The following is a 178,485-nucleotide window of genomic DNA, read 5'->3' on the forward strand; positions in this document are numbered from 1 at the left end:
GCCTATTACGAAAACCAATTCAACCTAATTCAGCAATCAGTTTCCAGTTACGAAAAAGCCTGGAAAACCTATCAAAAATACCATCTCAACAATTACGACATTGTAGAATTTTGCCTAAAACCTCTGGGAAACTTGTACACCATTCTGGGCGATTACGACAATGCCGAAAATACCATCAAACAGTATTATTACATCGCCAATCAGGAAAAAAATCAGGATAAAAAAATAGCCGCCATTCTCAATTTATCGAATGTGTATCAAAATTCAGGCAAGATTGATTTAGCCATTGATTTACTTGAAAAAACAATCCAAACCGAAAAATTATCTAACATTCAAAAAGGGATTTTGTTGAATAATTTAGGAAACAGCTATGTATTGAGTTACAAAAGCACGGGATTAATTATAAAAATTATACCAAATATCTTTGAAAAATTAGAAAGCTCATACCTTACCGCTATCAAATTATTACAATCAGACAAATCTCAAACGGAAACATTAGCGAATTGTTACCGCAATTTATCTTCTCTTAACTCCCAATGGCAACAATTTGAATTGGCTAATTCTTATTTCGAAAAAGCTAAAAGCTATTTCTACGCAACACCCAATCTTTCACCTCGAAAAATAGCTCAATTCAAATACGAAGAAGCTTCGCTTTTTTTCAAACAGCAAAAACTAAAAGAAGCTACTGCATCTATAGAGTCCCTTTTTAAACTTCTCATTCCAAATTATTCTAACAAAAAAAACAGCTTACCAGAACAAAATTCACTTTATACAGAAACCAGTTTGCTGGATGCTTTAGATTTAAGAGCCGAAATTTATTCGAAACAAAACCAACTTAAAAAAGCATTAGAATCTTATAATTTAGCTTTTCATATTGAAGACTTATTTTCGAATATGATGGTTTATGAAAACTCTAAAATTATCAATCAAAGTCGTGTTCGTATGCGAACCGAGAAATGTATTGTTATTTATGACTTATTGTATCAAAAGGAACAAAAGCAAACTTATATAGAAGCGGCTTTTCAATTGGCAGAACAAAGCAAATCGGGTGTTTTAAAAAGTTATTTATTGCAAAACAAAAGCCTCTCCAGTAAAGAAAAATTCCACATAGAACAATTACAAAACTGGAGCAACGCAATCCTCAAAGAGCAACAAAAAGGAGATTTAGCCAATATTGTAAAAATAAACGAAGCCATCAAAAAGCAAAATGGATTAATGCTTTCGCTCAAAAAAATTCGTTCGGAAAATACCGTTTCGGAAAAAGAAACAATCGATATCAAATCCTTGTTTGCCCAACTGAAAAAAGACAAATCCATGATGATTGAGTATTTTTCAGGTTTTGAAAAAATGTATTTTTTTACATTGGACAACAATAGAATAAGACTGAATTTTTATTGGGACAACCATACTGCCACCCCTAGAATAATTTCATTCTTAGATTTTTTTAGTAATGCCAATAAAATCATTGACAACATTTCAGATTACAACCATTATGGTCATTCATTATATGAAATGCTAAAATTGCCCGTAAATTCCAGCTATAAAAACCTCATCATCGTTCCTGATGGTATATTAAACTTCCTTCCTTTCGAAGCCTTAATCACTCAAGAATCCAACACGACCAATTTTGCTCAAATGCATTATTTGTTGAATGATTATAACATCGGATACCAGAATTCGGCTAGTTTTTATCTTAATACAAAACCTTCTTCAAAACAAGAAAAAACTGTTTTAGGAATTTTTCCAGTTTTCGAAAACACGCCTTATACGCTGACTTATTCAAAAGACGAGTTGCATTCGATTCAAAAAAACTTCAAAGGAAAATATTTTAAAAATAGCGAAGCTTCTTTCGATAATTTCAAAAAAAATGCAGCAGATTACTCCATTTTACATTTATCCACTCATGCTGATGCTGGCGATGTAATTACTCCCGCAAGTATTAAATTCCACGATCAGGAAATCCTCTATTCCGAATTGTACCATTTAAGTATCAACCCTGATTTGGTAGTTCTAAGTGCCTGCGAAACGGGAATTGGTAAGCTCTATAAATCCGAAGGAGCCATGAGCGTTGCCCGCGGATTCCAATTGGCCGGCGCGCAAAATTTATTGTTCTCACTATGGAAAGTCAATGATTATACGACTTCTGTTTTTATGGATTCTTTTTATCAGAACATCAAAAACGGACAATCTTATTTAGAAGCCAACGCCAATGCTAAAAGAGATTTCTTAAAAAATCCGGAGATTTCCAACGCCAAAAAATCACCTTATTACTGGAGTGCATTTGTGTATTATGGCGCTGTTGAAACCAATGAAAAAACCAATTATACTTTTATTATATTGGGAATTCTATCTGTAATTGCCTTAATTTGGCTTTTTATCCGATATAGAAAATGAAAAATCTGCATGAAGTCCTAAAAAAGGAAAAATATAAGAAAGTAAAATTCAAGATTACTAAGACCCAGCACCTGTTGATAAAAGCTAAAATTAACGGTGTAGAAGGCCGTTTTATTCTGGACACAGGAGCTTCAAATAGTTGTGTAGGTTTTGAACACATTGCCTTATTCAATCTAAATGCCGAAGATTCAAAAACCAAGGCCTCGGGAGCGGGAGCAACAGGAATGCTCACTCAAACTGCCACCCAAAACAAATTACAATTGGGTTCTTGGAAAAACAATAATTTTGATTTGATCATATTTGATATGTCACATGTTAATGAAGCCTTGACGGCTTACAAATCAAAAACTGTTGACGGAATCATTGGAGCCGATGTTTTACTAAAAGGCAAAGCCATAATTGATTACTACAATAATTGCTTATATTTACAATAACCAACAGAAAACCAAAACATTATGAGAAAATTCTACAAAGCAGCCTGTCTTGCTCTGGGAATGTTACTATTCTCCTGTTCCACCCAAGACTTAACAGAAGATAGTCAAAATTCTACAGCAGCATCTAATACGAATTCTTCCGAAACGTCAAAAACCACCCCTGTGAAAAACAATATTTCTAAATTTTGGGATTTTAACAACTTAGATGAATGGGAAGATGCTACTCAGGTGGGTGAAGCTAATTATTTTATCGAAAATGGAAATTTACGCCTGTTTACCAATGCTAATACTTGGGATCGAACTAAAATAAAATCGATTGCTACTTATTCTACAGGAACGTATTCCTGGCGCGTTTTTGTCCCTGAAATGGGAGTGGGCGATTGTGCCAGCATAGGTGCTTTTTTATACAGTGATGATACCCACGAACTCGATTTTGAAATTGGCTATGGCAAAGAAACTGTTCGTCAGGGACTGAATGCTGCATCCGATGATCTTATTGTTTATACCACTTCGCAAGCTAATCCAAGCCATTCTTTTCAAAGCAAAATCAAAAGAAATCAATGGTACACTTTTACAATAACATTAGCTTTAAATACAAAGAAAAAATATGTGGCAACCTGGAAAATTGACAACCAAAACCTAACAAGCAAAACACTTACTTACGGCACAGCCACTAAATTTAAAATCTTTTGCAGTGTCGAAAATCTGAGTTTTATAGGCGATCATATTCCTGCTACACAAAATTATGCTTTATTTGACTGGGTAGAATTCAAATAAAATGATGTCCTCTAATTAACCGCAGATTCGCAGATTAAAAAAAAAATTCTGTGAATCTGCGGTTAACTCATTTTAAGCCTATTTGCTTTTGATTCTTTTTTTCGAATGAGACTCTTTTGGATTTTCACCTAATGCCCATAAAAGTCCGCCTGTAAGATGCTGAATAAAGACAGGGTCAACATAATCCTTACTATCATGCCCTAAAGCGGTATAAAACACTCTACCGCCTTCAAACTCATGACACCAGGCCAATGGTAAGTAATCTCCAAAAGTTCGTCCCGGATAGACTTCTTTTTCGCTGTCTTTCACCGTTCGCATATCGGCGGCTAAAAGTACATGAGTATTAGGATTGAATTCATTCATATAATAACACTCATCTTCTTTTCTCCATGTTTCCCCTAGCATCGAAGTCGAAGGATGGTTTTTATCAATCACTTTTATTTCGAAAGACTGAAAAGCAGGATGTCTTTTAAACCTACCACCTACCAAGGTTGCAAACCAAGGCCAGTCTTTTTCAGAATCAGACGCACTATGAACTCCTACAAATGCGCCACCAGCATGAATATAATCCACAAGAGCTTGTTTTTGTTCTTCGGTATCAAAGATATCATTACAGGTATTAGAAAAAACCAGACAGCTATACTTTGCCAGATTTTCGGTGGTCATTACCGCCGGATCATCTGAAACATCAATAATTAGGTTGTTGGCTTCTCCAATTTTCTTCCAGGCTTCCACACTGAAAGGAATATTTTTATGCACATAACCTTTGCCGTTTTTAGTGTAAACTAAAATACGTTTTTTAGCTAGTGGATTGGCAAAAACAGAACCTAAACCAAAAACAATTGTAAGCAACATTAATTTTATTTTCATAATTTTCTATTTATTTCTCGAATATAAAAAGAAAATCCCAAACTCCAATCCCGAAGCATCGGGAGGAATTTGGGATTTATATGTTTGTCAGACTGAGCTTGTCGAAGTCTACAATTCAAAAGCTTTTTTAGGATTTCCACCACAAAGCAATTCTACTGGGTTTTCTAAAGCTTCTTTTACAGCAACTAAGAAACCAACAGACTCACGACCATCGATAATTCTGTGGTCATAAGATAAAGCGATGTACATCATTGGGTGGATTTCAACCTTACCGTTTACAGCGATAGGACGCTCGATAATGTTGTGCATTCCAAGGATTCCAGACTGTGGAGGGTTGATAATTGGAGTTGACAACATAGATCCAAATACACCACCATTAGTGATTGTAAAAGTACCACCTGTCATATCATCAACTGTAATTTGACCATCACGTGCTCTTAAAGCCAATCTTTTGATTTCAGCCTCAATTCCACGGAAAGTTAAGTTTTCAGCATTACGAACTACAGGAACCATTAATCCTTTTGGTCCTGAAACTGCGATAGAGATATCAGCAAAATCAAAAGCAATTTTGTGATCTCCGTCCATCATAGAGTTTACATCAGGGAACAATTCTAAAGCTCTTGTTACCGCTTTTGTAAAGAATGACATATATCCTAAACCAATACCACCGTGTTTTGCTTTGAATGCATCTTTGTATTCATTACGCAAAATGTTGATAGGCGTCATGTTTACTTCGTTGAAAGTAGTCAACATTGCAGTTTCGTTTTTAGCAGAAACTAAACGCTCAGCTACTTTACGACGCAACATAGACAATTTAGTACGCTCTACTCCACGGCTTCCTCCTGTAGGAGTTCCCATTGATGGAACAGCATTTACTGCATCATCTTTAGTGATTCTTCCACCTTTACCAGTTCCTGATACAGTAGTCGGAGCGATGTTTTTTTCATCTAATATTTTTTTAGCTGCCGGAGATGGAGTTCCAGTTGCATAAGTAGCTGCTGGTGCTGCAGGAGCCGCTGGCGCAGGTGCTGCTTTTGGTGCTTCAGCTACTGGAGCTGGAGCTGCTGCAGGCGCTGCCGCTGGTGCTGATCCTGATGGTTTAGCAGCTGCAGTGTCAATATGACAAACTACTGCTCCTACTGCTACTGCATCACCTTCTTCTGCTTTTAGAGTAATGATACCACTAGCTTCAGCTGGTAATTCTAATGTAGCTTTGTCTGAATCTACTTCAGCAATTGCTTGATCTTTTTCAACATAATCCCCATCTTTTACTAACCAAGTGGCGATTTCAACTTCTTTAATAGATTCCCCTGGTGATGGAACTTTCATTTCTAAAATCATGTCGTAATATTTTAAATTATGAATTTTATTTTTTAATTATGAATCGTTATTCTTTGTATTTAAATCTAGCCCCGATAGCAGTGAAAATACTTTTTATTTTTTTCTTTAAAAAATAAAAAGATTGTAACGAATAGCGGGAAATAGCTTCTGGAAAAAATATTTTTAATGAGATTGCTTCGTACCTCGCAATGACTATCTAAATAAATTTTTATCAAATACCATTCTGATTGCATCAGCATGACGGCGTTTTGCTCTAGTGTAACTTCCTGCTGCCGGTGCTGAGTATGCTTTTAATGAAGCTAATCTCCATTTAACCAAATCAAAGTTAGCTAACATATAGGTGTAAGCTCCCATGTTTTTAGGCTCTTCCTGTGCCCAAACATAATCATCAGCATTTGGATATTGTGCAATAATCGCTTTTAATTGTTCTACCGGTAATGGGAACAATTGCTCGATACGAACTACAGCTACATCTTTACGACCATTGTTTTCTCTTTCGGCAGTAATATCATAATAGAATTTACCTGTACAGAAAACTAATGTTTTCACGTCTTTCTTATTTACTGTAGTATCATCAATTGTTTCCTGGAAACCTCCTGAAGTGAAATCTTCAATTGGAGATATACATCTTGGATCACGCAACAAACTTTTTGGAGAGAAAACAACTAATGGTTTACGGAAAGTAGTTTTCATTTGTCTTCTCAACAAGTGGAAGAAGTTAGCTGGCGTTGTACAATCGGCTACATACATATTGTGACGTGCACAAAGTTGTAAGTAACGCTCCATACGTGCTGAAGAGTGTTCAGCTCCCTGACCTTCGTAACCGTGTGGCAACAACATTACTAATCCGTTTTGATTGTTCCATTTGTCTTCTCCACAAGAGATGTATTGGTCAATCATAATTTGGGCACCATTAGAGAAATCTCCGAATTGTGCTTCCCAAATTGTTAAAGCATTTGGATTAGCCAAAGCATAACCATAATCAAATCCTAATACTCCGTATTCAGACAAGAATGAGTTAAAGATGCGGAAGTTTCCTTTTTTGTTCTCGATGTTATTTAACAAAACAACTTCTTCTTCAGAATCTTCTACTTTTACAACAGCATGACGGTGTGAGAAAGTACCACGTTCAACGTCCTGACCTGAAATACGAATATCAAATCCTTCAGTCAAAAGTGAACCGTAAGCTAATGTTTCAGCAGTTCCCCAATCGATAGTGTTATTATCGTATCCTGTTTTTCTATCAGTAACAATCTTAGTGATTTTGTTAATGAATTTTTTATCAGATGGTAAGCTAGAAACTGTTTTAATGATAGAATCTAAAGTTGATTTTTCAACAGTAGTTTCAAATTTTTGCAACATTACATCATCAGAAACCTGCTCAAATCCCTTCCATTCATTTTGCATAAACGGAGTAATGATTGTCAAATCTTTTTTACGGGAAGCTTCTAAGTTATGATCTAAATCGTCTTTGTATTCTTTCTCTAAAGTTTTTACCAAATTAGCATCGATAATCCCTTCAGATAATAATTTTTCAGCATAAATATCTCTTGGATTTTGATGCTTAGCAATGATTTTATATAATAATGGTTGTGTAAAACGAGGCTCATCTCCTTCGTTATGACCATATTTTCTATATCCTAATAAGTCAATAAATACGTCACGCCCGAATTGCATTCTGAAATCCAATGCAAATTGCATAGCGTGTACTACAGATTCTGCATCATCAGCATTTACGTGTAATACAGGCGACAAAGTAACCTTAGCAACGTCAGTACAATAAGTAGAAGAACGAGCGTCTAAGTAATTCGTTGTAAAACCTACCTGGTTATTGATTACAATATGGATAGTACCACCTGTTTTGTAACCATCTAACTGCGCCATTTGGATAATTTCATAAAGAATACCTTGTCCTGCAATTGCAGCATCACCGTGAACAGCGATAGGCAATACTTTAGAGAAATCATCTGCAAAATATTTATCTTGTTTTGCTCTGGTAATCCCCTCAATAACGGCACCTACAGTTTCTAAGTGCGAAGGGTTTGGAGCTAAGTTGATGTTGATTTTCTTTCCTGACTTAGTAATTTTATCAGCAGTAAGACCTAAGTGGTATTTTACGTCACCGTCAAAATATTCCTGATCGTAATCTTTTCCGTCAAATTCAGAGAAAATATCCTGAGTAGATTTACCAAAAATATTAGCCAAAACGTTCAAACGACCACGGTGAGCCATTCCCATTACAAATTGCTCCACCCCTTTTTCGGCAGCTCTTTCAATTAAAGCGTCCAAAGCCGGAATAACAGTTTCTCCTCCTTCAAGAGAGAAACGTTTTTGACCTACATATTTAGTATGCAGGAAGTTCTCGAAAGAAACTGCCTGATTTAATTTATTTAAAATTCCTTTTTTCTCATCAGCTGAGAAAGTAGGGCGATTTTCATTCACATTCAATCTGTCCTGAATCCATTCTACAACTTCCGGACGACGAATATACATATATTCGATACCAATATGCTGACAATAAACTGTAGTTAAATGATTAACAATTTGAGACAAAGTAGAAGGCTGTAAACCTAATATTTTTGCTGCATCAAAAGTAGTATTCAAATCAGCTGAACTCAACCCGAAATTTTCCAAATCTAAATTTGGAGAAAAAGTTCTACGCTCTCTAACCGGGTTTGTCTTAGTGAACAAGTGCCCTCTAGAACGGTATCCATCAATCAATTTAACAACTTTAAATTCTTTTTGAAGTTGCTCTGAAATTTTACTATTATCTACAGCAGGAGCCGAAGACACTGAAGTTGACGGAGCTACTTCTCTGATGTATTGAACTGGATTTTCCTCATTATAAGTTTCCATTCCAAAATCGAAACCCTGAAAAAAACTTCTCCAGCTAGGCTCTACGCTGTCTGGACTATGTAAATATTGTTCGTATAATTGTGCAAAAAACTCGGTATGCGCTGCATTTAAAAATGAAAACCTATCCATAATGTTAGTGAATATACTTTTTGTTAAAATAGTTTGGCAAAAGTACAATAATCAACTAAATTTACTTGAAAATTAAAACACTTTTAACTGTTAAAATGTTAAATACCTCAATACTTATGAGAAAAAAATACGCTTCAATAGTTTCAAAATCAATTTTAACTGCCTTATTAGTATTCATTTCTACTCAATTATCCGCTCAATATCAAAATTCAGGCTTTAAATCAAATAGTGATTTCTGGCAAAAAGTACAATTTGGAGGCGGATTAGGACTAAGTTTCGGAAACCGATACACTGATATTTCGGTCGCACCGAGTGCCATTTACAATGTCAACGAATATTTCGCAGTAGGTCTTGGCGCACAATATACTTATGTAAAACAAAAAGATTTTTACAATTCCAATCTATACGGCGGAAGCCTGATTACCTTATTCAATCCTATTCCTGAAGTCCAGCTTTCGGCCGAACTCGAGCAATTAAGAGTCAATGTAAAAGGGATTGGCGACAACAATTTCAGCAGCAACTTCTGGAATACCGGTTTATTTTTAGGTGCGGGTTATCGCAGTGGAAATGTAACTATAGGTGCTAGATACAATGTGTTACACGATGAAAACAAAAGCGCTTACAGCGATGCTTTTATGCCTTTTGTGAGGTTTTATTTTTAGAAAAGGAACTGAGATTCTAAGTCACTAAGATTTTAATTCAAAAGCAAAATATGTTTATACCAATTGTAATAATTCCAGTTCTTGTATTTGCAATAATTTTCGCTGTTAAATCTTCAAATAAAAATAGAGAACAACAATACGCCATTCTAATCGAAAATATAAAAGACGAAATAGAACTTTACGTAGAACAGACAAAAAGTCTCAATATAACTATTGGATTAAACAACAGCGATTTTCTATTTAATCACTGTGATTTATATGTAATAAAAAATGCAATTATAATATTAGGATTTACTAAGAATAGTTTTTTTAAACAACTTTCAACACCCATTATTTTAACTCATGAATTGAATAAATTCTCAAGTAGATTTCCATTTGCTCGTGTAAAAAAACCAAATAAAGTAAATTTCGAAAACGATGTATTGAAAATTAATTTTGGAGAAAAGGGAATTACGAAAACTGAAGTTATTCTTAAATTAACATCATTAAATAAAAATGAGATAAATAAAATTAAAGAAATAGCTCAAAAAAACAACTGGAATACAAACTTAAAAACAATATTACAAGAGAGAATTTCATAATTCAAAACCTCAACCTCTCAGATTCTTAGCAACTCTGTCACTTACTTAAAATTATTTCTAAACCACACCTTTTGCCATTCTCTTTTTAGGATTAAAAAAGAAACCTGTTCAGCCAGAATAACCAAATCAGAACCGTCAAGTTTTTTAACCTCTTCTTCCGAAACATCAATCACATACAGCAGATTCAGATATTCAGCAAACTTGTACTGAATCAATCGATAGATTTTTTCATGCAACTGGATTTTCAATTCCTCAGGAGAAATACTCATAGGAAAATCAACTCCTTCATTAGCCAGATTAAAATCCTTATTTAATTGTTCGATTAATTTAAGATACAGATTTTCATCTTTGGCTTCACAAAGCAATAAATCGGAATTTTTTGGTGCTACGAAATTCATATTATTTTACTTTACTTTTTTATTTTCCCAGGTTTTTACAATCTTTGCCAGCAACACATCGCCTCCTGCATAGAAAAAAACCGCTCCCATAGGAGGATTAGAAGTTGGAATACACCCAAAAATATCAGGAACCCAGGTCCAACATTTAAAATAAGTCCCAACCAATTCAATAAACACCACACAAAGTGCTATAAAACAATACAGATTCTGCCAACGCTTTCTTTTTAAAAGCACAAAAAACAGCAATCCAAACATCATTGAAAAAAAATCCTTCAATAACAGCCCTACACCCAAAAACAAAAGAGCAAAAAACCAAAGAAAATATTTCCTCAGATGCAATTCCTTTTCTAATGACCAAACAGCATGAGCATACACATAACCGGAAGCATATACAATAGCATGACCAAAGGGCACATATAAAGGAATCATAGGTGTACGATATTCATACATCCCGAGTAACTTACAAAAAATCAACTCGCCTATATACGACAAACCAAGCATTACCAGCATCAATCTTCGCAATGTAAGATTGGAAACCGAATAAAAACCAAGAAAATAAAGAACCGCTAAAACATTAGTAATCTGCCTTCCGTCAAAATACTGATTAGTAAATGAAACCGAATCAATTCCTAACGCCAAAATCGTAAAAAAAGGAAAACAGCAAGCATAAACCAATTGCAGTTTTGTACTTACAGAAGTTTTTTGATTGTTAAGAGTCGTTATAAATTCACCCACAAAACCTGATTAAACTATTAACTAACTAAACTTTTCTTCCCATCAACCTTTGCCCAAAAGCCCTCAAGATTTCCCTCTTATCTTCTTTAATCTTCATTTGATCTAATAATTCAAAAGCCTTAAAAGTATATGCTTCAATTGCTTTTTGTGTTGCTACAGCAGCACCTGAATTCACAAACAACTCTTTTGTTTGCTCAATCTTAACCGAATTATCAATAACTTTATTCGAAAACAAATCACTTAGTTTTTGCTTATCGGCTTCATCGGCAAATTCCATCGTTTTTAAATACAAATAGGTTTTTTTATTCTCAATGATATCACCACCCACTTGTTTTCCAAAAGTTTCCGGATCACCAAAAGCATCTAAATAATCGTCTTGCAACTGGAAAGCCAAACCTAAATGCAATCCGAAATCATAAATCAAATCGGAATTTTCAGTGGAAGCTTCCGCAATAATGGCACCCATTTTTATAGCTGCTGCCACAAGAACTGCGGTTTTGTATTCAATCATTTTCATGTATTCGGGAATCGTCACATCCTGACGCGTCTCAAAATCCACATCCAGCTGCTGACCTTCGCAAACCTGCAAAGCCGTTTTACTGAATAATTTAGCTAATTTTCTAAAAATCTTTGGCTCGTAGTATTCAAAATATTGGTAAGCCAAAATTAACATGGCATCCCCTGATAAAATAGCTGTATTAGTATCCCATTTTTCGTGCACCGTAGTATTTCCTCTTCTCAATGGCGCATCATCCATAATATCATCATGCACCAACGAAAAGTTATGAAAAACCTCAACCGCCAATGCTGCCGGCAAAGCTTTTTTATAAGAAACATCAAAAATTTCAGCACTCATAATCGTTAAAACAGGACGAATTCTTTTGCCCCCAAGTCCTAATATATAATGTATAGGTTCGTATAAATTTTTAGGCTCTTTAATTTCTAATTGTGACTGAAGATATTCTATTACAAATTCTTGATATTGACTAACGGAGTGCATAAACTTAATTTTGGGGCTAATTTACAGCATTAACACTGGATTACAAACTTCGTTTATAAATGAAATGTTAAATTATCTTAAATACATTGGAAACTATTTTGGTGTTTAAAGTTTCCGTTCTATATTTGCACAGAATTTAACAATCAAATTCGTTAGCCAAAACAAAATTATTGAATACGACAAATAAAGAAGAAGCATGAAAACAAAATGGAAAGTCAATTCAAATCAATCCGATGTTTTAATCAGAATGAAACATTCAATAATTGCTTACCTCGGAGGAACAGTGAATAATTTTCAGGGGCATGCCGATTTTCACAACAATGAAATTGAAGACGCTGTAATAGCCTTTTCATTGGACGTAAAAAACAGAGAATCAAAACTGGAGCAGTTTAGCAACTATTTAAAACTAAACGATTTTTTTGATGTAAATCAATATCCAACCATCAGTTTTAAATCGACCTCATTTCAAAAAATCAATAAGAACATCAACTTTTTAAAAGGCGATTTAACTATTAAGGACATCACTAAAACTGTTGAACTTGACGTAGAATTAATAGAAACCGATTCATTAGACGGAAATAAAAAACTGGCATTTGAGCTCACCGCCGATATTAACAGAAAAGATTTTGGATTAGCATCTAATTCTTTTCATTCCAATAACGGATTAACAACAGGACAAGACATCAAACTAGTAGCTAATGTTGAATTTGGAATTTAACAAAAAAATATAATTATTGATTAAGAGAAAATGAAAGAGAAAATTATAGCCAAAGCAAGCGAAATGTTTTTAAAACTGGGGTTTAAAAGCATCACAATGGACGACATTGCAGGAGAAATGTGTATTTCTAAAAAAACCATTTACAAATATTTTTGCAATAAAGAAGTACTGATTCAAGAAAGCACCGAACTCGTCCATAAACAAGTACACGAGTTAATCGACACCATAGTAGCTAAAAACTACAACGCCATTCATGAAAATTTTGAAATCCGAAAAACATTTGGCGAACTTTTTAACAACAGTGCCGACAGCTCACCTATTTTCCAATTAAAAAAGCATTATCCCGAAATCTATCAAAGAGTATTAGAACAGGAAGTCAACCAATGCGAATACTGTTTTAGGCAAAATATAGAAAAAGGAATTGCAGAAGGTTTGTATCGAAAAAACCTTGATATTGAAACCTATGTAAAATTTTACTATATTTTAATCTTCCATATTAACGAAAATACAAGCTCTGAAAAAGAGGCAAAAAGAATTGAACTCGAAGCACTGGAATACCACACCAGAGCTATGGCAACACCAGCAGGAATTATCGAATTAGAAAAAAATTTACTTAATATAACTAAATAATGAAGCAATTACTGATAATAACCATTCTAACATTTGCAAGTATTGTAAATGCACAGGAAAAAACATCGCTAACACTCAAAGATGCGATTAAATATGCCCTTGAAAACAAGGCAGATGCTAAAAAAGCCAAATTAAAAATTGAAAACAGCGAGTACCAAATTCAGGAAGTACGTTCCAGAGCTTTACCACAAATTTCAGCCAACGGAAACATGACTTACAATCCGGTAATCCAGACAACTGTTATTGACGGAGCAGCTTTTAATGCCCCTGGAACAACTATCCAAGCGGCTTTTGGACAAAAATGGACTTCTACAGCAGGAGTTTCTTTAACACAGGCTTTGTTTGACCAATCGGTTTTTACAGGTTTAAAAGCAGCCAGAACCACTCGCGAATTTTACCAAATTAACAATCAATTAACCGAAGAAGAAGTAATTGAAAGAGTAGCCAACAATTACTATCAGGTCTATGTGTTGCGTCAAAAATTAGCTTTGGTCGAAACCAATTTAAAAACAACAACTAAAGTACGTGATATTGTTAAAGGTCAATTTGATAATGGTTTAGCTAAAAAAATTGACTTAGACCGAATGACGGTGAACCTGTCTAACATCAACACTCAAAAACAGCAAATAATCAATTCGGTTCAACTACAGGAAAATGCTCTAAAATTCTATATCGGAATGCCTATTGATGCTCTAATAGAGATTCCACAATCAGAATTTGAAGTAACTCCGGCAGCCTTTACTGAAGCTCCAAATGTGACTAACAGAACAGAGTATTTAATATTGAAAAAACAGGAAGAATTACTAGAACTGCAAAAAAAATCAGTAATTGCGGGTTACTACCCTACACTTTCTCTTTCTGCAAACTACAATTACATTGGTCAGGGAGCTGAAATGCCTTTATTTGCAAAACCTTCTAATGGTGTTTATTGGTCTGATTTCTCTTCTATAGGACTGAACTTAAGAGTGCCTATTTTCTCCGGTTTTGGAACCAGAGCTAAGGTAAGACAGGCTGATGTGGAACTAAGAACAATTCAGGAAGATATTAAAGACACTCAATTAGCATTGGATTTGGATTATAAAAATGCCAAAACCCAAATTGAAAACAGCATCATCACACTTCAAAATCAAAAAGAAAACATGAGACTGGCTGATGAAATCCTGAAAAACATCAACAACAATTACTTACAAGGTCTGGCATCATTAACCGATTTATTGGATGCTGAAAATGCTTCAATCGAAGCTCAGAACAATTATACTGCTGCAACTTTAGATTACAAACTGGCAGAAATCAAACTTATCAAATCAAAAGGCGAACTAAAAACTCTTATAAATAAATAACATGAAAAAATACATAACTACCGGAATTGTCATTATAGCTTCATTAGCTCTAATAGGATTTATTTTAACTAAGAATAAAGCCGAAAACGAAGCAAAAATTGCTATTGTTGCCGAGAAAAACGCCAGCGTATCCGTAAAAGTGGCTGCTGTAAAAACGGAAGAAGTTTCACTGGATTTTGTTGCCAACGGAAATTTTGAACCCAAACAAGAACTAAGCTTAGAAGCTGAAAATTCAGGAAAAGTAATTAAAGTTTTGGCTAAAGAAGGAGATCGCGTAACGGTAGGACAAACATTAGCCATCATGAGAGGTGATGCTATTAATGTTAATGCTCAGGCCGCCGAAGCTGCTTACCAAAATGCAAAATCTGATTACAACCGCTTTGAAAATGCGTATAAAACAGGCGGTGTTACTAAACAACAACTCGATCAGGCAAAAGTAGCTTTGACTAACGCTGAAGCTAACTACAAACAAGCTAAAATTAATGTAGGTGACACCCGAATTAAAGCTCCTATAAGCGGAATCATTAATGCAAAATTGATCGAACCGGGTTCAATGCTTGCTGCTATGCCTCCTACTAAAATGTTCGAAATTGTAAACGTAAATACTTTAAAATTAAAAGTAACAGTAAACGAAGCACAGGTAGCTAATTTAAGAACAGGCAATAATATTACTGTAACCAGCAGTGTTTATCCGGACAAAGAATTCTCAGGCAGAATTACTTTTATCGCCGCCAAAGCCGACAGCAGTCTGAATTTCCCGGTTGAAATTGAAATTACAAACAATGCCAACAACGACCTTAAAGCGGGTATGTATGGAACTGCCGTTTTCAAATCGGCACAACAAAAACAAACCATGAAGGTAGTACCAAGAACAGCTTTTGTAGGTAGTGTGAGCAGTAATCAGGTTTTTGTAGCCGAAAATGGAATTGCTAAATTAAAAACAGTTACTGCGGGAAGAATTCTAGGTGACAAAGTAGAGATCCTAAACGGTTTATCAGATGGTGAAACGGTTATTACAACTGGACAAATCAACTTACAGGAAGGAAGTAAAATAGAGGTTATTAAGTAATTCGTACAAAGTCCTTAGTGCCTAGTAAAATATCTAAATACTTAATACAAAGAACTGGGGACTAAAAACTAAGGACTCCATAAAAATATAAAAGAAACATATGAAATTAGCCGAAATATCCATAAAACGTCCTTCGTTAGTTATCGTTCTCTTTACGATACTAATCCTTGGAGGACTATTCAGTTATAGCCAGCTGGGCTATGAATTGATTCCAAAATTTGAAATGAATGTAATTACAGTTTCAACAGTTTATCCCGGAGCTTCTCCCAGTGAAGTTGAAAACACAGTTACCAAGAAAATGGAGGATGCCATCGCATCTTTAGAAAACATCAAGAAAATTGACTCTAAATCATACGAAAGTCTTTCGGTGGTTTCTATCACATTAACTTCGAATGCGAATGTGGATGTCTCGATGAACGATGCCCAACGAAAAATCAACGCCATTTTAAGTGACTTACCCGATGATGCCAAAACACCTTCATTGAATAAATTCTCACTCAGTGATATGCCAATTATTACTATTGGTGCCAATGGAAAAATGGATGAGGCTGCTTTTTATGACTTAATTGATAAAAAAATTGCCCCTGTTTTATCGCGTGTTCAAGGGGTAGCACAAGTAAATATTATTGGTGGTCAGGAACGTGAAATCCAGGTAAATCTTGACGCCACTAAAATGCAGGGTTACGGTTTATCGGTTCCACAAGTACAACAAATCATTTTAGCATCTAACCTTGATTTCCCTACCGGAAACATCCAAACCCGTGAGCAAAAAATTCTAATTCGTTTAGCGGGTAAATACAAAAGTGTTGACGAATTAAGAAACCTGGTAGTTTCTTCTAAAAACGGAATTCAGATTCGTTTACAGGATATTGCCGATGTACAGGACACTCAAAAAATTGCTGAAAAAATTGCACGTGTCGATCAAAAAAGTGCCATTGTATTGCAAATTGTGAAACAATCAGATGCTAATGCCGTAGCGGTGAGCGAACTGGTTGCAAAAACCGTTGAGAAATTAGAAAGTGATTATAAGGTAAATGATTTACAGTTAGAAACGGCTAAAGACAGTACTATTTTCACATTGGAAGCAGCCGACTCTGTACTACATGATTTATTAATTGCCGTAATCCTGGTGGCATTAGTAATGTTATTCTTCCTGCACAGTATTAGAAACTCATTAATTGTAATGATTTCTATTCCGGCTTCTTTGATTGCTACTTTTATTGGTATCTATCTTTTAGGATACACCTTAAACTTAATGAGTTTATTAGGATTATCTCTGGTAGTAGGTATTCTGGTGGATGATGCCATTGTGGTATTGGAAAACATTTACAGGCACATGGAAATGGGTAAAAGCCGTATTCGCGCCTCTTTTGACGGAACTGCCGAAATTGGCGGAACAGTAACTTCGATTACCTTAGTAATTGTGGTGGTATTTTTACCTATCGCTATGAGTAGCGGATTAGTATCGAATATTATTACACAGTTCTGTATGACGGTGGTAATTTCTACTTTACTATCTCTTTTAGCATCTTTTACCATCATTCCATGGTTGTCTTCCCGTTTTGGAAAACTGGAACATATTGAAGGGAAAAATCTTTTTGGAAGAATTATTCTTGGTTTCGAAAGTTTGTTAACTCGTTTTACCAACTGGGTTACTGAAATTCTAGAATGGAGTTTAAACCATTACATCAAAACCATCCTGATTGTATTAGTATTATTCATTACTTCTACATTTGGATTAATGGGTGGTGGTTTCATTGGAGGAGAATTCTTTGCTGCCTCAGATAGTGGAGAGTTTTTAGTGCAAATAGAAATGCCTAAAGATGCTTCATTGGAACAAACTAACTTCATGACGCAAAAAGCAGAAGCTTATTTGAAACAACAAAAATATGTTCATAGCCAAATTACAACTGTAGGTCAAACTTCAGAAGGAATGGGAGCTTCTCAGGCAACCACTTACAAGGCGGAGATTGATGTAAAAATGATTGATCAGTCAGAACGTACTGATGAAGCATCCGTTTATGCTGCTAAAATGAAACGCCAATTAGAAAAAGTATTAGTTGGTGCCAAAGTAAAAACGGTTCCTGTAGGTATTATGGGATCTGCCGAAGATGCTACTCTTGGATTAATTGTTACCGGGCCTAATGTGGAAAGTGCTATGAAATTTGCCAAATTAGCCGAAGCTGAATTAAGAACCATCCCGGGAACTACCGAAATTAAATTAACGGTTGAAGATGGAAATCCGGAAATTAACGTTCAGGTGGATCGCGATAAAATGGCCGCACTTGGATTATCATTACAAACGGTTGGTATGACCATGCAAACAGCTTACAGCGGAAATACTGACGGTAAGTTTAGAGCCGGAGAATACGAATACGACATCAACATTAAATACAATGCTTTTGACAGAAAAAACATTACTGATGTAAGTAATTTAATTTTCATCAATGATTTAGGACAACAAATTAAATTATCTCAATTTGCTACAATTACCGAAGGTTCAGGTCCAAGTAAACTGGAACGTAGAGATAAAACAGCTTCGGTTACGGTTCAGGGTCAAAACATTGGAGTTCCGGCAGGAACTATTGTAACTCAATGGGAAGAAAAATTACAAAAGTTAGAAAAACCTACCGGTGTAAGTTACATTTGGGGAGGTGATCAGGAAAACCAATCGGAAGGTTTTGGTACACTTGGAATTGCATTATTAGCCGCGATTATCTTAGTTTACTTAGTAATGGTAGGATTGTATGACAGTTTTGTTCACCCGTTTGTGGTATTGTTTGCTATTCCGCTTTCATTTATTGGAGCCATGCTGGCATTGGCTTTAACAAACAACTCATTAAACATCTTTACCATTTTAGGTATCATTATGTTGATTGGATTGGTTTGTAAAAATGCAATTATGTTGGTGGATTATACCAACCAGCGAAGAGCTGCAGGAGAATCAATCAGAACGGCATTAATTCAGGCTAACCACGCTCGTTTACGTCCAATTTTGATGACAACTATTGCGATGGTTTTTGGTATGTTCCCAATTGCATTAGCATCAGGAGCCGGAGCCGAATGGAAAAACGGATTAGCCTGGGTAATTATTGGTGGATTAATTTCTTCTTTATTCCTAACCCTGATTATTGTTCCGGTGATTTATGAAATCATGGAGAAAATCATTGCTAAATTCTCTAAAGGAGAAAAAATCGATTACGAAGCCGAAATGGTTGCCGATTACGAACACAAAGAATTAAGTGAAGACGGTTTTAACCCAAAACACAGCATGTAATCTTACTTATTTTTAATAAAAAGAAACCACCTGAAACTTGTTTTAGGTGGTTTCTTTGTTTTTTTGTAGGAATGGATTTATTATATTAGCAAAAAATATAAAGCGAAACAAACCTTCGCCAATCTACCCGATTTTGGGATGATTATAAACTTTATGGGAGTATATACTAGTTATCAGCAATTATACAAAACACGCAAATAATAACATATGAACGAACTTTACCAATCACTTGGACTAAAAAATAACTTATTTTCAAAATTTTCTGCTGAAGAGGAAGAAGAGTATTTGAACGATATATATGTGCAACCGAAATATTTCAATTCACTTTATAGCAACTTAAAAGGTGCAAGTAGTAGATTTATTATTGGTTCTAGAGGAAGTGGAAAAACTGCGCTTATTCTTCAACTGAAAAAATCTTTAGAAGAAAATAATGTTTATACATTTCTCTTAGATAATTTTGAAAACATTCCGAATAAAGACAATGAAAGACACTTCATTTTGGAAATCATTCAAGGTATTACTTCTGACTTTAGTCTAACCCTTTCTAAAAATCCTAAACTTTTAAAAAATCTTGACAAATTTGAAAAAGAGAAACTTTCGTTTATTATTCAGGAATTTTTTAAAACATTAAGTAAAAGAGAATATTTAGAACGGAATGATAAAATCAAACGTTTCAAAACAAAAAATGCTTTTTTGGAGTTTTTTAATTCATATTTAAATAAACCTGTAAATCTTCTAGTTTCAGGGGGAATAGAAATAATATCAGATACAGTAGCAAAATCTTTAGGTTTACCTAAAGTGCAAAACGATGAATTCTATAAAAACTATATACCTGATTTCAAAACCAAAATCCCTGAAAAAAAAATATCATTTGACAATTATGATTACAATTCCTTAAAAAACATTCTTATTGATTTATCGAAAATAATAAGGAAAGTAGGCTATCATAGTGTTGTAATTATGATTGACAAAATTGATGAGAACCGTAACTTGAGAGGGTCAATTAATGATGTTTGTAATTTTATTGAAGAAATTCTTAAAGACACAAATTTGCTTATGCAAAGTGATTTTGGTGTGGTTTTCAGTATTTGGGACGAGGTAAGAAATGTTCTTGCTTCAAGAGGTGTTCGATTTGACAAGTTCAGACCAATTGACGTCACTTGGACAAGTGATGAAATTATTGAAATCATTAATAAACGTATTGGCTTTTTCTCAGATAAAACAAACAACATTCAAGATTTACTAGTAGATTCAAATGAAAAAGATGGGATTATAAAATTAGCAAACAATTCGCCAAGAGATTTATTCCACCTATTTGCAAATATTTATGACGAACAATCAGTCATTGACAGCAATTCTACTTATTTTTCTAGAGAGGCTATTAATAGTGGCAAATTGAAGTTTTGTAAAGAATATGAATATTACGCTTTGTTTCCATCAAATAGAAATTCAAAAGATGATGTATTTCGAAATATCAATAGATTGTTAAAAACAGGAAAAACAACTTTACGTTCCAACGATATAGCATCAGTTTTGAAAGTAAATCCGGCGACCGCAAATACTTATATAAAAATTATGTCAGACTTTAATTTTATTAAAATGACTGATGAACAGTATGTATATAACATTATTGATCCTAAAATAAAACACTTAATCGAAAACAAAACAATTGAAATATAATAACTGCCAGTAACAGCTACAACGGATTTAGGCAATAGGCTTAATGGAAAGTTGGTTTTGTATTTGGGAAGTTTTGGCAAATCCGAAAGATTACGCATTCTTAATCCCAAACCTCGTGTAGCAAGGGAACGTTAGCTGCAACTTATTTGACATCACACCCGAATGAAACATAGAAAAAGATTGAAAACATACTTACTTATAGCAATACCGCTAAGTATAGTCTTTTACTTTATTATTTATATCCGAACGAACACACACCATTCAAGTTGGGACAACCAGAAGGAGTATTTATGGCTGTTTACCGACTCCGCTATTAATGATATTGACCCACATTTTCAAGGAAGTTGGGTTAAGAACAATGATATTCTCTGCCATTTTATTTACAAGGAACATTTTCTAGTTTCAATTTGGCACTTTGACGATCTTGACAAAATTAAATTGACCGATGCAGTTATCAATTATGACAAATCAACTCAAGACATAGATATCATGTATGGAAAAGGAGAAGTTCTCAACTCTACGAGTAGTCCCCAGACTGCTGTGCGTTTTGGAAGAAATTTTGACAATAGAATAAATGTTAATTTATCTAAGAACTCAACCATCCAAGACACATTTCAAAGTTCTTCATACAAGGGCTTCTTGGGTACTATTGACGGAATGAGTTTTACAAATAGCAAGTTTGAAGACTATATATACTTTCGATATCCTGATGGCAGGATGCAAACTTTACTGGTTCTTTATAAAAGTGCCAGAGGTTTTTTCATAATTCAAGTAGAAACTAATGCCCCTGAAATATCCATTAATAAAGAATTAGTAAATATTTTCAATCTGACATAAGCTGCAGCTAACACACGCTACAAGCATATGACAAATAAAATGACTGAAACAGAAATAAAAAATATAATTTTAAGAATCTTTAACGAAGAAAGGCAAAAGCCTGATGCTGACTTTTCGGCATCTCATTTTCTTGACTTTCTTACATTTCCAGCTCATTCAAAAAATACAATAAAAAATACGTTTAAAGGCGTTAGACGATATTATCGATTTATGGGTAAACTTGAACTCGAGTTTGGAATTTGTTTTTCAATTCCCGATCTAGACAAGTATTATTCTATTGACAGTATTACAAAAAAAGTGATAGAAAGAATAAATAAAAGGCGTGGAAATTTAATGATTTTAAAACGACGTAATGAAGAAAAAGATAAATACGGTTTTGAAATAACAATGACTATATTATTAATTCTAATCTATATTTTGCTTGGATTAAATTTAATGTCAATAACTCTAACTATTTTTATAGGTATTGCTATCTATTGGATATTAAGTAGCAAAATTCACGATAAACAACATAATAAAAAACTAACGAAAAAAATATTAGGAACAGAAGAATAACAGCCACTAACACACTCTACAACGGATTTAGGCAATAGGCTTAATGAAAAGCTTGGTGTTGCTTCATACGAATTGAAACAATTAATAAAAGAAAATATCGATTTTCGAAAAAATCATATTTTGAGCAAATAGCTCCTGACTTCTCCACAATTATATTTTAACACAACAAAAAAACGAGAATCAAAATGAAGAATTATTCTTTATTTGATTCTCGTTCTCTAAGCTTATCAGCTGCTCTATCATAGTTAGCAACTAACTGTTTCAACTGTTGGATAGCCTCAGCTGTAAGTTCGCCTTTGGCGCCTTCAGCCACCCAGCGCGCTGCCGAAATTAAAGTAGCTAATTCGTAGCCGCTGAGTGTAATATGAAAAACCAGATTGTTTTTTTTCTCAATGTGCATGTTGTGCCATATTTTCTTTCACATAATTACCTATCTGTTTCAATTCACCGGCAAACTCGTCATAATCGGTTTGCATGCCATTAAGATAGGCACTCCAGCCAAGCGACATTTTTGCATAATGAGCCGCTTCCTGTATTTCTGCATCTGTTGCACCAAAGAGTTTTGCTGTCTCCGTATGAAACAAGGTACAATATCTGCATTTAGTTTCTGAATGTAAGGCTACCCCCATTAATTCTTTGTATTTATTAGGGATAAGCGTTTCACCTAATTGAAGGCTTTTGAATAATTCCCATTCAAAATCTAAATAAGCATCGGGAATATCTTTCATAAATCCCGGAATAATGCCTAAATACTCTCTGATTTCGGCTTCTACTTCTGAACGATTCCTTGCTATTGCCATTTTTAGTTGATTTTAAAATTATTTACAACCATCTGGATTTCATAAAAATTTGACCTATAAATTTACGAAAAAAAGCCCAAAATAAAAATCAAAATACTGAAAAACAATAAGTTAAAAAACAAACGAGAATAAAATATTGATAGCCCTGAATGTTCTTTCTTTCTCTTAGCCCAACAGAAACAAATTGTTTACTAAACAGCTTTTTACATAAAAAACATAATTATTTTGGAATCAAACCTAAATTAAACAAAACGGTAACACAATAAAGCCTGTAGGTGGATATACAGACTTTATTTTGATTCAAAAAACTTCTTTTTATTTAGAATGAATTAAAATTATTTGTTTTATAACAATATAGCTTTTACTTTTGCGCTATCAAAAACAATTCTAAATAAGATGAAAATAAAATCTACCCTAGCTATTTTATGCTTATTCTTCGTTCTGTCATCAGGTACAAACTGGGCACAGGAAAAAGGGACTATCAAAGGACAAATTACATTAAATGACAAACAATCTCCAGAAAACATTTCTGTAATTTTAAAAGGTACAGGCTTAGGAACAATAACTGATTCCAAAGGAAATTATAAGCTAAAAAACATCAAAACCGGAAATTACACCTTAAAGATTTCGGCAATTGGATACATCACCAAAGAACTTAAAATAAGTTTAACTAAAGGTCAGGAACTGACACAAGATGCTACTATCATTGCAAATTCAGAAGAACTAAGCGAAGTGCTTATCAACGGAGGCAAAAAAAATCATTTTGCTAAAAAAGAAAATCAGCAAGTATCAAGATTAGCACTTAAAAATCTTGAAAACCCGCAGGTTTATACCACCATCTCATCTGAATTACTAAAAGAACAGGTGGTTACCAATATTGATGACGCACTAAAAAATGCTCCGGGAATACAACCGCTTTGGACTTCAACAGGTCGTGGAAGTGATGGTGCGGGATATTTTTCACTACGTGGATTTGCTGTACAGCCTAGAGCACTTAATGGGCTACCAGGCATCTCAAACGGTAGTTTAGATCCTGCTAACATTGATAAAATTGAAGTAATCAAAGGCCCATCGGGAACTTTATTTGGAAGCACCATCGTTTCATACGGAGGCTTAATTAACATTACCACTAAAACTCCTTATGAGCGTTTTGGAGGAGAAATTAATTACACTACAGGTTCATACGGATTAAACCGGGTAACAGCCGATATCAACACTCCGCTCAACGAAGACAAAACGGTTAATTTTAGAATCAACACTGCTTACCATAGCGAAAACAGTTTTCAGGATGCCGGATTCAGAAAAGCTTTATTTGTAGCTCCATCCTTGTTATACAAAGCTTCAGACAGACTTTCTTTCTTAATTAACACCGAATTTTTAAGTAATGAAGCGACTAATGCTACCATGTTATTCTTAACCCGTTCGACTCCATTAAGAGTTAACAATATTGATGAATTAGGATATGACAACAAACGTTCTTACACCAGCAACAACCTGTCAATCAAAACACCTTCATTCAATTTACAAGGACAAATGTTCTATAAAATAAATGATTCCTGGACTTCACAAACAGCAATTTCAAAAACATCAGCAAAATCAGAAGGATATTACAGCTACTTGTTTGAAGGAACTACATCGTTCCCTGCTATTACTGAAGGAGTAGTATTTGCCCGTTATATTAATTATCAAAACTCAACAACTTTAGCAACAGATATCCAACAAAACTTTATCGGAGATTTCAAAATTGGAAACATGAGAAACCGAATTGTTGCCGGATTGGATTATTTTAATCGTCAAATTATTGACAACGGTACCGGCTACATTGTTAACGGACGCATATATATTGGAAATGATGATTTACAAACTGTAAACGAAAATGTTTTTGGAATAACTAATCCGGCTCAATACATTACTACAGGAGACAACGGCAAATTAAGTAAAAATGCAACTGATGCCTTATTAGCCGGAGCAACTGTAAACAATAGCAAAACAAAACAAGAGGTTTATAGTGCTTATGTTTCAAACGTAATCAACTTTTTACCAAGTTTATCTGCCATGGCAAGTTTACGTGTAGATCGTTTTATGAATGCACAAAATGGCACTTACAATCAAACAGCACTTTCACCAAAATTTGGTGTGGTTTTCCAGCCTATTTTAGACAAAGTTTCCCTTTTTGCCAACTACATGAACGGATTTACAAACGTTGCTCCTGCAGAAGATATCAATGGAACAACAAGAACGCCACGTGTTTTTAATCCGGAACATGCTGACCAGTTAGAATTTGGAACAAAATTGAATTTATTTGGAGATAAATTATATGGTACTTTTAATTACTACAAGATAAAAGTAACAGACCGTGTTTATAACATCCGAAATTCTGCCACTGATATTACTTATTTCCAAAATGGTGCTCAAAAAAATGAAGGCTTTGAAGCAGAAATTATAGCAAATCCAATCTCAGGATTCAATATTGTAGCCGGATATAGCTATGTTGATGCAAATGTAACCAAAGGTGATGCTACTACAGTGGGCTACAGACCAACCAGTGCAGGCGCATACAATACCGCAAATTTATGGGCAAGCTACCGTTTTCAGGAAAATACTTTAAAAGGATTCGGAATCGGTTTTGGAGGTAACTATTCAGGAGAAAACAAAATTACTCATGGAGCAGTAACAGGAACTTTTACAATTCCTGAATACACCGTGTTGAATTCGTCAATTTTCTATGGAAATGACAAATTCAATTTAACATTAAAAATTGACAATATTGCCAATGTAGATACCTATGATGGATGGTCAACTATTCACCCTAGAAATATGAGGAGTGCCTCTGCCAGTTTCTCTTATAAATTCTAAAAAAACAAAAAAACAGCTTTCTTATTCATGCAAAGAAAGCTGTTTCTTAATTTAAATAATTATGATTTCATTAGTTAGCTTAACTGTATTTTTTGCTTTTTATGTTTTGTACAATACCTCTAAAAAAGCAACTTTATCAACTAACTTTCCAATAGAAAGATGGATTCAACAAAATGCAAAGCCTTCCCGTTTTATTGGACTAGGAATTTTAATAATTGCCTATAGCACTTTAATTTCATTAAAAGCTACAGGAGTTTCAACACTTATTTTCCTAATCCAAATCATGACTATAGGAAGTCTGGTTGTAATTTTAGCTCCTTTGAAAATCATCAGTCATCGATTTATTTTAGGAATACTTTTACTTGCTCTATTTTTCGAAATTTATTCTTAACACACTTTAAAAAATGCCGGCTAATCCAAAATATTTAACGCAATCCAAATGGCAACGTTTTGCCAAAATAACCGCAGCTATTTTAGGCGGTTATTTGGTTTCCATTAGTTTTCATCTGGCTCTGGCTAGTTGGTTTAACAAAGCCAATATTATCATCACAATGGCTTTTAGTGGTTTTATAGTTTGGGTCGCTTTGATGGTAATCGCTTTTTTGGCTAAAAATGGCTGGAAAATTTGGTTAATCTATTTAGGCCTAAGTCTATTTTTTTCAGGACTACTATACTTAGGACAAAACTATAATACGATAACAAAATAAACCATGAGCAATAGAAATTACAACATCTTTTTTCACACCCACACCGTTAGTGGAATTGTTATCAGCGTTGTTTTGTATGTGATTTTTTTCGCGGGTTCATTCTCTTTTTTCAGAGATGATATTGCCAGTTGGGAACGTGGAGAATCGGCAGTAATTTCAAATGAAATACAATTAAATTACGACCAGGCAATAAAAGTACTCGATACAGCTTACGACTTACAAGGCAGAAAAATAACTATTTCTCAGACTCACAACGAAAAAAACATTGCTGCCCGTCTTGAAGCTACTAAAGATAGTCTGGCCACAAAAAAAGCCAGAGAAAGTCAGTTTTTATACCTGAACAATACTACCTATAAGACTACAACCTATGTTGATTCATACAATCTGGGTGAATTCATTTATCGCTTGCATTTTCTGGCACAAATTCCCTACCCGGTTGGTTATTATTTATCCGGATTTATTGCTTTATTTTTTCTGTTTGCCATTATAACCGGAGTTTTATTGCATTGGAAAAAAATTGTATCTAATTTTTATGTTTTCAGACCAAAAGAAAAACTAAAAACCTGGTGGACTGATGCGCATACTTCGCTGGGAATGTTGGGATTGCCTTTTCAATTTGTATATGCGGTTACCGGTGCTTTTTTTATGATTAAATTACTTATTGTTGCACCCGCTGTTCAATTTTTATACCAAGGCGATCAGGATCAATTATACAAAGAACTGGAATACACCACAGCTGAATATGAATTTGCAAACAAACCGCTAACGAAACATTTCAGTATTAACGAAATAGTTGCTGCAACTAAAAAAAACTGGAATGATTTTGACATCACCCGTGTAGAAATTCAAAACTACGGCGATGCAAATATGCATGTTTTAGTAGAAGGCGAAATCCAATACAACAAGAAATTTACCGGAATTGGCAAAATAGTTTATAAAATTGCTACTGGCGAAATAGTTGCTAAAAAAGACCCTTATACACAAACGACTTATTTGGATAGTGTAAAAAACATATTGTACCGCATCCATTATGGTGATTATGGAGGTTATGGATTAAAAATTATCAGTTTTGTATTAGGAATCCTAAGTTGTTTTGTAATCATTTCGGGAGTAATGATTTGGCTGGTTGCCCGAGACAAAAAAAATGTTCCTGAGAAAAAAAGACGTTTTAATGAAGGAGTTGTTCGCATATATCTGGCCATTTGTCTGAGTATGTTTCCGGTTACGGCCATGAGTTTTATTGCTGCCAAAGTATTTTATCCATTAGGACAAGACAACATATACAGTATCTATTTTATTAGTTGGTTGTTATTGTCTATCTTTTTTATTCTAAAGAAAAACAATCGTTTTACCAATCAGGCTTGTTTACTTTCAGGAAGTATTTTGGGTTTTATCATTCCAATTGCCAACGGACTAACAACCGGGAATTGGTTTTGGATTTCATTTGGCAATCATCAATTTCAATTGTTTTTTGTAGATGTTTTTTGGATTGTTATTTCCGCTATAACATTCTATGCAGGATTTAAAATAAACTGCCTCGGGGCAGAGCCCACGAGGTATTAGAAAAACAACCGCAGATTCGCAGATTTTCATATTATAATCTGCGAATCTGCAGTAAAAAACGAAGCATAGCTTCGAGGAACTAAACCTAAAGAGATTAAAAACCAACAACAAAACAGACCATTAATCCCATAAAAAAAGGCTTTTCCGAAACATTTCAGGAAAAGCCTTTTCATAATTAACAATTGTAATTTTTAATCCGCATTAACTATTGCTTCTTTTTTCCAATTTTTCACAGAAGCAATTTGGTTATTAGAATAATCCACCTCACTCAAAGTAGAATCTTTCCAGAAAAACCATTTCCCTACTTTCTCACCATTATTATATTCAGCAATAGCTAATTTGTTTCCATCCTGATCGTAAGAAGTCCATTTCCCTTCTAATTTTCCGTTTTTAAAGAAACCTGTTTGTTGAACCTTTCCATTTTCATGAAAATAAGTTGCTTTTACTTTATTTCCAACGGCTTCTAATTGAGGTTTTGGGGTTTGTGCAAAAATCATTCCTGTGATTAATAATGCTCCGATAATTATATATTTTTTCATAATGTAAAATTTTAAGTGGTTTCTTTTATCAAATTTAGATATTAATTTACATTTAAAAAACAATTTGGTAACAATTTAATAACATAGAACGAAAACTTAACATTGGAAATAAAAACCGGAAATCAAAGCCAGCATTAAAAATTCAATTTTCTCAATTTAATGTACATAATTAGTTCTAAATTTGCAGCCGTGTCTTTTTTTAGACTTATAAACCAAATAATTAAAATTTTCGATAATGTACAGAAGTCATAATTGTGGCGAGTTAAACGCCTCACATATCAATACCGAAGTAACACTTGCAGGTTGGGTTCAAAAATCACGTGATAAAGGATTCATGAATTGGGTCGATTTAAGAGACCGTTATGGAATTACACAATTAATTTTTGACGAAAGTCGTACTGAAAAAACAGTATTCGAATTAGCAAAAACTCTTGGACGCGAATTTGTAATTCAGGTTAAGGGAACCGTTATCGAAAGAGAAGCTAAAAATAAAAATATCCCAACAGGTGAAATAGAAATTTTAGTTTCTGAACTAAACATATTAAATAGTGCTCTGACTCCTCCATTTACTATCGAAGATGAAACAGACGGCGGTGAAGACATTCGAATGAAATACCGTTACCTAGATATTAGAAGAAATCCGGTAAAAAACAGTTTGCTATTCCGTCACAAAGTGGCAATGGAGGTTCGTAAATATTTATCAGATTTGGATTTCTGTGAAGTAGAAACGCCTTATCTAATCAAATCTACTCCTGAAGGAGCGAGAGATTTCGTTGTACCAAGCCGTATGAACGAAGGACAATTTTATGCCTTGCCTCAATCGCCACAAACTTTCAAACAATTATTAATGGTAGGTGGAATGGATAAATATTTCCAAATTGTGAAATGTTTCCGTGACGAGGATTTACGTGCTGACCGCCAGCCAGAGTTCACACAAATTGACTGCGAAATGGCATTTGTAGAACAAGAAGACATCCTGAACATTTTCGAAGGGCTAACACGTCATTTACTAAAAGAAATCAAAGGAATCGAAGTTGACAAATTCCCTCGCATGACATACGAGCACGCGATGAAAACATACGGAAATGACAAACCGGACATTCGTTTTGGAATGGAATTTGGAGAATTGAACGAATTTGCACAACACAAAGAATTCCCTGTATTCAACGCTGCTGAATTAGTAGTAGGAATTGCAGTTCCGGGAGCCGGAAACTACACCCGTAAAGAAATTGATGCTTTAATTGACTGGGTAAAACGTCCGCAAGTAGGAGCATCAGGAATGGTGTATGTAAAATGCAACGAAGACGGTACTTTTAAATCATCAGTAGATAAATTCTACGATCAGGAAGATATAGCCAATTGGGCAAAAACAACCGGTGCTAAAGCAGGCGATATGATTTTTGTGCTTTCGGGTCCATCTAATAAAACGAGAGCACAATTGAGTGCTTTAAGAATGGAATTAGCAACTCGTTTAGGATTACGTAATCCGGAAGTATTCGCTCCGCTTTGGGTTGTTGATTTCCCATTGTTGGAATTTGATGAAGAAAGCGGTCGTTACCACGCAATGCACCATCCTTTTACTTCCCCAAAACCGGAAGATATTGCCTTATTAGAAACCAAACCGGGAGAAGTTCGCGCTAATGCTTACGACATGGTTTTAAACGGAAATGAAATTGGAGGAGGTTCTATCCGTATTCACGATAAAGCAACCCAACAATTAATGTTTAAATATTTAGGATTCTCTGAAGAAGAAGCAAAAGCGCAGTTCGGATTCCTAATGGATGCTTTCCAGTTTGGAGCTCCTCCTCATGGTGGATTAGCTTTTGGACTAGATAGATTAGTTGCCATTTTAGGAGGTCAGGAAACTATCAGAGATTTCATCGCTTTCCCTAAAAACAACTCCGGTAGAGACGTGATGATTGACGCTCCGTCAGCCATTGATAATGCTCAATTAAACGAATTACACATACAGCTAGATTTATAATAAATATCTTTCGAAAAGCCTTGAATACACTGAATATCAATTATTTTATGAAAAAAGTTGCTATTAATCATTTTCGTATGTAATTAAACATTACATTTGCCTTATTATAAATTATTATTACTATTACAATGCGTACAGGTACAGTTAAATTTTTCAATGAATCAAAAGGTTACGGATTCATTACAGACGAAGAAACAGGAAAAGACATTTTTGTTCATGCTTCAGGAATCAGCGCGGAAGAATTACGCGAAGGTGACAGAGTTAGCTACGAAGAAGAAGAAGGAAGAAAAGGAAAAGTTGCTGCTAAAGTTGCAGTTATCTAAACAAAATATTTTTTTGTTACCGAATGCAAAGCGTCCCGATAATTATCGGGACGCTTTTTTTATAATGAAAAGTTAAAATTTTAGTTTTTTTTAAGAAAACCTAAAAAAGCTTATTTATAATCATTAAAAACTAGAAAAAAACACCTTAAAACCAACCACTAATTTTGATTGTCTACTTGTGTTTTATAACATTGAAGCATATCTTTGTGACTTATTTTAGCGAAAAAATATTATTATGCAAACGGAACAATTCAATTATCTTCCAATACTAATGCAAGCTTTACTTGCTATCGGTTTTGTTGTAACAACTATCTTCATTTCAGGAAAATTAGGCCCTAAAAGAAAGTCAGAAGCTAAAGACAAAAATTTTGAATGTGGAATTGAATCTGTCGGAAATGCACGTATTCCTTTCTCAGTAAAATATTTCCTGGTTGCTATCTTGTTTGTATTGTTTGATATTGAGGTTATTTTCCTTTATCCATGGGCAATCAACTTCAAAGAACTGGGAATGGAAGGAATGATAAAAATGATTGTGTTTATGGCTTTGCTTTTAGTTGGTTTTTTCTATATCATCAAAAAGAAAGCATTACAATGGGAATAAAAAAAGAATTTAGATTTCAGATTTTAGATTTTAGATTACATGAATTTAGAATTTCAGATTTGAAAGCAAACTTCTTAAATTAAAAATTGATATAAAAAATTGATTTTGTTTTTAGGATTTACAACAATCTAAAATCGAAATCAGAAATCTAAGAATAAAAAATGAGCGATTCAAAAGTAAATATGGTTGCACCACCAGAAGGAGTTGTTGGCGAAGGCTTCTTTGCCACAAAACTAAATGACGTTGTAGGTTTGGCTCGTGCCAATTCACTTTGGCCATTGCCTTTTGCAACTTCTTGTTGTGGTATTGAATTTATGGCCACAATGGCATCTCATTATGACTTGGCACGTTTTGGTTCTGAACGTGTAAGTTTCTCTCCTCGTCAAGCCGATATGTTAATGGTTATGGGAACTATTTCTAAAAAAATGGCTCCTATCTTACGTCAGGTTTACGAACAAATGTCAGAGCCTAGATGGGTAATCTCTGTAGGTGCCTGTGCCTGTTCAGGTGGAATTTTCGATACTTACTCTGTTCTTCAGGGAATTGACAAAGTAATTCCGGTTGACGTTTATGTTCCAGGCTGTCCGCCAAGACCGGAGCAAATTGTTGATGGCGTGATGAAATTACAGGAATTGGTAAAATCAGAATCGGTAAGAAGAAGAAGTTCGCCTGAGTATCAAGAATTATTAGCTTCTTATAATATCAAATAAAATGGCATTAGAAAACACAGCTATTCAAGAAAAATTAACAGCAACATTTGCAGAAGAAGTTTTCAATTTCCAACAGGAAAGAGACGTTTTTTCTTTTGAAATCAATGCTAACAACAATACCGCTATCATTTTATTCTTAAAAAACGACCCTGAATTGCGTTTTCATTTCTTAACTGACTTATGCGGGATTCACTATCCGGATAATCCGGCAGAGAAACAATTTGCGGTTGTATATCATATGCACAATTGGTACGAAAACAAACGCATCAGAATCAAAGCTTTTCTTAATGCAGAAAACCCTGAAATCAAAACGGTATCTAATATTTTCCTGACATCAAACTGGATGGAAAGAGAAACATACGATTTCTTCGGCATCAATTTTATTGGTCATCCACAGTTGAAACGCATTTTGAATATGGATGAAATGATTTCTTTCCCAATGCGTAAAGAATTCCCAATGGAAGATGGCGGAAGAACAGACAAAGACGACCGTTTCTTCGGAAGAACAATAGACAATTGCTAAAAAAACAATATATAATTTTTCACATTCTATAAATGTCAGAACTATTATTACCACCAGAGCATCGCTATGCTAAAATAATAAAGGAGCGATCAAATGAAGACGGAAGCGAGCTTTCTATCCTGAATTTAGGTCCTACTCACCCGGCTACTCACGGAATTTTCCAAAACATTCTGTTGATGGATGGAGAGCGAATTTTAGATGCCGAACCAACTATCGGTTACATCCATCGTGCTTTTGAAAAAATTGCCGAAAATCGTCCTTTCTATCAAATCACTCCACTTACTGACCGTATGAACTATTGCTCCTCTCCTATCAACAACATGGGATGGTGGATGACTTTAGAAAAATTACTAAATATTGAAGTTCCTAAACGAGCGCAGTATTTAAGAGTTATTGTAATGGAATTAGCCCGAATTACCGATCACTTGATTTGTAATTCGATTTTAGGAGTTGATACCGGTGCTTATACTGGTTTCCTTTATGTTTTTCAATTTAGAGAAAAAGTATATGAAATCTACGAAGAAATCTGTGGAGCTCGTTTAACAACTAACATGGGAAGAATTGGTGGTTTTGAAAGAGACTGGTCGCCAAAAGCTTTTGAATTGTTAAACACTTTTCTTGAAGAATTCCCTCCTGCCTGGAAAGAATTTGAAAACCTATTCGAAAGAAACAGAATTTTTATTGACAGAACCGTTAATGTAGGAGCAATTTCGGCTGAAAAAGCTATGGCTTACGGTTTTACAGGACCTAATTTACGTGCTGCCGGTGTTGATTATGATGTTCGTGTTGCACAGCCTTATAGTTCTTATGAAGATTTCGATTTTATAATCCCGGTAGGAAAATCAGGAGATACTTATGATCGTTTTTGCGTGCGTAATGCCGAAGTTTGGGAAAGTTTAAGCATTATTCGTCAGGCTTTAGAAAAAATGCCGGAAGGAAATGAATACCATGCTGAAGTTCCTGATTACTACTTGCCTCCAAAAGAAGATGTTTACCACAATATGGAGTCTTTAATCTATCATTTCAAAATTGTAATGGGAGAAGTTCCTGTTCCGGTTGCCGAAATCTATCATCCGGTAGAAGGTGGAAATGGAGAATTAGGCTTTTATCTGGTTACTGACGGAAGTAGAACCCCTTACAGACTTCACTTTAGAAGACCTTGTTTTATCTACTACCAGGCTTACCCAGAAATGATAAAAGGTGCATTACTATCTGATGCCATTGTTATTTTATCCAGCTTAAATGTAATTGCCGGAGAATTAGACGCATAAATTATGGAACGTACACATTACAAACAAGAAATAAACATGACTGAAGCATTGATGAATCGCATCAATGAATTAATTAGTCATTATCCTGAAGATAAAAGAAAATCAGCTTTATTACCTGTTTTACATGAAGTTCAGGATGCTCACGACAACTGGTTGAGTATTGAACTGATGGATAAGGTCGCAGATATTCTTGGAATATTACCTATTGAAGTTTACGAAGTTGCCACTTTCTATACCATGTATAACCTAAAACCAATTGGAAAATACATGTTTGAATTTTGCCAAACTTCATGCTGCTGCCTAAACGGAGTAGAAGATCTAATGGATTATACCTGCGAAAAATTGGGTATTGGTATTGGTGAAACCACTGCTGACGGACTTTTTGAAGTAAGAGGTGTAGAATGTTTAGGTGCTTGCGGATATGCTCCAATGATGCAATTAGGTGATTTTTACAAAGAGCATTTGACGAAAGAAAAAATCGATCAGTTAATTGCTGATTGCCGAGATAATAAAATAATATTACACGATAAATAAGATGTCAAAGAAAATATTATTAGACAAAATCAACGTTCCGGGGATTAAAACCTACGAAGTTTACCGCAGAGAAGGCGGTTATGCTTCAGTAGAAAAAGCCATAAAATCAATGACTCCTGATGAAGTGGTTGAGGAAGTAAAGAAATCAGGACTTCGTGGTCGTGGTGGAGCTGGTTTCCCTGCCGGAATGAAGTGGAGTTTTATTGACAAAAAATCAGGTAAGCCAAGACATTTGGTTTGCAATGCCGACGAATCAGAACCGGGAACTTTCAAAGACCGATATTTGATGGAATTTATTCCTCATTTATTAATCGAAGGAATGATTACCTCGAGTTTTGCTTTGGGAGCAAACCGCTCTTATATCTACATTCGTGGAGAATACATGTGGGTTTTTAAAATATTAGAAAGAGCCATTGCCGAAGCAAAAGCTGCGGGATGGTTAGGGAAAAATATTTTAGGATCAGGTTACGATTTAGAATTACACGTTCACTGCGGAGCAGGAGCATATATCTGTGGAGAAGAAACCGCTTTAATCGAATCGTTAGAAGGTAAAAGAGGAAATCCACGTATCAAACCGCCATTTCCTGCTGTTTCCGGGCTTTGGGCTAACCCAACAGTGGTAAACAACGTAGAAACTATTGCAGCAGTGCCTTGGATTGTAAACAATTCAGGTGATGATTATGCTAAAATTGGTATTGGAAGATCAACTGGAACTAAATTAATTTCGGCTTCGGGAAATATTAAAAATCCGGGAGTTTACGAAATCGAATTGGGATTAAGTGTTGATGAATTTATGAATTCTGACGAATATTTAGGAGGAATGTCATCCAGCAGACCTTTGAAAGCTTTGGTTCCGGGAGGTTCATCTGTGCCGATTTTACCAGCCGATTTGATTTTCAAAACTGCTAATGGTGAAGATCGTTTAATGACTTACGAATCATTGAGCGACGGCGGATTTGCAACAGGTTCGATGTTAGGTTCAGGAGGATTTATTGTTTATGATGATACGGCTTGTATTGTACGTAACACTTGGAATTTCTCTCGTTTCTATCACCATGAATCCTGTGGGCAATGTACACCTTGCCGTGAAGGAACAGGCTGGTTAGAAAAAGTATTGCACCGAATTGAAAACGGTCACGGACGCGAAGAAGATATCGATTTATTGTGGAGTATTCAGTCTAAAATAGAAGGAAACACCATTTGTCCTCTTGGTGATGCGGCTTCATGGCCGGTAGCAGCAGCTATTCGTCATTTTAGAGAGGAATTTGAATACCATGTTCGTTTCCCTGAAAGAATAAAAAACAGAGATCACTTTGTAAATGAGCCTTTTGAAAAAGTAAGGCATTTAGTTAGCAAACAAGTGATTTAAAAATAACGTCCCGATAGCTTATCGGGATTGATTTCAAAAACAAGACACTCTCAGGAGTAAAATATTGTAATAATGAAAGTAACAATTGACGGTCAAAGCATAGAAGTAGAACCAGGAACAACCATTCTACAAGCGGCTCGTATGATAGGAGGAGAATCAGTTCCGCCTGCGATGTGCTATTATTCTAAACTAAAAGGGAGCGGTGGAAAATGCCGTTGTTGTTTAGTTGAAGTTTCCAAAGGAAGTGAAGCTGACCCAAGACCTATGCCAAAATTAATGGCATCTTGTGTAACAGGATGTATGGATGGTATGGAAGTAAACAGTAAAAATTCAGACAGAGTAAGAGAAGCCAGACAATCGGTTACTGAATTTTTATTGATCAATCACCCGTTAGATTGCCCTATTTGCGATCAGGCAGGAGAATGTGATTTACAGGATTTAAGCTTTGAACACGGAAAATCAAAAACACGTTTTATAGAAGAGAAAAGAACGTTTGAACCGGAAGATATTGGTCCAAATATTCAATTGCACATGAACCGTTGTATTTTGTGTCAACGTTGCGTACAAGTAGCCGATCAATTGACTGACAAAAGAGTTCACGGAGTTTTAGACCGCGGTGATCATGCTAATATTTCGACTTGTATTTCTAAAGCAATTGATAATGAATTCTCAGGAAATATGATTGATGTATGTCCTGTAGGAGCTTTGACTGATAAAACTTTCCGTTTTAAATCGAGAGTTTGGTTCAACAAACCGTATAATGCGCACAGAGAATGTACGACTCCGGGATGTTGCGGAAATACTACGGTTTGGATGTTTGGAAATGAAATTCAAAGAGTTACCGGAAGAAAAGACCAATACCACGAAGTAGAGGATTTTATTTGTAACACTTGTCGTTTTGACAAAAAAGAAGTTACGGATTGGGTTATTGAAGGACCTCGAAAATTTGATAAAGATTCGGTTATCAATCAAAATAATTACACCCGTGAAATGGAAACAGTTCATATCGCTACTGAAGAAGGAATTCTAAAAGGCAGAGAGCAAGACCGTAAAAAAATCAGTATGACTGCTATTCCATTAAACAAAGAAGAGCAAGATGAATTTAACAATGGTAATCTATAAAAAATGGACAGTACAATTATTATAGAAAAAAGTGTTATCATTCTTGTTGTCTTTGCCATTACAATGGTTATGGCAATGTATTCTACACTTGCAGAAAGAAAAATTGCAGCCTGGTTACAAGACCGTATTGGTCCTAACAGAGCCGGAAAAGGAGGAATTTTACAACCTCTTGCTGATGGTTTAAAATTATTTTCGAAAGAAGAATTTGAACCCAACACACCTAATAAATTTTTATTTTATGTAGGACCGGCTGTAGCTATGAGCACGGCTTTAATGACAAGTGCCGTAATTCCATGGGGGGATAAATTCCATCTTTTTGGAAGAGACATCATCCTGCAAGCTGCCGATATTGATGTGGCTTTATTGTATTTCTTTGGAGTAGTTTCGGTTGGAGTTTACGGAATCATCATTGGAGGATGGGCTTCCAATAATAAATTCTCTTTAATGAGTGCGGTAAGAGCTACCTCTCAAATGGTTTCTTATGAAATAGCAATGGGATTATCCATTATTGCTTTGCTAATGATGACAGGAACTTTGAGTCTAAGAGAAATTAGTTTACAACAAGAAGGCATGCACTGGAATGTGTTTTATCAGCCACTTTCGTTCTTGATTTTCCTGATTTGTGCATTTGCTGAATCGAACAGAACACCTTTTGACTTAGCAGAATGTGAGAGTGAATTAATTGGAGGTTATCATACGGAATATTCATCTATGAAAATGGGATTCTATTTATTTGCTGAATATGCCAATATGTTTATCTCTTCAACTATTCTTGCTGTTTTATTCTTTGGTGGATACAATTATCCGGGAATGAGTTGGGCAGTAGAAAACTGGGGCGTAAATTTGGCAAACCTAATCGGAATTGGAGTTTTATTTGCAAAAATATGTTTCTTCATCTTTTTCTATATGTGGGTAAGATGGACCATTCCAAGATTCAGATACGATCAATTGATGCATTTAGGATGGAGAATATTAATTCCGTTGTCAATATTAAATATCATGATTACAGGAATTGTAATTTTGAGACATGAAATCATAGCATTTTTAGGATTTTAAATTAGCAAAGATTAGCATTAGCCCCGATTGAAGCGGCATCCTTTTATGAAGCGATAGCGAAATAAAAGATACAGCGAAAAGCGGGAATAGCTTCAAATAAAAAATAAAATAAAGATGTCAATAGAAACCATATCCTTATCGGGAAGAAAAAAACAAGTCTCTAACAAAGAGATGACTTTTTTAGAGCGTTTGTATCTTGTTGCGATTGTAAAAGGATTATTCATTACACTAAAACACTTATTCTCAAGAAAGGTTACTATTCAGTATCCTGAGCAAGTGCGCACCATGAGTCCGGTATATCGCGGACAACACATGTTGAAACGTGACGAACAGGGAAGAGAAAACTGTACTGCCTGCGGATTGTGTGCTTTGTCTTGTCCTGCAGAAGCCATCACTATGAAAGCTGCCGAGCGTAAAGCCAATGAAAAACATTTGTATCGCGAGGAGAAATATGCCGAAATATATGAGATTAATATGTTGCGTTGTATTTTTTGCGGATTGTGCGAAGAGGCCTGTCCTAAAGACGCAATTTATTTAACTACTTCAAAAGTATTGGTTCCTTCGAGTTATGAAAGAGAAGATTTTATTTTTGGAAAAGATAAATTAGTGATGCCTTTAGAAATGGCTATCAAGAATACTAACCAGCTTGCAGCGGGCGGGCTTAAAAAGGCTAACTAAATGATACATATTCCTGATTTTGCACACGCATCTACTGTACAAATTATATTTTGTTTCTTAGCGTTTATAACAGTAATTACGGCTTTCTTAGCCATCTTTAGTAGAAATCCAATCCATAGCGCACTGTATCTGGTAATTTCATTTTTCTCTATAGCCGGACATTATTTACTGTTGAATTCTCAGTTTTTGGCTATTGTTCATGTTATTGTTTACTCAGGAGCAATTATGATTTTATTCTTATTCACCATCATGTTAATGAATTTGAATAAAGAAAATGAAGTTCACAAACCGCGTATTACCCGACTGGGAGCTATAGTTTCCTTTTGTTTAATCTGTATTGTTTTGATTTTAGTGTTTATCAATTCAAAACCTATAGCCGGAGAATACATTGCAACTGGTGAAGATTACCAATCGATCAAAGTTTTAGGACGTGTTTTATTAAACGAATACATGGTTCCTTTTGAATTTGCTTCTATCTTGCTTTTAACAGCGATGATTGGCGTAGTATTATTGTCTAAAAAAGAAAAAACGGAGAAATAAAATGACTAATATTTTAAATGAAATAGGCATCGAAAACTATATCTTCCTTTCTGTAATACTTTTTTGTATTGGAGTATTTGGAGTTTTATACAGACGAAATGCTATTATCGTATTTATGTCGATCGAAATTATGTTGAATGCGGTAAACCTTTTGTTTGTGGCATTTTCGACCTATCATCAGGATGCACAAGGTCAGGTTTTTGTGTTTTTCTCTATGGCTGTGGCTGCGGCTGAAGTTGCAGTAGGTTTAGCGATTTTAGTATCTATTTTTAGAAACTTAGGTTCGATTGATATTAATAATTTAAAAAACTTAAAAGGATAAACAATAATGAATACGAATTTAGCTTTACTCTTATTATTAGCTCCTTTTTTAGGATTTTTATTTAATATTTTCTTTGGAAAAAAGATTGGAAAATCGGCTTCAGGAATTATTGGGACATTAACAGTTGTAGTTTCATTTGTTGCTACCCTTGTTTTTTTCCTTCAAATAAACGAAAGCAAAGAAGCCATTGAAATTGAATTGTTCAATTGGATTCAAATCAGCAATTTCCGTGTGAATTTTGGTTTCCTTTTAGACCAATTATCAATTTTGTGGTTGCTTTTTGTAACAGGAATTGGTTCTTTAATTCACCTCTACTCTATCAGCTATATGCACGATGATGAGAATATGTACAAGTTCTTTGCTTACCTGAATTTGTTTATCTTCTTCATGATTACCTTAGTTATTGGAAGCAACTTATTGGTATTATTCATCGGATGGGAAGGCGTTGGACTTTGTTCTTACCTGCTTATCGGATTTTGGCACAAAAACCAGGATTACAATGATGCGGCTAAAAAAGCTTTCATCATGAACAGAATAGGAGATTTAGGATTGTTGATCGGTATCTTTATCATCGGTTCTTTGTTCTCTACTTTAGATTATACTACTTTAAAAACGGCGATTGCTACTTCTGGTAATTTAGACCTTACCATGATTTCGATTGCTGCCTTTGCATTGTTCATTGGAGCTTGTGGTAAATCGGCTCAAATTCCTTTGTACACATGGTTGCCTGATGCGATGGCTGGACCAACACCAGTTTCAGCTTTGATTCACGCTGCAACCATGGTTACTGCTGGTATTTTCATGATTACAAGATTAAATTATGTATTTGATTTAGCTCCCGAAGTACAAAACATCATCGCTATTATTGGTGCTGTAACTTCTTTAGTTGCTGCAACGATTGCTTTGGTTCAAACCGATATCAAAAAAGTATTGGCTTATTCTACCGTTTCACAATTGGGATTAATGTTCTTAGCTTTAGGTTTTGGCGCTTATGAAATTGCTGTTTTCCACGTAATCACTCACGCTTTCTTTAAAGCTTGTTTGTTCTTAGGTTCAGGATCCGTAATTCACGCTTTACACGGAGAACAAGATATGCGCAGAATGGGCGGATTGAAAAAAGTAATGGGAATTACTTTTATTACTTTCTTACTTTCTTCATTGGCTATTTCAGGAATTCCTCCTTTTTCAGGGTTTTTCTCGAAAGATGAAATCTTAATGACTGCTTTTCATCATAACATAGCACTTTGGGTTATTGCTTCTCTAGCTTCGTTAATGACTGCTTTTTATATGTTCCGTTTGTTGTATTTGACTTTCTTCAAAGAATTCAGAGGAACTGAGCACCAGAAAAGTCATTTACACGAAAGCCCGGGATTAATTACTTTCCCGCTGATTGTATTGGCCATTTTAGCAACTATTGGTGGCTTGATTAGTTTACCAACAAATAGCTGGTTGAATGGTTATTTAGCGCCATTATTTTCGAAAGAAGCTCACGAAGCACATCATTTTGGGACAACCGAATATACTTTGATGGCAATTGCTGTTCTGGGTGGAATCATAGGAATTACAATTGCTTTTGTAAAATACATCAAACAAAGCCAGGTTCCAGCTGAAGATGCCGAAATCACTGGTTTTTCAAAAGTATTGTACAACAAATATTATGTGGATGAAATCTATGACGTTATTTTTGTAAAAACAACAAATACCTTATCACGATTCTTTAGAGATTATGTAGAAACTGCTTTATCAGCTACAGTATTTGGATTAGGAAAAGTAACCAACGAATTAAGTTACCAAGGGAAAAAATTACAAACAGGAAGCATTGGTTTTTACTTGTTTGTATTTGTTCTAGGACTTTGCAGTATAGTAACTTATTTATTTTTAGCTCAATAATTTTATATCATGAACGTATCACTACTATTAATTATACTTCTTGTTGGTGCATTTGCAACTTACTTTGCCGGCGATAAACTGGCTTCAAAAGTGGCATTATTATTCAGCTTAGTTGTTTTTGGATTATCTATTGTCTTATTGAATAGCTATAATTCAGGAGAAAACATCAGTTATTTCAAACTCTGGATTAACGATCCTTCAATTACAATTACACTAACTGCTGATGGATTATCATTAATCATGTTGTTTTTAACAACAGCATTAACTCCTTTGATTATCTATTCTTCTTTTGGAAATGAATATAAAAATGCAAAATCTTTCTATGCGCTAATTTTGTTCATGGCATTTGCTATGACAGGAACTTTCTTAGCCACTGATGGCCTTTTATATTATATTTTCTGGGAATTAGCATTGATTCCTATTTATTTCATTGCTTTAATTTGGGGTAACGGAGATACTGAAGAACGCAAGAAAGCAGTGGTGAAATTTTTCATTTACACACTTGCAGGATCTTTGTTCATGCTAATTGCTTTTATCTATTTATTCCAAAAATCCGGCACTTTCTTAATCACCGATTTTTACAAAGTAGAATTAAGCCGAACAGAACAATTCTGGATTTTCTGGGCATTCTTTTTAGCTTATGCTATCAAAATACCGATTATTCCATTCCATACCTGGCAGGCAAAAGTATATCAAAAAGCACCTACGGTTGGTACCATGCTTTTATCAGGTATTATGCTAAAAATGGGATTATATAGCGTTTTGCGTTGGCAAATACCTGTAACTCCTATTGCATCTAAAACTTATTTACCAATATTAATTGGACTCGGAATTGCAGGTGTTATCTATGGTTCGATTGTGGCTTTGAGGCAAAAAGATTTGAAAAAATTATTGGCTTATTCTTCATTGGCACACGTTGGATTGATTGCAGCCGGTTGTTATACACTAAACATTGACGGATTGCGTGGAGCTGTTTTACAAATGATTTCTCATGGTTTTGTGGTAGTAGGATTGTTCTTTGCAGCCGAAATCATCTACAGAAGATTCGATACCAGAGAAATTGCCAATATGGGTGGTATTCGTTCACAAGCACCAAAATTTGCTTCATTGTTTATGATTTTAGTTCTGGCTTCGGTAGCCTTACCTACTACTTTTAACTTTGTTGGAGAATTCACTGTTTTATATAGTTTGTATCAAATTAATGTATGGTTTGCCATTCTAGGCGGAACAACAATTATATTAGGAGCTTATTATATGTTAAAAATGTACCAACAAGTGATGCTTGGAGAAACCAATACAAAGGTATTTGCCGATGTAACTTTCCACGAAACCTTAGTTTTGGTTATTATTATTGCGGTTATTTTCTTTTTTGGAATGTATCCAAGACCAATAAACGAATTAATCACTCCTAGTTTGGATCAGATTTTAAGAACATTAAATAGAATTCAATAATATTAAAAATTAAATTCAAACTAAAGATTTGAGTCTTTCATAACTCAAATCCTGAATCACAAAATAAATATGAATACATTAATAGCAATAATAGGATTAGGTATTTTATGCCTTTTATTTGAAATTTTTGATGCTAGAAAAGCAATTATTCCAATAGTTGTTATTGGTTTATTGGCTATACTTGGTTTAGACATCTCTGAATTCAACAACCCTAATAGTTACTATAACAACATGCTTGTTGTGGGTAAATTTTCGTCGGGATTTTCAGGATTGTTTATCATACTAACCATTTTCTTAGTAAGTTTGAGCCATAAATTCTACGAAAATCATCAAACTAAAATCTCCGATTTTATTGCCATAAAAATATTCCTGCTTGCAGGAGCTGTAGCTATGGTTTCTTTTGGAAATTTAGCAATGTTCTTTTTAGGAATCGAAGTTTTGTCAATTGCTTTATATGTTTTGGCATCAAGCAACCGATTGAGCATTAAAAGTAATGAGGCCGGATTGAAATATTTCCTGATGGGTTCTTTTGCTTCGGGAATTATCCTTTTTGGTATCTGTTTAATTTACGGAGCTATGGGAAGCTTTGATGTAACTGAAATTAGTGAATTATCCCGTTCAGCCGAATTGCCAATTTGGTTTCCAATTGGAATTGTGCTAGTATTTATCGGAATGCTTTTCAAAATTGCAGCTGTACCGTTCCACTTCTGGGCACCAGATGTTTACGAAGGTTCTCCTGCTTTGACTACTGCTTTAATGAGTACTTTGGCAAAAGTGGTGGCTATTGCTACCTTATACAAATTGGTTAAAACAATGAATGCCGATATTTCTCCAGCATTTCAGTTGATTATTGTAATTGTATCTATTGCTTCGATGACAGTTGGAAATATCATGGCTTTACGCCAAATCAACGTAAAACGTATGTTGGCTTTTTCCGGAATCTCACACGCCGGATTTATGTTAATGACTTTACTAAGTATCTCAAAATCATCCGGAACATTATTATATTACACTTCCGCTTATGCACTGGCAGGAATCGCAGCTTTTGCAGTAATTTTATACGTTTGTAAAACCAAAGAAAACGAAGATATTACTAATTTTCATGGTTTAGGAAAAAATAATCCTTTGATGGCAGCTATCTTAACAGCTTCATTATTATCAATGGCTGGAATCCCTGTTTTTGGAGGTTTTTTTGCCAAACTGTTTTTATTCAATCAGGCAATTCAGGCAGAATTTATTGCATTAGTAATAATCGGTGTAATCAATTCCATCATCAGTATAGGTTACTATTTCAAACTAATTTTGGCTATGTACACTAAAGAACCAAACGAAACTAAAATACCAACTCCAACAGTTTATTATGCCGTTGCTGTAGTTGCAATTGTTTTAAATATTGCTTTAGGGTTATTCCCATCCTTTGTATTGGATTTATTGTAAAAGAAAAAACTCAATATACAGAACCATCAAGTCACGATAGCTATCGGGATTGATGGTTTTTTTGTTTTATTAAGCCAGCTGATTTTCCTAATAAAAATATAAAAATCAATTACTTCCAAAATCTTTTAACTACATTTGTATATACAAACTTCAAGAAGTTAAAAATGGAAAACAAACTTAAAATACAAATCTGGTCGGATATTATGTGTCCGTTTTGTTATATTGGAAAAAGAAGATTAGAAAATGCAATCTCACAATTTGGCCATCAGGATGCAATAGAAATCGAATGGAAAAGTTTCCAGTTAGATCCTAATTTCATAGCATCAGATGATGATAATTTAGTCGAACATCTTGCCGAAAAATACAGAAAAGATAAAGATTGGGCTATCGAAATGTTAGAAAACATGACACAGAATGCTGCCAATTCTGGATTAGAATTTCATTTTGAGAAATCGGTTATGGCTAATTCATTAAATGCACATCGCTTATTGCATCTGGCAAAAAAACAAAATTTAGGTTCTGAACTAAAAGAATTGCTTTTTAAAGCTTATTTTACAGATGGTAAAGATGTAAATAATAAGGAAACCTTAAAACAACTAGGAATTCAGGTTGGTCTTAATGTCGATAAAGTTGATGAAGTCCTAAACTCCAATTCATTCACCAGAGAAGTTGAAGAAGACATGCAAATGGCTCAAAAAATCGGAGTTCAGGGTGTTCCTTTCTTTGTTTTCGATAATAAGTACGCCATTTCAGGAGCACAGCATGTGGAAACATTTGTAAAAACACTAGAAAAAGTTTGGGAAGAAGGACAATTCGAATCAAAAATTACTATCTTGAACGCTACTTCAGCGGACAGCTGTGGTATTGATGGTTGTAATTAATTCAATAACAATGAGTGCTATAAATAAAGAAAACACAATAATTCGTTGGGGAATCATCGGTTGTGGCGATGTAACCGAAAAAAAAAGCGGCCCTGCTTACCAAAAAACGGAAGGATTCGAAATTGTTGCCGTAATGCGACGCGATGCCGAAAAAGCAGCCGATTATGCTAAAAGACATGGTATAAAAAAATACTATTCGGATGCTGATGCTCTTATCAACGATCCTGAAATCGATGCAGTTTATATAGCTACTCCTCCCGATTCACATAAATTGTACGGATTAAAAGTTGCCGAAGCCGGTAAAATCTGTTGCATCGAAAAACCTTTGGCTCCAAGTTATGAAGACAGCAAAGCCATTTACGAAGCATTTAAACAAAAACAGATTCCGCTTTTTGTAGCTTACTATAGACGCAGTTTACCCCGTTTTGATCAAATAAAAAAATGGCTGGAATCCAATAGTATTGGAGCAATCCGTCATATTAACTGGCATTTGAGTAAACCCGCTTCTCCTCAGGATTTATCAGGTTTATACAATTGGCGTACCGATGCTGCAATTGCTAAAGGAGGCTATTTTGATGACTTAGCCAGCCACGGATTAGACTTATTCAATTATCTGTTGGGGAATATTAAAGAAGTATCCGGAATAAGCATTAATCAACAAAATTTATATTCGTCCAAAGATGCTCTTGTAGCCTGCTGGCTGCATGAAAGCGGAATTACAGGAACAGGAAGTTGGAACTTTGGTACTGCAACCCGAGAAGACAAAGTAATTATTTATGGAAGTCAGGGAAGCATTGAGTTTTCAATTTTTGATGAAACTCCTGTGATTCTTTCAAACGAAAATGGAAAAATCGAACTTTTTATTGAACACCCTGAAAACGTTCAGCTTCATCATGTTCAACAAATGAAAGATCAATTATCAGACCAGGGAATTCACCCTTCTAACGGAGAATCGGCCACACATACCAGCTGGGTTATGGATAGAATTATTAATGTGTTATAAAAATAAAAAAAGCTTCAGAACCACCCGAAGCTTTTTTTTAACTACACAAACTAATTAATTACTAACAAATAGCAAATTTCTAACCTCTTTTTAATTATCATAATTCGTGCCAAAAATTAAATTTGAACTTTTTTTTCTATAATTATTTTAATATTACAAACTAGGCTTTACTACTTCTGAAAAAGGATTAGACATTATTGTTGCCGAATCATTCAAAACCAAAACTTCATATTTGGTAATTTTAGTCTTAGACTCTTCTACTAAATAATACACTCCCTCATTAAAGTTATTCAAATCATAACTTCTAACCAGCTTTCCATCAACCGCAAGATTCTCACTATGGATTAACTTATCATTTGCATCATAAATACTTATCTTAACCTGATCTTTATCCTCTAAACCAAATGAGATCATTTTTTCTTGTCGAAATTTATTATGTAATGAAAAATTAACCGCAACTGCATACACATTCATCGCTAATAGAACGATTCCTAACACTAAACTAATTTTTAAAATCTTTTTCATAATACAATGTTTTTTAGATTTATAATCATTTAACTATACCAAAGATAGCACAAGCTTTACTTGAAAAAGAACAGTAGATTTCCCTATTAATATGCTATTTTACCTTTCACGAAAACGTTTTAGCTCGATTTTGATAATATCACATATTTATTTGTTAACTTAGTATCAACCAAACCAATTAACAATAAAATGAAATCCAACCTGCCAACACTCAAAATTATAGAACCTTCCTTTGGAAGTTCGTTTACATTAACCAAATATGATATCAATTACAATTCACATTTTTGGCACTATCACCCGGAGATTGAATTGATATTTGTAAATGGTGGCGCCGGAAAACGTCAGGTAGGAAGTCATATTTCTTACTACACCAATGGCGATTTGACTTTAATAGGCAGTAATTTGCCGCATTGTGGTTTTACTGATGAACTAACCGGAAATAAAAACGAAATTGTTATCCAAATGAAACCCGACTTTCTGGGAGAACACTTTTTTGAGATTCCGGAAATGGTCAACATCAAAAACTTATTACAACAGGCTAAATCAGGAATCACTTTTGGAGGAAAAACCAAAAGAAAAATTGGGAAGAAAATTGGAAAAATGGAAGACCAAACTCCCTTTGAACGTTTATTGACTATTATAGAAATCTTCAATTATTTGGAATTAGCCACCGAAGATGCCACAGTATTGAATGCCGAAGGTTTTCGAATGGAAATGCAGGTACAGGATAACGAACGAATCAATTATATTTTTAATTACGTAAAAGACAATTTTAAAGAACATATAAAACTCGAAGATATTGCCGAAAAAGTAAGCATGACCGTACCTTCATTTTGTCGTTATTTCAAAAAAATAACCCATAAAACCTTTACTAAATTCGTCAATGACTACCGACTGGTTCATGCCTGTAAATTATTAGCAGAAAAACCCATTAGCATATCAGCAATAGCTTTTGAAAGTGGTTTTAATAATTTCAGTCATTTTAATAAAACATTTAAAGAATTCACCGGCAAAAATGCTTCGGAATACAGACATGAGTTGAAATCGTTTTTAGAGTAAGAGCCTGTTTTAATTTTATTCAAATAATTTCTCATGCTATTTTTGTCACACTGAGCTTAGCTTGTCCTGAGTAAATCAAAGGAAAGTAGTTACTTGATACCTAAAAAGTCTTCGATAAGCTCAGACTGACCAAAAATATCCAGAATTAAAAATAAATAATCCAAAAAAAAGCCCCCTAAAAAAGGGGGCTCTCTAACTACTAACCTAACCAAAGTTAATTATTTAACCGCAACCGTTTTATGCACTTCTGAAAGAGGATCTGACATGATTGTTGCAGTTTCATTCACTACAAGAATTTCATATTTCACCGTTTTAGTTTTAGAATCAGCAACCAGGTAATAAACCCCGTCAGCTAAAGGGTTCAAATCGTAAGTTTTAACAATTTTAGAACCTGATTTAAGTGGATTCAAATTTAATGTGTACACATTTTCTGTATGTAACAGTTTATTATTTGCATCATAAATAGAAACATTAGCTTTGTTTATGTCATTTACAGCAAAGGTTACCATCTTTTTTGAACTGGCTTTTCCTTCTTCTTTAGAAATTTTAACGCCAGTTGCACGTGTATTCATAGCAATTAAAACTACCATTAATACGAAACTAAGTTTTATAATCTTTTTCATAATTTTAGAATTTTTAGATTTATAATTCCTTTTTTATTATGGGTCAAAGATAGTATGCTAATCTTTATTTAAACTTCAGTAATTTTTCATATTTCTATGCTATATTACCTTTTACGAAAACGTTTTAGTTAAAAAATGGTAATTTCAAATAGTTTGCAGGTAAAATAGCATAGTTAAAACCAATATTCTCGGTTTTCTTATCAATTCAAAAAAATAAAATTCTTCTCGAAAACAATAAAATTTAACTATAGAACAAGATTTGAAAAAGGCAGTATTATGTAATTTTGTGTTATGTATGCTTTAGTCGATTGTAATAATTTCTATGCTTCCTGCGAACGTGTTTTCCAACCCGAATTCAACGGTAAGCCTATTGCGATTTTATCCAACAACGATGGCTGTGTGATTTCCAGAAGTTATGAAGCCAAAGCAGCCGGCATTCCTATGGGTGCGCCTGCTTTCCAAATTAAAGATTTGGTAAAGGAGAAAAACGTAAAACTCTTTTCGTCTAATTACGCACTCTATGGCGATTTAAGCCGCCGTGTAATGACAATCCTGAACCAGTTTACGCCTAATGTGGAGATTTACAGCATTGACGAAGCTTTCCTGAACTTTGACGGATTAAATATTACCGATTACCACGATTATGGTCTCCAAATGAAGACTCGTGTTCGAAAATGGGTTGGCATTCCTACCTGCATTGGATTTGCAGAAACCAAGGCCCTATCGAAAGTAGCCAATAAAATAGCCAAAAAATTCCAGGACAGAACCCAGGGTGTTTATGTAATCGATTCTGAAGAAAAACGCATCAAAGCTTTAAAATGGACCCAAATTGAAGATGTTTGGGGCATTGGCTACCGAATGCGTAAAAAAGTAAAACTGAGAAACATCAATACTGCCTTAGATTTTATACAGCCGCAACATGAAGCCTGGATAAAAAGAGAAATGGGCGTTACCGGTCTTCGATTAAAAGCAGAACTGGAAGGAAAATCAGTTTTGGATTTAGAACCTATTGCCGAACAAAAGAAAAGCATTGCCATCACCCGTAGTTTTCCCAAACAAATCTCTGATTTTGATTTACTGAGAGAGCGTATCGCTACTTTTGCAGCCGTCTGCGCCGAGAAATTACGCAAACAACAATCCTGTTGCCATACTATAATAGTGATGCTCGTGATTGACAAACATACCGTAAAAACATCCAAATACTATTTCAACAAAGCCATGACCTTGCCTTATGCAACTAATTCGACTTTGACTATTTCGAATGCCGCTATTGAATTATTCAAACAATTGTATCAAGACAACGAACATTTGAAATTTAAAAAAGCAGGGGTTATTGTCAGCGAACTCATTGGCGAAAACCAAAAGCAATTTCAATTATTCGAAGAAGAAAACCCGAAGCATTTGGCACTGATGAAAGTAATGGATCAACTCAATACAAAGATTGGCGATACCAAAGTGAAATTGGCCACCCAAAATTTAAAACTCACTTGGGATATGAATCAGAAACTATTATCAAACAAATACACTACTAAATTTAAAGAGATTCTCGAAATACGCTGCGAATGAAAAAAGAACAAAAGCTCCGTTTTTACAAACCGGATTTCGAAAGTGAATTACGAATTCCTTTCATTCCCGATGGTGTTTCGGCAGGATTTCCTTCTCCCGCAGCTGATTTTATGGAGAATAATATCGATTTGAATAAAGAACTGAGCGAAAATCCTCTGGCTACTTTTTACATCAAAGTGAAAGGAAATTCGATGATTGATGCTGGTATCAACGACAAAGACGTACTGATTGTTGACCGAAGTATTGAACCTCAAGACAACAAAATTGCTATTTGCTTTATCGATGGAGAATTTACCGTAAAACGCATTAAATTACAAAAAGACTGCCTCTACCTAATGCCCGAAAACAGCAATTACACCCCTATAAAAGTCACCGAAGAAAACGAACTCATCATTTGGGGAATTGTAACCTACGTGATAAAAAAAATGTAACTGTTCGTTGGTTTTATTTAACCGAAAGCACACAAAGCTTTGCGAACTTAGCGCAAACTTTGTGTGCTTTCGGTTAAATTGTGATACTTTTTAAAAACTTAACGCATCACAGTAATTGAAAAAACAAACAAATGATATTTTTTCCACAATTAAGTTGTTGTTTTTTAAAGCATTATTCTTTTTAATACTTTTTTCCCAAATAAACCTAAAATAAATGATTGTGAAATGCGTTCTATATACTTGTTTTAAAAAAAGAATATAAAATGAAGAAATTATTTTTTGCAGCTATGGCTGTTTTAGCATTTGGTTTTGCTAATGCACAATCGCAGGTTTCCAAAGGAAGTTGGTTAATTGAAGCAAACACTGGTTTTGGCGAAAAAGTTGGAAATACTTCAATGGGTTTATGGTCTGAAAATGGTCAAACAGATTATAATATTGGAGCTGAAGCAGGATATTTTATTGATGATAAATTAGCTTTAAAATTTGGGTTAGGATTAGGTGAGACTTCTTTTTACGATGAAGCTTTTGATGAATATTACTCTGCAGGTAGTTTTGCTTACAAATTAGGACTGAAATATTATGCTGCAGGTAAATTCCCTTTAGAACTTTCTTATAATGGAGTGAATTATGAAGATTTCGATGAAAACCCTTCCTATTTAGGTTTACAGGGAGGTTATGCTATTTTTTTAAATAAAAACGTCTCAATCGAGCCAGGAATTCGTTATAATGTATCGTTAAACGATGATTATTATGATGATGTTTTTCAATTAAACATCGGATTTGCATTACACTTCTAATATAAAATTAGTTTTCAATTTAAAAACCTTCTCGTAGCAGAAGGTTTTTTTATACTCTATTTTTTTACTTTATAATATAAATTGGAAAATTTACCCTATATGCTGCTCATAGTAATAGTAAAATAAGGTTAAATTGAATAATTATAAAAATTTGAATCCGTGAAAACTATCATCTACAATGCGTTTCCATTCCGGATGCCTTTTGATGTAAGCAAACACTAACGGACAAAGCGGAATAAGTTTGTAATTATTATCTTCAATATAAGCCAATGTTTTTTCAATTACAGCTGTAGCCGCGCCTTTTCCTTCCAATTCGGGTTCTACTTCGGTGTGGATTAAAGAAATAACATGGGGTTGTTCTTTGTAAACAATAAAGGCTTTATGTCCTTCAACAGTAATTTCAAACTGCTGTTCTTCTTCGTTTTTGACAAGGAGAATATTTTCGAATTCTGGTTTCATACTTAGATTATTAAACGGTTATTGGATAAAAACAACAAGCTATTAACCAGCTTGCTATTTTGTTTAACAAATTTACAATTCTAAAAAAGGAAACATCTTAATCTATGTTAAGAAGATGGGAAAATCATTTTTAAATCAGATTCTGATCTTATATCATTTAGAAATTTAAATTAGTCTCATTGTCAGTTCGAGCGCAGTCAAGAACCACTATTGCATCTCGACTGCGCTCGATGTGACAAAAAACAATTAGACTTTTTTATATGTCTAATTGGTAATATCCAAATAAAAAAAAATGTGAAATCAAACGAATTCGATTCCACATTTTCACATTTAAAACTATTATTTTCTTTTACCAGAACTTCACGTACAAAGCAGCGATAATTAATAAAGTAATGATGATTAATACTGTAGTTTGAGGTTTTACCTTGAACATTTCAGTATCTAATTCGAACGCTTTCGGGTTTACTTTTGGCCCTGCAAAACTGATTCCAATCATTAACAACATTGTAAAGGCAAATGATAATCCCATACAAATGTGGAACGGAATTTCGAAACCACCTTTACCATTTGGCCAGGCTGTGTACAATAACGTTTCGTTTCCAAACATAGCCGGAGCGTATTCGTTGAATAAAACTGATAATAAAAAACCTGCAATTACACCAACAATAGCCGCTGTTCCTGTAGTTCTTTTCCAGAACATCCCTAAGAAGAACATAGCAAAAACTCCAGGGCTAATAAATCCTGTGTATTTTTGGATATAGGTAAATCCACCTACTCCACCGATTCCTAAAACATCATTCCATGTAAACAATACAGCCAAAACCATAGAAGCAAAAACGGCATAACGACCAATGTTTACCTGAGCTCTGTCGGAAGCATTTTTTTGAATGTATTTTTTATGAACATCTAAAGTATAAATTGTCGAAATACTATTTACTTTACCCGCTAACGAAGCCACGATAGCAGCAGTCAAAGCCGCAACTGATAATCCTTTTAATCCTGTTGGCAAGAAAGTCAACATAGCCGAATAAGCTCCGTCTTTTCCACCAACTAATTGTGGTAAGTGTCCTCCCTGGTATAAAACATAAGCAGCAATACCTGGTAACATTACAATTACAGGCATTAATAATTTTAATAAACCTGCAAACAAAATTCCGGTACGAGCCGTAGTCAAATCAGCTCCAAGAGCTCTTTGAGTGATGTATTGGTTACATCCCCAATAGTTCAGATTGATGATCCAGATACCTGCTAAATACGATAACATTCCCGGGAAAGTAAGGTATTTGTCAATCTCTAATTGCGTAGAAGTAGCCGTTGGTCTAGGAATAATCATTTTGAAATGCTCTGGTGCTTTTTCCATCAATACGTTGAATCCTGCGATAGCATCTTTACCAACACCAAAATATTCCCCTACTGTTGTTAGAGCGATATAAGAAGTTACTAAACCTCCAATAATCAAAACCGCCACCTGAATAACGTCAGTATAAGCTACTACTTTCATACCTCCAAGAGAGATAATCAAAGCAAAAACAGCCAATCCTAACATAATAACATGAAGAAAATCGCCTCCGGCTAATCCGTTAATAGCAACAGCTCCTAAGTATAAAATAGAAGTTAAGTTTACAAAAACATACAAAAACAACCAGAAAACAGCCATAATCAAAGCGGTAGTTTCGTTGTATCTGGTTTTTAAGAATTGCGGCATGGTGTAAATCTTGTTCTTCAAATAAACAGGAATAAACCAAATTGCAATAATAATCAATGCAATAGCAGCAACCCATTCGTAAGCGGCAACAGCAATTCCTAAGAAAAACCCTTCCCCACTCATTCCGATAAATTGTTCTGCTGAAATGTTAGAAGCAATAAGTGAAGCTCCAATAGCCCACCATGTTAATGTTCCTTCGGCTAAGAAATACGCCTTAGCATCGTGTTCGTTTTTTTCGCGTTTGCGATAAATAATATATCCGTAGATGGATACAATTAAAAAGTAGATTATAAAAACTGCATAATCTGCAAATTCGAGACTTGAGCTCATAGATTTTTATTTAAAATTAATAATTGGTTAAAGTCTTTAGCTTCTGATTTTTTGTTCCCATTTCCAAGCGCTTTCCATTGCCTGCTCCAAACTTAATTGAGTTTTCCAACCCAATACTTTATTGGCTTTATCCGTATTGGCGTAAGCCAAAGTAACATCACCTTCTCTTCTGTCAACGATTTGGTAAGCTAATTTTTTGCCACTTACTTTTTCGAAAGCATTGATGACTTCTAAAACCGAGCTTCCTACTCCGGTTCCCAAATTGAAAGTTTCTACTTTTTCCTCATTCTTCTTATTCAATAATCGTTGCAAAGCAATAACATGCGCTTTAGCCAAATCAACTACGTGAATATAATCGCGAATACAAGTTCCGTCCGGCGTTGGATAATCATTACCATAAACCATTAATTCTTTACGTAAACCAATTCCTGTTTGCGTAATAAATGGCACTAAATTTTGCGGAACACCTATTGGCAATTCACCAATTTCAACCGATGGATGAGCACCAATTGGATTAAAATAACGCAATAAAATAGCATTGATACCACTTACTTTAGCCACATCAGTAATAATTTCCTCTCCTATTTGTTTGGTATTTCCATAAGGAGACATAGCTGGTTGTACAGCCGAGTTTTCATTGATAGGCATTGTTTCGGCTTGACCATAAACCGTACAAGAAGAACTGAATATAAAATTAGCATCCTCTTTTTTCTCTAATTCCTGAAGTAAATACACCAACGAATTGATGTTGTTTTCATAATACAACAAAGGATTCCCTACACTTTCTCCTACTGCCTTTGAAGCTGCAAAATGGATTACTCCATTTACATCCGAATGGCGTTTGAAAAAATCCTGAACTACCGATTTCTCTCTTAAATCCAGTTTTTCAAAAAGTGGTTTTTTCCCTGTTATAGCTTCAATTCCTTTTAAAACGTCTTCAGATGAATTGGATAAATTATCAATAACAACCACCTCAAAACCTTCGTTTTGTAGTTCGACTACTGTATGCGAACCTATGAAACCTAAACCTCCCGTAACAAGTATTTTCATGATTTGTTTTTTTAAATATCAGTTTAGTTATTTTTGTTTGTAATGTACCTCAGATAAGTTTCTCAACATTTCGGCACTCTTCTCCGGTGTAATGTCTCTTTGAGATTCTCCCATCATCTCATAACCTACCATGAATTTTTTCACTGAAGCCGAACGCAACAATGGTGGGTAAAAATGCATGTGAAATTGCCATTCCGGATGCTCTTCACCATCTGTTGGAGCCTGGTGGATTCCTGAAGAATAAGGAAATGATGTTTCGAAAAGGTTGTCGTATTTTGTTGTTAGTTGTTTCAAAATAACAGCAAAAGCAGCTACCTCATCTTCAGTAAAATCAGTGATTTTAGTAATATGACGTTTGCTGATAATCATAGTTTCGTAAGGCCAGATTGCCCAGAAAGGAACAATTGCAGCAAAATGATCGTTCTCAACAACAACACGCTCTTTTACTTTTAATTCTTCTTGCAAATAATCCTGTAAAAGATTAGTTCCATTTTTTTCAAAATAAGCTTTCAGGTTATTTTGGGTTTTCTCAACCTGTGTTGGCAATGAAGACTGAGCCCAGATTTGTCCGTGTGGATGCGGATTACTACATCCCATTACACTTCCTTTATTTTCAAAAATCTGAACGTGATTGATGTAATCAACATTACCCAAATCAGTGTATTCTTTTTGCCAGGTATGAATAATATTCACAATACCATCCACATCCATTTCCGGTAAAGTCAAATCATGTCTTGGTGAAAAACAAACCACTCTTGAAATTCCTCTTTCTGGTTGTGCCTTAAAGAAACTTCCTTCTGCATTTCCTCCAAAATCAATTGGTTCCTGTTTAAGCGCAGCAAAGTCATTTTCGAAAACAAAACTGCTTTCGTAAGCCGGATTTACTTCGCCATTAGCACGAACATTTCCGGCACATAAATAACATTCCGGATCATATTCTGGCAATGCAATAGTATTTACTGCTTCTTTTTGTCCTTGCCAAGGTCTTTTTGAACGGTGTGGTGAAACTAAAACCCATTCGTTAATTAAAGGATTGTATCTTCTATGTGGATCTTCGTTGATATCAAACTTTCTCATAGTCATTATTTAGTGTATAGTGATGTTCCGTTACTTACTTTAACATCATAAATTTTCAATTCGATTCCGAACGCTTCGTTGTATAATTTTGAAAATTTATCTTTGATTTGTTGTTCTTGTCCTTTTTTAACCAGATTGATTGTGCAACCGCCAAAGCCACCACCCATTAATCTTGAACCAATAACTGCAGTTTCTTCTTTTGCCAAATCTACTAATAAATCCAGCTCTTCGCAGCTAACTTCGTAATCTTTTGACAATCCATCGTGAGTGGCAAACATTAATTCGCCTAACAATTCGATTTTTCCGTTGTCTAATGCTTCACAAGCCTGAATAACGCGGTTGATTTCTTTTACCACAAAAAGAGAACGTCTGAAAACGTCGTGGCTCATTTTGTCTTTCAAATCAATTATCGTTTGTTCAGTACAATCTCTAAAACTTTTTATCTCAGGAAAATTTGCTTTTACAATCGCAATTCCTTCTTCACACTGCTGTCTTCTTTCGTTGTAAGCCGAAGTCATCAACGAATGCTTTACATTCGAATCAAACAAAATCAATGAATAATCGCTGAAATTAGCATCGTGATACGTGTACTCTAAAGTGCGGCAATCTATCTTGATTACTTTATCTTCCAGTCCCATTACGCTGGAGAATTGGTCCATAATTCCGCATTTGATTCCCACCCAATGCTCGGCTTTTTGTCCTAACAAGGCAATATCGATTGGTTTAATATTCAAATTGAATAAATCGTTCATCCCAAATAAGAAACCACATTCTAAAGCCGCAGAAGAAGACAATCCAGAACCCACAGGAATGTTACTACTGAAAACGCAATTTACGCCTTCCAATTGAAATCCGTTGATTTTTAATTGATTAATCACTCCTCTGATGTAATTAGTCCAATCATTATCGTCTAATTTTACCTCAGCCGTAACATCAATTTCAAAAGAATCATTAAGGTCTAATGCGATTACTTTAGAAGTATTTGTGTTGTTTTTTTCGAAAGCAAAACAAATAATTTTGTCGATAGCAGCAGGCAAAACATAACCATCATTGTAATCGATATGTTCTCCGATGATGTTGATTCTCCCTGGAGAAAGCACTATTCTTGTTGGCTCAGAACCAAAAGTTTCCTTAAAATAGCTCGTTGTTTTATTAATTAAAATATCATTCATTGGTTAGAAATTGAAATAGTATTAGATTTTATAGTGATTCAAATTTATAAGTCGTTTTCTGTTTGTAAACATCGTCTTTCTTCAAAACGGCAGATGGAAAATTAGCGTGATTTGGAGCATCCGGGAAATTTTGGGTTTCAAAACAAATTCCGCTTAAAGCGTGATAAGTTGTATTTTCTTTTCCTTTTAAATCAGGACCACAATTTCCGCCCACATAGATATGAACTCCAGGTTGATCAGTGTAAACATCCATTTTTAAATTAGTCAACGGACTAAAAAGCGTAGCTTTCACTTCGTCATTATTCTCCACTACAAAAGTGTTGTCGATACTTTTAGGACATTTTTTTGCCGTTCTATAATCGAATACAGTATTGGCAACTTCCAGAATATTTCCTGTTGGAATACAATCTTCTCTGGTTTCTACCACCTTTTGTGCATGAACAATTAAATCCTGTCCCGAAACATCAGATTGATGTCCGTCTAAATTAAAATAACTGTGATGTGTTAAATTGATAATGGTATCTTCGGTAGTGGTTGCTTTGTATTCAAGAATCAATTCGTTTTCCTCAGATAAAGTATAAGTCAGACTTACTGAAAGTTCTCCCGGGTAATTCTCTTCGTTAGCTGCACTAACATAACTCAAGGTAATCGATGGATTTTCGCCAGTTGTTACCGCATCTACATTCCAGTTTTTTTTGCTGAAATTAGCAATACCTCCATGTAAAGAATTAGGCCCATTATTTATAGCCAATTGGTAACTTTTTCCATTAAGCTCAAATTTCCCTTCGTTAATTCTCCCTGCATAACGCCCCACAGTAGCTCCCATATAAGGAGATCCATCTAATTGAAATGATTTCTCATAGCCTTCGACAGTATCGAATCCTAAAACTACATCGACAAGTTCGCCGTTTTTCAACGGAATTTTCAATGCTGTAAGGGTAGCTCCAAAAGGAATTACTTTAAGTTGCGCTCCATTTTTATTGGTTAACTCATAAAAAGAACTAACAGCAGACTCTAAATGGGATGAATTATTTTCAGAAGTAGACATAATGTGGTTTATTTTTCATTTATTTGATTTCGATAGCAAAAATAGAAATAAAGCTTATTAAACTATACCACTACCCACCAGTTTTTAAAAATAGCCACTAGATTAATTTAAAATCAACTAATCTAGCACTATATAGTATTATTTACCTTTAATCGTTTTCAAATTAATAATTGCAGTTTCTAAACCTGGCGAAGTAACTTCAAGATTAATAGCTCCAGATTTCTTTGTGCTTTTAATAATTACCATCGCACGTCCATGCCAGGCTTTACGAGTATTAGCGACATACAAATCGGTGTCTTTTAAATTAGCATTATCAACACCCACTATAACTCCGGGACCTGAAACATAAAATGTAAGTTGGTTTGCTGCATTCGGATTCAAAACACCTTTGTCATCTGTAATTTCGACTGTAACATAGGCCAAATCCTGTCCATCAGCGGCTATTTCTTTACGATCGGCAGTCAATTTTATTTTAGTTGGTTGTTGGGCTGTTTGTAACAAAACCGACTCTACTTCCTTATTATTTTCTATGCCTATCGCTTTTAACTCGCCACTGGCATACGGAATTACAAAAGTGGCTTTGAACTCCTGACCTAAACCTGTTTCTTTTTCACCAATAAGCTTATCATTCAGGTACAGTCTTACTTTAGGGTATTTCGAATACACCTCAACTTCAAGACTTTTTTCTTCCTGACCTGGCCAGGTCCAACTTTCCCATGTAGGCCAAACTGCCCATGAAGTCAGCTTAATTGCTCCACTTTCCGGATTAGGTTCGCGTACTGCCATGTACAATTTCTCATTTGAATTATAGAGCATGCTTCGATAATGAGAAATTGGCTTTCTCCATCCTGTTAAATCCACATCGCCACAATAAGCGCCATGCCAGGGATATAAATTTCCTTCCCAATGTTCGCCAGCCGGTTCACCCGGATATACATAACGACCAATGCCCGATTCTCCTAAATAATCCATGGCTGTCCACACAAAATCACCAATGATATAATTGTGTTTTTGAACCAGATTCCAATTCGAAAAAGCATCTTTAGGATAAGACTCCGTTTGTACAATAATGCGCGAAGGCACTCTGGCATGATCGGATTCAGCGTGATGCAACTGATAATTATAACCAGCCACGTCATGTACCGCCATTAAAGGATCGAAAATTTCCCATGACTTATCCCAGGTAGTCATTGCTGATGTTACCGGACGTGTCACATCTATATTTCGCACAGCATTAACCAGCATCTTTGCCGTTTCAACCGCTGCTGGTTCTTTTCTTTCGATAATTTCATTACCAATACTCCACATAATAATAGACGGATGATTTCTATCACGCAAAACCATAGATTCTACATCGTGTTTCCACCATTTGTCAAAAATACTGGCATAATCATAAGTTGTTTTTTTTTCTTTCCATCCATCAAAAGCTTCATCAATTACTAACATTCCTAATCGATCACAAGCATCTAAAAAAGCTTCCGAAGGCGGATTATGGGAAGTTCTTAACGCATTGAATCCTGCTGTTTTTAGCAATTCTACTTTTCTTACTTCGGCACGATCATAAGCAGCAGCTCCTAAAGCTCCGTTATCATGATGCACACAACCTCCGTTTAATTCTATCTTTTTTCCGTTTAACACAAATCCATTTTCAGGAGTAAACTCAATAGTTCTAATTCCAAAATCTTTTTTAACAACATCAATTGGTTCATCGCTAATTTTAATATGTCCCTTCATGATTTTCACTTCGGCACGATAAAGATCCGGTGTTTCCGGTGACCACAATATTGGTTTTTCAACTTCTATGTTTTGTATAATTTCTTTTTCTTCACCAGCTTTTAAATCAACCCCAACAGTATTATCGGTGTTCATCGAAACAGTATTATAACCATTCACTTTTTTAATAGAAAGCGTTGTTGAAACAGCCATTATTTGCAAAGTTTCCGTTTCATTTTTTACTTTAGTTTTAATTTGAACTGTAGCTTTTTCATTAGTTACTTTAGGCGTTGTTATTGATACTCCCCATGTTTTTATATAAATTGGATTTCGAACCTTTAACCAAACATGACGATAAATACCGGAACCACTATACCATCTGCTGTTTTTTTGTTTCGAATTATCCACTTTCACAGCAATGGTGTTCTGTTGTCCAAATTTTAAATAAGGTGTCAAATCATACTCAAATGAAGTATAGCCATAAGGCTGCATTCCTACTGATTTTCCATTAATAAAAACTTCAGCATTCATATAAACACCTTCAAAATAAATGGCAACTTTTTGGTTTTTCCATTGAGCAGGCACTGCAAATGTTTTTCTATACCATCCCGTTCCTGCTGGAAAAAATCCGCCATCGCCTTCACTTGGATTATTTTTTTCTGATTTTCCTTCAATACTCCAATCGTGTGGCAAATCTAATTTTCTCCAATTCTTATCGTCTAAATTTTCAGAACTATTCTCAGGTGAATCTCCCAATGCAAACTTCCAATCCGCATCGAAATTTTGTTTTCTTTCAAAATCAGCCTTCATTTTATTCTGAGCCAAAACACAATTCAGCGTTAACAAACTAAATAAAAATAGAGATGCTATAATTTGTATATTTTTCATCATTGTTTTTGTTAATTATTTGTAAGTGTTTCGAAACTATATTCTCCTGATTCTAATTTGAAAACAGCCTTATTATTTTCTATATTCAAAAATTTAATTCCGTTCTTTTTTCCAATTATCGTTACATCGCTTTGTTTTAAAGCGGGCAAGTAAAGTGTTGCATTTGTATTGGCAGGCACAACAAAACGGAACTCATATTTACTATTTTTTGTTTCCCAACTGCTTTCAATACGCCCGTACATCGAATCGTAATATCCATTGGCAAAGCTCATCTGTCCGCTAGTATCAGGTTCTGGTTGTAACACAAAATGTTTAAATCCAGGTGCATTATCGTCTCGTAGAATTCCTAACGAATAATTATACATCCATGCTCCTACCGCTCCAAAAGCATAATGATTAAAAGAATTCATATTATTATTTCCTCCAAATCCGTCTTTATGTGTATACGAATTCAATCGTTCCCAAATAGTTGTAGCTCCCTGGGTGACAGGATACAACCACGAAGGATATGATTTATTTTGTAATAATTGATAGGCAACATTAGAATATCCATTATCCGAAAGCGCTTTATTGACCCAAGCCGTACCAATAAATCCTGTCATTAATGAATACGGTGGACAAACAACACCTTGATCTGTTTTGTTTTCTCTATTTACAGCATTAACAAATTGTTTTAAAGCCAAATCTGAATTTTCTTTAGTCAAAATAGCAAAGGCAAAAGGCAACACATACGAGGTTTGTGAATCGATAATCCTTCCTCTAAAAACCGTTTTTCCTGTTGATTTATCGATATACGTTTTATTAAAAAAATCTTTACGTTGTTTGTAATATGCTGAAAAATATTCCTGATCTTTCTTTTTATCTAGTAACGTTGCCACCTTAGACATAATCTCCAAATCATAAATAAAATAAGCTTCCCAAAATAATATTTTTTCGTTTTTAGAATCTTCTAAACTCAGCCAGTCTCCTAGAGAACCCCAGGTATTTCTTTCTTTTTCTTTGAAAACACCCGTTTGCTTATCAATATCGGCTATAAGGTAATTGACGTAACTTTTCATAGCCTCATAATGCTCTTCTAACAAACTTGTATCTCCATATTGCAAATAGTTTTCCCAAGCAACTGTAATCCCTGCACTTCCCCACATGGTTTCTCCAAATCCTACACCAATAGGAGCTACATCCGGAAAACGCCCATCTTCACTCTGAATATCACGCATCGCCAGCATGTGTCTTTTCAGAAATTGCTTCACATCTGATAAATGGACCGCAGTTCGTGAAAAAACCGAAATATCTCCACTCCATCCTAAACGTTCGTTACGTTGAGGACAATCAGTAGGTATCGACAGGAAATTCCCTCTCATTGACCAGGTAATATTTTCCCATAATTTATTTACCAAAGGATTTGAGGTTTGGTAATGAGAAGACAATTGATGAATAGAACTCAACACCGTTCCTTTCACATCGGTTAACGGCAACGGCTTATCTATTCCTGTAATTTCTACATAACGGTATCCGTGAAATGTAAATCGTGGCGTTAGGATTTCGTTACCTCCTTTAGTTATGTAAATATCTTGCGACATAGCTGCCCTTACATTTTCAAGCATCAGTAAATCTTCGTTACCTTGATATTCTGGTAAATTGGGATACAAAACTTCGGCATAACGCAAGGTGATGGTTTTTCCTTTTGCTACATTATTCAATATAATTTTTGGAACGCCTACCATATTTTGTCCCATATCATAAACAAAAACACCTGGACGAACTTCCGTAACTGATTGAGCTGTTAGTTCTTTTATTGGTTTAACAGTAGTGCCAAACTGACCTATTAATTGAGCATCAGTAAAATTATTGAAGTTGGGTAAATTAGCCGTTCCTTCTAAACTTACAAATCCATTTGTTCCAATAGCTACTGCCTGATGCCAACGGGAAGCATCATATCCAGCTGTACTCCAACCTTCAATTGCTTTTTCTTTTGTGGCATCATAAACTTCGCCCTGAAAAAAGCTGCTATACTTTACAGGTCCATCATTAAAATACGTCCATTTTTCAGGATTAGTTGTGATAATTTTTTCGCTTCCATCAGCATAAGTAACGACCAATTTTGACAACATCGATTGACGATCACCAAAAAAATTCCAGTTATCACCAACAAATGTACTGCCGCCACTCCACCAGCCTTCTCCAAGAATGGCTCCCAAAACATTATTTCCTTCCTTGATATTTTCGGTTACATCATAGGTTTGATACAAATGGGTTTTGTTGTATTGTGTCAGTCCCGGATTAAAATAATCGTCTCCTATTTTTTTACCATTTAAGTACACATCATAAATACCACGTGCCGTAACATACAATCGTGCTTTAGTTATTTTAGGAGAATCGATTCCAAATACGGTACGCAACATCGGCATGGAATTCTGACTTGGATTAGCCAGAACAAAAACTCCATTATTTCCTCCCGTTATGGCATAGCTATTATTTTCTATGCTTACTTCTTTAAATGATGAGAATATACTTGAAGTACTAACATTATCAGAAAAAATCACATTTGAAGGACTTCTATAATTTTTAATTTCAATTTTCGAAAACTGTGCTTTTTCTCCTTTAGGTACTGAAAAACCAATGTCACCTACAATAGGAAAAGCAATGAAATCCCCTCCAGATCCTAATGGATTTAGATTGAGATTAGCTACCAGATTTTCTTTTGAATCCCCATCGATATAAATTTTAGTAACTCCCAAACAACTTTGAACACTTACAGTATGCGGGTTGTATTTGTTTTCTTTATTAATAATCGAATTCGGAATAGGAAAACTTTTAAAAGGAATTTCTTTTTTATCATTTGGATGATAACCTACTCTATAAATATTCAGCTTTGCATTTGCATCCGAATTTAAAGAGGCAATATCTAATTCTACCTGAATATAACTCTCAGCATTCTTGTTTTCCAGTTTATACTGATTTTTATTTCGATCCATTAAACGCTGATCGTTAGCGCCATAAACTAAAGATGCTTTGGTCGATTGTAGCTTTTTATCCAACTGAATCGTACTATTAATAATAAAAACAGGAAGGTATTGGGAATACAAAACCATATCATTAGCGTTACCACCAATCCATTTTGCTCCAGACCAGGCGGTTGTTTCTTTATCTGAATCCGAATTTGTTACCATTTTTGAATTCAGCAAACCCGTTTCAAACCAAGAATTTGCAGAATGCTTTTTCCCTTTTTGATCCCAAACGTTTACCGTCCAGTTATACAAAGTTGTAGGTTTAAAGTTTTCGCCTTTATATTTGATATTAATGGACTCTCCGCTCCTAACTTTCCCCGTATTCCAAACCTCATTCCCTTGATTATTGGTTACAATAATCTGGTAAGCATTTTGATAAAAACCTCTGTTTTTAGTTGATGTTTCCATTTGCCAACTAAAGACAGGTTGAGACACATCAAGACCTATAGGAGTTAAGGCATTTTCTACCTTGAGATTGCTAATTTGGATATCAGCTCCAAAAACCAATACAGGCACAGCAAGAAATAAAAAGATGATTAATTTAAAGAATTTCATTAAATACATGAATTAGAATACTGGTTATAATTGCTTTTCTAAAAGCATGAAATTCAAAGCTATGTATTAAATTCAATTTTTAATACCAGTTCCTACCAGTTTTTAAAATGAAGCCACTAGATAAAAAAACAAAGCATAAATAAAATCCAATATTCTTTCGAATTTCAAAGACTCTATTTATGCTCCTCTGCTTGATAAGTTTAATAACTTAAATAATATATAAATCGATAAATATTGTTTGGTTTAGTGTTTTTTTATTAGACCTCAAAGTCATCACAATTAATGCTTTTGAGTCCCAGGTTGCACAAAGTTCACACCGCTGACGCTTGTTGGCACAGCCAAAGGCAAACGAATCCATTTTTCATTTATCCAAATATTACCATCAAGATTATAACTCCAAGCTATCATCATTGTATTTTCATCTATCAAGTTGTATTTGATTGGTGAATCTTTTCCACTTAGACGAGGGTGTAGCACATTCTTTATGATGTGCTCCACTAAAGTACTGTCTGATTCTATTTCGTAAGATCCATATTGTGCAATTGTTGTTTGATTAGGCCAAGTTACAAACGTATAATAGGTACCATCAGCATTAATTACTTTATAGTCTCCTGTTACTATTCTTATAGATTCGCCATTAGCAAGTGTTCTTTCGTCTATTAGCCGCCAAATTCCAACAATTGATTTTGAAACAGGAATATGGTTTTGTTCTGTCTGTGCCGATAATGTTGTAGAACAAACAATAATCAATAATGTAAAAATGTGCTTCATAATAAGTTTTTTTTTGTTCCTAAAAATTATAATTTGTTCATTTGGTTTTTATAAAAGCATGAAATTCAAAACCATACCTTTAATTAAATTTTCAACAGCAGTTCCCCTTTTTTCAAAAGAATCTACTAGATAAAAACAAAGCATAAATGAATTACTCCATTCATGCTTCGCTTACAACATCTTTATTTAATCTTAATTACTAGGCAATCCATCAGCTTTCATGCCTTGCAATATTAAAGCATTCATGATGTAAAGAAAATCGCTTCCATCATCCTCATGCGCTCCATTAACCCCATAAGGCCAAAAGTGCATTCCATCTCCTTTTACCAAAGCAGCAGGGTCATTTGTCATCATTTGCAAGATTTCGTTGGCTCGTTTTCCTTGCCAAGTGCCTTTCATTAATTCAGTATATTTTGAATGTTGCCCCACTCCCACTGCATGCGCCATTTCGTGCATTGCAGTTCCAGCCTTTTGATAAGAAGCATTGGCTCCCATATTAATCCAACCCGAAAAATTGGCATCGGCAGTAGGTGTTCCCGGCGAATAATTTACCGTTACATGTTTTACAATTGAAGTAAAATTATTGTAATAGGTTGTTGCCAAATCAAATGCTGCTTTTATTCTTGTAACCGTTGCAGCATCGGCTCCATTTTGATTAAACGAATAGGTAAAATTCCCTTTTTTAATGGTACTTATTACAAATTCTTCACCATATAAAACTCCACCCGGCGTTACCGCATAAGGTCTTACATAATACAAAGTTTCTGGTTTTAAATTACGAATACGCTCTTTGAATTTGTCTTCAACCTTGCTTCTCGCTATTTTATTATCGGCTATTGTTGGTTTTGTAGCTGTATTGTAAACCAAACCTATTTCCTGGATTGCTAAATCACCATGTTCTTTTAAGATTACATCCAAAAATAAATCATGTGCACCTGCCACTTTTATAGTTCCTAAAACCAATAACGGCGAAGCTAAGTCGGCAGTTTTAAAACTCACCTGATTGCCATAAGCCACTCCTTTTTTGTTTACCACATAAGCTCGTGCATAATAAACCGTGCTTCCTTCCAGATTAGTCAGCTCTACTTTAAACTCTCCAGAACCTTTAGTAACACTCGCTATTTTTTTTGTCCCTTCATAATTAGGATTTGCAGTTGTTGCATAACACACGCCTCGTTCAAAAACGCTACTCCCACCATTATCTTCAAGCATACCCCAAATTACAGCTTGCTTCGCTGCAATTTCTTCGGCTTCATTGGTTTTCAACGTAGCTAACTGCCCCACATTATCTGGTTCTTCTACCTCAGCAACTTCCGAAGAACTTCCCGAAGAGCAAGAACAAATAACAAATAGTAACATCAGAAATAAATCAATACTTTTTTTCATCTATTTTAATTTTTATTTTTTTCTAAAAAACATCTAAACTCCAACTTTCAAACCAATTTAAAACTGGTTTTTCATTATCAAACTTTATAGGTAACCAAACATAACTCCCATCAATTGGGTTATCCGGTTTCCATCGATCGGCCATAAATATGAATTGGTCTTTTTTCCCAGCAACTGGTAAAACATAGGTACTTTGCGAATGAAATGTAAGCTCCGCCCCTTTTCCTACACAAGGATTTCCTAAAGATTTCCAAGGACCCCAAATTGATTTGGAACTGAATGAACGCGCCTCATTAGGATCCCAACCGGTACAACCCGAAGTAATCATATAATAAATACCGTCTTTTTTAAAAATGGCAGGCGCTTCATTATGACCTGCGGGTGCTACTCTTGTCCATTTTTCTGTAAAATCTAAATAATCATCTGTAAGTTCTGATATGTGAAGTGTCAAATTATCTTCTGAGGCATGTATCAAATATGCTTTATCGTTGTCATCAACATACACAGTCATATCTCTGGACATTTGTCCTTTTTCAAAATCCCTGCGAACCAACATTCCGTTTTTTACTGCCGTAAGCCATTCCGGTGTCCATGACTTTAATTTATTCTCACCAATTAATGCTGATTTGAATTTGTCATCAAAATTCATTGGCCAAACTCCTTTGTTTGGTCGGTATGATTTTTTAAACACAAAAGGTCCTCTTGGATTATCACTAACTGCTACAGCCGCTTTTGCAGCATCATAACCTTGTCCTTTTAACTCTAGATGAAACCACATCACATACTTACCTGTCTTTTTATTGAAAACTACTTTTGGACGTTCTATAATACAGCCTTTTGTTATCTCAGAATTAGGATTAGTTTCAACTCTCAAAACAATTCCTTCATTAGTCCAGTTGTATAAATCTTTTGACGAATAACAACTTACCCCTTGCAAAGATGTATTTCCACCACGACCAGCAGTTTTATACTCTCCATACCAATAATAAACTCCATCAACAAAAGTAACACCACCACCATGAGCATTGATATGCACACCATTAGTGTCTTTCCATTGTTTTCCCGGAATGAAAGAATCGTTCTGACTGAAAACAAAAGAGAACAAAGCACTACTAATTAAAACAACTGAACACAAAAACTTAATCATAACTTACTGATTGATTTTAGAAATAATCAAACACTACCCATTTTCTTTTAAGCAACACTATTACTCTTTAGGCGTTGCTGCTACATATATATTTCTTCCTTGAAAATACTGAGGAGTTGTTCTTACAACAGAATTATCATTTGTTGTCCCACTGGCTCCCTCCATTTGCATATTCATAATCAGCCAAAATGGTTTACCTACATAATCCTTAGTTGCAGAGGTTTTAAGAGAACCGTCAATATACATTTTAACCAATACATCGGTATTAGAAACTTTTTCCATGGTCAACTTATAATTGTGCCATGTGGTAGCAGCATCAGGAATTGAAGTAAGAACGGAAGTCCATACCGTTTGATTCCAGGCTGGTCCGGTAACTGTGTTTTGTAAAGTACTTGACGTTCCTTTAAACTCTAAAATATCAACTTCAGGAGGCCAACTCCATGCACCGGTTATCCAAAAAGCAGGCCAGGAACTAGGAGTTATAGGCGCTTTGAAATCGCCGCTAATTTCCCAGTAAGGCAATTCAGAAGTTACTTTAATTTGGTCTTTAGCATGAATTGCGCCCGAATGAAAAGTGATTCTTAGCTTAGGCTCTGCAGTACTGTATCCTTCCCAAGCCCAATTAGTCCACTGTGCTTTTATTTGAAGTACTCCTCCTGTTTGTAATGTTACATTTTCGGCAAACATTCGAGCCGAACCATTGTGATCAGAGCCCCAAGGATAAAGCATATTCCATTTGGCTTCAAATTTTTCTTTGCTACTAAAAGATGTGGAATCCAAGTAAACAATAGGCTTAGGAATCCTAATAGTCGTAAAACTTTTTTCTTCCCCATATCCAGTTCCCGCACTTGATGTAGCAAAGGCTCTGATATAAAAAAGTTGCCCATCTTTCAATTTAGATAACTCAGTCGAAAATTCACCAGAACCTTTAACTGCTGTAGCGTTTAACGACTCTCCATTTTCTAATGTTGGATTACCTGTTGTATTCCAGCAAACACCTCTTCTAACAATTGAGGCACTTCCGTTGTCTATTACTTTTGCATCAACAAAGGCAGAAGTTTTTAAAACATTGCTAACTCCCACTGTTTGCACCTGTGGAACTACTTTTTCAGAACCGGAATCAACATCCGGATCTACAGTATCAGATCCATTAACACTACCGCTTGAACAACTTAATGTTAAAAAAGCGATCAGAATTAAACAAAAAACTTCAACATTTTTACTTTTAACTTTTTTCATAATCTATTTTTTGTGATAATTAAACAACTATCTATTTGACCTAAAACGATTTATCCTGCTCAATTTTTCAATACCATACAATAATAAAATATTAACGAATCCGTATTCTATTTTACTTTCATAACTATAGTTCAGTCTAAAAATCCTAATTAACCCGAATACATCTACAATAAAAAACTCAAATACAATATTTGTTTTAACAGTTAATACTGGTTAAAATTTATTTTAATTCAAAAATAATAATTCAAATACCAATCTTTTAATCAACTCGCTTAGAAAGAATGTAATATTAAATATAAATTGCCGTCAAGAAGGATAAAAAGGTGATATGGTATTCATATAATCTTAAACCATACCACCTCTTTCAATTAAACAAAAATATTCTATTTCAAAAGCTAATACTACAACTTAGCTCGCAACAATCTGACATTGTCCATGAAAAGAATTGGACTACTACCTCCACCAACATTTGCCGTTTTCTTATATCCCATTCTAATTTTCACCGTCTTAGGTGTAGTAACCACAAACACCAAACTATGATTTTTCCATGTTTCAGTTGCTGAAGGAAAAGCATCATAAATACCTAAACCATCCATCTCATATCCCATCATGCTGGATGCTCCAGATGTAGCTAGCTTCATAAATGACTGCCAGGTCATTGTATAAGTTCCTACCGGGAGACTTAACACCTGTTCTACATAAATATCGGCAGGTCCCCAGTGTTTCTTAACTCCTAAAAGAGCATTACCACCTGTTGCTGTTGCTTTTGGAGCGGTTTCTAAACCGGCAGTAACACTTCCGTAGAGAACTGTACCTAACTTCTGAAAATCATTAGTTGAACCTGCAACAGGAATCTCAATCCATCCCGGCACATCATAAACCATAGTTGCTAAAGCAGCTCCAGTAGGATTAGTCTCAAAATCAGCATTAACTAAATAAGTATTTGTCACATCCGTCTGTGTAGAAAAAGACTTTTCTGGTGTAAAGAAAATATCAATTGCACCTTCTTCCGGTTTATAAGCAGTTTTGTACTTAATATCAGTACCCGATTTGTAATCAGTAATAGTAAAGTTACTTAGGTTAGACTGAATAATTAATTGCTTTTCGGTATCATCAGTAGCTGTATAAGTAATAACAGAATAGGATGATTTTTTAGTAAAATCATTTAAAGTTTCAAGAGTTCCATTAAGTGTTGCACCGCTACTAATTCCTGTTGAAATCTTTCTATTCATAATAGCTGCCAATAAAGTAGCCTCATATCTTTCACCATATGTGTTACCAATCTTGAACACTGGAATAGATTTATTACCTAGTTTATCATAGGTACGAACTTCAAAGTTGTATATATTCTCCTCTAGTCCATCAATAATAACATCCAAAACATCAACACCTGATGTCCTGGTAATAGGCACTACTACAGAATCTTTTCCTGTATTCCAAAAAACACGTACTTCAGTCACTTTTGGATCAGAAATGATTAATCCTTTTACATTCACTCTGTTTTTCCCGGCATAGATATGTAAGGAATCTATTTTTCCTGTATAAGAAACCTCGCCTTCTTTAATAAAATCCTTATATCCATCATCCATATTAGTACAAGACCATAAACCCGCAGTCAAAACCAACAACATTATGGTTTGAAAAACATATTTTTTTATTTTGTTCATAACAATCGTTTTTTATCGTTAAAAATTAATTAGCACCATAAACCTGAATCTCACCAATTGCCATAGTTCCAATTCCTCCCCAGTTTTTAATAGAAACAATTCTCAGATATCTTATTGGAGGTGCTGTAGCATCGAAATCCCAACTGAATCCAGCCACAGCGGTATTGTAATCCTCTGCGGTTTGTTCTCCAAATGGAAGCCCTGAAGGTTTGGTTGCATTATAAGTACCTAGCTTAACCCATGTCCCATCTAAACTTCCATCTGGATTAGGATTTGCTGAACCCCAAATTTCAAACTCCTTTAAGTTTCCGGTATAATAATACGTTCTTCCATTATAATATTCCGGATAATCCCAAATAACCATACGACTCATCCTTTTCAATACACCAGTATCAATTGTTACAACGTGCTGACCTGGTACAGCACCATCTGTCAAAAATACTTTTGGCCAGTCCATAATATTTCCATCCCACATACCTGCTGGAATTGCTGTTGGATGTGTTTTTGTATCGCCAGGTAATGGAAAATGCTTGTATCCAGATTTAGGTAAGGTGAATTCTTCTAATGGAGTTATACTTGTAAATATAGTATCTGTAGTATTTAACCATCTATCTCTAACTGTAATAGCAAAATCTTGCTCAACAGACAAAAATCCTCTTATCGTCTTATTAATTACATCAGTCGAAGTATAAATACTTCTGGGATTGACAACCCAATCCCCTTTCACATCTTTTTGCATAATCAGGATTGAAAGATTCTCACGCGTAAGATTACTACCGGTAACATAAATTCCTCCAAAAGCTGAACCTGTTTGAATACTCCTGTAAACATCCCATATTGCTGCTTCTAATGGTTTGATTTTCACAACAACCGGTTTAGAAACAGTTTCACTCCTATTCACAGCATACAATTTAACATCATGTTCATCAGTATCTGCAAATCCTTCTACCGTAAGTGTATTATTGTAATACGAAGATTTGACTTCCATTTTCCTTCCAGTAGCAAGAGTATATTCTGCTTTCACATACAATAAATCCTGATCAGATGGCAAGCTATACGTTAATTTAGCCTTTCCTGGTAAATTCTCCACAGTAACATTCTCAACCTCTCCTGGAGGTGTCGAATTATGTTCTAAAGGCTCTAAATTATTTTGATCACAACTGATAATAAACAAAGTTATCATTGTTGCAAAAATGCTTCTATTTACTATTTTCCAATTCATAACTAAATCTTTTTTTAAAATTACCATCCTAAATTTTGAACTAAGTTTGGATTCTGAATCATTGCTCCTTCAGGTATTGGCCAGAAATAATCTCTAGGAGCAATAAACTGTTGCTGCGACACTGTTACTTCCTGATAATAAGATGTTTGATCAGTACCTTTTACATTCCAACCTGTAATTGGAGCATTTAAATTTTGAGCAGCTAATTTCCATCTTCTCAAATCCCAAAAACGATGTCCTTCAAATGCTAACTCAATTAATCGTTCTCTTTGAATAATTTCTCTAAGTCCTGCTTGTGTAGAAGGCTTAGTTGGTATTGCAGAAAAGTTAGCCCAAGATTCTACCACTCCTGCTAATCCTGCTCTTTCTCTAACACGATCTAAATACTCATACACTGTTGCAGAAGGTCCTTCTGACTCATTTAATGCTTCTGCATACATTAAATATAAATCTGCTAAACGTATTTCAGGCCAGGCATATCCTTTATAGAACGAACCTCCAGTTGTATAAGTAATCTGATTCCAATCCACTAATTTCTTTACAAAATAACCCGTAACATTCATGTGGAATGAATGCGAAGCTCCAGCTGGATCACCAAACTTACCTTTCAATCCCCACACCGTTCCATCATCTGATTTAGAAGGGCTGTCGTATTTGTACCACACCCCACCATCAAAAGATAAATCCGCATAAAAACGAGATTCTCTGTCAAAATTAATTCTTGCGGTAACAAAACCTTCTTTGATATTAAAACGCTCAGCATTTGTTGCAACTCTTAATTGAGTATCATTTGAAAAGTCTAATGTTTTATCTTCATTAATTGGCACTCCATTTTTAGAATAAAACATTCTGGCCATTTTAATTGGTGGAGATAAAATTTTTCTGGCATCATTATGATTGTGTGCCGGATCTAACGGAGGCATCGCTAACCTCTGTATATCTGAAGTCTGACTATTAGAATTCCCCCAAATAATCTCGGAATTCCATCTTTCACACACCGCCTGACGAATACTCATTTGAGTCATGGTTTCTGGCGTAAGTGCAAATGGAGATTGTGGAAAAACATATAAACTTTTACCATTAGTTTCTGCAGATTCAATTGCAGCTAAAGCAGCATCAGCAGCTAATTCCCATTTATTAGCATCATAAGTTGCATTGAATAAAGGAGTACCATCCTTGTTTACTAAACTTGAAAAATCATTATTCCCGTTAAATAATGGACTCGCGGCCATTAACAATAATTTAGCCTTAACACTTAAAGCAATAGTCTTAGTTATTCTTCCGGCTTCTGTTGTTGGAACAAGCGTATTATCCTCAGGCAATTTTTCCGTTGCCATATCCAATAATTCAGCAATATAAGACACACATTCGTCAACAGGCTGTCTTTTAACATTAATTTGATCTTCTGGAGCATCAATGGCAATGTTCGTTTTCATAAGAGGAATAGGCCCATACATTCTCAATAAATAAAAATGATAATATGCTTTTAAAAACTCTACTTCTCCAATCCATCGTTGTCTTTCAACTGCTGTTAAATCTGGAACTTTTGATTCATCGGTAACATTTTCTAAAAAGATATTACAGTGACGTATCCCTATAAACAATTTATAATTATCACCAGGACCACCTCCTGAATAATTCCCATCCCATACATTAAAATAAGGATTCGCTCTTCTTTGACTACCTCTTGCTATTTCAAACACATCACTGGTAATAGACGTTTTATAAGGAATCCACATTTCATCTCCACCTAAAAATGCAGGATTGTGATAGATACTCCCATCTTTTGGAAGGTAAGAGTAACAAGTAAATAAATATTTCTCCGCTTCGTTTCTTAGCTTAAAAGCATTATCGATAGTTGCCACATTATCTGGTATCACATCCAAAAAATCGCTTGAACATGCACCTACAGCAAACAAGGTGATAAATGATGATGCTATTGGTATAATAGATTTTCTTAATCTATTTATTATTGTGTTATTTTCTTTCATGATTATTATTTTTTTATGCCTTTATCATATTCACACATTACAAATCAAGTAATATTCCAAAATTATAGGTTGACTGAATAGGATACCCTAAACCATTACCTCCCATTTCAGGATCCCATAATTTAAATTGACTAAATACTACAGGATTCATTGTATTAGCATACAATCTCAAGCTTGAAATTTTAAACTTATCTAAAAATTCTTTAGATACATTATAACCTAGCTCAACACTTTTAAGCCTTAAGAACGCTCCGTTTCTCATCCACCATGTTGATGTTTGATTATTATTTTCAATGAATGTATCACTCAATCTTGGCCAAAAAGCATATAAGTTTCTGTTATCTTCAGACCAATGATCATCAGCAACTACTTTTAACAATCCATTTTGAGCTCCTCCATTAGTAACAAAAGGAGAAATATTTTGCGGATTAATAAAGAATGAGGAACGTGCTGAACCTTGGAAAAACAAGCTTAAATCAAACTTTTTATAACCCAGTGTCCCACCAAAACCATAAATAATTTCCGGTGATGTTGGATACCCAATCGGCACCCTGTCTAATGCAGAAATTACTCCATCACCATTTACATCTCTATATTTTATATCTCCCCCTCCGTAAACTCCAAATTGTCTTGGCGAATTGGCTGCTTCCTGATCATCAACAAATAACCTTTCGGCTATGTACCCATAATTTTGGGCAATCGAATTTCCTTTTCGATACAAATAATCCAATTCCGGCGGATAATAATTCTCATCATATTTTAATATTTTACTTGTAGCGTAAGTTAAGTTCCCTCTTAAGTTTACAAACCAATCATCACCAAAATGCTTATTATAATTGATAGACATATCCAGACCTTTACTTTCTGCTGCTCCAAAATTGGTTGCAGGTGTTACAGCAAGCCCTAAAGTAGAACCAATATTAGAACGAGTTTGTAAAATATTAGAACGAGTCTGCATAAATGCATCTACTACAATATCAATAGAATTAAATAACTTCAAATCCATTCCAATATTGATTTGTTTGGAACGTTCCCAACTAATTTTATCGTTAGCATATCTTGAAATGGAAACACCGTTACGGTAATAACCATTCAAATCTCCAAAACTAGCTCCGTATGTACCATTATTCAAGTTAACCTCAGATAAATAAAAGAACCTATCATTTGGATTCCCTATTTGATCATTACCAACCCATCCATAACTGGCTCTGAATTTTAAATTACTCACTACATCAAGTAAGGGTTCAAAAAACTTTTCATTAGAAACTACATATCCTAATGCTAATGAAGGGAAGAATCCATATCGATTATTTTTAGCAAAACGTTCCGAACCATTATATCCAAAATTAAATTCAGCTAAATATCTCTTATCATAAGCATAAGTAAAACGCCCTGAAAGTCCAAAGTTTCTGGAAGGCAATGAAGACTGAAGGCCTCCTGGATTACCTGACTCAAAATTTTGCAAAATGTTAATTAACATTCCCCCAACATCATGTTTCTCATTAAAGGTTCTATTATAATTAACAACAGTTTGAAAATAAATTTCTGCTCTAAGATTTTTAAGCCCTTCGTTATAATCCAGATATTCTCTACCTGGAATACCAATAGAACCTTCACCTCCAGGATTTAACAAGTTTAAAAATACCTCATCAGTATCCGGATTAATTGTGGCATTGTAATAAAAAGGATTGTACTGTCTTGAAAGATTATAGAAAGAATATCTTCTAACATACCCCATAGCTCTTGCACTTAAACCCGGAGTGATTCCTTTAAGATCTTGTTTCAATTCCAATTGAGTCTGAATCGTAGAAGCTTTACTTACTTGATATCCTCTTACCATTTCTGCATAAGGATTCGTTAATAAGGTAGTACTTCCATAACCTGCAACAGCTCCACCAAATAAAGGATGGTCAATGTAAGGTAAATATTTAGATGGATAAACCGCTGGAAAAGCTACCGGATTAGACCAAATTGCTCTATTAAACAATCCCGTTCCTCCACCAATAGGACCTGTATAATCATCAAACTGACCATAAAACCTAATAATCCCTTCTGTAGTAGGAGTCAGCTTAATATTAACATTAGATCTAAAGGAATAATTTCTTAATTTAATATTATTATTAAAATTATTCAAGTTATCCACTTTCAACACTCCATTATCAATATTATAAGTACTTGCCACATAATATTGTGTATTATCGCTACCTCCGCTAACACTCAAATTATATCCTTGGTTAAAAGTATAATCTTTTATTAATTGATCAATCCAGTTATTATTAGGGTATAAAATAGGATCAGCGCCGGCAGCAGTTCTATCTATTTTAACTTGGGAATATGGCAAAACACCAATAGGGTTGCGGGTTAAAACAGCCTCATTAGCCAAATTCATATACGTTATATTATCCGCAAATTTGAAATTTTTGGTATTACTAGACAGCTTATTTTCTTGACGAAATCTAAATTTCAATTTACCGGCCTTACCTGATTTAGTAGTAATCAATACTACTCCATTTGCACCACGAGCTCCATAGATAGCGGCTGCCGAAGCATCTTTCAAAACTGAAAAAGCTTCGATATCGTCTGGCTGTAAGCGTGCCATATCTGTAGTTGAAGATTCAACTCCATCAATCAAAATTAACGGATTTACTTTTCCTGCTCCGAAAGACCCTAAACCACGAATAAAGAAATCAGAATTATCAGCACCTGGTTCTCCGCTTCTTTGATAAGCAATCATCCCTGATACCCTTCCCGCCATCATTGTCGTTAAGTTACTTGAAGGTCCTTTAATTTCTCCAACCGGAATGGTAGTAATGGCACTTACTAAACTTTCTTTCTTTTGAGTTCCAAATCCCACAACAACTACCTCTTCTAATCCTTCTGAACTTGGTTTTAATGAAACTTTAAAATCCGTTTTATTACCTATAGGCAATTCTTGTGTTTGATAACCAATAGAACTAATTACTAAAATCTTTGAATTAGCATCTAGCTTCAAAGTAAACTTCCCGTCAAAATCGGTTATAGTCCCTATTTTAGTATCTCTTATCGAAACGGTTGCTCCAGGAAGCGGCATCCCATTTTCATCATTAATTTGTCCGCTGATACTTTTTTGTTGTTGTTGCACTTTTTGAAGTCCTGTTTCACTTGCATAATTAATCGCATACGCCTGCACCTGTGAAAAAGAAGCCAATACACAAAACAATGTGAGTTTCTTTCTCAAATCAAATCCAGATGCACAATCAGGAACCTTTTTCATCCTAATAAATTTTGTCATGTTTGCTTGTAATTTTTTGGTTAATTAATAGTTTGTTAGTGTGTAAATCATTATCGTTCTTAGAAATCTATTAAAGAATAATTCATCTAATATTAACATATAATTCACATTACAAATCTAATGGAACAGAATGCTTACAGAGGGGGTAAATACCACATTAAAAAAGGGGTAAATTAGTATTTTACAATTAAAAACAGCTTGTTTTTACATCTACAATAAAAAAACAAGAATAATTTTACGCAATAATCAATTAATTAAGAAGTCACCTAAACAGAAAAAATCACCTATGAGTTATTCTAATCCCAAATAAAAGTTAAAGAAAAGCGGTCTCATTTCATTTGAAAAGAGACCGCTTTTTTTAGATTATTTAAAATTCAATCAAATCATTTCACAAAACGGAACATCTCTGAAGCTGCTAATAAAAAAGCACCTACACCAAAATCAGCAGTGGAGTTTTTATCGACAACTTGACCCGGGATGGCTTTTTCGCCTATCGGCTGAACATAGCCAACTGTACCGTCTGCTTGAAGAGCAAAATGAGTTAAATAATTCCATGATTTCTCCACGACAGGCAAATAGGTTGCTTCATCTAAAATTCCGTTATTAATTCCCCATAAATAACCATAAGTAAAAAATGCCGTTCCGCTAGTTTCCGGTCCCGGAGCATGTTCTGCATCTAAGATACTTCTGGTCCAATAGCCTTCTTTTTGTTGGGCTGCTGCCAATGACTTAGCCATATCTTTAAAGCGATTGATGTATTCTTGTCTGTGTTTGGCATTCTTTGGTAAATCCTGAATAATTTTGGCGTAGCCTGCAAAAATCCATCCGTCTCCTCTGGCCCAAAAGTCTTTCTTTCCATTGGCACTTTTATGTTTTGGGTAAACATATTTTGCATCGCGGAAATATAATTTTGCCTCATCGTCATACATAATACTATTAGCATAAGTTAAATACTCATGTAACTTTTCAAGATACAATTCATTCCCCGTTAACTTATACAACTTGGTCATAACCGGCATTACCATATACAATCCATCAACCCACCACCAATAATCATTAGCTGCGGTACTCATTTGATATTCCATCACCTCACGGGATCGGGCAATTTTATGAGCATCTTTTTTTCCTGTATAATTATACAAATCAATATAAGTTTGAAAACAAATTTGCCAATCGCCAAACAAAACATGCTTATCGGTTTCTCCATAATTGTATTTCCATTCGGATTTATTTGTAGATTTAGCTCCCATCCATTGGTTTTTCTCAGCCCAAGCCATAGAATAATCCAGATATTTTTTGTTTTTAGTTACTTTATAAGCTTCCATATTTCCGGTATGATAAGCAGCAACATTCCAGAAAGCGTTACCTAATTCCGGGTGGGAATCCTGCCAATGACTGTTTACTTTATCAATAATAGCAATTACTTCTTTTTTAGATTGCTTTATAGTTACTCCTTGTTTTACTGCGGTACTTTTACAACTAACAACTGCTATAGCGGTCATCAGCACCAAAAGTGTTTTTTTAAAATTCATTGGTTATAGATTAGATTATTATTTTATTATTTTCAATCAGTCAATGTATAAATTTGCAAGAAAAAGATCAAGTTGATTTCCAGAAACTCTCATTCAATATATACTTATTATCTTTCACATTTTGATACTTCTTTTTGAATTCCGAAGGATTCATATCATAAAACTGCTGGAATTGTTTTCTAAAATATTTAATATCACCAAAACCCGCCAATGAAGCTGCCTGACTTATCTGCAAATCGGTTGTAATTAACAAAGTAGCCACTTTTCTTAAACGCACACTTCTTGTGAATTCTGAAACCGACTTACCAGTAATTTTTTTGATTTTTTTATAAACCAATGAATGACTCATCCCTAACTCAAGAGCCAAATCCTGCACATTGAAATTTTCTTGATCTAAATTAGCATCAATCACCTCAACAATTCTATCAATCAACTTCTTATCCTCATCGGATATTTTTGAACTTACAACATTTTTAGTAACAGAATTAAGCAAATAATTCTGTTCACTATCACGTCGGCTAAGTATCCCGTTAATTCGCGCCAACAAATAATCATTATCAAATGGTTTTGTAATATAATCGTCAGCACCTACTTCGGCACCTTTCAGTTTCACCTCTTCCGAAGTTCCTCCGGTAAGCAATATTATCGGGATGTGTTTTAACTCCTCATCAGATTTGACATGTTTACAAAAAGCCACACCATTCATATCGCCCATTACCACATCCGAAATAATTAAATCCGGCTGCACTTTTCTAATTATTTCCAATGCTTTTTCGGCACTTTCGGCAGCTGCAACGCTATATTTAGGCGCTAATATTTTCTTTAGATAATTTCTTATTTGAGGATTATCGTCCACAACTAAAATGCTTTTGGCATCTTTTATTAAGTCTTCTGTAATTTCAGATTCTTGATTATCTTCTAAAACATCTTCCTCTAATGTTTTGTCCTGTAGAAATTCTTCTAAAAACAAAGTTCTGTCACTTAAATCTTCCCGTATTTCAATATCGCCAAAATGTTCTTTTCCTAAAAGCAATCTAATTTCAAAAGTAGCTCCGCCATTTTCATTATCTGCACAACTCACCCTTCCATGGTGCTGATTAACAAATTGTTTTACCAAATAAAGTCCGATACCAAATCCTTTTCGATTGTTTTTAATGTTTTTATTCGATTGATAAAACAGATTGAATATTTTGTCTTTATCAGCATCCGGAACTCCTTCACCGTTATCAACTACGTTTATAACAACCTCATTAGCCACACAACGCAGCTGAACCGCAACCGCACCATTTTCTTTTTCGGTAAATTTTAAGGCATTCGAAATCAAATTAAACAAAGCCATTTCTATCTTTTCCCGATCGGCATAAACAAATACTGATTCTTCAGAAATACTAAAGCTATAGTCTATTTTTTTAGTTTTGGCATGATGTACAAAACAGCTAAAAACCTCTTTAGCCAATTCAACAATATCAATTTTAGCAATTTTGAGTTTTCCGGTCTCGGTTTCGGTTTTTCTAAAAAGCAACAACTGATCTACTAAACTCAATAATCTTCGGGAATTGCTATACACCATTTCTATAGCTCCGGAATCTATTTGCTGCTTATCGCCATAAATAATATCTTTCAGTGGATTGATAATCATTGTCAAAGGAGACCGAAATTCATGAGAAATATTGGTAAAAAAGGTTAGCTTTTTTTCGTTCAATTCCTTCTCCTGTTTGGCTAAATTCTGTGAAAGCTGCACCTCATACTTTAATTGAGCCTGCTTTCTTTGGTATTTATCAACTACATAAATCACAAAAGCAATAGCTAACAAATAAAGGAAATAAGCCAAGGAACTTCTGTACCAAGGTGGCAATACAGTGATGGGCAACGAAATGATTTTAGAATTCCAAATCCCTTCTGCATTTGTAGATTTAATTTTTAAAGTATAATCGCCCTCTGTTAATCTTGAATAGTTGGCACTTCTTATATTATCGACATAATGCCATTGGGAATCCCAACCTTCCAGAAAATAAGCATAAGATATTTTCTCAGGCAAACTGTACTCTAATGCTGCAAATTCTATATTCAGCATCGACTCATCATACGGAAGTTTTAGCTCATCAATTCCAAAAGTGGTTACGCCCGATTCCTCTATAGCCTTGTTATTTACTTTTATCGAAGTAATTACCAGTTTGGGGAAAGCATGAATTTGTGCATTTATTTTGGTATCAATAATATTAAATCCCTTAATTCCTCCGAAAACGATTTCCCCCGTAGAAAGCTTGAGTGCCGCATTGTAATTAAACTGATTGCTTTGAAGTCCGTCAGCATCATGGTAACTGGTTATTTTTCCGTTAGCAGCGTTGTATACAAAAACACCATTATAAGTACTACACCAATAGACTCCCCGTTTATCCCGAATTATATTTAGAACCGAATTATTTGGAATTCCATCAGCCTGGGTTAAAAATTTTCTCTCCAAAGTTTGGGGATTAAAAATCATTAAACCGCCTCCCTCAGTACCTACAAGCATTTTGGTATTAGAAATGGAAACAATGGATCGCACAGGATATTTAATCTCAATTTCCTGACGCTTCAATGTCTTTGGATTGAGTTTAATTAATTTTGTAAAATTTCCTAACCAAAGATTTTCCTGAAAATCCTGTGTCATCGAAATGATTCCGCTAATTTTTGCATCTACAAAATCAAATTGATCAATAGTTGCATTATAACGGTACAATCCCTCTTCATCCGGAGAACCTGCCCACAAAACTCCGTCTTTACTATGAAAAAGTACCCAGATGTTTTTTTGGATAATATTATATTTCAGATTAAAAAGCTGATATCTTTTAAAACTTTGGGTCTGAGAATTAAATAGACAAACTCCTCCTCCATAAGAGCCAAACCAGGTTCCTTTGGCATCTTTTACAATTGTCGAAACAAAATTATTTGCCAACGAATTAGAGTCACTTGGATTATAAGAATAATTAGTAAAAACATTATTCTTTCTGTCCCACAAACTGGCTCCGCCACCATCAGTTCCTATCCATAGATGATTGCCATCCTGTTCACACAACGACAAGATAAAATCACTTGGCAAAGTATTGCTTGTTTTTTCATTTTTAGAAACGGTCGAAAAAGGACTTTTTTTATTTTCAAACCTGTTGACACCTCCTCTTAAAGTACCAATCCAAACCCGATTTTCACTATCAAAATACAAAGACGAAATAGCATTACTATTTAACTTTTCATTCTTCAAACTTGTACTTAATAACGAAAAAGAATCCGAAGTAAAATTGTATTTTACAATACCATTACCATTAGTAGCAATCCAAAGTTCTTTCGAATCGGGTTTATACATTAAATCAGCTATAGGATATCTAATTTCCTGATTGGTATAAATTCGATGCGTTTTATCAAACGTATTGTATTTTAACAAACCTCCATCAATTGCTACCCAAACATTTGAAAATCCATCATAAAAAACACAACCTCCACTCAAAACATCCGGATAAACTACAGTAATTTTTTTTGCGTTTAACTCCATCGTTACAAGTCCTGCACCCTGAATAAACCCCCATAATCTCCCTGATTTATCAAAATCAATTCCTTGAAGATGATAATCCCATTGTAATTTACCGTTTATATAAAGTGGAATCTGGATAATTTTCTTATCCTTATCCGAATAACAAAGCAAACCTCTACCTGCGCTGGCAATATATATTTTGCTTTTATAATCTTTAATTGCATTGATTGCAATACTTATTAACTCATTTTTACCCGTTTTAGGATTCACACAATACCTCGCACTGAACCGGTTAGTGAAATAACTATAAACACTCAAACCTGTTTTTGTACCAACCCAAATCTCATTTTGTGTTCCACAGATACTAACAACTCTGTTATTAATTAACGAATTGGCATCATTCGGTTCATTTCTGTAATTGGAAAAACCATAACCGTCAAACCTACTAATCCCATCATACGTTCCAAACCACATGAAACCTCTCTTGTCCTTATAAACGGAAGTTACCGCATTATTAGCCAATCCATTTTCAATACCAATGTATCCAATGTCATACTTTTCCTGGCTATAACCTGAAACAAGGAACTTAGGTACACGCTGCGAATTAATCGTAAAAGAGATTAAAAGCATTAAAAACAGTAGCACTCTATTTATCAAAATACACTTTGGTTAGTTGGTTAGGAATATTTTTTTAATTCAAATTTAGGGTTCGCTCAAACATCCTTTACATCAGCGTTAAAAAAAGAGCGGTGGTTTAAACACCCTAAAAGTAGAAAAACCTATGAATAAATATCATAGGTTCTCTAAATAAACACAAAAAAAAACCACTAAATTAATTAACTAATGAAATTATATACGAATAAGTATATTTTTTGTCCAATAATCGATACTCATCATGCGGCAAACTTCCCCAGCTATCATCGCCACCCACACCTCTTTGCTTATAATCCAAATGCAGGTAAACTGCTTCCTTAGAATTCAAATCCAAATCAGAAGGATGACGCTGCGATTTACGCTTTCCGGGATCTAAATCTTCTGTTGGGATATTCAATGCACTAAAACCAATAGGCTGAATTCCTTCAATTTTCAATCCTTGCCCCTTATCATTTTTCAATGTCAACCAGCGAACATCGGTTTTATATCCTGATTCCTGTGGACGAATATAATTTCTGGTATATTGATTAATCACCTTATCCGAATAAGTTCCCATAAAAGCAGCTGTATTTCTATCAGAATAATTTTCCCAAGGCCCTCTTCCGTAATAATTCAAATTATCATAAACTCCGTTTAATTTTAAACGCATTCCAAAACGAGGCAACTCAGGCAAATCTTTCCCTGCCATATCAATTGACGCTGTAAGCTTTATTTTTCCATCATTTTGAATCAGATAATTCACCGTATAAGGCACTTCAACCTGAGCCAATTTGTAAACCACTTTAATCAACAATCCTTCGGTAGATTTTTTATCCAAATCAATACTTACCACCGTTGGATTTTTATGAGCTTCCCTCCAAACAACCAGTTTATTTTGCATACCACTTCCAAAATCATTATCCGTTGGAGCTCGCCAGAAATAAGGTGTTGGAAAATTAGAAATCATAGTATTCGCATCACTTTTCAAGGCATATTTCACAATTTCTCCTTTTTGCAAATCAAATGCTCCGCTAACGTTTTCTGTTTCAAAAGAAAGCACTTTATTTTTTTCAGAATACTTCAATTTAGCCGGACTTTTAGAAACTGCAACAGTATTTTGAAAATAATTTCCTTTACCGATTGCAAATTGTGCTCTGGCAACTTCATGCCCTTTTGCAACCAAAGGAACATCGTATTTTGAAAAAGCAAACACATTTACATAGTACTCTGAATTAGAATCCAAAGCTCCTAAATCCAAATGAAATTCTTTAGTTTCTTCAGGATTTACATCCAAATTGAATGTAGCTTCTTTTACTTTCTGCCCATCTTTAATCAATTCCCATTTAAAATTATAATCAGAAAGATTGGTGAAATTGAAATAATTTTTAACCACTAAATCCTTTTCATTTTTCAATTGAAATTGAATGTCCTGATACACTTTTTTAACTTCTAACAAACCCGGGTGCGGAATTCTGTTAGCCGAAACTAATCCATTAGCACAGAAATTTTCATCATTATGTAATTTAGCTCCTCCTAAATCACCCCCGTAAGCCCAGAATTCTACTCCCTTTTCATTTTTGGTTTTCATTCCCTGATCAACCCAGTCCCAGATAAAACCTCCTTGCATGTGTTTGCTACCATGAATAATATCCCAATATTTCTGGAAATTCCCGCTACTATTCCCCATAGCATGTGAGTATTCACACATAATATACGGACGTTTTTTATCGGCTTCAGCATAAGTTTTCATGCTTTTAATACTTGGATACATTGGACACACAATATCAGTATTTTTATTCTCGCCGGCTTGTTCAAACTGAACTGGTCGAGAAGAATCCACCTGTTTCAACCAGTCGTAAGCATCATAAAAAACAGGACCATTTCCACATTCATTTCCTAAAGACCAGATAATAATCGAAGGATGATTTTTATCGAAAGCAAACATTCTTTTGACACGGTCTAAATGTGCCGGCGCCCATTCCGGCAAATAAGCCGGATGTTTTTTCTGATCAAACCAATTTTGCCATTCGGCTCCCATCCCATGCGTTTCTATATTAGCTTCATCAACTACATAAAATCCATACTCATCACACAAATCATAAAAATGAGTATCATGTGGATAATGACACATACGAATTGAATTGATATTGTATTGCTTCATTAACTGAAGGTCTTTTATCATTAAATCCTTGTTAGGCACATGTCCGTTTACATCATCATGCTCGTGAATATTCACTCCTTTTACTAAAATCGCTTTGCCATTAACCAATAATTGAGCGTTTTTGATTTCTACTTTTCTAAAACCTGTTTTTTTAGAAATAATTTCTAACACCTTTCCTTTATTATCCAGTAAAGTGATTGTATATCGGTACAAATTGGGCGTTTCAGCATTCCATTGCTTTACGTTTTCTATTGTTTTTTGAAAACTAATTTTTAATTCTTTCGAACCTACTTTTTTAGTTTCCGAGAAAACAACTTTACCATCATTGTCAAACAATTCTACTTTAACAGCAGGATTTTTTATCTTATTATTTTCGAAAGATTTTAAAGTAACATCCAGATTAAAAATTCCGTTTTTATATTGATTGTCTAAATCACTTTTTACAAAATAATCCCAAACAGTAGTTTTTGGCATTGCCTGTAAATACACATCACGCTCAATACCACTTAATCTCCAAAAATCCTGATCTTCTAGATAACTTCCATCATGCCAACGAAATACTTGTACTGCAATTAAATTGTCTCCTTTTTTCAAAAAAGAAGTAATATTAAACTCGGCCGGAGTTTTAGAAGCCTTGGTCATTCCTACTTCTTTTCCGTTCAAAAACACTCGGGCATAACCTGTAATAGAACCAAAATGAAGGATGATTTCTTTGCCTTTCCAGGAATCAGCAACAGTGAAATTACGACGGTAACTTGCCACAGGATTGTAATCGCCACCTATAAAAGGCGGATTTTTAGGAAAAGGATAGGTAATATTAGTATAAATAGGAATATCAAAACCTTTCATTTCCCAGTTTGAAGGCACAGCAATCTCTTTCCATTTTGAAACATCCAAATCGGTTGCGAAGAAATCCTGCGGTCTTTGTGTTGGATTTTTTACAATATCAAACTTCCAAAGTCCGTTTAAACTTTGATACAATACTGATTTTTGAGGATTATTTTCTTTTAATTCTTCCGCATTACTATACAAAAGAAAAGAACTTCTCCCTGCCTCTTTTCCTCTGTCCAGTATTTGAGGATTCTCCCATTCGTTAGTTTGGGCAAAATTAATCTGTACACCTAAAAGCAAAACAACTGCTAAAAAAACCTTTTTCATCTAACTATTTTTGATTCTTAAATAAAATAGAAAATTGTCATTCCAAAATAGCCTAAAAACACATTAAAAAAACCATCCTAATATTAACCAAAATAAAAACAGTCAGCTAAAATAAGGAATGACAAAAATCCAGATTACAAATTTACACAACCCCACAAAAGACATGAGGGCTAATTTGGCACAATAAAAGGGGTAAATTAGTAAAAACAATAAAAAAACCGCTTTTTAAATACAGAATATCGAATTAATTGCATTTTATATTATTTATATCTCACGAGAAGTACAAGAGCAAATAGAACTTTTAATCTAAAAAATTAATCATTAACCAGAGCTATTTAAAGCAATTATCATAACTTTTTTTGAATTAATTATAAAAAGACAAAAACTAAAAAAAACACTTTTTTCGAAACGCTTCTATATGAAAACTGATATTTTGAAATCCACAAGCGTTAGGATTAATTCTTTTTCAAAATACAGTTTTAAACAAAAAAAGCCTCTTCTTTCGAAGAGGCTTTTGTACCCGGAGCCGGAGTCGAACCGGCACGGTTTCCCACAGGTGTTTGAGACCAGCGCGTCTACCAATTCCGCCATCCGGGCTTAGCAGACAGAGATAATAACAATTATCTCAACGCAATAAAGAAAATTTAATCCGAAGACCAAATGTCTTTTCTTTAACACGGTGCAAATGTAAAAAATATTCTTAAACATTCTAAGAAAAAATCTTAAAATTTTACTTTCACAGTCAAATTAATTTTCTAAATTTGCAGCTCGTTAAAACAGCATATACTAACTAACTCCACCCGAGGCATTTATACATAATCTGGCTTTAAAAAAAGACAAAGCCAAAGCTGTATGGAGCGCAACGGAATAAAAACAACAAATTAAATGTCACAAAAAGAACCAGAAGCTAAAATTTTTGCTTGTTCACAAAGTGTCTATCTAGCTGAAAAAATTTCCGAAGCATACGGCATTCCATTAGGTAAAGTTTCTATGTCACATTATAGTGACGGTGAATTTCAACCTTCTTACGAAGAGTCTATCAGAGGTTTACGCGTATTTATTGTTTGCTCTACTTTCCCTAACACGGATAATTTAATGGAGTTATTATTAATGATTGATGCTGCTAAACGTGCATCGGCCAGACACATTACCGCTGTTATGCCCTACTTTGGCTGGGCAAGACAAGACAGAAAAGACAAACCAAGGGTTCCAATTGGAGCAAAACTAATTGCTAAAATGCTGGAAGCAGCCGGAGCAACCAGAATTATGACCATGGATTTACACGCAGATCAAATCCAAGGGTTCTTTGAAAAACCGGTTGATCACCTTTTTGCTTCAACAATATTCTTACCATACGTAGAAAGCCTTAAGTTAGATAACCTAACAATTGCTTCTCCGGATATGGGAGGTTCCAAAAGAGCTTATGCTTATTCAAAATTCTTAGAATCAGATGTTGTTATTTGCTACAAACAACGTAAAGCAGCCAACATTATCGATACTATGGAATTAATCGGCGAAGTAAAAGGCCGCAATGTTATCCTTGTTGACGATATGATTGACACAGGAGGAACATTAGCAAAAGCAGCCGACTTAATGATGGAAAGAGGAGCATTAAGCGTAAGAGCTATTTGCACTCACGCTATTTTGTCTGGAGGAGCTTACGAAAAAATAGAGAATTCAAAATTAAGCGAATTAATCGTTACCGATTCTATTCCTTTAAAGAAAGCATCAAACAAAATTAAAGTTGTAAGCTGCGCACCACTTTTTGCCGAAGTAATGCAAATGGTGCAAAACAACAATTCCATTAGTGGAAAGTTTATCATGTAACTAAAAAAGTACTTAGTACATAGTCCTTAGTCAAATAGCTAAGAATCAGACTATGAACCAGAGTCCAAAATAAGGACTTGGGACTAACAGCTAAGAACTTAAAAAAAGAGTTTAATTAATAACTATATAAATATTTAAAATGAAATCGATTACAATTAAAGGATCAGAAAGAGAAAGCGTGGGCAAAGTTGCTACTAAAGCCTTACGTAATGCTGGAGCGGTTCCTTGCGTGTTATACGGAGGAGATCAACCAGTTCATTTTTCAGCAGAAGAAAAAGCATTCAAAAACTTGGTTTACACTCCAAACGCTCACACAGTTGTGATCGAATTAGAAGGAAAATCATTCAATGCAATTTTACAAGACATCCAGGTTCACCCAGTTTCTGACAAAATCTTACACATTGACTTTTTTCAATTGTATGACAACAAAGAAATCACTATTGAAGTTCCTGTAAAAATCATTGGTAACTCTAAAGGAGTTATGGCAGGTGGAGATTTACGTATCAACAACCGTAAATTAAAAGTTAAAGCTTTACCAAAAAATCTACCGGATTTCGTTGAAGCTGACATCACTCCTCTTGACATGGGTAACAAATTATATGTTACTAAAGTACCTACACCTGACTTCAAAATCATGCACCCAGATAACACAGTTATTTGCCAGGTGAAGATGTCTCGTGCGGCTATGAAAGCAGCTCAAGAAGCAGCAAAAGCAGCAAAAGCTCCTGCAAAAGGAAAGAAAAAATAATCTTTTTTCACTCATACAAAAAGCATCAATCGAAAGGTTGGTGCTTTTTTTTTGAAACAAATGTCAATAACACAAAATCAATTGCAATGCAAAATAAGTTAATTATTGAAATTGACATTTGAACCTTGTAATTGAAATTTATAGTTATTTTTGCAGCATGTTAAAATGGATCAACCAGTTGTTTTCACCAACAAAAACAGCAGACAAAACAGATTATATGAAGAAATTTCTAATCGTAGGACTAGGAAATATAGGTGCCGAATACGTAAACACACGCCACAATATTGGATTTAAAGTATTGGATTATTTAGCCAAAAAAGAAAGTCTTGACTTCCAAACGGTGAAATTAGGCTCACTAGCCGAATACAAATTCAAAGGAAGAAGCTTTTTTCTTTTAAAACCCAATACTTACATGAATTTAAGCGGCAAAGCCGTACAATATTGGATGGAAAAAGAAAACATCCCACTGGAGAATATATTTGTCATTACTGACGACTTAAACCTGTCTTTTGGAACCATCCGCATCAAACCTAAAGGCAGCGATGGCGGTCACAACGGATTAAAAAACATCAATTTAGTTCTAAACACCAATCAATACACTCGTTTTCGTTTTGGAATCAGTGACGAATTCAAAAAAGGAAGACAAGTAGATTATGTACTGGGCGAATGGAACGACCAGGAAAAAGAAGCACTACCGGAGCGTTTAGAAATAGCTTCCGAAATCATTAAATCTTTTGGAACAGCCGGCTTAGAAAATACCATGACAACATTTAACGGAAAATAAAAAAAAGGCTGGAAATTTTCTCTCCAGCCTTTTTCAATTTTAAACAAGTGCCTTATTTTATTATAATTTTAGCCGTCTTTTTAATTTTACCATCTAACAAGGTCACAAAATAAACTCCTGATTGTGGTTTATTTTGCAATTTAATATCCTGATCAAAACCACCGTTGTTTTGGAATTTTTCATCAAACAACCTTCTGCCCGAAGTATCATAGACTAAAATTTCAATATCATTAGAAGTCGTACTAATGTATTTTACATTGAAATTTTCATCATTATCCATCGAACTCACTATTAAATCCTTGTTTATTTCTTCATAAGGTACTAAGGTATAGTTCTGCGTACAAATTGTAACCGAAGCAGCATTCAAAAAACCGGTATCATTGGTAAAAATATCACGAATACGCAATGACCACACTCCTTGAGAACTTTCGCCATTAAAATCACCCAAAACACCCAAAGGAGCAACACTTTGCAAAGCGGTATTCCCACAAACTAAATCACCTCCGGCATCGTCAAAATTAATTTTTAAACTACTATCATTAGTTCCACAACCGTTATAAAGCAATTTGACAGCTGTAGCCTGCGGACTCCTTAACTCCATTTGAACATCGGAAAAATAGGTATGCGAAATATCCACATTTACATTGACATCAGAAACAAAAGTATCCGAAGAAGGAACAGTAACATTAATATTAGCAAAATTACCCTGCTCCGGAATAGCATAAGGAAATGATGTTTCAAAATTATAAGTCTGACAATCAGAATCCACCAGATAGCCTATTGCAAATGCTTTACTATTGACTGCGTAAAAAATATTATCTGTTGGTTCAATCAAAATTCTACAAAATCGGGAAGAAACATTAGGAACAGTAATCGTTTCGGATCCATCATTAGCAACATTAGAAGCCAAAACGGTAGAAAAAGTAACCCCATTATCCGTAGAAAGTTTGATATTTACCCTGGAAGCACCCGCTAATGAACTAGTCCCATTAACATTCCAACTAATCGTTTGATTGGTATCCTGAAACCAGCTTAAATTATCGATATTTTGAGAAGTCACCTCAAATGGTCCTGCCGTACCACTTACATTCACAATCATTTCGTCTGAAACAGTTTGCGCCAATCCTTCGGCAGCATTATCTCTGGCTGTAATCACAAAATTAAGTGTTCGGGCTACATCTGAAACCGACTCCCATCGGCTCCTTAATCTTCCGGCTAAAACATTTTCAAAACTTGGCATATACCTAACCGTTGTACTTACAGGAGGAAGAGATCGAAATAGAGGCCCATTAGTCTTTGTACTCAAAGCAACACTTGCATCACCCTCTGCTGATGTAGCCGAATCATTTTGTTCCCAGGTATAAGTTAAAGCTGTCAATGAGCCTCCCGTTCCTTTTAATACAAAGGCCGTTCCTTTAGGTATCGTATAATCGGCACCGGCATTAACCACAGGTTCACTGGCACTAATGGTTGTAACTATCGGACAGCTCTTTGTTGCTAAATTACCCTGAATTTGACTAATACTCACAAAAGAAAAATAATCATCCGAACGTTGTTCTACATCATAATCGGTTGTAATTCCTGCATAACCCATTATAGTAGAGCCACTTCCAGGTTCTACACTTACTCCACTTCCTTCTATTTTATGAGAAAAAGTATGATTTGCTCCTAATTGATGTCCCATTTCATGAGCTACAAAATCAATATCAAAAGCATCGCCTCTGGGAATATTATTCGAAGGCGAAGTATAGGCACTTCCTTTTCCGGCTTCGCAAACACAGCCTATACAACCGGCATTTCCACCGCCGCCACTATCACCAAACAAATGACCAATATCATAATTTGCGCTACCAATAACAGTTGTTAAATTATTCTGCAATTCCGGCCCCCAAAGCCCTTCAGTATCTTCATCACCCACACCTGCATCTGATGCCGAATAAGGATCAGTAGTAGCATCAGTATAAATAACGAGATTATTATTGGCTACCAAAAGTAATTTTACCGCCAAATCTCTGGTAAAAATACCATTCACTCTGGTCATTGTATTATTCATTGCCGCCAAGGCTATTGCTACAGTAGGACTGGCACTGCCACTATGAAATTTAGCATACTCACCTGTACAGGATAACGCCAATTTTAAAGTTCTGAATTTCTTATCACTCGACACTAATTTAGCAGTTTGATTGCTTATTTTTTGGGTCAATACCAATTCTTCTTCGGTAGTACAACTAAAAGGCAGCTGCTCTTTCAATTTACTTTTAGAATCAAAAACCACATACACATCATTATTTTCGGTGTCTTTTTCAATAAATTCTACCTGATTCCCTTTTCTGCTAATCATGGTTTGCATTCCTAATGGAGACATACTGAAATTTAAAACCGCCGTAGGATCAGTAATACCTTTTCCTGAATACGAACGAATATCGGGATATTTTGCCTGAAGTTCGGCTTCGAAATTAGAATCTTCATGAATGCTAAATTGTTCCAAAACCCCTTGAGCATTCGGAACAGTAATTTGCATCGAAGTTTTTGAAAGCGCTTTGTCCTGTAGTTGCTTAAGTTTCGCTTTTAAAACCGCTTCGTCAAGCTGAAATAAAACAACATCTTTAGGTTCTAATTTTCCTAACAATTTAGCTGTAGTCATAGTTGCTGAAGAATTGATTCTTTTCCAGGGTTCCTTATCCTGAGCATGAACAACCGAAATCCACAATAAAAGAAACACCAATAGACTATTTATTTTCATGACTAGCTAATATTTAAGTCTCAAAAATAAAGCATTTTAATCAAAAATTATTCAACAAATTGGTTTTAATTAAAGTCCTAAAACCAATTGATTTTATTGCATATTATTTGCTATTTTGTTAGAATCAACCCAAATACTTCAAAAAATAGATTAGCCATACCTTAAAATTCAAATTAGATAACATAAATTTGCACTACTATAAAATAATTGCTTTGAAGATTTTTCATTCTATAAAAGATTTCAGTTCCCCAAAAAAAACCATCCTTACTTTAGGCACCTTTGACGGGGTTCATATTGGACATAAAAAAATACTGGAAAAAGTAATTCAAAACACTCTGGACGAAAAATACGAAAGCACTGTTTTAACCTTTTTCCCGCATCCCAGAATGATTTTACAGGAACGTTCAGAAATAAAATTACTCAATACTATTTCTGAAAAAGTAAATTTACTGGAACAATTAGGAATACAAAACCTTGTTATCCATCCTTTTGACGAAAGTTTTTCAAGATTAACCGCCGAAGATTTTGTAAAAACAGTATTGGTTGAACAATTTAAAATTCACAAAATAATCATTGGTTACGACCACCGTTTTGGAAGAAACAGAACCGCTGACATCAACAATTTGATTGAATTTGGTAAAAAATACAACTTTGAAGTAGAACAAATATCGGCACAGGAAATTAACGACATCTCGGTAAGTTCGACTAAAATAAGAAACGCCATTCAGGAAGGAAATATGCTTTTGGCTAACAAATACCTGGGCTATGAATATATTTTAACCGGAACAGTCAGCAAAGGAAAACAACTGGGAAGAACCATTGGTTTTCCAACAGCCAATTTAAAGATTGACGAAGATTACAAATTGATTCCCTCCAAAGGAGTTTATATCGTAAGTAGCCTAATCAACCAACAAAAAGTATATGGCATGATGAATATAGGCCATAATCCTACTGTTGACGGCAAACATCTGTCGGTAGAAGTCCACTACCTTGACTTTGAAGACAATTTGTATGACCAAAAAATTAGCGTTTCGATTCTAAAACGCATTCGGGGAGAAGAAAAATTTGATTCCATAAGCTTACTGAAAGAACAAATTGAGAAAGATAAAATCCAAACACTTTCTTATATCAAAGAACTGCAAACCAAATAAAAAAACCTGAATTTTATTAAATAAACTCCTGTTTTTTACGTAAATTTGATAGACAATACCCTGTATATCAAACAATTATTTTTTAACCTTAAAAAATCAAGCGTATGAAACTGCCAAAAGAATTATACAACGGAGTTATTATTTTTATAGGTATTGCTCTTTATTTTGTATTAATGGAGGTTTTACACCTTTCTAATCAATTTTTTTTAAGACTTTTTAATATCGTATTTATCTATTACGGTGTCAATAAAACCTTAAAATCTAATTTTGTTGAAGGAAAAACCGACTTTGCTGACAATGCTATTTCGGCATTACTAACTGCATTAACAGGTGTGCTTTTAAGCATAATGGGCTTAGTAGCCTATATCTATTCTAAAGGAGGAGATTCTTATATTCAAACATTATCCGAATCATTATTGTTTGTAGGAAGCCCTTCTGTAATGACTTATAACATTTCTCTACTTTTTGAAGGAATCGTTTCGGCGGTGATTGTAACGTTTTCTTTAATGTTATATTGGAAGAAAAAATATCCGTCAGACTAAAATTGTAACCCAAATTCAGCATTAAAACGTGCTGAATTTATAAAACAAACATAATCAATGTTATAATTTTAATACAACCAAAATGAAACCACCACCTAAAGAAATCACCAACGGGTTTATTATTTTCATAACTATCAGCATTTACTTTTTGCTTATGGAAGCATTCGGTCTGGCCGACTTATTTTATTTGCGCTTATTAAACATCTGTTTTGTGTTTTACGGAGTCAACAGAACCATTCAAATGAACCTTCAGGAAGGCAAGAATCAATTTGTTTCAAATGCTGTTTCTGCCATATCTACCTCAGTAGTTGGGGTTATTTTAAGCATCATCGGACTTGTTATTTACAGTTATTTACAAGGCGGAGATGCCTTTGTGCAATCTTTATCGGCAACATTTCTCTTTGGGGGCAACCCTTCAATTGATGCCTATTCTATATCCTTATTGTTTGAAGGAATCGCTTCATCAATAATTGTCACTCTTTTATTAATGCTGTATTGGAACAATCGATTTTTAACCGATTAATTCCTTTTCAAACAAGATATTCAAATTTAAAATTTTCTGCCACGACCTAAGCTATAGCCAATAGACAAATAGGCGAAGCAATTACACGAATCATTAAAACAGATTGGAATTCGTGTCATTCAATTTCAATTTTGATAAGAATAAGCAACAATTAGTGTAATCTGTGTCCAACTTTTTAAAACGAATACGCTGCTTTTTAAAGCTATTGCATTGCCATTTTGAACAATTTGACTACTTTTGAGCCATCAAAAAAACAATACAATGAGTATTACAAAACACGATTGGACAAAAGAAGAAATTATCGCCATATATAATAAACCTATGATGGATTTGCTATTTGAAGCAGCATCTATTCATAGAGAACACCACGACCCAAATGTGGTTCAGGTATCTACTTTATTATCTATAAAAACAGGAGGTTGTCCGGAAGATTGTGGCTACTGCCCTCAGGCGGCTCGTTACCACACTGGTGTTGAAGGAAACGATTTAATGTCAGTTAATCAGGTAAAAGCACAGGCTTTACGCGCTAAAGAATCGGGTTCATCCCGTGTATGTATGGGAGCAGCCTGGAGAAACGTAAAAGACGGCCCTGAATTTGATCAGGTTTTAGAAATGGTTCGTACCATTAATAAACTGGATATGGAAGTTTGTTGTACACTGGGTATGATTACCGAAAACCAAGCACAACGTCTGGCCGAAGCCGGACTTTATGCTTACAACCATAACCTTGATACTTCTGAAGAATATTACAAAGAAGTAATTTCGACAAGAGGATTTGAAGATCGTTTAGAAACTATAGAAAATGTTCGCAAAACCAATGTTACTGTTTGTAGCGGAGGAATTATCGGAATGGGCGAAAGTATTGAAGACCGTGCAGGCATGCTCGTTGCACTTTCTACCTTAAACCCACAACCGGAATCGGTGCCAATTAATGCATTAGTTGCTGTTGAAGGAACTCCGATGGAAGAAGAAAAACCGGTTGAAATTTGGGAAATGATTCGTATGGTAGCTACTACTCGTATTGTAATGCCGGAAACTCAGGTACGTTTATCAGCAGGAAGAACGAATATGAGTCGCGAAGGACAAGCTATGTGCTTTTTTGCAGGAGCCAATTCAATCTTTGCTGGTGACAAATTACTAACAACTCCTAATCCTGATGTTAACGAAGACATGAAAATGTTTGAAATGTTAGGTTTGAATCCTCAAAAACCATTTACTAAGGTTTCCCAACCAAAAACAGTTGAAGCCGCCGATTCTCAATTTGCTCCTCTGGGCGAAAAACCAAAATGGTCGCGTCCAGGACACACAATTGAGCGTAACGTAGAAGCATCTATTAAAGGAAAATAAATTCTTTTTAAAACATAAAAAATCCATTAGACTCAAAAAATCTAATGGATTTTTTATTTAAACCGGAATCTTAATAGATTATTTTTTTAGAGGCTTTTTTACCATTCGCTAATACTACCTGAATAATTAAAGCCGGATGAGCAACTGATAAATTACTAATTGTTGTACCTACTGCATCAACAGCCATATCTGAATACACTAATTCGCCTGAAAAATCATAAATATAAATAGCATCAATTATCTCTGTGGCAGAATTAATTTTGATTACTTTATCATTTGTTGAAATCAACACCCCTTCTACCTCAACGGCTGTTGTATCTTCAATTGCAGCATTTTTATCCAGATAGCGCAAAACAAATCGGTCTTTAAAAATTCCTTTTTCGGTAGTAAAAGAATAAGGTTCTTTCAAATCATGCAGTATTTGCAATAATTTATCTTCCAAAAATACCTTTTGCGAAGCCAAAATACCATCAGCATGATCAATGCTTATTTTAAAATCACCCACAATAGTTGTTTTATAACCCAAAACAATACTATCCTGTTTTTGAAAAGGCAAAGCACGACCTTGAATCGATAAATTTGTCCCTTGATTGATACTATAAAAATCCAAATATTGATTTCCATCATAACTCATGCCATCAAAACGTCCTTCGTAACCATTAGTCGCTCCGGTTATGTAACCAATTAATGTTTGTTTAAAAGCGCCTTGGGCATTAGACAAATTCAACCACAAACGATTTTTATCTACCGAATTAGTAGATTTTGAAGTTCTTCCTAATTTAAAAAACTGCGAATTATCCCTTACTTCATCATACTCTTGTCCATCATCCATAAGCTCACCATCCAAAAGACGCATGGCATTATTAAAAACTATTTCACCTCCTGCAGTACTTGCCTGAGCAAAAAAACCTTGGGCAGCAGCAATATTTCCTGATGGAACACTTAGATTATTATTATCATTAGGGTCATTTTCATCATCATCTTGGATGGCGGCATGAGTTGCCACACCTCCAGTAAGATTATAAGTTGCATAATCATTGGCCGTATAATTATAAATAGCGTTTCCATCAACTTTTATGCTTGGTGGCGAATTATGTGTCCAGAAATAAAGAGTCCCTTCTAACTGAGTAGCATTTTCAGTCAAAAAAGCGTCGGCACTCATAGCCGAAGGATATGGATTCCCTAAAAGATAAACCAGACCTCCGCTTAGTTCTTTTTTTATTTCTCCGTTATTGGGTTTTCCGTCAAATTTAGGCTTATCATCAACCGCAGGGTCAGTTATGCTAAAGCTTTGCGGTGCTCTAATAATATAACCTTCTCCTGGCATCATTTCTTTATTGCCATTATAATGAATTTGCCAACCTGAACCGGGATTAAAGCTATAATATTTATCATAAAGTGTATTAGGAGAGAGATTTTTCAAAGTTTGTCCTTCAACCGGCGAAGACCAATAGGTAAAATCATATCTTTTGACCGGTTTTGTATGACGTTCATAAATAATCTTTCCTTCATTCTCACTATCATCATTCATTTGAACCAAACTCGCATTATTTTCAAAAGTTAGCGAGCCATTAGCATCAACTTTTAATTCGTTTCTTAATTTTAAATAGCGTCCCGTTTTAAAAGTAACATGAGCTCCTGAATTCACTTCACAGGAACAGGCTTCGATATCTGTATTTTCATCTAAATTTTCTGAATCATCATTATAACTTTCTGCAAAAATCACTTTATTCTCCGGAGTAGGAACACCATCCCAACAGCCATTCCAGGTTATTGCAGGCGGTGGATTATTAATACCTACAGAAGTTATATCAGAAACCGTTAGAGAACTGCAAATCCCATTAGAAACAACAAAATTGTAGTTTCCAGAATCAAGTCCGGTTATTGTTTGAGGGTTTTCAATTATTGGATAACTGGCACTTGAAATACCTGTTTGATAAATTGTTCCGCCAATTATCAAATTATTCAAAACAACAGTCCCTTTAGGCACAGCACAACTGGGATGTGTAGTAATAGCAACTGTTGGTATTTCAGCTCTGTCAAAAGTAATAGCCGCATTGACAACACTTATACAATCTACCGATTTAAGTTCAGTTATTGTAATTGTACTTGAACCCGCAGTAGGCAAACCGACAACATCAATAATCCCCGTCCCTGCCACTTCAACCACCATAGTAGCAGTAAGCCCTATAGCCGAAGGAGCACTTCTATTATAAGTTACTGTATAAGTTCCTATAGGTAAATTTCCCGTCAACTGTATAGCCGATGTCTGAACACAAGCAGCATCAGCACTAAGATTTGAAATACTATAAGTAGGACAGGTATAATCAACTTTGATTTGGCCGTTTCCTCCGTTTCCTCCATTGCTTGCCACAATATATCCGTCAATAAGTCCTCCAACAACACCATTTACAACACCTACACCTACAGCTCCACCTCCACCACCACTTGGAAAACTTCCTGAGGTACCTGGATTATTAGGAGATAATAATAAATCAATCACATTTTGTGAGTTACCAGCACCTCCACCACCTCCATTAGTTACAGCTGCTCCTCCATTTTTACCCGAAGCATTATTACCATTTGAAGCTGTTCCAGCACTGCTTCCGCCTCCTCCACTTATATTAGCTTCTATAACCAACGGAATAAGTGAAGCTCCTAGAAGATAAGCGTTAGCTCCATTGCCCCCTCTATAATCACCAGCTACTCCTGTTGCTATTCCTCCAACACCACCACTACCATACTGTATCAATGCAGTTCCTCCCTGACCTCCTCCTCCTCCATTAGCGAAAATAGTAGAAAAAATAGTGCTTCCTCCTGCAGAGCCATTAATACTGGTCGATGTCCCTCCTAATCCACCTGATCCTACTGTATAAGGAACAATAATATTATCTTTATGCGTACCCACAGTTACTGTTCCTCCTTTAAATGCACCACCGCCACCACCACCTGCAGCAGATAACGTATTATTAGACCCACCACCGCCACCGCCAGCTCCCCAACATTGAACAGACAAACTAGTAACACCCGCAGGCACTTCTAATTCACCTGAAGTGGTTAAAGTTTTTGTAGTTTGCCCATAATTAGAAAAGGAAGTTGCCAGACAAGTTAGCATTAGAAAGCCGAGCACTTTAATGGTTTTTATTGGCACAGCCAATGCAAAGTAATTTATATTCATAGCCCCCATTTTAAAAATTAAACAGTTGCCCGATATGACAATACCGAGTAAACAATAATTTTTTAGGGGGTCTAAAAATCGAAATAAAAGTATTAAAAAAAATCGTTAAAAAGAAGTATTTTCTGTCAAAATACATTTTTTAACAATTAAACAAAGTGAAGAACTACATTTATAAAACTTTTAAATCCGTAAGAAAAACTAATCCACAAGCTTTTAAACTCTGTAAAACCTTGAAGACATTAGAAAATAAAAAAATCCCGAATGTTTTAGCAATCGGGATTGTTGTATAAGAAATTAAGAAAATTACATTAATAGATTATTTTTGTTGAAGTTGTTTTACCATTTTCAAGAACCAAACTTACTAAAAGAACTTGCTGACCCGACAGTAAATTTTGTATCACAACATCATTGGCAGACACATTTTCTTTCTGATAAATTATTTTTCCTGAAATATCATAAATAATGATTTTTGAAATCAAATCTTCTGATGAACTTACTGTAATTTGGTTTTCCTGTACTGAAACCGCTACTGTTCCATCAACTTCCGGAGTTACTACCTCAGGAGTTTCAACTACTGGCTCAACAGCATTTTTATCTACATAACGCAATACAAAACGATTTTTAAATGTTCCTTTTGCAGTACTGAAAGTATAAGCTCCTTTTTTAAGATCATGAAGTATATTTAAATCTTTATCTTCTAAAAAAACATTCTGTGAAGACATTACACCATCAGTATGATCGATGCTAATTTGGAATTCACCTATTATTGTCGATTTATACCCTAAAGCTACACTATCTTGTTTAACAAAAGGCAAAGGACGTCCTTGAATAGTTAAATTCACATTATTATTAACGCTGTAAAAATCAACAAATTGATTTCCATCATAACTCATTCCATCAAAACCACGATCATAATCATTAGTTGCTCCGCTAATATAACCAATTAAGGTTTGTTTAAAAGCACCTTCTTTGTTAGTTAAATTCAACCAAATACGGCTTTTTTCGGTTGTTGTAATCTTTGAAGTAGCTTTAGATGTGGTACTTAATTTGTAAAACTGTGAATTATCATAATTAGACTGTCCTTCTGTATATCTCATAGCATTATTAAATACTACTGCTCCTCCCGCAGCAGTTGCCGGAGCAAAAAATCCCTGACCTGCAGCAATTTTTCCTGAAGCAAGATTAACGCCACCTGTTTTATTATAAGTAACATAATCGTTTGTGGTGTAATTATAAATTGCATCCCCCGCAATATCTTTACTCGGTGATGTATTATGAGTCCAGAAGTAAAGTGTTCCTTCTAATGAAGTTGAATTTGCGGCTATAAACGCATCCGCATCAATTGCGGATGGATAAGGATTCCCTAAAAGATGTACTCTGTTTCCTGCTAACGATGGTAAAGTAACCACACCATTATTAGGAACACCGACAAACACCGGATTAGTATCAATTGCAGGCACAGTAATACTAAATGTCTGAGGGGCTCTAATAATATAACCATTCCCCTTAAGCATTGTAGCTGTTCCATTGTATGAAATTACCCAACCTGTATTTGGATTATAACTGTAATATTTATCATAAAGTGTATTAGGAGACAAGGCTTTTAAAGTTTGTCCGGCAACCGGTGAGGACCAATAGGTAAAATCATAGCGCTTTACATAATCAGTATGACGATGGTAACGGATATTTCCAGAGTTTACCACATCATCATTCATTTGAACTAAACTGGCGTTGTTTTCAAAGGTTAATGTTGCATTGGGTTGCACTTCAACACCATTTTCAATTTTTAAAGTACGCCCTGATTTTATAGTAACAGCAGTAGTCCCAGTAACCTGACAAGAACACCCCTCAATATCAACATCGTTTACATTGGTATAATCCGAAGCAAAAACTAATCTTTGATTAATCGTTGGAGTTCCATTAGACCAGGAACCAGTTGACCAGGTATTGGTTTCAGGAGCAACTATAGTAACTGTTACAGTATTCGAAGTACAACTTCCATTAGTAACTGCAAAATAATAAACCCCTGGCAAAAGATTGGTAATTGTTTGACTTCCACCTCCAGTAATCACATAAGAATCATTACTATAACTTCCTGTTCGAGTAACAATTCCTGATGCTGGCAAATTACTCAAAACTACGCTTCCTGTTGGCACTGTACAAGTTGGATTTGTTGGAGTTCCTGCTGTTGGGGTAGAAACAGAAGTCACATTAATTGTTGCTATTGTTGAAATTGCAGTTGAACAAGAGCCACTTTGTACAACAGCTCTATATGTTGTTGTTGTATTCAAATTTGTCACAGTTAATGTTGAAGTGGTATTAACAATTGTAATTCCTGCTGTTGCAAAGTTATCTAATGATGATTCCCATCTTACAACATTGCCAGTATTTCCTGACAATGTTAAAGTAGTACTGTTAGTTCCTGAACAAACTGCTGTACTTGCTGAAACCGTGCCCCCAAATGAAACCGGATTTACAATTACTGTCCAAACATTAGAAGAACTTGTGTAAGTATCACAAGTAACGTCTTTTACCTGACGACGATAATAAGTTGTTTGAGTTAATGTCTGAGTTGGTGTATAGGTAGCTGTATTGCTAACTACAGTAGTTACATTATTTTCAAAAATACTACTAGGGCTATATTGCCATTGGTAAGTATAATTTCCATCTCCACCACTAACTGCTGTTGTACTGCCTATAGTGGTTGATGGTACTGTGTTACTACATATCGTTTCGCCTGTAGTTGCAATAGCTCCTGCATTAAGAACAGGATTGACAGTAACCGTCATTGAAGCACAAGTTGTAGTGTTACAACCACCTTCGTATCTAACATAATATGTTGTAGTTGCAGTTGGCGATACTGTTACACTATTTCCTGAGCCTACTAATGTTCCTCCACAAGAGCCTGAATACCATGTTGCAGTTCCTCCAGTACCTAATGTACCTCCATTTACAGTCAAAGTAGTGGAACTACCTAAACAAATAGTAGAAGTACCTGAAATATTTGTTGGGGCAACTGAAGCTGAACTAATAATAGCTGTAACATCTAATCGAGTAGTACTTTCACAACTATTTAAAGTTTGAGACGCATAATAATGAGTTCCATTAGTCAAAACTGTTGTTGATGCTAAAGCAGAACCACCCGTGGATGCAGAATACCATTTTATTCCAGAACCAGTAGCTGACAAATTTGAAACCGTAGCTCCTGAACAAAATGACTGAGTAGCAGTTCCTGTTGGAGCAGCAGTAGTACTGCTTACTGTAACGGTTACTGCTTTTCTTGAAGTTGAATATGCACTACCACCAGAACCATAAGAAGCTTCAGCATAATAAGTAGTAGTTACTGATGGAGAAGGACTATAAACACTTCCTGAATACAAAAGAGTCCCGCCAGTTTGGGCATTATACCATCTGAATGTAGCTCCTGTAGTTGGCACAACAGATGCCGTCAACGAAACACTATTTGATGCGCAAATAGTAGCTGACGAAGGCGTAACATTTACTACATTATACCCCCCATTTGCCATTACTTCAGAAAAAGTTGGTATTGAATTACCTCCACCAACGCATACAGCCACCTCGGTAGAACCAACATAAAGAGAGTTGTTATTAGAACAATCGCCTTGCAAACCTCCTATACCAACCTGAATAACAGTGTTTGAAAGTAGTCTTAAATCAGATTTTTTATCAAAAACTATAACACCTACAGGAGATGTTGTAACAACAATAGATGTTGTGTTAAGCCCATGACTAATATTTTCTAATAATTTTAACACCCCACTTATTGTAAAAATGCCTATAGAATTAGGAACACTATTCATGGCCGTTATTGTATGCCCAGTCTGGATCAAAACAGCACCAGTTCCTGTATTTTGACCTGGATAAGTAGTTGCAGTCACCCATGTAGAACCATTATAGTATTCCCAACTTGCTGCTGTATTCCAGTCACCCGTTTCGGCAGAACGATAATCCCCTGTTGTCTGTGAAAACCCTTCAATTGAAAAAAGCAGAACAATTAAAAATATAAAAAAAGATTTCTTAGGTAAAATTAGTTTCATAAAAAATATTTATTTGGAGCAGGCAAGCCTTTAAAACTTTAATTTTCAATTCATAAAAAATGAATTACGGGGCAAGATTAAATGTAATTTCTTGTTCCAAAAACTAAAAACGTTCATGTACTTGTTTTCTCGTTGAAGTGCATATTTAACACTTACAAATGCCTTGTAAATAAAGGATTCAGAAGATAATTGACTTTGTTTATTTACAATGTTTGACATCCTAATTTGTATAAAAAAATCCCGACTACTTGCGCAATCGGGATAAAGAATAACAATACTGTTTTTGATAAAATCAATATACAATTTTTGTTGCTATGGTATCTCCGTTTTCTAAAACTACATTAACCAGCAGTAGCTGATGTACCAAATTCAAATTTTGGATTAAAACATCATTAGCTAAAACTTCCTCTTTTTGGTAAATCATTGCTCCACTAACATCATAAATACTGATTTTAGCAATCAATTTTTTAGGCGAACTTACATTTATCATATTATTCAATACCGAAACAACTACTTCTCCGGTCGAAACTGTTTCTTTTGTAATTCCTTTTTTAGACACATTATCATCAATATAACGCATTATAAAACGATTATTAAATACTCCTTTTTCAGTACTAAAAGTGTAAGCCCCTTTTTTAAGATTATGAACTACTTTTAAATCTTTATCTTCCAAAAAGACATTCTGTGAAATTAATATTCCATCAGTATGATCGATACTAATTTGGAAATCCCCCTTAATTGTAGATTTATAACCCAAAAGCACACTGTCTTGTTGCACAAAAGGCAATGCACGTGCCTGAATAGCTAAATTTACTGCATTGTTTACACTATAAAAATCAACAAATGGATTACCGTCATAACTCATTCCATCAAAACCGGTATCGTAATTATTGGTAGCTCCTGCTATATATCCAACAAGTGTTTGTTTAAAAACACCTTCATTATTGGTTAAATTCAGCCAAATACGATTTTTATCTGCAATAGCATTAGTTGTAGCTGTTTTAGAAGTAGTACTTAATTTAAAAAACTGTGAATTATTTGTTCCCGAAACTCCGCCAGAAATTCGCATACCATTGTTAAAAATCAACGTTCCACCAGTAGCACTTGATGGAGCAAAAAAACCTTGACCTGCTGCAATTTTACCTGTTGGTAGAACTCCTCCTGTATTGGCAGCTTTGGCCGTAGAAACACGAGTTCCAACTCCACCCGTTCTGTTGTAAGTTGCATAATCATTAGCACTGTAATTATAAGCTTGAGACCCGGGAGCAACATTAGAGGGTGGTGTATTATGTGTCCAAAAATAAAGGGTTCCTTCTAAAACATTCATATTAGCATCTAAAAAAGCATCTGCGTCAATAGCCGATGGATAAGGATTTCCAAAAAGATACGTTTTATTTGCTAACAAGGATAAATTAAATACACCATTATTGGGAACACCTACAAAAACTGGTGCATAATCAATTGTAGCAGCAGTAATACTGAAACTTTGCGGAGCACGAACAAGGTATCCGTTCCCCGGATCCATTATTTTAGTTCCGTTATAATAAATCACCCAACCCGTATCAGGATTGTAACCATAGTACTTGTCATATAAAGTATTAGGTGATAAATTTTTCAGGGTTTGCCCTGCAACCGGCGAAGACCAATAGGTAAAATCGTACCTTCTTACAGGGGTGGTATAACGCTTATAATTAATATTTCCGGTATTTACAGCAGTATCATTAAGCTGAACCAAACTGGCATTGTTTTCGAAAGTAAGTGAACCACTAACAACATTAACCGCATTAGTCACCTTTAAAGTATGCGTTCCATTGATAATTACATTTGCACCATTGGTAATTTGGCAAGAACAAGCTTCTATATCAGCTATCGAATTAAAATCATCTTCAAAAATAACATCTCTACTACTATCAGGATTTCCATTTAACCAAGTTGTACCATTCCAAGTAGATGTTTCACTTATTATTTGACAATTAGTAGTTGATGATATACAACCCGCCACATTTTTTATAATTACATTATAAGAACCTACAGCTAAACCTGATTTTACATTGCTAGTTTGATAAGTTACTCCATTATCAAAACTATATTCATCGGTTGCGCTTTGCACGGTTACTGTAATGGTTCCTGTATTTATTGAGCATGTTGGCTGAGTAATAGAAGTTACCGGAGTTGTTAATTGTGGTAAAAAAGTAATTTTACGTGTTCTGGTGTAACTTGCTACATTACAATCGGTTCCTGAGGACTGAAAAGTAATATAAACTCGATATTCAGCCGACTCTGCAGGAGTTCCTCCAGTAATAGATAAAGTAGCAGAAGTGGCTCCTGAATAAGCTCCACCATTGATAACATCATCCCAAACTCCTGAAGTCACTGATTTTTTCCACTGATAAGAAACCACATTGGCAGGATAGGAAGTGGTAACTGTATAAGAATAATTTGTTCCAAAACACTGGATTACATTGGTGCCAGTTGAAACATTAGTAATCTCATTTACTGTAAGTGTTGCTACATTAGAAGTCACACTACAATTTCCATTAGAGACAATTACCTGAAATTGTGTTCCATTGGGATGCTGTGTACTTCCTGCATTTAGTATTCGAATTTCATTTGTTGAGGAATTCTCAATATAATTTTCAACGTCTACGATAGTCACAAAGCTAGCATCTAATGGTCTCTTTCGCTGCCAAGTATAAGTCAATCCTGAACCCGAAGCAATTACTTTGAATTTTACCGAAGCACCTTCGCAATCTAATTGATTAACCGGCTGAGTTGTGATAATCGGGAAAGCATTTACCGTTATTGTACCTGTGGCATTGATATTTCCACATCCACCTGATAATGGAATACTATAATTAAAAGTTCCTGATTGAGTGGGTGTTCCACTTATTGTAATTGTATTAGAGGACCATAAAGCCGTTACTCCGGTAGGTAATCCTGTTACTGTTCCTATCCCTGTTGCCCCCGTTGTTGTATGAGTAATATTTGTCATTAGTGTATTTACACAAAGATTAGGAGATGACGAGGCAGCCGTAACACTATTCAGACTTACAGTAAATGCTCCGGAAACAGCAGTCGTAAAAGCAATCCCACAGGAACTATTTATCACACAATAATAGTATGTTGTACCACTAACAGCACTTGAAGGAGTATAAACATTTGATACAGCTCCAGAAATCAAACTCCCCCCTGAATTAGAAGCGGTAGTATTGCTATACCACTGATAAGTCAAACCTGTTCCAAAAGCAGAAACAGAAATTGGTCCAAAACTCCCACCACACACAGTCTGTCCTGCAGTAGATTGAGTATAGGTAGAAGCTGAAACATAAACTGGAATAGGAGCTGAATATTTAGTTCCACAACCACTGGCGCTCGATGTATATTTTACTCTGTACCAAGTTGTAACCGTTAAAGCAGACGGTGTGTAACTACTTGAAGTTGCTCCTGAAATAGGAGTATAAGTTCCTCCTGCTGTTAAACTATATTGCCATTCATAAGTAGGAGAAGGCGCATTTGTAGAAAATGTCAAATTAGAGATGCTTCCCCCCGAACAAATAGTCTGGCTCTGAGGTAGTATTGTTGCAGTGTAAGCGGTATCTGGATTTGAAGTTCCACACCCAAGTGAAGTCCCTGAACAATTAGAAGCACAATTATTACTAGATCCATAGATTTGAGAGGAATTGCCTTGAGTAGTCATAGCTCCAGTGGTATAAAACTGACCCGTAGTTCCTGAAATATCAATATTCCCATTATCAGTTATATAATCTCCATACACTTGCAATAAACCGTTAACTGTAAAATTTCCAGTACTGTTGCTATTTACTATATTACCATATACAATTAAAGTTGCACCTTGCTCTATTGTAATACTCGATTTATTTCCAATTAAAAAATTGTTAGAAGTAGAGCCCAAAGTTCCCAATACTAAAGTAGTACCTGATTTGACCGTTAATGTAAAAATAGAATTTCCACCTATACTTGTAACACCTCCTATTGTGGTAGTCCCGGAAGCAATGGTCAAGCTACCCGACGCATCAACTGCTGAAAAGTCATAATTTGATCCCCCAGGCTGATCGGTTACGTCCTGATTAAAGGTATAGTTTCCTGTACTAATGGTTAAATTTTGATCAAGAGTAAGAGGATTATTAACGGTAACATTTGTGCTGCTGGCAGGAACACCGCTAGGTGCCCATGTGTTAGTTGTTGACCAAATGTAGGCTACTCCTGATGTAGTAGTTTGTCCAGTTATTTTTGTAGAAAAAACAAATAAAAACAGTACCCCAAAAATCACTTTCTTAAATAAAAATAACCTCATAAAACCCAAATGATAAAATTAGACTTAACAAATCAACAATTAAATTAAAACACTTAAAATCAGACACAAAAACAAAATCGTTAACTTACATTATTCATCGCTAATCAGCTATTTTTTACAAATTACGTCAGCTATTTACATTGTAAACCACTATCATAAATAGATTTAAGTACCTTTATGGCTGAGAATTTTAAATTTAATTTGGAATAGTCTAAAATGAAAGACGTATTTACCATCAAAGAAGCCATTCAAAAAATAGAACATTATTGTGCTTATCGGGAAAGGTGTCATCAGGAAGTGGAGCAAAAATTGCGAAACATGAAAATGGATTCAGATGAAATAGACCATATTATTGCCCATCTTATCAACGAAAATTTTCTAAACGAAGAACGTTTTGCCTGTAGTTTTGCCCGAGGAAAACATCGAATCAAACATTGGGGAAAGATCCGAATTACCAATGAATTAAAATTCAGAGGTATCAATCAAACCTTAATTAATATTGCTTTAAAAGAAATTAGTCAAGAAGAATATTATAGCACTTTTGATACTTTGGCAAATAGAAATTGGGAATCCATTATGGAAAAAAATGCTTTGAAGAAAAGAAAGAAATTTTGCGATTTTATGCTTAGACGTGGATTTGAGAGTAATTTGATTTATGATAAAGTTTGCGAATTAGAAAACAATAATACCAAATAATGCAGTATTCAAAAACTATTTTTTGAGAAATAAAAAAGACCAATACCGAAAAAACAGTATTGGTCTTTTTTGTAGTTTTTTACCCAAAAAGCATACTCGCTACATCTTCAATTTTAGCTACTAATTCAATTTTGATTCCTGTGTTTTTCAAGGCTATTTTATTGTATTTGGATACAAAAATGGTAGAAAATCCTAATTTTTCGGCTTCCTGAATGCGTTGGTCCACACGGTTTACAGGACGAATTTCACCTGAAAGTCCGACTTCGCCAGCAAAACAAAAATCTTTGTTTACGGGAATATCTTCATTTGATGATAAAATGGCAGCAACAACGGCAAGATCAATTGCTGGATCATCAACTGAAATCCCTCCGGTTACGTTGAGGAAAACATCTTTGGCGCCAAGTCTGAAACCGGCTCTTTTTTCTAAAACGGCCAAAATCATATTCAGTCTTTTGGCATTATAACCGGTGGTGCTGCGTTGTGGAGTTCCATAAACTGCCGTGCTGACTAAGGATTGGATTTCAATCATCAGTGGGCGCATGCCTTCTAATGTGGTGGCAATAGCGGTTCCTGATAATTCTTCGTCTTTGTGCGAAATCAATATTTCCGACGGATTGGAAACTTCTCTTAGTCCGCTACCCAGCATTTCGTAAATACCAATTTCGGCAGTAGAACCAAAACGGTTTTTTAACGAGCGTAGGATTCGATACACATGATTTCGATCACCTTCAAATTGCAGTACGGTATCGACCATGTGTTCCAGTATTTTTGGTCCGGCAATGTTTCCGTCTTTGGTAATATGACCAATTAAAATCACAGGAATATTAGTTTCTTTGGCAAACTTAATTAGTTCGGCAGTAGTTTCTCTAATTTGGGAAATACTACCCGCTGTTGATTCAATATAATCAGTATGTAGGGTTTGAATCGAATCGATAATCACGATTTCCGGTTCAATTGCTTCGATTTGTTTGAAGATATTTTGCGTTTTGGTTTCGGTCAGTATGTAGCAGTTATCGCTTGAAGGTGTAATTCTTTCGGCGCGCATTTTTATTTGTTTCTGACTTTCTTCGCCCGAAACATATAAGGTCTTATATGGTAGTTTTAAGGATATTTGGAGTAAAAGCGTACTTTTCCCTATTCCCGGTTCGCCGCCCAGAAGTGTGAGTGAACCCGGTACGATACCGCCACCCAAAACGCGATTCAATTCGGTATCAGTGGTGTCCATACGGATTTCCTGAGTCGAATCGATTTCATTAATTCTTAAAGGTTTTGGTGCTCTGTTGCTTGGTGTAGGTTCGCTTTTCCAGGCAACTTTATCTTGTTTTTGAATGATTTCTTCGGCAATGGTATTCCATTCTTTACAGGCGTTGCATTGACCTTGCCATTTGGCGTAAGATGTTCCGCAATTCTGGCAGAAAAAAGAGGTTTTAACTTTTGACATTATTTTTTTACAGTTAAGCTTTTCATATCATCGTACTTATTGTACATCATTTCTTTAGTCAAATCGCCAATTTCTTCCAGTTGGGAAGCACGCTGGTATTTGGCGGCAGCCTTTTTAGCATCACCGGTTTTTTCATACATCAAACCCAGTTCGTAATCAGCAAGCATTGATTTTGGATAATTTTTACTGGCAATTTGGGCCAATTTTTCTAATTCATCATAAGCCTTATTTTTTAAGATAGCAGCTTCGATGGCTTTGAAATCATTGATTCGTATAGGCATTTGCAAACCTAATTTTTCGGCTGTGTTTTGGTATTTTTTAATTAAGTAATCCACATAACCGGATGGCAAAATTGCAATTTTTTCGGTGAATTCCGTTGAAGAAATAGGTTTGTAACTATCAAAAATTTGGTACAAAGCATTTGGCACCGAAAATAAAACTAAGGAGTAATGGGAAGCGTTACTGAATTTATTGTATTGGTAATTCACTAACGGATTTGTAATTGATTTTAACTGAGCATCCAATTCTTCTATAGGCTGAAGTAATTGTTTGATATCGCCATCGGCTGAAGATTGATAGTAAAATATCGGTTTTTTTGCATTGCTTAAGTTGGTTGCAATTTGGCTTTCCATTCCCGGTGCGAGTTCCGGACTGAGTGAAATATACGCGTTGAAAAAGGAGTTTTCTTTGTAAAGAAAGAAATTTAAAAATCCGGCTGTAGTGTCATGTCCGGCAATAATTCTGAAAGGAGCCGTACGGTATTTTTTATCAATAAAAGGAACGAGTTCTTCGCCAATGAAGTTGTAAAAAGCCGCCGATCTTTTGGTTGGTGTTCCTTCAGCGGGGTCAAAAGCGCAGTCGTTCATACGGCTGTTTTTTTGATTGATTCCAATGATAATCATTTCGGGTAAGTCGTCCCAATATTCTCCATATTTCAAAGCTCCCTGAAAAGGGTCAAATAAATAATCTCCGTCTAATAACAATAAAACCGGGTATCTTTTGGTTGGACTGTTTTCGTAAGAAGCAGGCAGACTTATTGTAATTTCTCTGGTTTCTCCGAGTTTGTTGGATTTGATTAATTCGGTAGTTTTTTGAGCAAATAATGAAATAGAAAAAAAGAATAAAAGTAGTGCTTGTTTCATAATTTGGGAGTTTATAAAATTCGATTTTAAATATACTACTTTTTAACCAAAGTAAAAGAAAGCTTATAAAAACAAAAAGCGCTTCTTTTAGGAAACGCTTCATTTATTTGATAATTTTTAATACTGTTTTAGGTCAATGAATTGTCATTTTCATTTGGGAAAATAATCCAGGGTTGGAAAGTTTTTGCTTCTTCGAAATCAACTGTAGCATACGAAATAATGATAATAATATCATCTCTTTGTACTTTTCTGGCCGCAGGACCGTTCAATGTAATTTCGCCGGAATTTCTTTCTCCTTTTATGGCGTAAGTGTCAAAACGTTCTCCGTTGTTGATGTTAACAATGGATACTTTTTCTCCTTCAATAATATTAGATGCTTCTAATAAGGTTTCATCGATGGTAATACTGCCTATGTAATTTAAATCGGCTCCTGTTACTTTTACCCGATGAATTTTTGATTTTAATACTTGAATTTGCATGGCACAAAAGTAAATTATTTTAGCGAAATGGTATCAATCAATCGAATATTATTAACAAAAACGGCTATAAATGCACGATAATTTTTATTTTTTGATTGCTCAACACAAGGAAGAAGTGTTGCTTCGTCCGCGATTTCAAAGTATTCTAAGTCAAAAATACTATTGGATTGAAACACTTCTTTTACCCAATTTTTTACTTCTTCACAACTTTGCGTTTGGAATTTTTCTTTGGCCTCAAGTAATGTTTGGTATATCATTGCTGCTTGTTCTCTTTCTGTTTTTGATAAGCGTTCGTTTCGGGAACTCATAGCAAGTCCGTTAGCTTCTCTGAAAATTTCGCAACCAATTATGTTTACTGCCAATTGGTTTTTACTGACCATTTTTTTGACAATTTGCAATTGCTGGAAATCTTTTTCTCCAAAATAAGCGTTGGTAGGAGTTACTATTTCGAATAAACGTTTGACAATTGTTCCCACTCCGTTAAAATGGCCGGGTCTGAACTTGCCTTCCATTTGGTCTTCTAAACCGTCAAAATCAAATTCCTGAGAAACCGTTTTTCCTTCGTAAATATCTTCTACCGAAGGTGCGTAAACAATTATATTTGGGTCTAAATCAGCAATTTTTTGAGTATCTGCTTCCAGAGTTCGGGGATATTTCTCTAAATCTTCAGGATTGTTAAACTGAGTAGGATTGACAAAAATACTCACTACGGTAGTGTTGTTTTCTGCTAGTGATTGCTGCATCAATGAAAGATGTCCTTGGTGCAAAGCGCCCATTGTTGGGACAAAACCAATAGTGGAATGAGACGTTTTAACAGAATTTAAAAAATCGATTAAAGCGGCTTTTCCATAGAAAATAGGCATGGTTATTTTATTAAAATTAAATGCAAACATAATATATTAGTTAATAACTGCATAAAATTTTGTAATTTTGCGTGGTTTTTATTACCAACTTAACTAAGTAAATTACAATATGAAAGATAAGAGGATATTATACGTATCATCTGAAGTGGTGCCCTATTTGGCTGAAAATGAGGTTTCTTTAATGTCTTATGATGTTCCTAAGATGGTAAATGATCAGGGGGGACAAATCAGAATTTTTATGCCAAGATATGGAAATATCAACGAAAGACGTCACCAATTGCATGAAGTAATTCGACTATCCGGAATGAATTTGGTAGTAAATGACTTAGATATGCCTTTGATTATTAAGGTAGCATCAATTCCTAAAGAAAGAATTCAGGTATATTTTATTGATAATGACGAATATTTTAAAAGAAAAGCAACCTTTGCTGATGAAGATGGAGCACTCTATCCTGATAATGACGAACGCGCTATCTTTTTTGCAAAAGGAGTGGTTGAAACAGTAAAAAAACTGAATTGGGTTCCTGATATTATTCATGTACATGGATGGATGGCAGCTATGTTGCCTGTTTATATGAAACATTTTTATAAAAACGAAGCCTTGTTTTCTGACACGAAGATTGTTACTTCGGTTTACGGACAGTCTTTCGACGGTACTTTAGATGTCGAAATGATTAACAAAGTCAAACTTGACGGAGTACCACAAGAGGAAGTAGCTATGCTTTCGACTCCTGATTATGAGAATATTATTAAAGCAACTGTAATGCATTCGGATGCAGTAATTATTGCTTCGCCTAATGTAAGTTCAAGTTTAACAAAATTTATTGAAACTTCAGGAAAACCTTTTCTATCTTACGTCCCTAAAGATTCTTTCGCTGATGCGTATAATAATTTTTACAAAGAAATGCTTTAATCCCAACTTTTTATTATCAAATATGCGTAATAATTCTTTTTTTAAGATAATTCTAATAGCAATAACAGTCGTTTTTTTTATTTCATGCGATAAAGATTTTAATTCTATTGGAGAAGATTTAATAGGCAATGAACATTTTGGTTTGGAACTTGACAGTTATGAAGTTCAGGCTTATAACCAAAAAGTCGAAGCGGTACAATCTAATAATCTACCCATTAATCCATTAGGAATTTACGACGATCCTGTTTTTGGTACAACCGAAGCCAGTTTTGTTACTCAGGTTGTTTTGTCTCCTTCAAATCCGGTTTCAGTAAATCCTGTTATTGGTGCTAATCCTGAAATTGAAAGTGTAATTTTAAATATTCCTTATTTTAGTCATGTTGATCCTGATGTAGCAATTACTAGTTCAGGAGACAGTACTTATATTTTGGACTACATTTATGGCCCTGCAAAATCAAAAATAAAATTAAGCGTTTATGAGTCGGGTTATTTTATGAGGGATTTGGATCCTTTGACTGGTTTTTTAGAACCTCAAAAATTCTACACCGATCAGGCTGGCGATTTTAATAATCTGATAGCATCAGCACGTTTGAATAATGATACTGATGTATCTCAAAATGATGCTTTTTTCTTTAACCCTGCCGAACGCAAAGAAACTACTAAGGAAAATGAAGAAGATGTAGTTACACGATTTGCTCCTGCAATGCGTTTGTCTTTAAACAAAGATTATTTCAAAGCTAAAATTATTGATGCCGCTAAAAAAATTGACGGTACTGATCCCGGGAAACTAACCACTAATGATGTTTTCAAAAACTTCTTTAGAGGTCTATATTTTAAAGTAGAAAAATCCGGGTCAAATCCAGGTCAAATGGCCTTGATGAATTTTAAAGAAGGAACTATTACCGTTAAATATAAAGAAGACCTTGTTACAATTACAAAAGACGCAAACGGTAATGATGTTTCAAAAACAGATCGAATAGATAAATCCATAGTGCTTAATTTAACCGGAAACACAGTTAGTTTATTATCAAACACTAATACTCCGGCTTATGATACGGCTATCAACAATCCAAATAGTACTACCGGAGACAGTAAATTGTATCTAAAAGGTGGTCAAGGATCTATGGCTGTATTGGATCTTTTTAACAAAACCGATGAAAGAGGATATAATGCTGCTGGAGAGCCTACTATTGGTTCGAACCATGTTCCGGATGAATTAGACGATTTAAAACAACTTTCAGCTACCAAAAAATTATTGATAAACGAGGCTAACCTGGTTTTTCATATTGATGCTGCAACTATGGGAGCAAATGCGGCCTTGCCAAAACGTATTTATTTATATGATTTAACTAATAACATCCCGGTTTTGGACTACCTTTATGATGGAACAACAGGAACAACGGTTAAAACAGGACGTTTAATATACAGTGGTTTATTGAACACTTTAAATGCTAATGATCCTAAAAATTATAAAACCTATAAGATTCGATTAACAAATCAAATTAGAAGTTTAGTAAAAAACAAAGATTCGGTAAATGTTAAACTAGGAGTAGTTATTACCGAAGACATCAACAATGTCACAATGAATAAATTACGCACTTCAGTAATTTTACCAGATCAGGAAACAACATTTTCTAAAGTGCCTCAGGCATCGATAATGAATCCTTTAGGCGTTGTACTATTTGGAAACAACATCCCTTCAGGAAATGCTGATTACGACAAAAGATTAAGATTAGAAATTTATTACACAAAACCCGATTAATATAAAAATTTATGTGTGGAATAGTTGGTTATATAGGTCATAGAGAGGCTTATCCTATCGTTATTAAAGGTTTAAAAAGACTAGAGTACAGAGGTTACGATAGTGCTGGTGTAATGGTTTACGATGGTGCGATTAAGGTTTGTAAAACAAAAGGAAAGGTTGTTGCTCTTGAAGAAAAAGCACAAAAAGAGATTAATACAAATGGAACTATCGGAATTGGTCATACCCGTTGGGCTACGCATGGTGTCCCGAATGATGTAAACTCGCATCCCCATCTTTCAAACTCAGGTGAATTAGCAATTGTTCACAACGGAATTATTGAAAATTATGCGCCATTAAAAGAAGAACTAATGAAGCGTGGTTATGTTTTTCATTCCGATACTGATACTGAAGTATTAGTGAATTTGATTGAAGAAGTTCAGAAAAAAGAAAAATTAAAATTAGGAAAAGCAGTTCAGTTAGCACTTAATCAAGTGGTAGGAGCTTATGCAATTGCTGTTTTTGATATTAAAAATCCTGACGAAATTGTTGCTGCCCGTTTAGGAAGTCCTTTAGCAATTGGTGTGGGTGAAGGTGAATATTTTATTGCTTCTGATGCTTCGCCTTTTATTGAATATACTTCAAATGCAGTGTATTTAGAAGATGGTGAAATGGCTAATATTAATTTGAAGAAATCAATTAAGATTAGAAAAATTAAAGATGACAGCTTAGTAGATCCTTATATTCAGGAGCTTCAAATGAATTTGGAGCAAATTGAAAAAGGAGGATTTGACCACTTTATGCTAAAAGAAATTTTTGAGCAGCCTAGCGTTATCAAAGATACTTACAGAGGAAGATTACATGCTGATAAAGGAATTGTTCAAATGTCTGGGATTGAAGATAATTTGGAAAAATTCTTAAATGCCGAAAGAATAATTATTGTTGCCTGTGGTACTTCATGGCATGCAGGTTTAGTTGCGGAGTATATTATTGAAGAATTTGCACGCATTTCTGTAGAAGTAGAGTATGCTTCTGAATTCAGATACAGAAACCCAATTATAAAAAGCACCGATGTAGTTATCGCTATTTCTCAATCAGGAGAAACTGCCGATACTATGGCAGCTATTAAATTAGCCAAAGAGCAAGGAGCATTTGTTTTTGGTGTTTGTAATGTGGTTGGTTCTTCAATTTCAAGAGAGTCTCATGCAGGTGCTTATACACATGCTGGTCCTGAAATTGGGGTGGCTTCGACTAAAGCTTTTACAACTCAAATTACAGTGTTGACCATGTTGGCTTTGCGTTTGGCTAAAGCAAAAGGCACTTTGTCACATTCTGATTTCCATAGATATTTATTGGAGTTGGAATTAATTCCTGAGAAAGTAAAAGAAGCTTTGGGAACTATTGACAGCGCAAAAGAAATTGCTGCTGCGTTTAAAGATGCACCTAATTGCTTGTATTTAGGTCGTGGTTATAATTTTCCGGTAGCTTTAGAAGGAGCTTTAAAGCTAAAAGAAATATCATATATTCACGCAGAAGGTTATCCTGCTGCCGAAATGAAACACGGACCAATTGCGTTGATTGACGAACAAATGCCGGTTGTAATAATTGCTCCTAAGCAAGGGCATTATGACAAAATAGTTAGTAATATTCAGGAAATTAAGTCCAGAAGCGGTAAAATTATTGCGGTTGTGACTAAAGGTGATACTCAGGTTAGGGAATTAGCCGATTATGTTATCGAAATTCCTGAAACTTCAGATGCTCTATCGCCTTTGATTACTACTATTCCGCTGCAGTTGTTGTCTTATTATATAGCTGTTTACAGAGACTGTAATGTAGATCAGCCTCGAAATTTAGCAAAATCAGTTACTGTAGAATAAAAATAATTCGAAATAAAAATCTAAAAAGCAAGGCGATACGTCTTGCTTTTTTTATGCAAGTTTCTTAATAATCAGTCTTAATTATTAAAAATTGAATTTTCTGACACATAATTTGTTAAATGTTGATTTTTTTATCTAAATTTAGTTAGTCGAAAACGCTTTGTTTTTTTGGTGATGCAGTTATGAGAAAGTGGAAGGCTTTTGAATTAGTAAATCAATAAAACCAATCTATATGAGAGCGTATTTATTTCTTTTGTCATTATTGTTTTGTGGCGTACTAAACGCTCAAAACACTATCCAGGGAATTGTTACTGAAACAAATAACCTGACAATTATCGGAGCAAATATCAGAGTAATTGGCGATTCGGCCGGCACAATTACCGATAGCGATGGAAAATTTATGCTCAATACTTCTAAAGAACTACCTTATGAAATAGAAGTGAGTTTTATTGGTTTTGAATCAAAAAGAATAAGCATTAATTCTAAAAAACAACAAATTACAATTGTTCTTATTGAAAAACACAATTTACTAGATGAAATAGTGGTTTCGGCATCCAGAACGCCTGAAAGAGTTTTTGAATCGCCAGTTACAATCGAAAGAATGGGTATTGCCGATATTAAAAAAACAGCTTCTTCTACTTTTTATGATGGTTTAGAGAATTTGAAAGAAGTTCAAATGAATACCAGTAGTTTGACTTTTAAATCTATTAATACCCGTGGGTTTGCTACTGTAGCCAATTCTCGCTTCCTGCAATTAGTGGACGGAATGGATAATTCGTCTCCTTTGTTAAATTTTGTTTTAGGAAATATGGTGGGTATTTCTGAAATCGATGTTCAAAATGTAGAGTTATTACCTGGGGCTTCTTCTGCTTTATATGGCGCTAATGCTTTTAATGGTATTATGTTTATGAATAGCAAAAGCCCTTTTACTTATCAAGGAATAACGGCTTATGCCAAATACGGACAAACCAGTCAAAAAGCTGCAGGCTCAAATGATTATATCGATTACGGAATTAGAATGGCTCATGCCTTTGATAAACATTTTGCTGCCAAAGCAAATTTTACTTACATGCGAGGTACTGATTGGTTTGCTACAAATTATAGAGACAAAACAATCGCAGGGAGAGACAGAGATCATCAAAATTATGATGGTATAAACATATATGGAGATGAAGTTTCTACTAATATATATACTGTAGGGCAAACAATGGTAGCTAATAATTTGCTTCCGTCAAATCTGGCAGCATTATTGCCTAACGAAAATGTATCAAGGACGGGTTATAACGAAATTGACTTAACCAATAATAAAGCCAGTAATACTAAAATTGATCTTTCATTCCATTTTAGACCGTTTGGGGATGAAAATTTTGAAATTATCTGGTTGAGTAAATTCGGATTTGGAAATGCGGTTTATCAAGGTGCTAATCGTTATTATCTAAATAACTTTTTCATGCAACAGCATAAAATAGAATTCAAAGGCAAGAATTTTTTCCTGAGAGGTTACACAACTTCTGAAGATGGTGGGCAATCTTACGACATGCAATTTACAGGAATTAATATCAACAGAAAGTGGAAATCAGATAACGACTGGTTCGGACAATATGCAGGTGCTTACTCTCAGGCTTATGCCGGTTTGTTTGGACCTACATACACAGGAAACGCTAGCGCATCTCATGCTTTTGCCCGTGCTGCTGCCGAAACAGGAAGACTTATTCCTGGAACTGCCGCATTCAATAATGCATTTAATGAGGTTATTTCTAATCCTGACGTATTATCCGGTTCTAAATTAGTCGATAATTCTAAAATTTATCATGCCGATGCAAATTACAATTTCAAAGATTTAATTTCTTTTGCTGAAATTCAAATTGGAGGTTCGTATCGAAAATACGAGCTAAATTCATTTGGAAGAATTTATACCGATGCTAATGGAACTATCAATTACAATGAGTATGGTGCTTATACCCAATTGATGAAAAAGTTTTTGGATGAAAGATTGAAATTTACAGGTTCCATCCGATATGATAAATCTAAAAATTTTGAAGGAAATTATTCGCCAAGGTTATCCTTAGTGTATTCAGGAGGTGAAGCCAAGAATCATAATTTCAGAGCCTCATTTCAAACAGGTTTTAGAAACCCAACTACTCAGGATCAGTATATAGGGTTTAATGTGGGGAATGCGGTATTAATAGGTTCGGCTCCGGATAATTTATCGAGATATTCTGAAACAAGACCGGTTGCTAATGGTTCTCCGGCTGTTGGGCAATTATATGCGGGCGGAACATCAGTCGTTATGACAGGAGACAATGCTTATAATAATTCCTATACAGCCTCATCAGTAATGGCTTTTGCTGCTTTTGCAGCGGCTAATCCCGGAAACACGCCAGGAGCAGCAGCTTTGTTAAGAAAAACAGATGTTAATTATGTTAAGCCCGAAGAAGTAAAAGCATTTGAATTAGGATACCGCTCGCGGGTTAAAAATGTGATAATTGATATTAGTACCTATTATAATATTTACAACAATTTTATAGGAAGTGCCAATGCTATTGCTCCTTTATACGGTAAAGCGTCCAATACTTTTGATTTTGCTTCAGGAGCTCCAACTTATGCAACAAATCCTGAAGTTCAATCTTTGCACGCTTTAGCAAATGGGAATATCAGAATTTACCAATTATACACAAATACTGATGTTGAAATCAAATCATTTGGTTTCGGTCTGGGTCTCTCAAAAAAAGTTTATAAGGATTTTGAACTTGGAGTAAATTATAATTATGCTGAGTTTAGTTTTGATCAGGCTAAAGACCCTAGTTTTGAAGCAGGGTTTAATACACCGAAACATAGGGTGAAGGCTTCGTTCGGAAATGAGAAGCTGTTTAAAAATTTCGGATTTAATATTAGTGGAAGATGGAACGATAGTTATTTATGGCAGTCTGCTATGGTGGATGGTATGGTGGATGGTGCTACTGTTGTCGATGCACAAATTAATTACAACATTCCTTCATTAAAATCAACTTTAAAAATAGGTGCTTCCAATATTGGTGGAAAAGAATATACTCAGGTTTTGGGTGCCGGATTAATAGGACAGCAATATTTTGCTTCATGGACTATCAATCCATAATTGTATCGATTTAAAAAATTGCATTAAAAAATCACAATTTAGTTATATGGTTTAACAAAATCACTTCGGTTTTATAAAGAAGTGATTTTTTGTTTTTTAGAAAAAAGTGTCTTTATAAAAGTCGGTTTTAGGGCTGTTTTTATACTGCATTTTATTTTTTTATGTTTTTTGAATAAAATTGTTGATTTTTTATTTTAAAAAATTATCTTTGCGCTCTGAAAAAACACCTAATTCATTGAATTTTGATAAGGTAAGTTTCATAAACCTAAATAGCTGTTTAATAAATACATAAGTAATGTCTAGAGTAATAGGAAAAGTTGCCCAAATCATTGGCCCAGTAGTTGACGTTGTTTTCAACGGTAAGGATGTTGAACTTCCAAAAATTTATGATTCATTAGAAATCGTAAAAAAAGATGGTACTAAATTAATCCTTGAGGTACAATCTCACATTGGAGAAAATACTGTTCGTACCATTTCGATGGATTCAACAGATGGTTTGAGCAGAGGATATGAAGTAATAGGAACAGGTAATCCTATTCAAATGCCGATTGGAGCAGATGTTTACGGTCGTTTATTCAACGTTGTTGGAGATGCTATTGATGGTTTACCAGAATTGCCTAAAACAGGTGAAAACGGAATGTCAATTCACCGTCAGGCACCAAAATTTGAAGATTTATCAACTTCATCTGAGGTTTTATTTACAGGTATTAAAGTAATCGATTTGATTGAGCCTTATGCAAAAGGAGGTAAAATTGGATTGTTTGGTGGTGCCGGTGTTGGTAAAACTGTATTGATTCAGGAGTTGATTAACAATATTGCAAAAGGTCACGGTGGACTTTCAGTATTCGCAGGAGTAGGTGAAAGAACACGTGAAGGAAATGACTTGCTTCGTGAGATGTTAGAGTCAGGAATTATTAAATACGGTGAGGAATTCATGCACTCTATGGAAAATGGAGGATGGGATTTGTCTAAAGTAGATTTGCCTGGAATGAGAGAGTCTAAAGCTACTTTCGTTTTTGGACAAATGAATGAGCCACCAGGAGCTCGTGCACGTGTGGCACTTTCTGGATTATCTATTGCTGAGTATTTCCGTGATGGAGCTGGATCTGATCAAGGAAAAGACGTATTGTTCTTCGTTGATAATATCTTCCGTTTCACACAAGCAGGTTCTGAGGTATCGGCACTTTTAGGTCGTATGCCATCTGCGGTAGGTTACCAACCAACATTGGCAACTGAGATGGGAGCTATGCAAGAGCGTATTACTTCTACAAACAAAGGATCTATTACATCTGTACAAGCGGTTTACGTTCCTGCGGATGACTTAACTGACCCGGCACCAGCAACAACGTTTGCTCACTTAGATGCTACAACTGTATTGTCTCGTAAAATTGCTGAGTTAGGTATTTATCCTGCGGTAGATCCATTAGATTCTACTTCTCGTATCTTGACTCCACATATCTTAGGAAATGAGCACTATGACTGTGCACAAAGAGTAAAAGAGATTCTTCAAAAATACAAACAGCTTCAAGATATCATCGCTATCTTAGGTATGGAAGAGTTATCTGAAGAAGATAAATTAGCTGTATCAAGAGCACGTCGTGTACAACGTTTCTTGTCTCAGCCGTTCCACGTTGCTGAGCAATTTACAGGTATTCCAGGTGTATTAGTTGATATTAAAGATACTATCAAAGGATTTAATATGATTATTGACGGTGAATTAGATCACTTGCCAGAATCAGCTTTTAACCTTAAAGGGACTATCGAAGAAGCTATCGAAGCTGGAGAGAAAATGTTAGCAGAAGCATAATAAAGCTGGAAGCTGGAAGTTGGGAGCTAGAAGTAATATTCTTAATTTTCCAACTTCCAACTTCTAACTTCCAACTTAAAAAATATGATTTTAGAAATAGTATCACCAGAGGCATCTTTATTCAAAGGAGAAATAACATCAGTAACCTTACCGGGTGTAAACGGAAGCTTTCAAATTTTAAATAATCACGCTCCAATTGTTTCCTTGCTTCAAAAAGGAACTGTAAAAATTACAGCACCAGAATTTAAGTTTAGCAAAGAATCAGCAAAGTTGTTTTCGAAAGTAAATGATCAAAACTACACTTTAGCTATTTCTTCAGGAACTATTGAAATGAAAGACAACAAAATAATTGTTTTAGCTGACTAAGACAATTTAGATTTATATAAAAACGTCAAGCTTTGCTTGGCGTTTTTTTTTACTTTTGATTTATGAGAAATCTACCTAATATTCTTAAAGCAAAATTAGAATCCAGAATTCAAAATAATGCACTGCGACAATTGCCTTTGGGTAATAATTTAACCGATTTTGCATCCAATGATTATCTTGGTTTTTCAAAATCAGAGTTGATTTTTGATCAAACGCATCGATATTTATTAGATAATGCTTTTGTGCAGAATGGAGCAACGGGTTCCCGATTGCTTTCAGGTAATCATAATTTGTATAGCATAGCAGAAACGTTTATTGCTGAGTTTCACAAGGCTGAAAGCGCCTTGATTTTTAATTCGGGATATGATGCCAATGTTGGTTTCTTTAGTTCCGTTCCTCAAAAAGGAGATTTGATTCTATATGATGAATTGTGTCATGCTTCCATCAGAGACGGAATCCAATTGTCTTATGCGAAAGCTTATAAATTCAATCATAATGATTTTGAAGATTTAGAAAGAAAGATTATCAATTTCAATGGTAATTCGAATCAAAAAGCTTCAGCCATTTATATTGTGACTGAAAGTGTATTTTCGATGGATGGTGATATTCCAAATTTAGAAGAACTTGTTAATTTATCTGAAAAGCACCACTGCTATTTAGTTCTTGACGAAGCGCATGCTTTGGGGGTTTTTGGAGACAAAGGACAAGGACTGGTTCAGGAATTTGGGATTCAAGACAAAGTCTTTGCCCGAATCATGACTTTTGGGAAAGGTTTGGGATGTCATGGCGCAGCTATTTTAGGTTCTCAGGAGTTGAAGCAATATTTAGTCAATTTTGCCCGAAGTTTTATCTATACTACTGGGCTTTCTCCACATTCTGTTGCTACAATTCTAATTGCTTATCAGTTTTTAGAAAAAGAAAATATGGATATCGAGTTGCTGCGTGAGAATATCATTCATTTCAATCAAGAAAAGAATTTATTGGGTTTAGAACCAATTTTCGTCCGAAGTAAATCATCTATTCAATCGGTTATTATTCCGGGAAATGAAAAGGTGAAATCTATCGCTAAGCAACTTCAGGAAAGAGGTTTTGATGTTAAAGCCATACTTTCGCCTACGGTTGCCGAAGGACAGGAAAGACTACGCTTTTGTCTGCATGCTTTTAATTCGAAAGATGAAATTTCGAATGTTCTACAATTGTTGAGTACTTTTGTTTTTGGCCCACAGATTTAACTGATGAAACGGATTAATACTGATTTTATATGAGTGAGTTATTACATAAAAATATAACAGATGATATTTTAAAAGTGTATTTCGATATATACAATCACCTAGGGTATGGTTTTTTAGAAAAAGTATACCAAAACGCAATGTATTTTGAATTACAGAAAAAAGGATATAAAGTTGATGCTCAAAAACCTATAAAAGTATATTTAAAAGGGCAATTGATTGGAGAGTATTACGCAGATTTATTAATTGAAGATAAAGTTATTGTTGAATTAAAAGCATGTGAATTACTTATGAATGCGCATGTTGCTCAACTAATGAATTATTTAAAAGCGACAGCAATTGAAGTTGGTCTTTTGTTAAATTTTGGAGAAGAACCAGAATTTAAACGTATTATTTATACGAATGATAGAAAGAAGAATTTAAGCAATCAGCGATAATCCGTTTCATCAGTTAAATCCGTGGGCTAATTTATTTTAAAACTTTGAAAAAGAAGTCTTGTGAATCTTCCTTTATCTTTGTGAATCTTTGCGAAACAAAAAAATCTATGAAATTATTTATAACAGGAATTGGTACCGATGTAGGTAAAACTATTGCATCAGCCATTATAACCGAAGCCTTAGAGGCAGATTATTGGAAGCCTATTCAGGCAGGAGATTTAAACACCTCAGACAGTCATAAAATAAAGTCTTTTATCTCAAATGGTAAAACGGTAATTCATTCAAACAGCTATGCTTTAAATACGCCAGCGAGTCCGCATTTTGCTGCTCAATTGGATAACATTGTTATTGATTTAGAAAAAATTGAAGAACCAGTTACTGTGAATCATTTAGTGGTTGAAGGTGCTGGAGGACTTTTTGTCCCTTTGAATAATCAAGATTGCGTGATTGATCTGATAAAACCAGATTATAAGGTAATTGTGGTTTCTCGTCATTATTTGGGAAGTATCAATCATACTTTATTAACTATAGAAGCTTTGAAAAGCAGAAATATTGCCATTGCGGGAATTTTGTTTAGTGGTAATGAAAATCAATCTACAGAATCCATTATCTTGAATAAGACAGGCGTAAAATACATTGGAAGAATAGACCAAGAACCCTATTTTGACCAAAATGTAATTCGTGAATATGCCGATTTATTTCGAGACGAGTTGTTGAAACTTCAATAGCAATGACAAAATCAATTTCAAATTTGAAATCAAAAATTAAATGAATTTAATAGAGAAAGACAGCCAATATCTTTGGCATCCATATACCCAACATAAGACGGCTCAAACCCCTATTGCAATTACAAAAGGCGAAGGTGCTTTGCTTTGGGACGAAAATAATAAAGAATACATCGATGCTATTGCTTCGTGGTGGGTGAATCCTTTCGGGCATAGTAATAAATTCATAGCCGATGCGATTTATAAACAATTAACGACTTTAGAGCATGTTCTCTTTGGAGGTTTTACACATGAACCAGCGGTAAAGGTGGCAGAAAAGTTGATTGAAATTCTTCCTAAAAACCAACAAAAAATATTCTTTTCTGATAATGGTTCGACTTCAGTTGAAGTGGCAATCAAAGTAGCTTTACAGTATTTTTTCAATAAGGGTGAGAAACGAACAACTATAATTGCTTTCGAAAATGCTTTTCACGGCGATACTTTTGCAGCTATGGCAGCAAGTGGAATTTCGTTTTATACCCAGGCTTTTCAAGGAATGTTTATTGATGTGGTGCGTATTCCGGTTCCGGTCAAAGGACAGGAACAGCAAAGTTTTGATACTTTGAAAAAAGTGATTCAGGAGTATAATTGTGCCGGATTTATCTTTGAACCTTTGGTACAAGGAGCAGCTGGTATGGTAATGTATGAACCGAATGCTTTGGATGAGTTAATCCAAATTTGTGCAGCAAATAATGTGCTTACTATTGCGGATGAAGTCATGACGGGTTTTGGCAAAACAGGAAAAATCTTTGCTATGGATTATGCCGAGCAAAAACCAGATATGATGTGTTTGTCTAAAGCGTTGACAGGTGGAACAATTCCGATGGCGATTACCACTTTTACCCAGGAAATATTTGAAGCTTTTTATGACGATGATATTAATAAAGCCTTATTTCATGGACATACTTTTACCGCTAATCCTACAGGTTGCGCAGCGGCTTTGGCAAGTTTAGAATTGTTACAAACTCCCGAGATGCAAGCCAATTTAGTTCGGGTAAACGCAAATCATTTGGCTTTTCAAGAACGTATTAAGAATCATCCAAAAGTTATTACGACCCGTGTTTTGGGGACTATTTTTGCATTGGAAATAAAGAAAGAAAACGAAGAAAGTTATTACGGAACGATGCGTACTAAATTATATAATTTCTTTATCGAAAACGGAATCATTCTGCGTCCGGTAGGGAATATTGTTTACATTTTACCACCTTATATCATTACGGATGAGCAATTGCAAAAAGTCTATGAAGTGGTCGAAAAAGCATTGGAAATAGTTTAAATTTGCTAAAAAATATTTCGCAAAGATTCGCAAAGAGAAATGCGAAGTTACACTAAGTTTTTATAGAAAAATCTTCGTGAATCTCTGTGAAAATTCTTTTCGAATCTTCGTGTAATAAAATAAAAAATCTTGTCACAAATAATCTCCATAACCGCTCTAGCATCTATTTCTCCTTTAGGTAATGACCAGAAAACTATCTGGAAAAATTATCTTTCCGAAAAGCATTTTTTTTCTAAAAAGTATTTAGATAATCAGGAAAGCTGGGTTGCCTCGTTAGATGAAAATTTACAGCAAATTGTGGCTGAATTGCAGCAATCGGATATTAAATACAAATCGTTAGATCCATCGGTTTTATACGCCATGGCAGCTTCGCGTCAAGCAGTTGCAGATGCGGGCTGGGATACCAATTCGGTTTTTGGAATCAATATCGGTTCTTCGCGTGGGGCAACAGATTTATTCGAAAAACATTTTAAGGAATATTTGGAAACAGGTAAGGCGCAAACATTAGCTTCGCCAACAACTACTTTGGGGAATATTTCTTCTTGGGTTGGGCACGATTTGCAAAGTACAGGACCTGAAATCTCGCATTCTATTACTTGTTCTACAGCCTTACACGCACTTTTAAACGGTGTGGCCTGGTTGCGTGCCGGTATGGTTGATAAATTCCTTATTGGCGGAAGTGAAGCTCCTTTAACCGATTTCACCATTGCTCAAATGCGAGCTTTGAAAATATATTCTCATAGTGAAGAACCTTACCCAAATCAGGCGCTGAATTTCCATAAAAAACTCAATTCGATGATTTTGGGTGAAGGAGCTGCGGTTTGCTGTCTCGAAATGGGGAAGAAAGATAATGCATTGGCTTTTATTGAAGGAATTGGTTATGCCACTGAAATTTTGGAACACAATATTTCGATTTCGGCAGAAGCGACTTGTTTTCAAAAATCGATGAAAATGGCTTTGCAGAATACCAATTTAGAAGATGTTGATGTAATTGTAATGCATGCGCCTGGAACCAAAGCGGGTGATTTGACCGAGTATAAAGCCATTCAAAAAATATTTGGAGAAAACCTTCCGCTGTTAACTACCAATAAGTGGAAAATAGGCCACACTTTTGGTGCTTCGGGAATCTTGAGCGTTGAATTAGCCGTTTTGATGTTGCAACACAATCAATTTATTGGAGTACCTTTTGTGAAAGCACAAAAACAAACCAAGCCAATTAAAAAAGTATTGGTAAATGCTGTAGGTTTTGGTGGAAATGCGGTGAGTGTTTTGTTGTCTATTTAAACAAAAAAAAGCAAATTCACGGATTATCAACGAATTTGAGGTTACTTGTAAATCTTAATTTCGAAAATTAAAAAATCAAACCTTTATTTTTAGCAGCTTTTACAAGTTCTACATCCTCTGCTCCTACTACATTAAGCAGCTCTTTAAGATTTAGTTTCCTGGATTCAATTGCATTTAATGATATCGGAATAAACTGAGGCATATCCTGAATTTGAGTTCCTTTTGACAAATGAAACAAAATTTGCTTATCAAATAAATCAATCTCAATTGAGTTATCATGAGACTCCAGCATTGCCAAAATAGATTTACTATAATAAATTTGATCTTTTATTACCATATCAAAAGCAAGCAACAATTCATCAAAAGTTAAATCATTTTTTATCACCAAACCTCTTGGATTTACATTGTTAATCAAAGTTTTTAACTTCAAAAATTCTGTAAACATCGTAAGCATAATAATCTTACAATTAGGCATGTATTCCAAAATTAACTTAGCCAAATCTTCTCCCGAATAAAGATTCATTGCTTCATAAGAAGGCATACTAATGTCCAGAAAAGCAATATCAAAACTAACTTCAGGATTTGTGATAACGTGATAAGCAGATTCACAATCCTTGGCTTCTAAAATAGAAAACTCATATCGGTTAGGCTCATAACGGGTAATGGCGTTTTTATAGCCCTGAATAATAAAAGGGTGATCATCAACAATTAAGATGTTCTTTTTGAGCTTTGCTTCAGCAGTTTCAATTGTCATTTATTATTAGGTATTAGTTGTTGTTTCTAACGGAATTACAACCGTAATTGTTGTTCCTTCCCCTTTTTTAGATTTCACATTAAATTCACCATTACATTCTTTAGCTCGCGAAATCATATTTTGCAAGCCAATCCCTTTTTTCTTCAAATTAACATTAAAACCTACCCCATCATCAACGATAGTTAATTCGATATTGTTTCCCTGTTTTTTCAACTCTACCCTAACTGTTGTTGCATTTGCATACTTATTAATGTTTTGCAAAGATTCCTGGATAATTCGATATAAATTAATCTTTACTGAGTTGACAGCCAAATCCCATTTTATATTCGAATCAATACTGGAAAACAATTTACAGGAGAAAGTTTTTCGTTGTTCCTCAAAAAGATTATCTACAATTGCAACGAAGTTATTAATTAATTCTGATTTTTCCCTATTCAAATCATGTGAAATTTCACGAATATCCTGCTCAATATTTTTTAATTCAGCCAAATAAGCATTTCGCTGATCAACGGCTAAATCATCATTAAACCGATTCAAGCCTTCCAGATTCATTCGCACACCAAACATCCTACCCAAAACCCCATCGTGGAGTTCCTGAGCCACACGTTTTTTCTCTTTTACCCTATTGGCTTCAATAGTATTCTGTTGTGAAATCATTAAGTTATAAATATCCTCATTGGCTTTTTGTTGCTGTTGTTTGTACAGCAACTCTCTGTTTTTAGTTTTTTGTGCTTTGATGATATACAAGAAGAGTCCCAAAATAGTCAAACCACTAAAGAAATAAACCAGATTTCGATTTTTAGTTTCTAAATCCGAATACTCTCCTTTAATGGTATCTGTTTCATATTGTATGCGGGAAAATTTCTCTCCAATTTTACGCTCATATTGTTGCAACTCTTCATTAATACGTATGTACTCTTTAGAGTAACTCGAAGCATTTTGAGGATCGATAGTTGTAATCTGTTTCAAAGAGAGCAAAGTCTCTCGTGGCATATTCATTTTTCTTGCTAAAACAAGTGCTTCTCTTGCAAACTGTAAAGATTTAGCCCCATCATTCTTAAAATGATAATACTCCGAAAGATGGATTTTATTTACTGGAATTTCTGAATTGAGTTTTAAACTATCTCTAATTTTTAAAGATTGATAAAGCAAATCTGGCAAACTATCATTTTCACCTAATTTAAACTTAGAATAACCTAAATTATCCAAAAGTAATGCGTAAACACTAGGATCCTGATTATCCATTTTTTGTTGCTCGATTCCTTTTAAGAAATAATCACTTGCAACTTTATAGTTCTTTAATTTTACATACACTAAACCTAAATTCAAGTAAGAAATTGCCTTAGTTTGGCTTATTCCTATTATCTGCATTCTATCAAGAATTTCCAATGCCTTTTTATGATATGAAATTGCATCTTGATACTCCGCCATACTATTATAGACCATACCTAACATATTATGGGCATCATAATTAATTTCGTTAGCCGCCTCATTTTCATCTTCCTTAATTATGCGAAGTCCCTTAAACACTTCTTTCTCACTTCCAATAAAATCTCCCACTCTAAACAACAATTCCGCCTTATTGATAATTGTTCTCGCAAGTTGATAATTATCATTTAATGTAGCATAAATTTTTTCTGCCTTATAATAATACAAAAAAGCAGAATCAGAAACCGATTTTCGAAGATAATAATCTCCTAAATAACCATAAGCTTTCGCCATACTAATAGTATCACCAGCATTCTCAGAATTAGTTAACACTAAATTGACCGTTTTACTGTACTCCTTCCAGTCACCAATATTATAATATCTGTTAGCTATTTTAAAAAGATTTACTCTATGGAGAGAATCATTAGCCTGATTAACAACAATTTCATTAGCTTTTTGAATATACTCTAATCTTTTTTGTCTTGAAAGATTAAAATCATTCGCTAAAGTAAAATAAACTGGAAGACTATCATTGGATGTTTGAATTGATTGCTTATCTGTCTTTTTTTGGGTACATCCAAAAAAGACGAACAATAACATACAAAAAATTAATTTAATAGTATCTGTTTTCAATAGTAATGTTGAATTTTACCAAAAATACTAATTTTAAATTAGCTGTATAAAAAAAGCTACCATTTAGGTAGCTTTTTTATAAAAATTCTATATTTAAAAAATAGATGTACTTCTAATTAATTATCTGTTTTAATTTTTCTTGTTCCACCTTCATCACCTGAAGTATAATTATCTGTTTTAATTTTTCTCGTTCCACCTTCATCATTTGAAGTAAAATTATCTGTTTTAATTTTTCTTGTACCACCTTCATCACTTGACGTATAGTTGTCTGTTTTGATTTTTCTTGTTCCGCCTTCATTATTTGTTGAGGTTGTAAAAGATGTTAAGATCATCACTAAAGAGAAAAGTCCGATTGTTACGATAGATTTTTTCATGATTTGGGTTTTTATGTTTTAATACTTTTTTACTTGTTTATTGAAATCGCTTTTGTTGCTTTTTCTTGTAGTAAAATTATATAGCTTACCCGTATTTCTATCGTGTTTTCAGGCGTTTATGGTAGAATGACTTTGTTTATGAGTGGATGAACCTCAAATCTTGGTAGATGACTATTTTTTAAATCTCTAAATAATTCCCGTTTGAGATTTCGGAAATAATAAGATCAATATTAGTCTTATAGGATTTAGAGAAAGGTATTTTTGCTGCTGAATTCTTAATGTAACACACTGCATTTCCAGTGTGAATTCTTGAAATAGACTGACTGTTTACAATATAACTGTTATGAATGCGCACAAAAGGAAAAGACAAAACACTTTCAAAATGCTTTAGAGTCTTGAATGCAGTAACCGTTTCTCCTGTATTTAAATGAATATCCGTCGAGTTATTATCCGCTTGTAAGTAACAAATATCCCTTGCATCGATATACCTGTAATCGCCATAAGATTTAATACATAAAATAAGTGGCTGAGTTAACGGAGCCGCATCATGCTGTACAATATAAGCTGGTTTTTCATCCTCTTCTTCTTTTACAACTTCCACAGCGGGAATTTCTTTTACGGCAACAGTCTTATTTAATTTCAAAACCAGCTTAACAAAATCAATTCGAGTCAAAGGTTTCAACAAGTAATCAGTAACCTGATATTGGATTGCTTCAAAAGCCAAATCCTTCTTAGAGGTAGTAATTACAATTTTAGGAATAACATTTAGATAACGATACAACTCATTAATAAGTGCTAAAGACAAATTGCTTTTCTTATTTGCAGGGTCAATTTCAAGAAAAACCAGTTGCGGATTGGACTCTAATATTAAGTTCAAACCTTCTTCGTAATTATTTGCTGAACCCACAAAGGAAAGTTCTGAAAAACCATCGGCTACAGCTTTGGTCTCCAAAACATTTTCTTGATTGTCATCAATAATAACGTACGAATAATTCATTTGAGGCACTTCCTAAATTAAATTAGATAGCACAACATTAATAGTAGCCAAAATCTCTTTGGCCAAATCAAGTAAAATAGTAGTTTGGGGAAACTAGAAAAAAGCTGCTTTATCATTAAAATAATCAGCATTTTAACATCCTAAAAATAAGCATTTAACTTATTCTTGTAATTAGTTCACAATAGAAATCGATGAAGTGTTAATACTAATTGACAAAGAGTAAATAAATCCGACGAAGGACATTTTGAACTTTATTTTAGCAACAATTTATTACAATCATTTCTTACACAACACTATAGGAAACAAAAAAAGGCTCTCCGTTTTGGAGAGCCTTTTGCCATTAAACATGAAAAACGATTACATTTTCATCAACCAGTTTCTCATGGAAACTTCATTTTCAATAATCGATTTTAAATCGGCTATTTTAACACGATCTTGTTTCATTGTATCTCTATGACGAATAGTCACCGTTTGATCTTCTACAGTTTGATGATCTACTGTAATACAAAATGGAGTACCTAACGCATCTTGTCTTCTGTAACGACGACCAACTGCATCTTTCTCATCATAAGCCACGTTGAAATCCCATTTCAAATCGGCAATAATTTGATGTGCAATTTCCGGCAATCCGTCTTTTTTAACTAATGGTAATACAGCCGCTTTAGTTGGAGCCAAAACTGCAGGCAATTTCAACACTGTTCTTGTCGAACCATCTTCCAAAGTTTCTTCCTTTAAAGAAGTAGCAAAAACTGCAAGAAACATTCTGTCTAATCCCACAGAAGTTTCCACCACATAAGGAACGTAATTTTCATTCAGTTCAGGATCAAAATATTGTAATTTTCTTCCTGAATATTGTTCGTGTGCTTTTAAATCAAAATCAGTACGCGAGTGAATTCCTTCCAATTCTTTGAATCCAAATGGGAAATTAAATTCGATATCAGCTGCCGCATTGGCATAGTGAGCCAATTTTTCATGATCATGGAAACGGTAATTCTCTCTTCCTAAACCTAAGGACAAATGCCATTTTAAACGAGCTTCTTTCCAGAATTCATAATGCTTCATTTCTTCTCCCGGACGTACAAAAAATTGCATTTCCATTTGTTCAAATTCACGCATACGGAAAATGAATTGTCTGGCAACGATTTCATTTCTAAATGCTTTACCTGTCTGAGCAATTCCAAAAGGAACTTTCATTCTTCCTGATTTTTGAACATTCAGAAAATTCACAAAAATTCCCTGAGCTGTTTCCGGACGCAAATACAAATCCATCGCCGAATCAGCAGAAGCACCTAATTTAGTACCAAACATCAAATTGAACTGCTTTACTTCAGTCCAGTTTCTGGAACCTGATTCCGGGCAAGCAATTTCCAACTCCTCGATTAAAGCTTTTACATCAGCCAAATCTTCATTTCCAAGAGAACGAGCCATTCTTTCCAGAATTTCTCTTTCTTTAGCCTTATATTCAACCACTCTGGTATTTGTCGAAACAAATTCAGCCTCGTTGAAAGCATCTCCAAAACGAACTCTTGCTTTTTCGATTTCTTTAATTGCTTTTTGATTTAGCTTTTCGGCATAATCTTCAATTAAAACATCGGCTCTATATCGTTTTTTCGAATCTTTATTATCAATTAATGGATCGTTAAAAGCATCTACGTGTCCTGAAGCTTTCCAGGTAGTTGGGTGCATTAATATTGCAGCATCAAGTCCTACAATATTATCGTTCATTTGAACCATTGCTTTCCACCAATACTCGCGGATGTTCTTTTTTAACTCAACTCCGTTTTGTGCATAATCATAAACTGCACTTAAACCATCGTAAACTTCGCTTGACGGAAAAATAAATCCGTACTCCTTTGCATGCGAAACTACATTCTTAAAAATATCTTCTTGTTTTGCCATAGTGGTGCAAAAATATAAAAAGTGATTTTAAAAAAAAGAAAAAATTAAAGTTTGAAGCATTGATTTTTATATTTTTAGAATAAAAAATCGCTTTATATGTTTAAAAGCATCCTAAATCTATTCTTCCCAAAAAGCTGCTCAGCCTGTGATGCTATTTTACTCTCCAACGAAAAAGTAATTTGCAGCATTTGCCGGCACCATATTCCGCTTACCAATCATCATTTATTAACAGAAAACGAAGCTTTTAAAAAATTTTATGGTCGAATTTCTGTCGAATACGCTTCAGCATTTCTTTATTTTCATAAAAAGGGAATTGTGCAAAAACTAATTCACAATTTAAAATACAAAGGTCACGAAGAAATAGGAACACTTCTGGGCGAATGGTACACCGAAGATTTAAAAGAAACTATTTCGTCTCTAAAAGCCGATGAAATAATTCCGGTTCCGTTACATCCAAAAAAGTTTAAAGAAAGAGGCTATAATCAGGTAACTACTTTTGGAAAATCACTTGCCGAAAAACTGGAACTCAATTATAATGAGACCATTTTATTTCGAAAAGTATATTCAAAAACCCAATCCAAGAAAAATCTATTAGGCAGAACCGAGGGAATTGAAACTGTTTTCGATGTTCATTTCAGTGAAAAAGACCACAATAAACATTTTGTCATTATTGACGATGTAATCACAACTGGTGCCACACTCGAAGCCTGCGGTCGTGCCTTATTGAAAATTCCCGGAGCTAAAATCAGCATTATTTGTATGGCAATGGCACAATCTTAAGTCATTAAAAAATAACAAAAAACCACATTATCCAATTTATTTAACGAACAAGTATTTCCAATTCCAAACTTAAATGTTTAATTTTGGATAAATTTTTTATAAATCCTTAAATAAAATATCATGGCTTTTGAATTACCGCAATTACCTTATGCGTATGACGCACTAGAACCACATATTGATGCACGTACAATGGAAATTCACCATACAAAGCATCATAATGCTTATACTACTAACCTTAACGCTGCCATTGCCGGTACCGATATGGAAGGTAAAACAATTGAAAACATCCTGATTAACCTTGATATGGCAAATGCTGCTGTACGTAACAATGGTGGAGGTTTTTACAACCACAATCTTTTTTGGACTGTAATGTCTCCTAACGGTGGCGGACAACCAACTGGAGATTTATTAGCCGCTATCGAAGCTGCTTTTGGATCATTCGAAGAATTCAAAGCTAAATTTGCCAAAGCTGGAGCAACACAATTTGGTTCAGGATGGGCTTGGTTATGTGTTCAAAAAGGTGGAAAATTAGATGTTTGCGGAACTCCAAACCAAGACAACCCATTAATGCCAGGTGTTGGATGCGGTGGAACTCCAATCTTAGGAATGGACGTTTGGGAGCACGCTTACTACTTAAACTACCAAAACAGAAGACCTGATTATATCGAAGCTTTCTTCAATGTAATTAACTGGACTGAAGTAGCTAAAAGATTTGCTTTAGAAAAATAGTCTGAAGAAAATAGAATAAAGATTATAGGAAATAGACGAACAAACTCAAGGTTTGTTCGTCTATTTTTTTGTTCTTATCCTAAGTTAATTTTTTTTTTAAAACTTTATTCTAATAAAAAAGACGAACAAATTATATAATTTGTTCGTCTTTCCTCTTTATTCTATTTTCTATTCTGACTTTATTCCAATAAAAAAGGTGGAATTGCTTCCACCTTTTTTGCCCCAAATCTACCATAAACTTAACCTACTAATATTATGGTATATCAAATTTATGGCGATAATATATTGTACACAAACATTCAGGACAAACAACCTAAAAAACCGATAAATAACTCAATTTATCGATTAGTAAGCTCTTGCATCCTTACCTTCGTAAAAATTCATAAAAGCACGGTTTACAACCCTGTTTCCACCAGCTGTAGGATAATCTCCCGTAAAGTACCAATCTCCTAAATTCTTAGGACAGGCAATGTGTAAATTCTCTACCGTTTGGAATATAATTTTAACCTCTGCTTTAATTGAAGACGAACTCAACATCTCGGCAATTTTATCTGAAATCTCCTGATCTGTGAATGGATCATAAATAGCGGTAACATAATTCACCACATCGGTATCTTTATAATTCTCCTGCGCCTTACATTTAGCATATACCTCGTCAACAATATGATATAGATTTCTTTCTTTCAAAAGTTCAAGAGCCGCTCTAAAAGCAACCAAACCTTCTAATTTAGCCATATCAATTCCGTAACAATCCGGATAACGAATTTGTGGTGCCGAAGAAACAATCACTATTCGTTTTGGATTCAAACGATCCATCATCTTAATGATACTCTTTTTAAGAGTCGTACCTCTCACGATACTATCATCAATAATAACCAAATTATCCGTTGGTTTAATCACTCCGTAAGTCACATCGTAAACGTGAGCTACTAAATCATCACGACTATCATCAGCCGTAATAAAGGTTCTTAACTTAGCATCTTTAATAGCTACTTTTTCAGTTCTAATTTTTACCGCTAACAACTCCTGTAAAGTTTCGGCAGTTAAAGTATTTCTATTAGCTAAAATATAATTATTCTTTCTTTGATTTAAGAAATCCTGAGCTGCTTCAACTAATCCGTAAAAAGAAGTTTCAGCAGTATTAGGAATATAAGAGAACACCGTATTATCAGTATCCTGATCAATAGAATCAAGAACTGCAGGCAAAATTAATTTTCCTAAATTCTTTCTTTCCTGATAAATTTCGGCATCACTTCCTCTTGAGAAATAAATTCGCTCGAAAGAACAAGCCTTTTTAACTGTTGGAGTTAAAATCTCTTTCATAGAAACCAATCCGCTTTTCTTAATAATCAAAGCACTTCCCGGATCAATTTCATTTACTTTATCAAATGGCACATTGAAAACAGTTTGAATAACCGGTCTTTCCGAAGCTACAACTACAACTTCATCATCCTGATAGTAATAAGCCGGACGAATTCCTGCCGGATCTCTAAAAACAAAAGCGTCTCCGTGTCCTAAAAGTCCTGCCATTGCATAACCTCCATCTAAATTCTTAGATGCTCTGGTTAAAATTCTGGCAATATCTAATCTTTCGGCAATTACAGGCGAAGCCTCACGCTTATTATAACCTTCGTTCTTACATTCCTGATACAAATCAGTCACAGCATTATCAAGGAAATGTCCAATTTTTTCCATTACTGTAACGGTATCTGCCATTTCTTTTGGATGCTGACCTAAATCAATAAGATTTTGAAAAAGCTCTTTAACATTAGTCATATTAAAGTTTCCTGCCAAAATCAAATTTCTATGCATCCAGTTATTTTGACGCAAGAAAGGATGCACACTCTCGATACTGTTTTTTCCAAAAGTACCATAACGAACGTGTCCTAAAAACAATTCTCCTATATAAGGAATGTTTGCTTTTTGTGCCGCCACATCATCCGCATACTCAGGATGCGAAGTCATCTCCTCATTAATTCGCTCATTAATTTGAGCAAAAACATCCTGAATAGGTTGCGCCTGATTAGAACGTACTCGACTAATATATCGTTCACCAGGTTCAACATCTAGTTTTATACTTGCAAAACCGGCACCATCCTGACCACGATTGTGCTGTTTCTCCATCATTAGATACATTTTTTGTATCCCGTAAAAAGCAGAACCGTACTTCTCTTTGTAAAATTCAAGCGGTTTCAGTAGTCTAACTAAAGCTATTCCACATTCATGTTTTAAAGCATCGCTCATTGTAGTTGTATTTGTGTTGTTGTGTTATTCTGTTTTATAAAACTTTATTTATAAAGTTTACTCTGTTGTTTTAGAATTACAAAATTCTATTTTTTCTGCCTTTATATACATTAATCTAAATTAAGAAATCCACTTAGTATTTAGATATTGAACAAAAAAAGCCTCGTTTCCGAGGCTTCAAAGCATTATAATTCTATATCAAATTGTGTCAATGACTTAAATTGTTTTAATCGAGATACAACCTCTTGTTTATCCAAACTCACCATTCGTTCAGTTCCAAACTTCTCCACACAAAAAGAAGCTAAATTAGAACCATATATAATTGCGTTTTTCATGTTCTCAAAAGAGACATTCTCACTCTGGGCAATAAATCCTGCAAAACCTCCTGCAAAAGTATCTCCTGCTCCTGTTGGATCAAAAACCTCTTCTAAAGGTAATGCCGGCGCAAAGAAAACCTGGTTTCCATGGAACAACAAAGCTCCATGTTCTCCTTTTTTAATCACCACAAATTCAGGTCCCATGGCCTGAATTTTGGCAGCAGCTTTCACTAATGAGTATTCTCCCGAAAGCTGTCTTGCTTCTTCATCATTAATTGTAATTACGTCTACACGCTTAATTACATCTAATAATTCAGGCAAAGCACAATCCATCCAAAAATTCATGGTATCTAAAACCACTAATTTAGGCTTGGATTCTAACTGATCTAAAACACTGCTTTGCACTAGCGGATGCAAGTTTCCTAACATCACTACATCGGCATTTTTATAATTTTCAGGGACTTTTGGCTGAAAATCCGCCAAAACATTTAATTGAGTATCCAATGTATCTCTCGAATTCAAATCGTTATGGTAACGACCGCTCCAAAAGAAAGTTTTCCCTCCTTTTACCACTTCAAGGCCAGAAATATCGATATTTCTTTCTGTTAATAAATCTAAATATTCTTGAGGAAAATCGTCTCCTACTACAGAGACAATAGCTGATTGTAAGTTAAAAAAAGCTGCTGAAAGTCCAATATAAGTTCCCGCTCCACCTAAAATTTTATCGGTCTTTCCGAAAGGGGTTTCAATTGCGTCGAAAGCAACTGTTCCAACAATCAATAATTTATTCATTTTATGAATTTCAAATTAAAGATGCAAAGATAGTTCATAAGTTCCATAGTTGCAAAAGTTAAAAGCTGCAAAATTATCATAAAATTTCACCCTCTTCATTCTCATAAAAAGCATCTACAGACAAGGATTTTTGATTCGATGCAAACACTGCCAATTCATCGCAACGCTCGTTTTGAGGATGACTATTATGTCCTTTTATCCATCTGAAATCAACCTGGTGTTTTCGATAGACTTTCAAAAAACGCTGCCACAAATCGGCATTTTTTCTGGCTGCAAACCCTTTTTTTTCCCAACCTAAAACCCATTTTTTCACAACAGAATCCACCACATATTTAGAATCAGAAACCACCAGAACCTTCATATTAGGATTTTTTAGTTTCTCAAGACCTACAATTACCGCCAATAATTCCATTCTATTATTAGTAGTATGACGGAAACCTTCATAAAATTCTTTTTTATGTGGTGTCCCCACCAACTCCATAACCACACCATAACCACCAGGTCCTGGATTTCCTTTTGCCGCCCCGTCTGTATATATATGTACTTGATAATCCAAATTTATAATTTAGCCGTTAACACATCTTCAACCACTCCCGGAAAATATCTTTGCTCTAATTCGTGGATTTTTTCAGCAACTACTTCTGGAGTATCTGTTCCTAAAACCGTTACTTGTTTTTGAAAAATAATAGCTCCTTCATCATAATTCTCATTTACATAATGAATGGTTATCCCCGATTCTTTTTCTTTATTCTCCACAACAGCTCTATGCACATGCATACCATACATCCCTTTTCCACCATATTTTGGCAACAACGCAGGATGTATATTTATTATTTTATCAGGATAGGCAGTAATAAGAGCATCGGGAAATTTTAATAAAAATCCGGCCAGAACGATCAAATCCGGCTGTATTGCATTTATTTTTTGCACCAAATTATCCTCATACAGCTCCGATTTTGTAAAAACTTCAACAGGAACCGCATGATTTTTAGCTCTGTCAATCACCTTTGCTTTTGCGTTATTTGTAAAAACACTTACTACAGCACCTACAGATCCACCTTTAAAGTGCTGTATAATATTCTCAGCATTTGTACCCGATCCCGAAGCAAAAACAACAATTTTTTTCATAATTCATCTCATTTAAGTCACACAAAAAAAAGAATAAAAAACGAAATTAAATAGCATTAAGAAGTCTTTGTTCAAAATTATTTTTTACTTTAGACGTTACATTTATCAACTAAATGATTGTTTTAAAATAAAGTTTTTTATTTTTGCCACAAATTAAATTCTAAAATTAAAGATTATGTCAGACATTGCATCAAGAGTAAAAGCGATTATCGTAGACAAATTAGGCGTTGACGAAAACGAAGTTGTAACAGAAGCAAGCTTCACTAATGATTTAGGAGCTGACTCATTAGACACTGTTGAGCTTATTATGGAGTTCGAAAAAGAATTTGACATTCAAATTCCAGACGATCAAGCTGAAAACATTGCTACTGTTGGTCAAGCTATTTCTTACATCGAAGAAGCTAAAAAATAATACACTCGCACCCGGTTATAATTTCAATAATCGGGTGTTATTATTTTTTTAAAATTAAAAGTCCGATTGAATTTCAATCAATTACACATAATGTAACACCCATGGCTCTTAGGTGCTAAAACACAAAAGAAAGCGTGGGTTTTGCTTGTTTAAAGATAACAAAATACAGAATATATGGTATTAAGACGAGTTGTTGTAACAGGTTTAGGTGCCCTTACTCCTATTGGAAACAATATAGAAGAGTATTGGAATGGTCTAATTAACGGAGTTAGTGGGGCTGCACCAATAACTTATTTTGATGCTTCAAAATTTAGAACTCAATTTGCTTGCGAACTTAAAAACTTCAATGTTGAAGAATTTATAGATCGAAAAGAAGCCAGAAAAATGGATCGTTATGCTCAATATGCCATGGTCTCTTCTGAAGAAGCAATGAACGATGCTAATTTTGATTTAGAAAAAATAGACAAAGATCGCGCAGGAGTAATCTGGGGTTCAGGAATTGGAGGTTTAGAAACTTTCCAAATCGAAGTCTTAAATTTTGCTGCTGGTGACGGATCACCTCGATTCAATCCATTTTTTATCCCAAAAATGATTGGTGATATTGCTTGTGGACACATTTCAATCAAATACGGTTTTAGAGGACCTAACTTCGGAACTGTTTCTGCTTGTGCTTCTTCTACAAACGCTATTATTGATGCATTCAACTACATTAGATTAGGTCATGCCGATGTAATGGTAACCGGAGGCTCAGAAGCCGCTGTAACCATTGCAGGTATGGGAGGATTTAATGCTATGCATGCTTTATCTACAAGAAACGATGATCCAAAAACCGCTTCAAGACCAATGGACAAAGACAGAGATGGATTTGTACTTGGAGAAGGGGCAGGAGCAATCATCCTTGAAGAATACGAACACGCCGTAGCACGTGGCGCTAAAATCTATTGCGAAATAGGTGGTGGTGGTATGTCGGCAGATGCGCATCATATTACAGCTCCACATCCTGAAGGATTAGGCGCCAGAAATGTAATGCTAAACTGTTTAAGAGACGCTGGTTTAAAACCAACTGATGTTGACGGAGTAAACATGCACGGAACTTCTACTCCTCTTGGAGACATGGCCGAAAGCAAAGCAATCGAACAAGTTTTTGGAGAACATGCTTATACCATGAATTTGAATTCAACAAAATCCATGACAGGTCACTTATTAGGAGCTGCCGGAGCAATTGAAACAATTTCTGCTATTCTTTCTATAAAACACGGAATAGTTCCTCCTACAATTAATCATTTTACAGATGATGAAAAAATTGACTCTAAGTTAAACTTCACTTTCAACACGGCTCAAAAAAGAGAAATGAATGTTGTTATGAGTAATACTTTTGGTTTTGGGGGTCATAATGCTTGTGTATTAGTAAAAAAATTAGGATTCTAATTTGATACTATGAGTATATTCAAAAAAATATTCAAGAAATCCCGTTCTCAAGAAGACGGGATTTTTTTTGATGCTATCCAAAAAATTCTTGGCTTCCCACCAAATGAACTGAATCATTACCACAAAGCCTTTACCCACCGCTCCTCCGGAAAACTGGATTCCACCGGTAACCCAATAAGTTATGAGCGTTTAGAATTTTTGGGAGACGCTATGCTAAGCTCCGTTATCGCAGCACATTTATTTAACGAAGCACCTTATGGAGACGAGGGCTACCTTACTAAAATGCGCTCTAAAATTGTGAGTCGGGAACACCTAAATGAGTTAGGAAAAGACCTCGACTTAATTCGTTTTGTCGAAAGCAAAGTTCCGGTACAACATTTTGGCGAAAACATACACGGAAACATTTTCGAATCGCTCATCGGAGCTATTTATCTTGACAAAGGCTATCCTTTTTGCGAAAAATTTATCCAACAAAGAGTAATTATTCCCTATGTTGATATTTCCAGACTCGAAGGAAAAGTAATAAGCTATAAGAGTTTGATTATCGAATGGTGTCAAAAAGAAAAAAGACATTTTCACTATGACATTTTTGAGGATAATGCCATCGATGGACAACGCCTTTTTGGAGTAAAATTAAGCATTGACGAAAAAGTAATTGCAAAAGCAAGAGCAACTTCTAAAAAGAAAGCCGAAGAAAAAGCATCTCAACGCGCCTATTTTGCATTTCAGGAAAAAATGAACAAAAAATAACAGTAATTTCCTCAAAGCTATAACGTTTTCGTTTTAAATTTAACGAAATCATTATATTTTCAACACTTAAACTTCGATAGAAATAGTATATTTACACCTTTATTTTTAATGAAGATGGCTGTTCATAAATTAAGTCTTGACGAATTTGACGAGATTGATTACAATCTTATTGCAATTCATACTTCTTTAGAAGATTACCGATTGGCATATTTTATCAATCAAAAACTTCCTATAAATCTAGCAAAGAGTGCTGATGAAGTTCAAATAAATATCAAAGAAGGAGAAACAAAATTTTCGAGATTTTATTATTATGACGAAGAAAATACAGTAGCCTGGAATTTAGTTCAGAACAAAAACGAGGTTGTTCAGGAACAAAATAATCAAATCCAGAACTTATTTTCGAGTTCGACCGAGAGCATTTCGACAAAAGTATATCTATTGCCTGAATTTAAAAAAGCGGATTATTTTTTAAAAATAGACAATACCGATGACAGCATTGATATCAATCAAATAAAAACAATATTAAACACTATAGACAACATAACGACAGTTTATACTGTTGATACAGAACAAATAAAATCTAAAAACAATCTAATTTTTTAATGCAAATGATTACAACAAACAAGAAAACTAAAATTGTGGCTACCCTTGGGCCTGCTTGCAGCACAAGAGAAATCATAAAGGACATGGTTGAAGCTGGTGTAAATGTATTCAGAATTAACTTCTCTCATGCTGATTATACTGATGTAGAAAACAGAATAAAAATCATCCGTGAGCTTAACGAAGAATTCGGTTACACTACAGCCATATTAGCAGACTTACAAGGACCTAAACTACGTGTTGGGGTAATGAATGACGGTGTTGTTGTTAACGATGGTGATTTAATCACATTTACTACAGCCGAAGACATCATTGGAACTGCTGAAAGAGTTTTCATGAAATACCAGAACTTTCCTAACGATGTAAATCCTGGCGAAAGAATCTTGTTAGATGACGGAAAATTAATTTTCGAAATTGTATCTACTGATAAAAAATCAGAAGTGGTTGCAAGAGTAGTTCAGGGTGGTGAATTAAAATCTAAAAAAGGAGTTAACCTTCCTAATACTAAAATCTCTCTTCCGGCTTTGACTGAAAAAGATATTGCTGACGCTATTTTTGCTATTGGGCAAAAAGTAGATTGGATTGCACTTTCTTTCGTAAAAACACCTCAGGACTTAAAAGACCTTCAGGACTTAATTGCAGAGCACGCTGAAAACAAAATTCCAATTGTTGCTAAAATCGAAATGCCTGAAGCATTAGAAAACATGGATAAAATTGTAGCTTATTGCGATGCTTTAATGGTTGCTCGTGGAGACCTTGGAGTTGAACTTCCTGCTCACGAAGTACCATTAGTACAAAAAGACTTGATTCGCAGAGCTAAAACTGCCCGTATCCCGGTAATTGTAGCTACACAAATGATGGAAACAATGATCACTAGCTTAACTCCAACCAGAGCCGAAGTAAATGACGTAGCTAACTCTGTTATGGATGGTGCTGATGCGGTAATGCTTTCAGGAGAAACTGCTGCCGGAAATTACCCGGTACAGGTAATTCAAAAAATGACTCAAATTTGTGAGGCTGTTGAAAATTCTGAATTAATTCAGGTACCACAAAACACACCACAAATTAAAACCAATCGTTTTATTACTAAAACAATTTGCCGTCAGGCAGCTGAAATGTCTAACACTATTCAGGCAAAAGCAATTTCTACTATGACTAATAGTGGTTATACTGCTTTCCAATTATCTGCCTGGAGACCTAAAACATCTGAAATTTTAGTGTTCACTTCTAACAAAAGAATCCTTACGCAATTGAGTTTGTTATGGGGAGTTAGAACTTATTTCTACGACAAAGAAGAAAGTACTGACACTACAGTTACTGACATCAACAAAATTGCTAAAGAAAAAGGACATGTTGGAGCCGGTGATTACATCATCAACTTAGCTTCTATGCCTATTTCCGAAAAAGGAATGGTAAATACTATGAGAGTTTCTGAAATTAGCTAAACCTCTTTTATCAAATACATTCAAAAGCAAATACACCTTTTGAAGAAATAACAAAAATGACCGATTTTGAAATTCAATTTCGGTCATTTTTTTGTTTTATGACTGTCAGATAAGCTGACTAAAGACAAAAAAACAGCAACGAATTCCACGGAATAACACAAATTGGGATGTCATAATATTCCACGAATCTGCCAAAGGCAGATAAGAAATTGGTGAAATTTATTTTAAAATCAGTAATATTTGTACTAATTAGTGTAATTCGTGGCAAAAATAAAACTCGTGCATTTGCCTAATTATTGGTGTAAGAAACGGATAATCATATTTTATTTTTAAAATAGCTAATAGCGGTGCAATTTGACAAAAGAACTCGATCATTGAGTTGCGACTAAGTTATACGAAATCAATTATTTACAAATTAATGTTTTGAATTTCTATTTTTTGTAACTTGTACAATATAACCTAATACTCAAAAATCATGAAAAAGTCTCAACTACTTATCTTTGGTACTGTATTATTAACAACATTAATTATTTCCTGCAATCAAAAGCGAAATAATCTGGTAAACACATGGAAAATTACCGAGGTAGAAGCCAAAACACCTCATGTTGATTCTGTAAAAAGTGACATTCTAAGCAATGGAACTTTGACTTTTACTAAGGACGGACATGTTAACGGATACATAGAAACTGAAATTAATGATGGCACCTATGCCCTAACCAAAAAAGGCAAAAATCTTGTAATCAAGGATGAAAACGGTACACCTTACCCTTTTGAAAGCACCATTACTGATGACAAAGTGATATTAGACAGTGAGGATATGAAAATTACACTGACAAGAAATTAAAAAACACAAACACTATTTCAATAATCTTCAACAAAACTGTTTCATTTTCACAATACTGTTTTTGTGAAAATGAAACAGTTTTATTTTAAACAATGCTGTACCGTAAAAAAAGAGCAGACTGTTACCCCAAAAGTCAAATAATTATGTGGAGATTTGCATTCTGAGATAATTGAGGCAAAATGACACAAATAAGTATATTAGGTTGCGGATGGCTGGGGCTTCCTTTGGCGAAAGCCTTATTAAAAGAAGGTTTTTCTATCAAAGGTTCGACCACATCAGCAGAAAAACTGGAAACATTAGAAAATACAGGAATCCAGAGCTTTTTATTGGCTTTAGATGCTAATACTGTTCCTGAGGTATTTGCTGATTTTTTAGCCGGAAGCAAAACCCTGATTATTGCGATTCCGCCTAAATTAAGAGGAAAAAACAAGGATTACACTGATGCTCAGAATAATTCTTTTGTCAAAAAAATTGAAAACCTGCTTCCTTTTATCCAAAATTCAACCGTAGAAAATGTGTTGTTTATCAGTTCGACTGCAGTTTATGGCGAGGCAAACGATGTAGTTGACGAAAACAGCCTTCCCTTTCCTGTTACCGAAAGCGGCAAACAATTACTGGAAATTGAAGAATTATTATTGGCCAACAGTCATTTTAAAACTACAATTTTGCGTTTTGGCGGATTAATTGGCGAAGACCGAAACCCTGCCCGATTCCTGGCCGGAAAAGAAAATGTTCCCAATCCCGAAGCTCCGATTAATTTAATTGATCTGGAAGATTGCATTGGTATTATTCTAAAAATTATCGGAACAAACTGCTGGAATACCACATTAAATGCTGTGACGCCTTTTCATCCCAGCAGAGAAGCTTATTACACTCAAAAAGCACTGGAAGAAAACCTGATTCCACCCACATTTAATCACGAGAATCCTTCGATAGGAAAAACCATTTTGAGTGATTATTTGATTGAAAAACTAAACTATACTTTTACTAAAAACCCTTTATAAAGGTGATTCATAAAATAAAAAACAGCTTTTCGACTAAAATCAATGCCATTGGACTACCCATTCTGGCACTGATTTGGGTTGGCTTTTTTTGGGGAACCACCTGGATTGCTTCTAAAGAAGGTGTACGCTATATTCCGGGAATTCAAATGGCTGCCATTAGACAATTTATTGCCGGATTACTCTATATCCTTTTTTTCTTAGTGACTAAAGCACCCTGGCCCAAAGGCAAACAATGGAAAACCATTGTTATTCTTGCCGTATTGAATTTCACACTGAGTAATGGCTTGAGTACTGCCGGTGTAAAATATATCAGTAGCGGACTGGGGGCAATTATAGCTGCCATTTTCCCTATTTGGGTGGTGCTAATTTCTTTTTTTAGAGGAGAACGAATTGCTAAATTAGCCGTAACAGGCACTCTCATTAGTTTTATAGGTATTTGTGTCATATTCTATGAACATCTGGGAGATTTTCTCATTCCTGATTTCAGACTGGGAATCATATTATCGGTTATTGCTACAATTACCTGGGCCTTTGGCACCTTATATACCCGAAAAAAAGCCGCTTCTTTCAATCCATATTTTAGTCTTGGACTACAGATGTTTATTTCAGGTATCCTTTTATTTGCCTACAATGGTGCTACCGGAATTTCAGTCAACCTGAGCGAAATCCCAATTAATACCTGGTATGCCATTGCTTACTTAGTAATTGTGGGTTCATTAATCACTTTTACTATTTTTATCTATTCGTTACAAAATTTGCCACCCGAAGTAAGCAGTCTTTATGCGTATATGAATCCTGTAGTTGCAGTTCTTTTAGGCTCGGTTATTTTTGACGAAACTCTAAGTATTTCAATTGCATTGGGCGGAATTGTTACTCTTTTTGGTTTGTATCTCGTAAATCAATCTTTAAGGAGAAGCCGTAAAAAAACAAACATTTTAATTAAATAAAGAGCTTCCTGATTTCCAATACAGTTTTTGTATTTTTGCAAAAAAAATTCATGAAATCTGTTTTATATAAATACCGCACTTTCATTGGTATCTTTCTTGTTTTTTCGGCAATTACACTTAGTCTTTTTTACAATGCGCTAAAACCTCAAAAAACACTTCCCATATACAATCCTGCCGATGTCAATCCGGAACTGGTGGACAGTACGGTACAATATGTGAGCAAATACCACACAATTGCCGATTTTTCGTTTACAAATCAAAACGGAAAAACTATTACCCAAAAGGATTACGAAGGAAAAATTTATGTGGCTGATTTCTTTTTCACGACCTGTGGAACTATTTGCCCAAAAATGACCACTAATCTAGCCGAAGTTCAAAAAGCAATTAGCAATAATCCAAAGGTCATGTTGTTATCGCATACGGTTTTCCCTGAAGTCGATAGTGTGGCTGTACTGAAAACGTATGCTTTAGATCATGGTGTTGACGACCGAAAATGGAACCTGGTTACAGGAGACAAAAAAGAAATTTATAAAATGGCTCGAAAATCTTATTTAGCCGTAAAAATGGGAAAACCAAGCGAATTATACGATATGGTTCATACCGAAAATTTTGTATTAGTAGATACTAAAAGAAGGGTTCGCGGATTTTATGACGGCACTAAGAAAGAAGATATTCAGAAATTAATTGAAGATATTCAATTTTTAAGCTCCGAAAAAGAAGCCAATTAAAACCGTTCTTTATATTTTAATTAACGCTATTTGAAACATAAAACGCTGCAATTAGTATTCGATTTTACAATATAATACGTATTTTTACAATCTTAATTCAATCTAAATAAGACTTTGCGTACCACTATACATTCTTTACGAAAAAACGAAAAAGCAATTATCAAAGATTTTGATATCGACATTATTCCATTAAAGTTACTTGAAATGGGTTGCTTGCCGGGAAATACGGTCGAATTACTTCAAATAGCTCCTTTTGGAGATCCATTGTACTTAGACATAAATGGTTCTCATCTGGCTATTCGTCTGGAAACTGCCAAAGAAATTGAAGTAGAACTCATCAAAAATGCGCTTTAATGATTCATCAAAATATTAACGTAGCTTTAATTGGAAATCCTAATGTAGGTAAGACTTCTGTTTTTAATCAATTGACAGGTTTAAACCAACAAGTAGGGAATTATCCGGGGATTACGGTAGAGAAAAAAATGGGTTTCTGCAAATTGCCTCATAACATCAAAGCCAATATTCTGGACTTGCCGGGAACGTATAGTTTAAACGCCAGTTCTATTGATGAAAATGTGGTTATAGAATTGCTTTTAAATAAAAACGATAAGTTATATCCCGATGTAGCATTAGTGGTTACTGATGTTGAAAATCTAAAAAGAAACTTACTGCTTTTTACTCAAATTAAAGACCTTGAAATTCCAACTATCTTAGTCATCAACATGGCCGATAGAATGGCCGACAAAGGTATTTCGCTTGATATTCCGTTTCTGGAGGAACAATTAAAAACCAAAATTGCTTTAATCAGTTCGAGAAAATCTCAGGGAATTGAGGAACTTAAAGATCTTATTGTAACCTACAAATCAATTTCGACTGAACCTTGTTTAAATGCTTCAGTCATTGACAAAGAGTATTTTAATAATTTACAAAAAGCCTTTCCTGACTTATTGTTGTACAAACTTTGGTTAGTAATTACTCAGGATGTCAACTTCTTAAATCTGGAACGAAAAGAAATCCAGGGCTCATTTACTAAATCACACAGCGAATTAAAGCGTTTGCAACAACAGGAAACTATCAAACGTTATCAATTTATAAATGATGTTTTAAAACAAGGTTTAACTATAGACAGTAGTATTGCAAAAGATTTCCGCTCTAAACTAGACCGTGTTTTAACCCATAAATTTTGGGGATATATTATTTTCTTTGCTATCCTATTTGTGATATTCCAATCTATTTTTGACTGGTCATCGATTCCAATGGATTTTATCGACAGTACTTTTGCCACTTTGAGCACTATGGCTGCCGAGGAACTTCCTTCGGGTATTTTGACCGACTTAATTTCGCAAGGAATCATTCCGGGAATTGGAGGAATCCTTATTTTTATTCCGCAAATTGCCTTTTTGTTCCTGTTCATTTCCATACTTGAAGAAAGTGGCTATATGAGTCGCGTGGTTTTTATTATGGACAAAATTATGCGCCGTTTTGGACTATCAGGAAAAAGTGTAGTGCCGCTAATTTCAGGAACTGCCTGTGCCATTCCGGCTATTATGGCCACCCGAAATATCGAAAGCTGGAAAGAACGTCTAATAACAATTTTAGTAACGCCCTTTACCACTTGCTCAGCAAGGCTGCCTGTTTACGCCATCATTATTGCATTGGTAATTCCTAATCATCGTGTACTGGGATTTTTAAACCTTCAGGGACTGGCATTAATGTTATTGTATCTTTTAGGTTTTGGAATGGCAATATTTTCTGCTTATGTCCTCAATAAAGTCATGAAAATAAGTGGTAAAACTTTTTTTGTGGTCGAAATGCCTAATTATAAATTGCCTTTGTTTAAAAATGTAGCCATCAATGTAATTGAAAAAACCAAGGCCTTTATCTCAGGAGCTGGGAAAATAATCCTGGCCATTTCAATTATTTTGTGGTTTCTAGCCTCTTACGGCCCCGGAAAAGATTTTAACGAAGCCGAAACAATTGTAAAAGAAAGAACAGCCAAAAATCCTTTGAACGAAGTCGATTTTGAAAACGCAGTTGCCTCACAAAAACTGGAGAATTCATACATAGGAATTATGGGTAAAACCATTGAACCTGTCATTTCTCCGCTAGGATACGATTGGAAAATTGGTATTGCTATCATTAGTTCATTTGCTGCCAGAGAAGTATTTGTAGGTACTCTGGCAACTATTTACAGCGTAGGCGGAACTGACAATGAAACAACCATCAAAAACAAAATGGCTACTGAAATTCATCCTGAAACAGGAACTAAAATATTCAATTTTGCCTCAGGAATTTCTCTGTTATTATTCTATGCTTTTGCTTTACAATGTGCCAGTACACTTGCCATCACTAAAAAGGAAACCAACAGTTGGAAATGGCCTCTGGGACAATTAGTTTTCATGAGTAGTTTTGCCTACCTGACAGCCTTAGTAGCTTACCAAATTCTAAAATAAACAATATGTTCCAGGAAATCATTGCCTTTTTAATCTTAGGAATTGCAGTTGCTTATCTTTTTCAAAAGTTCTTTTTAAAGAAGAAAAAAAAGGATAAAAATTGCGGGGGCGATGATTGTGGTTGTCACTAAAAATGATTTAACTGAAAATAGTATAAACTTTTTTAAACCATAGCGAATGAAGAAAATTAAAATTCTACTTTCTTTATTCGCTTAATGGTTCATTTTTTTTTTAAATACTAGCTCAACTTCACAAAAAGATTAGTTGCTATTTTATTGGAAACATTCAGAAGATTTTCATTGACTTTTATTCGAAGCGAAAGATCAAAATTCTCTTTACCTAAAATTTCAATTGTAGAACCTAAGGCAATTCCTTGTTTATCAAGGTACTTTAAAAACTCCGAAGAAGTATCTTTTACGCCTACACAAATTCCTTTTTGACCTTCAATTAAATCCGAAAGCAATTGTTTATCAATTTTAGGAAGCAATCCCTGCGCATTCGGAATAGGATCTCCGTGCGGATCTTCGGTAGGATTTCCTAAAAAATCATCCAGCTTATTGATGAGCTTTTCCGATTTAATGTGTTCCAATTGCTCGGCTATGTCATGCACCTCGTCCCAGGAAAAAGCTAATTTTTCGACCAGAAAAACTTCCCATAAACGGTGTTTTCTAACAATCATTTTAGCTTCTAATTTCCCCTTATCGGTTAAAGTAACCCCTTGGTACTTTTTATAATTCACCAAATCTTTTTCGGCTAATTTCTTAAGCATATCCGTCACCGAAGACGCTTTGGTTTCCATCACTTCGGCAATAGCATTCGTGCTTACTCCCGAGCTGGAAACTACGGTAAGATGATATATCGCTTTAAGGTAATTTTCTTCTGAAAAAGTCATTTGATTGCAGATTTTAGATTGCAGATTTTAGATTGCAGATTTTAGATTGCAGATTTTAGATTGCAGATTTTTTAAAAACCATCATCAAAAATCTTAATACTCTTTTTAATTTTTTACAATCAACAAAGGTATCGAAATTTTATGACGCAACTTATCGACCGTCGTACCAAAAACTAAATCTTTAAAGCCGGTATGACCATGAGTTCCCATCACTAAAATATCAAATCCTGCTTTGTTAACAATTTCAGGAATCACTTTATTGGGCTTTCCAAATCCCAATTCGGTTATTACGTTGAATCCTTTTTGCGAAAGCATTTCTTTGTACTCCAACAATAACTTCTCGTCGATTAAAGTTTCATGATCGTCAATATTTTCGCCATAAACCATGGCTCCAACCGTTTCTACCACGTGAATTAGCGTATATTGAGCATCCATTCCGCCCAATTCAAAAGCACTGTTGAGTGCAATTTCATCAGCAGAAGAAAAATCGACTGAAACCGCAATATTCTTTTTAGTATAACTTTCTGATTTTGAAAAATGCAGTTTCAAATGGTGTGGCGAATGATTTTGAATATCCTGTTTTGCCTTAGTAATAAACGGCTTAAAGACAATAAAAAGTAGTAATCCTAAGAAAAAAAACGCCAACGGAACAACGGTAAGCCAAAGTACAATTGGGTTTTCTGACACTTCAAGCCAGCCCGTAATTTCATTGTAAACTAATTTGGCGTTCAATGAAACAATAATCGAAGCGATAATCCAGGCAGCAATTTGAGTGGTTTTAGAAACGTGAAATCCTTTCATTTTTGATTTATCACTCACAAAATGAATTAACGGAATAATAGCAAAACCCAGTTGTAAGCTCAAAATCACCTGACTTAAAATCAATAACTTTCCGGTGACACTTTCACCATAAATCAAAATCACAATAACAGCAGGAACAATGGCAATTAATCGGGTTAATATGCGTCGAACCCAAGGTTGAATGCGTAAATTCAAATAACCTTCCATTACAATTTGCCCGGCTAAAGTTCCTGTTATTGTCGAACTTTGTCCCGCTGCAATTAAGGCAACCGCAAATAAAATAGGCGCCCATTTGGTTCCTAAAAGTGTTTCTAAAAATCGATGTGCATCCTGAATTTCGGCAACTTCATACATCCCATTTCTGTAAAATGTGGCTGCCGCCAAAATTAAAATTGCCGCATTAACTAGGAAAGCCAAATTCAAAGCAATAGTCGAATCGATGAAATTGTATTTCAATGCCTGCTTAATTCCTGCCGAACTTCTTTCAAAATTTCTGGTTTGTACCAATGAGGAATGCAGATACAAATTATGCGGCATAACCGTTGCTCCAATAATCCCGATAGCAATATACAAAGCCGCTTCACTAGGTATCGAAGGAACCAAACCATACACTACTTTATCCAGTTCAGGCTGGGCAAAAATCATTTCGAAAACAAAAGAAAAACCAATAATAGCGACCAATACAATAATAAAAGCTTCCATCTTTCGGATGCCTTTATTGATTAAAAAAAGCAGTAAAAATGTATCTAAAACTGTGATTAAAACACCTTCGATTAGCGGAATATCAAACAATAAATTAATTCCGATTGCCATCCCTAATACTTCTGCAAGATCACAGGCAGCAATGGCGATTTCGGCTAAAAAATAGAGAATATAATTCACGGGCTTGGAGTAAGTTTCCCTCGAAGCCTGTGCCAAATCACGTTGGGTTACAATTCCGAGTCTTGCGCTTAAACTTTGCAAAAGCAAAGCCATTAAATTACTCATCAATAAAACCCAAAGCAGTGAATAGCCAAACTGGCTTCCTCCGGCAATATCAGTTGCCCAGTTTCCCGGATCCATATACCCTACACTTACCAAATAAGCAGGGCCAAAAAAAGCAAGTATCTTTCTAAAAACGGATTTTTTATTCTGTGTTGAAACGGATTGATGAACTTCTTCTAGTGATTTTCCCATTGTACTTTAACTAATTAAGGCAAATATATAGAAAAATCACATTAATCAAATCTTTTTTTTAGCCAAGCCTAAATTTAAAACAAAATCAAATGGCTACCGAACACAAGCAACATAGATTTTTTTAATTGCAAAAACAAAATGCAACAATGTTGCATTTAAAAACAAACATCATATATTTGCAACATAATTGCATTAAGAAAAAAATACTATGATAGAACAAACCCATTTTGAAGTGATTATTATAGGCGGTAGTTACAGCGGTCTTTCAGCAGCTATGAGTTTAGGCCGTTCCTTGCGACAGGTTTTGGTTATAGATAGTGGTTTAGCTTGCAACAGGCAAACGCCACATTCGCATAATTTCATCACACAAGATGGTGAAACACCAGCTGCCATTACGGCGAAAGCCAAAAAACAAGTGCAACAGTATAAAACAATTCAATTTTATAATGGACTGGCGATAGGAATTGAGAAAACCGATAATGGATTTGAAATCACCACAGAATCAGCCAAGGTTTTTACTTCTAAAAAAGTATTGTTTGCAACTGGAATTAAAGATTTACTTCCGCAAATTGATGGTTTTGCTAGTTGTTGGGGAATTTCTATCCTGCATTGCCCGTATTGTCATGGCTATGAAGTGAAGAATGAAAAAACAGCTGTTGTTGCAAATGGTGATATGGGTTTTGAATATGTAAAAATGATTAGCAACTGGACCAAAAATTTAAAATTGTGTACCAATGGAAAATCAGCTTTAACCCCAGAACAAACCAAAATTTTAGACAAACATAAGATTGAAATTATTGAAAACGAAATTCAATCTTTCGAACACGAAAATGGAAATATCCAACAAATAGTTTTCAAAAATGGAGAAAAAACAGCTGTAAAAGCCATTTATCATAGACCCGCTTTTGAACAGCATTGTCCTTTACCAGAAATGGTAGGTTGCGAATTGAACGAACAAGGTTTGCTAAAAACAGATGCTTTTCAGAGAACCACTGTTCCGGGAATCTATGCAAGCGGAGATAATCACAATCCAGCCAGATCAGTGGCTATGGCGGTTTATACTGGTTCCTTTGCAGGTGCTATAATCAACCGAGAGCTTATTGAAGAAGATTTTATTTAAGAAAATTAGATACAATCCGGACACAAACCCGAGAGCGTAAAATTAACTTCCTTAACCAAATAATTTTCAGGAAGTTTAAAAGTGGGCTCAACCGAATCCAAACAAGTTACCAAATGGCATTTTTCGCAACTAAAATGCACGTGATTATGCGTGTGTTGATGATTGTCATGGTTATGATGACAGACAGCGTATTTTATTGTTCCGTCGGGAGTGGCAATTTTATGAATCACATCTTCCGATACCAAACGGTCCAGAATTCTGTAAATAGTTACTCTGTCGCACAATTCCTGATTCAGTTTTTGAATTTCAGCGTGCGATAAAGCTACTTCTGAATTTTTTATCAATTCTAAAATAGCCGATTTAGCTATGGTATTTCGGGTGTTTTTCATTTTCTAAAAATAAAACGCAACATTGTTGCATTTAAAAATAAGATCTTTATATTTGCAACATAATTGCATTAAGCAAAGATACAAGAAAAGACAATAATACATGGATTGTCTTTTTTAAAGTTTAGCAAAAATATCCGGTTTCGGGAATGAAAAAAAAATTTATCATAATCAATGTGCTTCTGTCTATGGCAGTATTGTTTTCAATACTGTTCCAGTCGGTACATGCTTATGGTCATCATTCTGAACAAATTGTAGCAAAACATTCGCATCAGCATTCTAAAAACAAAACGGATATCAATAACAATCACAGCGTTTCTGAAAAATGTTTCAGTTGTGATTTTAGTTTTAGCTCATTTACTACCACTGATTTTTATGTATTTCCTTTCTATAAAAACAAGCTAGTAAAGGCTTCTATTTCATTCTTTACTCCACAATCTTCCTCTTTTTTTAAAGTCAGTCTTTTCTCGCTTCGGGGACCTCCCATGTTTTAAAATAACTAAAGAACAAATCATTTTACATCTAAAATGATACACTTTCATGTATTTTAAAATAAAGTAATGTCGAAGAAGATTCACGTTTTTTTCTGGCTTATTCTGTTTGGCAATAACATTTATTCGCAAAACACAATAAGTGGAAAAATAACATGCCAGGAGCCTATTAGCTTCTCGGGCATCCATATTCATATTGGTCAAAAAATTAGTAGTAGTGATGCTGCAGGGAATTATAGTGTCAATAACTTGCCTAATGGCGCCACAAAATTTTTTATTTCACATCTTGGATACCAATCCATAGATACCGTTATTGACTTAAAAAGCAGTTTGAAAATCGATTTTAAACTGAAGCTGAACACCACCAAACTGCATGAAGTAGTGATTCAGCAAAAGAACAATAACAGTACTAAATCAGTCGCTGAACAGCAAATCAAATTAGCAACGATTGAAAAATACAGCAATCAAACATTAGGCGATGTATTGAAAGAAGTAGCTGGGATTTCGAGTCTAAAAACGGGAAATACCGTTGTAAAACCGATTATAAATGGATTGTACGGAAGCAGAGTTCCTGTGATTAACAACAATGTAAAACTGGAAGACCAACAATGGGGAACAGAACATGCTCCCAATTTTGATGTGAATGCTGCCAGCAAAATCACGGTTATAAAAGGTGCTTCGGGATTGCAATACGGTGGCGATGCGATTGGTGGTTTGGTGATTATTGAACCTCTAAGCGTGAAAAAAGATACACTTTTTGGCAAAACAATTTTAAATTATGATTCTAATGGAAAAGGCGGTTCGGTAAGTTCCAGTATTCATAAAGGAAATGATTTAGGCTGGAGTTGGAATGCTTTGACCACTCTCAAATACATGGGCGACAAGCAAGCCGCAGATTATGTTTTATCGAATACAGGAAATCGGGAAGCTAATTTTTCGGGAAATATAAAATACAGTGCAAAAAAATACAATGCGACTGCTTTTTACAGCTATTACAAATCCATAATTGGAATTCTGAGTGCTTCGCATACTGGAAATGTGAACGATTTGTACCAATCGATTAACAATAAATTGCCGTCAGTTATAAATGATTTTACGTATAACATCAAAAATCCCAAACAAGATGTCGAACATCAAATTACCAAATTCAATTTCAATTATTACTTCAATGAATCGGCTTTTGTATCATTTCAATATGCTTTCCAATTTAATAAAAGATTAGAATATGATGTGCGAAGAGGCGATTATAAAAATACTGCTGCTTTAGATTTAGATTTAAAAACTCATTCATTAAACATTGATTTCAAAAAATCAGGGCACGACTGGAATTTCAAATCGGGACTGAGTGCAGCAATGCAAAACAATTATGCGAATCCGGCAACAGGAATTCGCCCGTTGATTCCTAATTATGACAAAATTGATTTTGGCGCTTACGGAATTGCGAGCTACAATTTTACAGACAGTTTTTCTGTCGATGGTGGATTGCGATATGATTTTTCGAAAATTGATGCGACCAAATATTACCAAAAATCAAGATGGGATGAACGAGGCTTCAATGAGAAATTTTCAAAATTTATAGTTGGTGATTTTGGCACACAATGGCTTACCAAACCGAGTTTTACTTTTCATAATATTTCAGCTAGTGCTGGTTTTCATAAAAAACTGGAAAATAGTTGGGATATTTTTACTAATCTAAGTTTTGCATCCAGAAACCCCAATCCTTCCGAATTCTTTAGTGACGGATTGCATCATTCTACTGGCGTGATTGAGTTGGGCGATTTGAATCTGGACAAAGAACAATCGACTAAATTATCAATAACCCTCCAGAAAAAGTTCAATCAGTTTTCTTTCGAAATCAATCCTTACATCAATCACATTCAGGATTATATCTTTTTGAAACCTGTTGGTTTTGAAACTACCATTCGTGGTGCTTTCCCAGTTTGGGAATACCAGCAAACTAATGCACGACTTCTAGGAATCGATGTTCAAACGCATTGGGATATCACAAATCATTGGCAGCATTCATTTTCATTAGCATATGTAAACGGAAAAGATAGTAGCAAAAACGAGCCTTTAATTGATATGCCACCATTGAATTTGAACAACAAAATTCGTTTTTCTAAAAAAGAATGGAACCAGCTTATTCTGGAATTAAAAAGTGAGATTGTATTGCAACAAAACCAATATCCTGATAATAATTTTTATACAAACATTATCAAAGACAACGAATTTGAATCAGTTTTAGTTAATATCAGTACGCCTCCTCCAGCCTATCATTTGTTGCATTTTTATTCGGAGATGAAATTCAACACTTTCAAGAATACAAACACAACCGTAGCATTTTCTATTCAAAATATTTTCAATGTTTCCTATCGGGATTATTTAAACCGTCAACGCTTTTTTGCTGATGAAATCGGGCGAAGCTTTCAAATCCAACTCAAATTCAATTATTAAACTTTTATATCCCTTAATTTAAATTCAAACAAAATGAAAACAATTCAGAAATCAAAACAATTCAAATTTTACGCTCTTGCGCTTGTGGCTGCACTCACTTTTTCTTCTTGTAGCAATGACGATGACAATCCCGATCCGCCAGTGAATGAAGAAGAATTAATTACAACCGTTACGGCAATTTATACTCCAGTAGACGGCGGAACGGCTGTAACCTTACAATACAAAGATTTAGATGGCGAAGGCGCAAATCCACCAGTAATTACTGTTTCCAGTGCTTTCGAAAAAAACAAAACTTACAATGGAACGGTAACTTTTAAAAATGAATTGACAAATCCTGCCGAAGATATTACTCCTGAAATCCTTGAAGAAGGCGTAGATCATCAACTTTTTTATCAAAAAACAGGCACTTTAAATTCTTTTACATACGGAACAGCAAGCAGCAACTTCGATAAAAACGGAAAGCCAATTGGTTTGCAATCTGTTTTTGCAACTACCGGAACCGCTTCAGGAAATCTAACGATTACTTTAAGACATGAACCAAATAAATCAGGAGCAAATGTTGCCGCTGGCGACATTACTAATGCAGCTGGTTCAACCGATGCCGAAGTTTCTTTCTCAATTTCAGTTCAATAAAAAATCATAAATCACTAATTTAAATATCCCAATGAAAAACAAATTCAACAAACTGCTGTTTTTATTCGCCTTATCTGCTTTTGCCGTGTCTTGTAGCAATGACGACGACAATCACGATGACCATTCAGAGGAAACTGCTCAGGAATACAAATACTTGAGAGTATTAGTTTCTGACGAAAAAACCACAGAGCTTTCATTTATAAATCCAGTAGATGGAACAGCAACATTTTTTAATGCTAAATTTCCAAAATCGGCATTGTATACAACTGAATCCGGAAGATTCGCTGGAATTATCCACAGAGCAGACAACGCAGTGGAAACTTTCGACAGCGGATTTGAATTCCACGGCGACCATGTGGATACCAAAGGAACGCCTAAATTTGGAGCTTTAACCGGACAATCGCTTTCGCCTACGCACTTCAAAAGTAAATTAGGAGAATTACTAACTTTTAATGATGGCGACGGTACTTTATCTATTGGAAAAGAATCGGGAATTCATACTATTGGAGCTAAATTCAGAACGGTTAATGCCGGACTTTTGGCACATCACGGAGCCATGGCCAGTTTTAAAAATGGAACTTACGCTATTACTGAAAAAGACAATTCTGTTACAGGAACACTTCCTGAAAAAGTAAAAATTATTGACAATACAGGAAAAACATTGTTTGATGCAAAATTAGTAACCAAAGGAATTCACGGAAATGCAACTGATGGAACTTATGCAGTTTTTGGTTCAGCAAGCGGAATTCTGGTTGTAGAAAGCAACGGCAACCAGAAATACATTGCACATCCTGCTGATTTTGGCACAGCTTGGTTTGGTAGTATTATAGAAACAGCTTATGCCGGAAAGTTTATAGGTTACACCGCTGCCAAAGGCGCTTATTTAATTGATGTAGTCAACAAAAGTGTTACTCCCATTTTTGAAAATACAAAAATCATGCAATGTAAAGTAAGCTACAATCATAAGAAACTAGGAATCTTATTGCATTCAGGTGAATTCAGATTATTTGATTTGAACAGTTTACAAGCCGAAAAAACAGCAAACATCATCGCTGCTACAGCTGAAAATTCAACCCAAAAACCACAGTTGGAATTAACTGAAAGATTTGCTTACATCACCTCACCAACAACTGGAGAATTGCTTCAAGCTAACCTTTCTACTTTGGCTGTTACGAAAATAAAAACATCGGCTACGCCTTACCGCATCACCATTTTTGGTCATGAAAATAGTGCCGGACATTAATCTCTTAAACGAAAAATAATTAAAAGGCATACAGCAATGTATGCCTTTTTTAGTACAACAAAGAACCCATTCCACACTTAAACAACTGGTTTTCTGAATTATTTCAAAAAATTATTTCGTTAATCAAATATTATTTTTAGTTTTGTCTAAATATTTGTTTATTACAAACTAAATCATAATTGTGAAAAATCTAATTTTATCATTTGTCTTTCTTTTACCTATTCTTGTTTTGGCTCAGGCCAACATCAAGGGCAGGATTATGTCTGACGGAAAGCCGTTACAGCAGGCTAACATTGTTTTAAAAAAATATAAACTTTCTACTACAAGCAATACTGAGGGCTTTTATAGCTTAAAAAACATTAATCCCGGCGAATACGAAATTACAGCATCTTATTCCGGTTTAAAAACAGAAAGCCAAAAAATTACGATAACTGATACTACTGAAATTGTAGTTGATTTCTATTTAAAAGAAAACAATGCTCTGGATGAAGTGGTGGTTACCGGAACATTGAAAGCGGTGAACCGTATGGAAAGTCCGGTTCCTGTAGAGGTTTACAAACCTGCTTTTTTTAAAAAAAACCCAACAGCCAATATTTTTGAAGCCTTGCAAAATGTCAACGGTGTGCGTCCACAGTTAAATTGTAATGTTTGCAACACGGGAGATATTCATATCAACGGATTGGAAGGACCTTATACCCTAGTTTTAATTGACGGAATGCCTATTGTGAGCGGACTTTCGACTGTTTATGGATTATCAGGAATTCCGAATTCATTATTGGAACGAATAGAAATTGTGAAAGGACCGGCTTCTTCTTTATATGGAAGTGAAGCTGTGGGTGGACTGATTAACATTATCACTAAAAACCCAAAAAACGCAGCCGTTTTCTCGGCTGATGCCTTTGCTACCGATTGGGGTGAAATCAATATCGATTTAGGTTTCAAAACAAGTGTCAGCAAAACAGCATCCGTACTAACCGGAATCAATTATTTCAATTACAGCAACCCAATTGATAATAACAACGACAACTTCACCGATGTGACTTTACAGGATCGAATTTCGGTTTTCCAAAAATGGAATTTCAATCGAAAAAGCAACAAACTATTCTCTATGGCAGGCCGTTTTTTCTATGAAGACCGATGGGGGGGCGAATTGCAATGGGAGAAAAAATACCGTGGCGGAAGTGACATTTATGGTGAAAGTATTTACACCAAACGTTGGGAATTATTAGGAGCTTACGAATTGCCTGTAAAAGAAAAAATATTATTCTCATTTTCATACACCGACCACGACCAAAATTCGGTTTACGGAAACATGCCTTATCTGGCAAAACAGCGCATTGGTTTTGGACAACTGACTTTAGACAAAAAAATTGACCAACATGATTTGCTTTTTGGTACAGCCATACGCTACCAATATTATAACGACAACACCCCTGCAACGGTTAAAGAAGACATCAACTGGATTCCGAGTTTGTTTGTTCAGGACGAAGTAACATTGCATGAAAATCACAAACTTCTTCTGGGCGCACGATACGATTACAATAAAAATCACGGCAATATTTTTACACCAAGATTGGCTTACAAATGGAAAATTAACGACAATAATATTCTGCGATTCAACACAGGAACCGGTTTTAGAATTGTCAATCTCTTTACCGAAGAACACGCCGCATTGACCGGTTCCCGTGATGTGATTGTACTGGAAGAATTGAAACCGGAGCGATCTTATAACGCCAATTTGAATTATTTAAAAAAAATATTTACCAATAATGGTAATTTTATCGGGCTGGAAACTTCGGCTTGGTACACCCATTTCACCAATTCGATTATACCGGATTATGATACCAATCCGAATCAGATTATTTACAAAAACTTAGACGGATACGCTGTTACCAAAGGAATCAGTACCAATATCGACATGGTTTTTCAAAACGGTCTCAAAGTCATTTTAGGCGCAACATTTATGGATGTTGCGAAAACCGAAAACGGAATCAAAACCCGCCAAATGTTGACGGAAAAATTCACCGGAACCTGGGCTATTTCGTACCGAATCAATAAATTATTCCTTGATGTTGACTATACCGGAAATCTCTACGGCCCAATGCGACTTCCTACTTTAGGCAATTTAGATCCCAGAAAAGACTATTCGCCTACATGGAGCATTCAGAACATTCAGTTTACCTTCAATAAGTTTAAAAATATCGAAATTTATGCTGGTATAAAAAACCTGTTGAACTGGACTCCTAACAAAGGAAATCCGTTTATCATTGCCCGTGCCCACGATCCCTTTGATAAAAATGTTGATTATGACACCAACGGAAATGTCATTCAAAATAATGATCCCAATGACCCTAAATACAATCCGTATGCTCTAACTTTCGATCCCGGTTATGTTTATGGTCCCAACCAAGGCATTCGAAGCTTTTTCGGATTGCGTTATACTTTAAAATAATGAAAAAATGGTTTTACATAGTATTTTTCTTTTGGGCAATTCCATCCGGTTTTGCCCAATTGAAAATCCATACGTTTGAAGAAGCCGAACAATTAGCCGTAAAAAACCCAAAGCCCTTTGTCATTTTTACCCATACTTCCTGGTGCAAAATCTGCAAAATGATGGAAAATTCGACCTTCAAAAACCCTGAAATCATTAAGGTATTAAATACTGATTTTTACTTCATTTCATTAGATGCAGAAAGCAAAGAAGACATTTTTTTCAACAATCATAGATTTAAATTCAAACCACAAGGCCGAAACACAGGAATTCATGAACTCGCAACAGCCTTGGCAACTATCGATTCTGAAGTAATTTACCCTACCCTCACCATCTTAGAAGCTGATTTTTCAATTCTTTTCCAAAGACATTCGCTGCTAAATGCTAAGGACTTACTTGTCATTCTCGAAAAAATAAAATAATTGGTTACTTTTGAGAAGAATTCGCTTCCCATCCTATGAAACACTTCCATTATATTTTTACTGGTTCTGGTTTAGCCGCTTTAATGACGCTCTATAAAATGGTACAATCCGGAAAGTATAAGGATAAAAGCATTTTATTATTGGATGACAACTCAAAAAAAACAAATGACAGAACCTGGTGTTTCTGGGAAAAAGAAAATTCCGTTTGGGAAGCCGTAGTTTCAAAAAAATGGAATTATGCTTTGTTTGCCAATGAAGATTTTTATCGAAATTTAGAATTACACCCCTATCAATACTGCAAAATTCAAGGATTGGATTTTTACAATTTTGTTTTTGAATTGCTTTCGAAACAAAAAAACATCACTTTTCTAAATGAAAAAGTAACCGACATCAATGAACTCGAAAATCATGTTTATGTCGCTACCGAAAACAATTCGTTTACTTGTGATCAGGTTTTTAATTCCGTTTATAATAAAGCTGCCGCAACAACGCAAACGAAGTTTCCAGTATTACAACAGCATTTTATTGGATGGACTATAAAATCAACCGAAGCCGTTTTCAATCCGGAGCAGGCTACTTTTATGGATTTTTCGGTTGAACAAAAGGGAAATACAAGATTCATGTATGTGTTACCCGTTTCTAAAAATGAAGCTTTGATAGAATATACGCTTTTCTCAGCCGAACTTTTGGAGAAAGAAGAATACGAAACCGAAATTGAAAATTACATTCAGAAACTCGGTATTCAAAACTTCGAAATAATCGAAAAAGAAGAAGGCAGTATCCCAATGAGTTGCTATCCTTTTTGGAAAAAAAACACTAAAAAAGTCCTGAATATTGGTACTGCCGGCGGATGGACTAAAGCCAGTACGGGTTATACTTTTAAAAATGCGGATAAAAAATCCTCGCAATTAGTCGGTTTTCTTCAACAGGAAACCGATCTTAGAAAATTCCACCGCAAAAACAGGTTTTGGTTTTACGACTTGCTTTTGTTGGATATCCTGTACCGACAAAACCAATTGGGTTCTCGTATTTTCTCTTCGATGTTTAAAGATGGAAATCCGGCTTTGATTTTTAAATTTCTGGATGAAGAAACCACTTTGTCCGAAGATATTCAGGTAATTCTAAAATGCCCTAAAATAATTTTCATCAAAGCCTTATTCAGGTCGGAGCGTTATTTATAATCCTCACAAATGCTTATCAAACTATAACAAAACTTTATAATCCAAACCAAGGAATTCGGGAGATTCTTTGTAACTTTGCCTATTCAAAAATTACAAATTAAAACACAAAAGATATGTATCCACAAGAAATGGTAATTCCAATGCAAGCGGAACTAACAGCTGCAGGATTTCAAGATTTACATAGTGCACAAGAAGTTGATAACGCTATCAAATCAGAAGGAACAACATTAGTTGTTGTAAACTCTGTTTGTGGTTGTGCTGCAAGAAATGCACGTCCGGGAGCTAAAATGAGTTTAGAAGGTGCTAAAAAACCAGACCATTTAATCACTGTTTTTGCAGGAGTTGACAAAGAAGCAGTTGATGCTGCAAGACAACATATGTTTCCTTTTCCTCCATCATCGCCATCTATGGCTTTGTTCAAAAACGGAGAATTGGTTCACATGTTAGAGCGTCACCACATTGAAGGTCGTCCAGCTGAAATGATTGCTGAGAACTTGCAAGATGCTTACAACGAATTTTGCTAATTAACCGCTAAGAAAAAAAAGTTTTTTCGTTAAGTTCGCAAAGATTTCAACCGCAGATCCACAGATTTTAATGTGAATTTGCGGTTTTTTTATTTAACCATTAAAGAAATTAAGAAAATTTAGCATCTGAATTTACCACTAAGTTCGCAAAGCTTTACACAAAGAATATAAAAATTTTAACCGCAGATTCACAGATTATATCAAAAAAATCTGCGAATCTGCGGTTGTTTTTAATATACTTGCGACCTTAGTGCAAAACTTTGCAAACTTTGCGGTTAAAAAATAATTCACATGGAAAAAACCATCAACTTCACTGTTATTGAAAACGGAATTCAAATCCCGATTGCAACGCGTCATGGCAGTTATCCCAGCCTAATGTATTTGCTAAAGGAAGAACTACAATTGGAAAGTTTTGGCGAATGCGGCGGTGTGGGTCGATGTGCCACCTGTGTGGTAACAACAAAAGGAATTAGTGGCAATTCAGCATTAAAAGACCGTAACGAACCCGCAACCTTATCCAAATTAGGATTTAACGAAGCAGCCATTCGTCTGTCCTGCCAAATCTACATTACTGCCGATTTAAACGGAGCTGAAATTAGAATTTTAGAACTTTAAGCCGAAAAATTTACTGCTTACAAAACACCAGTTTATTTTACTTCTTTGATTGCATTACTGTCAATCCAGCCTTCACTTCCGTCAGTTAACTGAATTTTTTTCCAATTATCTACTGTTTCTTTTACAAAAACTTTGGTTCCTTCGTGCAAAATAACAACGCTGGCTCCCTTGTTTTGTGGTTCACTTTTTACATCGGTCATTTCGGCAAAAACAATGGCCGGTCTTTCGTTTTTAAAGTGGCTTTTCTCAAAAATAGCCGAGGCAACACTTAACAATAAAAGCAAAAACATCACAAACATTCCGGCAAAAAACAATCTTTTGTGTAATGTCAAAGCCGAAAAATAGTATCCTAAAAACGAAACTAAAAACAAAACTGAAAAAGCAACCGAAATCCAAGCCCAGCTATTGTAATGATATAAAGCTGTGAAATCACGCAACAGTTTTGCAAAACCTACTTTAGGCACTTCTTTTATCTCATCTACAGTACGTTTTTGAGCAAATTTCAGGTTATTAGCAATCTCGCTATCATTAGGTTTCAATACTAAAGCTTTCTCATAATTGTAAATAGCCGGTGCTACTTTATTCAACTTATAATAGCAATTTCCTAAATTAAAATACAACTCAGCCGAATGTTTTTTAGCTGTCAATTCGGATGTATAAGCATCAATGGCTTGTTCGTACTTACCATTTTTGTACAAGCTATTTCCTTTGTCAAAGTTATTTTGAGCAAAGAAAATCTGGCTTACTAACAATACTATATAAACTATGTTTTTCATTTTTTGTGCTCTTTGTGCCTTCTTAGTGTCCTTTATGGTTAATCTTTTAAGAAAGCTGTTTTTCTAAATCCGAAATTATGCTTACTGCTTTTTCGTAATCTTTCTGAATACTTGCACTTGATGATGGTGCATATCGGGCAAACTCGCAATTTTCAGTTAGCGTGATAAAATCATTTACAGCCTCCGGATTGGCCTTTTTAGACAATAAAATTTCCTTGATATTATCTTTACTCATCTCTGAGGTTTCAATATGCAATTTAGCTTTCAGGAAATTGTGCATGGCTTTTTCCAATGCCACATAAAACGGCTCCTTATTATTAATTTGTTTCTTAGCTTCTGATAAATACTTCTTCGCCAAACGATTGTTTCTCTTGATTCGGTTTCCAACAATATCACCATCAATAGCTTCTTTTTTCTTTTTAGCCAATACAATTACAGGTATTAATCCAAAAGGAATCAGCAACAAACTGTAAAACAATTTAGATCCAAAGAAATCTTTCATTGCCATTGGTTCTAACTTAGTTTCTAACTTAATGTACTTGAATTGCTCATTAGCAACCACCGCATTTTTTTGACTTCCGGACTGAGCTGCAACCGCATCAGTAGGAGTTGGCCCATCAAGAACACTTACCACAATTTCTTGCGAACTAATGGTTTTGTATCTTCCTGTTTTCAAATCAAAATAGGAGAACTGCAAAGGTTTTATAGGATAATCGCCTTTGTATTGCGGGATAATGGTATAACTATCGGATATTTTTCCTGTCATTCCCGAAAGCGGTGTATTCACCTGCTCATTATGCACTGCATCATACATTTCTAAAGCATTAGGCACTTCAGGTTTTGGCAAATTAAATAATTTTAAATTCCCTTTACCCGCTACACTTACAACTAAATCTAAGCTTTCACCATTTTTAAGACTGGTTTTTGTAGGCGTAACTCTGAAATCAAAACTACCTACAGCTCCCGAAAAATCAGCTGGTTTCCCGGCTTCGGGCAATGCTTTTACCGAAATAGTTTTAGCTCCGGTAGAAACCCTCTTACGGTCTTCTTTGATAAGCATTTGTCCAAACATATTTCTGCGATTGGTAGGCAATTGCACATCAATATCTAACGAAAGCGGTTCTATGGTTAATTTTCCGGATTTTTGCGGATATAAAACTACTTTTTTAAGTACAATATAACGGAAATTTTGCCCCTTAAACATCCCTTCTTGAACAACAAACTGTTTCACATCAATATTTTGACTCCAAAAATCGTTGTATTTTGGTTTGTTTACTTCTGCCGAATTTGTGATTCCGATATTATTAAAATACAATTTATAAACCAAGGTGATAGGCTCGTTGATATACGGATTTGATTTAGAAACATCGGCTACTAAATACAAATTATGATCTGCCGAAACACTAATGTCATTAGGATCTCTGGGCTGTTCAACAGCATTAGTAACATTCACCCTTACCGGATTCGTTTTATATACTTTTCCGTTGTATTCAATAGTAGCCTGTTTGATAACTAAACTTCCTTTTTGATTGGGAATCAAATAATAAGTATAGATTTTTTCAAAAGAACTCTTGCCGTTTATCCATGACTGGCTCACTTGCTGCATAGGCCCTGCTACAACCCGAAAGCCTTCAAAAGAAGGTTCGTTGAAATTGTCTCCATCAATATTCATGAAAAAATCAACCTGTAATCTTTCGTTCAGACCAAGCGTGTTCTTGCTTACTCTGGCCTCAAACTGTACCTGAGCCCAAAGTCCCTGAAAACTTAACAATAGAAATACTAAATATCTTTTCATTTTTTTTCTCTCCTCACCCCTCTCCAAAGGAGAAGGAGTTAAAACGGAGTATATTATCATTGTTATTTAAAAAACTTAATCAACTATTACGTTCTGTATATTGGAAAAATCTTTAATTAATTTACCAATCTTTCTCTGTTTGAACCGATTTTCCTTTTACTTTTTTAGCGTTAACCTTGTCCTGAATTTTCTTTTCTTCATTGTTTACCGCATCCAAAAGATTTTTTAAACGGTCTGGAGAAATTCCTCCCGGCTGTGGTTTTGGCGGCTGATTTGGATCTTGTTTGTCTTTTCCGTCTTTCTTATCCTGATTTTTCTTGTCCTGATCCTTTTTATCCTGATCTTTCTTGTCCTGGTCTTTTTTATCCTGGTCTTGCTTGTCCTTATTTTTATCTTTGTTTTTATTCTTGTCTTTGTCGTTCTTATCGTTTTTTGGAGGATTTTCTTTTAGCATTTTTTTAGCTAATGCAAAGTTGTATCGGGTTTCCTCGTCCTTAGGATTGTTTCTCAAAGCGTTTTTGTAGGCTTCTACCGCTTCAGTATAATTTTTCTCTTTCATAAATACGTTTCCTAAATTATGCAAGGCTTTGTGTTTTTGAATTCGGGATCTCGCATTTTTTAAAGCTTTTGCATAAGCATACTTGGCTTCAGAAGCTTGATTTTGCTTATAAATAGCATTTCCTAAATTATACGGAGCTACGGAACGATTAGGGAATTTAGAATTCGATATTCGATAATCAGCCTCAGCATCGGCATATTTACTTTGGCTGTATGCCTCATTTGCTTTAGGCAAAGTTTTGTCTTTTTCCTGTGCAAAAACACCTCCCAGTCCTAAAAACAGCAGTGCAAATAAAGTAAATCCGTATTTTATAAAATTCTTCATTTTCATTCTTTTATGTTCTTTCCCAAAGGAACTGACATTTATTTTTCTTCGTTAAATAAGTTTAACTTCTTCACCCAGTTGGTTTTTTTCTCTAAAAGGAATAAATCCAAAAATAAAAGCACAAAAGCAAATCCTAAAAACCATTGAAACTGCGATTGGAAATCGGCCATCTGAGTCGATTCAAATTCAGTTTTCTGGATATTATCTAATGTTTTTTTGATGTACTCCACAACTTCTTTGGTATTATTACCGCTCACATAACCACCTTTAGTCGCTTTTGCGATAGCTTCTAAATCGGCTTGATTTAATTTGGTAATGACCACTTCGTCATTTTGATCTCTTTGATAACTTTCAACAACACCATTTCTTTTTAACGGAATTGTTGCTCCTTTTGGCGTTCCTATTCCTATGGTAACAATACGCATCCCTTGTTTATTAGCCTCTTCGGCTGCATCTTTTGCTCCTTCGGAATGGTCTTCTCCATCTGAAATTAAAATCAACAACTTAGAAGTTTTGCTTTTTTCCTCAAAATAAGTTGCCGACAATTTGATAGCTTCATCCAATGAGGTTCCTCTTGAAGAAACAATATCGGTATTCATGCTTTGCAAAAACATCTTGGCCACACTATAATCAGTCGTGATAGGCAAAACCGGAAAAGCACTTCCGGCATAAGCTACAATCCCTATTCGGTCACTTCCTAACTGATTGATAATTTGCGAAACCAGCTGTTTGCTTTTTTCCAATCTATTAGGTGCTACGTCTTCGGCAAGCATACTTTTAGAAACGTCCATTGCAAAAACAATATCAATTCCTTCTCGTTTTACTGTTTCTAATTTAGTCCCAATTTTAGGATTTACCAATCCGATAATCAGTCCTAACAATGCTAATACAAGTACCACTAATTTTAAAACGGGTTTAAAAACAGAACGTTCCGGACTTAGTTTTTTCACCATTTCTAAATCACCAAATTCCTGTTGTTTTTTTCTTTTCCAATACATATTGAAAAGAAAAAGCAACACTACAAGAGGTAGTATAAAAAGTAAGTACAAATATTTTTTTTCGTCTAATTCCATAAATTATATAAATTCCAAATCTCAAAAACCAAATTCCAATTGTAATAACAAAAGCTGAAAAAATTAAATTCCAAATTTCCCTTCCAATGATTGAAATTTGAAATTTTAAAAATTGATTTTTGTTTTATTTAAGAAATATTGAATTTACTTAAATTCAATATTTCTTAAATAAAACTTCTGTAAACCGTATTTCTTAATCCTATTTCGACCAAAACTAATAATCCGGCTAACCAAACAAAGGCTCTGTATTTTTCGTCATAATCATAAAACTTCAACTCTTCTATTTCGGTAGTTTCCAGTTTATTAATCTCGGCATAAATCTCTTCCAATCTGTTATTACTTGTAGCTCTAAAATACCTCCCTTCGGTTTTTTGAGCAATACTTCGCATCAGTCGCTCGTCGATTTCTACTTTCATCATTTGGAACAAAAACTGTCCGTTTGGTCCTATTGCATAAGGAAACTCTGCCATTCCATTTGTCCCAATCCCGATAGTATATACTTTAATTCCGTATTGTTTCGCAATATCAGCCGCAGTTTCAGGTTCGATAAAACCGGCATTGTTTACCCCATCAGTCAATAAAATAATTACCTTACTCTTAGCCTGACTGTCTTTCAATCGGTTTACGGCTGTTGCTAATCCCATCCCAATTCCGGTTCCGTCTTTCAGAACATTGTCGTATTTGATACTTGCAATGGCTTCTTCAACAATAAGTTTATCACTGGTTACAGGAGTTTTAGTATAAGCTTCAGAGGCATAAACTACTAATCCTATTCGATCATTAGGTCTTTGTTCCGCAAAATCAATAGCCACTCTTTTTAAAGCTTCCATACGGTTAGGCTTCAAATCCTTAGCAAGCATACTTCCCGAAACGTCCACCGCCATCACAATATCAATTCCTTTAGTGGTTTTGGTTTTGTTGCTTATATCAACCGTTCGGGGTCTTGCCATTGCAACAATTAAGGAGCTTAACGCTAATAACCGAAGGACATTCAAATACGGTTTTAATTTTGCCAATAAAGAGGGTGCTGTTTTAAAACCTTTAATCGAGCTCACTTTTAAAGTTGCCGATTGCTGGTTTCTTTTTAAAACCAACCAAATAATGGCTAGCGGAATCAAAAGAAACAACCAAAAAAACTCCGGATTTAAAAAAGTTATTTTTGCCATTATCTACTTTCTTGTTTTAATTCGACAGAGCTTAACACTCGTTCTGAAATTTCATTTGCATATTTATCGCCTTCCTGATGTAAAATCAAAATTTGCTGCAATCCTCCTTCATGGCTAAACAATAATACTTCATAATAAACTCTTTCTTTATCATTCGTCATTGGATTGATTCTCGAAAAAGTTCCATAAGCTTTTAAACCTGAAACACCTTCTTTGGTTTCATAATCCTCTTGTTTCACAATCATATTTTGTGCGCCTTGTGATTCCAAAGTTTGCAAATAAAGTTCCATTGATTTTTTCAAATCAACCTGACCTTCCTGTTTATATTTAAAGGTTGCAACCATTAAATAAAACTGATCTATCAAACTACCATAAACAAAGGACTGCATTTCTTTGACTAATGCTAAGCCTTCTTTAGGTAATGTTTTAGCTAAATCGGTACGCACTAAAACCTTAGGTGTTTCAATTTTTATTGCCGGATTACCATATTCACTCTTTACCCATTCGCCTTCCAGCAATTCTTTTGAAGGATGTCCAATAATATTGTCTTTTACATAATCAAAACCTTTGGTCACCATCAGGAAAATAGTAGTTGCCATTAACAGAAAAACAACTGTTGCAACGGCTGTAATAATATTTTGTCTTCTTTTTTTCTTTAGTTGAATTGCAATTTGTTTTTGTCTTTGCGCCTCGTTCAACAACACATCTTCTTCTACAGGAACTTCTACAGGAATTGAACTGTCTAAGGTTAAAATTGCTTTTTGGATTTTATTTCGGTCTTCGGTAATTTCAAATTCCAGCGGTTTTGATTTGGCAAATTTCACCAAATCAGCCTGTTTTAAAACTCTTTCCAGATTTACAATAGTTTCGGGTGTAAGCGTCATTTTCTTTCTCACCGAAGCCGCTCTTAAACCTGCTATCAACTCCGATGTGGTACTTTCCATCGCCGGAATTTCGATTGCTTCTTCGATATAATTTCGGGCAATATCAGTCAGTTCACTGTAATATTCTTTTATTTCACCCTTTTGCCAAAGCTCTTTCTTTTCTAAGTTATTCAACAAACTTGTGGCTTTTTCGATAGGAGTTTTATAGACTTCTTCTTCTATTTTTTTCTTTTGCTTATGTCTTAAAAAGAAATATACAGCCGCCGCAATTATATGAATAAGCAAAAATCCTAAAAGGTATTTCCACCAGTTGCCAATAGATTCATTAGCCGGCTGAATATCCTTAATGTCATACATTTTTTGTTTTAATGTATCCACCTGAACATTGGCTACCTCAACAGCAATCGACTGAGTTTGATAGGCTTTATTATTGATAAGTACTTTGACACTGGGAATTACATAACGTCCTGAATCAAATTGTGTTAATCCGTATTTTTTAATTAACTCGTAACGGTCATTATTTTTTACTGTATCAACAGGATATGACTGAATTACCTCAAGCGCGCCGAAGTTTTTTAAATTAGGAAAAATCACCTTAGACAAGGTGTCCACCGATGTTTTTAGTGTTAATTTAAACTCGGCACCTATTTTATTTTTTGTAGTATCGATACTGGTTTCTACTCTTTTTTGAGCAAAAATGCCCGTAGAAATCAATAGTAATAAGAAGAATATTAGTTTTTTCATGTTTTATGAATCCTGTTAAAATCTTAGATCAAAAATCATTAATCTTCAATCAAAAATCTTTATCTCGATTTAAAATAACCCAATAATTTGGTTACGTAACTTTCGTCAACCCTTGTATTTACTACGCCAGAACCCGATTTACTGAAGGTTTCTTTAAAGTAATTCAGCTGATCATGATAATATTTTTCATAATTCATTCGGACAGCCTTAGAACCGGTATCAATCAATTGCATTTCTCCCGTCTCGGCATCCTGCATGGGAACCATTCCCAGATTTGGCATTTTTTGTTCACGAATGTCATACACTCTAATGCCTGTAACATCGTGTTTTTTAGCGGCAATTTTCAAAGTTTGCTCATAATCATCCGACATAAAATCGGAAATCATAAAAACAATGGCTTTCTTTTTTTGAGTACTCGACAAGAATTTTAATGCTTGGGCAATATCGGTTTTATGACTTTTGGGTTCAAATTCGATTAACTCACGAATGATACGCAAAACGTGCGACCTTCCCTTCTTAGGCGGAATATACAATTCGATTTGGTCCGAAAATAAAATCAAGCCAATTTTATCATTGTTTTGTGTAGCCGAAAAAGCCATCGTTGCAGCAATTTCTGTTACGATGTCTTTTTTAAATTGATTTTTAGAACCAAAACTCTCCGAACCCGAAATATCCACCATTAGCATCATGGTTAATTCTCGTTCTTCTTCAAAAACTTTTACGTGGGCTTCATTGTAGCGAGCAGTAACATTCCAATCAATATTTCGAATATCATCCCCATATTGGTATTGACGCACCTCGCTAAAAGTCATTCCACGCCCTTTGAAAGAAGTATGATATTCCCCTGAGAAGATATGATCACTCAATCTTCGGGTTTTGATTTCTATTTTTCGTACTTTTTTTAAAAGCTCTTTTGTATCCATTTTTCTTATGGTTTGTAGTTTTTTGTTTTCAGTTTATGGTTTAACAACAAACTAAAAACAATCAACCATAAACAAATTAAGGTACTTCTACTTCGTTAATGATTTTGTTGATAATGTCAATTGAACTGATATTTTCAGCTTCGGCCTCATAAGTAACACCAATTCTATGACGCAATACATCATGAACAACTGCGCGAACATCCTCAGGAATTACATAGCCTCTGCGTTTGATAAAAGCATAACATTTAGCCGCATTAGCTAAATTGATACTTCCACGTGGCGAAGAACCAAAACTGATTAATGGTTTTAAATCAGCTAATTTATATTTCTCAGGGTAACGGGTTGCAAAAATAATATCAAGTATGTATTTCTCGATTTTTTCATCCATATACACTTCTCGCACTGCTTCCTGCGCACGTAAAATTTGCTCAATAGAAACGACTTGATTAACCTTGTCGTAACTTCCACTTAAATTTTGACGAATTACCAATCGCTCTTCATCCATTTTAGGATAATCGATTACTGTTTTCAACATAAAACGATCGACTTGTGCTTCTGGCAATTGATAGGTTCCTTCCTGTTCGATAGGGTTTTGTGTAGCTAAAACCAGGAAAGGTTTTTCTAATTTAAAAGTAGTATCGCCAATAGTAACCTGCTTTTCCTGCATGGCCTCTAATAATGCCGATTGTACCTTAGCCGGAGCACGGTTAATCTCATCGGCCAGAACGAAATTAGCAAAAATAGGTCCTTTTTTTATCGAGAATTCATTTTGCTTAATGTTGTAAATCATTGTTCCTACAACATCGGCAGGTAATAAATCCGGCGTAAACTGGATACGACTAAAAGAACCATGAACCGCTTTAGAAAGCGTATTAATCGCTAAAGTTTTAGCTAATCCCGGAACACCTTCCAGCAAAATATGTCCTTGTCCTAATAATCCAATCAATAATCGTTCAACCATGTGCTTTTGACCCACAATCACCTTGTTCATTTCCATAGTAAGAAGGTCTATAAAAGCACTCTCTCTTTCTATCTTTTCATTGATTGCTCTAATGTCTAAAGTCGCTGTATTCTCTTCCATAAAATTATTTTTAATCCCTTGAATTTAATGCCTTAGTTTTGAGAGTGCAAATTGAATTTTTTTTTAAAGGTAAGATGTTAAAAAATGGTTAAAACTTCTGCCAATCCTGCAATTTTAAGGACGAATTATGATACAATTTCCATAATTTTAAGAACTTTAAGAATTATACTTTTAAAAGTCTAACAGATTGATTTTATTCCATCAAAAAACACTCAAAACAAAAAGCTAATCACCACAAATTAAACAACTTATAAATCACAGTGTTTTTCACCTTATCACTCTTTTTAATTAATCTAAAAAAGAAAAATGCTTTTAAATTGAGCTCTCACCAAGTATCCGGTCACTCTGAGGTTTTTAAGAAATCCAATCCATTAAAAAATCATGAATAAAACAGCATTAATTACTGGTTCCAGCAGCGGAATTGGCAAAGCAACCGCCCAACTTTTAGCCCAAAATAATTACAATATTATCCTTTGCGGAAGACGTCAGGATCGATTGACAGAACTTGAAAAAGAGCTGAGTCAATTTACCAATACCCACTCTCTTTCATTTGATATTAGTGATAAAAATGCCGTATTTGAAAGTATCCACTCATTACCTGAATCATTCTCTAAAATTGATGTTTTAATCAACAATGCAGGAAATGCTCATGGTCTGGATCCTATTCAGGACGGAAATATTGACGACTGGGAAGCTATGATTGATATTAATCTCAAAGGACTTTTGTATGTGTCGAAAGCAATAATCCCAAAAATGATTGCTCAAAAATCAGGACACATTATCAATATAGGTTCTACCGCAGCCAAACAAGTTTATCCTAACGGAAACGTGTATTGTGCGACCAAACACGCTGTTGATGCTATCAATAAAAGCATGAAAATGGATTTGAATCCTTATGGAATTCGGGTTGGAGCCATCCATCCGGGACTGGTAGAAACCGAATTTAGTGAAGTTCGTTTTAAAGGGGATACCGAAAAAGCCGCCAATGTTTATAAAGGTTTCACACCTCTAAAAGCAGAAGATATTGCTGATATTATTCATTTTGTAATTTCAAGACCTTATCATGTTAACATTTCTGATTTAGTCGTCATGTGTACAGCTCAGGGTTCAGCAACCATTATTCAAAGAGACTAATTTTCATAAAAAAACAGCTCTGGATTGGAGCTGTTTTTTGCTTTTTTTAAAAAATATTTTATTCGAATGCAACCGAACCCATATTGGTAACTTCTCCATTCACAACCACCACATTTTCGACAACGATAGGTATTTTTCCGGAAGCCACATCCGGAGTCAGAGTTACAGTGTATGTACCTGCCGGCACACCATTTAACTGAAACGCTCCTGATTCATCAGCAAAAGCAGCAATGGTTGTATCGCCTACAGGCACCGAAACTTCAACCTGATAACCTTCAAGCACAGGATCAATCATTCCTTTTATTACTCCTGAAACAGCTGCGGTTGAAACACGTATTACCGGTTTTAAATTGTAAATACCGGAACCTCCTGCCATTACAATCGATTTAGCCACATCAAAGTCCAAAAGGAATTCATAGGTAGCTCCGGCCTGCAAAGTTTGATTTACCATTAACTTTAACCCTGACTGTTGAGCACTTGGCGTATTCAATTCAATTACCTCATCACCTTTGACAAGCGTATTATCCTCTCCTAAAACCAATCTAATTTGTCCCACAAATCCCGCAGGAACTATATTATCAGCCAATAAAAGACTTACTCCACCTGTTAAATCCAATAGATTATACACTCCCGGAGTAAATTCGTCACTCACGATACTTACCCAGCCCTCATCTCCGGACTCGATCGAAGTCTTCATCATAATATCCTGAACATCAATATTCACTTCGTCATAATCTCCGGGAGCATCCGTCATACGTACCATCATTCGTGCAGTTTGATTACTGTCGTCATTATCATTACAAGCAGTAAAAAAAGTAGCCAGAAAAACAATGATAAAAAATAATTGGGGGCAAAATTTAATCTTTTTCATTTTTTCTTATTTATTTAAAATTAGTATATTGACAACGCAATAAAAACAACAATATTGCCAAACGAATGTTGTTTTTTATTCAAAACTCAAATCGTAAATCTTATTTTCAGATGATTAACAAACGACTTTTAATAAAGAATTTGCTGGCTCATAATGATGAAAATAGTTTTTACGACAAAAAACGTCAGTTAAATTTACACACAAAAGAAGGAAAATCCAAATTTTTAAAGCATATATGTGCACTTTCCAATTCAAATCCAGCTAACAATTCCTATATAGTTGTTGGGGTCGAAGATCAGGACAATCAAATTATAGGGGTTGATTTTTTTGACGACAGCCATATTCAAAATTTAATCAATGCGTATTTAGAAAATCCGCCTAAAATTCAGTATGAAAATGTGCCTTTCCCTAATCTGCCTAAGGACAAGGTAATTGGTCTGGTAACCATTAAGCCCAAGAATAAAATTTCGTCGTTCAAAAAAGGAATTCACACTATTCCTGCCCATAGTGTTTTTATCCGACGCGGAAGCAACACCACACCTACCGAAGATAAAATTGAAAAAAACTACCTGAATACCGAAACGGTAATTGATCTCGAAAACAATTCGCGCAACAATATCCAATATACCCTTGACGGTGTTTTTGATTTCATGAATTTCCGGCACAAAGACATGGCTCCAAAATACAAAGTATTCAAAGAGTTGTTTATCATTTGCTGGGCCGGAATTCCTAAAACGGTTCGGGACAAAACCTTCTTATCCCGCGTAGATATTGAACTCATTAACGAACACATCAAATTGTTTTATTCGGCTCAGGATGTTGTAACTATTTCGTTTGACGAAGATACTTTTACCATTACCGAATATGTTCCGCTGGGATTAAACGACAAAACCAGTTATTATCCGCTGGAACAGCAAACGATTTATTTTTTCGAAAATGGCTATTACAAAATAGAAAGTAAAATGCTATTTCAACCTCCTGTGTTCAACAAAAAAATGCTTTTCCATATTTATAATAACAACCAGGCATTAATCAATAAGCTTAAAAAAGAAATGCAGCTCAGTAGCCGGGAACAAAAAGATCTCGAAAACCTGCCTTCTACTTTTATGATTTGCTATCTCAATGGTTTTGAAGATGCCAAAAGAAAATTAATAGATGCCAAACCCTACCTAAAACCCTTTCCTTCGGTTTATTTATCCTTTAAAGAAGCCATGAGAGTATTGCGAAAAATGAAATATGATGTTCGTTAATTTTAAGCTGAACACACAAAACTTATTTCTTTATATAAGACAAAAAAACAGAAAGCTACTCCTTTTTTTATCACTTTTAGCTATTTTTATTATATTACCATATTAAAAGTAGCGTTTAAAAAATGAGAACATTAGTAATAGGAGACATTCATGGAGGTTTACGTGCTTTGCATCAAATTATGGAAAGAGCTAAAGTTACCGAAAAAGACAAACTCATCTTTCTGGGGGATTATGTTGATGGCTGGAGTCAATCGCCACAAGTACTCAATTATTTAATTGATTTAAATACAAAAAACGACTGTGTTTTCATTAGAGGAAATCATGATGAACTGTTATTGCACTGGTTAAAAGACAGTACTGATAATCTTTTATGGTACGATCATGGTGGCGAAGCGACAGTAATAGCCTATGAAAAAGTAAGCAAAGAAATCAAACAAATCCATATTGAATTTTTACAATCGCTAAAAGATTATTACCTCGACGACCAACAAAGACTATTTATTCATGCAGGATTTACCAATATGAACGGAGTTAATTATGAATACTTCCCGAGATTATTTTATTGGGACAGAACCTTATGGGAAACGGCTTTGGCCTTAGACGAAAACATGAGTACTACTAATTTATTATACCCTAAAAGACTTAGCATATATAACGAAATTTACATTGGTCACACACCTGTTTCCCGAATTGGAAAAACAATTCCCGTAAACAAAGCCTGTATTTGGAATATCGATACAGGAGCCGCTTTCAAAGGCCCACTAACCATTATGGACATTGACACCAAAGAATTCTGGCAAAGTGAACCATTACATCAATTATATTTTGAGGAAAAAGGAAGAAATTAAGTACATTTGCATAAAAAAACATTCTTATGAAAAAGACATTTAGCTTAGTCTTATTAGCTTTTAGCTGCCTAATTAATGCGCAAGCCTATAAAGGAAAAGGAGATATTAAATTTGACATTGCCGCCAATATTCAAAACGGAGGTTCGGGAATTCGTCTTTCAAACGATTATGGACTGGGAGAGAATATTTCTGTTGGAGTAGTAACTTCTTACCTATTGTCTGTAAGCAAAAACAATCTGGGAGAAAAACCTGATTTTGGGGATCGAATTGACATCAAAGCCCGTTTTAATGCTAATCTGGGCAATGTGTTTAACATAGACGAAAAAGTTGATATCTACCCTGGACTGGATTTAGGAATTCGAAATTTTGGAGCGCATTTGGGTATCCGTTATTTCTTTACGGATGGTTTTGGGATTGTTAGCGAAATAGGCATTCCTATTGCTAAATACAAACCAGAAGCCAGCGGATTTGAACGATTAAATAATCAGTTTGTATTTAATATTGGAGCTTCTTTCAATTTATAAACTCCTTATTGCAACACACTAATTTTTTTCCGGTTAAAATACCAACACTAATCTCTTATAAAAACTCGTGTAGAATTAATTCTACACTGGTTTTTATAATGTTTTACATCGTTTGTAAAGAATAAACCTAATTTTGTACCGTATAAAAAGAAAAAATCTTTTTTATAAATTTAAAGATTTGCCCAAATCTACTTTTAAAACTTTCCTTTTAATTATTTAATATGGATCTCTTGTTTAGTTAAACTTTTTTGTCTGACAAATGCTTAATTACTACTAAATAACTACCAAATGAGAAACAATTAATAAGTTCTATTTTTTAAAAATTGCCGTTAAAAAACAACCGCTATTTCTTAATAATTCTTTTTAATATTAAATAAGCTTTGATCAAAACACCTTCTGCATCACGTACTTTCTATTTGAAAAAATTAAAATTTGAACATAGAAAAATCATTCATTATACCTTATTGGCTTGTGTTATTTTATTGCAAATTACAGCATGGATGTACTACTTTAGCTTACAGTGTTAGTTAAGACTAAAATCTTAATTTTAACACATGAAACAAGAAAGAAAAATTTACGATGCAGCCTTTAAGGTTAAAGCTGTAGAATTAAGTAACGAAAGAAGCAATTTGTCAG

Annotated in this window: 145 protein-coding genes and 1 tRNA gene (1 of these 146 only partly in view); 86 read left to right on the forward strand and 60 right to left on the reverse strand. The window is 34.8% G+C overall.

Translation table 11 applies throughout. From position 1 onward, the window contains the following. The 3 genes in view from FDM27_RS10170 to FDM27_RS10180 are tightly spaced (at most 21 nt apart) and all read left to right on the forward strand, a layout consistent with a single transcriptional unit that may run on beyond the window. Nucleotides 1-2,394, forward strand: the 3' portion of a protein-coding gene (locus FDM27_RS10170) for a CHAT domain-containing protein (protein WP_140486220.1). The gene continues 228 nt to the left of window position 1, outside the view; the window shows 2,394 of its 2,622 coding nt (coding positions 229-2,622); its start codon lies off the left edge, out of view; the stop codon is at nt 2,392-2,394. Beyond that, nucleotides 2,391-2,828: a retropepsin-like aspartic protease gene (locus FDM27_RS10175; protein ID WP_140486223.1), complete on the forward strand. Its 438-nt coding sequence runs from the start codon at nt 2,391-2,393 to the stop codon at nt 2,826-2,828. Before FDM27_RS10170 ends, FDM27_RS10175 begins: the two co-directional genes overlap by 4 nt. Nucleotides 2,829-2,849: 21 nt before the next feature. Continuing rightward, nucleotides 2,850-3,605, forward strand: coding sequence for a hypothetical protein (locus tag FDM27_RS10180; RefSeq protein WP_255510519.1), 756 nt, complete (start codon nt 2,850-2,852; stop codon nt 3,603-3,605). Between the two features lie 78 nt (nt 3,606-3,683). Here FDM27_RS10180 and FDM27_RS10185 read toward each other — a convergent pair whose 3' ends face one another. From FDM27_RS10185 to FDM27_RS10195, 3 genes are all read right to left on the reverse strand, one after another. Beyond that, the gene (locus tag FDM27_RS10185; RefSeq protein ID WP_140486226.1) at nt 3,684-4,475 is read right to left on the reverse strand and encodes a ThuA domain-containing protein; all 792 of its coding nucleotides are present in this window, start codon (nt 4,473-4,475) and stop codon (nt 3,684-3,686) included. Between the two features lie 108 nt (nt 4,476-4,583). Further along, on the reverse strand, nt 4,584-5,816 hold the full coding sequence (odhB, locus tag FDM27_RS10190) for a 2-oxoglutarate dehydrogenase complex dihydrolipoyllysine-residue succinyltransferase (RefSeq protein ID WP_140486228.1): 1,233 nt from the start codon (nt 5,814-5,816) through the stop codon (nt 4,584-4,586). Nucleotides 5,817-6,008: 192 nt separating this feature from the next. Then, complete coding sequence (locus FDM27_RS10195; protein WP_140486230.1) at nt 6,009-8,801, reverse strand: 2-oxoglutarate dehydrogenase E1 component; 2,793 nt, start codon at nt 8,799-8,801, stop codon at nt 6,009-6,011. 116 nt (nt 8,802-8,917) lie between these two features. On the opposite strand from FDM27_RS10195, the gene FDM27_RS10200 reads away from it, so the two are divergent. Both FDM27_RS10200 and FDM27_RS10205 read left to right on the forward strand, forming a co-directional pair. After that, on the forward strand, nt 8,918-9,463 hold the full coding sequence (locus FDM27_RS10200) for a hypothetical protein (protein WP_071184105.1): 546 nt from the start codon (nt 8,918-8,920) through the stop codon (nt 9,461-9,463). Nucleotides 9,464-9,513: 50 nt separating this feature from the next. Continuing rightward, entirely contained in the window at nt 9,514-10,044 is a 531-nt protein-coding gene (locus FDM27_RS10205) for a hypothetical protein (RefSeq protein WP_140486233.1), read from the forward strand. Between the two features lie 41 nt (nt 10,045-10,085). Here FDM27_RS10205 and FDM27_RS10210 read toward each other — a convergent pair whose 3' ends face one another. The 3 genes from FDM27_RS10210 to FDM27_RS10220 are packed head-to-tail and all read right to left on the reverse strand — an operon-like array spanning nt 10,086 to nt 12,177. Continuing rightward, complete coding sequence (locus FDM27_RS10210; protein WP_071184106.1) at nt 10,086-10,442, reverse strand: hypothetical protein; 357 nt, start codon at nt 10,440-10,442, stop codon at nt 10,086-10,088. 6 nt (nt 10,443-10,448) lie between these two features. After that, nucleotides 10,449-11,177, reverse strand: coding sequence for a hypothetical protein (locus tag FDM27_RS10215; RefSeq protein ID WP_140486235.1), 729 nt, complete (start codon nt 11,175-11,177; stop codon nt 10,449-10,451). A gap of 25 nt (nt 11,178-11,202) precedes the next feature. Beyond that, entirely contained in the window at nt 11,203-12,177 is a 975-nt protein-coding gene (locus FDM27_RS10220; protein WP_071184108.1) for a polyprenyl synthetase family protein, read from the reverse strand. A gap of 196 nt (nt 12,178-12,373) precedes the next feature. Between FDM27_RS10220 and FDM27_RS10225 the strand changes: the two genes are divergently transcribed. The 8 genes from FDM27_RS10225 (at nt 12,374) to FDM27_RS10260 (ending at nt 22,283) form a co-directional block, all read left to right on the forward strand. Beyond that, on the forward strand, nt 12,374-12,895 hold the full coding sequence (locus FDM27_RS10225) for a YceI family protein (protein WP_071184109.1): 522 nt from the start codon (nt 12,374-12,376) through the stop codon (nt 12,893-12,895). Between the two features lie 30 nt (nt 12,896-12,925). Continuing rightward, complete coding sequence (locus FDM27_RS10230) at nt 12,926-13,525, forward strand: TetR/AcrR family transcriptional regulator (protein WP_071184110.1); 600 nt, start codon at nt 12,926-12,928, stop codon at nt 13,523-13,525. Continuing rightward, the gene (locus FDM27_RS10235) at nt 13,525-14,865 is read left to right on the forward strand and encodes a TolC family protein (RefSeq protein WP_140486237.1); all 1,341 of its coding nucleotides are present in this window, start codon (nt 13,525-13,527) and stop codon (nt 14,863-14,865) included. The genes FDM27_RS10230 and FDM27_RS10235 overlap by 1 nt, the downstream gene beginning before the upstream one ends. 1 nt (nt 14,866) lies before the next feature. Next, nucleotides 14,867-15,934: an efflux RND transporter periplasmic adaptor subunit gene (locus FDM27_RS10240; RefSeq protein ID WP_140486239.1), complete on the forward strand. Its 1,068-nt coding sequence runs from the start codon at nt 14,867-14,869 to the stop codon at nt 15,932-15,934. Nucleotides 15,935-16,034: 100 nt separating this feature from the next. Next, on the forward strand, nt 16,035-19,211 hold the full coding sequence (locus tag FDM27_RS10245) for an efflux RND transporter permease subunit (protein ID WP_140486245.1): 3,177 nt from the start codon (nt 16,035-16,037) through the stop codon (nt 19,209-19,211). 207 nt (nt 19,212-19,418) lie between these two features. Continuing rightward, nucleotides 19,419-20,891, forward strand: a complete 1,473-nt coding sequence (locus FDM27_RS10250) for an ATP-binding protein (RefSeq protein ID WP_140486247.1) — start codon at nt 19,419-19,421, stop codon at nt 20,889-20,891. Between the two features lie 162 nt (nt 20,892-21,053). Beyond that, nucleotides 21,054-21,728 (forward strand): hypothetical protein, encoded by a 675-nt coding sequence (locus FDM27_RS10255; protein WP_140486249.1) that lies wholly within the window; start codon nt 21,054-21,056, stop codon nt 21,726-21,728. 39 nt (nt 21,729-21,767) lie between these two features. Further along, nucleotides 21,768-22,283, forward strand: a complete 516-nt coding sequence (locus FDM27_RS10260; protein ID WP_140486251.1) for a hypothetical protein — start codon at nt 21,768-21,770, stop codon at nt 22,281-22,283. 193 nt (nt 22,284-22,476) lie between these two features. Here the strand turns inward: FDM27_RS10260 and FDM27_RS10265 are convergent, their stop codons facing one another. Both FDM27_RS10265 and FDM27_RS10270 read right to left on the reverse strand, forming a co-directional pair. Then, nucleotides 22,477-22,683 (reverse strand): hypothetical protein, encoded by a 207-nt coding sequence (locus FDM27_RS10265; protein WP_140486253.1) that lies wholly within the window; start codon nt 22,681-22,683, stop codon nt 22,477-22,479. Continuing rightward, the gene (locus FDM27_RS10270) at nt 22,673-23,083 is read right to left on the reverse strand and encodes a carboxymuconolactone decarboxylase family protein (protein WP_071184118.1); all 411 of its coding nucleotides are present in this window, start codon (nt 23,081-23,083) and stop codon (nt 22,673-22,675) included. Before FDM27_RS10270 ends, FDM27_RS10265 begins: the two co-directional genes overlap by 11 nt. 396 nt (nt 23,084-23,479) lie before the next feature. Here FDM27_RS10270 and FDM27_RS10275 point away from each other — a divergent pair, with 396 nt between their 5' ends. The 4 genes from FDM27_RS10275 (at nt 23,480) to FDM27_RS10290 (ending at nt 28,209) form a co-directional block, all read left to right on the forward strand. Then, the gene (locus tag FDM27_RS10275) at nt 23,480-25,939 is read left to right on the forward strand and encodes a TonB-dependent receptor (protein ID WP_140486256.1); all 2,460 of its coding nucleotides are present in this window, start codon (nt 23,480-23,482) and stop codon (nt 25,937-25,939) included. A 61-nt stretch (nt 25,940-26,000) separates the two neighbouring features. Next, nucleotides 26,001-26,330, forward strand: coding sequence for a hypothetical protein (locus FDM27_RS10280; protein ID WP_071184120.1), 330 nt, complete (start codon nt 26,001-26,003; stop codon nt 26,328-26,330). A gap of 13 nt (nt 26,331-26,343) precedes the next feature. Continuing rightward, nucleotides 26,344-26,646 carry a hypothetical protein gene (locus tag FDM27_RS10285; protein ID WP_140486257.1) on the forward strand — a complete coding sequence of 101 codons (303 nt, stop codon included), beginning with the start codon at nt 26,344-26,346 and terminating at the stop codon, nt 26,644-26,646. A gap of 3 nt (nt 26,647-26,649) precedes the next feature. Next, entirely contained in the window at nt 26,650-28,209 is a 1,560-nt protein-coding gene (locus FDM27_RS10290) for a PepSY-associated TM helix domain-containing protein (protein ID WP_140486259.1), read from the forward strand. Nucleotides 28,210-28,400: 191 nt separating this feature from the next. Here the strand turns inward: FDM27_RS10290 and FDM27_RS10295 are convergent, their stop codons facing one another. Continuing rightward, complete coding sequence (locus FDM27_RS10295; RefSeq protein WP_071184123.1) at nt 28,401-28,748, reverse strand: toxin-antitoxin system YwqK family antitoxin; 348 nt, start codon at nt 28,746-28,748, stop codon at nt 28,401-28,403. 235 nt (nt 28,749-28,983) lie between these two features. On the opposite strand from FDM27_RS10295, the gene aspS reads away from it, so the two are divergent. The 18 genes from aspS (at nt 28,984) to FDM27_RS10385 (ending at nt 46,444) form a co-directional block, all read left to right on the forward strand. Next, complete coding sequence (gene aspS / locus FDM27_RS10300; RefSeq protein WP_140486262.1) at nt 28,984-30,732, forward strand: aspartate--tRNA ligase; 1,749 nt, start codon at nt 28,984-28,986, stop codon at nt 30,730-30,732. Between the two features lie 128 nt (nt 30,733-30,860). Continuing rightward, the gene (locus FDM27_RS10305; protein WP_035634121.1) at nt 30,861-31,055 is read left to right on the forward strand and encodes a cold-shock protein; all 195 of its coding nucleotides are present in this window, start codon (nt 30,861-30,863) and stop codon (nt 31,053-31,055) included. A 235-nt stretch (nt 31,056-31,290) separates the two neighbouring features. After that, the gene (locus FDM27_RS10310) at nt 31,291-31,656 is read left to right on the forward strand and encodes an NADH-quinone oxidoreductase subunit A (protein WP_071184125.1); all 366 of its coding nucleotides are present in this window, start codon (nt 31,291-31,293) and stop codon (nt 31,654-31,656) included. 161 nt (nt 31,657-31,817) lie between these two features. Next, nucleotides 31,818-32,366 carry an NADH-quinone oxidoreductase subunit B gene (locus FDM27_RS10315; protein ID WP_071184126.1) on the forward strand — a complete coding sequence of 183 codons (549 nt, stop codon included), beginning with the start codon at nt 31,818-31,820 and terminating at the stop codon, nt 32,364-32,366. A gap of 1 nt (nt 32,367) precedes the next feature. Then, a complete protein-coding gene (locus FDM27_RS10320; protein WP_071184127.1) occupies nt 32,368-32,889 on the forward strand; it encodes an NADH-quinone oxidoreductase subunit C in 522 nt (173 codons plus the stop codon). Between the two features lie 32 nt (nt 32,890-32,921). Continuing rightward, a complete protein-coding gene (locus tag FDM27_RS10325; RefSeq protein WP_071184128.1) occupies nt 32,922-34,160 on the forward strand; it encodes an NADH-quinone oxidoreductase subunit D in 1,239 nt (412 codons plus the stop codon). A gap of 3 nt (nt 34,161-34,163) precedes the next feature. Continuing rightward, on the forward strand, nt 34,164-34,694 hold the full coding sequence (locus tag FDM27_RS10330) for a complex I 24 kDa subunit family protein (RefSeq protein WP_140486264.1): 531 nt from the start codon (nt 34,164-34,166) through the stop codon (nt 34,692-34,694). A gap of 1 nt (nt 34,695) precedes the next feature. Further along, nucleotides 34,696-36,063: an NADH-quinone oxidoreductase subunit NuoF gene (gene nuoF / locus FDM27_RS10335; RefSeq protein ID WP_071184130.1), complete on the forward strand. Its 1,368-nt coding sequence runs from the start codon at nt 34,696-34,698 to the stop codon at nt 36,061-36,063. A gap of 72 nt (nt 36,064-36,135) precedes the next feature. Continuing rightward, nucleotides 36,136-37,185 (forward strand): 2Fe-2S iron-sulfur cluster-binding protein, encoded by a 1,050-nt coding sequence (locus tag FDM27_RS10340; protein ID WP_140486267.1) that lies wholly within the window; start codon nt 36,136-36,138, stop codon nt 37,183-37,185. Between the two features lie 3 nt (nt 37,186-37,188). Continuing rightward, nucleotides 37,189-38,241, forward strand: coding sequence for an NADH-quinone oxidoreductase subunit NuoH (gene nuoH / locus FDM27_RS10345; RefSeq protein WP_071184132.1), 1,053 nt, complete (start codon nt 37,189-37,191; stop codon nt 38,239-38,241). A gap of 114 nt (nt 38,242-38,355) precedes the next feature. Beyond that, complete coding sequence (locus tag FDM27_RS10350) at nt 38,356-38,919, forward strand: NuoI/complex I 23 kDa subunit family protein (protein WP_071184133.1); 564 nt, start codon at nt 38,356-38,358, stop codon at nt 38,917-38,919. After that, nucleotides 38,920-39,459 (forward strand): NADH-quinone oxidoreductase subunit J, encoded by a 540-nt coding sequence (locus FDM27_RS10355; RefSeq protein WP_071184134.1) that lies wholly within the window; start codon nt 38,920-38,922, stop codon nt 39,457-39,459. It abuts the gene before it with no gap. A 1-nt stretch (nt 39,460) separates the two neighbouring features. Beyond that, nucleotides 39,461-39,781, forward strand: coding sequence for an NADH-quinone oxidoreductase subunit NuoK (nuoK, locus tag FDM27_RS10360; protein WP_026712543.1), 321 nt, complete (start codon nt 39,461-39,463; stop codon nt 39,779-39,781). Nucleotides 39,782-39,787: 6 nt separating this feature from the next. Next, nucleotides 39,788-41,671 (forward strand): NADH-quinone oxidoreductase subunit L, encoded by a 1,884-nt coding sequence (gene nuoL, locus FDM27_RS10365; protein ID WP_140486271.1) that lies wholly within the window; start codon nt 39,788-39,790, stop codon nt 41,669-41,671. Nucleotides 41,672-41,680: 9 nt separating this feature from the next. Then, entirely contained in the window at nt 41,681-43,123 is a 1,443-nt protein-coding gene (locus tag FDM27_RS10370) for a NuoM family protein (RefSeq protein ID WP_140486273.1), read from the forward strand. Between the two features lie 69 nt (nt 43,124-43,192). Further along, complete coding sequence (locus tag FDM27_RS10375) at nt 43,193-44,560, forward strand: NADH-quinone oxidoreductase subunit N (RefSeq protein WP_140486275.1); 1,368 nt, start codon at nt 43,193-43,195, stop codon at nt 44,558-44,560. A gap of 164 nt (nt 44,561-44,724) precedes the next feature. Further along, on the forward strand, nt 44,725-45,441 hold the full coding sequence (locus FDM27_RS10380; protein ID WP_071184138.1) for a DsbA family protein: 717 nt from the start codon (nt 44,725-44,727) through the stop codon (nt 45,439-45,441). A gap of 10 nt (nt 45,442-45,451) precedes the next feature. Next, on the forward strand, nt 45,452-46,444 hold the full coding sequence (locus tag FDM27_RS10385) for a Gfo/Idh/MocA family protein (protein ID WP_140486278.1): 993 nt from the start codon (nt 45,452-45,454) through the stop codon (nt 46,442-46,444). Between the two features lie 153 nt (nt 46,445-46,597). On the opposite strand, the gene FDM27_RS10390 is transcribed toward FDM27_RS10385, so the two are convergent. Then, entirely contained in the window at nt 46,598-46,969 is a 372-nt protein-coding gene (locus FDM27_RS10390; RefSeq protein ID WP_071184139.1) for a hypothetical protein, read from the reverse strand. Between the two features lie 189 nt (nt 46,970-47,158). Between FDM27_RS10390 and FDM27_RS10395 the strand changes: the two genes are divergently transcribed. After that, the gene (locus FDM27_RS10395) at nt 47,159-48,028 is read left to right on the forward strand and encodes an AraC family transcriptional regulator (protein WP_071184140.1); all 870 of its coding nucleotides are present in this window, start codon (nt 47,159-47,161) and stop codon (nt 48,026-48,028) included. Between the two features lie 218 nt (nt 48,029-48,246). Here the strand turns inward: FDM27_RS10395 and FDM27_RS10400 are convergent, their stop codons facing one another. Further along, on the reverse strand, nt 48,247-48,651 hold the full coding sequence (locus FDM27_RS10400; protein WP_140486279.1) for a hypothetical protein: 405 nt from the start codon (nt 48,649-48,651) through the stop codon (nt 48,247-48,249). A 291-nt stretch (nt 48,652-48,942) separates the two neighbouring features. On the opposite strand from FDM27_RS10400, the gene FDM27_RS10405 reads away from it, so the two are divergent. From FDM27_RS10405 to FDM27_RS10415, 3 genes are all read left to right on the forward strand, one after another. Continuing rightward, entirely contained in the window at nt 48,943-50,217 is a 1,275-nt protein-coding gene (locus tag FDM27_RS10405; protein ID WP_140486281.1) for a Y-family DNA polymerase, read from the forward strand. Then, nucleotides 50,214-50,648, forward strand: coding sequence for a LexA family protein (locus FDM27_RS10410; RefSeq protein WP_140486283.1), 435 nt, complete (start codon nt 50,214-50,216; stop codon nt 50,646-50,648). Before FDM27_RS10405 ends, FDM27_RS10410 begins: the two co-directional genes overlap by 4 nt. A 263-nt stretch (nt 50,649-50,911) precedes the next feature. After that, nucleotides 50,912-51,445, forward strand: coding sequence for a porin family protein (locus FDM27_RS10415; RefSeq protein ID WP_140486285.1), 534 nt, complete (start codon nt 50,912-50,914; stop codon nt 51,443-51,445). Between the two features lie 141 nt (nt 51,446-51,586). On the opposite strand, the gene FDM27_RS10420 is transcribed toward FDM27_RS10415, so the two are convergent. The 20 genes from FDM27_RS10420 to FDM27_RS10515 form a co-directional block, all read right to left on the reverse strand. Beyond that, on the reverse strand, nt 51,587-51,904 hold the full coding sequence (locus FDM27_RS10420; protein ID WP_140486287.1) for a GNAT family N-acetyltransferase: 318 nt from the start codon (nt 51,902-51,904) through the stop codon (nt 51,587-51,589). A gap of 349 nt (nt 51,905-52,253) precedes the next feature. Next, a complete protein-coding gene (locus FDM27_RS10425; RefSeq protein WP_140486289.1) occupies nt 52,254-53,939 on the reverse strand; it encodes a sodium/sugar symporter in 1,686 nt (561 codons plus the stop codon). 36 nt (nt 53,940-53,975) lie between these two features. Further along, nucleotides 53,976-54,989 carry a UDP-glucose 4-epimerase GalE gene (galE, locus tag FDM27_RS10430; protein ID WP_140486291.1) on the reverse strand — a complete coding sequence of 338 codons (1,014 nt, stop codon included), beginning with the start codon at nt 54,987-54,989 and terminating at the stop codon, nt 53,976-53,978. Between the two features lie 27 nt (nt 54,990-55,016). Then, nucleotides 55,017-56,066: a UDP-glucose--hexose-1-phosphate uridylyltransferase gene (locus FDM27_RS10435; protein WP_140486293.1), complete on the reverse strand. Its 1,050-nt coding sequence runs from the start codon at nt 56,064-56,066 to the stop codon at nt 55,017-55,019. A 5-nt stretch (nt 56,067-56,071) separates the two neighbouring features. Continuing rightward, the gene (gene galK, locus FDM27_RS10440) at nt 56,072-57,238 is read right to left on the reverse strand and encodes a galactokinase (protein WP_140486295.1); all 1,167 of its coding nucleotides are present in this window, start codon (nt 57,236-57,238) and stop codon (nt 56,072-56,074) included. Between the two features lie 28 nt (nt 57,239-57,266). Continuing rightward, nucleotides 57,267-58,286, reverse strand: a complete 1,020-nt coding sequence (locus FDM27_RS10445; RefSeq protein WP_140486297.1) for an aldose epimerase family protein — start codon at nt 58,284-58,286, stop codon at nt 57,267-57,269. 138 nt (nt 58,287-58,424) lie between these two features. Further along, nucleotides 58,425-60,890: a sugar-binding domain-containing protein gene (locus tag FDM27_RS10450; RefSeq protein WP_255510520.1), complete on the reverse strand. Its 2,466-nt coding sequence runs from the start codon at nt 60,888-60,890 to the stop codon at nt 58,425-58,427. Between the two features lie 8 nt (nt 60,891-60,898). Further along, complete coding sequence (locus FDM27_RS10455; RefSeq protein ID WP_140486299.1) at nt 60,899-64,450, reverse strand: alpha-L-rhamnosidase; 3,552 nt, start codon at nt 64,448-64,450, stop codon at nt 60,899-60,901. Nucleotides 64,451-64,729: 279 nt separating this feature from the next. Beyond that, nucleotides 64,730-65,221, reverse strand: coding sequence for a DUF4488 domain-containing protein (locus FDM27_RS10460; RefSeq protein WP_140486301.1), 492 nt, complete (start codon nt 65,219-65,221; stop codon nt 64,730-64,732). 192 nt (nt 65,222-65,413) lie between these two features. After that, nucleotides 65,414-66,607 carry a hypothetical protein gene (locus FDM27_RS10465; RefSeq protein WP_140486303.1) on the reverse strand — a complete coding sequence of 398 codons (1,194 nt, stop codon included), beginning with the start codon at nt 66,605-66,607 and terminating at the stop codon, nt 65,414-65,416. A gap of 22 nt (nt 66,608-66,629) precedes the next feature. Then, a complete protein-coding gene (locus FDM27_RS10470) occupies nt 66,630-67,754 on the reverse strand; it encodes a glycoside hydrolase family 43 protein (RefSeq protein ID WP_140486305.1) in 1,125 nt (374 codons plus the stop codon). 60 nt (nt 67,755-67,814) lie between these two features. Continuing rightward, nucleotides 67,815-68,993 (reverse strand): hypothetical protein, encoded by a 1,179-nt coding sequence (locus tag FDM27_RS10475; RefSeq protein ID WP_140486307.1) that lies wholly within the window; start codon nt 68,991-68,993, stop codon nt 67,815-67,817. Nucleotides 68,994-69,394: 401 nt separating this feature from the next. Further along, complete coding sequence (locus FDM27_RS10480) at nt 69,395-70,660, reverse strand: DUF4998 domain-containing protein (protein ID WP_140486309.1); 1,266 nt, start codon at nt 70,658-70,660, stop codon at nt 69,395-69,397. Between the two features lie 25 nt (nt 70,661-70,685). Continuing rightward, on the reverse strand, nt 70,686-71,882 hold the full coding sequence (locus tag FDM27_RS10485) for a DUF4959 domain-containing protein (protein WP_140486311.1): 1,197 nt from the start codon (nt 71,880-71,882) through the stop codon (nt 70,686-70,688). A gap of 20 nt (nt 71,883-71,902) precedes the next feature. Beyond that, on the reverse strand, nt 71,903-73,873 hold the full coding sequence (locus tag FDM27_RS10490) for a RagB/SusD family nutrient uptake outer membrane protein (protein ID WP_083382050.1): 1,971 nt from the start codon (nt 73,871-73,873) through the stop codon (nt 71,903-71,905). A 37-nt stretch (nt 73,874-73,910) separates the two neighbouring features. After that, a complete protein-coding gene (locus FDM27_RS10495; RefSeq protein WP_083382051.1) occupies nt 73,911-77,126 on the reverse strand; it encodes a SusC/RagA family TonB-linked outer membrane protein in 3,216 nt (1,071 codons plus the stop codon). 401 nt (nt 77,127-77,527) lie between these two features. Then, nucleotides 77,528-78,676 carry a glycoside hydrolase family 88 protein gene (locus FDM27_RS10500; protein WP_140486313.1) on the reverse strand — a complete coding sequence of 383 codons (1,149 nt, stop codon included), beginning with the start codon at nt 78,674-78,676 and terminating at the stop codon, nt 77,528-77,530. Nucleotides 78,677-78,743: 67 nt separating this feature from the next. Next, nucleotides 78,744-82,814 (reverse strand): response regulator, encoded by a 4,071-nt coding sequence (locus tag FDM27_RS10505; RefSeq protein ID WP_140486315.1) that lies wholly within the window; start codon nt 82,812-82,814, stop codon nt 78,744-78,746. Between the two features lie 202 nt (nt 82,815-83,016). After that, nucleotides 83,017-86,136 carry a glycoside hydrolase family 2 TIM barrel-domain containing protein gene (locus FDM27_RS10510; RefSeq protein WP_140486317.1) on the reverse strand — a complete coding sequence of 1,040 codons (3,120 nt, stop codon included), beginning with the start codon at nt 86,134-86,136 and terminating at the stop codon, nt 83,017-83,019. A gap of 517 nt (nt 86,137-86,653) precedes the next feature. Then, nucleotides 86,654-86,733 (reverse strand) — tRNA-Leu (locus FDM27_RS10515). A gap of 288 nt (nt 86,734-87,021) precedes the next feature. On the opposite strand from FDM27_RS10515, the gene FDM27_RS10520 reads away from it, so the two are divergent. The 3 genes from FDM27_RS10520 (at nt 87,022) to pth (ending at nt 89,495) form a co-directional block, all read left to right on the forward strand. Then, a complete protein-coding gene (locus tag FDM27_RS10520; protein WP_140486319.1) occupies nt 87,022-87,963 on the forward strand; it encodes a ribose-phosphate pyrophosphokinase in 942 nt (313 codons plus the stop codon). A 139-nt stretch (nt 87,964-88,102) separates the two neighbouring features. After that, entirely contained in the window at nt 88,103-88,711 is a 609-nt protein-coding gene (locus tag FDM27_RS10525; protein ID WP_071184160.1) for a 50S ribosomal protein L25/general stress protein Ctc, read from the forward strand. Between the two features lie 157 nt (nt 88,712-88,868). Beyond that, on the forward strand, nt 88,869-89,495 hold the full coding sequence (gene pth / locus FDM27_RS10530) for an aminoacyl-tRNA hydrolase (protein WP_071184161.1): 627 nt from the start codon (nt 88,869-88,871) through the stop codon (nt 89,493-89,495). A 52-nt stretch (nt 89,496-89,547) separates the two neighbouring features. Here the strand turns inward: pth and FDM27_RS10535 are convergent, their stop codons facing one another. Beyond that, nucleotides 89,548-92,238 (reverse strand): reprolysin-like metallopeptidase, encoded by a 2,691-nt coding sequence (locus tag FDM27_RS10535; RefSeq protein WP_140486321.1) that lies wholly within the window; start codon nt 92,236-92,238, stop codon nt 89,548-89,550. A 212-nt stretch (nt 92,239-92,450) separates the two neighbouring features. On the opposite strand from FDM27_RS10535, the gene FDM27_RS10540 reads away from it, so the two are divergent. The 4 genes from FDM27_RS10540 to bioB all read left to right on the forward strand — a co-directional run bounded on the left by FDM27_RS10540 (nt 92,451) and on the right by bioB (nt 95,801). Continuing rightward, entirely contained in the window at nt 92,451-93,389 is a 939-nt protein-coding gene (locus tag FDM27_RS10540) for a bifunctional riboflavin kinase/FAD synthetase (RefSeq protein ID WP_140486323.1), read from the forward strand. Between the two features lie 104 nt (nt 93,390-93,493). After that, nucleotides 93,494-93,931 carry a hypothetical protein gene (locus tag FDM27_RS10545; RefSeq protein ID WP_071184164.1) on the forward strand — a complete coding sequence of 146 codons (438 nt, stop codon included), beginning with the start codon at nt 93,494-93,496 and terminating at the stop codon, nt 93,929-93,931. 82 nt (nt 93,932-94,013) lie between these two features. Further along, nucleotides 94,014-94,454 (forward strand): hypothetical protein, encoded by a 441-nt coding sequence (locus FDM27_RS10550; protein ID WP_071184165.1) that lies wholly within the window; start codon nt 94,014-94,016, stop codon nt 94,452-94,454. Nucleotides 94,455-94,715: 261 nt separating this feature from the next. Continuing rightward, the gene (gene bioB, locus FDM27_RS10555; RefSeq protein ID WP_071184166.1) at nt 94,716-95,801 is read left to right on the forward strand and encodes a biotin synthase BioB; all 1,086 of its coding nucleotides are present in this window, start codon (nt 94,716-94,718) and stop codon (nt 95,799-95,801) included. Nucleotides 95,802-95,871: 70 nt separating this feature from the next. Here bioB and FDM27_RS10560 read toward each other — a convergent pair whose 3' ends face one another. From FDM27_RS10560 to FDM27_RS10570, 3 genes are all read right to left on the reverse strand, one after another. Then, nucleotides 95,872-98,979 carry a glycine-rich domain-containing protein gene (locus FDM27_RS10560; protein WP_140486326.1) on the reverse strand — a complete coding sequence of 1,036 codons (3,108 nt, stop codon included), beginning with the start codon at nt 98,977-98,979 and terminating at the stop codon, nt 95,872-95,874. Between the two features lie 308 nt (nt 98,980-99,287). Beyond that, the gene (locus FDM27_RS10565) at nt 99,288-103,037 is read right to left on the reverse strand and encodes a T9SS sorting signal type C domain-containing protein (protein WP_140486328.1); all 3,750 of its coding nucleotides are present in this window, start codon (nt 103,035-103,037) and stop codon (nt 99,288-99,290) included. 292 nt (nt 103,038-103,329) lie between these two features. Continuing rightward, complete coding sequence (locus FDM27_RS10570; protein WP_140486330.1) at nt 103,330-107,352, reverse strand: beta strand repeat-containing protein; 4,023 nt, start codon at nt 107,350-107,352, stop codon at nt 103,330-103,332. 216 nt (nt 107,353-107,568) lie between these two features. Here FDM27_RS10570 and FDM27_RS10575 point away from each other — a divergent pair, with 216 nt between their 5' ends. Further along, on the forward strand, nt 107,569-108,048 hold the full coding sequence (locus tag FDM27_RS10575) for a regulatory protein RecX (RefSeq protein ID WP_140486332.1): 480 nt from the start codon (nt 107,569-107,571) through the stop codon (nt 108,046-108,048). Between the two features lie 79 nt (nt 108,049-108,127). On the opposite strand, the gene radA is transcribed toward FDM27_RS10575, so the two are convergent. From radA to panC, 4 genes are all read right to left on the reverse strand, one after another. Then, on the reverse strand, nt 108,128-109,489 hold the full coding sequence (gene radA, locus FDM27_RS10580; RefSeq protein WP_140486334.1) for a DNA repair protein RadA: 1,362 nt from the start codon (nt 109,487-109,489) through the stop codon (nt 108,128-108,130). Beyond that, nucleotides 109,489-110,631, reverse strand: a complete 1,143-nt coding sequence (locus FDM27_RS10585) for an alpha/beta hydrolase (protein ID WP_140486337.1) — start codon at nt 110,629-110,631, stop codon at nt 109,489-109,491. The genes radA and FDM27_RS10585 overlap by 1 nt, the downstream gene beginning before the upstream one ends. A 128-nt stretch (nt 110,632-110,759) precedes the next feature. Continuing rightward, a complete protein-coding gene (gene panD, locus FDM27_RS10590) occupies nt 110,760-111,110 on the reverse strand; it encodes an aspartate 1-decarboxylase (protein ID WP_071184172.1) in 351 nt (116 codons plus the stop codon). 14 nt (nt 111,111-111,124) lie between these two features. After that, a complete protein-coding gene (gene panC / locus FDM27_RS10595) occupies nt 111,125-112,003 on the reverse strand; it encodes a pantoate--beta-alanine ligase (RefSeq protein ID WP_140486339.1) in 879 nt (292 codons plus the stop codon). 79 nt (nt 112,004-112,082) lie between these two features. Here panC and FDM27_RS10600 point away from each other — a divergent pair, with 79 nt between their 5' ends. The 11 genes from FDM27_RS10600 (at nt 112,083) to FDM27_RS10650 (ending at nt 126,782) form a co-directional block, all read left to right on the forward strand. Continuing rightward, nucleotides 112,083-112,886 carry a glycogen/starch synthase gene (locus FDM27_RS10600; protein ID WP_071184174.1) on the forward strand — a complete coding sequence of 268 codons (804 nt, stop codon included), beginning with the start codon at nt 112,083-112,085 and terminating at the stop codon, nt 112,884-112,886. A 22-nt stretch (nt 112,887-112,908) separates the two neighbouring features. Continuing rightward, nucleotides 112,909-114,648, forward strand: a complete 1,740-nt coding sequence (locus tag FDM27_RS10605) for a DUF4270 domain-containing protein (protein WP_140486341.1) — start codon at nt 112,909-112,911, stop codon at nt 114,646-114,648. A gap of 11 nt (nt 114,649-114,659) precedes the next feature. Then, nucleotides 114,660-116,504 (forward strand): glutamine--fructose-6-phosphate transaminase (isomerizing), encoded by a 1,845-nt coding sequence (glmS, locus tag FDM27_RS10610; RefSeq protein WP_071184175.1) that lies wholly within the window; start codon nt 114,660-114,662, stop codon nt 116,502-116,504. A 232-nt stretch (nt 116,505-116,736) separates the two neighbouring features. Next, on the forward strand, nt 116,737-119,619 hold the full coding sequence (locus FDM27_RS10615) for a TonB-dependent receptor domain-containing protein (RefSeq protein ID WP_140486343.1): 2,883 nt from the start codon (nt 116,737-116,739) through the stop codon (nt 119,617-119,619). Between the two features lie 295 nt (nt 119,620-119,914). After that, complete coding sequence (gene atpD, locus FDM27_RS10620) at nt 119,915-121,426, forward strand: F0F1 ATP synthase subunit beta (protein WP_071184177.1); 1,512 nt, start codon at nt 119,915-119,917, stop codon at nt 121,424-121,426. Between the two features lie 84 nt (nt 121,427-121,510). Next, complete coding sequence (locus tag FDM27_RS10625; RefSeq protein ID WP_140486345.1) at nt 121,511-121,792, forward strand: F0F1 ATP synthase subunit epsilon; 282 nt, start codon at nt 121,511-121,513, stop codon at nt 121,790-121,792. Between the two features lie 62 nt (nt 121,793-121,854). Continuing rightward, nucleotides 121,855-123,024, forward strand: a complete 1,170-nt coding sequence (locus tag FDM27_RS10630) for an aminotransferase class I/II-fold pyridoxal phosphate-dependent enzyme (protein ID WP_140486347.1) — start codon at nt 121,855-121,857, stop codon at nt 123,022-123,024. Nucleotides 123,025-123,053: 29 nt separating this feature from the next. Further along, nucleotides 123,054-123,458 carry a GxxExxY protein gene (locus FDM27_RS10635; RefSeq protein WP_071184180.1) on the forward strand — a complete coding sequence of 135 codons (405 nt, stop codon included), beginning with the start codon at nt 123,054-123,056 and terminating at the stop codon, nt 123,456-123,458. Between the two features lie 107 nt (nt 123,459-123,565). Further along, entirely contained in the window at nt 123,566-124,186 is a 621-nt protein-coding gene (bioD, locus tag FDM27_RS10640) for a dethiobiotin synthase (RefSeq protein WP_140486349.1), read from the forward strand. 40 nt (nt 124,187-124,226) lie between these two features. Next, nucleotides 124,227-125,498, forward strand: coding sequence for an adenosylmethionine--8-amino-7-oxononanoate transaminase (bioA, locus tag FDM27_RS10645; RefSeq protein ID WP_140486351.1), 1,272 nt, complete (start codon nt 124,227-124,229; stop codon nt 125,496-125,498). A 129-nt stretch (nt 125,499-125,627) separates the two neighbouring features. Next, the gene (locus FDM27_RS10650) at nt 125,628-126,782 is read left to right on the forward strand and encodes a beta-ketoacyl synthase N-terminal-like domain-containing protein (protein WP_140486353.1); all 1,155 of its coding nucleotides are present in this window, start codon (nt 125,628-125,630) and stop codon (nt 126,780-126,782) included. A 67-nt stretch (nt 126,783-126,849) separates the two neighbouring features. Here FDM27_RS10650 and FDM27_RS10655 read toward each other — a convergent pair whose 3' ends face one another. The 5 genes from FDM27_RS10655 to FDM27_RS10675 form a co-directional block, all read right to left on the reverse strand. Then, entirely contained in the window at nt 126,850-127,536 is a 687-nt protein-coding gene (locus tag FDM27_RS10655; protein ID WP_071184184.1) for a response regulator, read from the reverse strand. Between the two features lie 6 nt (nt 127,537-127,542). After that, nucleotides 127,543-129,564, reverse strand: coding sequence for a tetratricopeptide repeat-containing sensor histidine kinase (locus tag FDM27_RS10660; RefSeq protein ID WP_140486355.1), 2,022 nt, complete (start codon nt 129,562-129,564; stop codon nt 127,543-127,545). 149 nt (nt 129,565-129,713) lie between these two features. Further along, nucleotides 129,714-129,971: a hypothetical protein gene (locus tag FDM27_RS10665; RefSeq protein ID WP_140486358.1), complete on the reverse strand. Its 258-nt coding sequence runs from the start codon at nt 129,969-129,971 to the stop codon at nt 129,714-129,716. A 178-nt stretch (nt 129,972-130,149) separates the two neighbouring features. Continuing rightward, nucleotides 130,150-130,968, reverse strand: a complete 819-nt coding sequence (locus FDM27_RS10670) for a LytR/AlgR family response regulator transcription factor (RefSeq protein ID WP_140486360.1) — start codon at nt 130,966-130,968, stop codon at nt 130,150-130,152. Between the two features lie 357 nt (nt 130,969-131,325). Next, nucleotides 131,326-132,867 (reverse strand): glycine--tRNA ligase, encoded by a 1,542-nt coding sequence (locus FDM27_RS10675; RefSeq protein ID WP_071184187.1) that lies wholly within the window; start codon nt 132,865-132,867, stop codon nt 131,326-131,328. A gap of 96 nt (nt 132,868-132,963) precedes the next feature. Here FDM27_RS10675 and FDM27_RS10680 point away from each other — a divergent pair, with 96 nt between their 5' ends. Both FDM27_RS10680 and FDM27_RS10685 read left to right on the forward strand, forming a co-directional pair. Further along, nucleotides 132,964-133,647 (forward strand): ComF family protein, encoded by a 684-nt coding sequence (locus FDM27_RS10680; protein ID WP_140486362.1) that lies wholly within the window; start codon nt 132,964-132,966, stop codon nt 133,645-133,647. A gap of 120 nt (nt 133,648-133,767) precedes the next feature. Then, nucleotides 133,768-134,376 carry a superoxide dismutase gene (locus FDM27_RS10685; RefSeq protein ID WP_071184189.1) on the forward strand — a complete coding sequence of 203 codons (609 nt, stop codon included), beginning with the start codon at nt 133,768-133,770 and terminating at the stop codon, nt 134,374-134,376. Between the two features lie 345 nt (nt 134,377-134,721). Here FDM27_RS10685 and FDM27_RS10690 read toward each other — a convergent pair whose 3' ends face one another. From FDM27_RS10690 to purN, 4 genes are all read right to left on the reverse strand, one after another. Further along, nucleotides 134,722-136,620 (reverse strand): amidophosphoribosyltransferase, encoded by a 1,899-nt coding sequence (locus tag FDM27_RS10690; RefSeq protein ID WP_140486364.1) that lies wholly within the window; start codon nt 136,618-136,620, stop codon nt 134,722-134,724. A 185-nt stretch (nt 136,621-136,805) separates the two neighbouring features. Further along, a complete protein-coding gene (locus FDM27_RS10695) occupies nt 136,806-137,729 on the reverse strand; it encodes a PfkB family carbohydrate kinase (protein WP_140486366.1) in 924 nt (307 codons plus the stop codon). A 76-nt stretch (nt 137,730-137,805) separates the two neighbouring features. Beyond that, on the reverse strand, nt 137,806-138,285 hold the full coding sequence (gene rnhA, locus FDM27_RS10700) for a ribonuclease HI (protein WP_140486368.1): 480 nt from the start codon (nt 138,283-138,285) through the stop codon (nt 137,806-137,808). Nucleotides 138,286-138,287: 2 nt separating this feature from the next. Next, nucleotides 138,288-138,857 (reverse strand): phosphoribosylglycinamide formyltransferase, encoded by a 570-nt coding sequence (purN, locus tag FDM27_RS10705; protein ID WP_071184193.1) that lies wholly within the window; start codon nt 138,855-138,857, stop codon nt 138,288-138,290. Nucleotides 138,858-139,032: 175 nt separating this feature from the next. Here purN and FDM27_RS10710 point away from each other — a divergent pair, with 175 nt between their 5' ends. The 12 genes from FDM27_RS10710 to FDM27_RS10765 all read left to right on the forward strand — a co-directional run bounded on the left by FDM27_RS10710 (nt 139,033) and on the right by FDM27_RS10765 (nt 149,599). Then, nucleotides 139,033-139,269: an acyl carrier protein gene (locus FDM27_RS10710; protein WP_007137004.1), complete on the forward strand. Its 237-nt coding sequence runs from the start codon at nt 139,033-139,035 to the stop codon at nt 139,267-139,269. A gap of 174 nt (nt 139,270-139,443) precedes the next feature. After that, nucleotides 139,444-140,697 carry a beta-ketoacyl-ACP synthase II gene (gene fabF / locus FDM27_RS10715; RefSeq protein WP_071184194.1) on the forward strand — a complete coding sequence of 418 codons (1,254 nt, stop codon included), beginning with the start codon at nt 139,444-139,446 and terminating at the stop codon, nt 140,695-140,697. Between the two features lie 9 nt (nt 140,698-140,706). Beyond that, nucleotides 140,707-141,447 (forward strand): ribonuclease III family protein, encoded by a 741-nt coding sequence (locus FDM27_RS10720; protein WP_071184195.1) that lies wholly within the window; start codon nt 140,707-140,709, stop codon nt 141,445-141,447. Nucleotides 141,448-141,561: 114 nt separating this feature from the next. Continuing rightward, on the forward strand, nt 141,562-142,050 hold the full coding sequence (locus tag FDM27_RS10725; RefSeq protein WP_071184196.1) for an IPExxxVDY family protein: 489 nt from the start codon (nt 141,562-141,564) through the stop codon (nt 142,048-142,050). 8 nt (nt 142,051-142,058) lie between these two features. After that, nucleotides 142,059-143,492 carry a pyruvate kinase gene (pyk, locus tag FDM27_RS10730; RefSeq protein ID WP_140486456.1) on the forward strand — a complete coding sequence of 478 codons (1,434 nt, stop codon included), beginning with the start codon at nt 142,059-142,061 and terminating at the stop codon, nt 143,490-143,492. Between the two features lie 475 nt (nt 143,493-143,967). Next, a complete protein-coding gene (locus FDM27_RS10735; RefSeq protein WP_071184197.1) occupies nt 143,968-144,336 on the forward strand; it encodes a hypothetical protein in 369 nt (122 codons plus the stop codon). Nucleotides 144,337-144,515: 179 nt separating this feature from the next. Next, nucleotides 144,516-145,340 carry an NAD(P)H-binding protein gene (locus FDM27_RS10740; protein ID WP_140486370.1) on the forward strand — a complete coding sequence of 275 codons (825 nt, stop codon included), beginning with the start codon at nt 144,516-144,518 and terminating at the stop codon, nt 145,338-145,340. 2 nt (nt 145,341-145,342) lie between these two features. Next, the gene (locus FDM27_RS10745; protein WP_140486372.1) at nt 145,343-146,287 is read left to right on the forward strand and encodes a DMT family transporter; all 945 of its coding nucleotides are present in this window, start codon (nt 145,343-145,345) and stop codon (nt 146,285-146,287) included. A 50-nt stretch (nt 146,288-146,337) separates the two neighbouring features. Beyond that, nucleotides 146,338-147,015: an SCO family protein gene (locus FDM27_RS10750; protein ID WP_071184199.1), complete on the forward strand. Its 678-nt coding sequence runs from the start codon at nt 146,338-146,340 to the stop codon at nt 147,013-147,015. A gap of 114 nt (nt 147,016-147,129) precedes the next feature. Continuing rightward, nucleotides 147,130-147,369, forward strand: a complete 240-nt coding sequence (locus tag FDM27_RS10755; RefSeq protein WP_071184200.1) for a ferrous iron transport protein A — start codon at nt 147,130-147,132, stop codon at nt 147,367-147,369. Next, nucleotides 147,369-149,468: a ferrous iron transport protein B gene (gene feoB / locus FDM27_RS10760; RefSeq protein ID WP_140486374.1), complete on the forward strand. Its 2,100-nt coding sequence runs from the start codon at nt 147,369-147,371 to the stop codon at nt 149,466-149,468. The genes FDM27_RS10755 and feoB overlap by 1 nt, the downstream gene beginning before the upstream one ends. Nucleotides 149,469-149,473: 5 nt before the next feature. Then, entirely contained in the window at nt 149,474-149,599 is a 126-nt protein-coding gene (locus FDM27_RS10765) for a FeoB-associated Cys-rich membrane protein (RefSeq protein ID WP_140486376.1), read from the forward strand. Between the two features lie 107 nt (nt 149,600-149,706). Here the strand turns inward: FDM27_RS10765 and FDM27_RS10770 are convergent, their stop codons facing one another. Together FDM27_RS10770 and FDM27_RS10775 are read right to left on the reverse strand one after the other, a co-directional pair. Then, a complete protein-coding gene (locus FDM27_RS10770) occupies nt 149,707-150,360 on the reverse strand; it encodes a metal-dependent transcriptional regulator (RefSeq protein WP_140486378.1) in 654 nt (217 codons plus the stop codon). A 105-nt stretch (nt 150,361-150,465) separates the two neighbouring features. After that, the gene (locus tag FDM27_RS10775) at nt 150,466-152,337 is read right to left on the reverse strand and encodes an Nramp family divalent metal transporter (protein WP_140486380.1); all 1,872 of its coding nucleotides are present in this window, start codon (nt 152,335-152,337) and stop codon (nt 150,466-150,468) included. 208 nt (nt 152,338-152,545) lie between these two features. Between FDM27_RS10775 and FDM27_RS10780 the strand changes: the two genes are divergently transcribed. Then, on the forward strand, nt 152,546-153,457 hold the full coding sequence (locus FDM27_RS10780) for an NAD(P)/FAD-dependent oxidoreductase (RefSeq protein WP_140486382.1): 912 nt from the start codon (nt 152,546-152,548) through the stop codon (nt 153,455-153,457). A 5-nt stretch (nt 153,458-153,462) separates the two neighbouring features. On the opposite strand, the gene FDM27_RS10785 is transcribed toward FDM27_RS10780, so the two are convergent. Continuing rightward, the gene (locus tag FDM27_RS10785; RefSeq protein ID WP_140486384.1) at nt 153,463-153,846 is read right to left on the reverse strand and encodes a Fur family transcriptional regulator; all 384 of its coding nucleotides are present in this window, start codon (nt 153,844-153,846) and stop codon (nt 153,463-153,465) included. A 146-nt stretch (nt 153,847-153,992) separates the two neighbouring features. Between FDM27_RS10785 and FDM27_RS10790 the strand changes: the two genes are divergently transcribed. The 9 genes from FDM27_RS10790 (at nt 153,993) to FDM27_RS10830 (ending at nt 163,897) form a co-directional block, all read left to right on the forward strand. After that, on the forward strand, nt 153,993-154,337 hold the full coding sequence (locus FDM27_RS10790; protein WP_140486386.1) for a hypothetical protein: 345 nt from the start codon (nt 153,993-153,995) through the stop codon (nt 154,335-154,337). A gap of 66 nt (nt 154,338-154,403) precedes the next feature. Then, on the forward strand, nt 154,404-156,788 hold the full coding sequence (locus FDM27_RS10795) for a TonB-dependent receptor domain-containing protein (RefSeq protein ID WP_140486388.1): 2,385 nt from the start codon (nt 154,404-154,406) through the stop codon (nt 156,786-156,788). Nucleotides 156,789-156,821: 33 nt separating this feature from the next. After that, nucleotides 156,822-157,421, forward strand: coding sequence for a type 1 periplasmic binding fold superfamily protein (locus FDM27_RS10800; protein ID WP_140486391.1), 600 nt, complete (start codon nt 156,822-156,824; stop codon nt 157,419-157,421). A gap of 31 nt (nt 157,422-157,452) precedes the next feature. Next, the gene (locus FDM27_RS10805) at nt 157,453-158,664 is read left to right on the forward strand and encodes a hypothetical protein (RefSeq protein ID WP_140486393.1); all 1,212 of its coding nucleotides are present in this window, start codon (nt 157,453-157,455) and stop codon (nt 158,662-158,664) included. A gap of 181 nt (nt 158,665-158,845) precedes the next feature. Continuing rightward, a complete protein-coding gene (locus tag FDM27_RS10810) occupies nt 158,846-161,116 on the forward strand; it encodes a TonB-dependent receptor (RefSeq protein WP_140486395.1) in 2,271 nt (756 codons plus the stop codon). Continuing rightward, a complete protein-coding gene (locus tag FDM27_RS10815) occupies nt 161,116-161,577 on the forward strand; it encodes a thioredoxin family protein (RefSeq protein WP_140486397.1) in 462 nt (153 codons plus the stop codon). The genes FDM27_RS10810 and FDM27_RS10815 overlap by 1 nt, the downstream gene beginning before the upstream one ends. A gap of 35 nt (nt 161,578-161,612) precedes the next feature. Next, nucleotides 161,613-162,758 carry a lycopene cyclase family protein gene (locus FDM27_RS10820; RefSeq protein WP_140486399.1) on the forward strand — a complete coding sequence of 382 codons (1,146 nt, stop codon included), beginning with the start codon at nt 161,613-161,615 and terminating at the stop codon, nt 162,756-162,758. A gap of 113 nt (nt 162,759-162,871) precedes the next feature. After that, entirely contained in the window at nt 162,872-163,282 is a 411-nt protein-coding gene (locus FDM27_RS10825; RefSeq protein WP_071184213.1) for a BrxA/BrxB family bacilliredoxin, read from the forward strand. Nucleotides 163,283-163,573: 291 nt separating this feature from the next. Beyond that, nucleotides 163,574-163,897 (forward strand): 2Fe-2S iron-sulfur cluster-binding protein, encoded by a 324-nt coding sequence (locus FDM27_RS10830; RefSeq protein WP_140486401.1) that lies wholly within the window; start codon nt 163,574-163,576, stop codon nt 163,895-163,897. A gap of 32 nt (nt 163,898-163,929) precedes the next feature. Here FDM27_RS10830 and FDM27_RS10835 read toward each other — a convergent pair whose 3' ends face one another. From FDM27_RS10835 to FDM27_RS10870, 8 genes are all read right to left on the reverse strand, one after another. After that, nucleotides 163,930-164,673 (reverse strand): tetratricopeptide repeat protein, encoded by a 744-nt coding sequence (locus FDM27_RS10835; protein WP_071184215.1) that lies wholly within the window; start codon nt 164,671-164,673, stop codon nt 163,930-163,932. A 46-nt stretch (nt 164,674-164,719) separates the two neighbouring features. Beyond that, nucleotides 164,720-166,468 (reverse strand): BatD family protein, encoded by a 1,749-nt coding sequence (locus FDM27_RS10840; RefSeq protein WP_140486403.1) that lies wholly within the window; start codon nt 166,466-166,468, stop codon nt 164,720-164,722. A 121-nt stretch (nt 166,469-166,589) separates the two neighbouring features. Then, nucleotides 166,590-167,351, reverse strand: a complete 762-nt coding sequence (locus FDM27_RS10845; protein WP_140486405.1) for a tetratricopeptide repeat protein — start codon at nt 167,349-167,351, stop codon at nt 166,590-166,592. Between the two features lie 38 nt (nt 167,352-167,389). Next, nucleotides 167,390-168,424, reverse strand: coding sequence for a VWA domain-containing protein (locus FDM27_RS10850; protein ID WP_140486407.1), 1,035 nt, complete (start codon nt 168,422-168,424; stop codon nt 167,390-167,392). 164 nt (nt 168,425-168,588) lie between these two features. Further along, nucleotides 168,589-169,590 carry a vWA domain-containing protein gene (locus tag FDM27_RS10855; RefSeq protein WP_140486410.1) on the reverse strand — a complete coding sequence of 334 codons (1,002 nt, stop codon included), beginning with the start codon at nt 169,588-169,590 and terminating at the stop codon, nt 168,589-168,591. Next, entirely contained in the window at nt 169,590-171,218 is a 1,629-nt protein-coding gene (locus FDM27_RS10860; RefSeq protein WP_140486412.1) for a hypothetical protein, read from the reverse strand. The genes FDM27_RS10855 and FDM27_RS10860 overlap by 1 nt, the downstream gene beginning before the upstream one ends. Nucleotides 171,219-171,277: 59 nt before the next feature. Continuing rightward, a complete protein-coding gene (locus FDM27_RS10865) occupies nt 171,278-172,141 on the reverse strand; it encodes a DUF58 domain-containing protein (RefSeq protein ID WP_140486414.1) in 864 nt (287 codons plus the stop codon). A gap of 76 nt (nt 172,142-172,217) precedes the next feature. Then, the gene (locus tag FDM27_RS10870) at nt 172,218-173,222 is read right to left on the reverse strand and encodes an AAA family ATPase (RefSeq protein WP_140486416.1); all 1,005 of its coding nucleotides are present in this window, start codon (nt 173,220-173,222) and stop codon (nt 172,218-172,220) included. 381 nt (nt 173,223-173,603) lie between these two features. Here FDM27_RS10870 and FDM27_RS10875 point away from each other — a divergent pair, with 381 nt between their 5' ends. Then, the gene (locus FDM27_RS10875; RefSeq protein WP_140486419.1) at nt 173,604-174,356 is read left to right on the forward strand and encodes an SDR family NAD(P)-dependent oxidoreductase; all 753 of its coding nucleotides are present in this window, start codon (nt 173,604-173,606) and stop codon (nt 174,354-174,356) included. A gap of 58 nt (nt 174,357-174,414) precedes the next feature. On the opposite strand, the gene FDM27_RS10880 is transcribed toward FDM27_RS10875, so the two are convergent. Further along, nucleotides 174,415-175,227 carry a DUF4382 domain-containing protein gene (locus FDM27_RS10880; protein ID WP_140486421.1) on the reverse strand — a complete coding sequence of 271 codons (813 nt, stop codon included), beginning with the start codon at nt 175,225-175,227 and terminating at the stop codon, nt 174,415-174,417. A gap of 110 nt (nt 175,228-175,337) precedes the next feature. Between FDM27_RS10880 and FDM27_RS10885 the strand changes: the two genes are divergently transcribed. From FDM27_RS10885 to FDM27_RS10895, 3 genes are all read left to right on the forward strand, one after another. Further along, a complete protein-coding gene (locus FDM27_RS10885; protein WP_140486423.1) occupies nt 175,338-176,477 on the forward strand; it encodes an ATP-binding protein in 1,140 nt (379 codons plus the stop codon). Between the two features lie 122 nt (nt 176,478-176,599). Then, entirely contained in the window at nt 176,600-177,325 is a 726-nt protein-coding gene (locus FDM27_RS10890) for a metallophosphoesterase (protein ID WP_071184229.1), read from the forward strand. Between the two features lie 26 nt (nt 177,326-177,351). Beyond that, nucleotides 177,352-177,849 carry a DUF6646 family protein gene (locus FDM27_RS10895; RefSeq protein WP_140486425.1) on the forward strand — a complete coding sequence of 166 codons (498 nt, stop codon included), beginning with the start codon at nt 177,352-177,354 and terminating at the stop codon, nt 177,847-177,849. Nucleotides 177,850-178,485 lie beyond the last annotated feature (636 nt).

This window comes from Flavobacterium sp. GSA192, from assembly GCF_006386525.1.
Classification (GTDB): domain Bacteria; phylum Bacteroidota; class Bacteroidia; order Flavobacteriales; family Flavobacteriaceae; genus Flavobacterium; species Flavobacterium commune.

What these genes read in the sequence shown, in the direction of transcription:
- FDM27_RS10175 (WP_140486223.1), top strand. Translation starts at nt 2,391, where the DNA reads ATGAAAAATCTGCATGAAGTCCTAAAAAAGGAAAAATATAAGAAAGTA.
- FDM27_RS10180 (WP_255510519.1), top strand. Translation starts at nt 2,850, where the DNA reads ATGAGAAAATTCTACAAAGCAGCCTGTCTTGCTCTGGGAATGTTACTA.
- FDM27_RS10185 (WP_140486226.1), bottom strand. Translation starts at nt 4,475, where the DNA reads ATGAAAATAAAATTAATGTTGCTTACAATTGTTTTTGGTTTAGGTTCT.
- odhB (WP_140486228.1), bottom strand. Translation starts at nt 5,816, where the DNA reads ATGATTTTAGAAATGAAAGTTCCATCACCAGGGGAATCTATTAAAGAA.
- FDM27_RS10195 (WP_140486230.1), bottom strand. Translation starts at nt 8,801, where the DNA reads ATGGATAGGTTTTCATTTTTAAATGCAGCGCATACCGAGTTTTTTGCA.
- FDM27_RS10200 (WP_071184105.1), top strand. Translation starts at nt 8,918, where the DNA reads ATGAGAAAAAAATACGCTTCAATAGTTTCAAAATCAATTTTAACTGCC.
- FDM27_RS10205 (WP_140486233.1), top strand. Translation starts at nt 9,514, where the DNA reads ATGTTTATACCAATTGTAATAATTCCAGTTCTTGTATTTGCAATAATT.
- FDM27_RS10210 (WP_071184106.1), bottom strand. Translation starts at nt 10,442, where the DNA reads ATGAATTTCGTAGCACCAAAAAATTCCGATTTATTGCTTTGTGAAGCC.
- FDM27_RS10220 (WP_071184108.1), bottom strand. Translation starts at nt 12,177, where the DNA reads ATGCACTCCGTTAGTCAATATCAAGAATTTGTAATAGAATATCTTCAG.
- FDM27_RS10225 (WP_071184109.1), top strand. Translation starts at nt 12,374, where the DNA reads ATGAAAACAAAATGGAAAGTCAATTCAAATCAATCCGATGTTTTAATC.
- FDM27_RS10230 (WP_071184110.1), top strand. Translation starts at nt 12,926, where the DNA reads ATGAAAGAGAAAATTATAGCCAAAGCAAGCGAAATGTTTTTAAAACTG.
- FDM27_RS10235 (WP_140486237.1), top strand. Translation starts at nt 13,525, where the DNA reads ATGAAGCAATTACTGATAATAACCATTCTAACATTTGCAAGTATTGTA.
- FDM27_RS10240 (WP_140486239.1), top strand. Translation starts at nt 14,867, where the DNA reads ATGAAAAAATACATAACTACCGGAATTGTCATTATAGCTTCATTAGCT.
- FDM27_RS10245 (WP_140486245.1), top strand. Translation starts at nt 16,035, where the DNA reads ATGAAATTAGCCGAAATATCCATAAAACGTCCTTCGTTAGTTATCGTT.
- FDM27_RS10250 (WP_140486247.1), top strand. Translation starts at nt 19,419, where the DNA reads ATGAACGAACTTTACCAATCACTTGGACTAAAAAATAACTTATTTTCA.
- FDM27_RS10255 (WP_140486249.1), top strand. Translation starts at nt 21,054, where the DNA reads ATGAAACATAGAAAAAGATTGAAAACATACTTACTTATAGCAATACCG.
- FDM27_RS10260 (WP_140486251.1), top strand. Translation starts at nt 21,768, where the DNA reads ATGACTGAAACAGAAATAAAAAATATAATTTTAAGAATCTTTAACGAA.
- FDM27_RS10265 (WP_140486253.1), bottom strand. Translation starts at nt 22,683, where the DNA reads ATGCACATTGAGAAAAAAAACAATCTGGTTTTTCATATTACACTCAGC.
- FDM27_RS10270 (WP_071184118.1), bottom strand. Translation starts at nt 23,083, where the DNA reads ATGGCAATAGCAAGGAATCGTTCAGAAGTAGAAGCCGAAATCAGAGAG.
- FDM27_RS10275 (WP_140486256.1), top strand. Translation starts at nt 23,480, where the DNA reads ATGAAAATAAAATCTACCCTAGCTATTTTATGCTTATTCTTCGTTCTG.
- FDM27_RS10280 (WP_071184120.1), top strand. Translation starts at nt 26,001, where the DNA reads ATGATTTCATTAGTTAGCTTAACTGTATTTTTTGCTTTTTATGTTTTG.
- FDM27_RS10285 (WP_140486257.1), top strand. Translation starts at nt 26,344, where the DNA reads ATGCCGGCTAATCCAAAATATTTAACGCAATCCAAATGGCAACGTTTT.
- FDM27_RS10290 (WP_140486259.1), top strand. Translation starts at nt 26,650, where the DNA reads ATGAGCAATAGAAATTACAACATCTTTTTTCACACCCACACCGTTAGT.
- FDM27_RS10295 (WP_071184123.1), bottom strand. Translation starts at nt 28,748, where the DNA reads ATGAAAAAATATATAATTATCGGAGCATTATTAATCACAGGAATGATT.
- aspS (WP_140486262.1), top strand. Translation starts at nt 28,984, where the DNA reads ATGTACAGAAGTCATAATTGTGGCGAGTTAAACGCCTCACATATCAAT.
- FDM27_RS10305 (WP_035634121.1), top strand. Translation starts at nt 30,861, where the DNA reads ATGCGTACAGGTACAGTTAAATTTTTCAATGAATCAAAAGGTTACGGA.
- FDM27_RS10310 (WP_071184125.1), top strand. Translation starts at nt 31,291, where the DNA reads ATGCAAACGGAACAATTCAATTATCTTCCAATACTAATGCAAGCTTTA.
- FDM27_RS10315 (WP_071184126.1), top strand. Translation starts at nt 31,818, where the DNA reads ATGAGCGATTCAAAAGTAAATATGGTTGCACCACCAGAAGGAGTTGTT.
- FDM27_RS10320 (WP_071184127.1), top strand. Translation starts at nt 32,368, where the DNA reads ATGGCATTAGAAAACACAGCTATTCAAGAAAAATTAACAGCAACATTT.
- FDM27_RS10325 (WP_071184128.1), top strand. Translation starts at nt 32,922, where the DNA reads ATGTCAGAACTATTATTACCACCAGAGCATCGCTATGCTAAAATAATA.
- FDM27_RS10330 (WP_140486264.1), top strand. Translation starts at nt 34,164, where the DNA reads ATGGAACGTACACATTACAAACAAGAAATAAACATGACTGAAGCATTG.
- nuoF (WP_071184130.1), top strand. Translation starts at nt 34,696, where the DNA reads ATGTCAAAGAAAATATTATTAGACAAAATCAACGTTCCGGGGATTAAA.
- FDM27_RS10340 (WP_140486267.1), top strand. Translation starts at nt 36,136, where the DNA reads ATGAAAGTAACAATTGACGGTCAAAGCATAGAAGTAGAACCAGGAACA.
- nuoH (WP_071184132.1), top strand. Translation starts at nt 37,189, where the DNA reads ATGGACAGTACAATTATTATAGAAAAAAGTGTTATCATTCTTGTTGTC.
- FDM27_RS10350 (WP_071184133.1), top strand. Translation starts at nt 38,356, where the DNA reads ATGTCAATAGAAACCATATCCTTATCGGGAAGAAAAAAACAAGTCTCT.
- FDM27_RS10355 (WP_071184134.1), top strand. Translation starts at nt 38,920, where the DNA reads ATGATACATATTCCTGATTTTGCACACGCATCTACTGTACAAATTATA.
- nuoK (WP_026712543.1), top strand. Translation starts at nt 39,461, where the DNA reads ATGACTAATATTTTAAATGAAATAGGCATCGAAAACTATATCTTCCTT.
- nuoL (WP_140486271.1), top strand. Translation starts at nt 39,788, where the DNA reads ATGAATACGAATTTAGCTTTACTCTTATTATTAGCTCCTTTTTTAGGA.
- FDM27_RS10370 (WP_140486273.1), top strand. Translation starts at nt 41,681, where the DNA reads ATGAACGTATCACTACTATTAATTATACTTCTTGTTGGTGCATTTGCA.
- FDM27_RS10375 (WP_140486275.1), top strand. Translation starts at nt 43,193, where the DNA reads ATGAATACATTAATAGCAATAATAGGATTAGGTATTTTATGCCTTTTA.
- FDM27_RS10380 (WP_071184138.1), top strand. Translation starts at nt 44,725, where the DNA reads ATGGAAAACAAACTTAAAATACAAATCTGGTCGGATATTATGTGTCCG.
- FDM27_RS10385 (WP_140486278.1), top strand. Translation starts at nt 45,452, where the DNA reads ATGAGTGCTATAAATAAAGAAAACACAATAATTCGTTGGGGAATCATC.
- FDM27_RS10390 (WP_071184139.1), bottom strand. Translation starts at nt 46,969, where the DNA reads ATGAAAAAGATTTTAAAAATTAGTTTAGTGTTAGGAATCGTTCTATTA.
- FDM27_RS10395 (WP_071184140.1), top strand. Translation starts at nt 47,159, where the DNA reads ATGAAATCCAACCTGCCAACACTCAAAATTATAGAACCTTCCTTTGGA.
- FDM27_RS10400 (WP_140486279.1), bottom strand. Translation starts at nt 48,651, where the DNA reads ATGAAAAAGATTATAAAACTTAGTTTCGTATTAATGGTAGTTTTAATT.
- FDM27_RS10405 (WP_140486281.1), top strand. Translation starts at nt 48,943, where the DNA reads ATGTATGCTTTAGTCGATTGTAATAATTTCTATGCTTCCTGCGAACGT.
- FDM27_RS10410 (WP_140486283.1), top strand. Translation starts at nt 50,214, where the DNA reads ATGAAAAAAGAACAAAAGCTCCGTTTTTACAAACCGGATTTCGAAAGT.
- FDM27_RS10415 (WP_140486285.1), top strand. Translation starts at nt 50,912, where the DNA reads ATGAAGAAATTATTTTTTGCAGCTATGGCTGTTTTAGCATTTGGTTTT.
- FDM27_RS10420 (WP_140486287.1), bottom strand. Translation starts at nt 51,904, where the DNA reads ATGAAACCAGAATTCGAAAATATTCTCCTTGTCAAAAACGAAGAAGAA.
- FDM27_RS10425 (WP_140486289.1), bottom strand. Translation starts at nt 53,939, where the DNA reads ATGAGCTCAAGTCTCGAATTTGCAGATTATGCAGTTTTTATAATCTAC.
- galE (WP_140486291.1), bottom strand. Translation starts at nt 54,989, where the DNA reads ATGAAAATACTTGTTACGGGAGGTTTAGGTTTCATAGGTTCGCATACA.
- FDM27_RS10435 (WP_140486293.1), bottom strand. Translation starts at nt 56,066, where the DNA reads ATGAGAAAGTTTGATATCAACGAAGATCCACATAGAAGATACAATCCT.
- galK (WP_140486295.1), bottom strand. Translation starts at nt 57,238, where the DNA reads ATGAATGATATTTTAATTAATAAAACAACGAGCTATTTTAAGGAAACT.
- FDM27_RS10445 (WP_140486297.1), bottom strand. Translation starts at nt 58,286, where the DNA reads ATGTCTACTTCTGAAAATAATTCATCCCATTTAGAGTCTGCTGTTAGT.
- FDM27_RS10450 (WP_255510520.1), bottom strand. Translation starts at nt 60,890, where the DNA reads ATGATGAAAAATATACAAATTATAGCATCTCTATTTTTATTTAGTTTG.
- FDM27_RS10455 (WP_140486299.1), bottom strand. Translation starts at nt 64,450, where the DNA reads ATGAAATTCTTTAAATTAATCATCTTTTTATTTCTTGCTGTGCCTGTA.
- FDM27_RS10460 (WP_140486301.1), bottom strand. Translation starts at nt 65,221, where the DNA reads ATGAAGCACATTTTTACATTATTGATTATTGTTTGTTCTACAACATTA.
- FDM27_RS10465 (WP_140486303.1), bottom strand. Translation starts at nt 66,607, where the DNA reads ATGAAAAAAAGTATTGATTTATTTCTGATGTTACTATTTGTTATTTGT.
- FDM27_RS10470 (WP_140486305.1), bottom strand. Translation starts at nt 67,754, where the DNA reads ATGATTAAGTTTTTGTGTTCAGTTGTTTTAATTAGTAGTGCTTTGTTC.
- FDM27_RS10475 (WP_140486307.1), bottom strand. Translation starts at nt 68,993, where the DNA reads ATGAAAAAAGTTAAAAGTAAAAATGTTGAAGTTTTTTGTTTAATTCTG.
- FDM27_RS10480 (WP_140486309.1), bottom strand. Translation starts at nt 70,660, where the DNA reads ATGAACAAAATAAAAAAATATGTTTTTCAAACCATAATGTTGTTGGTT.
- FDM27_RS10485 (WP_140486311.1), bottom strand. Translation starts at nt 71,882, where the DNA reads ATGAATTGGAAAATAGTAAATAGAAGCATTTTTGCAACAATGATAACT.
- FDM27_RS10490 (WP_083382050.1), bottom strand. Translation starts at nt 73,873, where the DNA reads ATGAAAGAAAATAACACAATAATAAATAGATTAAGAAAATCTATTATA.
- FDM27_RS10495 (WP_083382051.1), bottom strand. Translation starts at nt 77,126, where the DNA reads ATGAAAAAGGTTCCTGATTGTGCATCTGGATTTGATTTGAGAAAGAAA.
- FDM27_RS10500 (WP_140486313.1), bottom strand. Translation starts at nt 78,676, where the DNA reads ATGAATTTTAAAAAAACACTTTTGGTGCTGATGACCGCTATAGCAGTT.
- FDM27_RS10505 (WP_140486315.1), bottom strand. Translation starts at nt 82,814, where the DNA reads ATGCTTTTAATCTCTTTTACGATTAATTCGCAGCGTGTACCTAAGTTC.
- FDM27_RS10510 (WP_140486317.1), bottom strand. Translation starts at nt 86,136, where the DNA reads ATGAAAAAGGTTTTTTTAGCAGTTGTTTTGCTTTTAGGTGTACAGATT.
- FDM27_RS10520 (WP_140486319.1), top strand. Translation starts at nt 87,022, where the DNA reads ATGTCACAAAAAGAACCAGAAGCTAAAATTTTTGCTTGTTCACAAAGT.
- FDM27_RS10525 (WP_071184160.1), top strand. Translation starts at nt 88,103, where the DNA reads ATGAAATCGATTACAATTAAAGGATCAGAAAGAGAAAGCGTGGGCAAA.
- pth (WP_071184161.1), top strand. Translation starts at nt 88,869, where the DNA reads ATGTTAAAATGGATCAACCAGTTGTTTTCACCAACAAAAACAGCAGAC.
- FDM27_RS10535 (WP_140486321.1), bottom strand. Translation starts at nt 92,238, where the DNA reads ATGAAAATAAATAGTCTATTGGTGTTTCTTTTATTGTGGATTTCGGTT.
- FDM27_RS10545 (WP_071184164.1), top strand. Translation starts at nt 93,494, where the DNA reads ATGAAACTGCCAAAAGAATTATACAACGGAGTTATTATTTTTATAGGT.
- FDM27_RS10550 (WP_071184165.1), top strand. Translation starts at nt 94,014, where the DNA reads ATGAAACCACCACCTAAAGAAATCACCAACGGGTTTATTATTTTCATA.
- bioB (WP_071184166.1), top strand. Translation starts at nt 94,716, where the DNA reads ATGAGTATTACAAAACACGATTGGACAAAAGAAGAAATTATCGCCATA.
- FDM27_RS10560 (WP_140486326.1), bottom strand. Translation starts at nt 98,979, where the DNA reads ATGAATATAAATTACTTTGCATTGGCTGTGCCAATAAAAACCATTAAA.
- FDM27_RS10565 (WP_140486328.1), bottom strand. Translation starts at nt 103,037, where the DNA reads ATGAAACTAATTTTACCTAAGAAATCTTTTTTTATATTTTTAATTGTT.
- FDM27_RS10570 (WP_140486330.1), bottom strand. Translation starts at nt 107,352, where the DNA reads ATGAGGTTATTTTTATTTAAGAAAGTGATTTTTGGGGTACTGTTTTTA.
- FDM27_RS10575 (WP_140486332.1), top strand. Translation starts at nt 107,569, where the DNA reads ATGAAAGACGTATTTACCATCAAAGAAGCCATTCAAAAAATAGAACAT.
- radA (WP_140486334.1), bottom strand. Translation starts at nt 109,489, where the DNA reads ATGTCAAAAGTTAAAACCTCTTTTTTCTGCCAGAATTGCGGAACATCT.
- FDM27_RS10585 (WP_140486337.1), bottom strand. Translation starts at nt 110,631, where the DNA reads ATGAAACAAGCACTACTTTTATTCTTTTTTTCTATTTCATTATTTGCT.
- panD (WP_071184172.1), bottom strand. Translation starts at nt 111,110, where the DNA reads ATGCAAATTCAAGTATTAAAATCAAAAATTCATCGGGTAAAAGTAACA.
- panC (WP_140486339.1), bottom strand. Translation starts at nt 112,003, where the DNA reads ATGTTTGCATTTAATTTTAATAAAATAACCATGCCTATTTTCTATGGA.
- FDM27_RS10600 (WP_071184174.1), top strand. Translation starts at nt 112,083, where the DNA reads ATGAAAGATAAGAGGATATTATACGTATCATCTGAAGTGGTGCCCTAT.
- FDM27_RS10605 (WP_140486341.1), top strand. Translation starts at nt 112,909, where the DNA reads ATGCGTAATAATTCTTTTTTTAAGATAATTCTAATAGCAATAACAGTC.
- glmS (WP_071184175.1), top strand. Translation starts at nt 114,660, where the DNA reads ATGTGTGGAATAGTTGGTTATATAGGTCATAGAGAGGCTTATCCTATC.
- FDM27_RS10615 (WP_140486343.1), top strand. Translation starts at nt 116,737, where the DNA reads ATGAGAGCGTATTTATTTCTTTTGTCATTATTGTTTTGTGGCGTACTA.
- atpD (WP_071184177.1), top strand. Translation starts at nt 119,915, where the DNA reads ATGTCTAGAGTAATAGGAAAAGTTGCCCAAATCATTGGCCCAGTAGTT.
- FDM27_RS10625 (WP_140486345.1), top strand. Translation starts at nt 121,511, where the DNA reads ATGATTTTAGAAATAGTATCACCAGAGGCATCTTTATTCAAAGGAGAA.
- FDM27_RS10630 (WP_140486347.1), top strand. Translation starts at nt 121,855, where the DNA reads ATGAGAAATCTACCTAATATTCTTAAAGCAAAATTAGAATCCAGAATT.
- FDM27_RS10635 (WP_071184180.1), top strand. Translation starts at nt 123,054, where the DNA reads ATGAGTGAGTTATTACATAAAAATATAACAGATGATATTTTAAAAGTG.
- bioD (WP_140486349.1), top strand. Translation starts at nt 123,566, where the DNA reads ATGAAATTATTTATAACAGGAATTGGTACCGATGTAGGTAAAACTATT.
- bioA (WP_140486351.1), top strand. Translation starts at nt 124,227, where the DNA reads ATGAATTTAATAGAGAAAGACAGCCAATATCTTTGGCATCCATATACC.
- FDM27_RS10655 (WP_071184184.1), bottom strand. Translation starts at nt 127,536, where the DNA reads ATGACAATTGAAACTGCTGAAGCAAAGCTCAAAAAGAACATCTTAATT.
- FDM27_RS10660 (WP_140486355.1), bottom strand. Translation starts at nt 129,564, where the DNA reads ATGTTATTGTTCGTCTTTTTTGGATGTACCCAAAAAAAGACAGATAAG.
- FDM27_RS10665 (WP_140486358.1), bottom strand. Translation starts at nt 129,971, where the DNA reads ATGAAAAAATCTATCGTAACAATCGGACTTTTCTCTTTAGTGATGATC.
- FDM27_RS10670 (WP_140486360.1), bottom strand. Translation starts at nt 130,968, where the DNA reads ATGAATTATTCGTACGTTATTATTGATGACAATCAAGAAAATGTTTTG.
- FDM27_RS10675 (WP_071184187.1), bottom strand. Translation starts at nt 132,867, where the DNA reads ATGGCAAAACAAGAAGATATTTTTAAGAATGTAGTTTCGCATGCAAAG.
- FDM27_RS10680 (WP_140486362.1), top strand. Translation starts at nt 132,964, where the DNA reads ATGTTTAAAAGCATCCTAAATCTATTCTTCCCAAAAAGCTGCTCAGCC.
- FDM27_RS10685 (WP_071184189.1), top strand. Translation starts at nt 133,768, where the DNA reads ATGGCTTTTGAATTACCGCAATTACCTTATGCGTATGACGCACTAGAA.
- FDM27_RS10690 (WP_140486364.1), bottom strand. Translation starts at nt 136,620, where the DNA reads ATGAGCGATGCTTTAAAACATGAATGTGGAATAGCTTTAGTTAGACTA.
- FDM27_RS10695 (WP_140486366.1), bottom strand. Translation starts at nt 137,729, where the DNA reads ATGAATAAATTATTGATTGTTGGAACAGTTGCTTTCGACGCAATTGAA.
- purN (WP_071184193.1), bottom strand. Translation starts at nt 138,857, where the DNA reads ATGAAAAAAATTGTTGTTTTTGCTTCGGGATCGGGTACAAATGCTGAG.
- FDM27_RS10710 (WP_007137004.1), top strand. Translation starts at nt 139,033, where the DNA reads ATGTCAGACATTGCATCAAGAGTAAAAGCGATTATCGTAGACAAATTA.
- fabF (WP_071184194.1), top strand. Translation starts at nt 139,444, where the DNA reads ATGGTATTAAGACGAGTTGTTGTAACAGGTTTAGGTGCCCTTACTCCT.
- FDM27_RS10720 (WP_071184195.1), top strand. Translation starts at nt 140,707, where the DNA reads ATGAGTATATTCAAAAAAATATTCAAGAAATCCCGTTCTCAAGAAGAC.
- FDM27_RS10725 (WP_071184196.1), top strand. Translation starts at nt 141,562, where the DNA reads ATGGCTGTTCATAAATTAAGTCTTGACGAATTTGACGAGATTGATTAC.
- FDM27_RS10735 (WP_071184197.1), top strand. Translation starts at nt 143,968, where the DNA reads ATGAAAAAGTCTCAACTACTTATCTTTGGTACTGTATTATTAACAACA.
- FDM27_RS10740 (WP_140486370.1), top strand. Translation starts at nt 144,516, where the DNA reads ATGACACAAATAAGTATATTAGGTTGCGGATGGCTGGGGCTTCCTTTG.
- FDM27_RS10750 (WP_071184199.1), top strand. Translation starts at nt 146,338, where the DNA reads ATGAAATCTGTTTTATATAAATACCGCACTTTCATTGGTATCTTTCTT.
- feoB (WP_140486374.1), top strand. Translation starts at nt 147,369, where the DNA reads ATGATTCATCAAAATATTAACGTAGCTTTAATTGGAAATCCTAATGTA.
- FDM27_RS10765 (WP_140486376.1), top strand. Translation starts at nt 149,474, where the DNA reads ATGTTCCAGGAAATCATTGCCTTTTTAATCTTAGGAATTGCAGTTGCT.
- FDM27_RS10770 (WP_140486378.1), bottom strand. Translation starts at nt 150,360, where the DNA reads ATGACTTTTTCAGAAGAAAATTACCTTAAAGCGATATATCATCTTACC.
- FDM27_RS10775 (WP_140486380.1), bottom strand. Translation starts at nt 152,337, where the DNA reads ATGGGAAAATCACTAGAAGAAGTTCATCAATCCGTTTCAACACAGAAT.
- FDM27_RS10780 (WP_140486382.1), top strand. Translation starts at nt 152,546, where the DNA reads ATGATAGAACAAACCCATTTTGAAGTGATTATTATAGGCGGTAGTTAC.
- FDM27_RS10785 (WP_140486384.1), bottom strand. Translation starts at nt 153,846, where the DNA reads ATGAAAAACACCCGAAATACCATAGCTAAATCGGCTATTTTAGAATTG.
- FDM27_RS10790 (WP_140486386.1), top strand. Translation starts at nt 153,993, where the DNA reads ATGAAAAAAAAATTTATCATAATCAATGTGCTTCTGTCTATGGCAGTA.
- FDM27_RS10795 (WP_140486388.1), top strand. Translation starts at nt 154,404, where the DNA reads ATGTCGAAGAAGATTCACGTTTTTTTCTGGCTTATTCTGTTTGGCAAT.
- FDM27_RS10800 (WP_140486391.1), top strand. Translation starts at nt 156,822, where the DNA reads ATGAAAACAATTCAGAAATCAAAACAATTCAAATTTTACGCTCTTGCG.
- FDM27_RS10805 (WP_140486393.1), top strand. Translation starts at nt 157,453, where the DNA reads ATGAAAAACAAATTCAACAAACTGCTGTTTTTATTCGCCTTATCTGCT.
- FDM27_RS10815 (WP_140486397.1), top strand. Translation starts at nt 161,116, where the DNA reads ATGAAAAAATGGTTTTACATAGTATTTTTCTTTTGGGCAATTCCATCC.
- FDM27_RS10820 (WP_140486399.1), top strand. Translation starts at nt 161,613, where the DNA reads ATGAAACACTTCCATTATATTTTTACTGGTTCTGGTTTAGCCGCTTTA.
- FDM27_RS10825 (WP_071184213.1), top strand. Translation starts at nt 162,872, where the DNA reads ATGTATCCACAAGAAATGGTAATTCCAATGCAAGCGGAACTAACAGCT.
- FDM27_RS10830 (WP_140486401.1), top strand. Translation starts at nt 163,574, where the DNA reads ATGGAAAAAACCATCAACTTCACTGTTATTGAAAACGGAATTCAAATC.
- FDM27_RS10835 (WP_071184215.1), bottom strand. Translation starts at nt 164,673, where the DNA reads ATGAAAAACATAGTTTATATAGTATTGTTAGTAAGCCAGATTTTCTTT.
- FDM27_RS10840 (WP_140486403.1), bottom strand. Translation starts at nt 166,468, where the DNA reads ATGAAAAGATATTTAGTATTTCTATTGTTAAGTTTTCAGGGACTTTGG.
- FDM27_RS10845 (WP_140486405.1), bottom strand. Translation starts at nt 167,351, where the DNA reads ATGAAGAATTTTATAAAATACGGATTTACTTTATTTGCACTGCTGTTT.
- FDM27_RS10850 (WP_140486407.1), bottom strand. Translation starts at nt 168,424, where the DNA reads ATGGAATTAGACGAAAAAAAATATTTGTACTTACTTTTTATACTACCT.
- FDM27_RS10855 (WP_140486410.1), bottom strand. Translation starts at nt 169,590, where the DNA reads ATGGCAAAAATAACTTTTTTAAATCCGGAGTTTTTTTGGTTGTTTCTT.
- FDM27_RS10860 (WP_140486412.1), bottom strand. Translation starts at nt 171,218, where the DNA reads ATGAAAAAACTAATATTCTTCTTATTACTATTGATTTCTACGGGCATT.
- FDM27_RS10865 (WP_140486414.1), bottom strand. Translation starts at nt 172,141, where the DNA reads ATGGATACAAAAGAGCTTTTAAAAAAAGTACGAAAAATAGAAATCAAA.
- FDM27_RS10870 (WP_140486416.1), bottom strand. Translation starts at nt 173,222, where the DNA reads ATGGAAGAGAATACAGCGACTTTAGACATTAGAGCAATCAATGAAAAG.
- FDM27_RS10875 (WP_140486419.1), top strand. Translation starts at nt 173,604, where the DNA reads ATGAATAAAACAGCATTAATTACTGGTTCCAGCAGCGGAATTGGCAAA.
- FDM27_RS10880 (WP_140486421.1), bottom strand. Translation starts at nt 175,227, where the DNA reads ATGAAAAAGATTAAATTTTGCCCCCAATTATTTTTTATCATTGTTTTT.
- FDM27_RS10885 (WP_140486423.1), top strand. Translation starts at nt 175,338, where the DNA reads ATGATTAACAAACGACTTTTAATAAAGAATTTGCTGGCTCATAATGAT.
- FDM27_RS10890 (WP_071184229.1), top strand. Translation starts at nt 176,600, where the DNA reads ATGAGAACATTAGTAATAGGAGACATTCATGGAGGTTTACGTGCTTTG.
- FDM27_RS10895 (WP_140486425.1), top strand. Translation starts at nt 177,352, where the DNA reads ATGAAAAAGACATTTAGCTTAGTCTTATTAGCTTTTAGCTGCCTAATT.